Source organism: Paenibacillus sp. Y660 (assembly GCF_057221575.1).
Window position 1 is genome coordinate 1 of sequence record NZ_JBXBBJ010000009.1, and the last position, 200,410, is coordinate 200,410.

General features: G+C 47.4%; 178 protein-coding genes, 3 pseudogenes and 2 riboswitches. Of the genes and pseudogenes, 128 read left to right on the forward strand and 53 right to left on the reverse strand.

Features of this window, described 5'->3' with window-relative positions; translation table 11 throughout:
• Both AC2TDN_RS12470 and AC2TDN_RS12475 read left to right on the forward strand, forming a co-directional pair.
• The coding region (locus AC2TDN_RS12470) for a transposase (protein ID WP_484688201.1) at nucleotides 1–877 on the forward strand (877 nt) is incomplete at its 5' end.
• A 125-nt stretch (nucleotides 878–1,002) separates the two neighbouring features.
• A complete protein-coding gene (locus tag AC2TDN_RS12475; RefSeq protein WP_484688202.1) occupies nucleotides 1,003–2,601 on the forward strand; it encodes an ATP-binding protein in 1,599 nt (532 codons plus the stop codon).
• Between the two features lie 58 nt (nucleotides 2,602–2,659).
• Here AC2TDN_RS12475 and AC2TDN_RS12480 read toward each other — a convergent pair whose 3' ends face one another.
• Nucleotides 2,660–3,490, reverse strand: coding sequence for a hypothetical protein (locus AC2TDN_RS12480; RefSeq protein ID WP_484688203.1), 831 nt, complete (start codon nucleotides 3,488–3,490; stop codon nucleotides 2,660–2,662).
• A 164-nt stretch (nucleotides 3,491–3,654) separates the two neighbouring features.
• Nucleotides 3,655–4,461 (reverse strand): DUF6597 domain-containing transcriptional factor, encoded by an 807-nt coding sequence (locus AC2TDN_RS12485; RefSeq protein WP_484688204.1) that lies wholly within the window; start codon nucleotides 4,459–4,461, stop codon nucleotides 3,655–3,657.
• A 132-nt stretch (nucleotides 4,462–4,593) separates the two neighbouring features.
• Here AC2TDN_RS12485 and AC2TDN_RS12490 point away from each other — a divergent pair, with 132 nt between their 5' ends.
• From AC2TDN_RS12490 to AC2TDN_RS12550, 13 genes and pseudogenes are all read left to right on the forward strand, one after another.
• Entirely contained in the window at nucleotides 4,594–5,043 is a 450-nt protein-coding gene (locus AC2TDN_RS12490) for an SRPBCC family protein (protein ID WP_484688205.1), read from the forward strand.
• 168 nt (nucleotides 5,044–5,211) lie between these two features.
• On the forward strand, nucleotides 5,212–5,991 hold the full coding sequence (locus tag AC2TDN_RS12495) for a Cof-type HAD-IIB family hydrolase (protein ID WP_484688206.1): 780 nt from the start codon (nucleotides 5,212–5,214) through the stop codon (nucleotides 5,989–5,991).
• Nucleotides 5,992–6,156: 165 nt separating this feature from the next.
• Entirely contained in the window at nucleotides 6,157–6,417 is a 261-nt protein-coding gene (locus AC2TDN_RS12500) for an ATP-binding cassette domain-containing protein (protein WP_484688207.1), read from the forward strand.
• Nucleotides 6,418–6,815: 398 nt separating this feature from the next.
• Nucleotides 6,816–6,901, forward strand: a riboswitch (cyclic di-GMP riboswitch).
• A 116-nt stretch (nucleotides 6,902–7,017) separates the two neighbouring features.
• Nucleotides 7,018–8,706, forward strand: coding sequence for a pyridoxal phosphate-dependent decarboxylase family protein (locus tag AC2TDN_RS12505; RefSeq protein WP_484688208.1), 1,689 nt, complete (start codon nucleotides 7,018–7,020; stop codon nucleotides 8,704–8,706).
• Nucleotides 8,687–10,417, forward strand: coding sequence for a methyl-accepting chemotaxis protein (locus AC2TDN_RS12510; RefSeq protein WP_484688209.1), 1,731 nt, complete (start codon nucleotides 8,687–8,689; stop codon nucleotides 10,415–10,417). The genes AC2TDN_RS12505 and AC2TDN_RS12510 overlap by 20 nt, the downstream gene beginning before the upstream one ends.
• A 306-nt stretch (nucleotides 10,418–10,723) precedes the next feature.
• Complete coding sequence (locus AC2TDN_RS12515; RefSeq protein ID WP_482067885.1) at nucleotides 10,724–11,542, forward strand: protein-glutamine gamma-glutamyltransferase; 819 nt, start codon at nucleotides 10,724–10,726, stop codon at nucleotides 11,540–11,542.
• A gap of 47 nt (nucleotides 11,543–11,589) precedes the next feature.
• A pseudogene (locus AC2TDN_RS12520) lies at nucleotides 11,590–11,715 on the forward strand (MMPL family transporter); the annotation flags it as partial.
• A gap of 232 nt (nucleotides 11,716–11,947) precedes the next feature.
• Nucleotides 11,948–12,823, forward strand: a complete 876-nt coding sequence (locus AC2TDN_RS12525) for a helix-turn-helix domain-containing protein (protein WP_484688210.1) — start codon at nucleotides 11,948–11,950, stop codon at nucleotides 12,821–12,823.
• Between the two features lie 132 nt (nucleotides 12,824–12,955).
• Nucleotides 12,956–13,909: an ABC transporter permease gene (locus tag AC2TDN_RS12530; RefSeq protein WP_484688211.1), complete on the forward strand. Its 954-nt coding sequence runs from the start codon at nucleotides 12,956–12,958 to the stop codon at nucleotides 13,907–13,909.
• Between the two features lie 22 nt (nucleotides 13,910–13,931).
• On the forward strand, nucleotides 13,932–14,825 hold the full coding sequence (locus AC2TDN_RS12535) for a carbohydrate ABC transporter permease (protein WP_484688212.1): 894 nt from the start codon (nucleotides 13,932–13,934) through the stop codon (nucleotides 14,823–14,825).
• A gap of 59 nt (nucleotides 14,826–14,884) precedes the next feature.
• Complete coding sequence (locus AC2TDN_RS12540; protein ID WP_484688213.1) at nucleotides 14,885–16,534, forward strand: extracellular solute-binding protein; 1,650 nt, start codon at nucleotides 14,885–14,887, stop codon at nucleotides 16,532–16,534.
• Nucleotides 16,535–16,593: 59 nt separating this feature from the next.
• Nucleotides 16,594–16,860, forward strand: coding sequence for a hypothetical protein (locus AC2TDN_RS12545; protein ID WP_484688214.1), 267 nt, complete (start codon nucleotides 16,594–16,596; stop codon nucleotides 16,858–16,860).
• A 161-nt stretch (nucleotides 16,861–17,021) separates the two neighbouring features.
• Nucleotides 17,022–18,008 (forward strand): YhdH/YhfP family quinone oxidoreductase, encoded by a 987-nt coding sequence (locus AC2TDN_RS12550; protein WP_484688215.1) that lies wholly within the window; start codon nucleotides 17,022–17,024, stop codon nucleotides 18,006–18,008.
• 76 nt (nucleotides 18,009–18,084) lie between these two features.
• On the opposite strand, the gene AC2TDN_RS12555 is transcribed toward AC2TDN_RS12550, so the two are convergent.
• Nucleotides 18,085–18,495, reverse strand: coding sequence for a DUF4395 domain-containing protein (locus AC2TDN_RS12555; RefSeq protein WP_484688332.1), 411 nt, complete (start codon nucleotides 18,493–18,495; stop codon nucleotides 18,085–18,087).
• Between the two features lie 499 nt (nucleotides 18,496–18,994).
• On the opposite strand from AC2TDN_RS12555, the gene AC2TDN_RS12560 reads away from it, so the two are divergent.
• From AC2TDN_RS12560 to AC2TDN_RS12575, 4 genes are read left to right on the forward strand one after another with little or no spacing between them, the layout of a single operon-like run.
• A complete protein-coding gene (locus tag AC2TDN_RS12560) occupies nucleotides 18,995–20,758 on the forward strand; it encodes a CHASE2 domain-containing protein (RefSeq protein WP_484688216.1) in 1,764 nt (587 codons plus the stop codon).
• Nucleotides 20,755–23,871 (forward strand): FecR family protein, encoded by a 3,117-nt coding sequence (locus tag AC2TDN_RS12565; RefSeq protein WP_484688217.1) that lies wholly within the window; start codon nucleotides 20,755–20,757, stop codon nucleotides 23,869–23,871. The genes AC2TDN_RS12560 and AC2TDN_RS12565 overlap by 4 nt, the downstream gene beginning before the upstream one ends.
• Nucleotides 23,861–25,333 carry an SMP-30/gluconolactonase/LRE family protein gene (locus tag AC2TDN_RS12570; RefSeq protein ID WP_484688218.1) on the forward strand — a complete coding sequence of 491 codons (1,473 nt, stop codon included), beginning with the start codon at nucleotides 23,861–23,863 and terminating at the stop codon, nucleotides 25,331–25,333. Before AC2TDN_RS12565 ends, AC2TDN_RS12570 begins: the two co-directional genes overlap by 11 nt.
• Before the next feature lie 35 nt (nucleotides 25,334–25,368).
• The gene (locus tag AC2TDN_RS12575) at nucleotides 25,369–26,190 is read left to right on the forward strand and encodes a class I SAM-dependent methyltransferase (RefSeq protein WP_484688219.1); all 822 of its coding nucleotides are present in this window, start codon (nucleotides 25,369–25,371) and stop codon (nucleotides 26,188–26,190) included.
• 432 nt (nucleotides 26,191–26,622) lie between these two features.
• Here the strand turns inward: AC2TDN_RS12575 and AC2TDN_RS12580 are convergent, their stop codons facing one another.
• Together AC2TDN_RS12580 and AC2TDN_RS12585 are read right to left on the reverse strand one after the other, a co-directional pair.
• Nucleotides 26,623–26,817, reverse strand: a complete 195-nt coding sequence (locus AC2TDN_RS12580) for a sporulation protein Cse60 (protein ID WP_482067875.1) — start codon at nucleotides 26,815–26,817, stop codon at nucleotides 26,623–26,625.
• A gap of 151 nt (nucleotides 26,818–26,968) precedes the next feature.
• Entirely contained in the window at nucleotides 26,969–28,189 is a 1,221-nt protein-coding gene (locus AC2TDN_RS12585) for an acyltransferase family protein (protein WP_484688220.1), read from the reverse strand.
• Nucleotides 28,190–28,853: 664 nt separating this feature from the next.
• On the opposite strand from AC2TDN_RS12585, the gene AC2TDN_RS12590 reads away from it, so the two are divergent.
• Together AC2TDN_RS12590 and AC2TDN_RS12595 are read left to right on the forward strand one after the other, a co-directional pair.
• On the forward strand, nucleotides 28,854–30,257 hold the full coding sequence (locus AC2TDN_RS12590) for an asparaginase (RefSeq protein WP_482068380.1): 1,404 nt from the start codon (nucleotides 28,854–28,856) through the stop codon (nucleotides 30,255–30,257).
• Nucleotides 30,258–30,277: 20 nt separating this feature from the next.
• Nucleotides 30,278–32,491 carry an asparaginase domain-containing protein gene (locus AC2TDN_RS12595; protein ID WP_484688221.1) on the forward strand — a complete coding sequence of 738 codons (2,214 nt, stop codon included), beginning with the start codon at nucleotides 30,278–30,280 and terminating at the stop codon, nucleotides 32,489–32,491.
• 67 nt (nucleotides 32,492–32,558) lie between these two features.
• Here the strand turns inward: AC2TDN_RS12595 and AC2TDN_RS12600 are convergent, their stop codons facing one another.
• The 5 genes from AC2TDN_RS12600 to AC2TDN_RS12620 form a co-directional block, all read right to left on the reverse strand.
• The gene (locus AC2TDN_RS12600) at nucleotides 32,559–34,388 is read right to left on the reverse strand and encodes an alpha/beta fold hydrolase (protein ID WP_484688222.1); all 1,830 of its coding nucleotides are present in this window, start codon (nucleotides 34,386–34,388) and stop codon (nucleotides 32,559–32,561) included.
• Between the two features lie 61 nt (nucleotides 34,389–34,449).
• Complete coding sequence (locus tag AC2TDN_RS12605) at nucleotides 34,450–35,031, reverse strand: TetR/AcrR family transcriptional regulator (protein WP_482068383.1); 582 nt, start codon at nucleotides 35,029–35,031, stop codon at nucleotides 34,450–34,452.
• A gap of 168 nt (nucleotides 35,032–35,199) precedes the next feature.
• Nucleotides 35,200–35,772, reverse strand: a complete 573-nt coding sequence (locus tag AC2TDN_RS12610) for a DUF6143 family protein (protein WP_484688223.1) — start codon at nucleotides 35,770–35,772, stop codon at nucleotides 35,200–35,202.
• Between the two features lie 44 nt (nucleotides 35,773–35,816).
• A complete protein-coding gene (locus AC2TDN_RS12615; RefSeq protein WP_484688224.1) occupies nucleotides 35,817–36,527 on the reverse strand; it encodes a peptidylprolyl isomerase in 711 nt (236 codons plus the stop codon).
• 275 nt (nucleotides 36,528–36,802) lie between these two features.
• Nucleotides 36,803–37,249 carry an aminoacyl-tRNA deacylase gene (locus AC2TDN_RS12620; protein ID WP_482068386.1) on the reverse strand — a complete coding sequence of 149 codons (447 nt, stop codon included), beginning with the start codon at nucleotides 37,247–37,249 and terminating at the stop codon, nucleotides 36,803–36,805.
• Nucleotides 37,250–37,528: 279 nt separating this feature from the next.
• On the opposite strand from AC2TDN_RS12620, the gene AC2TDN_RS12625 reads away from it, so the two are divergent.
• The 10 genes and pseudogenes from AC2TDN_RS12625 to AC2TDN_RS12670 all read left to right on the forward strand — a co-directional run bounded on the left by AC2TDN_RS12625 (nucleotide 37,529) and on the right by AC2TDN_RS12670 (nucleotide 47,173).
• Nucleotides 37,529–38,311: a CPBP family intramembrane glutamic endopeptidase gene (locus AC2TDN_RS12625; protein WP_482068387.1), complete on the forward strand. Its 783-nt coding sequence runs from the start codon at nucleotides 37,529–37,531 to the stop codon at nucleotides 38,309–38,311.
• Nucleotides 38,312–38,334: 23 nt separating this feature from the next.
• Nucleotides 38,335–39,207: an ATP phosphoribosyltransferase regulatory subunit gene (locus tag AC2TDN_RS12630; RefSeq protein WP_484688225.1), complete on the forward strand. Its 873-nt coding sequence runs from the start codon at nucleotides 38,335–38,337 to the stop codon at nucleotides 39,205–39,207.
• Nucleotides 39,207–39,497, forward strand: a complete 291-nt coding sequence (locus AC2TDN_RS12635) for a His/Gly/Thr/Pro-type tRNA ligase C-terminal domain-containing protein (protein ID WP_484688226.1) — start codon at nucleotides 39,207–39,209, stop codon at nucleotides 39,495–39,497. The genes AC2TDN_RS12630 and AC2TDN_RS12635 overlap by 1 nt, the downstream gene beginning before the upstream one ends.
• A 300-nt stretch (nucleotides 39,498–39,797) precedes the next feature.
• Nucleotides 39,798–41,705: an alpha/beta hydrolase family protein gene (locus AC2TDN_RS12640; RefSeq protein WP_484688227.1), complete on the forward strand. Its 1,908-nt coding sequence runs from the start codon at nucleotides 39,798–39,800 to the stop codon at nucleotides 41,703–41,705.
• A 727-nt stretch (nucleotides 41,706–42,432) separates the two neighbouring features.
• Nucleotides 42,433–43,761, forward strand: coding sequence for a group II intron reverse transcriptase/maturase (ltrA, locus tag AC2TDN_RS12645; RefSeq protein WP_484688228.1), 1,329 nt, complete (start codon nucleotides 42,433–42,435; stop codon nucleotides 43,759–43,761).
• Nucleotides 43,762–44,353: 592 nt separating this feature from the next.
• Nucleotides 44,354–45,217 carry a DUF6973 domain-containing protein gene (locus tag AC2TDN_RS12650; protein WP_484688229.1) on the forward strand — a complete coding sequence of 288 codons (864 nt, stop codon included), beginning with the start codon at nucleotides 44,354–44,356 and terminating at the stop codon, nucleotides 45,215–45,217.
• A gap of 111 nt (nucleotides 45,218–45,328) precedes the next feature.
• Nucleotides 45,329–45,754, forward strand: a complete 426-nt coding sequence (locus AC2TDN_RS12655; protein WP_484688230.1) for a hypothetical protein — start codon at nucleotides 45,329–45,331, stop codon at nucleotides 45,752–45,754.
• 179 nt (nucleotides 45,755–45,933) lie between these two features.
• Nucleotides 45,934–46,500: a hypothetical protein gene (locus tag AC2TDN_RS12660; protein WP_484688231.1), complete on the forward strand. Its 567-nt coding sequence runs from the start codon at nucleotides 45,934–45,936 to the stop codon at nucleotides 46,498–46,500.
• 131 nt (nucleotides 46,501–46,631) lie between these two features.
• A pseudogene (locus AC2TDN_RS12665) lies at nucleotides 46,632–46,907 on the forward strand (hypothetical protein); the annotation flags it as partial.
• On the forward strand, nucleotides 46,904–47,173 hold the full coding sequence (locus AC2TDN_RS12670) for a hypothetical protein (protein WP_484688232.1): 270 nt from the start codon (nucleotides 46,904–46,906) through the stop codon (nucleotides 47,171–47,173). The pseudogene AC2TDN_RS12665 and the gene AC2TDN_RS12670, both read left to right, overlap by 4 nt.
• 43 nt (nucleotides 47,174–47,216) lie before the next feature.
• On the opposite strand, the gene AC2TDN_RS12675 is transcribed toward AC2TDN_RS12670, so the two are convergent.
• The 5 genes from AC2TDN_RS12675 to AC2TDN_RS12695 all read right to left on the reverse strand — a co-directional run bounded on the left by AC2TDN_RS12675 (nucleotide 47,217) and on the right by AC2TDN_RS12695 (nucleotide 50,859).
• Complete coding sequence (locus AC2TDN_RS12675; RefSeq protein WP_484688233.1) at nucleotides 47,217–48,023, reverse strand: copper amine oxidase N-terminal domain-containing protein; 807 nt, start codon at nucleotides 48,021–48,023, stop codon at nucleotides 47,217–47,219.
• Nucleotides 48,024–48,180: 157 nt separating this feature from the next.
• Nucleotides 48,181–48,675, reverse strand: coding sequence for a glutathione peroxidase (locus AC2TDN_RS12680; protein ID WP_482068390.1), 495 nt, complete (start codon nucleotides 48,673–48,675; stop codon nucleotides 48,181–48,183).
• A gap of 138 nt (nucleotides 48,676–48,813) precedes the next feature.
• On the reverse strand, nucleotides 48,814–49,305 hold the full coding sequence (locus AC2TDN_RS12685) for a hypothetical protein (protein WP_482068391.1): 492 nt from the start codon (nucleotides 49,303–49,305) through the stop codon (nucleotides 48,814–48,816).
• Nucleotides 49,306–49,384: 79 nt separating this feature from the next.
• A complete protein-coding gene (locus AC2TDN_RS12690; protein WP_484688333.1) occupies nucleotides 49,385–50,359 on the reverse strand; it encodes an aldo/keto reductase in 975 nt (324 codons plus the stop codon).
• A gap of 50 nt (nucleotides 50,360–50,409) precedes the next feature.
• The gene (locus tag AC2TDN_RS12695) at nucleotides 50,410–50,859 is read right to left on the reverse strand and encodes a MarR family winged helix-turn-helix transcriptional regulator (protein WP_482068392.1); all 450 of its coding nucleotides are present in this window, start codon (nucleotides 50,857–50,859) and stop codon (nucleotides 50,410–50,412) included.
• Between the two features lie 195 nt (nucleotides 50,860–51,054).
• Between AC2TDN_RS12695 and AC2TDN_RS12700 the strand changes: the two genes are divergently transcribed.
• On the forward strand, nucleotides 51,055–51,291 hold the full coding sequence (locus AC2TDN_RS12700) for a DUF6953 family protein (RefSeq protein ID WP_482068393.1): 237 nt from the start codon (nucleotides 51,055–51,057) through the stop codon (nucleotides 51,289–51,291).
• A 99-nt stretch (nucleotides 51,292–51,390) separates the two neighbouring features.
• Here the strand turns inward: AC2TDN_RS12700 and AC2TDN_RS12705 are convergent, their stop codons facing one another.
• Entirely contained in the window at nucleotides 51,391–51,798 is a 408-nt protein-coding gene (locus AC2TDN_RS12705) for a DUF1761 domain-containing protein (protein WP_484688234.1), read from the reverse strand.
• A 259-nt stretch (nucleotides 51,799–52,057) separates the two neighbouring features.
• Between AC2TDN_RS12705 and AC2TDN_RS12710 the strand changes: the two genes are divergently transcribed.
• Nucleotides 52,058–52,423, forward strand: a complete 366-nt coding sequence (locus AC2TDN_RS12710; protein ID WP_484688235.1) for a hypothetical protein — start codon at nucleotides 52,058–52,060, stop codon at nucleotides 52,421–52,423.
• Nucleotides 52,424–52,586: 163 nt separating this feature from the next.
• Here AC2TDN_RS12710 and AC2TDN_RS12715 read toward each other — a convergent pair whose 3' ends face one another.
• Genes AC2TDN_RS12715 through AC2TDN_RS12725 form a run of 3 tightly spaced genes read right to left on the reverse strand, consistent with a single transcriptional unit; the run spans nucleotide 52,587 to nucleotide 55,828 of the window.
• On the reverse strand, nucleotides 52,587–53,570 hold the full coding sequence (locus tag AC2TDN_RS12715) for a 2,3-diaminopropionate biosynthesis protein SbnB (protein ID WP_484688236.1): 984 nt from the start codon (nucleotides 53,568–53,570) through the stop codon (nucleotides 52,587–52,589).
• Between the two features lie 33 nt (nucleotides 53,571–53,603).
• Nucleotides 53,604–54,575, reverse strand: coding sequence for a 2,3-diaminopropionate biosynthesis protein SbnA (sbnA, locus tag AC2TDN_RS12720; RefSeq protein ID WP_484688237.1), 972 nt, complete (start codon nucleotides 54,573–54,575; stop codon nucleotides 53,604–53,606).
• Between the two features lie 14 nt (nucleotides 54,576–54,589).
• Nucleotides 54,590–55,828, reverse strand: coding sequence for a phenylacetate--CoA ligase family protein (locus AC2TDN_RS12725; RefSeq protein ID WP_484688238.1), 1,239 nt, complete (start codon nucleotides 55,826–55,828; stop codon nucleotides 54,590–54,592).
• 151 nt (nucleotides 55,829–55,979) lie between these two features.
• On the opposite strand from AC2TDN_RS12725, the gene AC2TDN_RS12730 reads away from it, so the two are divergent.
• The gene (locus AC2TDN_RS12730; protein WP_484688239.1) at nucleotides 55,980–56,819 is read left to right on the forward strand and encodes a YheC/YheD family protein; all 840 of its coding nucleotides are present in this window, start codon (nucleotides 55,980–55,982) and stop codon (nucleotides 56,817–56,819) included.
• A 662-nt stretch (nucleotides 56,820–57,481) separates the two neighbouring features.
• On the opposite strand, the gene AC2TDN_RS12735 is transcribed toward AC2TDN_RS12730, so the two are convergent.
• Nucleotides 57,482–59,152, reverse strand: a complete 1,671-nt coding sequence (locus tag AC2TDN_RS12735) for a PucR family transcriptional regulator (RefSeq protein WP_484688240.1) — start codon at nucleotides 59,150–59,152, stop codon at nucleotides 57,482–57,484.
• Nucleotides 59,153–59,433: 281 nt separating this feature from the next.
• On the opposite strand from AC2TDN_RS12735, the gene AC2TDN_RS12740 reads away from it, so the two are divergent.
• The 9 genes from AC2TDN_RS12740 to AC2TDN_RS12780 all read left to right on the forward strand — a co-directional run bounded on the left by AC2TDN_RS12740 (nucleotide 59,434) and on the right by AC2TDN_RS12780 (nucleotide 69,028).
• Nucleotides 59,434–59,559, forward strand: coding sequence for a hypothetical protein (locus AC2TDN_RS12740; RefSeq protein ID WP_484688241.1), 126 nt, complete (start codon nucleotides 59,434–59,436; stop codon nucleotides 59,557–59,559).
• A gap of 171 nt (nucleotides 59,560–59,730) precedes the next feature.
• Entirely contained in the window at nucleotides 59,731–61,101 is a 1,371-nt protein-coding gene (locus AC2TDN_RS12745; protein ID WP_484688242.1) for an allantoinase, read from the forward strand.
• A 29-nt stretch (nucleotides 61,102–61,130) separates the two neighbouring features.
• Nucleotides 61,131–62,417 carry an allantoate deiminase gene (gene allC, locus AC2TDN_RS12750; protein ID WP_484688243.1) on the forward strand — a complete coding sequence of 429 codons (1,287 nt, stop codon included), beginning with the start codon at nucleotides 61,131–61,133 and terminating at the stop codon, nucleotides 62,415–62,417.
• Entirely contained in the window at nucleotides 62,414–63,655 is a 1,242-nt protein-coding gene (locus AC2TDN_RS12755; protein ID WP_482068403.1) for a pyridoxal-phosphate-dependent aminotransferase family protein, read from the forward strand. The genes allC and AC2TDN_RS12755 overlap by 4 nt, the downstream gene beginning before the upstream one ends.
• Before the next feature lie 295 nt (nucleotides 63,656–63,950).
• Nucleotides 63,951–64,628 carry a FadR/GntR family transcriptional regulator gene (locus AC2TDN_RS12760; RefSeq protein ID WP_484688244.1) on the forward strand — a complete coding sequence of 226 codons (678 nt, stop codon included), beginning with the start codon at nucleotides 63,951–63,953 and terminating at the stop codon, nucleotides 64,626–64,628.
• Nucleotides 64,629–64,737: 109 nt separating this feature from the next.
• The gene (locus AC2TDN_RS12765) at nucleotides 64,738–66,069 is read left to right on the forward strand and encodes an ABC transporter substrate-binding protein (RefSeq protein WP_484688245.1); all 1,332 of its coding nucleotides are present in this window, start codon (nucleotides 64,738–64,740) and stop codon (nucleotides 66,067–66,069) included.
• Nucleotides 66,070–66,141: 72 nt separating this feature from the next.
• The gene (locus tag AC2TDN_RS12770; RefSeq protein WP_484688246.1) at nucleotides 66,142–67,023 is read left to right on the forward strand and encodes a carbohydrate ABC transporter permease; all 882 of its coding nucleotides are present in this window, start codon (nucleotides 66,142–66,144) and stop codon (nucleotides 67,021–67,023) included.
• A complete protein-coding gene (locus AC2TDN_RS12775) occupies nucleotides 67,023–67,850 on the forward strand; it encodes a carbohydrate ABC transporter permease (RefSeq protein WP_482068408.1) in 828 nt (275 codons plus the stop codon). The genes AC2TDN_RS12770 and AC2TDN_RS12775 overlap by 1 nt, the downstream gene beginning before the upstream one ends.
• Nucleotides 67,847–69,028, forward strand: coding sequence for a trans-sulfuration enzyme family protein (locus AC2TDN_RS12780; protein ID WP_484688247.1), 1,182 nt, complete (start codon nucleotides 67,847–67,849; stop codon nucleotides 69,026–69,028). The genes AC2TDN_RS12775 and AC2TDN_RS12780 overlap by 4 nt, the downstream gene beginning before the upstream one ends.
• A 134-nt stretch (nucleotides 69,029–69,162) precedes the next feature.
• On the opposite strand, the gene AC2TDN_RS12785 is transcribed toward AC2TDN_RS12780, so the two are convergent.
• Nucleotides 69,163–69,777 (reverse strand): PH domain-containing protein, encoded by a 615-nt coding sequence (locus AC2TDN_RS12785; RefSeq protein WP_482068410.1) that lies wholly within the window; start codon nucleotides 69,775–69,777, stop codon nucleotides 69,163–69,165.
• Between the two features lie 250 nt (nucleotides 69,778–70,027).
• Here AC2TDN_RS12785 and AC2TDN_RS12790 point away from each other — a divergent pair, with 250 nt between their 5' ends.
• Complete coding sequence (locus AC2TDN_RS12790) at nucleotides 70,028–71,410, forward strand: amino acid permease (protein WP_484688334.1); 1,383 nt, start codon at nucleotides 70,028–70,030, stop codon at nucleotides 71,408–71,410.
• An 88-nt stretch (nucleotides 71,411–71,498) separates the two neighbouring features.
• Here the strand turns inward: AC2TDN_RS12790 and AC2TDN_RS12795 are convergent, their stop codons facing one another.
• Nucleotides 71,499–72,602 carry a stalk domain-containing protein gene (locus tag AC2TDN_RS12795; protein WP_484688248.1) on the reverse strand — a complete coding sequence of 368 codons (1,104 nt, stop codon included), beginning with the start codon at nucleotides 72,600–72,602 and terminating at the stop codon, nucleotides 71,499–71,501.
• 123 nt (nucleotides 72,603–72,725) lie between these two features.
• A complete protein-coding gene (locus AC2TDN_RS12800; RefSeq protein WP_482068412.1) occupies nucleotides 72,726–73,973 on the reverse strand; it encodes an S-layer homology domain-containing protein in 1,248 nt (415 codons plus the stop codon).
• 457 nt (nucleotides 73,974–74,430) lie between these two features.
• Here AC2TDN_RS12800 and AC2TDN_RS12805 point away from each other — a divergent pair, with 457 nt between their 5' ends.
• A complete protein-coding gene (locus AC2TDN_RS12805; protein ID WP_484688249.1) occupies nucleotides 74,431–77,331 on the forward strand; it encodes an S-layer homology domain-containing protein in 2,901 nt (966 codons plus the stop codon).
• A 182-nt stretch (nucleotides 77,332–77,513) separates the two neighbouring features.
• Here the strand turns inward: AC2TDN_RS12805 and ytxJ are convergent, their stop codons facing one another.
• Nucleotides 77,514–77,852 carry a bacillithiol system redox-active protein YtxJ gene (ytxJ, locus tag AC2TDN_RS12810; protein ID WP_482068413.1) on the reverse strand — a complete coding sequence of 113 codons (339 nt, stop codon included), beginning with the start codon at nucleotides 77,850–77,852 and terminating at the stop codon, nucleotides 77,514–77,516.
• 197 nt (nucleotides 77,853–78,049) lie between these two features.
• Between ytxJ and AC2TDN_RS12815 the strand changes: the two genes are divergently transcribed.
• The 40 genes and pseudogenes from AC2TDN_RS12815 to AC2TDN_RS13010 all read left to right on the forward strand — a co-directional run bounded on the left by AC2TDN_RS12815 (nucleotide 78,050) and on the right by AC2TDN_RS13010 (nucleotide 122,702).
• Nucleotides 78,050–78,625: a TetR/AcrR family transcriptional regulator gene (locus AC2TDN_RS12815; protein ID WP_484688250.1), complete on the forward strand. Its 576-nt coding sequence runs from the start codon at nucleotides 78,050–78,052 to the stop codon at nucleotides 78,623–78,625.
• 70 nt (nucleotides 78,626–78,695) lie between these two features.
• Nucleotides 78,696–80,930, forward strand: coding sequence for a YhgE/Pip family protein (locus AC2TDN_RS12820; protein ID WP_482068415.1), 2,235 nt, complete (start codon nucleotides 78,696–78,698; stop codon nucleotides 80,928–80,930).
• A 227-nt stretch (nucleotides 80,931–81,157) separates the two neighbouring features.
• Nucleotides 81,158–82,267: an ABC transporter ATP-binding protein gene (locus AC2TDN_RS12825; RefSeq protein WP_482068416.1), complete on the forward strand. Its 1,110-nt coding sequence runs from the start codon at nucleotides 81,158–81,160 to the stop codon at nucleotides 82,265–82,267.
• Nucleotides 82,257–83,075: an ABC transporter permease gene (locus AC2TDN_RS12830; protein ID WP_482068417.1), complete on the forward strand. Its 819-nt coding sequence runs from the start codon at nucleotides 82,257–82,259 to the stop codon at nucleotides 83,073–83,075. Before AC2TDN_RS12825 ends, AC2TDN_RS12830 begins: the two co-directional genes overlap by 11 nt.
• Nucleotides 83,059–83,859 carry an ABC transporter permease gene (locus AC2TDN_RS12835; protein WP_484688251.1) on the forward strand — a complete coding sequence of 267 codons (801 nt, stop codon included), beginning with the start codon at nucleotides 83,059–83,061 and terminating at the stop codon, nucleotides 83,857–83,859. Before AC2TDN_RS12830 ends, AC2TDN_RS12835 begins: the two co-directional genes overlap by 17 nt.
• Complete coding sequence (locus tag AC2TDN_RS12840) at nucleotides 83,859–84,932, forward strand: ABC transporter substrate-binding protein (protein WP_482068419.1); 1,074 nt, start codon at nucleotides 83,859–83,861, stop codon at nucleotides 84,930–84,932. Before AC2TDN_RS12835 ends, AC2TDN_RS12840 begins: the two co-directional genes overlap by 1 nt.
• Before the next feature lie 93 nt (nucleotides 84,933–85,025).
• A complete protein-coding gene (locus AC2TDN_RS12845) occupies nucleotides 85,026–85,964 on the forward strand; it encodes a DMT family transporter (RefSeq protein ID WP_482068420.1) in 939 nt (312 codons plus the stop codon).
• Between the two features lie 445 nt (nucleotides 85,965–86,409).
• Complete coding sequence (locus AC2TDN_RS12850) at nucleotides 86,410–87,669, forward strand: Glu/Leu/Phe/Val family dehydrogenase (RefSeq protein WP_484688252.1); 1,260 nt, start codon at nucleotides 86,410–86,412, stop codon at nucleotides 87,667–87,669.
• A 32-nt stretch (nucleotides 87,670–87,701) separates the two neighbouring features.
• Entirely contained in the window at nucleotides 87,702–88,679 is a 978-nt protein-coding gene (locus AC2TDN_RS12855; protein WP_484688253.1) for a diaminopimelate dehydrogenase, read from the forward strand.
• A gap of 205 nt (nucleotides 88,680–88,884) precedes the next feature.
• Entirely contained in the window at nucleotides 88,885–89,670 is a 786-nt protein-coding gene (locus AC2TDN_RS12860; RefSeq protein ID WP_484688254.1) for a tyrosine-protein phosphatase, read from the forward strand.
• 119 nt (nucleotides 89,671–89,789) lie between these two features.
• Nucleotides 89,790–91,901, forward strand: a complete 2,112-nt coding sequence (locus tag AC2TDN_RS12865; protein ID WP_484688255.1) for an S-layer homology domain-containing protein — start codon at nucleotides 89,790–89,792, stop codon at nucleotides 91,899–91,901.
• Nucleotides 91,902–92,062: 161 nt separating this feature from the next.
• Nucleotides 92,063–92,830 (forward strand): YveK family protein, encoded by a 768-nt coding sequence (locus AC2TDN_RS12870; RefSeq protein ID WP_484688256.1) that lies wholly within the window; start codon nucleotides 92,063–92,065, stop codon nucleotides 92,828–92,830.
• Nucleotides 92,811–93,503, forward strand: a complete 693-nt coding sequence (locus tag AC2TDN_RS12875) for a CpsD/CapB family tyrosine-protein kinase (RefSeq protein ID WP_484688257.1) — start codon at nucleotides 92,811–92,813, stop codon at nucleotides 93,501–93,503. The genes AC2TDN_RS12870 and AC2TDN_RS12875 overlap by 20 nt, the downstream gene beginning before the upstream one ends.
• Nucleotides 93,504–93,547: 44 nt before the next feature.
• Nucleotides 93,548–95,371 (forward strand): polysaccharide biosynthesis protein, encoded by a 1,824-nt coding sequence (locus AC2TDN_RS12880; protein WP_484688258.1) that lies wholly within the window; start codon nucleotides 93,548–93,550, stop codon nucleotides 95,369–95,371.
• Nucleotides 95,372–95,403: 32 nt separating this feature from the next.
• Complete coding sequence (locus AC2TDN_RS12885; RefSeq protein ID WP_484688259.1) at nucleotides 95,404–96,036, forward strand: hypothetical protein; 633 nt, start codon at nucleotides 95,404–95,406, stop codon at nucleotides 96,034–96,036.
• Nucleotides 96,037–96,073: 37 nt separating this feature from the next.
• Nucleotides 96,074–96,184, forward strand: a pseudogene (locus AC2TDN_RS12890) (UTP--glucose-1-phosphate uridylyltransferase); the annotation flags it as partial.
• Nucleotides 96,185–96,396: 212 nt separating this feature from the next.
• The gene (locus tag AC2TDN_RS12895; RefSeq protein ID WP_484688260.1) at nucleotides 96,397–97,017 is read left to right on the forward strand and encodes a sugar transferase; all 621 of its coding nucleotides are present in this window, start codon (nucleotides 96,397–96,399) and stop codon (nucleotides 97,015–97,017) included.
• A 76-nt stretch (nucleotides 97,018–97,093) separates the two neighbouring features.
• Nucleotides 97,094–98,251: a DegT/DnrJ/EryC1/StrS family aminotransferase gene (locus AC2TDN_RS12900; RefSeq protein WP_484688261.1), complete on the forward strand. Its 1,158-nt coding sequence runs from the start codon at nucleotides 97,094–97,096 to the stop codon at nucleotides 98,249–98,251.
• The gene (locus AC2TDN_RS12905) at nucleotides 98,248–99,450 is read left to right on the forward strand and encodes a glycosyltransferase family 4 protein (RefSeq protein ID WP_484688262.1); all 1,203 of its coding nucleotides are present in this window, start codon (nucleotides 98,248–98,250) and stop codon (nucleotides 99,448–99,450) included. Before AC2TDN_RS12900 ends, AC2TDN_RS12905 begins: the two co-directional genes overlap by 4 nt.
• A 73-nt stretch (nucleotides 99,451–99,523) precedes the next feature.
• On the forward strand, nucleotides 99,524–100,543 hold the full coding sequence (locus AC2TDN_RS12910; RefSeq protein WP_484688263.1) for a polysaccharide biosynthesis protein: 1,020 nt from the start codon (nucleotides 99,524–99,526) through the stop codon (nucleotides 100,541–100,543).
• The gene (locus AC2TDN_RS12915) at nucleotides 100,543–101,652 is read left to right on the forward strand and encodes a polysaccharide biosynthesis C-terminal domain-containing protein (RefSeq protein ID WP_484688264.1); all 1,110 of its coding nucleotides are present in this window, start codon (nucleotides 100,543–100,545) and stop codon (nucleotides 101,650–101,652) included. The genes AC2TDN_RS12910 and AC2TDN_RS12915 overlap by 1 nt, the downstream gene beginning before the upstream one ends.
• 5 nt (nucleotides 101,653–101,657) lie before the next feature.
• Nucleotides 101,658–102,785 carry a non-hydrolyzing UDP-N-acetylglucosamine 2-epimerase gene (gene wecB, locus AC2TDN_RS12920; protein ID WP_484688265.1) on the forward strand — a complete coding sequence of 376 codons (1,128 nt, stop codon included), beginning with the start codon at nucleotides 101,658–101,660 and terminating at the stop codon, nucleotides 102,783–102,785.
• Nucleotides 102,786–102,817: 32 nt separating this feature from the next.
• Complete coding sequence (locus tag AC2TDN_RS12925; protein WP_484688266.1) at nucleotides 102,818–104,041, forward strand: glycosyltransferase; 1,224 nt, start codon at nucleotides 102,818–102,820, stop codon at nucleotides 104,039–104,041.
• 70 nt (nucleotides 104,042–104,111) lie between these two features.
• Nucleotides 104,112–105,362: a hypothetical protein gene (locus tag AC2TDN_RS12930; protein WP_484688267.1), complete on the forward strand. Its 1,251-nt coding sequence runs from the start codon at nucleotides 104,112–104,114 to the stop codon at nucleotides 105,360–105,362.
• Nucleotides 105,363–105,403: 41 nt separating this feature from the next.
• Nucleotides 105,404–106,522 carry a glycosyltransferase family 4 protein gene (locus AC2TDN_RS12935; protein WP_484688268.1) on the forward strand — a complete coding sequence of 373 codons (1,119 nt, stop codon included), beginning with the start codon at nucleotides 105,404–105,406 and terminating at the stop codon, nucleotides 106,520–106,522.
• A gap of 36 nt (nucleotides 106,523–106,558) precedes the next feature.
• The gene (locus AC2TDN_RS12940; protein ID WP_484688269.1) at nucleotides 106,559–107,926 is read left to right on the forward strand and encodes an oligosaccharide flippase family protein; all 1,368 of its coding nucleotides are present in this window, start codon (nucleotides 106,559–106,561) and stop codon (nucleotides 107,924–107,926) included.
• A 53-nt stretch (nucleotides 107,927–107,979) separates the two neighbouring features.
• Nucleotides 107,980–108,705 carry a CatB-related O-acetyltransferase gene (locus AC2TDN_RS12945; RefSeq protein ID WP_484688270.1) on the forward strand — a complete coding sequence of 242 codons (726 nt, stop codon included), beginning with the start codon at nucleotides 107,980–107,982 and terminating at the stop codon, nucleotides 108,703–108,705.
• Complete coding sequence (locus AC2TDN_RS12950; RefSeq protein WP_484688271.1) at nucleotides 108,698–109,861, forward strand: glycosyltransferase family protein; 1,164 nt, start codon at nucleotides 108,698–108,700, stop codon at nucleotides 109,859–109,861. Before AC2TDN_RS12945 ends, AC2TDN_RS12950 begins: the two co-directional genes overlap by 8 nt.
• Nucleotides 109,862–109,947: 86 nt before the next feature.
• Entirely contained in the window at nucleotides 109,948–111,249 is a 1,302-nt protein-coding gene (locus AC2TDN_RS12955) for a UDP-glucose dehydrogenase family protein (RefSeq protein WP_484688272.1), read from the forward strand.
• Between the two features lie 106 nt (nucleotides 111,250–111,355).
• A riboswitch (cyclic di-GMP riboswitch) is annotated at nucleotides 111,356–111,440 on the forward strand.
• Between the two features lie 51 nt (nucleotides 111,441–111,491).
• Entirely contained in the window at nucleotides 111,492–111,647 is a 156-nt protein-coding gene (locus tag AC2TDN_RS12960; RefSeq protein ID WP_482068439.1) for a hypothetical protein, read from the forward strand.
• Between the two features lie 116 nt (nucleotides 111,648–111,763).
• On the forward strand, nucleotides 111,764–112,546 hold the full coding sequence (locus tag AC2TDN_RS12965) for a hypothetical protein (RefSeq protein WP_484688273.1): 783 nt from the start codon (nucleotides 111,764–111,766) through the stop codon (nucleotides 112,544–112,546).
• Nucleotides 112,547–112,570: 24 nt separating this feature from the next.
• Entirely contained in the window at nucleotides 112,571–113,524 is a 954-nt protein-coding gene (locus tag AC2TDN_RS12970) for a copper amine oxidase N-terminal domain-containing protein (protein WP_484688274.1), read from the forward strand.
• 625 nt (nucleotides 113,525–114,149) lie between these two features.
• Nucleotides 114,150–114,347 carry an aspartyl-phosphate phosphatase Spo0E family protein gene (locus tag AC2TDN_RS12975; RefSeq protein WP_484688335.1) on the forward strand — a complete coding sequence of 66 codons (198 nt, stop codon included), beginning with the start codon at nucleotides 114,150–114,152 and terminating at the stop codon, nucleotides 114,345–114,347.
• A gap of 421 nt (nucleotides 114,348–114,768) precedes the next feature.
• Nucleotides 114,769–115,302, forward strand: a complete 534-nt coding sequence (locus AC2TDN_RS12980; protein WP_484688275.1) for a VanZ family protein — start codon at nucleotides 114,769–114,771, stop codon at nucleotides 115,300–115,302.
• A 219-nt stretch (nucleotides 115,303–115,521) separates the two neighbouring features.
• The gene (locus AC2TDN_RS12985) at nucleotides 115,522–116,703 is read left to right on the forward strand and encodes an acyltransferase family protein (protein ID WP_484688276.1); all 1,182 of its coding nucleotides are present in this window, start codon (nucleotides 115,522–115,524) and stop codon (nucleotides 116,701–116,703) included.
• Between the two features lie 240 nt (nucleotides 116,704–116,943).
• On the forward strand, nucleotides 116,944–117,432 hold the full coding sequence (gene infC / locus AC2TDN_RS12990) for a translation initiation factor IF-3 (RefSeq protein ID WP_484688336.1): 489 nt from the start codon (nucleotides 116,944–116,946) through the stop codon (nucleotides 117,430–117,432).
• Nucleotides 117,433–117,495: 63 nt separating this feature from the next.
• Nucleotides 117,496–117,639 carry a hypothetical protein gene (locus tag AC2TDN_RS12995; protein ID WP_484688277.1) on the forward strand — a complete coding sequence of 48 codons (144 nt, stop codon included), beginning with the start codon at nucleotides 117,496–117,498 and terminating at the stop codon, nucleotides 117,637–117,639.
• A 56-nt stretch (nucleotides 117,640–117,695) separates the two neighbouring features.
• On the forward strand, nucleotides 117,696–120,050 hold the full coding sequence (locus tag AC2TDN_RS13000) for an FdhF/YdeP family oxidoreductase (protein WP_484688278.1): 2,355 nt from the start codon (nucleotides 117,696–117,698) through the stop codon (nucleotides 120,048–120,050).
• 64 nt (nucleotides 120,051–120,114) lie between these two features.
• Nucleotides 120,115–120,927: a formate dehydrogenase accessory sulfurtransferase FdhD gene (gene fdhD, locus AC2TDN_RS13005; RefSeq protein WP_484688279.1), complete on the forward strand. Its 813-nt coding sequence runs from the start codon at nucleotides 120,115–120,117 to the stop codon at nucleotides 120,925–120,927.
• Nucleotides 120,928–120,983: 56 nt separating this feature from the next.
• Entirely contained in the window at nucleotides 120,984–122,702 is a 1,719-nt protein-coding gene (locus tag AC2TDN_RS13010) for an ABC transporter ATP-binding protein (RefSeq protein ID WP_484688280.1), read from the forward strand.
• A gap of 462 nt (nucleotides 122,703–123,164) precedes the next feature.
• On the opposite strand, the gene AC2TDN_RS13015 is transcribed toward AC2TDN_RS13010, so the two are convergent.
• Nucleotides 123,165–123,860 (reverse strand): hypothetical protein, encoded by a 696-nt coding sequence (locus AC2TDN_RS13015; protein ID WP_484688281.1) that lies wholly within the window; start codon nucleotides 123,858–123,860, stop codon nucleotides 123,165–123,167.
• 123 nt (nucleotides 123,861–123,983) lie between these two features.
• On the opposite strand from AC2TDN_RS13015, the gene AC2TDN_RS13020 reads away from it, so the two are divergent.
• The 3 genes from AC2TDN_RS13020 to ltrA (AC2TDN_RS13030) all read left to right on the forward strand — a co-directional run bounded on the left by AC2TDN_RS13020 (nucleotide 123,984) and on the right by ltrA (AC2TDN_RS13030) (nucleotide 128,389).
• Nucleotides 123,984–124,763: a gluconate 2-dehydrogenase subunit 3 family protein gene (locus AC2TDN_RS13020; protein WP_482068449.1), complete on the forward strand. Its 780-nt coding sequence runs from the start codon at nucleotides 123,984–123,986 to the stop codon at nucleotides 124,761–124,763.
• 16 nt (nucleotides 124,764–124,779) lie between these two features.
• Complete coding sequence (locus tag AC2TDN_RS13025) at nucleotides 124,780–126,495, forward strand: GMC family oxidoreductase (RefSeq protein WP_484688282.1); 1,716 nt, start codon at nucleotides 124,780–124,782, stop codon at nucleotides 126,493–126,495.
• A gap of 631 nt (nucleotides 126,496–127,126) precedes the next feature.
• Nucleotides 127,127–128,389, forward strand: coding sequence for a group II intron reverse transcriptase/maturase (ltrA, locus tag AC2TDN_RS13030; protein WP_482065396.1), 1,263 nt, complete (start codon nucleotides 127,127–127,129; stop codon nucleotides 128,387–128,389).
• 80 nt (nucleotides 128,390–128,469) lie between these two features.
• On the opposite strand, the gene tatA is transcribed toward ltrA (AC2TDN_RS13030), so the two are convergent.
• Entirely contained in the window at nucleotides 128,470–128,673 is a 204-nt protein-coding gene (gene tatA, locus AC2TDN_RS13035; RefSeq protein WP_169087736.1) for a twin-arginine translocase TatA/TatE family subunit, read from the reverse strand.
• Between the two features lie 19 nt (nucleotides 128,674–128,692).
• On the reverse strand, nucleotides 128,693–129,424 hold the full coding sequence (tatC, locus tag AC2TDN_RS13040; protein WP_482068451.1) for a twin-arginine translocase subunit TatC: 732 nt from the start codon (nucleotides 129,422–129,424) through the stop codon (nucleotides 128,693–128,695).
• 182 nt (nucleotides 129,425–129,606) lie between these two features.
• Between tatC and AC2TDN_RS13045 the strand changes: the two genes are divergently transcribed.
• The 5 genes from AC2TDN_RS13045 to AC2TDN_RS13065 all read left to right on the forward strand — a co-directional run bounded on the left by AC2TDN_RS13045 (nucleotide 129,607) and on the right by AC2TDN_RS13065 (nucleotide 133,727).
• Nucleotides 129,607–129,981, forward strand: a complete 375-nt coding sequence (locus AC2TDN_RS13045) for a c-type cytochrome (RefSeq protein WP_482068452.1) — start codon at nucleotides 129,607–129,609, stop codon at nucleotides 129,979–129,981.
• 305 nt (nucleotides 129,982–130,286) lie between these two features.
• Complete coding sequence (locus AC2TDN_RS13050; RefSeq protein ID WP_484688283.1) at nucleotides 130,287–131,066, forward strand: hypothetical protein; 780 nt, start codon at nucleotides 130,287–130,289, stop codon at nucleotides 131,064–131,066.
• Between the two features lie 170 nt (nucleotides 131,067–131,236).
• Nucleotides 131,237–131,857 carry a DUF4275 family protein gene (locus AC2TDN_RS13055; protein WP_484688284.1) on the forward strand — a complete coding sequence of 207 codons (621 nt, stop codon included), beginning with the start codon at nucleotides 131,237–131,239 and terminating at the stop codon, nucleotides 131,855–131,857.
• Between the two features lie 269 nt (nucleotides 131,858–132,126).
• Nucleotides 132,127–133,434, forward strand: a complete 1,308-nt coding sequence (locus AC2TDN_RS13060) for a beta-propeller fold lactonase family protein (RefSeq protein ID WP_484688285.1) — start codon at nucleotides 132,127–132,129, stop codon at nucleotides 133,432–133,434.
• A 74-nt stretch (nucleotides 133,435–133,508) separates the two neighbouring features.
• Entirely contained in the window at nucleotides 133,509–133,727 is a 219-nt protein-coding gene (locus tag AC2TDN_RS13065; protein WP_484688286.1) for a hypothetical protein, read from the forward strand.
• A 610-nt stretch (nucleotides 133,728–134,337) separates the two neighbouring features.
• On the opposite strand, the gene AC2TDN_RS13070 is transcribed toward AC2TDN_RS13065, so the two are convergent.
• The 3 genes from AC2TDN_RS13070 to AC2TDN_RS13080 are packed head-to-tail and all read right to left on the reverse strand — an operon-like array spanning nucleotide 134,338 to nucleotide 136,484.
• The gene (locus AC2TDN_RS13070) at nucleotides 134,338–135,579 is read right to left on the reverse strand and encodes a cation:proton antiporter (protein ID WP_484688287.1); all 1,242 of its coding nucleotides are present in this window, start codon (nucleotides 135,577–135,579) and stop codon (nucleotides 134,338–134,340) included.
• A gap of 2 nt (nucleotides 135,580–135,581) precedes the next feature.
• Nucleotides 135,582–136,073 (reverse strand): cation:proton antiporter regulatory subunit, encoded by a 492-nt coding sequence (locus tag AC2TDN_RS13075; RefSeq protein ID WP_482068458.1) that lies wholly within the window; start codon nucleotides 136,071–136,073, stop codon nucleotides 135,582–135,584.
• A gap of 48 nt (nucleotides 136,074–136,121) precedes the next feature.
• Nucleotides 136,122–136,484, reverse strand: coding sequence for a hypothetical protein (locus AC2TDN_RS13080; RefSeq protein ID WP_484688288.1), 363 nt, complete (start codon nucleotides 136,482–136,484; stop codon nucleotides 136,122–136,124).
• A gap of 206 nt (nucleotides 136,485–136,690) precedes the next feature.
• Between AC2TDN_RS13080 and AC2TDN_RS13085 the strand changes: the two genes are divergently transcribed.
• Nucleotides 136,691–137,152 carry a cupin domain-containing protein gene (locus AC2TDN_RS13085; protein WP_484688289.1) on the forward strand — a complete coding sequence of 154 codons (462 nt, stop codon included), beginning with the start codon at nucleotides 136,691–136,693 and terminating at the stop codon, nucleotides 137,150–137,152.
• A gap of 80 nt (nucleotides 137,153–137,232) precedes the next feature.
• On the opposite strand, the gene AC2TDN_RS13090 is transcribed toward AC2TDN_RS13085, so the two are convergent.
• On the reverse strand, nucleotides 137,233–138,777 hold the full coding sequence (locus AC2TDN_RS13090; protein WP_484688290.1) for an HD-GYP domain-containing protein: 1,545 nt from the start codon (nucleotides 138,775–138,777) through the stop codon (nucleotides 137,233–137,235).
• Between the two features lie 141 nt (nucleotides 138,778–138,918).
• On the opposite strand from AC2TDN_RS13090, the gene AC2TDN_RS13095 reads away from it, so the two are divergent.
• Nucleotides 138,919–140,115 carry an MFS transporter gene (locus AC2TDN_RS13095; RefSeq protein WP_482068462.1) on the forward strand — a complete coding sequence of 399 codons (1,197 nt, stop codon included), beginning with the start codon at nucleotides 138,919–138,921 and terminating at the stop codon, nucleotides 140,113–140,115.
• Nucleotides 140,116–140,146: 31 nt separating this feature from the next.
• Here AC2TDN_RS13095 and AC2TDN_RS13100 read toward each other — a convergent pair whose 3' ends face one another.
• Nucleotides 140,147–141,808 carry a PAS domain S-box protein gene (locus tag AC2TDN_RS13100; protein ID WP_482068463.1) on the reverse strand — a complete coding sequence of 554 codons (1,662 nt, stop codon included), beginning with the start codon at nucleotides 141,806–141,808 and terminating at the stop codon, nucleotides 140,147–140,149.
• A gap of 350 nt (nucleotides 141,809–142,158) precedes the next feature.
• Between AC2TDN_RS13100 and deoC the strand changes: the two genes are divergently transcribed.
• Complete coding sequence (gene deoC / locus AC2TDN_RS13105) at nucleotides 142,159–142,848, forward strand: deoxyribose-phosphate aldolase (protein WP_482068464.1); 690 nt, start codon at nucleotides 142,159–142,161, stop codon at nucleotides 142,846–142,848.
• 121 nt (nucleotides 142,849–142,969) lie between these two features.
• Here the strand turns inward: deoC and AC2TDN_RS13110 are convergent, their stop codons facing one another.
• Together AC2TDN_RS13110 and AC2TDN_RS13115 are read right to left on the reverse strand one after the other, a co-directional pair.
• A complete protein-coding gene (locus tag AC2TDN_RS13110; protein ID WP_484688291.1) occupies nucleotides 142,970–143,845 on the reverse strand; it encodes an aldose epimerase family protein in 876 nt (291 codons plus the stop codon).
• A 457-nt stretch (nucleotides 143,846–144,302) separates the two neighbouring features.
• The gene (locus AC2TDN_RS13115) at nucleotides 144,303–145,457 is read right to left on the reverse strand and encodes a peptidylprolyl isomerase (RefSeq protein ID WP_484688292.1); all 1,155 of its coding nucleotides are present in this window, start codon (nucleotides 145,455–145,457) and stop codon (nucleotides 144,303–144,305) included.
• Nucleotides 145,458–145,833: 376 nt separating this feature from the next.
• Between AC2TDN_RS13115 and AC2TDN_RS13120 the strand changes: the two genes are divergently transcribed.
• The 5 genes from AC2TDN_RS13120 to AC2TDN_RS13140 all read left to right on the forward strand — a co-directional run bounded on the left by AC2TDN_RS13120 (nucleotide 145,834) and on the right by AC2TDN_RS13140 (nucleotide 154,772).
• Nucleotides 145,834–147,279 (forward strand): HD-GYP domain-containing protein, encoded by a 1,446-nt coding sequence (locus tag AC2TDN_RS13120; RefSeq protein ID WP_484688293.1) that lies wholly within the window; start codon nucleotides 145,834–145,836, stop codon nucleotides 147,277–147,279.
• 110 nt (nucleotides 147,280–147,389) lie between these two features.
• A complete protein-coding gene (mgrA, locus tag AC2TDN_RS13125) occupies nucleotides 147,390–148,385 on the forward strand; it encodes an L-glyceraldehyde 3-phosphate reductase (RefSeq protein WP_482068468.1) in 996 nt (331 codons plus the stop codon).
• 196 nt (nucleotides 148,386–148,581) lie between these two features.
• Nucleotides 148,582–152,442 (forward strand): response regulator, encoded by a 3,861-nt coding sequence (locus AC2TDN_RS13130; RefSeq protein ID WP_484688337.1) that lies wholly within the window; start codon nucleotides 148,582–148,584, stop codon nucleotides 152,440–152,442.
• A gap of 102 nt (nucleotides 152,443–152,544) precedes the next feature.
• Nucleotides 152,545–153,276, forward strand: coding sequence for a response regulator transcription factor (locus AC2TDN_RS13135; RefSeq protein WP_482068469.1), 732 nt, complete (start codon nucleotides 152,545–152,547; stop codon nucleotides 153,274–153,276).
• 200 nt (nucleotides 153,277–153,476) lie between these two features.
• Nucleotides 153,477–154,772 carry a putative bifunctional diguanylate cyclase/phosphodiesterase gene (locus tag AC2TDN_RS13140; protein WP_484688294.1) on the forward strand — a complete coding sequence of 432 codons (1,296 nt, stop codon included), beginning with the start codon at nucleotides 153,477–153,479 and terminating at the stop codon, nucleotides 154,770–154,772.
• A gap of 101 nt (nucleotides 154,773–154,873) precedes the next feature.
• Here AC2TDN_RS13140 and AC2TDN_RS13145 read toward each other — a convergent pair whose 3' ends face one another.
• Both AC2TDN_RS13145 and AC2TDN_RS13150 read right to left on the reverse strand, forming a co-directional pair.
• Nucleotides 154,874–155,092 carry a hypothetical protein gene (locus AC2TDN_RS13145; RefSeq protein ID WP_482068471.1) on the reverse strand — a complete coding sequence of 73 codons (219 nt, stop codon included), beginning with the start codon at nucleotides 155,090–155,092 and terminating at the stop codon, nucleotides 154,874–154,876.
• 129 nt (nucleotides 155,093–155,221) lie between these two features.
• Nucleotides 155,222–155,389, reverse strand: coding sequence for a hypothetical protein (locus AC2TDN_RS13150; protein WP_484688295.1), 168 nt, complete (start codon nucleotides 155,387–155,389; stop codon nucleotides 155,222–155,224).
• Between the two features lie 184 nt (nucleotides 155,390–155,573).
• Here AC2TDN_RS13150 and AC2TDN_RS13155 point away from each other — a divergent pair, with 184 nt between their 5' ends.
• Nucleotides 155,574–156,446 (forward strand): serine/threonine protein kinase, encoded by an 873-nt coding sequence (locus tag AC2TDN_RS13155; RefSeq protein WP_484688296.1) that lies wholly within the window; start codon nucleotides 155,574–155,576, stop codon nucleotides 156,444–156,446.
• On the opposite strand, the gene AC2TDN_RS13160 is transcribed toward AC2TDN_RS13155, so the two are convergent.
• The 3 genes from AC2TDN_RS13160 to AC2TDN_RS13170 all read right to left on the reverse strand — a co-directional run bounded on the left by AC2TDN_RS13160 (nucleotide 156,447) and on the right by AC2TDN_RS13170 (nucleotide 158,537).
• Nucleotides 156,447–156,734, reverse strand: coding sequence for a hypothetical protein (locus tag AC2TDN_RS13160; RefSeq protein ID WP_484688297.1), 288 nt, complete (start codon nucleotides 156,732–156,734; stop codon nucleotides 156,447–156,449).
• A 61-nt stretch (nucleotides 156,735–156,795) separates the two neighbouring features.
• On the reverse strand, nucleotides 156,796–157,692 hold the full coding sequence (locus AC2TDN_RS13165) for a manganese catalase family protein (RefSeq protein ID WP_484688298.1): 897 nt from the start codon (nucleotides 157,690–157,692) through the stop codon (nucleotides 156,796–156,798).
• A gap of 125 nt (nucleotides 157,693–157,817) precedes the next feature.
• A complete protein-coding gene (locus tag AC2TDN_RS13170) occupies nucleotides 157,818–158,537 on the reverse strand; it encodes a hypothetical protein (RefSeq protein WP_484688299.1) in 720 nt (239 codons plus the stop codon).
• Between the two features lie 168 nt (nucleotides 158,538–158,705).
• On the opposite strand from AC2TDN_RS13170, the gene AC2TDN_RS13175 reads away from it, so the two are divergent.
• A complete protein-coding gene (locus AC2TDN_RS13175) occupies nucleotides 158,706–159,119 on the forward strand; it encodes a hypothetical protein (protein WP_482067715.1) in 414 nt (137 codons plus the stop codon).
• Nucleotides 159,120–159,293: 174 nt separating this feature from the next.
• Nucleotides 159,294–159,557 carry a hypothetical protein gene (locus AC2TDN_RS13180; protein WP_484688300.1) on the forward strand — a complete coding sequence of 88 codons (264 nt, stop codon included), beginning with the start codon at nucleotides 159,294–159,296 and terminating at the stop codon, nucleotides 159,555–159,557.
• A gap of 201 nt (nucleotides 159,558–159,758) precedes the next feature.
• On the opposite strand, the gene AC2TDN_RS13185 is transcribed toward AC2TDN_RS13180, so the two are convergent.
• Both AC2TDN_RS13185 and mscL read right to left on the reverse strand, forming a co-directional pair.
• Nucleotides 159,759–160,394, reverse strand: coding sequence for an NUDIX hydrolase (locus tag AC2TDN_RS13185; protein ID WP_484688301.1), 636 nt, complete (start codon nucleotides 160,392–160,394; stop codon nucleotides 159,759–159,761).
• Nucleotides 160,387–160,848, reverse strand: coding sequence for a large-conductance mechanosensitive channel protein MscL (mscL, locus tag AC2TDN_RS13190; RefSeq protein WP_484688302.1), 462 nt, complete (start codon nucleotides 160,846–160,848; stop codon nucleotides 160,387–160,389). The genes AC2TDN_RS13185 and mscL overlap by 8 nt, the downstream gene beginning before the upstream one ends.
• A gap of 245 nt (nucleotides 160,849–161,093) precedes the next feature.
• On the opposite strand from mscL, the gene AC2TDN_RS13195 reads away from it, so the two are divergent.
• The 4 genes from AC2TDN_RS13195 (at nucleotide 161,094) to AC2TDN_RS13210 (ending at nucleotide 166,011) form a co-directional block, all read left to right on the forward strand.
• A complete protein-coding gene (locus AC2TDN_RS13195; protein WP_484688303.1) occupies nucleotides 161,094–162,851 on the forward strand; it encodes an ATP-binding protein in 1,758 nt (585 codons plus the stop codon).
• A gap of 67 nt (nucleotides 162,852–162,918) precedes the next feature.
• A complete protein-coding gene (locus tag AC2TDN_RS13200) occupies nucleotides 162,919–163,686 on the forward strand; it encodes a sporulation protein (RefSeq protein ID WP_484688304.1) in 768 nt (255 codons plus the stop codon).
• Nucleotides 163,687–163,825: 139 nt separating this feature from the next.
• Complete coding sequence (locus tag AC2TDN_RS13205; protein ID WP_482067721.1) at nucleotides 163,826–164,950, forward strand: DNA alkylation repair protein; 1,125 nt, start codon at nucleotides 163,826–163,828, stop codon at nucleotides 164,948–164,950.
• Nucleotides 164,947–166,011, forward strand: coding sequence for an FUSC family protein (locus AC2TDN_RS13210; RefSeq protein ID WP_484688305.1), 1,065 nt, complete (start codon nucleotides 164,947–164,949; stop codon nucleotides 166,009–166,011). The genes AC2TDN_RS13205 and AC2TDN_RS13210 overlap by 4 nt, the downstream gene beginning before the upstream one ends.
• Before the next feature lie 114 nt (nucleotides 166,012–166,125).
• Here the strand turns inward: AC2TDN_RS13210 and AC2TDN_RS13215 are convergent, their stop codons facing one another.
• From AC2TDN_RS13215 to AC2TDN_RS13240, 6 genes are all read right to left on the reverse strand, one after another.
• Nucleotides 166,126–166,425 (reverse strand): transposase, encoded by a 300-nt coding sequence (locus AC2TDN_RS13215; protein ID WP_484688306.1) that lies wholly within the window; start codon nucleotides 166,423–166,425, stop codon nucleotides 166,126–166,128.
• Between the two features lie 25 nt (nucleotides 166,426–166,450).
• Nucleotides 166,451–166,594 (reverse strand): hypothetical protein, encoded by a 144-nt coding sequence (locus tag AC2TDN_RS13220; protein WP_482067724.1) that lies wholly within the window; start codon nucleotides 166,592–166,594, stop codon nucleotides 166,451–166,453.
• Nucleotides 166,595–166,700: 106 nt separating this feature from the next.
• Nucleotides 166,701–167,069, reverse strand: coding sequence for a zinc ribbon domain-containing protein (locus AC2TDN_RS13225; RefSeq protein ID WP_484688307.1), 369 nt, complete (start codon nucleotides 167,067–167,069; stop codon nucleotides 166,701–166,703).
• An 11-nt stretch (nucleotides 167,070–167,080) separates the two neighbouring features.
• Nucleotides 167,081–167,689, reverse strand: a complete 609-nt coding sequence (locus AC2TDN_RS13230; protein WP_484688308.1) for a TVP38/TMEM64 family protein — start codon at nucleotides 167,687–167,689, stop codon at nucleotides 167,081–167,083.
• A gap of 15 nt (nucleotides 167,690–167,704) precedes the next feature.
• On the reverse strand, nucleotides 167,705–168,898 hold the full coding sequence (locus AC2TDN_RS13235; RefSeq protein ID WP_484688309.1) for an MFS transporter: 1,194 nt from the start codon (nucleotides 168,896–168,898) through the stop codon (nucleotides 167,705–167,707).
• 19 nt (nucleotides 168,899–168,917) lie between these two features.
• Nucleotides 168,918–170,081: an MGDG synthase family glycosyltransferase gene (locus tag AC2TDN_RS13240; protein WP_484688310.1), complete on the reverse strand. Its 1,164-nt coding sequence runs from the start codon at nucleotides 170,079–170,081 to the stop codon at nucleotides 168,918–168,920.
• Between the two features lie 133 nt (nucleotides 170,082–170,214).
• Between AC2TDN_RS13240 and AC2TDN_RS13245 the strand changes: the two genes are divergently transcribed.
• Nucleotides 170,215–171,192 carry an aldo/keto reductase gene (locus tag AC2TDN_RS13245; protein ID WP_484688311.1) on the forward strand — a complete coding sequence of 326 codons (978 nt, stop codon included), beginning with the start codon at nucleotides 170,215–170,217 and terminating at the stop codon, nucleotides 171,190–171,192.
• A gap of 58 nt (nucleotides 171,193–171,250) precedes the next feature.
• Here the strand turns inward: AC2TDN_RS13245 and ilvA are convergent, their stop codons facing one another.
• Nucleotides 171,251–172,519 carry a threonine ammonia-lyase IlvA gene (gene ilvA / locus AC2TDN_RS13250; protein ID WP_484688312.1) on the reverse strand — a complete coding sequence of 423 codons (1,269 nt, stop codon included), beginning with the start codon at nucleotides 172,517–172,519 and terminating at the stop codon, nucleotides 171,251–171,253.
• Nucleotides 172,520–172,636: 117 nt separating this feature from the next.
• Between ilvA and AC2TDN_RS13255 the strand changes: the two genes are divergently transcribed.
• Entirely contained in the window at nucleotides 172,637–173,227 is a 591-nt protein-coding gene (locus AC2TDN_RS13255; protein ID WP_484688313.1) for a hypothetical protein, read from the forward strand.
• Between the two features lie 90 nt (nucleotides 173,228–173,317).
• On the opposite strand, the gene AC2TDN_RS13260 is transcribed toward AC2TDN_RS13255, so the two are convergent.
• Nucleotides 173,318–174,181, reverse strand: a complete 864-nt coding sequence (locus AC2TDN_RS13260; RefSeq protein WP_484688314.1) for an exosporium glycoprotein BclB-related protein — start codon at nucleotides 174,179–174,181, stop codon at nucleotides 173,318–173,320.
• A 489-nt stretch (nucleotides 174,182–174,670) separates the two neighbouring features.
• Between AC2TDN_RS13260 and AC2TDN_RS13265 the strand changes: the two genes are divergently transcribed.
• From AC2TDN_RS13265 to AC2TDN_RS13285, 5 genes are all read left to right on the forward strand, one after another.
• Complete coding sequence (locus tag AC2TDN_RS13265; protein WP_484688315.1) at nucleotides 174,671–175,471, forward strand: hypothetical protein; 801 nt, start codon at nucleotides 174,671–174,673, stop codon at nucleotides 175,469–175,471.
• A 31-nt stretch (nucleotides 175,472–175,502) separates the two neighbouring features.
• Nucleotides 175,503–175,955 (forward strand): flavodoxin, encoded by a 453-nt coding sequence (locus tag AC2TDN_RS13270; RefSeq protein WP_484688316.1) that lies wholly within the window; start codon nucleotides 175,503–175,505, stop codon nucleotides 175,953–175,955.
• A 46-nt stretch (nucleotides 175,956–176,001) separates the two neighbouring features.
• A complete protein-coding gene (locus AC2TDN_RS13275) occupies nucleotides 176,002–176,238 on the forward strand; it encodes a hypothetical protein (protein ID WP_484688317.1) in 237 nt (78 codons plus the stop codon).
• 96 nt (nucleotides 176,239–176,334) lie between these two features.
• Nucleotides 176,335–177,186, forward strand: coding sequence for an AraC family transcriptional regulator (locus tag AC2TDN_RS13280; protein WP_482067737.1), 852 nt, complete (start codon nucleotides 176,335–176,337; stop codon nucleotides 177,184–177,186).
• Between the two features lie 185 nt (nucleotides 177,187–177,371).
• A complete protein-coding gene (locus AC2TDN_RS13285; protein ID WP_484688318.1) occupies nucleotides 177,372–178,043 on the forward strand; it encodes an SOS response-associated peptidase in 672 nt (223 codons plus the stop codon).
• A 478-nt stretch (nucleotides 178,044–178,521) separates the two neighbouring features.
• On the opposite strand, the gene AC2TDN_RS13290 is transcribed toward AC2TDN_RS13285, so the two are convergent.
• Together AC2TDN_RS13290 and AC2TDN_RS13295 are read right to left on the reverse strand one after the other, a co-directional pair.
• Nucleotides 178,522–179,511: an electron transfer flavoprotein subunit alpha/FixB family protein gene (locus AC2TDN_RS13290; protein ID WP_484688319.1), complete on the reverse strand. Its 990-nt coding sequence runs from the start codon at nucleotides 179,509–179,511 to the stop codon at nucleotides 178,522–178,524.
• An 849-nt stretch (nucleotides 179,512–180,360) separates the two neighbouring features.
• Nucleotides 180,361–181,206: an electron transfer flavoprotein subunit beta/FixA family protein gene (locus AC2TDN_RS13295; RefSeq protein WP_484688338.1), complete on the reverse strand. Its 846-nt coding sequence runs from the start codon at nucleotides 181,204–181,206 to the stop codon at nucleotides 180,361–180,363.
• Between the two features lie 235 nt (nucleotides 181,207–181,441).
• On the opposite strand from AC2TDN_RS13295, the gene AC2TDN_RS13300 reads away from it, so the two are divergent.
• The 8 genes from AC2TDN_RS13300 (at nucleotide 181,442) to AC2TDN_RS13335 (ending at nucleotide 192,243) form a co-directional block, all read left to right on the forward strand.
• Nucleotides 181,442–183,685: a heterodisulfide reductase-related iron-sulfur binding cluster gene (locus tag AC2TDN_RS13300; RefSeq protein WP_484688320.1), complete on the forward strand. Its 2,244-nt coding sequence runs from the start codon at nucleotides 181,442–181,444 to the stop codon at nucleotides 183,683–183,685.
• Nucleotides 183,686–183,728: 43 nt separating this feature from the next.
• Nucleotides 183,729–186,170: a 3-hydroxyacyl-CoA dehydrogenase/enoyl-CoA hydratase family protein gene (locus AC2TDN_RS13305; protein WP_484688321.1), complete on the forward strand. Its 2,442-nt coding sequence runs from the start codon at nucleotides 183,729–183,731 to the stop codon at nucleotides 186,168–186,170.
• A gap of 22 nt (nucleotides 186,171–186,192) precedes the next feature.
• Nucleotides 186,193–187,407, forward strand: coding sequence for an acetyl-CoA C-acyltransferase (locus tag AC2TDN_RS13310; RefSeq protein WP_484688322.1), 1,215 nt, complete (start codon nucleotides 186,193–186,195; stop codon nucleotides 187,405–187,407).
• 89 nt (nucleotides 187,408–187,496) lie between these two features.
• Nucleotides 187,497–189,287 carry an acyl-CoA dehydrogenase family protein gene (locus tag AC2TDN_RS13315; protein ID WP_484688323.1) on the forward strand — a complete coding sequence of 597 codons (1,791 nt, stop codon included), beginning with the start codon at nucleotides 187,497–187,499 and terminating at the stop codon, nucleotides 189,285–189,287.
• 15 nt (nucleotides 189,288–189,302) lie between these two features.
• Nucleotides 189,303–191,078, forward strand: a complete 1,776-nt coding sequence (locus AC2TDN_RS13320; RefSeq protein ID WP_484688324.1) for a long-chain-fatty-acid--CoA ligase — start codon at nucleotides 189,303–189,305, stop codon at nucleotides 191,076–191,078.
• Between the two features lie 5 nt (nucleotides 191,079–191,083).
• Nucleotides 191,084–191,512, forward strand: a complete 429-nt coding sequence (locus AC2TDN_RS13325; RefSeq protein ID WP_484688325.1) for a PaaI family thioesterase — start codon at nucleotides 191,084–191,086, stop codon at nucleotides 191,510–191,512.
• A 138-nt stretch (nucleotides 191,513–191,650) separates the two neighbouring features.
• Nucleotides 191,651–191,872 carry a hypothetical protein gene (locus tag AC2TDN_RS13330; RefSeq protein WP_482067746.1) on the forward strand — a complete coding sequence of 74 codons (222 nt, stop codon included), beginning with the start codon at nucleotides 191,651–191,653 and terminating at the stop codon, nucleotides 191,870–191,872.
• 182 nt (nucleotides 191,873–192,054) lie between these two features.
• Nucleotides 192,055–192,243, forward strand: a complete 189-nt coding sequence (locus tag AC2TDN_RS13335; protein ID WP_053372930.1) for a hypothetical protein — start codon at nucleotides 192,055–192,057, stop codon at nucleotides 192,241–192,243.
• A gap of 85 nt (nucleotides 192,244–192,328) precedes the next feature.
• Here AC2TDN_RS13335 and AC2TDN_RS13340 read toward each other — a convergent pair whose 3' ends face one another.
• Nucleotides 192,329–192,697, reverse strand: a complete 369-nt coding sequence (locus AC2TDN_RS13340) for a DUF3221 domain-containing protein (RefSeq protein WP_484688326.1) — start codon at nucleotides 192,695–192,697, stop codon at nucleotides 192,329–192,331.
• Nucleotides 192,698–193,150: 453 nt separating this feature from the next.
• Here AC2TDN_RS13340 and map point away from each other — a divergent pair, with 453 nt between their 5' ends.
• Nucleotides 193,151–193,903, forward strand: coding sequence for a type I methionyl aminopeptidase (gene map / locus AC2TDN_RS13345; RefSeq protein ID WP_484688327.1), 753 nt, complete (start codon nucleotides 193,151–193,153; stop codon nucleotides 193,901–193,903).
• Between the two features lie 101 nt (nucleotides 193,904–194,004).
• Here the strand turns inward: map and AC2TDN_RS13350 are convergent, their stop codons facing one another.
• Nucleotides 194,005–194,388 (reverse strand): RidA family protein, encoded by a 384-nt coding sequence (locus AC2TDN_RS13350; protein WP_484688328.1) that lies wholly within the window; start codon nucleotides 194,386–194,388, stop codon nucleotides 194,005–194,007.
• 747 nt (nucleotides 194,389–195,135) lie between these two features.
• Here AC2TDN_RS13350 and AC2TDN_RS13355 point away from each other — a divergent pair.
• From AC2TDN_RS13355 to AC2TDN_RS13370, 4 genes are all read left to right on the forward strand, one after another.
• Nucleotides 195,136–196,374 (forward strand): molybdopterin-dependent oxidoreductase, encoded by a 1,239-nt coding sequence (locus AC2TDN_RS13355; RefSeq protein ID WP_484688329.1) that lies wholly within the window; start codon nucleotides 195,136–195,138, stop codon nucleotides 196,372–196,374.
• 317 nt (nucleotides 196,375–196,691) lie between these two features.
• Nucleotides 196,692–197,501 (forward strand): polysaccharide lyase family protein, encoded by an 810-nt coding sequence (locus AC2TDN_RS13360; RefSeq protein WP_482067752.1) that lies wholly within the window; start codon nucleotides 196,692–196,694, stop codon nucleotides 197,499–197,501.
• A gap of 254 nt (nucleotides 197,502–197,755) precedes the next feature.
• Nucleotides 197,756–198,622, forward strand: a complete 867-nt coding sequence (locus tag AC2TDN_RS13365; protein ID WP_484688330.1) for an alpha/beta hydrolase family protein — start codon at nucleotides 197,756–197,758, stop codon at nucleotides 198,620–198,622.
• A gap of 128 nt (nucleotides 198,623–198,750) precedes the next feature.
• Nucleotides 198,751–199,599: a sulfurtransferase gene (locus tag AC2TDN_RS13370; protein WP_484688331.1), complete on the forward strand. Its 849-nt coding sequence runs from the start codon at nucleotides 198,751–198,753 to the stop codon at nucleotides 199,597–199,599.
• Nucleotides 199,600–200,410 lie beyond the last annotated feature (811 nt).

Consider the following 200,410-nt stretch of genomic DNA (forward strand, 5'->3'; position numbering starts at 1 on the left):
GCTGCGTGAGTCGGTCACTTGCCGCCTCTGGGTAGCGATGGACCGATGGTATTTATGTAAAGACTTTTTCGTTTTCTTGCAAGAGCATTCCTTTGATTGGGTAACCAAAGCCAAGCGTAATACCGCACTGTACCGAAAGGTTACGGTCCCCGGACGTCGTGACCGGTATGTGCCTGTTACGGCGCGACAGCTTATTCAGGATGGATACAAGCGCTTATCTGCATCCGAAAATGGACTGTCTGCAATAGCTATGTCCGATATCTATATGAAAATACCTTTTCTTGCCGAAGGACGGAAAGGACAGCCTGTAACGAAACAACGATTCGTTCCAATTGCTGCCGTTGTCGCCATGCGCCTTAAAGAAGACGAGGAAATCGTTGAAAAAAGGGAAGACGCCCAAGATGAACCGGCAACCTACAGAGGGGCGTACTTGATCATTAGCAATCGACATGATGCACCAAAGAAGGCGCTTGAAGTGTACGGGAAGCGCTGGCGAATTGAAGTGTTTTTCCGCGCAGCCAAGCAAGAACTGGGCTTTGAAAAGTGCCACTCGACATCCGAAGCACACCAGCACGCGCATATGGAGCTGCTTTTTGCTGCGGAAACGTTACTTGCTTATGCTTTATGGCAAGTAAACAAAGAAAAAACGAGTGATGAGAGCCACACCCACGGCGAAATGGTTCGCGGTCTCTTCCACACTCGTTGCCAGGTTCGCACAAGAAACCACAGAGGTTTAAAGCGAATCTACATCGATTTTGACATAGAGGCACGCCGTTTTGCAAGCCTTATTTCCGCATACTGGCCCAAGAATCTCTCCATGACCATGTGGCCGGTTTATTCAAGCATAGATTCTCACAATTACCGATTAATCTCATGAACTGCATAAGTCATGATTTTGTTGAATCCCGTTAAATATAAACGATTTTTAATAAATCTGGGAAGGATTGTGAACGGTATAGCTCGAATATTGGTTAATGTCCAACTATATGGAAGCATGCCCCTATGGAAAGGTTAATTGAAATGTCAAATAACGATAGAATCATAGAATCGCATAAACATTGCGTGCTGCTAGGCCTTAACCCAGATGAACTCCCCATTTATACAGAATGCTATTCTGATGCGGAGCTGGAAGCGCAGAGAGGCCAATATAGAGAAGTTATCGAGGTTATCGGTTTTTTTGTGGAAAAATTTCTGTCCTCCGTATCAGGAGACCCTTTCTTTATCGCCATTTCAGATCATGAGGGCTATATTCTTGAATTTAAAGGGGATTCCTCCATTATCGCTACGGTGCGTCAGTTAGGTATTGTTGAAGGATTGCGCTTCTCGCAAGAGATCGGTACGAATTCGGTCGATTTATGCATACGCAGCAATGGGCCTATTCAGCTCATCGGCGAGGATCATTTCCATAAGGCGCTGCATCAGCTCGCCTGTTATACGACACCAATCTACAATAAGGATAACGGGCAGCTGCTCGGAACCCTCTCCTTGATGACTGGTATACAATTCACCCATCCTCATCTGCTTGCTCTTTTATGTACGATCGTCGACTCCATTGAGCGTGAGCTGCTGCTTAGAAGAAATAATACCCAGCTTCAAATTTTGAATCAGGTTCTTCTGAACACCAATTATTATGGCGTGGTCATCACAGATGCGCTCGGAACGATTATTGACATGAATGATAACGGTGCCGCCATACTCGGCAAAGGTACGGACTGGAAAGACAGCTGTTTAGGGACAAGCGTATTTGAAAGAAGTAGTATTGGCCCTTATTTCGAACAGGTTATTAGCAGCAGGGAGTCATCCATAGGAATAGAGGTTGCATTGCAGGTGGGAAATTTACAGCACCATTACATGCTCGATGTGGTGCCGATCTATGATAATGATCGAAGTCTTACAAGAGTGGTTGGCAGTTTGCGGGACATTACGGAGATGAAGACGACGGAGGAGCTGCTGCGCAATACGGAGAAGCTAGTGTTTGCAGGCCGGATTGCCGTCAGCATCGCGCATGAAATTCGCAATCCCATGACTACGGTTAAGGGGATGCTGCAATTGTCCAGTAAAACGACCAATCCTGACTATTACAATCTGATGATGTCTGAGCTTGAGCGGATGAACGCCATTGTCGGCGAGTTTTTAATATTAGGAAGACCGCAGGCGGTACAGTACAAAGATGAGCAATGCTCTATGATTTTGCAGGATGTGCTTTCCGTGTTTGAAATGCAGCTCGAAATGAACGGCATTCAAATCCATTGCGATATTCAGGAACGGAAGACGATTCAATGCGACCGTGATCAAGTAAAGCAGGTTATTTTAAATATTATGAAAAACGCGATGGAGGCTCTGCCCTTCGGTGGGGAGATTCGCATTCAGCTGGATGCGGTCGAAGGCTTTCAACGGATGCGGTTTGCCGATAACGGCGTTGGCATGACGGATGAAGTGCTGCAGCGTATTGGACAGCCCTTTCATACGACTAGGCGTGACGGGAACGGACTAGGCATGATGATCGTGGACAAAATTATTTCCTCTCATAATGGTCGCCTTGTCATATCAAGCGAGCTTGAGATAGGGACGACGGTTGAAGTATGGTTCCCGAGCGAATAAGATATAAGATTATGCAGAAAGCGCGTTTCGGTTGCCGAGACGCGCTTTCTGCTGCGCATCATTGCGATGGGGCGGCGATCTGCGCATCGACCTTTGCAAGGATGGCCATCGTCTGCTGCTCATATCCGTATGTGTTTTGCTTGAGATCGTTAATCTGCTGCAAATAGGCGAGTATTCTTGTAAAGGAGCTTTGTGTCGCTGTAACATCTCCTTTTTTGATCACTTGGTTTAAAATGGAGGTCTCTGTAGCAAACTGTTTTTTTGTACGGCTAACAGAGCTGTTGCCAGCTTTGATCTTTACTTTGATCGAATCGATGCCGCTCAACTGATCTCGAAGCTTTTTGATCATTTTAACCGTGTTTGCTTTCTCGCTCCTAAGCGCTGCTTCCTTGCTGCGTATATCAAGCTTGGCAAGCGAAACGGCAGCTTTGGTCGTTTCCACCTGAGGCCTCAGCACATTAACAATTGTTTTGTCCTTAAACGATTTAGCGATGCTCAGCTGTTGATTTAATGAATCATAAAGTCTAAATAAAGGCTCGTATTTCTTTTTGACCTGGGCAACTGCTTCTTCAAGCTTCAGCAGCTTGTCCGCGTTTACTTCTTTTATTCGCTTGCGTGTTGCGAGTATGGCCTCTTCATTCTGATAATGCAGCTTGCTTATCCTTGCATCCCAGTCGATTGTCAGCTGCTGTATAGCTTGCAATTCGGCATATTGCGACGTTAGCTTGGCTGCGGTCGGTTTATCCGCAGCCCCTTTCATTTTGTCAAAGGCGGTTCTGACGGTAACACCAAACTCGAATGAAGCGGCTGCAAGGCTTGCTGGATTTACAAGCGGAAGCAGGAGTATAAGGGCAATCGATAATGCGGCAAACCTTGAGACAAAGCGCATAATGTGAAGCCTCCTTTGATTTTGGCAAACAACGCAAAAAAAAGCACCTGCAAGATAGGCGCTATGCGCCATCTCTTACGGGTGCTTCCATCGTAAGCCGTACAATTTCATTGATTTCTATCAATATACAGGATGCTCCGGGCCGCCGTCAAGCGATTGGATAACTATAAGGCAGACGGTTTGGCATACATATCCGGCGTTTTGCCGATCATGGATTTAAAATCTTTAATGAAATGGGATTGATCGTAATAGCCGAGATCGGCAGACAGCTTAAGCGGGTCGGGATGGCTTCCAGAATCTATGGCTTCAGCCGCATTCTGCAAACGGTACAGCTTGATGACCCACTTTGGGCTTATCCCAACATACTGGTTAAATAAGCGCTGGAGCTTTCTTTTGTTCATATTGAATACTTCGCATATTTGCTCCACCTTGGTCAACTCGCGATCCTCCTGGATGCGCGAAATGATTAGGTTGATAAGGGTAATCGCATCATCCTGCCTTGGCAGCCGCTGTAGAAAGAGGGCTTCCGTGAGGGCGATTTTACTCGTTGTATCAGCCGTGGAATGAAGCTGCTGCTCGTAGCTGAGAGCTTCTATGCCAAATACTGCTTCAACCGATAAGGCCTGATCCGTAAGCTTGGAGAGCGGCGACTTGATAAAAGGATAGAAGCCGCCGGGCAAAAATTTAACGCCGAATACTTGTCCCTTGCCTTCGAGCCTCTTCGTATACATGCGGCTGGCGACGCCATAGATGCCGCTTCTATCCATCTCCATAACCATGTTGACGCAAGGATTTGGAACGACATCCTGCAAATAGGGAGGATCGCCCTCCAAATTCCAGCTCACGACCCAGTAGTGCTTAACGAAAGGGCGAAGCGGCTCAGAAGGGGCATATCGGGAAAGCTGGAATTTCTTCTCGCCCTCGTTCATCTGCAAAATACCCATGCTGCGCGTTTGGTTCGTTGTATTCATGAATGAATCACTCCTATTGGTCGTTATGTCGCGTTTTTACAATACTAGCTACTTGTATAGCGGTATACTGCGAATAGAAAGCGCAGCCGAGTACAAGCAACCCTATATCGATTCTGAGAAGGAGTGTATGACATGGAGTTTAAATATGAGTTTTATATCGGTGCAACGCCCGAGAAGGTATGGTCTGCGCTTGTGCTGCCGGAAGGAACGCGTCAAACTTTTTTTGGCTGCGTTATTGAATCTACCTTTGAAACAGGGTCGTCCTATAAATATGTCGGCCCAGGTACAGATGGCGATGAGACCGTTCATATCTATGGTACTATTTTAGCATATGAGCCGGGTAAAATATTTACCGTTTTAGAGCATCCAGGTCCTTCTTACAGACCGAATCATGCGGAACTGGAGTCCACGATCAGCTTCACATTAGAAGAAGTTGGGGCGACAACCAAGCTTACTGTAGTCAATAATAACTTTACCGAAAACCATCCCTCGCTGGAGACCGTCGATAGCCAGTGGTGGATGATACTGAGCAATTTAAAAACGTTTATCGAGACAGGCAAAGGATTGGACTTCGGCTGGTAAGCATAAAGCAAACATAGTGGGGCTGTTCCAAGAGGTGTTGACCTTGAGGCGCAGCCTCATTTTTTTTCATTCGGTGCAAGAAGATTCCTTTTAAGGTCTTGATTCTTTATACTGTATAAAAAGGACAGGCGGAATACGTCTGCGACTACGGATAGGAGAGAAGACGGAATGGGCTATAAAATCGTTTTTTTTGATATCGATGGAACGTTGATCAATGAACAGAAGGAAATACCGGCGGATACGATCAAGGCGATCGCGGAGCTGAAGGAAAGCGGCGTTGAGCCGGTTATCGCTACGGGCAGAGCGCCATATTTCATTAAACCGCTCGCTGAACAGCTAGGAATTGAATCATTTGTATGCCTTAATGGCGGTTATGTTGTTTACAAGGGAACCCCGCTCTATAGACGCGAGATCGAGAAGAGCCGGTTGGAAGCACTCGTTAAGACAGCTGCTGAACATAATCACGGACTCGTGTTTGAAGGCGAGCATAACTATTTCGCGGACAAAGAGGATCATCCCTTTATTATTGAATCGGTCAATTCGCTAAAGGTTGATCTGCCAGGCTACAACCCGGAATTTTGGAAGACGGACGGCATCTATCAAGTGTTTCTTCACTGCGAAAGCCATGAGGAGCATTTGTATGACGGGCTGCATACGGAATTAAAGCTCATTCGCTGGCACCCGCAGGCGATTGATGTCCTGCCCGCAGGCGGATCAAAGGCGCAGGGTATCGAGGCGCTGCTGGATAAGTTAGGCCTTACTTCGGCAGATGCAGTTGCATTTGGCGATGGGTTAAACGATAAAGAGATGCTGGAGACGGTTGGATTCGGCGTCGCTATGGGCAACTCCCACCCCGAGCTGCTGCCATTTGCCGATTATGTGACGACGCATGTTGATGAGCAAGGAATTCGCAATGGTTTAATAGAAGCGGGATTATTGCAAAAGTAGATTCATTCCTGCCTGCCATTTACCGTTGGTTCATATAAATACAAAAGCAGCCCTGTCTCTTCGTGAGACGGGGCTGTATGCGTTTCATGGACAGGAATGGAGCTTTCTGGGAAGACTATTCGTAGATGATCTTTAGAGTGCGACATGAAAGGCGGTTATTTACTGATGGATAGTACGAGCAAGCAGGAGTATGTGCTTCGCGTCGCGATTGCGGAGGCAGGCTATGAGGAAGAAAAGCCGGCTATTCGCAGCATTAAGCTGGAGGTAGCGCCTGGAGAGCTTGTTGGCCTGATTGGTCCTAACGGAGCGGGCAAAAGCACGACGATCAAGACAATTCTAGGGTTAATGGCATATGTAAGCGGAGAAATCGAGATTGGCGGCCAAAATAAACGGTATGCCTATGTGCCGGAACAACCGGTATTCTAAGAATATTTTACGCTGTGGGAGCATCTGCACTTGGCAACATTGCTTTGCTTTATCGTATGGGGCTGTATTAGCCTGCTAGCGCTTCGCAAAAAAGCTGTTTAATGTACGTTATAAAACAGAAATGATTACAGAAAAAGCGGCCTTGATCAATCTATGATCACGGTCGTTTTTTGATAGGAACCGAAACCGGTTTGGTTTATTGCTTGGCGGTTTTTTTGCTTAAACGACCACTCACGACGAGGTACATGAGAATACTAAAGATGAATCTGTCGAATTATGATGAAATACGATGAAGATTATTATATAAGTGTTGATCTTATAACTGGAAAATAGTAGAATGTTCCTAAATCAATCCAGTGATTGCCAATATTGTCTAGGGAAATTATGGGCATTTAAAATTGAATATCAGGCAAAACCACTGAAAAGTGGCGACGCAAAGCTATAGGGACTACTTCTGAAGAAGAAATGTCAGCCAGTTGCAAATCAAGCAAGCCGTATAGCTGTGACTATGAGCCTGTATCCTTTTTACTTATGCTATTTTTTCCTTTGAAGTATTCTACTGGGGATTATAGAAATAGCAAAGAGAAAGAGGGATAGTTAATGGAGAAAATCATTACATCTGATATTCGCAATCTTTTCCCTAGCGATGACGGTAACTTAAAACAACGTAATAATTTTTTAGAACTAATTAGTCAAATTGTAACGGGTGTAGATGAATTAAAAGATCCAGAATCGGTCTATCTTAAAGGTCAAAAAGATCGGGGGCCTGCTTTTTACAGTGAAATCGTGAAAGAAAGCCGCATTCCTAGTACGGGCCAACCGCTTCAAGACGTAAATAAAGAGCTGCTGAAACTTCTTTATGCTCACCCTTATCATACGAAGTATTTTCTTACGAACATTTTACCAATGGCGAGTATTCCTGGCGTACTTGGCATGTTGGCTGCTTTTATGGTAAACGGGAACAATCTTTGGGATGTATATGGTCCTGCGGGCGCTGAAGCTGAGGTCAAGGTTGTCACAATGATGTCTAAGCTTGTTGGATATAACGCTGCAGTAAGCGGAGGATATACGACTTGGGGAGGCCAAGGCGCTATATTTACTGCATTGCGGTTAGCCATCAACAAATACTCGTCTGCTGCTTCCAAGAGCGGAGCGCCTAGCCATTTATACTCCTTTTGCTCCGAAGCGGCACACTACAGCCTATATAAATCGATGGAAGCAACGGGTCTAGGCAGCGATAATCTTATTAAAGTGAAAACGAACGAAGATAGTTCGATGAATGTGTCGGATTTGAAGGAAAAAATGGAGAAAGTCATTCAATCCGGAGGAATTCCTATCTTTATTGTTGCGACTACGGGAACGACCGATGCAATGGGGATAGATGACCTTGAAGAAATTACGGGTATGACTGTTCAGCTTGCAAGAGAATTTGGCATTCCACGTCCGCATATTCATGCTGACTCGGCTCTTGGCGGTTTTTTTGCCTTTTTTAACGAATATGATTTTACACTTAATCCGCTATCTTTTCATGAAGAGGTTTTGACCAGCTTAAAGGGAATTCAGAGCCGAATGAGGCATCTGCATTTGGCGGATTCGCTCTGCTTCGACTTTCAAAAGCTTGGGCAGACGCCATATTCGACAAGTTTGTTTTTAGTTAAAAATGCTGCGGATTTGAAGCTCGTAGATTTGGACCCGGACGAGACTCCATACGTTGGACATCGCGGTTATGGGCAGTACCACACCAGCTATACGCTGGAATGCTCAAGAATGGGCAGCTCAATCAGCATATACAGCGCACTCCTAGCATTTGGAGTTGAGGGTTATCAACGGCTTCTTGCTCAGTTTGTCGAGGTCAACCTAGCGTTCCGACGTACACTCACTCGCGAAATCCCGGAAGCCATCATCGTTAATCCGGATAATGCTGGCATTATTACACTTTTTCGAATTTATAGCAACGGGCATAGCGGCTATAAGAGCGAGCTTAGCGGGCAGCAATCCTACGACCAAGTGGATCAAACGAACCAATTAAATGAAATTCTTTTTGAAATTCTCGGCAAAGAGAGAGGGAAGATGTTCTTTGGCGATACAAAGAAGCATCTCTACGTGCCAACCTCTGATGGGAAACGTCTCGCCTTGTATGCTACAAAACTGTTTGTCATATCTCCATACACACAGCTTGAGCACGTTGAAGAAATCGTTAACTATTTAAAGTTGAGAGTGCAAGAGACATACAAAGAATATCGGTGCAAACATCCTGGAGGTATCCAACATGAAGAGGTCTATCATTAATTTTGCATGGTTTAAGGAACATCTTTCTGTAAAAATCGCAGCTAGTATCTTTATTCTTCAGCTCATCACATGTATTGCCTTTGCTATATCGGGTTACATCGTTAATCAGAACTTGACAGAAAGTTTAATAGACCAGTTCGATGAACGTCTCAAGACCGACATTCAAATTGCTACAGAAGCCTTCTCATCCATACCAGGTACAGAAGTAGAACTGGCTAGTGCAGAGGATCCTAACTATGCAAAAGTAAAAGAGCAATTCGAAGCATTAAAAGTAGCTCATAGTTTTGAAAATATTTATATCTTGTCGAGGAGTCAAGAAAATGAACGTATTCTGATTCTATCGGGTATTCCCGATGATTTTGGCACTCCGTATCCATTTACTGCTGAGATGAAAGAAGCAATGAGCGCTGGCAAGCTTGTCCTTAGCCCAATCTATCAGGATGAGTACGGTACGCATAAATCGGTCTTTGTACCGCTAGTCAATCAAAAAGGGGAAGCTTACGGAATTCTAGGCATTGACTTAGATGCTTCTATCGTACCCAAAACGGCTTCGTCGGCTAAGCTGACTTCCTTCATTATTACGATTGTCATGTTTGTTGTAGGCAGTCTCCTAGCAGTCGTAATCAGTAGAATTATTACAAATCCACTTCGTAAATTGATGGTTGCAACGGAAAAAATCGCCAAGGGTGATTTGCAAACGACTATAGCTGTGACTAGCCGTGATGAGATAGGGAAGCTGGCCGGTTCCTTTGACTCGATGATTCAAAGTCTAAAAAACCTTATTCATCAGGTTATCGCTTCCTCTACTCTAATAGCGGATACGAGCCATCATCTGCACCAGTCAGCAAGTGAGTCCACAAATAGCGCGGCGATGGTCGCGGATTCAACTAACCGGATGAGCGATGGCATCAACGACATTGTTGTCAGTGTCTCTCACAGCAATACAACCATTATTGACATCAATTCCGAAATCAAGAGCGTATCGGGCGGCATGAAGGATATGCAAAGTATTGCGGGCCAGGTACAGGAGCAATCGGAGCAAGGGCAAAATTTGGTTGAGCATACGCTTCAACAGATGAATGTCATTAAGCAATCGATGACGCACTCCCAAGAAGCGGCAGCTATGCTTGATGAGCGCTCGAAGGAAATTAGCGAAATTATTACGATCATCTCAGACATTTCATCGCAAACCAACCTGTTAGCTCTAAATGCTTCAATTGAAGCTGCTCGTGCGGGAGAAGTTGGACGTGGATTTGCCGTTGTAGCGGGCGAAGTGAAAAAGTTGGCAGCGCAGTCCGCAGAAGCTGCATTGTCTGTAACGGAGCTCATCTCCAGCACCCAAGACAACAGCAGGCTAGTGATTGAACGAATTGCAGAAGGCAGCGAGGCGGCTGATCAAGGCTTAACGTGGATTACAGGAACGTACGATAACTTTAAAGACATTCATAGCGGCGTAACGCATTTCTATGCACACACGGATCATATGCTGAACGCTCTGGATAAGGTAGACGGCTCCTTTGGATCGATATCCGGGGCTATGCAGCAAATTTCAGGCGTTACGCAGGAACAAGCAGCAGGTACGGAAGAAGTTGCTGCTGCAGCAGAGCAGCAAAGTGCGGCTATGCAGGAAATATCCGCAGCAATCGCACAGCTCTCTTCGCTCGCTGTTGATCTCAAAGAGTCAGTCAAGCATTTTAAGATTGAGAAATAACTAGAAAGTGCGCATTTCTTAGTTGGTTGTAAAACTCTTTTCGGTTCCGGTACTTCCGGAGGAAAGCTGCCAAACTAAAGCATATGCTGAAGAAATGAAGAGAACCGCTGATCCTTAGATCGGCGGTTCTTTTTTTTTTTTTATTGCACACGAATGCTACTTTTCTCTTTCAATGCTTTCCTTACACGTTGTAGATTCGACTGCATACTGCAAGTGATTTCGGATTTGCGTAATCACTTCTCACAAAAAAGATTTTCACACGTACAATAACCTAATGGAAAATCGAAAAAATGGAGGAGAACGACGGTGATACTTGTTTCGGGTAGTCCTACGTTTTCGCTTAATCCGCTTACGCTGTCAGAGCTGGAGAGAAGAATGCTGCAAGCCAAGCAGAGAAGTCGGGTTGTTTATCGGTATCCGTCTGTCGATGCATTGGAATTTGAGCTGAAAATGCGAACGCATATCGTAGAGGCAGCTAAAGCGCTATACGCGGGCGGAGCGAACTTCGCGACCTTCGAGGGATCAAAGTGCAATGAGCGCTATTGGACGCGGACGGAAAACGGCGGCTTTCAGCTAAATGGAGGCGTATTGCCTTCTGTTGGTATAAACGATATTTTTGAAAATGGGCATCTATATGGATTTGAATGCGCGGGCGCAATTATTATTATATTTTACAAGGCGGTGCTTGATACGGTTGGAGAAGCGGTGTTTAATACGTATTTCCAAAACCTGTTTCTACGGGACTGGCAGTATGACCGCGATTTGCGATTAATTACGACTTATAATAAAAACGAAGCTTATCCCGGAGATGTGCTCTATTTTAAAAATCCAGAGCATGACCCGGAAACGCCGGAGTGGCAGGGCGAGAACGTCGTTATGCTGGACGATAATTTGTATTTTGGGCACGGCATCGGCATTGAATCGGGACAGGATATTATTGCCGCCCTAAATCGCATGCGGAGGGAAGGCAGTACGATATCAGCATACCTTCAGGACTTGGTCGTTACGCCGGATTTCGAGTACTTGCGCGGTCTTTCGGTGAGGGATGCTTGGTGGGAGGCTTTGAACGAGGAACGGGAATACCCGGTCGTTGGGACGATTGGCGGCGAGTACCTTTATTTATAAATCAGTATTATGATTAATAATTCAAGCAGTTGGACCAGATGAGGCAGGAGTTGTTTCTATTCGGCTTCATGATGGCGTTAGGCATCTTGATCGATACATTCCTCGTTAGAGGGATGCTGCTGCCAGCTTTGATGACGGTTTTGTTTAAACGGAAAAATAAGTTAGCGTCCTGACAGATTCGCTTAGCTTGATGAGGAAGCCCCTATGTTTTTGGGGCTTTCTTTTTTATTCATCGGCGTCACATATATGTTACTTTTATAAGATAATATTTTAGTATATGTAAGGTTATTTGACACAAAATAAGATAAAATGGATGAAAAACAGACATTGTAAAAAGTATTTTGCGTTATATGCATGTTAATTAACAGCGATCATTTGAACATTTGAAGCGAAGGAGTGGTTACGATGACCTTATTGCGAAGCGGGAAAATCCCGAGGGAAAAGCTGGAGTTAGCTAAGCATTATCCTATTCAGGTGGTGGATACGATAGGCGTTACCGCTTACTATCAGAAGCTTCATTGGCATGATGTGTTGGAGATTAATTACATTAAGTCGGGGACGGGCTATTACATTATCAACGGGCGAACCTTTGAGTTCCAGCAAGGAGACATTCTTCTTATTAATTCCAATGATTTGCACTGCGCATATGAGACGAAGGACTTGGTCATGCAAGTCATATCGTTCGAAGCCTCGTGGTTTCTTAGCAGTCTAAGGTACGATCCGGAAATTTTGTGCCCGTTCAAGGAAATGGGCGTGCATTTTACTAACCTGCTTGATCGGGAGGAGCCGCATATGGACCTGCTTAGAGGGCTGCTTCTTGAGCTTCAGGAGGAGCATGACAAGGGCGGAAGCTCATACGGCTCTGTTGTTTATTCCAATATGCTCCGCTTTCTCGCCTATGTGAACCGCTATTTTCGCAGGGAGGTTGTAAGGAGAGGCAAGGACAGCATCGGACCCGCGAAGCTGGACAAAATGCGCAAGGTTATTAACGACATGGAACAAAACTTCGCTTATCAATGGACGCTCGAGGAGCTTGCGGGACTCGTTTATTTAAGCCCTTCGCGCTTCAGCGAGCTATTCCGGCACGCGGTCGGGACGCCCCCTTTGCTGTATTTGATTCATATTCGCTTGGAGCATGCAGTCAGGCTGCTTGAGAGCAGTGATATGAAAATAACGGATATCGCACTGGAATGCGGTTTTCGCAGCCTGTCTAATTTTAATCGCTTATTTAAGAAGCATGTTGGTGCATCTCCCAAAATATCAAGAAGGCGCACAGAATGAAAACAGTAAGAAAGTGCTGGTTAACAATCGTTTTAGAGGAGAATGAGCTCATTTTGGAAGCTAGAATAAAGAAATAGTAAATATGTAACGCAAAACGTCATCTTATCTAACATACAAAAAGGAGGGGAAACCATGCTGCAAACCGATATTCGTACAGAGCAAAATGTGTACAAGCAGACGGGAAGCATAAGACGATTCATAAAACAGTGGGATGTTCAACTCATGGTGATACCGGCAATGCTCTTCATTTTTGTATTTAGCTACCTTCCCATGTACGGGGTTCTGATGGCTTTCCAGGACTACAGCATTTTCAGAGGCTTCCTTAATAGCCCTTGGGTTGGCTTCAAACACTTTGAAATGTTTTTTCATGCACCAGAGTTTTGGACGGTCATGCGCAACACATTGGTGATCAGCTTGCTGAAGCTTGGCGTAGGATTTCCGGCGCCGATCGTACTCGCGCTGATGCTGAACGAAATCAATAACCGCATGTTCAAGCGCATCGTTCAAACGATCAGCTATTTGCCGCATTTCCTCTCTTGGGTAATCGTGTCGGGCTTTGTTGTTTCCTTGCTCTCGACGGACAATGGGAGCTTGAATATATTGCTGGAAAAGCTTCATCTCATTAAAGAGCCGCTTAACTTCATGTCTATGCCAGAGTATTTCTGGGCCATTCTCGTTACGACTGGCGTGTGGAAGGAAATCGGCTTTGCTTCCATCGTTTATTTGGCCGCTATCGCGGGCATTAATCCTCATTTGTACGAGGCGGCTTCTATTGACGGAGCGAGCAAAGTGAGACAAATCGTGTCGATTACCGTTCCTTCCATCATGCCCGTAATCGTTGTGTTCTCCATATTGGCAATCGGCAACTTGCTTAATGCCGGGTTCGAGGATATTTTGCTGCTGGCGGGAAACCCTGTGCTGCGCGACGTAAGCGACGTTATCGATACTTATGTCTATAGGGTAGGCATTAATAATTCCCGATTCTCTTACGCTACAGCTGCCGGTCTGTTTAAAGCGATTATTAGTGTCGGTTTGCTAGCCGGGGCTAACTATTTGGCTCGCAGGTCAGGAAACAGCTTGTGGTAGAGAAAAAGAGGGAGGCAAAACGATGAAACTATCCTTAGGCGACAAAACACTTATGACAGTCATCTATCTCTTATTGTTTGTTCTGGGCTTTACTGCCTTCTATCCTTTTTGGAATGCTGCGGTTGTCTCTTTTAATGCGGGAACCGATACGATGCAAGGTGGAGTTACATTCTGGCCGCGCGTGTTCTCTTTAGAAAATTACGAGGTTGTGTTCAAGGATAAGCGGCTGATCGACGGCTTTATCATTTCCGTTCTTCGAACGGTTGCTGGAACCGTATCATCCATCGCCGCTACGGCAATCTTCGCATACGGCATGACTAAGCGCAATTTGGTCGGCAAAAAGTTTTATATGATCTTTTGTGTACTGACGATGTACTTTAGCGGCGGTTTGATTCCAAGCTACTTGCTCATTCGTGAGCTTCATTTGATGAATTCGTTCTGGGTTATGGTCATTCCGGGCATTATCAGCGTATGGAATATGATTATATTCCGGACGTTCTTTATGGGCATTCCGAGCGGGCTTGAGGAATCGGCGCAAATCGACGGCTCCAGCAACTGGGGCATATTATTCCGCATCGTTCTACCTCTCTCGGGACCGGTCATTGCGACGCTGTCGTTATTTACTGCCGTATATCACTGGAATGATTGGTTTTCACCAAGCCTTTATATATCCAATATTGACCTGCTGCCGATTCAAACGAAGCTGCAGCAAATATTGAACTCCAATATCATGCTCGAGCAGATGTCCCAAATGGATTCGGCGGCGCAGGGGCGCATGAATGCGATGAGGCAGGTAACGAGCAAGTCATTGTCCATGGCTACGATGATGGTGGCAACCGTCCCGATTTTATGCGTGTACCCCTTTGTGCAAAAGTATTTTGTGAAGGGTGTACTGATCGGTTCATTGAAGGAATAGCAAAGGGTTCAAGGCGTTAGCTTTAACCATAGATAAACATGCGGAAGGGAGTTTTAGAGATGACTACATTTAATAAAGCTTTTCAAACAGCATTGTCAGTTACACTTGTTGTCCTATTGGTATTGACGGGTTGTTCAAGCAACAACAAGGGGGAAAATGCCGGAGCGGGGGAAGCTGCAAATGGGCAGCAAGAGACAGCCCCGGCTTCTTATGTTTTGGGAGAGCAGCCGCTTGAATTCTCATTCTATGGACATTATGACTGGTATACGATGCCGCCTTGGGGCGAAGACCTTGCGACCAAGTGGATAAAGGACAATAAGAAAGTGAATGTGGTGCCGATCAGCTCGGGAGGCGCCGCTAAGCAAAAGCTGAATACGATGATTGTCTCGCAAGAGCTTCCGGATGTGATCTGGATGGAGCGTGATGCGGATGTTGAGAAGCTTCGCTCGGAAGGGATGCTCGTCCCGTTCGACGATTATTTGGATAAGTACCCGAATTTGAAAAAATGGGCTGGCGATGCCACGCTTGATATGCTGCGCTCGCCGGATGGCAAGTTATATCAGTTCCCGAACTGGTATACGACGCAGCCTAACGGCAATGCCGGTTACTTGGTTAATAAGAAGATTTATGAGGAGCTCGGCTCCCCAAGCCTCGAAACGACGGATGACCTGTATGCTTACCTGCAGCAGGTGAAGGCGAAGTATCCGGATGTTGTTCCTTTTGAGGTAGGACAGGCTGCAGCGGGTATCGATGTTCTAGTATCTGCTTTTGCGGAAAATCGTCCTAATTCGTACAGTTCGATGATGGCTGTACCGTCGGGTGATAAGCTTACTTCCCTCTTTACCGATCCTGTGTACCGTGAAGCGCTTCAATATACAAGCAAATTATACAGGGAAAAGCTGATTTCGCAGGATTCGTTCACACAGAAGCTGGAGCAAGTGGAGCAAAAGGTTATCACAGGAAAAATTGCGGTGTACGCAGCTTCCAGTCCTACTGAATTTGGAGCGAAGGGGAATGCGCTGCTCAAAGCGAAGGATCCGTCCGCAGGCTATATTATGGTGTGGCCGGTGCATAAAGCAGGACTCGACAAAACAAAAATATTCCCTGGCGATTACAAGCAGCTGGGTTGGAATGTAAGTGTAATTACGAAAGCAGCTAAAGATCCGGAAGCAATCTTCGCGTTCCTTGATTGGTTCACGGGTCCAGAAGGACAGCGCACGATTATGTGGGGTCCAGAGGGTCTGTACTGGGATGGGGCGGATACGGATGAAGCGCCGTTGTTCACCGATAAGTTTACAAGCGATGTAGAAGGCCGCGAGGCTTTGATGGCATCTACTGTGAACTTTCAATGGAACGGCAATACGGTGTACGTGGATAAATCGAAGACGAAATTCGAATCAACGCTTCCAGCGGAGAAGCGGAGCTGGGAGACTTATTGGCAATCCGAAATTACATGGAAAACGCAATATAATACGACGGAATTCGTTAACCTGGAACCTGCAGGCGATACGGAGGCGGGTATCGCTGCGCAAAGCGTGCTCGACATTTACGAGAAGGCGAGAGCCGCAGCCGTTATGAACGCAAAATCGGACGAGGAAGTAGCTGGTATTTTGGATAAGGCGGAGGCAGATGCACAGAAAGCCGGTTATGAGAAGCTGTTGGCGTACAAAACGGAAAAATGGCAAGAAAACGTCAGCAAGTTGAAATAAAGCAGATGGTAATTTGCGTCATGCGCTAATGTCATTCTGCAGCAGCGGGGTTGGAGGCCGTGTCCGTTTCGATCAAGAAGCGGGCTGCCCCAAAACAAGAGTGGGGACGTCTCGGGGCGGCAAGGCTGCCGGGACGTCCTTTTTTCTGTTCAATAGCGATATCGCAATCCGTTGCAATAACTGTTACTGTAAAGGTAGAAGAGGGAAAACGACTATTTAGAGTACTGGTTTCACAAGCGAAGGATTCACACTCTATGTCGCCGAAAGGTGGCTGGGCATGTCCCGGTATCATTAGCTTGCGCTGCACGGCAGGATGCGACAGATGACGGTATAAGCCTGATGGATTAGCTTCAATTGAGGGTTGCGTGAGCCAGATCAGCCGTATTATAGTTTGCATAAGTGAAGAATTATCTGGATAGAGTCTATTCGATAAGCAGCAATTGGATCATCAATTTATTATTTTGAACCTATAAATGGAGGTGCTTGTATGTCATCTTTTAGAGCGCTTGTCATCAATAAAATAGATAATGAAATGATTGCGGAAACAAAGCAAATGGTGGTTGACGATCTGCCGGCAGGAGAACTGCTCATTCAGGTTGCGTATTCCAGCGTGAATTACAAGGATGCGTTAGCCTGCTCGGGAAATGGCAGTATTGTGAAAAGTTATCCATTTATACCGGGGATTGATTTGGCTGGTACGGTTATTTCAAGTGCAGACAAAAATTTTCAAGCAGGGGATCAGATAGTGGCAACTGGATACGGTCTAGGAGTCAGCCATTTTGGCGGATACAGTGAATATGCCCGGATACCGGCTGCTTGGGCGCTGAAGCTGCCGAGCGGACTTTCGATGAAAGAAGCGATGATACTTGGAACAGCGGGCTTTACGGCAGCATTATCCGTTTATGAGCTGCAGCATATCGGGGTTCGACCGGAGGATGGACCTATTCTGGTCACTGGAGCTACGGGAGGCGTAGGCAGCGTGGCTGCCGCAATTGCTGCAAAGCTCGGCTACGAGGTGGCGGCGAGTACCGGGAAGCCGGATAAGCATGAATATTTGCTTGGTTTAGGCGTGAAGCGCATTCTCTCAAGGGACGAGCTTGAAGTTGATACGAAGCGGGCGCTGGATAGACAGCTTTGGGCAGGCGCAATTGATTGTGTCGGAGGCAAGACGCTGTCATCGCTTCTTCCTCAAATTCAATATGGCGGTGTCGTCGCGGCGAGCGGTTTAACAGGCGGATCAGAGCTTTCGTTGACGGTATTCCCTTTTATCATTAGAGGGGTTCGGCTGATCGGTATTGATTCGGTTATGGCAGGCATGAATATACGGAAAAAGATGTGGGAGCTGCTGGCCGGCGCTTATAAGCCGCATATGCTGGACGAGCTGTGCGAGGAAATTGAGCTGGAACAGGTGAGCGAGCAGGTGGATATTCTACTAGCAGGACGGTCAAAAGGCAGGAAGGTTGTTAAGCTTTAAAGAAAGGGTTACATGCTCGATGAGATGCTGCGAATAACAGAGCCGGATAGTTTAAATGATGATGCTAGCTTCTATTTTATCTCCGTGCGCGGAATTGCTTGAGCTGAAAATAGAGGGTGCAGCCAATGCAATATCCGAATATAGCGCTCAGTGCAGCCGCTCCCATCATTCCGGCAAAAATATAACCAGCTACGGACCAGCCGAGCGTAAAGCTAAGCAGCGAACAGGTGAGGAACCCTGCACCGAGTGAGTTGTTGAAGCGTTGCAGCTCGGCTGCTTCCGTTTGAGCATTCGTAATCCGTTTACCGAGAAATGGACGCGCGACAATAATAAACAAATTTGCTTTCGGTCCGAAGATCAGTCCAGCCACCTGAACAATCCAAAGCGCAGCGACGAGCCAAGGCGAATGCAGGATAATCGCAATGAGCAGGACGGCGACGATACCGGCTTGATTGCTGCGAACATACGGAATTGGAATCTCCTTCATTTTCAAAACCAACTTTCCTTATTGGATTTTATATATTTAATAGTAGTGAATGGAAGGCTATTTGGCAATAGAATATGGAAAATTTGATTTTTGAGTGGAATTTGGGTGCGTAAACAGCAAAAAAAATAAAGACAAGATAACTTTCGACAATATTCTATTATTTTCACTCTTCATATATAATAGATTTATATAACTTTAGAACTAATTTTACATAATAAGAGGTAGATTAATCAGTGAATGAGGAAACGGCGTTGACGCAGCGATTAATTACAATTTCACTAAAAAAAGAGTTGTCAGATAATACCTTCCTCCATGGATATTTTCAAGGAAATCCTCTTACCTCCGAATGGAATGCCCTCGCAAGCGACTTGAAGCCCGTACTTAACAATATGAGCAAGGAACGATATGTTGTATTCCAGTTTCCGATAAATTTTCGATCGGGTCCATGGCGAATGAAAGCACGATGCAAAGCAGGGCAGCAAATTCGAGGGGTGTTATTGTGAAAATAAAACTCGTACATATGATTGCGCTGCTGACGGCTTTGGCAGTGTTCCTCATGTATAGAGGGACGCTCGATACGATGGATTATTTTTTCCAGGATCGATTCATGCAGAAGGAGAGCGCAGTTGATACCCGCATTGCGATTATTGCGATTGACGAGGAAAGCATAAACGATTTTGGCAGTTGGCCGTGGAATCGCAGCGTGCACGCGCAGCTTATTGATACGCTTGCCGAAGGGGAGCCTGCGGTCATCGCGTTTGACGTTACCTTTCCGGCACCATCGGCGGATGATCCCGCCTCTGATGAGGCGCTCATTACAGCGGTGTCGAATGCGGGTAATGTTGTCATGCCGGTCTTTGGCACATTCGCTTCCTCCGCTAAGCGGGGAGGGATTGAAGCGCTTGGCATGTCAGAGCCGTTCCCTGCACTAAAAGAAGCGGCTGCTACGGTCGGACACATCAATACAATACCGGACCGTGACCGAGTTGTACGGGATTCCTTGTATAGTTTCGCTAATAAAGGCGAGCAGGTCGAGAGTTTATCTTGGGTTATTTATAAGATGTTCATGGAGCGCTCCGGCAAACAAGTGAATGCCGACATGCTTCCGCTGGACGCTTTTGGCCAATTCCATATTCCATATACGGGGCGGTCGGGACAATATGAAGCGATTCCTTATTCAGCCGTTCTTAGCGGCGACGTTCCGGCGGATTATTTTAAGGATCGTATATTGCTAATTGGACCTTACGCTACCGCATTTAAGGATGATTACCCGACACCGCTGCAGGTAAAGAGCCCCATGTACGGGGTGGAAATACACGCAAATATTATTCAAGCGCTGCTGGAGGGTGACCTCAAGCATGAGCTCGATTGGAAATGGAATGCGCTCGTTCTGCTCATTGCGGCCGCGCTCGCCTACTTCCTGTTTCGGAAGTGGAATATGGCCATTTCTTTTTTGGCTGTCGCGGCAATCATCGTTGTGTTTGTAATCGGGAGCAGCTACTTATATAGCCAGGGCTTTATTATTTCGATAGGTTATGTCGTCCCGCTGCTGATTATCAGCTGTATTGTCGTCGTCGGCTTTCATTACGTGGAGGAGCTGCTGGAGCGGCGGAGAGTGACGGATATATTCGGCAGATATGTCGCGCCGGAGGTTGTGAACCAGATTTTGAAAAACGGCGAAAAAGGCTTACAGCTGGGCGGTACACGCCGTGAGCTGACCGTGCTATTTGTTGATATTCGCGGCTTTACGCCTCTCTCGGAGAAGGCGGAGCCGGAGGAAATCGTTGAAATTTTAAATGAGTATCTCGATCTCGCGGCTAACTGCATTTTTAAGTTTGACGGCACGCTGGACAAATTTATTGGAGATGCGGCTATGGCTATTTTTAATGCGCCGCTGCTGTTGGAGGATCATCCAATGCGGGCAGTGGAAGCGGCATGGGCGATGAAGGAAGGGTCGGCAGCGCTTGAGCGCAAGCTGATCGAACGGTTTGGGTTTGGCGTTAAGTTTGGTCTAGGCATTCATACAGGGCCTGCCGTCTTCGGCAACATCGGCTCGAAGAGCCGGATGGATTATACCGCAATCGGCGATACCGTCAATACATCGGCAAGGCTGGAGAGCAATGCGAAGCCTGGGCAGATTATTTTAAGCGATGCCGTTTATCAGGTCGTAAAAGATCGGATTATAGCCAAGTCGCTTGGCGAAATCAAGGTAAAAGGAAAAGAGCAGGGCATATCAATCTATGAATTGGAGGGATTAAAATGAAGACATTCAGACTTTTTGTCATCATGCTGCTCATCATCGGGCTCATTATGCCTACCTCCGTCTTTGCGAAGGATACCGATAAAACGGGAAAAATTACGCTTGTTGACGGTAAAGTTGAAGTAAAAAAGGGCGGAGGTAACAAAAAGTTCAAAGCTTTCAAGGGGATGGCTATAACGAAGGGCGACACGATTGTGACCGGCAGTGACGGCAAAGCGACGATGGATCTGGATAGCGATAAAGTAGTGACCATCGGCTTAAATACGACACTCGTTGTAAGCGAGCTTGTTAAGAGCGCTAAGGCGCTGGGCGGCAAGACAAGCCTTAGCCTGCTGAAGGGCAAGGTGCTCGTTACGATTAATAAGAAGCTTGATGGGGATTCGAGGTTTGAGATCGAAACGCCAACGGCTATTATGGGCGTAATGGGTACCGAGTTTACCGTCGCACACGAGAACGACGAGACCTATGTCGGCGTATTTGAAGGTGCGGTGAAGACGAACCATGGCGAAGAGCTAAAAGATGAAACAATCGTCACTCCGAATGAGCAGCTGCAATTGGATGAAGAGGGAACGGGTGATAAAGAGGAACTGGATTATCACGACCTCCCGCTTGTCGGCTTGGAGCATTTTATTAAATTGCTTGAAGAGAATCCAAAGGCCGATAAAACGCTTCTTAATGAGGTAAAAGAGTTTAGTGATACGAAAAAGCAGGATGAGAAAACGGAGACTGCGAAGCCGACTGGAGGCGCGTTATCCGACAACATCGTTATATTTGAGGATAGCACGGGACAATCGGGTAGCGGCAGCGGTGGAGTGACGTCGTCAGCAACACAGGCTCCGACGCCAACCGTGGCACCGACGCCAACCGCGGCACCGACGCCAACCGCGGCACCGACGCCAACTGCGTCACCGACGCCAACTGCGTCACCGACGCCAACTGCGTCACCGACGCCAACTGCGTCACCGACGCCAACTGCATCACCGACGCCAACCGCGTCACCGACGGCAACGCCAACGCCGACGCCAACTGCGTCACCGACGCCAACCGCGTCACCGACGCCAACTGCGTCGCCAACGCCAACTGCGTCGCCAACGCCAACTGCGTCACCGACGCCAACTGCGTCACCGACGCCAACTGCGTCACCGACGCCAACTGCGTCACCGACGCCAACGCCGACGCCAACGCCGACGCCAACACCGACGGCAACGCCAACGCCGACGCCAACACCGACGGCAACGCCAACGCCGACGCCAACACCGACGGCAACACCGACGCCGACACCAACGCCAACACCGACGGCAACGCCAACGCCGACGCCAACACCGACGGCAACGCCAACACCGACGCCGACGGCAACGCCAACGGCAACGCCGACGCCGACGGCAACACCGACGGCAACGCCAACACCGACGCCGACGGCAACGCCAACGGCAACGCCGACGCCGACGCCAACACCGACGCCGACGCCAACACCGACGGCAACGCCGACACCAACGCCGACACCGACGGCAACGCCGACACCAACGCCGACGCCGACGCCAACGCCGACGCCGACGCCAACGCCGACGCCGACGCCAACACCAACGCCGACACCAACGCCAACACCGACGCCGACGCCAACACCAACGCCGACACCGACGCCGACACCGACGGCAACACCGACGGCAACGCCAACGTCGACGCCAACACCGACGGCAACACCGACGCCGACACCGACGGCAACACCGACGCCGACATCAGTACCCATACCGCCGGTGTTGGATGTGAATGCTTTTTATAGTGATATTTACTCGTACATGATTGATGACAAAACGTTTATTTTGCCGTTTACGACTTTGATTGCCTACAACGGCGTTAATGAAGCATTCCCTGCTGAAGGCTCAGAGGTCGTTAACCTTGAGGTGTATCAGACTGAAGCAGAAGCATATATAGACAGTCCTATTGTTCAGAAAGTGAAGGTAGATTCCAAGCACTCGAATCGATTGATTGTTGAATTATCTGAACCTGTGGCGTATGGTTCAAAGCTTCGCTTGACGGTTCGCGGAGGACAATTAAAAAATAAGTCAACAAATGACATTCAAGCAGCGGATCAAGTGACAGTCAGCGCGCAGAACGGCGAGGGCTTCCGGTTTAAGCTTCCTGAACAGAACTTTGTGTTTAACTATCAATACGGATTTGGCATGGATGAGGATCATGCGGTTGTCAACATAAAAACGCTTGGCTACGATATAGCAACAGCAGCGGGAAGCGAAGCTAATATATCAATTGAACAAGTTTGCCCTTCTGAGAACATACCGATTACCGGGCATAACGGTTACGAATATCAATGTAAGCAAGGTAAGATAGATTTCACATGGGATGATGTATATTTCTACCATTTGATGGATCGTTCGGCTGCCGTGATCATTAAAGCTAATTATTTTAAAAATGAATACCGCATGCCTGGGAAATATCGTATGTCTATTACATTAAAGGACGATAACGGCTATGCCATAAATGAGCCTATTGTTGTTGATGTTACTGTACTAGACTCGAATAATGCGTACCCTTCTTGGTATTCGCCTGTCGCACCAGAGCTTATTCCGGAAAATGTGTATATGAGGGATGCTGGCACAATCGTTATGCCATTTACGACAGAGCTCGCTTGGAATAATTTGATTCCATCTCCCGGGAACTTCTCGGATTTAGTTGAGATTAAGCTTTATCATAGAGAAATAACTGCACTCTGGTCCAATAACAGCACGGATACTTTTAGAGGCATCGGCAATGACGAGTGCAAAGGTGCGGTATGCAGCAATTGTGATGAGGAAGAAGAGGGCTGCAACAACGAAGAATCCTATGAAGCTCAGATCGAAAGTATGGAAATCGAGGGGAAAAATTTAATTATAACGTTAAAACAACCTCTTGCTTACGGCAATGAGATTAAAGTCACCATAAGTGCTGATGTCCTGCGTACAAAAAACAGCAATCGTGTACAAACGAAGAAACAGAAACTAAATAACCATTTAAGATTCGTTGCTACAGTTGATTCACAGGATAACCATTATTGGATCGGTACAGAGGATTTAAACAAAGCCGGTGATTTGCAGAGAGGAGGGGAACGCAATGAAAAATAATTATAAACGATTAGCAGCAGGAACAGCTCTTGCTGCCGTATTATTTGCAACAAGCCTGTCTGTCTCGGCGGCTCCAGCGGCAGATGATGCTCGAACGGGAAGTTTAGCTCCGTCAATAGTTTCATTTGTCATGGAGAAGATTGGTCAGCCCACCGGGCTCTCGGCGACACCGGATGGCGGCATCATCGTTGTCAGCTCAGGGAGCAATCAATTGAGCAAGTGGCAAAATGGAAAACTGTCGCCAGTAACGTCTCCGGCAACCGCCGCGGGATATTTGGATGGGACGACGGCCAGTTCCGCCTTTAATCAACCGTATGACTCCGCAGTGAACAGCAAGGGCGTCATCTATGTGAGCGATACGGAAAATCATGTTGTTCGCAAAATCGTAAACGACCGCGTGTATACGGCTGCTGGAAACGGCAAAGCGGGCAGTAAAAACGGCAAATATGGAGAAGCGCAGTTCAACACGCCAACGGGTCTTGCGATTGATGCCAAAGATAACGTTTACGTAGCAGATTCGCTTAACAACGTTATTCGCATGATTTCGCCAGAGGGTGTAACTACTACATTTGCTGGGAGTGTTAATGAAACGGGCGGATACAAGAACGGAGCTGCAGCCGAGGCGCTTTTTAACGAGCCTATGGGCCTTGTGTTTGATGAGAAGGGCGGCTTGTACGTAGCGGATGGCGGCAATCATCTTATTCGTTATATTTATGAGGGAAAAGTGACTACTTATGCCGGAAAGCCGACAGCCGTCGATTCGCTTACAGGCTACATGGCAGGCGGTTTTGCGAATGGTTCAGGCGGTGAAGCGCGATTTAATCGGCCAAGGGGGCTTGCTTATGCTGCCGGCGTACTGTTTGTTGCTGACAGTCTGAATAACCGTATTCGCGCTGTGCAAGCCGATCGGAAAGTGATTTCAATTGCAGGCGTGAGCAAGCCGGGCAATAAGGTTGGGGCGGCAGATGCGGCGCAATTTAATCAGCCTTCCTCGCTGCTTTATGCGGCGGGCAAGCTGTATATTGCCGATACTTTAAACAACAGCGTAAAGGTGGTTGCGGTTGATGCGAAGGCGCTTAAGCCGATCCATTCAAAAGACGAATTAATTGCCGGAACAGAGCTGCTTCCTGCTAGCAAGGAAATTCAGGTCTGGCTGGAGGGCAAGCGCGTGAAGTTTCCAGCCGCACAAAAGCCTTATAAAAGCGGAGACAAAACGTATTTGCCTGTCAAAGCCTTGTTTCAAGCATGGGGAGCAGAATTGAAGTGGAATGCTGCTGCGAAGGAATTGCGTCTTGCCAAAAAGGATTGGAAGCTTGCGCTTAAAGCCAATGCGAAGCGTACGGTCGTTATTGAGAAGGGCATCATGTACGTAGAGACAACCTATTTAGAGGATGCGGCATCGTTCTTGATTGCGCAAGACACTGAATTCAATGCTATTATTATTAGCAGCGAGCAGCAATGAGCTCAGCTCCTTATACCAGGAACGGAGGCTGTGAAATGACTTCAGGAAGCCACTTGCAAAATAACGTAGATCGTTTCTCCGGATTTGAAAATGATTATGACCAGCATCGACCAAAGGCACCTGCGGCAGTTGTTGAAATTTTGACAGGCTACCTGGGCCGGAAGCCAGCCCTTGTTGCTGATGTCGGCTGCGGCACGGGCTTATCCTCCTTTGTGTGGAACGAGCATGCCGAGCGGATCATTGGCTTTGAGCCAAATGATGATATGAGGGGCAAGGCGCTCGCTCGCTTGTCGGAGCTAACGGATGCAGAGCATATTTCCTTCGTCAAAGGCTACTCTGACAAGCTTGCTTTGGAAGCGGAGAGTGTCGATATCTTAACGTGCTCACAGTCGTTTCACTGGATGGAGCCCGTCAGCACGCTTCGTGAATTTGCACGCGTTCTTAAACCGGAGGGTGTATTTGCAGCCTATGACTGCGATTGGCCGCCGACGCTGCATTGGTCCGTTGAGGCGGAGTATAAGCGGCTTATCGACCGGAGCGAGGCGATCATAGCGAGCAATATTGCGGAGAAGGACCGAGCAAGCAAGCGGGACAAGGAACAGCATTTAACGCAAATTAGAGACAGCGGCTTGTTCCGTTTCTCGAAGGAAATTGTATTTCATAATAGGGAACGATGCGATGCGCAGCGTTATGTTGGCTTAGCGCTCAGCCAAGGCGGCGTGCAGGCCGTGTTTAAGCTTGGCTCAACGGAGCTTGTGAAGCCGATTGAGACGTTCCGAAGCAGCGTGGACCAGTATTTTGCAGGCAGAGAGCTAGAAGTTATGTTCAGTTATCGGATGAGGCTGGGCGTGAAATAATGCCCTTTTTACAAAAGTCGTTTTAGTAGACAACTCAAAGAAGCAAGTCGCTGGCGCCGTAAATGGGCAAATGCTGCTTGCTTCTTTTCTATTTCCTGTTGAAAAGGGATGAGAGGACTACGGTTTTGTGAATATTCCGCTCTTTAACCTATATAATCGATCGTTAGTAAAGTCGTTCATGGCTAACCTCCGTACGATATAAGTGATAACGGCTGCAACACAACTGCTTCTACTGTTTGATAAACAGATAAACGGCATATCCGATAGCCGTGGCTAATAAACCGATTGTTGCCGTGCAAGAGAGAGCGCGGAAGAAGGTCTCCCACTTGTCTCTTTTTATGCCTCGAATGTCCTTTGCCTCAATCCCCTTTTTCTCCGATGTTGCCAGATTAGTATGACGGGGCTTAGTGATGGGATCACCCGCTTTCTTCTTTACTTTTCTTTATTTTGCTTATAAACAACTAAGATGGTACTGCGTTGATAGGCGTTGCCGGATGTGGCGGTTTTAATCATGGATCCGTAACAAATGTTAATGACTTGGTCGTCGCTCAGCTCCGCCAAAAACTCATTTGCTCTCTTTTCGGCAAACACCGTATCTGTATCGATAAACTCCTTAACCTGTATCATGTTTGTCTCACCTCCCCTTGCTAAATAGACAGATAGGCACCTCGCGAAAGTCGCGAAATGCCTTCTGACGTCCACCATAGCATTGAGAGGTGCAAGTGTCAACTTGGACGGGCGAGGACTGGGAAAGTTAGCCTAAGGATATGTGTCCGATCTATGCGGTCATCTTTTTTTCAACTCTTCGAGCTAGTTTTAACGCATCCCTTTTTTCAACTTTTCGAGCTAGTTTTAATGCGCCTTGATCAATATATTTCATATAATAATGCGACAAAATAAATAAGGGCACCATGGAAACCATAAACGTAATTGCATAGGCAAGATTATAACTAAAATGATGAATCACTTTACTAAACGTGAATGCGGAGAACGTATTTAGGAAAGTGAAATGAATGAGGTAAAGGGAAAATGAAATCTGTCCTAAATAAACAAACGGTTTCCATCCAAACACCTGCTGCAGCACTTTTAAACGAAGCAGAGCAAACAAAATCATAGCAGAACCTAGGGTTCGTGCAAGAAGTCGTGGATCGATGTTAAATTGAATCCATTCATTGATATTTTTTGTCCACACTTCTATGGGTTCGTACATAGTCCCGATTAATGGAGTATAAGGCGCCGAACCTAAGTAAATCCCCATTAAAAGCACAAGTACTGCCGTTATTTTACGTTGGACCCATTTGTGCTTGAGCAAATCGGCAAGCAGCATTCCCCACAAAAAAGCGACAAAATAGGTTTGAATAAACGCAATGGATAAGACCATATACACAATCCATCTTTTTTTCACTCGTCCAAATAAAGCAAGAAAACCGAAAATTAAAAAAGAACCTAATAGCTCATAGCTCATTGTCCAAAGGACGGGATTGTAAGGATGTGCTTTAAAACGGAAAAACGGATCAAAAATAGCAGCCTTAATAACGGTATATACATTTGTATCTAAAGCGTAGTAGTTCTTTTTCATATCCGTCCATGTTGTTCCCCATATTTCTTGGAGATGAAAGGCATTCGTAATAATGGCTAAATAAACAAGCAATACGGATACCGCTGCCGGCACAGCAAGCCGAATGTACCTTCGTATGGCGCTGGAATGCAACAACTTTTGAAAGGTCTCGCTATCGAGCTCATTTTCAAACATTTTGACACTGAGCACATAACCACTTAGCACAAAAAACAAACAAACGGCAAATTGTCCATTAAAAAATAAATTAATCGGAGAATGTCCGTACCAGATGTCCCATTCAAAATGAGCTTGTTGCGGTCTTCCATTTAACGCAGCTGGATAAAATACTTGTATGTAGTGCGAGATAACCACGGCAAATGCCGCGAGTCCCCTAATGCCATCCAAATAGAATATCTTTTTTTCAGATGTCTCTTTATTCATTTATTTCCCTTCTTTCATGAATAAATTTACTATAACATGAAACGGTACGCAATCAAATGTGCATTGTATACCATTTTTTTATCTTAATACCAAACACTACCATATAATTGCAGTACTACACCTGTCATTCTAGGTTTATTAGTCGGCCTAACAGGACAGCTTATAGTATCTCTTATTAATAAAATTACCTATAGAACCGTAGATTTAAATGAATTAATATTTAATTTTAGTGGTGTTAGGATAGGATGCTTTTTATACAGAATATTTGGTATGATCTTTGTAAGAACAATTGATTAATATAACAGAAACAAAACAGGTGTTGTTGATTTTGTATATCAAATCTCAAACAAGTCTTAAAGTAAGTCTTATTAGTGTTCAGCAAATGTATTTTAAGTGCCGTCAGGACGAAGTTTCCTGGCGGTTTTTTTATTTGCAGACCTATCAGACTTTTCTTTCATTCACATTAAACCTGTAAAAAATGTTAATATAGCTAACATATACATACTTTAATATAGTAAGAAACTAAATAAAATAAGTAGATATAAGCAGTAAAAGTTTGATGAATGCGCTTTATTAGCCGTTTTTGTGTTTGTTAAGTTATCTAACATAAAATAGACTGTTGAAATAGAAAGAGAGAAATTTATAACATTGGAGGATAAATAACATGACGCAAATGGTAAGAAGTGAGTTGGCAAAAAAGGTTCTTATTCCTCTATTAGTCCTATCGCTGCTAGCAGCAATGGTTGGGGTGCTGACAAGAACGGACTTTGTTCGAGCTGAGGAAGCGCCGCAGCTTCCGAAATTTGATATTCCGGTTCTTTCATCCGAGCATAAGGCATCGAGCCTTCCTAATGTTATCGTTGTTGCAACTGGGGGTACGCTTGCTGGCAAAGCGAGAAATGATGATCCTACAAACTTTCAAAACTATGCGGCTGGCACTTATTTAATGGCAGATTTAGTAGCTCAGCTTCCTAAAAAAGATAAAATAGCCGATGTCTCCACCTTCCAATTTGGAAATAAGGGGTCAGGCGGCTACAGCATTAAAGAGCTTTACGATCTCTCGCTAGCTGTTGATGCTGCGCTTGAGATCTATGACAGTGCTGTCGTAACGACAGGTACCGATACGATGGAGGAAATTGCTTACTTCCTTGATCTGACGGTCCGCAGTGAGAAGCCGGTCGTCGTAACGGGCGCTATGAGACCTTGGGATGTAATCGGAACGGACGGTCCTGCCAATCTTTATCAAGCGATTAAAGTGGCTGGCAGCGGCAAAACAAAATGGTTTGGCACCGTTGTTATGCTGAACGATGTCATTTTTGCGGCACGTGAGGTTACAAAAACGAACGCACACCGCAACGACACATTTGATGCTCCAATGTTTGGCGCGCTTGGATATGTAGATGATCCTGCCGTTCGTATTTACCGGGCACCTGCGCGAGCGAGCAAAGCAGGCATGAAGAGCTGGGCATCGCCATTTGATCTTAAAACGATCTCCAAGGACAGCCTTCCAATCGTAGACATTATTTATGGCTACCAAGAGGCTGGCGGCGGAAGCATTCGCGGATTGGTGGAGGATGGCGCTAAAGGAATCGTAACGGCAGGCACAGGTGCAGGCGGTATTTCGTCTAAGCAAAGCGCGGCTCGGACGGCAGCCATTAAGGATAAAGGCGTAGTCTTCGTATCGACGACAAGAACGGGCTCAGGCTCTATTTATGACAGCGGCAGCGGCAATGTTATTGGCGGCGACAATCTGAATGCAGCCCATGCTCGCATGATGCTATTGCTTTCGCTCGCTTTTACAAATGATATTGGTACGATTAGAAGCTGGTTCACGACCTTCGGTACACAAGATGTTGAGATTTCGGTTGATGAGAACACCGTGCTGAAAACTTCTGTCGAGGAGCCGCTAGTTAATCCTGTCGTGACCGAGCCGGTTGTAACGGAGCCTGCTGCAACCCAGGCCCCCTCTCCTGAAGCTGAGCTTCCGACTGCTGCAGTAGAACCAACCATTGCACCGACAGTGCCTGCAGCAACAGCAACGCCTGAACCAGCAGCGGTCACGCAATAATTTAGGGGAGGAGTACGATTATGACCATAAGAAGCAATCCGAATACAGCGAAGAAAATATTTGTTCCTCTCCTCATAGCGGCGCTTCTCAGCATGATCCTGACCGGCTATGCCAGCTCGGTTCGTGCCGAGACGGCAGCACCGCAGCTGCCGACCTTTAACATTCCGGCTTTGTCTGAGGCGCATAAGGCGTCACCGCTGCCCAATGTCATCGTAGTGGCGACAGGCGGAACGCTTGCAGGCAAAGCAAGAGATAACGATCCAACCAACTTTCAGAATTACGCAGCAGGCACGTACCTAATGTCAGATCTAGTCGCGCAGCTGCCGGGAAAAGCTAAAATTGCGGACGTTTCGACGTTTCAATTCGGCAACAAAGGCTCAGGCGGCTACTCCATGAAGGAACTCTATGATCTCTCTCTTGCGGTAGATGCGGCGCTTGAAATTTATGATAGTGCTGTCGTGACGACAGGAACCGATACGATGGAGGAAATTGCTTATTTTCTTGATCTGACGGTTCAAAGCGAGAAGCCGGTAGTCGTTACCGGGGCGATGAGACCTTGGGATGTTATCGGTACCGATGGCCCGGCCAACCTTTATCAAGCGATTAAAGCAGCGGGCAGCGGCAAGACAAAATGGTACGGTACGGTCGTCATGCTAAATGATGTCATTCATGCGGCACGCGAGGTGACGAAATCCAATTCGCACCGGATGGATACGTTTGAAACGCCGATGTTTGGTGCGCTGGGCTTTGTCGATGATCCGGCTGTACGCATTTATCGTCTTAACGCAAGGGCGCTAAAGGCCGGTCAAGCCGACTGGGCAACGCCATTTAACTTGAAGCTTATCTCGAAGGATAATCTTCCGATCGTTGAGATCGCCTACAGCTATCAGGAAGCTGGCGGCGGAGCAATCCGTGCATTAGTAGAGGACGGCGCTAAGGGTATTGTTACGGCTGGTACGGGAGCGGCGGGCATTTCGTCGAAAATGAGCGCAGCGCGTACCGCGGCTATTCGCGATCACGGCGTCACATTTGTCTCGACAACTAGAACCGGCACGGGGACGATTACGGGCAGCGGCAACGGCATTATTGCTGGTGACAATTTGAATCCGCAGCATGCCCGTATTATGCTTATGCTGTCACTTGCTTTCTCCAGTGATTTCAATACGGTGAAAGGCTGGTTTGAGACGGCAGGCACGCAGGATATTACGGTAGATGTGCCAGAGACGACTCCTCCTCCCGTTGACGAGAACGGCGAATCGGGTGGATCAGGCGGCTCTGGCGGTCATGTGCCGAGCAAAGGCGAGGTAACGATTGGTGCCGGAAGCGCAGGCACGCTAGGTTTGGATGACAGCGTAACGGTATCCGTTCCGGCAGGAGCAACGAAGGAGCAAATGCTGCTTTCGATTGAAAAGCTGACAGGTACGGGCGGTATCGTTGAATCTACGAGCCAGCTGGCATCGCCGATTTTTGAAATACTCAAAAACATATCAGCTAACTTCTTAGTTCCGGTCACGCTAACCTTCAAATTTGATGCGACGCTTATCAAGGAGGGCAAGACGGCTTCTGTATTCTATTACGATGAAACGAAGGAGCAATGGATTGAGATGGGCGGATCTATAAGCGATAACCTCATTACTGTAAAATCCGATCATTTCACCAAGTTTGCCGTATTCGCCGTAGATAAGAAGGATGAACCGGCTTCCTTTACGGACATTTCCGGTCACTGGGCAGAAGCTGCCATTAAAGAAGCGGTTGCTGCCGGCATTGTGAAGGGCTATGTCGACGGCACGTTCAAACCGGGCAACACGGTAACGCGTGCAGAATTCTCTGTCATGCTGATGGGTGCATTGAAAGCGGAGGGTGAGGGTGCTGCGCTTGCCTTTACCGACAATGACAAAATCGCTGCATGGGCAAAGAATGCTGTTGCTCAAGCGGTGAAAGCAAAAGTCATTAGCGGCTATCCAGACGGTACGTTCCGTCCAAGCGCTAATATCCTCCGAATGGAAATGGTTTCGATGATCGCAAGCGGTGCCGGCTTGACGCTGGATCCTAATGCCTCAACGAGCTTTGCCGATAATGAGGATATTCCGGCATGGGCGAAGGGCGCTGTCAAAGTAGTCAGCGACAAAGGCATTATTCAAGGCCGGACGGGCAACATCTTCGCGCCAAAAGCTACCGCTACTAGAGCGGATGCGATCACCATCATAATGAACATGCTTAAAGCGAGTAAATAATAGAACGATAGGCGGTTCCGAGGGTCTTATTAGACCACTTGGAGCCGCCTTTTTTCTATTTTATCAGCTAGATTCCGGATTGGAGCAATAGCCGCGCCGTTTCAGTTGGATGTGAAATCGGGAAGTGATGTCCATAAGGAAGAAGCGCTGTAGGGATGGCAGCATAGGTTGTGGGAATTGAGTAAACACGTTCCTTTGTGCCCCAAAGCATACTTATTTGGCTGCTGTTCCAGTGCTCAGGCTGCAAACGGAAATGCTCGGCACATGTTAAGGCAGCTTGCGTATCCGCCAAGGTGGCTCTGACACGCGGAGAGCTAAGCTCATTCCGTGCAAAGCGGACATAGCTGTCTGGCATCTCGCTCGAATGGCCGAAGCAGCCGCGCGCTAAAAGCTCCTTTCGCAGCCTATCTTCCGTTACATGAGGCAGGAGCAGACGATTTGCTAATCTGCTCTTGTAACGCGCGTTAGCCGGATGGAGTACAGGCTGAAGCAGGCGTACGGCATGAATATGACCTATTGACAAACGCTCCGCTACTTTGGCTGCGAGCAGCGCGCCGTAGGAATGTCCGATCAAGGTGACAGGTTCTTTCTGCGAAGCAATAGCTTCCACGATCGCTTGGACATGCCCTTCTATTACGTTTGCGCCATGATGATAGGGCGATCGTCCGAAGCCGGGCAGGTCGGCAATCCAAACGGGACGGCCATGCAGCTCGGAGGCTAGCGGCAGCAAGCAGTCTGCGCCGCTAAAGGTGCCCGGCAGCATAAGAATAGGATGACCGCTGCCTGCTTTCTCTAGCGTTGCTAGTGAGCCGCGCCTGCTGCGCTCAAAGCCCGGATGAATCGATTGTCCGTGCGATAGGCGATAGTCTAGATCAGCTATGACATACGGCAAAGTCGATTGGTTCACGGATGCGTGAAGAGCATGCTTTTGCTGAATATGCCTAGTGGATTGGAGTGGGAATGCCTTACTCACGATAAAGCTGAGCGACTGCTCGGGAATGCCAAGCTTGCTGCCGAGGCGGGTGCCTAGCACTTTTCCTAGTAACGATAGCGAAATCGAGCCAATCGGCGCTGGAACGCGCAGCTCCTTATTAATCATCCGTATGAGCTGAGTCATATTTGGGCTTGCCGTTTGCGCATCAAGCAGGTAGTAGGTATCGCTTGCGGGATGCTGCTCGTTAACGAGCGCAGCGATGAATGCAGCGGTATGGTCGACGTGGACAAGCGGAAGCCAGTGCTTAGGTCCGCCGGGCGCTATGCCCATCAGCTTCCGTCTGGCTGAGCCGATGAGAATGCCAAGCCCGCCGGTTTGCTCGGTATTTCCTGTAACGGAATCGCCGATGATGACGCTCGGGTGAACGACGGACAGCGAATAGCCGCTTTGCCTAGCATGCTGCCGGATATAGAAATCGGCGGTAATTTTCATGCGCTCGTAAGGGGATTCATGCTCCAGCTGCTTCATAACGGCAGCTTGCTCGCTTACATTTTGATCCGTTACCGGGCTCTTGAAGCCAACGATATGAATGAAATGGCGGAGCTGTCCGTTTCTGTGCAAATGGTCCGCTAGGAGGGTTAGATGCTCGGCTGCATCTAGGAATACTCGCTTCGCTTCCTGTTCGCTCAGCAAAATATCCATAGGCCCGCCGGCATGAATAATAACGTCTGCGGTAAGCAGAAGCTCGCGGTCGCTTGGAGTGAGACCGAGTGCTGGCTGTGTCAAATCCCCGACAATCGCGGATAGGGAAGGGGAAATCTCCTCTCCGGCTTGCCCAAACAGCGCATTGAACCGAGCGGCTGAACGGACCAGCGCGGTAATACGGTGGCCTTCGGCTGTAAGCCGCCTCACCAATTGCGAACCGATAAATCCGGTCCCTCCAGTTATAAAGATATGTGCCATATAAACATCCTCCTTTTTATTTTCACACTAGTACTAATCGGTACTAATATACTCAAAAAAATTACTTTAGCATGGAAGCTAAAGCATGAAGCGAGTGCTGCAATAGAGTTGGATTCTGGTTCGTATGCTGTAAGAACAGCCCGCCCTCAATAGTTGATAGAATTAAGGCAGCCGTCTGCTGCGGCTCCAGCCTGCTGTTTATTTCTTTGCTAGCAATGCCTTGGACGATAAGCCTCTCCAAGACGAGCAGCTGCCTTCCAAAAAATTGGCTGATTTGCTCGCGAATCGCAGTGGCTTCCTTCGGTGTCTGTGTATACAGCGTCAGGAAGGGGCAGCCTCCGAGACAGTCGACGTCTTGCTCGATAAGCACATTCATCAGTCTCGTGAGCCGATCCATGACAGGCAGCTCCGTCTGGTCAGCAATGCGAGTAATAAGCTGCTCATACTGGCCGGTCATTCTCTCGATAATGGCAGACAGCAGCTCCTCCTTGCTTTTGAAATAATAATAAATGTTGGTTTTAGATACTTTGCTTTCGGCAACAATATCATCCATGCTGGTAACGAGGTAGCCTTTGCTCAAAAATAGGCTCGCAGCGGTTTGAAGGGCAATCTCGCGATTGGAAATTTTTGTTTTTGGCGTCATAATTAGCACTATACAGTACTAATAATAAGGATGTCAATGGGCGATAAAATAACAAATAAAAGGGTGCGATATTAATAGATGTGATTTCATAAATTGTTCTCAATAGTTGCCATAACCAAAAAATCGCCCCTCGACCATTGCTGGTTGAGGGGCGATTTTGCCTTGATGCTAGTACATGCCTTGAGCTTCTTCCCACCAGCCAATGGAGATGACGGCGGGGGTGGGGTGATTCATAGAGCTGGTCAGCGTGAAGAGAATCGCTTGGCCGGGACCGATGATCCAGTGGCCTGCTTTCTCGCTCGAGACGCTGGAGTAAGCCGGAATGACGCGCGTGGATACTGGAATTGCAGCGAGAGCGGTCGTGTCTAGGCTGCTGCCGAACTGGACTTGTCCGCGCGGCGCAGGCTTCGGATTGAGCGTCAAATTTGCAGTGGATACCTCATGCGACTGCTTGCCGTGCGTTGGCAGGCTGGAGCAGAAGCAAATTTGCGAGACGAGCTTATCGTCAGACAAATTGCTCAGCACATAAATATCCAGATAAAGATTAACGCCCGAATGGGGAGGGTTGATGAGCGCCCCCCAAGTTCGGTTCGAATCGGTTGGATTCAGTTGATCGGTCTCGCCCAAAAAATATTTCCCTTGCAGCGACTTATTAAGCGGATTCGTTAAATTGACCACACTGACTGGCCCATTGCCATACATCGCTTCACCATCCTTCGCAACATGCTTATACTCCACCATATGATTGGGATCGTGTAACATGCCTGCGAATCGAAGGGCTTCACTTATTTCGTTTTCACTGGTTCCTCAAACGTCATGCCGAGCGTGTCCACCGTTACTTTTTTCATCGAAATCGGAGTTACCGGTCTATCGTTCGCACCGACGGTCTGGTTCACGATTTCATCTACGGCTTCCATGCCTTCCGTTACTTTGCCGAAGGATGCGTAAAGATTGTCAAGCGAAGGCGCATCGGCCACCATGATGAAAAATTGCGAGCCGCCCGTATCCGGGTCGTTCGTGCGCGCCATCGAGAGTACGCCGCGCGTATGCATCAGCTTGTTCTCGAAGCCGTTGTCAGTGAACTCGCCAGGGATGCTGTAGTCAGGTCCGCCCATTCCCGTGCCATCAGGATCGCCGCCTTGAATCATAAAGCCTGGGATAACGCGGTGGAAAATAACGCCGTCATAAAAACCTTTTTTAATAAGAGATACAAAGTTGTTTACTGTATTTGGAGCAACCTCTGGATAAAGCTCAAGCTTAATGATTTTGTCATTGCTTAGTTGAATGGTTACAACAGGATGCTTGTCCGGGCCAAGCAGCGCTGGGCCGCCCTCTGCAGGAGCTTCGGTTGGGGGAGTTGTTGTGCTTGCATTGCCGCCGGAGCCGGTATTTTTGTCTCCGTCCGCAGCGCGGTTTGCTCCGCATCCGGAAGCTGCAACGAGCAGAATGAGCATAAGGAGCAGCGTGGTCCCAAGTCGTTTGTTCTTATAAAGCATTTCAATATCCTCCTTAGGTTGTGTGAATACAAAAAAATTCCGCAGACTCTTCTGCCTATTTTTCCGCATTCTCATACATGATTCAATCTGTATAATAACATATTGGTTGATTTAAATGCGAGGGAGTCGTCTATTGCGGGCAATGCAGCAGCCGAAATATTTACGGGGTTTACCGTTAGCTGCCTTAACTATCAGCCTAACAAAATAACTAAATGTCACATACGGGTATGAAAATTGCTCCGTAATATTGATTATTAGAGGGTTAAGACATGTCTCTATCTTATGTATCCAACTATATTATTTAATTTCTCAATATCCTTTGGTTGTATTTTCAATGTCGTTTGTGGCACCCCTGTACCTCCATAAACATAATCAAATCGATATAATTCTCTATCTATGAATGTTGAGATCCCCGGGTTTATTAACGATACACTTCCGACCGTACTTCCAGTCACTTGTTCTACCTCTTTGGGTTTCGCTAATTTGATCTCTTGAACTTGAAAAATCTCCTTCAAAGCAACAGGATCGATTCGTCCGTAATCACCAGAGATGACCAAAGCATAGTAGCCTTTATCTGTTTTCAATATTAGTGTTGGGGCAGTTTGACCAATATCAATACCAAAATAATTAGCACCTTCCTGTGCGGTGTTAATTGGTTTACTATGTTCGATGACTTCGTAATCAACATGCTGATTCTTTAGTAGTAATATTAATTTATCCATATTTGGTTCCGTCTCCTCTATTTAGAGATTTTCGCTGATCCACGTACAAATTCGTCAGAAACAATTTTTCACCTTTTTTTGTCATTTAAATAATCCAGCTAAACTGCCAATAGATTGAATTGGAGGGTTATTTGGCAAGCTTTTTTCTCTCAAAAAGAAAGACATCGAGGCTTAGGGATATACGGCAATCTCGCGAATATATATGAAACTATGAGCTCGATACTGCTTTATTTTGGACGAGCGGGCATCCAATATATTTTTGCAGGAAGGGTCTGAGCAATGGGAAGGCTATTCGCGGTCATCGGTTTTCTAATTATTGATTCATACTTTCATCTAATCCCGAAATTATTTTCGCTAGATACCATCACTTGGCTAGCGTATGCTTGCATACTCTTCATCCTTGTTCATCATGTAGCCAAGCTGACGGGATTAAGCGGAATGAGTGATTTAGGCGTAAAAGCTCATTATGGCTGGAAAAGAAACCTGCGGATCGGTTTTTTTATTGGCTTTGGCATTTGGGCAGTCATGTACTTGCTCTTGTGGGGCTATGGGGATTTTCAGGTCGTGGGCGTAAAGAAAGCACCGGAAGCTATTCTTTTATTCATCGAAATCCTTGGCGTTATGCTTCTTAGCTCGCTTATGAATAATCTTATTGTGAACGGCTATGTATTTGCTCATCTTAAAGGTAAAATACGGAATGCTAGTTTATTGCTCGTATCTGCAATTATTTTTGCGCTGGATGATGTGTGGTTAGTAGGCTTCAGTCCTTCAAATGCTCTATTCTCGTTAGTGCTTGGCCTATCTCTTGGTTATGTGCTTCTAAAAACGGGTTCGATTTGGATGAGTACAGGCATACATATGGGCCTCAGCGTAGTGTACAGCTTCGTTTACGGGGTTCCGGGGAGTGAAGCTGACAAGGGCTTGCTGATTACGACTGCTGGAGAGAACGCTTCGTTTGTGTTTGCGCATGCCCATACTTTTGCGGCTGGCGCAATGCTGCTAATTATTTTGATTATATATCCTTGGTTGAAGTTGAATTCGGCCCAAACATACATGTACTAAATACAGCAAAGGATTGACAGCAGATGAGAGATTTGACCTCTAAATATGCGGGCGGCGATGAAATTATAAAAGAAATGTACCAGCTGACGGATCAGCGAAAGCGACGATTAGGCTTGCGGTATGACCTGACGATTCCCTTCGCGAAGGTGATCGCTTTAAATCCAAGCATCGAGTTGCCCATTAAACGGTATGAGATCGGGAAGGTGTTCCGGGACGGCCCCGTTAAGCGCGGGAGGCTGAGGGAGTTTTTGCAATGCGATGTGGATGTTGTGGGGGTTAAAGGTCCAGAGGCTGAGGTGGAGCTGATGCAGATGGCCATCGACGTGTTCCGATCGCTTGCGATCAAGGTTCAGCTGAAGTGGAATAATAGACGGTTTCTTGGCGAAGTTATGGCTGCAATCGGCGTACCCGGTAGCGAATCGCTGTCGGTCATGCTGACACTCGATAAGCTCGCAAAGGTGGGTGAAGCCGGCGTGAAACTGGAGCTTTCCGAGAAAGGGCTCGCTAACGAGGTAACGGACGCCGTCATTGAGCTGATCGCCCTGCAAAACCCTTCGCTCGAGGAACTCATGGACAGATACGGCCTGCGTGGCAGCGCGGGGGCGCTGGAGGTGCTCGCGGTAACCGATATTTTGGGCAAGCTTGGCCTTGCGCAAGACTGCGTATTCGATCCATTTCTCTCGCGAGGGTTATCATTCTACACGGGAACGGTCTACGAAATATTTGAAACGTCAAATGGCTTCGCTTCGAGCTTGGGCGGTGGCGGCCGGTATGACGCTATTATCGGACAGCTTGTTGGAAGGGAGGATGCCGAATATAGCGCGGTTGGACTATCGTTTGGCATGGAGTCGTTTATGGCGCTGCTCGAAAATCGTATAGCGGAGACACTTCCGTAGTGCTCATACCCGTAGGCGTGACAGCTGCGGAGATGCTGCAAGCGGCAGCCGAGCTGCGTGCCAGCGGTATTCGAGTGAAGCTGGATACGAGCGGTCGCAAGCTGAAAAACATCCTCGCCTCAGTAGCAGGGAGCGGGATTCGATACGCGTTGCTGCTAGGTGAAACGGAATGGAAGGCGGGCTTGGTGCGCCTCAAGGATATGGATGAGCGGACCGAGCGGGAAGTAACTCTGGATGAAGCGATATATGTGTTAGAGAATATAAGCTGCCCCCTTGTATTCGCTAATTAATGATAAGACAGCGGCCATCTGGCACAGGACATCCTGCTCTAGATGGCCGCTGCTATTCGTAAGGATTGATCGTTTTTCCGTTAAAGGACAATAGGGTCAGAAAGGTTGCTTACCAAAAATTAGGACAATCAGACAGCTAAATCGTTATTGACAGCGCTTTCAAGCTAGAATATACTGGGAACAAGTTAATAATGTGATGGAGACATGGAGATTCACAACAATTGCTTATCCTAATTTGGGTTTGCTTTTGATGTGAATCTTTTTTTGGTCCTCACAAACAAATGGGAGGTCGTTATTAGGATGAAACATTTCTTCTCTAGGCCTGTCTCGATTATTGTCGCGCTTGTGGTAGTGCTTATCGGCAGTTTGATTGCAAGTAATGTGCAAACAAGCGGCGGCAAGGTGAATGTGTCGGACGTGAGGTTTGCGGGTGATGGGGGCAATATGCTTAGCGGCTTGCTCTACACACCGGTAGACATGGATCTGAAAACGACGCATCCCGCCGTGCTTACGATGCACGGATACATTAACTCTCGTGAAGTTCAAGACCCTTTCAACATTGAATTTGCGCGCAGAGGCTACGTGGTGCTTTCCATGGATATGGAGGGCCACGGCTATTCCGAGCAATCTCCGTTTGATCCTACCATGAGGGGATCGCTGGCTGGTCTGAGCTATCTTAGAAATTTGGCCTTCATCGATAAAGAGAAAATCGCCTTGGAAGGTCACTCAATGGGCGGTTGGTCGCTGCTGGCTGCAGCAACTGCGAAGCCGGAGTGGGTCCATACCCTCATCCAAGAAGGCTCTTCAACCGAGACATTCGGTTCCGGTGAAGTGACCGCGGAAACGCCATTCAATTACGCGATTGTGTTCAGCAAATACGACGAATTTGCTCCGCTCATGTGGGAAGTGCCGAAGGCATCCCAAATCGTGGGCACCGACAAGCTAAAGAAGGTGTTCGGCGTAACAGAAGCTGTAGTACCGGGCAAGCTGTATGGCTCCTTTGAAAATAAATCTGCACGCATGCTTTATATCCCAAATGTCATTCACCCCGCAGACCATTGGTCGACAGCGGCAGTGGGGAACGCTATCGACTTCCTTCAACAAGCGATGCCTGCTCCAAGTCCTGTTGATCACAACGATCAAACTTGGCGCATGAAGGAATATGGCACATTGCTCGCGTTAATCGGCGCATTTATGCTGATGTTCTCCGTAGCGGGAAATTTGCTGAGAACGAGCTATTTCCGCAAAATAACTCAGCCTTTGCCTGAGCCGCATGGCGTTCGTCCTGGAGCTGGCTGGGTGCTCGGCGCATTGGTCGCCACGGCAATACCAGCACTCACCTTCTTCAAATTCCAAGAATGGGGCAGTAAGTGGATGCCGGCAGGCAGCTTCTGGTCGCAATCGCTTACGAATGGCTTCATTATCTGGATTCTCTTCAACGCGGCGATCACCGTCGTCTTGTTTGGGCTATGGCATAGATTCATGAATCAAAAGCTGGGAGTTTCATTACGGCATTACGGCGTGTCGGGTCATGCTGGCTCCTTCGGAATAGATATCGGAGCCACGGGCAGAGCACTGGCGCTTGCGATTCTCTCTGTAGGAAGCGTGTATGTAACGACTGCTATGACAGGCGCGTTGTTCCACATTGATTTTAGGATATGGGTTATGGGGCTGAAGGTGATGAGCGTAGACCAGCTGTTCCTGATGCTGAAATATGCTCTGCCGTTTCTCGTATTCTTCCTTGTTAATGGGCTGCTTCTGCATGGCCAATTCAGGCTGCGTGAGAGCAGCACGGAAACGAAAACAGCGTGGAAATGGTTTCTTTCTAACGCGATGATCAATACCGTCGGCATCATTGTCCTCATTCTCATCCAATACGTCACGATGTTCACTACGGAAGAAATTTTCTGGAAATCACAAGCGCTGCTTGGCATTGTAGCCTTTCAGTTCGTTCCGGTAAACATCGTCATGGCGCTGGTATCAACATACTTCTTCCGCAAAACCGGTACGATCTATGCTGGCGCATTCGCCAATACACTCTTAATCACTTGGTATATTGTCGCAGGGCAAGCCATTCAATTCGCCGGTCAGCCAGCTTCGAACACGACAGCGATTGTCATATTCGCTCTATCAGCCCTTATCGTGGCAGCTGTGTTGTTTCGGAGAAGCAGCAAATCCGTAAGCAAAGAAAAGAATGCTTCTGCTTAACAAACGCCGTGTCCCTTTTGCTTCCCAATACGAACTATGCTAAATAAGAGGCAGTCTCTAAAGGTCCTAGACCTATAGGGGCTGCCTCTTGTGCGCTTGGCAGCGCAATCGACTAAGGAGTGAAAGTCTCCAGTACACCGCGAGGTGGCGGAAGTACATAGCTGACACATAGTGCGTAGTCCGTGAGGATAGGTGCGGAGGATGTGAAGGCAAATCCCGGAACAGGCGGCATAACCAAGATGGCTGACGGAGCCGGATAACCCTGCAAGAGAAGGGGAAGTCCAATACCACCACGGGTTCCGGAAGTTAAGAGGACTGGGTTCGGGAGAAAGTCGGTTGACGTGACCCAAGGAGATCTCATCGTTTCCGCTAAAAGCGGTAACTTAACCCAAGATCGTGAGGATCAAGGCGAGGCTATGAATGGTGAGAAGTCAGACGTAGGGATAGTAGTGAGTAAGTCTGCCAGAAAGGCCGCAAAGGCAGATGAATCGGCATGAGGTTGCCGATGCGAGTCCTAATCCAAAAGGAGGATACTCGTGCGAAGCCCGAAACCGTGGAAGAAGAGAGAACGAGTAAGGCCATGTGCCAGACAGGAGCCGGTGAGCCAAGAAGCGCGTAGACCCGGGGAATGAACATAAGGAGAAGCCGTCTGGGGCGAGTACCGACAGGGAAGTGGAGATTGCTGAAAGGCTACAAGCCATGGAACTGCAAGGGAAGGAGAACGAGCATGGAAGAACAAGGAACGAAGAATCTCTCTCGTAAAGAAGTGAAGAAGCAAGAAGAACGCAAATGGTATAGTCTCATCGACAAGATATGGGCTAAGTCAAACCTGGAGGAAGCCTTCAAGGAGGTTAAGCGGAACCGAGGCGCAGCAGGGATCGACCGAATGACCATCAAAGCATTTGAGTCGCAGTTGGAACGCCATCTAGAAGTGGTTCAACAGACACTGAGGAACAAAACCTATCGGCCCAAGCCAGTTAGGCGAGTGTACATCCCAAAAGCAGATGGAACGCAAAGACCGTTAGGCATTCCTACCGTAGGCGATCGAGTTGTACAAGCTGCTGCGCGGCGCATACTGGAACCTATCTTTGAAGCCAAATTCATGGACTGCAGTTTCGGATTCCGGCCGGAAAGAGGCGCGCAAATGGCGTTACAGAAAATCCGTCAGGATCTAGAAGACGGATATCGGTATGTCATTGACGCGGACTTGAAAGCATACTTCGACACCATCCCGCATGAAAGGCTCATCGGGATGGTGAAGGAAACGGTAGTGGATGGAAGTGTCTTATCGCTGCTGGAGAAATTCCTGAAAGCAGGAATCATGGAAGGCGGGAGCATTCACGCAAATGAACAGGGAACGCCGCAAGGAGGAGTCATCAGTCCTTTACTCGCCAACATCTATCTTCATCCACTGGACAAGCTCATGACCGAGCGAGGCCACCGTCTGACACGATATGCAGATGACTTCGTCATTTGTTGCAGGACGCAGAAAGGCGCGGAGCGTGTACTGAGGTCTGTCATCAAGCTGCTGGAGAAAGAAATGGGGCTGAAAGTACATCCTGAGAAAACGAAAATCGCCAACAGCAAGAGGGAGTCATTTGTGTTTTTGGGTCATGAGTTTAAACCAGGAAAACGAATGACGCCATCGGACAAAGCCATGGCGAAATTCAAAGAGCGGGTGAAGGAGATCACAAGACGGAATCAGACCGTCAATGTACAAGAACTGGTGAAGAAGGTACTCAACCCTTATCTTAGAGGATGGGCAAACTACTTCGGAACAGGAGACGTACAAGGTCGATTCCGAGAATTGGATGCTTGGATCAGGAGACGACTCCGAGCGGTTCAACTGCGTAGCTGGAAGAAGATAAGAAAGCTCCATCGAGAAATGCGGAGAAGAGGATGGGACAACAAGGAAATGCCGGGGCTACGCATGACAGCGTGGAGAAGTTCGCATTCTACCTATGCCCAATATGCGATGCCAAATAAGTGGTTTGGAGAAATCGGTCTATGTAGTCTTCTTGCAATTTACAAAGAACTTCATTCCCAGAGGGGATAATCACTGGAGGAGCCGGATGCGATGACCCGCACGTCCGGATCTGTGAGAGGCCTATGCGCATGCGCATGCGCATAGGCCTACTCGATTGTATGATCAGGTCAACATAGGCAAAAAAAACACAACGCCCCCTAAAGCTACACACTCACCCACGGGAAGGCTGTAGTGATACATTTGTTTGGAAGCGCTTACTAAATGGATTGTTTTTTTAAAAGCTCGAAAAAGGAAAGGGGAGAATTCCTATCATGAGCAAGAAGCATTCGCTATGGATAAAGGCGACTTGTATCTAAGATAGGTTAAATTGTGTTGTGTTAGGGGACGAAACCTATTGCGCTGTCAGCTGTACCCGATTAACAAAAAATTAACAAATACCGCATGTAGTTTTCATTTCCATAAATATACTATTGATCTGCAATAAGGGAACTGCGAAAACTAGAACAATGGACCTATTCAATGAAGTGGAGGTCCCTATTTTGTAAAATCATGGTGTTTAATATTTAGTTGTTTATACCTATATACCAATATTATTCAATAATACATAATTATACTTGCTACATATTCAAAATAATATATTTTCTAGGAGGAATTTTATTTTATGGTAATCAGTGTTAAAAAAACCGCAGTGAAAGTCGCACTATCAGCTGTTGCAATCTCTATGCTCATTAGTCCTTTGACTACCTTTGCTGAATCTAGCGAAAAAACTGCTACAGCCAACGTATTGGGACAGAATTCCAGTCATGAGCATTCCCCGAAAATTCCGCTAAACTTCAAATCTGTTAATTCACCAAGCAATGTTCAAAAGCAAAAATCTCTAACCGTGGATGAAGTTCTTAATAATCCGTTATATAAGGATTTGACTTTTGACGAAGAAGATGTGAAATTATTTAAAGAGATTGAAAAATTCAAGAAAGAGAATCCCGAATTGGCAACTTCTGAAATATCACAACAATTTGATCAAAAATTGAGTGACCAACAACAAAATTCCTTTAGTGCTCTTTCTTGGTATGACCCATATATTGCTCAATGGAAAGTGCTGACTAACGCTGAGAAGGTATTAGTCATTACAAGTCCTGGGCAGGCGTTGCTTGTAAATTATTGTAGAGACAAAGCTGTCAACTACGAAGAATCCAGTATTTATAATAACCAACATGGGAACGGCACTCAAAGGGATGCATTCCGCCACGCAATATGGAATGCATTGATGGTTAAGTATATTAACAAATTGTCAGCATATACGTGGGCTACCGCTCACGAGGCAAAAGATGACCCGAGTTACTATGACCAATATTTTGACGGTTTTACTGGAAGACAACATAAAGTTATGGATCTTCATAACAATGAAAAAGGGAGGGATAGCTGGAACTTCTGGACTGATAGTATCCTATGGACATCAGATAAAACCTTACAAGATCGGGTTACAGCGAAAATCCAAGCTGGAGAGATGATTGTTCTAAGATGATAATATAAATTTAATATTTTCTTATATAAGAGGTAAAGGGAATCTTTCCCTTTCCTCTTTTTACTTAATTAAGTTTCGTAGCATATCGTCCACATGGGAGGACATGAACCGATGAGAACAACGGTATTTAGTATATGTATTTGCTTGCTTTTCACGCTTTGCGCTTGTAGTGCATTTAGTAACAATCCTATGCCTACTTCTACGGCTTTTGTTGAAAATACTGATATTAAGATTCCAGTTAAAGTTTTTACATACCATTGGGGAGGGAAATACGAGTACGGCGATTCATCAGCAATAGAAATGAAAATCGAACCTACGATCATACCCCCTAATTCAAAAATTATATTTTCGTTTAACCGTAAGCCAAAAAAAATGGGCAATATCCATGAAGTTCTCAATGAAAAAGATGTAAATGTATTAGACAATACAAAAAATGAAATTCTAGTTCCGTATACCAACGGAATTCACACCTATAGCTACAATGCTCAATGGTCAGAAGGTGGGGTTGTTTTTGTTTTCAAAGTGGAAGTGAAATGATTGCCATGGAGACCCCTCTCCAGATAACGGAATGATCAAGATCGTGTTACAGCAAAACTCTTGAGTTAAATACTATTTCAACAGAAACAGACAAGAACGTTCAATAAATCATTTCTTTATTGATGATTACAATACGCGGAAGCAAACCACCTTGGGCATTAGAAGCAATCTTTCAGTCCTTGTCTAATGAGATAGAATTGCGACCGTTTCCTGAAGCTGTTGAATCTACAAGTGAATCACAAGTGCTAGACATAGAAGGATTAAAGAAGGCTTTACAAGCTGAATTTCAAATAATGGCACAACAGGCAGCACATGAAGCAGTTCAGCAGGTAGCAGCTGCTACCGTTCAAGCGTTGCCAGATCCAGCACAGCAACGGAATGAACGCATGAATGAGCATATGGCGGGAAAGCGAATTGAAAGGCAGCTGAAGCGTGAGGCGTTAGATCTCTGGGAGAAGAAGCCGGTAGCTGAAAGAATGAAGAAGGTTGGACTGTTCAAGAAAGAAGAAGATAGGACCCGGTCGCAGCTCTTACATTGCCAATACCTTGACCCCATTAGACCTCCCCAATGGTTGCGTTTCCGCCTGGTAATGTGCCGCTCCCTCCTCTCAGAGTTAGCAAGGTCGTCCACTCCTGACCGCACACCGTCACCGTTAGTCACACTCAAGCGTGGGCATGGTTCCGGCTTGTTAGGAGTCTGCGTTAGGATTGTATTGTTTGCGGCGGTCGAGGATGATTGGAGATAGATATGTCGGCATAATCAGACTAGACTACGCGCCACATATAGACCATATTTTCGCTACTTGGTGATTTAGACCAGGGGTATTATGACAATTTGATTCTTGGGACATATAAAATCTAAAAAGCTGCAGAGCCACGCGTCATTTTTTATGAGAATGTTCCGCAGTTTTATCAATCGACAACTTACAATGACCTGCAGCAGCTGCTTTCGCATGATTTTCCATATCAGGTCGGTCCGATCCGATTAGAGAGTCATTCGTTCGGTAGTATAGCACGGCGAGATCGGTCATATGCGGTATATTTTAGGGACAAGGAAGACACTACTATTATAAAGCAATTGTTATTAAAGAGGTTCGGGATGAAGCGAATAATCGGACTGATTATACAAACATTCAGTCAGCACAAGGCATGAATATGACGCTTTACCTTGATAATGCCAACTATCAAGCCATTTATGGAATTATGCGAAATCGGATGCAAACGTACACCGCTACCCTGCGTGCAAAAAGCGCATTTTTAATCGGGAATACAGCAACAGCGTATGATGTAAAGCAAATTAATGGCTCTACATGGTTATTCTTAGGGTATTCCAGCGCATCGCTTGCCTACACCAATCCAGAGTTTATCTGGTTACGTCCAAATGAAATTACATTGGGGCCAATAGTTACTCTGCAATAGAAAAAAAGAGCAGCTCGCCTAAGCGAGCTGCTCTCTTTTTGGATTATGCACCCGAAATAGGGACAGAAACTTTTGTAAAACTAACCGTATCCACCTTCCATACTTTATCGACATATACGAGATTAATTTGTCTTGTAACAGAATGGATTTCGTAAGCATCATGCCCAATTTCTAATGATTGCGAAAGTCTTGCTGTTGTCTGACTTGTATAATTAACGGACGTTAGAGGAGCATGAAATGAATAGTCATTTCCCAATCCTTTATTTTGAATAATTGCATTGATGAGACGATTCGTAAAATATGGCTTGTAATGAGTCCGAATTTGCTTGATGGCAGATACATTTGTTGCTTCATTTAATTTATCGGATAACTGTTTCAAACGGGCAGCCGTCGCTTTTTGAGAGGAAGAAGGCTGAGTTCGTTCGATATTTACGACAATTTGTTTCCCATTCAACGAAATCGTTGCTTGTTGACCGTAGGGGTTCCAGTCTACATCTGCTCCGAGCGTTTGGCTGACAAACCGCAGGGGAACAAAAGTAGTGTTTTGGATTAGCTCGGCCGGGACGTCCAGCTCAATTTGAGACTGATTCACAAGCACTTTTTTGGAGTTGACGGTGAGCAGCAGCTCGGTTTCGTCTTTCTTGATTTTGATTGTTTTGCTCTTCTGGTTCCACTCCACCGCAGCGTCCAAATTTTGAGAAAAGTCGCGTAAAGGAATAAGCACCCGACTGTTTTTCAGTTGGCCGTTGTTAATCTCTACAGGCCGACTATCTGCAAAGCTGGGAGCTGAAAGAGCAGGGACGGCAATTAAGGCAGACGCTAATACCGTCAAAGTTAATTTTTTAAACATGATATCCTCCTATAAAAAAAAGATAAATCAATCTCTTCTATTAAAGGATAGACGTATTTGTTATATAAAAGTTACAGTTAGTTAAAGTTACCACATCTCTAAATGGGGCTTAACTTCCACCTGTTGAGCGTTCTTCTATGAGAGGCTTCTCGTATCTTTAGGCGTGCGTAGCCACTCTAAGCAGCTTCTGGATATGCTTTTCGATTTGCTCAGGCGTATCCTTCGACCCGAAGCGCTTCAATACTTTTCCGTTCTGATCGACTAGAAATTTCGTGAAGTTCCACTTGATCGATTTGGAGCCGAGGAAGCCGCGAGCTTCGTTGGTGAGGTGTTGGAAAAGCGGGTGAGCGGTGCTGCCGTTCACATCGATTTTCGCGTACAGCGGAAAGGACACGCCGAAGTTGATTTCGCATGCCTCTGCTACTTGGCTGTCATCGCTTAGCTCTTGATTAGCGAACTGGGAGGAAGGAAAACCTAGAACGGCGAAGCCTTGCTTGCTATACGTATCATGAAGCTTTTGAAGACCTTTGAACTGTGTTGCGAAGCCGCACTTGGTCGCTGTATTCACGATTAGCATTACTTTCCCTTTGTAGGGAGCAAGAGTCTGTGGTTCGCCTTTGATCGTATTCACTTCAATATTGTATATGGACATAGGGGATAACCTCCAATAACCGATTTGTATTTTACATAATTTAATTGTAAGCAATTTATATACGGCTGTCAATTTAATTTAAAAGATGTCAAAACAAAAAGAAGCTGCCCTTAATGGTTACAGGGCAACCTCAAGTTTTTAATATACCACGTTTGTGGCTCCAGCCAGACGAAGCAGAGATTCGGCCTCTGCCTCGGAATCCGTTTCGAGAATGAACAAGTAACGTCCGAGTTCAACCGCGTCACCGCATTCCTTAGCATGCTTCTCAGGAATTCCGATATCCTGCAGCACATCATTTGTACCGGGGCGATCATCAAGATCGTTAATGACTGGAACAAAGCCGGCAGGACTGCCGCTGCTTGCTCCAACCGATCCGGCTGTGTAGCCGCCAGCAGCGAGCGGAATCGCTCCAAGCGGGGGTACAACCCTATCTGCAAGCGGCTCCCTTGCCTCAAGAATTTCATAGACTTCTTCAACAGGGACATCTGATTGAGCAGCCAGTATCGGAGCAGACTCCTTATTTTTTACGACAATTCGCAGGTTGTAATCATTCGTCTGAGCCGTTTGAAACATTTTGATCGCTTCCAAAATGCCTTTTTCTTTTTTGAAAATGCCGATGGTCACCGTCATGGTGAGTCCTCCTCTCGCATTTTAGCTAATATGAGGTTACAACTACTTATACCCTTCCCTCACAGCTTTGAAACGAGATTCAGCGGCAGACGAACCGTGACACTTCACTAATTTCATTGATTTCATCCGCTGTTAGCTTGAAGCGCATCGCCTTTACGTTCTGCTCGGCGTGATGGATTTTGGATGCGCCTGGAATAGCGAATACCGTCTCGCCGTGAGCATGGATCAGCCAATTGAGCGCTACTTGCGTTGCGGTAGCTTCGTAACGGCCAGCCATTTGCTCCAATGAGTCAATGAGCGGCTTCGCACGGCTTAGCCCTTCCTTGCGGAATGCAGGGCTCCATCTGCGAGGACCGCTTATTGATTTGACCAGCTCGGGATCTTGATGAAACTTTCCGCTTAATATGCCTTGCTCAAGCGGAGAGTAGGCGATGATAGCGGTGCCCAGCTCCCTCGCTGTTTCCAGAATGCCGTTCTGTTCGATCCGGCGGTCCAACAGGCTGTATTTCACTTGGTTGGATGCAAGCCGCAGGCCATGCTCCCGCAGGACACGGTCAGCCTCGCGCATTTGCTTGGCGGAGAAATTGCTTACGCCTACATGCTGAATTTTCCCCGCCGCCGCCAGCTTCGCCATCTCCTTCATCTCGCTGCTTACCGAAGAGAGGGAGAAGGGCTGATGCACCTGATACAAGTTGATTGTTCGGCCTTCCAGCTGTTTTATTCGCTCATCAATGGTGCTTCCTATACTGCTCGCAGTGCGCATCAACGGCCACCATTTGGTCGCGATAAATACAGGGTTTGAAGCAGGAATCGTTTCCCTCAAAGCGCGAGCAAGCAGCTGCTCGGATTGACCGTTGCCGTAAATCTCGGCTGTGTCGAACCAGTTCATGCCGCCCTCGCAGCTGGTTTTGACGATATCATTAATCATGGCACCCTGCAGAACAGGCCAAAATTTTCCGATGAGGCCTTTGCCGTTGCTGAACTGCCAGCAGCCAAGGCCAAGTGGAGATAATTGCAGGTTCGTAGGGCCAAAAGGCCGGAGCACGGATTTCATCATTGCGTATTGCCTCCTAAACAAGTAATGGAGTTGCAGCACATTTGATCTTACTCTTTGGCTCCGCTTTGCTGCATTCTGTGTAGGAATTGGTGCATAAGCTCCAGCATCGCGGCTCCTTCTTCCGGCGTTCCATCGAGCTTGCAGGCGAGCTGATAAGGGAAGTCGAGCGCTTGCTCTTTCAAAGCTCTTCCTTGCTCGGTGAGCTCAACCAATACGCTGCGTTCATCGTTGCGATCACGCGTCCGGGTAATATGTCCGGCTGCCTCCAGCTTCTTGAGGAGTGGGGTCAAGGTGCCTGAATCAAGATAGAGCTTGTTGCCAAGCGCAGTTACGGTCACGTGATCCTGCTCCCATAGAGCCAGCATCGTAACATATTGCGTATAAGTCAGGTCTATTTTTTCCAGCATCGGCCGATATAGCTTCGTTATTTCTCTGGAACAAGCATAAAAGGCGAAGCAGATTTGATTGTCGAGCTTTAACATTTCGTTGGAATCCATGTTGTTTTCCTCCATAGGAAGGCGAATTTTTAAAAACTTCGCTTCATTTCGTAAAATTAAATTGTGATAAATATAATATAGAGGAAATGGCAATAGACTGTCAATGACAGCCGCGGATCGAGTATGATTGAAGTGAGTCGTTTAAGTATGCTATAGTTACAGCGTTTATTTGAATTTGATGAAGGAGTGAGAATAATGTCCTATACCGCTAATGAGGTTGCAGAATGGATGCTAAACGAGTTGAAGGAGAAAGGAATTTTGCATCAAGGTGCTGCCGTTGAGCATATTAAGAGCCATTTTGGCGAATCTTTTATATATGTGAATGAGCATGGCAATCAATCGATTGATAAAGAAGTGAAGAAGGTATTCCGCAAGCTGCACAAAGGAAAAGCGGCTTGGGAAAGAGACGGCTTCTTCTGGGGCTGGAGTTAAATTTGCTTCGCGGCATAAGAAAAGGCGTTATCGCATAAGCTTGGCTTTGAAGCCAGCTCATACGATTAACGCCTCATATTCTCGTTTGAATATCGTTGATTATTGCATGCAGCCGATGATAAGACCAGCGATTACATATGAGATCAAGTGATAGCCTATTGTAATGAAGTAAAGGCCAAGCTTGTGTCCCTCGAATAAGTAGTTCATGCCGATTTTGAGCGAAATGCTAATTCCTATAAGCAGTCCTACGACTAATCCGCTCCAAATCGTTGTTTCATCCGCAAGCGTGAGCAGCAGCGCCAGTACAAATGAGCCGCCAAGCGCGGTCAAGGCTGTCAGCACATAGGTTAGTGCTCCGCCTCCCGACATTTCACTTTTTGATAAACCGCGATGCTTCATCCATGCATTGCCGAGCAAAATCGGGGAATACCATAAAAATCCAAGCACCATTGTCGCGATCGTTGCAAGCAATACAGCTACATAATTGACATCAGCTAGATGCACCATCCGCTATTTCCTCCTTTATTTAGTAAATCACATTTATTTTAGCAGAAAAAGAAGTCGGCTCGGTAGTGGAATACCCAAATTTCATAAGAACTTGACAAAGGTAACTGTAATCATTAAACTTACAGTATGGAAGTCATAAATAAGGCGGCGCTTGGACTAGGAAGTTTCAGAGTATCGTCTACTTTTTTACAGTAAATGTACTAAAAAAAGTTACAGTTAAGCAGGCGTTCTTACTATTAGGGATAGGTGGTGCTTAAAGATGAAATTCAGCACAAGCGACTGGGTACAAGGTAAAACGAAGGATGGCGAGCTTATTCACGGATTTGTCGAAACAGTCGATATTTTGCAAGGATTTGTAACCGTGAATGTTGTGAAATCAGATAACGAGGAAGTCATAGGGAAAATCGTTGCCGTTCGGTCATCCTGGCTCAAAAACGTATCCGACATTGCACTGGATGATGCCCAGATATTTCACAACGCAATCGACTTGGCATTAGATACATGGGATGAGGCTTGGTTTATGGAGCTTACGAATTCCCGGAAGGCTAGCGATGATGCGTCCAAATCCGGAGACCACTCAAAAGTATATTCATTCCCTGCCAATCGACTGGGGCAATCCGCATAAAGCGAGCGGGCTTGCTGCTTAATCATAGCAGTACCTAGAAGGATGATGCCATGCAGGCAGGCTGCTGGCGTCATCCTTTTTTTAATTGTGCGGGATGGGACATAGGTACAAGTGAAAGCGCAGCGAGATTATGATGGAGAAGCTGCTTCTGCAGGGTAGCGCGTTATTTGAGCTGTATGCCGATCCCAAGAGCTCGCGCGCGCCCTGCAAAATAATTCGCAACCGCCATATCGAACACCGCCATACCCATCGGGCAAAATAATACAGGCTCCGAAGCGGCGAATTTCGCAAGCGCTCCGCGGCATACGACATCGGTTAACGAGCTAGTCTGTGCTTTGGTTAAGCCCCGTTCGAGATGAAGCAGCTCGATGTCGGTATTCTCGCGGCATACCTCCTCCCAATCGTCGACAATTATCGCGGTAATACCGCGTATGGCTGACGATTCATAATCGCGCAAGGACACATCAAGCAGTAAGCTGCCTGCTGCCGGAGGGATATCGATATACCGCTCTTTGCTCACCGTGCACGTAATAATGAGGTCGCACTCGCTATATAATTGCTGCCAGCTGCCCGCTTGCCGAGTGCGGCTCCGCAGAGCGCTGTCAACACCGGCCAGATCAGGGCTATCCAGCTCGCAGCCCCGTATATCGTATACTTGGACTTCTTCTAATCGCTCCCCGAAAAGCGCACCGCACATGTCGTAATGAAGCCGGCCTACGGGTCCGAAGCCGATAATCCCAAGCTTAAATCGTCGCTCTGCGCCTTGCGCTTTAAGATAATGACGGATCAGCAAGCCGCTGACCGCTGCCGTTCGAGCGGCGCTTGGCAGAGGTGTGCCAAGCATAGCGTACGGAATGCCCGTACCGGCGTCATTTAGCAGCGTAACGCTGTGCGCGCGAGGCAAGCCGGCATCGATATTGCCGGGAAAGCTGGCAATCCATTTGATGCCGGCCGCCTGAACAGAACCGCCGATGTAAGCAGGCATGGCAATGATTCGATTGGCTGGATTGCGGTAACGCAAATAAGGCTTTATGGGCTGCGCATAGTCGCCGGAATCGATAATTCGAACCGCAGTCTCTATGCTGTCAACAAGCTCTCCCCAGTGCAAGCCGATGGTGCGAATATGCTGATCACCGAGATATAACACGGGCATTATCCTTTCGGTTATCGAATGTTATGCTTAGTTATCTGATTTAAAACGATTCTCTCCGAACTGCTGCTCCACCCATTCATCGCTAAATACGGTATCCATATAACGCTCCCCGCGATCATGCAAAATAACGACGCATACCGAGTCATTCGGCAGCTCATTCTCGATTGATTTCAAAGCGTGAATAACCGCGCCAGAAGAGGGTCCAGCCAAAATCGATTCCTTCGCTGCGAGCAGCCTGCAGCCGGCAACCATATCCAGATCGGCTACCTTTATCGCCTTATCCATAAACCTTGTGTGGCCAAAAGGAGGGATAATGCCAGTTCCAAGGCCGGGAAAACGTCTGGTGCCGTTCGCTCCGCCAAAAATAACGCTGCCTTCCGCATCGACCGCGACGATCTTAGTCGGAAGCTCATGATCGCGTGCATAATTAGCGCAGCCGAGCATCGTGCCGCAGGTGCTGACACCGCCAACTATATAGTCGACGTGGCCCAGCTCCTCGATGACTTCGCGCATCGTTCCCTCGTAATGGGACATATGGTTGTTCTTATTTGCGTATTGATTCGGCCAGAAGCTATTCGGCGTGCGCGATACAAGCTGCTGCACTCTGTGAAGCCTTGCAGGCAGAAATTGACCGGTTTCGGGATCCTCCTTGTCAACCATCTCAATATCGGCACCATAAGCACGCATAATCCGGATGTTCTGCTGTGTCGTCTTTGGATCGATGACGCTGATGAACCGCATGCCTAAATAGGAGCAGATGGCTGCAAGACTAATCGCCATATTGCCTGAGCTGGATTCAATAATGACGGAGCCTGGTCCGATAATGCCCTCATCCCATGCCTCATTGATGATGCGAGCAGCGGATCGATCCTTGGCGCTGCCTCCCGGGTTGAGCAATTCAAGCTTGGCATATACTTGAATGCCGCGATCATTCGCAAACAGCTTCGACAGCTGAATAAGCGGCGTATTCCCGATGATTGACAACAGATTTTTCCCCATTGGCTAAGCACCCCTCAAAAATACAATTTTTTTGATTTCACCGCCCCGCGCTCAAGCTGCTCCGTTTCCGCAGCGCGTGTCACTGTAATGCCGTCCAGCATGCGATTTTGAATCATTAGTCCGATCTCGCCAATTTTGTGCTCGATGGCATGCTGAATATGAACAAGCATGTCGTCTTTCAACAATTTACTTTGAATATGAATAGACAGCTTGTTATGACGAAGCCTTACGCGAAGCGCAGCATCGCTCACGAATTGGTGAACAACGCTTTCAATGTCGTATAAGCTGATTTTTTCCCCATGCTTCAGATCCGTGCCGATTCGTTTTGAAATACAGCTGAAGCATTGCCTCTCCCGCCCGTCAATGATAAGGGTCTGGAAATCGCGAACGACATCATAGGTGACGTATCGAATGGCCGGGAATAAGGTGCGCACGTAAGAGGTCAGCACAAGAACGGCCTCGTTTTGCTGCAAAGACTCGAATTGGTCGTCGATTTGCTCGGCGGGCAAGGCTTCGGCATAAATGCCGTCCTCGATGACATATAAGCCGTGCAGGTGAGAGTACGAGGCAATCGCGCCAATCTCAATCGAGCCATACGTATCGAGAATATGGCGAGGCTCGATTCCGAACCGGGCTGCCATATTGGACTGCCAGTGGAGAGGTGCAATTTCGCCGACAAGTATTATTTTTTTGATGCCATAATGCCGCGGATCGACTGAGTTGGAAGCAATCGCGTCCAAAATCGACGGCATCGTATAAAGAAGGTCTGGGCGAGTGGATTCCAGGCTTGCGATATGCTCTTCGATGGGCAGCGCAAAGGATAAGGAATCCGCCTGCAAGCCAAGTCGCGCAAAGATCGTCATGGCCGTATTGGCTGCATGCCCGGTACCCATGTCCGCTAATGCTTTGCGGATCGCCATTGGATGGTGCTCATGTAGGTCGGAAACTGCTAGCCAGTCCCTAAAGCAAGCTGTTTTCGCTTCGATGTAGCGCTCATCGTCCTCCTGTGAATAATAAATCGCCTTGCGAACACCCGACGAGGTGCCGGAGGTTCGGTAAACGGACAAATCGGCTTCGCTTCTAGCCTCTTGGGTGAAATAATGCTTTTCCAAAATGTCAGATGTGATAAGCGGCAGTTCGGTTAACCCGCATGCTTGTGGATCTATTCCGTGCTCATGAAGGAGAGACTTGTACCAAGGGTGCAGCTGGCTTATACGTTCGATTTGCTGCTGAATCGGGGTTAATAGCGACATTCGGTTTGAGCCTCCTGCAACTTGGATGAATGCGTTAATTAAGCATATGTCGCTAGCGTTTACAGGTTCGACTTATGCCGTCAGCGGCCTACATCCATTTTGCGAAAGGTTCGTATGCTATAAGGGGGTGAAGAAAGAACGGAGGGATAGGATGAAAAGCAAGCAAAAAAAGTCGCGGTCAGCTAATGCGTTCAGCAGACACATAGCGGATAAGTGGGCGAAGACAGAAGTATTGAAAAGTGATGCTGAGATAAGAAAACATTTGCCTATGACACAAATTTTGACGGAGAGCCGTTTGCGTGGAATGCTTGAGCAGTATGGAATGGTTTATGTGAAACCGGCAAAGGGATCTCAGGGACGCGGCGTGATGAAGGTGGAATTAAAGGAGGTTAAGCGGGCGGGCAGGTTCGTACAGAGCTATGCGTATCAGCTTGGCTTGAAGAAGCGAACCTTCACCACTCCTAAAGCGTTGTACCTTTCTATTTTGAAGGATGCGAAGGGGAAGGTCTATTTGATTCAGAAGGGTATCCACCTGCTTAGGCATAAAGGATGCCCTTTTGACCTTCGGCTCGTAGTTCAGCGGACGCCTCGCGGCAGTTGGGATGCGACTGCAACGGTGGGCAGGGTAGCCCATCCGCGCAAGATCGTGACGAACGGCAGTGCAGGGGGAACAATCTACCCAACGGCACATTTGCTGAGAAGCTACACGAGTTCGGCTAAGCTAACAAGCATGCTGAAGCAGATGGATCAGCTCGGTGTCCGCACGGCGACGCGGCTTCATCGCGCCTATCCCGGCATTGTCGAGATTGGTCTCGATCTTGCCCTCGACACGCAGTTGAAGCCATGGATCCTTGAGGTAAACACCTCGCCTGATCCTTGTCCGTTCGCGCTGCTTAAGGATCAATCGATGCTCCGTAGAATCGTGCGCTACGGCAAAGCAAACGGAAGAACCTACAGGCTTCGCTGCAAAAAAGCGAAGCGCGGGTTGTAAAGAGAGCTTCGCCGCCGCCGCATAGGGCATGTAAGGATGGAATCGGCGTGTGGGGAAGCTCGAAAAGCGGCTTTAAGCGCACATATGCGCTTAAAGCTGAAAAGTAACCCAAGTTAGTGGTCTATAAGCACGCATATGTGCTTATAGAGAGAATTCGGCGTGTGGGGAAGCTCGAAAAGCAGCTTTAAGCGCACATATGCGCTTAAAGCTGAAAAGTAACCCAAGTTAGTGGTCAATAAGCACGTATGCGTGCTTATTGAGAGAATTCGGCGTGTGGGGAAGCTCGAAAAAGGGCTATAAGAGCACATATGCGCTTAAAGCTGAAAAGTAACCCAAGTTAGTCGTCTATAAGCACGCATGCGTGCTTATTGAGAGAATTCGGCGTGTGAGCAAGCTCGAAAAGCGGCTTTAAGCGCACATATGCGCTTAAAGCTGAAAAGTAACCCAAGTTAGTCGTCAATAAGCACGCATGCGTGCTTATTGAGAGAATTCGGCGTATGCGTGCAGCTCGAAAAGCAGCTATAAGCACACATATGCGCTTATAGCTGAAAAGTAACCCAAATTAGTGGTCTATAAGCACGCATATGTGCTTATTGCGAGAATTCATCGTGAGAGCAAGCGCGGACATGTTGCCGGAGCAAGCGCTGCTGCGCCACTAAAGTCTAATCGGCAAGAAACAGCGATTCCATGGAAAATGCGGTGCGGAAGCGAAGGCTCTCGACGGGATCGCGTAGATCGCGGCCGGTGAGCCTTTCGCATTTTTCAAGGCGATAGGTGACGGTGTTGCGGTGGATGAACAGCTGCTTGGCAGTCTCCGCAAGCTGGCAATGCGTCTCGTAGAAGGTGCTGAGCGTCTTGAGCAAATCGCTTCGCTCCTTCCCTTCAATGCTGAGCATATCCTTGAACGTTTCCTCGTAATACTCCCGCAGCTCCTCCTTTGGAATCATCCGAAGCAAATTGTTGAAGTTTTTGGCGCGGTAGGGCAGAATGAACTGCTTCTTGTGCGCATCATAGCCGGTTTGCAGCGCTTCGACCGCTTCCTTGTAGGACAAGGGTACATCGGGAAGCTGCGAAACCGGATTGCCGATGCCGATCGAGATGGGGATGCCGTGCGTATCTCCTAGGCTGCTTGCTATCTGCTTCAGCTGCTCAAGAAACTTGCTCCCTTTGCCTTCTGTCACATCCTGGCTTGCATGCATAGCGATGAGGAAGCAGAAATATTCGTTCTTGGTAAATAGGACAAAGCGAAGATCCAGCTTCGAAAACTCGCCCTTCAGCAGGTTGTAATGGCGGTCGCGCTCGGAAATGAAGCGGCCGTCCGACTCAAGCGCGCTGGAGGGGCGAAGCAAGTCGAAGGACGTATCCCGCTTGGCGACAACGCTGATATAGACAGGATGGTTGAGCAGCTCGTAGTTTTTGCAGCGGTGCACAAGCTCCTGCTCGGAAGTGATCAATCCGTCGACGAAGTCGGAGAAAAACTCGTTTTTGTACCGCCGCGACCGCTCCTTGACGGCCTGCTTCTTCATAAGCTCCAGTCCGATAACGTTGGCGGCTTGCTCCATCGCATGCTTCGTGAGGTTGCTGAGCTGCCTGCTAATATCACTCATTAATGCAATTAAACAGCCTTCCAGCTGAAAAGTGACGATCGGATGAAGCACGGCCGACGAATATAGTGTGCCTGCGATCGATTGCAGAGGAAGCGGGATCGTAATGGAGCCTTGCAGCGGGGACGATGTTAGCTCTCCTTGGAGCTCGTTCATCAGCTTGGAATAGAGCTCCTCTGTCATGGAGCCGGAGCGCAAGAGCGGCCCGGAATGCTGGTTCATGAGCATGACTGGCGAATCGATGAGAATCGCGAGCGCTTCGATGACATCCTCTGTGCTTTTGCCCTGCATGATCATTTGAGAAAACTGCTTATGTGTCGTTAGGGCATAGTTCAGCTCATCGGTGCGCTTCTCCAAAATATGACTGAGCGAGTAGTTGGCAATATCCCCTAGCGATTGCTCCAGAGAAAGCTCGATAATCGGAAATTGCAGCTTCTCAGCGCGCTCGATGACATCCCTTGGCACCTCCTGCAGAAAACGTTTTGTCTTAAACGCAAGACCAGCACAGCCGACCTTCGCCATATTGGTTACGAGTGACAGCAGCTCTTCGGGGTTATCTTTCATCGCGTAGCCGGTCGTCAAGAGCAGCTCCTGCGGCTTTAAATAATGAATAATATCAGGTGCGTCCATGATATTCACCGATTGGACGCTATTTGTCATGCCGTCATGTCCGGCAATCACTTTTGCATTCGCGTAAATAGGGAGAGAAATGAGCTCTTTGAGCAGCATGACAGCACCACCAATGGTTTAATGTTATATTTTATGACATCAATATATCACTTAAGCAGCTTAGTGTAAATGTATGTTTGTCGAGGTTATTCAATGAATTCCGGCTATTTTTAGCTAATGTGCACAATGACAAGGAAACGAATTCGGATTATGATGTAGCTACACATCACCGACCAATGTAAGAAAAACTAACATATAAATGGATTAGGGTCGGCGAGTACCTGAAGTCGGTTGGCAATATCAAGTCGATTCCGGCTCCGGCATCCTACCAAGATCCAAGCTTGCTGAAAGAAGTGGATGCAAGCTTAATCGTGACGGAGCTGAAGCAGCAGTTGGATCAAAAATTCCGCAAATGGGCTGAGATTAGGCTCAATCTGCACGAAATAAGCAGCAAATCGGGCCGCTGACCTCATAGTCCGCGGTCTGATTTGTTTACAAAGCTGTATCCACTCGAAAATTTCATTAATGATGTTTACCTATTTGGCTATTTCGCCTCATAAAATGGAATCAGAGTGTTTAAGTGAAGCGAGAGCGAGATGTGCAGATTTAAACGATGTGCCGAGAAAGGCGGGAGTTAGATGGTTGGAAGAGATAAGCTGGATGTCATCATAAAAAATGGGACCGTCGTGTTGAAAAATGAAGTTCGCGTGCTGGATATTGGCATTAAAGCGGGGAAGATCGTTCAGCTTGGCGAGCGGCTGGATGGCGAGCAGGCGGGTGAGCTGGTGGATGCAGCTGGACTGACGGTCATGACCGGCATGATTGATGTTCACGTTCATTTGAACGAGCCGGGCCTTGGCGACTGGGAGGGCTTCGAGACGGGCTCCGCAGCACTTGCAGCTGGCGGCTGCACGACCTATGTCGATATGCCGCTGAACGGGATTCCGCCTACCGTTACCGTCAGCGCCATGCAGCAGAAGCTTGCCGCGGCGAAGGACCGATCCTATGTGGATTATGCCCTATGGGGCGGGTTGGTGCCAGGCAAGCTGCATGAGCTGATCCCGCTGCACGAGGCGGGCGTCGTGGGCTTTAAGGCGTTTATGTCATCGCCGGGCGATCCGAGCGAGGATGCATTCCGCGAGGCAGACGACTACACGCTGCTCGAAGGAATGAAAATCATCGCGAGCATGAACAAGGTGCTTGCGCTTCACGCCGAGAGCGAGCCGATTGTCGCAAAGCTTGGCCAAGCTATGCGGGAGGAAGGGCGGCTGTCGCCGGCTGATTATGTCGCTTCGCGGCCCATCATTGCCGAGCTGGAGGCGATTAACAGGGCGCTCTTTTATGCAGAGCAGACGGGCTGCGCGCTTCATTTTGTCCATATTAGCAGCGAGGCCGGCGTTCAATTGATCAAGCAGGCGCGTGAGAGCGGGATGAATGTAACGGTGGAAACCTGCCCGCACTATTTGACTTTAACGGCAGCCGATCTGTTCATATTTGGCGCAGTTGCCAAGTGCTCCCCGCCGCTGCGCGACACCGCGGAGCAAGAGAAGCTTTGGAGCTTATTGGCAAAGGGCCATATTGATATGATCTCGTCGGATCATTCGCCTTGTCCAGCTTCAATGAAGGAAGCGGACAACTTCTTCGAGGCATGGGGCGGTATTGCCGGCGCGCAAAGCTCGATGGAGCTTATGGTCGGGGAAGGCCATGTCAAGCGCGGTTTGCCGCTCACACATATCAGCGAGCTGCTTGCTGGCGGGCCGGCACGGCGATTTGGCCTGCAGGCTGCTAAAGGCGAAATACGAATTGGCGCTGACGCCGACCTTGTGCTGATTGATCTAAACAAAACGTACAGGCTGGAAGAGCGGCAATTGTATCAAAAGCATAAGCACAGCCCTTATATCGGCAGACAGCTTCATTGCAAAATAAAAGCTACCTATTTGCGCGGCAAATTGGTATATGAGGAAGCTGCGGGGCTCAGCGAGAGCAAGTATGGCCAATGGGTGAAATAGATTTGGCTATCGAGACAGGAGGAGCGGCTATGGAACAAAATGCACGTATCTCTCCGCAGGAGAAGGATCGGCTATTATCCCATTTTGAGACGCAGATTATGCAGGTGTTGAATTGGCTGGCCGCATTCAGCCCTGATGAAGAAGGCGGCATTACGCGGCTGCTTTATACCGATGGCTGGCTAGAGGCGCAGCAGGCGCTGGCACAGAAAATGGCAGGCTGCGGTTTGAAGACGGAATTTGATCATGTCGGCAACTTATTTGGAAAATTACTGGGCGAGGATTTGGCTGCGCCTTCTATTATAACGGGTTCCCATATCGATACGGTCGTTCAAGGCGGTATGTATGATGGAGCCTATGGCATTGCGGCAGGCCTGCTGGCGCTTGAATATTTGCAGCAACAGTTCGGCAAGCCGAAGCGTACGCTTGAAATCGTGTCTCTCTGCGAGGAGGAGGGCAGCCGGTTTCCGATGGCTTATTGGGGCTCGGGCAGCATTGTCGGGAAGCGAAGCTTTGAGCAAATCATGCATTTGCAGGATTCCGATGAGGTGTTCTTTACAGATGCGATGCAGCGCTGCGGCTTTGGCGAGGGAACGGGCAGGGATAGCCGCCGCAGCGACATTGGCGCCTTTATTGAAGTCCATATCGAGCAAGGTGCGGTACTGGAGAAGGAGGGCATTGCAATCGGGGTAGTCGAGACGATTGCGGGCCAGCGCAGAATGAAATTCGAGGTCATCGGCGAAGCGAATCATGCAGGAACGACGCCGATGCATATGCGAAGGGATGCGCTTGAGGGCGTGAGCATGATGATTCAGGCGCTTCGCCAGGAGACGGTTCGAATTGGGGAGCCGCTTGTAGCGACCGTCGGCAGGCTTTCGGTACAGCCCAATATGCCGAATGTCGTGCCGGGCAAGGTCATCTTTACGGTAGATGCGCGCCATGCCGATGGGCAGGTGCTTGATCGCTTTTGCCGATGGGTTATGGAGGAATTCAGCTCCATAGCAGGCGAGCGACAGCTAGCTGTCCATGGGACGGAATGGTTCCGAGAAGAGCCTGTGCCTATGCATAGCAAGCTCAAAGCGTACATGGACGATGTATGCAGCAAAATGTCGATTTCCTCGAAGCGGATGGTTAGCGGCGCGGGGCATGATGCCCAAATGTTCGAGCATATTTGTCCGACCGCCATGCTGTTCGTTCCGAGCAGGCGCGGCATTTCGCATTCGCCCGAGGAGTATACGGAGCCGAGCGAGCTCGCGGTTGGCGTACTCGTATTAACGGAGCTGCTTTACCGATTAGGCTATGAGGGGGAAGAGCTATGAAAGCTTATAAGGATCTATCGCCGTCGCCTCGTACGATTATGACGCCCGGTCCGGTCGAGGTCGATCCACGGGTGCTGCGAGCGATGTCTTTTCCCATATTGGGACAATTTGATCCCGAGTTTACGACGCTCATGAATGAGACAATGGGGATGCTGCGGCAGCTGTTCAAGACGGATAACGAGTGGGCGTTTCCCGTTGACGGGACGTCAAGATCCGGCATAGAAGCGGTGCTTGTCGGATTAATTGAGCCGGGAGATAAGGTGCTTGTGCCTATCTATGGGCGTTTCGGCCATTTGCTGACAGAGATTGCAAGGCGCTGCGGCGCAGAAGTCGTGACGCTCGAGAAGGAATGGGGCTATACGTTCGAAACGGAGGAGATCGCCCGCGCTATTCGTGAGCATCAGCCTAAGTTGGTGGCTCTTGTCCATGGCGAGACTTCAACGGGCCGGATGCAATCGCTCGAAGGAATCGGACAGGTGTGCAGGGAAGTGGATGCGTTATTTGTCGTGGATGCCGTTGCGACGATTGGCGGTATCGAGGTGGCGACGGATCGTTTGCTTATTGATGCGGTTATAGCCGGCACGCAGAAATGCTTGTCGGTGCCAGCCGGAATGGCGCCAATCACCTACAATAAACGGGCGGAAGCGAAGCTGCAAAGCCGCAAGAGAATCGAAAGGGGATTGCTTCTCGCCGATGGCGAGGATGATCCGCTGCTGCGCCCGATTCAGAGCAACTATTTGGATTTGAGCCAGCTTCAGGACTATTGGAGCCCGGCGCGGCTCAACCATCATACGGAAGCGACCTCGATGCTCTATGCGCTGCGCGAGGGTCTGCGCCTAGTGCTGGAGGAAGGGCTGGAAACGCGCTTTGCCCGGCACCGCGAACATGAAGGCGCGCTGATTGCCGGCTTGGAGGCGATGGGACTGCGGCTCTACGGGGACCCGTCCTGCAAAATGACCGTCGTCACCTGCATCGAAATACCCGCTGGGGTAGATGGAGAATCCGTCAGAACGATGCTGCTTGACTATTTTGGCATCGAGATCGCCAGCTCCTTCGGTCCGCTGAAGGGTAAAATATGGCGCATCGGCACGATGGGCTACAGCTGCAGCAAACGAAATGTGCTTCTTACGCTTGGCGCGCTCGAAGCGGTGCTGCTGCGCCATGGCCACCAGCTAGAAGCGGGCCGGTCGCTGCAGGCGGCGATGGATGCTTACGCGATGCAGCATAGCAACATGTAAGAGTCTATCTTTGATAGCTATTATTGAAGAGCCTATCTGCGAAAGCTATTCCCCACTTCCTAATGGAAGCGGGGAGCAATGCTTTCGTAGATAGGTTTTTTTATGCTGCAACATGGCAAAGGTTTACGGAACATATCAAGTTTTGTTTCATAAATGTAAATGATTGCAAAAAATCGATAAAGGAGGGAAAATAGTAGAGGAAATGATTACGGATAACCTTCATTGACAATACAAGAACAGTAACTTAAGATTTACCTATCCGATAGGTAGTAAGGTGAGGAGCGAGAAGCAGGCTATGGGGAAAATTCAAAAAATACTTGTACATGAATTGGTATCACAGGAAATTCAAAATTATATTCAAGAGAAAGATCTTCAAGAGGGGGACAAGCTGCCGTCCGTTGAGGAAATGACACAAATGTTCGGCGTTGGCCGTTCCTCGCTGCGAGAAGCATTGCGATATTTGGAAGCCATCGATATCGTTCGCGTGGAGAATGGCAAAGGCATTTTTGTCAGCGATGTCCACACCTTTAGATTTTCAGGGAAAGTTAAAATTGAGCTGGAACGCAATTACTTGCTGAATACGCTCGACATTCGCAGGGCGCTCGAAGGCAAGGCAGTGGAGCTGGCGTCGAGGAACATTACGGCTGCCCAAATCAAGGAATTGGAACAATGCCTTGAGCAATATCAGGCTTTGAAAGATAGTAATAGGGATACGTCTCAAATCGATCTTGCTTTCCATCGCTATGTGATCAGAGCTGCGCACAACCCCATCCTTGAAACCGTGATGGATTCGTTCTCCGGTCTATATGAGAAGTTCTTCAATGAACCATTAGGCGAAAAACGGCTTTTCGACGAGACTTATCCTTTCCATCGCACGATGTTCGACGCGATTGCCTTGCATGATACGGAAAAAGCTTTAGTGGAGTTTAATAAAATGATGGATTGCATTGAAGATAAAATTAAAAAATTTTAGCGGAATAGCGCTTTATTTTGTATTGACAAGGTAAAGCGCTTTCAATATAATCTACCTATCAGACAGGAAGACTGTATGATACATGTGATTTAAAGGGGGATTTAAATCGATGAAAACGCGTAAAAAAGGACTGGCTTCGCTGTTGGTTTCCATTTTGACGATCAGTATGTTAGCTGGCTGCGGCAGCAACAACGAAGAAGGCGGAAGCAAGAACGAAGGAAGCGGCAATGGTGAGAAGAAGGTTACGCTTCGCATGATTGAAAGCTTAACAAGCCCTAAGAGAACAGAGCTAATCCAGGCGATGGTCACTAAATTTGAGGAGGCCAATCCTAACATTAAAGTGGAATTTATCTCGCCTCCATTCGATCAGGCGGACAACAAAATCAGAACGATGCTTGCATCCAATGAACAGATTGACGTTCTGGAAGCACGTGATTTAAATGTAGCCGAGTTCGTGAATAACAGTTATCTCGAGCCGCTTAATGCTTATGCCGACAAGTGGAGTGATTACGGTACGCTAAGCGCCGTATCCAAGTCGGTCGGGTCGGTAGGCGATAAATTGTATTTCGTTCCTAACGGCCTTTACCAAAGACAAATGTTCTATCGTTCGGACTGGCTGAAAGAAGCGGGCCTAAATCCTCCGACAACATGGGATGAGTTGTATGAGGTTTCGAAGAAATTAACGGATCCTGCCAAAAATCGCTTCGGCTTCTCGTTCCGCGGCGGTTCGGGCTCCACAGGAACTACGGATGCAATGGTTCTCGCTTTCAATGGGGATAAGGTGAATCTGGAGGATTCCATGTTTACGACAGACGGAGCGTCGGTCTATTCCACGCCTGAAGCGAAAGCAGCTTTGGAGCTCTATCTGAAGCTCTACAAAGAGGGTTCTCCTCCTGACTCCATCAACTGGGGTTTCCAGGAGCAAGTACAGGCGTTCACATCAGGCGTAACGGGTATTCTGCTGCAGGATCCGGACGTTATTCAATCTTTGCAGGAGAAGATGACGGAAGGAACTTGGGCAACAGCACCGCTTGTAACCGGTCCGACTGGAAAAGCGTTGTTCGCCGCAGGCGGAGCAGGCTGGGCAATTGGAGCCAAATCCGAGTATAAGGAAGAGGCTTGGAAGCTGATTGAATTCCTCTCGAACCCTGAAGCGAACACTTCGTTCTCCAAGGACTACGGATTAATTCCGATTCATGCAAGCGCAACAGAAGACGAGTTTTTCAAAACCGGTCCGTACAAAACATTAATTGACATGACCAACAAACCAGATACATTCGTGAACTTCAAGCCGGCATTCCAATATCCGGGCAACGCGCAATGGGGTCAAGTCGCAATGGAGTCTGGGCAATCGCTTCTGCTCGGCAAAGCCAATGTGGATGAAACGCTTAAGAAGTGGGACCAATACTGGGCAGATGAGAAATCAAAATTAAACAAATAGCGGTTTGAAGTCATGATGGGTGGCACAATTGTTGCCGCCCATCATCCTTTATCAACCAAAGGCGGTGCGGAAATGAAAAAACAAAGAGCTTTTATTCTATCTGGGTTGATTCCCGCTTTGCTGCTCGTGCTGGCGTTCACCTACTATCCCTTCCTTAAAGGGATCGTTATGGCATTTCAGGAATATAAGCTGTTCGATTTGCGAAATGTCCATTTTATTGGGCTAGACAACTTTAAAGTGGCCTTTAGCGACCCTAAGTTTTTGTTAGCGCTCGGGAATAGCGGATATTGGGTGTTCTTCTCCCTGATTTTTCAGTTTCTGTTCGGGATGATACTTGCGCTGATGCTGAAGAAACCTTTCAGGGGACGCGGGATTTATCAAGGCTTCGTGTTCTATTCCTGGGCGTTGTCCGGCTTCTTGATCGGGATGATATGGAAGTGGATGTTCAATTCCCAGATCGGAGTCATTAACGACATCCTGCTTCAATTAGGCATAATCGATCAGAGAATCGGGTTTTTGTCGGATCCGAAATGGGCAATGATATCCGTGATTATCGCCAACGTCTGGTACGGTATAGCGTTCTTCGCCATCATGCTTTTGGCTGCCCTCCAATCCGTGCCTAACGAGCTCTATGAAGCGGCGGTTATGGACGGAGCGAGCAGTTTCCGCAAGCTGTGGAATGTCACGCTGCCTTACATTATGCCGACGATCATCGCGACTACGCTGCTAAGGGCGATTTGGATTTTCAACGATCCGACGATTATATACGGATTGACGAACGGGGGACCTGCAGGCAGCACGCATATTCTCTCTTCCCTGATGCTGGATAAAATCATTTATGCAGGAGATTATGGAGCCGCTTCTGCTATTGGCATCATTATGATCGTTATTCTGCTGCTCTACACGATCTTTTTCCTATCAGTCACCAAGGCGGAGAAAGCGGGGGATTTCTGATGAAGCAGCGACTATTGGGACTGTCCAAAATCATTTATTTGGCCATCTATTTGATGATTATGGTTTTTCCGTTGTATTGGATTATCATTACATCGCTTAAGCCGCAAAAGGATATTTTTTCGTTTCCGCTGAAATATTGGCCTGAACGATTTACGCTGGACAATTACATCCATATTTTCAAAATATCCAAGTTCCATATTTACATCGGAAACAGCTTGCTGGTGGCCATTACTTCGGCTGTGATCGTGCTCGTTATCGCGATCTTAAGCGCATATGTGCTTGCCCGCTTTAAGTTTCGGGGACATAGGCAAGTTATGCTCGCTTTCTTCGCTACGCAAATGCTGCCCGGATTTGTAGCGCTTGCTCCGCTTTATTTGATGATGAGCAACATGGGCTTGATCAATAACCGGATTTCACTCGTACTTATGTATACCGTTGGACTTATCCCGTTCTCGACCATCATGCTGCGCGGTTTCTTCGAGCGGATACCGTCAAGCCTAGAAGAAGCGGCGATGATCGATGGATGCTCGAGATGGTCTGCACTAGTGAGAATCATCATTCCGGTCATGCTGCCGGGGATCGCTTCGACATTTATTTTCGCCTTCGTTCAAAACTGGAATGAGCTGTTTCTGGCGGTCATGTTCATCGACAACGATGCGCTCAAGACGCTGCCGGTAGCGATGAACTCATTCATACTGAAATTTGACGTGGATTGGGGCGCAATGTCGGCTGGAGCCGTATTATCGATCATTCCGACCATTTTATTATTTGCTTTCGCCCAAAGATTCATTGTAGAAGGTTTGACGCAAGGAGCGGAAAAAGGATGAGTAATCTAGAGAAGCAGTTCACTAAGGTAGCTTACGACCCGCTTGATGACAGACATCATGGTGCTATTCATGTACCGATCTATCAGAACAGTCTGTTTGCCTTTACGAGCTATGATCAATTCGATGAAGCGATGAAAGCACAGCTAGACCATCATATTTACTCACGCGGAAACAACCCAACTGTTCAAAATTTGGAGATGAAGCTGGCGGATTTGGAAGAAGTCGAGTCCGCCAAATGCTTTGCTTCGGGAATGGCTGCCATTTCCTCAGCTATTATGTCCGTCGTCTCCCAAGGCGACCATATCGTCTGCGTCAATCAGGCTTACGGCCCGACACGGGAATTTCTCGGCTCGTATTTAACCCGGTTTGGCGTGGAAACTTCGTTTATCGACGGCAGTTCAATGGAACAATGGCGCAATGCCGTGCGCCCCAATACGAAGCTGTTGTATTTGGAAAGTCCGACAACGATGTACTTTGAACTGCAGGATCTAAAGCAAGTCGCGGAGCTGGCTCGAACCATAGGAGCCATAACAATCATCGACAATACATGGGCGACACCTTGCTTTCAAAACCCGACAACGCTGGGGATTGATCTGGTGATGCATTCCATAACCAAATATATCGGCGGGCATAGCGATTGTATCGGCGGTGTCGTGCTGGGCTCAAGGGAGCTTGTGGGCCGGATTGGGAACAATGAATATATGCTGCTTGGCGGCATTATGACTCCGCAAACGGCGGCGCTCGTATCCAAAGGTCTTCGGACGCTTCCGCTGCGCATGCAAAGGCATGAACAGAGCGGGCTATCTGTGGCGCAGCAGCTTGTTAAACAAAGCTTTGTCGCTCGCGTCAACCATCCGGGTTTGCCCTCCCATCCGCAGTATGAGCTTGGACGGCGCCAGATGTCAGGTTACGGCAGCTTGTTTTCATTCCTATCGAACGAGTCTCCTAAACGAATGAAGGAATGGGCAAGCCGTTTGAAGTATTTCAAAATCGGCGTCAGCTGGGGCGGATTCGAAAGTTTGGTAACGGTCAGCAGCGCTGTAAAAGATGGAAAAACAGGTGACGATCCTGCCGCTGTCGTCAGGCTGTATGTCGGCATGGAAAATCCGGATGAGCTTGTTAAAGATATCGAACAGGCTTGGGAGCAGGTAAGTCATGTGAGCAACATCATTAAGTAATTGTGGAGCAGGCATACGAAGCAGCGGCTTTTCCTCGGTAGTCTACCTTGGATGAGCCGCTCTTTTTATTATCCGACGCAAAAAAGCAGATCAGCTCTAATGAGCCGATCTGCCAGGTCATGCCGCCTTCAAGGCTAATTGTTGATATAACGCTCGAAAATAGCGCCAAAATCTTTAATGCGATACTGCTTATGTGTGTTAACAAGCCAGTTGAAGGCGGATTTGTTCAATCCGTCGAACTGCTCGACGACATTGAAGTCTCCTTTGTGGAATTGCTGCAGCGTAGTGGATGCGAGATCCAGGCTGCGCCTTGCGTATTCAAGCGAGATTTCATTCTCGCGAGTAATTTCGGAAATTTTGATCAGCGCTTTATAGAGGTCCTTCAGTTCCTCAATGTGCTTCTTGTTGACGTCGATTGAGAATGGAACGGAGCCAATCGTGAACTTGATCTCGACGTCGAGATCGACGGTGCCTGCCGTTTCAAGCGCAACCTGCGAGATTTGGTTGGCGCTGTAGGAATAACGCTTTAGCGTGCGCTTCTTGCTTAGTGCGCTTGTACCATCCAGATGAATGAGTGCAAGATTCGTAAAGCAGTATTCGTCGGTTTTGGATTTAATGAGAAAATAAATTTTCTCGTTATCCTCATGCATGACATAATCGTCAGAATCCGCTTTGCTGAAATCTGCCGGCTTAATAATTGCGCCAATGTCGCTTAGTCCAAGCGCGTCCGCAGCTAGTTTACCAAACATCGTACCATTCCCTTCATAATCGCTTTGACTTATTACTTACTCATTATATAATAGATTTCGGCATTTATAACCCATTCCTTGTAGATTTTTTCCTAACAGATGGATAAAATGAAAAAAATTTAACACACTGAGGACATGACATGCGTGGTCACGATGGAAGTCGATAAGTGGTGAAGAACGGAGTGTTTTACATTTGAGCAAGAAACAGAAAGACACGAATACGCTGCATAGAGGACTGAAGGCCCGGCATATGACGATGATATCGCTCGGAGGGTCCATCGGTACGGGGCTGTTCCTCGCAAGCGGCGGCGCTATACATTCCGCAGGCCCTGGAGGCGCGGTGCTAGCCTATGCGCTGATTGGCATTATGGTTTATTTTCTAATGACAAGCCTAGGTGAGATGGCTACCCACATGCCGGTATCGGGGACATTCAGCACCTATGCAACAAGATTTGTTGATCCTTCGCTAGGCTTTGCCCTAGGCTGGAACTATTGGTACAACTGGGCGATTACGATCGCAGCGGAGCTGTCGGCAGCAACGCTGATTATGAAATTTTGGTTTCCGGACAGCCCATCGATTCTGTGGAGCGCTGTGTTTCTGCTGCTGATGCTTGGTCTCAATTTCTTGTCCGTCAAGAGCTACGGAGAGTCGGAGTATTGGTTCGCGATGATCAAAATTGTTACGGTAATCGTGTTCATTGCGATTGGTCTCATGATGGTGGTAGGCATTTGGACAGAGCCTGCCGTTGGCTTTAGCAATTTGACGGAAAATCCCTTTCCAGCAGGCTTCCTGGCTACGCTAGGCGTGTTCATGGCGGCGGGCTTCTCGTTTCAAGGGACGGAGCTCATTGGTGTAACGGCAGGGGAGAGCGAGAATCCGCGCGAAAATATTCCGCGCGCGATCCGCTCGATTTTTTGGCGCATTCTCTTGTTCTACATTCTCGCGATTCTGCTGATCGGTTTACTTATCCCTTATTCAAACGAGCAGCTCGCGAGCGGCGATATTTCGACGAGTCCATTTACGATTATTTTCGAGAAAGCAGGGCTTGCGGTTGCGGCTTCCATTATGAATGCGGTCATCTTGACCTCGGTATTGTCGGCTGGCAATTCCGGGATGTACGCTTCCACGCGCATGCTTTGGGTGCTCGCGAAGGAGGGCAAGGCGCCTCGCTTCCTAGCTCGCCTTAATGCACGCGGCGTTCCGGTTGCATCGCTGCTCGTGACGGGGGCGCTCGGCATGCTCGCCTTTCTTGCGTCGTTCTTTGGCGATGGGGTTGTTTATATATGGCTGCTCAATGCGTCAGGCATGTCGGGGTTTATTGTATGGCTCGGCATTGCAATTAGCCATTATCGCTTCCGCAAAGCGTATGTAGCACAGGGAAGAGATTTGAAGGATCTCGCCTACCGTGCGAAATGGTTTCCCTTCGGCCCGATCCTGGCGATGCTGCTTTGCATAGTCGTTATTGGCGGACAGTTTATCGGCGCGCTCAAGGACGGGGAAATCGATTGGGCATATATGATTGCTTCCTACGTCGGTATCCCGCTGTTCCTCGCCATCTTTTTTGGCCACAAGTGGAAGCATCGCACGCGCATGCTGACGCTTGCGGAATGCAAGCTGGACCCGGAGGAATAAGCGATAGAAATATCAAAAGAAGGTCTCTTCAGGCTGCTGCCGAAGAAGACCTTCTTATTTTTTATCTGGCGCCTATTTGGCTGTCTACTCAAAATGCATGGAACGGGATAACGAATTCCGGCATGCCCTCCGCATAAGAGGTGTACTCATACTGACCAAATGCGATGACGACTCCGTCATGCTTAAGGTAGAAGGAGCGATCCGGCTTGATTCCATTAAATGGACTAATAAGAAGAAGCTTTCTAGCCTTAATTTGCTGGCGAATGGAGGCATTAATAACGGTGTCGTAATTCACATTATTGCTCGTTACATCCTCAAGCTTCAGCTCATTGCCTGACAAGAGATCGAAGGTATACGAATTGCGCTCGGTTATGCCATGCGCACCGCCGAGATAAGAATAATAGTCGACATAAAGGCTTAATGTATTTTGTTCGTTATACGTTATCGTATACGTGCCGGTAAACGATAAGGCCGGATGATTCGTCTTAACTCCTTTGTTGTCCAATGCGGCTTTGAAAATAGCATCTTCACCGGAAGCGGCGTAGGCTTCGGCTTCTTTTTTCAGAAAGTTATTTATTTTTCTCTGGGAGGCTTTGTTCGGAGAGCCAATGATTGCTGGATAATGAACGAGCAGCGATTGGTTCTTCGTTATGCTGCTGATCGTTTCCGTACCAATGGACAGCTCGTTTTCCTCGATCGTTTCGATGCCGACCGCACGTGTCTTGCTGTCATAGGAAATGCCGTAGCCCATTCGCTCCAATAGGAAGCGAAGCGGCAGATAGGTCGAGCCGTTATGTATAATCGCAGGGTTGCCGTAAATAGGCTGGTCGTTCAGCTTGTAGCTTCCGTCAACGGGAGAGGCGGTAAACGTTCTGCCGCGTCCTTCGATGACGGCGGTTCTTGTTGCTGCGTCCCAGCTTGTTGCAAGTCCGAGCTTATTATTAAGCGCACGGAGGCTGATATACGTATCTCCTTCTACGTTTGCTGTAGCAACGGAAGTGGGGATGCCGTCGATGACGAAGGGTTGGGAGACGATTTTTAGCTGCTGGGAGGCTGCCGCCGCCGTTGATTCTCCTCCGGGAAGCCATCCTGCGACGGGAGCAGAGGCGAATAGCAGGGCGGTGGCGATAATGGCTGCTGCTTTGCGGGTTATGCGTGATTGTTCAGTGCCGGTTTGTTTCATACGTCTCATAATCAGAAGCCTCCTCAGTGGTGTTGAAGATTAGTCGTGAATATAATACCTGATGTTGCATGCAAAAAGAAGCTGTTTCTGGTTTTTTAAAAGCCAGACAGCTTCTTTTAACAAAAGGCTTATTTATTTTTTTGCAGCGATTGAGAAAATGACCGTCTTCGCTGCTGTGTCCACTTGAATATTAACGTTGTCGGTGCCGATCAGCTTCTGCTGGGAGGCTGCTTTGGCGCCGGACTCAACGCGTTTGCTAATATCGTTGAACAGCTCCTTGAACGTGGAGGCGTTATAGCCGAACAGCTGGTTGGCGAATTGCTCGACTACCTCTTTGTTGCGGGCCAGCGTGCCCTCGCGAAGCCTCATCGTAATGCCATAGGTGTTGTATTGCGGATCAAGCCATATTGCCGCTTCCTCATTCAAGGCTGCCGAGCCTGAAGGACGGTTCATTACACTGTCTTTCTCGGATTGATCCTTAAATAGACGAAGCGTCGTTTCATACAAATCATGATTCGAGCCCCGCAATTGGCCGGCCAGAATTAGCTCCTCATAAGCATCCCACATCCGTTTGTCAGGGAAAATAATCATTTTTTTGCCGCCGCCAGAGGTGGGAACGACACGCTCCAGCTTTTCGGGAGAGACAGCCACGGCAAGCCGCTTCGCTTTGTCGGTGAGCCGGTTCAGAATAACGAGCGACTCTGCGCGAGTGACGGTATCGCCAACGCCGAAGAAGCCGTTCGGGTAGCCTTGCATGATGCCTTTCACCAGCGTCTCGGCAATGAACTTTTGCTCGCGCTCGGTGGCGCCCATGAGATCGCCGTATGACTGTGCCATTTTCTGACCGAACAGGCCATCCTCTAGAAATTCTGTTTCTTGCAGCGTGTAATAGATAACCTCTGCCACGTTCTCGCGAGTCATGTCTGCTTGGAAATCGTTGTATCTGCTCTTGTTCAGAAAATGAAGATCACTGGCCACATCAATGAACAGCTTGGCCCAATAACCGACCGGGCTTGGCTTGAAGTCGAAATATCGGTAATCCTGCTTCAAAATAGCCTGGTTTTCTTTGCTAAGCGATTGGAGAAACGGAATATTCCAGCTTCGCGAACCGTTTTGATGCAGGTCGGTGTACGAAAGAACGAGCATTTTGATAAATTGATCAACCTTCACGGGGTCTTGTGGTCGGAAGGTCCCGTCTGGATATCCGTCTAAAATCCCTTGTTTTACCATATTATTAATCGTTTTCTCCGCCCAATGGCCTTTAATATCTTTGAAAACAGGCGTCGAGGACGCTGCTGTTGCTTGATCAATTGCGATCGGGCTTGAAAAGGCTGCCCAAAAAATGGTGACTGCGACTGTGATTAAAGCGAAACGCTTCATAAAAAATCCCCCTAATTTATAAAAAACGATATATTCCGACATTATCTAGATAACCATATTAATACGTTATTGAGAATGGGCTGAATGTCACCCTTGTGTCGAAATATGTAGTTCTAAATGCCATGAGACTTTAAGCATAGCGCGGATTTTTAAAGGGCTGCGGTGTCTTAATGGGGAAATAAATAAATGGAATAATGGCAGCATAAAGAACAATAACGAACAACAAGCAGCATAAATCACATGAAAATACTGGATCGAAAAAGTAGCTTATGGATAAAAAAAGAAATACTCATTCGCTTTTGACAATTTTGAAATCCCAACTTTTCCAGTTTATTTTAGTGATAAAAATCCAGTTGGTATTAATGGGTTAAGGTTTTTGATATAATGAATGAGTTTTTAGATTCGTATTCCAAAAAAAGTAGATGAAAGAGCTATTTGTTTAGCGGGAGGTAGAGCGATGTCTTTTTTTACAAGAGTGAAGAAAGTTCTAAGTATTTCTATTATGACAGCAATGCTGGTATCAACAGTATCGGTAGCATCTGCTGCAAAATCTAATGATGCTGACGGGCACTGGGCCCAGGACAATTTGCGAAAATGGGTGGATAGCGGATTGTTGCAGGGCTATGCGGATGGCTCTATTCAGCCTGACCGTCCTGTCACGCGTGCTGAATTGATGACGCTAATCAATCGATCTTTTGAGCTTAAGGAGAAGCAAACGGTATCATTTACAGACTTGCCTGGTTCAAGTTGGGCTGCCGAGCAAGTTGCGATCGCTGCTAAGGCTGGCTATGTGAAAGGTTACGAGGATGGTACGATCCGCTGGAATGAACAAGTAACACGAGAAGAAGCGGCAAGCATGGTTGCTCAATTGCTTGAGATGGATGCTAGTGTCTCAACGAGCGCGCAATCTTTCGATGATGCTTCGTCCATTGGCGGCTGGAGCAAAGCATCGGTAGGAGCATTAGTAGACGCAAAAATTATAAGTGGATACCCGAGTGGTCTGTTTGTGCCTAAGGGGAAATTTACGCGAGCGCAAAGTGTAACGGTTTTGGAGAAAGCTCTGCAATATACCAAGCCCGCAGTTGAATACGATAAGGCTGGCACGTACGGACCAGAGACGGGAACGGAATCCATTAAAGGAAACCTTGTCGTATCAGCACCCGGCGTTATTCTGCGAAATATGGTTATAGAAGGCGACCTGACTCTGACAGCGGCAGTTGGCGAGGGTGACGTTCATCTGAACAAAGTAACAGTGAAAGGGAAGACAAAAATAGCAGGTGGAGGCTCTAACTCTATCCATCTCTTGGATTCAGTTCTTATACATATCATCGTAAATAAACAGAATGGTTTGGTGCGCATTGTGGCCGAGGGGACAACAGAAGTTCAATCGGTTTCCTTGCAGTCTGCGTCCATTGTAGAAGAAAAAGGGCTGACGGGAGCAGGGTTCACCGCTGTTGAGCTGGCAAAAGAGCTTTCAGCGAACGTGGAGGTTAAGTTTCTTGGATCGTTCACGGACGTAAATGTGTATGCGGCATCCGTTCGCCTTCAGACAGCGAACGGTTCAATTGACAAGCTTACCGTACTTGAATCAGCGGCAGATGCTGTAATACAAATGGATGTCACCTCCAAAATCCTAAACATGGTACTGGACGCAGCAGCTAAGCTTTCAGGACAAGGTGTGATCGAGAAGGCTGTTATTAACAAAGGCGGTTCCAAAACAGTCTTCGAGAAGCAGCCTGCAAAGGTTGAGGGTGAGGGTGCAGCTCCTGAAGCACCTGTCATTGTTGGCGGTGGCGGTGGCGGCGGTGTTATTCCAAATCCGGGACCAGCGGAAAACGTATACGAGATTATATCGGGGATGCCTCCACTGCACTCGGCGGAAGTTGAACTGCTGAAGGTAGATGCTAATTACCGATTACTCGATAAGAGCGGCAAGCTCGTCGTAGACCCGATGTACTTATTTTATACCCCAACCTTTGAGGTCGGGCTCAAGACGAAGCAGGATATTGGCAAGCCATATCCCGGCAAGGTGCGGTTAGTGATCAGTGGCCTTGCGGCGACAAATGGCGGACAAGCGGATGGCTTGCAGCTTTTTGCTTATGATTCAAAAAACCAAACGTACACAGACATCGTCAAAGCAGGCTTCGGGGCCGCGGAGGGCCAAAGCATCGATTCGTTGATGACTGATTTTGCGAAACATGCTTATTGGAGCATCATTGCAAAGCAAGGGAGCTTCTCATTCAAAATACAAATCGTAGATGCTGAGACTCGAGCTGTTGTGGCGGAGAGCAAGCTGCAGCAGTTGAACTCTAACCATGCATATCTAAAGTCACTCAGCGTGGATGGTTATACTTTGAAGCAGATAGCTGTATATCCTGACCAAGCAGTTCAGGAAGGCTTTGAACAAAGTCATAGCTACTATGAGATTATGGTTCCCAATAGCGTTACTCTTAATGAGTTAAAGCTTAGAGCGGCGGCTGCGGCTCCGGGCACGACCGTAACTGTAATGCTGGAAAAAATGAGAGGGTATGATGTTGCAGCCTTGCAGACAGATACGGGCGGGAATCTTTATTATCCTATTCCTCTTCAAGTGGCTAAGCATCAATATGTGACTATAGAGTTGAAGCTGCCGTCAGGAGGGGTTCAACTCTACAGCGTATTGGTTAAGCGACTTCCAAATGCTCCGGCAGCTGATCGAAATAAGCTGGACGAGACAGATATATGGGTCAAGCATAGCGGCATAGATATCTCTCTCAGCATTCTGCCTATTCCAGCTACAGTAACGGTATCGGTCTATGATTCAGCAGATAGAACAAACTTGCTGAGAAAAGAGACTATTGTGCCTAAGAAAGGCTTTGGCATTTATCATGCATACGTTTTTTTGAATACCCTCCCGCAAATAGGGACAATATGGATATCTGTTATAAATGATGATACGGGAGAGGATGTTTTTCTTAAAAAGGAATACATGATTCTCGATACTATACTCCCAATCTATAACGGAGATATGTCAGGAGACATATTGCGGCCTGCAACCGCTGAAGAGGTCGCCAAGCACAATGCGGAAACCATTTATCCCTCGTCTACTGGAGCTGCGTTAACCTTGTATAAGGAACAACTTCCTGAAAACATAAGGAATTTTGCTTACTTAAGGTTTGAGCAGAGGGATTCTATAGTCGTGCCTTTTTACAGTCAACAAGAACGGGCGTATCATGGCGCGACCTACGATCCGGCAAGCGATGCTTGGACTGCGTTAACTTTTTTTGAATTTTCAAGCGAGCAGCCTAAAGGCTACAGTGTTATATTTTATGACCGAAACGATGTTCCTCTAGGCGGACTTTTCTTTAAATCAATTTAATAAATCAATAGTTGTTTAGGTCTCTTCCGTTGCGCTCTTTGAGCGGGAGAGGCTTTTTCTTACTTTAAAGAGCTGGCTTGAATTAAAGCGATAGTACAATAACCAAACAACTCCCAGCCTTTCGCATGGAAGCGAAGGGCTGGGAGCTGTTTCAGAATATCTTATTAATAACGGCGTAATGCTTAGTCAAGCACAGCCGTAATATGAGCCTTCGTGATGGACCAGTGGGAAGTTGTCCATACTTTTTCTTTTTTCTCGATAAAAATAATTTGCGGCGACTCGTGCTTCACGGATGTGTCTTCAGCAATTTGGTTGGACACCGGACGAGACTCGATAACCTTCACAAGCACGTATTCCACGTCTTCTCTTGGCTTGCCGTCAAGATATTGATTGAACTCTTGGTAAGCGTTCGCGCTGACCGGGCAAGTTGTGCTGTGCTTGAAGACAACGAGCGGACGAGCAGCGGAAGCCTCATAAACATTATTCCATTCTTCAATAGATGTAATTTCTTTGTATGACATAAGGGATACACTCCTTTTATTAGGTTTGGATAGGCTTGGATGACCGTTTACCTATTATACCGTTATCTTAAGGATAATGTCATCTTGTCTAGATGAAACAGCAATTCAGCTATTGCAATATGAAGATCGCCGTGCTAGAATACCTTTAGAAAAGTGACCGGAATGGTTTTTTGGTCAATTATTCAGGGGGTGACAAAATGGCAGTTGACCGACGGCAGCAAATCATCGATGCGGCGGCAAAGTCTTTTGCATTATTCGGATATAAGGCCACGACAATGGATCAGGTTGCAAAGATTGCTAACGTAGGCAAGGGTACTATTTACACATTTTTTACGAATAAGGAAGAGTTGTTTCAGGAAATTATGAATCGCTTGATTAAAGACATGAAGCATGTTGCTGAGCAGGTTTTAGATCCGAATCGTAAATTCTTCGACAACTTGAATGCTGTGCTGGAACGAATGTTTGATTTCCGCGAGGAGCATGAACTGGCGATGAAGCTGGCGCATGAAGTGAGAGAGATTGGTACGCCAATGGCGCAAGAAGGTATTGAACAACTGGAGCGGGCGGTCGTGATCTATATTCAGCAAGAGGTGCAACGGGCGATTGAAAAGGGCGAATTAAAACGTTGTGAGCCGCAAATGACGGCATTTATTATGCTGAAGCTGTATATGGCGCTCACCGTGGATTGGAAGAAGAGATACGAGCCCCTGGATAAGGGTGGAGTTGCAGAGCAGATGAGCTTTTATTTGCAGGGAGGATTGTCTCCAGAATAAAGGCGCTTTTTTTGTAATAGAGTGACCAAATGAGAATAACAGTCAATTAGTTTATAGGAGGATGAATGGTTTGAAGTTAAAAGGATTACAACAATTTGGCAAGGAATTAGCAGCAATCGGTCGTAATAAGAAGGTGCTTATAGCGGTCATTGCGGTACTGGCCATTCCAGTATTATATACGGCAATGTTTCTTATGGCATTTTGGGATCCCTATGCAAAGCTGGCTGATTTGCCGGTTGCAATTGTAAATGAAGATAAAGGTACAGAGTTTAATGGCAAGCAGATGCATATTGGACAGGATTTCGAGGAACAATTGAAGAAAAATCCAAAGTTTAATTGGGTTTTTGTAAGCAAGGAGGAAGCGAACGAGGGTCTTCAGGATAACAGCTATTACATGGCAATTGAAATTCCTGCTGATTTTTCGGAGAAGACGACTTCCCTTACTTCAGACGCGCCGTCTCCGGCGCAGCTCATGTATCTGCCGAATGAAGGTTATAACTTCCTAGCTTCACAAATCGGGAATACGGCGATTGACCAGTTGAAAGTATTGCTGAACAAAGAGGTAACTTCGGCTTATACGCGTACGGTGTTCGAGCAAATGGAACAATTGGCTGATGGAATTGGTCAAGCGAGCGATGGAGCGGGAGAAATCGCTGACGGCACGACGAAAGCAAAGGATGGCGCATTGCTAATTGAGCAAAACCTCACCAAGCTTGTCAGCGGCTCGTTGTCGCTGCAGGAAGGGGTCGCCAAACTTGATGCAGGCGGACAAAAGCTTGCTTCAGGGAGTGGTGAGCTAAACACTGGGGCTGCTAATCTTGCCAACGGGCTAGGTCAGCTTGGCGCAGCGCAGCAGCAGCTTGGAGACGCAGGTGCATCGCTTGGTGAAGGCGCGAAGGGTGTTGGAGATGGTGCAGTGAAGCTGAGCGCAGGCTTGTCGCAGCTGTCGGGAGCAAGTGATCAGCTGGCGTCAAGCGCTTTAAATGCACAGCAAGCTGCAGTACAGCTTGCAGGTGGACTTGATGCAGCCTCGACTGGAACAGCAGATCTAGAGGCTGGAGCAGCTAAGCTGTCGAAGGGGCTTGAGCAGCTTGCTCAGTCGAATTCGAGTCTGGCGCAAGATGCGAGTTTCAGTGCGCTGCTTGCTGCAAGCAAAGAGCTGGAGGCAGGTTTAACGAGGTCAACTGCTTCTCAGCAACAATTAAATGGCGGAATAAGCAAGTTGAACGATGGTCTAGTAAAGCTTTCTGAAGGGCTAAATACGTTCGATGCGAAGCTTCAGGGTGCTGCGGAAGCAGGTAATCAACTTGGAGCGGGCGGCGAGAAGCTGGTTGCAGGCGCAAGCAAGTTTACGAGCGGTATGGTGCAATTCGGCGCGAAGTTTAGCGAAGCGAGTGCTGGCGGTTCGAAGCTGGCTGCAGGCGCGAAGCAGCTCGACAGCGGTGTATCTGAGCTGACAGCAGGCCTGGATAAATTGTCGACGAGCATCAATCCTTTCGTAGATGGTTCGACGCAGCTTAAGGATGGCGCGCAGCAGGTATCTTCCGGCTTGCTGAAGCTGGATGAAGGCACTCATGAGCTGTCTGGCAAGCTAAGTGATGCTTCCGACAAGACGGCTGGCCTGGAACTTAGCGACGACATGGTAAATATGTTCGCAGATCCGATTAAGCTTGATGTTGAAAAAGTAAACGAAGTACCGAACTATGGAACGGGCTTCGCGCCTTACTTCCTGTCACTCGGCCTATTTGTAGGTGCACTTCTTATTACGATTGTATATCCGGTGCGTGTGCCGGCGATTCGTCCGGCTAATGCTTGGAGCTGGTTTGCGAGCAAGGCGTTAACGCTCGTTCTAATTGGTGCGATACAAGCTCTCATAGCAGATGCGGCTCTCTTCTTCCTTCTTCACCTTGAAGTACAGAGCGTACCGCTATTCATCATGTTCTCGATATTGACCAGTATTACATTCATGATGCTAGTTCAATTTTTCGTAGCAACGCTGGGTGATCCGGGACGCTTCGTCGCAATCGTTATATTGATATTCCAATTGACGAGCTCGGCAGGAACATTCCCGCTTGAACTCATTCCAAACTGGCTGCAGAAGGTAACGCCTTGGCTGCCTATGACATACACAGTGGCAGGCTTTAAGGATGTTGTATCCACCGGTAATTTTGACTCGATGTGGAATTATGCAGCTTTGCTGGCGGGCTATACGATTCTTTTTGCAGGATTGACGCTTACCGTCTTTATCGTAACCCACCGGAAAGAGAAAGATACTGAAGGAGAAGTAACGCCTGTTATGTCATAATAGCAAATAATCTTGAATGAACCGGCCTTAATGGCCGGTTTTTTGTTTTAAGGACCGAAATAGATGAGAAGCCGACTTCGGATGCTATAATATCTGTTATTCAACTGAATTCGCTAGAAAACGTTATCATTCACGTTTTTCTCTTTTTACTATTGCTGATTTTCGGGGATGCTGTATAATCTCTATTGTTTCTTCTAAATTATGCAAAGTGGAATGGGGAATGCCAGATGATAGATCAAACAATCATTCGCTTTGAGCATGTCACAAAGCAATATGACCATAATGATGCCGCTGTTCTTCGGGACGTCAGCTTTACGATAGATCGAGGCAAATTTTACACGCTGCTGGGCCCGTCCGGCTGCGGCAAAACGACGATTCTCAGACTGATCGCGGGCTTTACCGAGCCTTCTGAGGGGAAGATTTATTTTAACGGGAAGGTCATTAATCGCGTGCCGGCGAACGAGCGTCAGGTGAACACCGTATTCCAGGATTACGCGCTGTTCCCCCATCTTAACGTGTTCGAAAATGTCGCCTTCGGCCTGCGCATCAAAAAGCTCAAGAACGCCGATGTAACCGCCAAAGTGAAGGAAGCGCTGCGCTTCGTCAACTTGAACGGCTACGAATCGCGGGAAATTACCGAGATGTCCGGCGGCCAGCGGCAGCGTGTTGCGATTGCCCGCGCGATCGTGAATGAGCCGGAAATTATTTTGCTGGACGAGCCGCTCTCCGCGCTGGATCTGAAGCTTCGTACAGAAATGCAGTACGAGCTGCGCGAGCTGCAGCGCCGCCTTGGCATTACGTTTATATTCGTTACGCATGACCAAGAGGAAGCACTGGCCATGTCCGACGAGATATTTGTTATTAATGAAGGAAAGATTCAGCAGAGCGGAACGCCTACGGACATTTACGATGAGCCGATCAACCGTTTTGTCGCTGATTTTATCGGAGAGTCCAACATTGTGCCGGGCAGGATGGCACGCGACTTCGAGGTGGAGTTCGCAGGCCGCTCGTTCGAATGCGTCGACCAAGGGCTGACGCCAAACGAGGCAGTTGATATCGTAATTAGGCCGGAGGACTTGGAGATTACTTCCTCTGATAATGGCAAGCTCCAAGTACGCGTAGATTCGCAGCTGTTCCGCGGCGTTCATTACGAGATATGCTGCTACGATGAATCGGGCAATGAATGGCTTGTCCATTCCACGCGCAATGCGACGGTCGGCGAGCAAATCGGACTGACGTTCGATTCAGAAGCGATTCACGTCATGCGGCTTGGCGAGACGGAAGAAGAATTCGATAAGCGTCTTGAAGCATACAGCGAGGCCGGCGATGTCAAATAAGTCGCGCAGCTTTTATCTCATCCCTTATATGGCTTGGATCGTGCTGTTCGTCGTTGCGCCGATCGTCTTAGTTGCGTATTACTCGCTCTTCGATGTGGAGGGCAACTTCACGCTGGGCAATTACGCAAAGTTTTTTACGCCGGTTTATTTGCGCATGACGCTTAGCTCGTTTTGGTATGCGTTTCTCATTACAGCCATCTCCTTGCTTACGGCCTATCCAACGGCATATTTGCTAACAAGAACGAAGCATAAACAGCTTTGGCTGCTGCTCATTATATTGCCAAGCTGGATTAATCTGCTGCTGAAGGCTTACGCGTTCATCGGCTTGTTCGGTACATACGGCTTCGTCAATTCGGCGCTTGAAGCGATCGGCATCGGAAATAAGCAAATATTGTTCACCGACTTCAGCTTTATATTCGTATCGGTCTATATCTTTATCCCGTTCATGATTTTGCCGATTTTCAATGCGCTGGAGGAAATGAATCCATCGCTCGTCTACGCGGCGCGTGATCTTGGCGCATCGGCTTGGACGACGTTCCGCCGCGTTATTTTTCCGCTGACGATCAGCGGCGTGAAATCAGGGTGCATGGCCGTATTCATCCCAGCGCTGTCGCTGTTTATGATTACGCGGCTCATCGCCGGCAACCGCGTCATTACGCTCGGAACGGCAATCGAGCAGCATTTTCTCGTGACGCAGGACTGGGGGATGGGCGCGACCATTGCGGTATTCTTGATTTTGGCAATGGCTGCGATGATGCTTATAACCGGCAATCGAAAGCGAGGTGCAGCCGATGCGCGGAAAAAATAAATGGTCCAATCTGTATCTCCTATTCATATTCGTAGTCCTTTATGCGCCGATTTTCTATTTAATGTTCTATTCGTTCAATAGCGGCGGTTCGATGCGCAATTTCGAGAGCTTCACGCTCGATTATTACAAAGAAGTGTTCGCTGACACACGCTTGCTCATCATTGTGCTGAATACATTCGTCATTGCGCTGCTGTCTGCGGCGATCTCGACGATTTTGGGCGTAGTTGGCGCAATCGCTATCCATCACATACGGAGCAACAGGCCTAAGCAAACGCTGCTGACGCTCAATAACGTACTGATAGTCAGTCCGGATGTCATTATCGGAGCTTCGTTCTTAATCCTGTTTACTATTATCGGCATTAAGCTTGGCTTCGTGTCCGTGCTGCTGTCGCATATCGCGTTCAGCGTGCCGATCGTCGTCATTATGGTGCTGCCGAAGCTGCAAGAGATGAGCTCGACGCTTGTCGATGCGGCGCGTGATCTTGGGGCTAACTCGTGGCAGGTGCTGACGCGGGTGATGCTGCCGTTCATTAAGCCAGGCATATTCGCAGGATTCTTTATGGCGTTAACCTATTCGCTTGATGATTTCGCTGTCACGTTCTTCGTAACGGGCAATGGCTTCTCGACGCTTTCGGTCGAGATCTATTCGCGGGCGCGCCAAGGCGTATCGCTATCGATCAACGCGTTATCGACGCTTATTTTCCTATTTACGATTGTACTGGTCGTAGGCTACTACTTTATTAATCAACGGAACATGAAGCCGTCTATGAAGGAGGGCCGCTAATGAAACAGCTTGTGCGCATGTTCGCTGTCGTGTTTGTTGTTTCCTTTGGGCTTATCTACTTGACTGCCTATCTGAATTCAAGCGAGGGCTACAGCGGCGACAATACATTGACGATTTATAACTGGGGCGATTATGTAGATCCCGAGCTGCTTGAACGCTTTGAGGAGGAGACTGGCATTAAGGTCATCTACCAAACGTTTGATTCGAATGAAGCGATGATGACCAAAATCGAGCAAGGCGGCACCACGTTCGACGTGAGCGTTCCTTCCGAGTATGCGATTAGCAAAATGAAAGAGGAAGGCCTTCTGCTCGAGCTCGACCATTCGAAGCTTCCGAACCTGAAATATATCGATCCGCGATTCATGCATCTGTCGTTTGATCCAGACAATGCGTATTCGATCCCTTATTTCTGGGGAACGGTCGGCATTATTTACAATCCTGAGCTTGTGGGCGATCTCGACTTCTCCAGCTGGGATGATCTGTGGGACAAGAGCCTCCGCAATCAAATCCTGCTGTTGGACGGCGCGCGCGAGGTTATGGGCATGGGGCTGAACAGCCTGCATTATTCGCTCAATGATACCGATGAAGCGCATTTGCAGGAGGCGAAGGCGAAGCTGCTGAAGATGACGCCAAACGTGAAGGCGATTGTAGGCGACGAGATCAAGATGCTGCTGGCAAGCGAAGAGGCGGCTGTCGGCCTCGTCTGGTCCGGAGATGCTTCGGAAATTATGGACGAGAACGATAAGCTCGATTATGTCGTGCCGGAGGAAGGCTCGAACCTGTGGTTCGATAATATGGTCATTCCAAAAACAGCCCGGAATATCGAGGGCGCGCATCAATTTATTAACTTTATGCTCGACCCCGAGGTTGCGGCGCAAAATGCGGAGTATGTCGGCTACTCGACGCCAAACCAAGCAGCGCTGGCGCTGCTGCCGGAGGATATAGCAGGCGATGACCGTTTTTATCCGAATGAGGAGCTGACCGGCAGGCTTGAGGTGTACGACAATCTCGGCAAAAAAATGCTGGCCCATTACAACGAGCTGTTCCTCGAGTTTAAAATGCATAAGAAATAAGCTAAATCTCTTAAATATTTTAACCTGTGCGCATGCTATGATAAATGAGGATTTTCTAGCTTGTAACATTTGCGAATAGATGGGGCGAACAGAATGAATAACAAATGGATGAATTACGGCGGTCTTGTGCTCATTGCAGTTGTATGGGGAGCGAACTTCGGCATCTCGCGTCTGGCGATGGAATCGTTTAACCCGATTGTATTTGCTTTTTTGAGATTTGGATTGGCACTTCCATTCTTCTTCCTTATCCTGAAGCTGACCGAGGGAAGCGTGGGCATTCCTTGGCGCATCGTGCCGAAGCTGGCGCTCATTGGACTGGTTGGCATTACACTGCTTGAAATCTTGGTCATGTACTCGATCAAATATACGACTTTGGCGAATGCGTCGCTCCTCAACGTAGCGCCGTGGCCGATCTTCGCTGCTTTGTTCGCACCGCTCTTCGTGAAGGAATCGATTACGCTTCGGCTTATCGTCGGCGGCGCAATCTCGATTGTCGGCGTAAGCTTAGTTATACTAGGCGGTGAAGAGGGCTTTAGTCTTTCTTCTGAAAATATGCTTGGCAACGCGATGGCGTTTGGCGTGAGCATCATTGGACCGTTATTTAATCTCAGCTCGATGTCGCTGATGAAGCAATACTCGGCTCTTCGGGTGAGCACTTGGACCATCGCGTTTGGATCATTGTTCATGCTGCCGTTAACCTTTGGTTCATGGGGACAGACGGACTGGTCCGCTCTAAATGCTGGCCATTATTTATCCGTTGGCTACAATGTTCTTATTTGCACAGTACTGGCTTTTGTTCTGTGGAACGCTTGCATGTTTAAGGTAGGAGCGACTCGCTCGAACTTCTTCCGTTATGCGGTTCCCGCAGCGGCAGTCCTTGCCGGCTACTTTATGTTCGATGAGAAGATTGCATTCATTCAAATGTGCGGTGCCGGCTGCATGGCCGCTGGCTTGATCTGGATCAGCATAGAGCGCAAGCGGAAGGTAGAACCGATCATTCCTGCTGCGAAAACAGGCGGACAGATGCTTTAATGAGAACGGCGAATCAAGCGGCGCAAGCTGCTGGCAATCGTAAGATGTGAGCTTTCATACATAAGGAGTTGTTCTGGGGGCCAATGTGCTCTAGGACAGCTCCTTTTTTTAGGTTGAGAAGGGGAATGGTGAATGCTGGCGGTCATTGCCTCAGAAACATGACATTCATCAGTGAATGAAGATAGCTGAGGGGCGCTAAAGGTGACATATGACGCTGGGAAATGATGATCCGTTTAGAAAAATAGGAATAATTATACAGCTTATGTCAGGTGTTATTGTTACTATCATCTAATGAAACCTAACATGACAATGGATTTATTGAAAGAATATTTGCACTATTTAACGAAAAATTTCTTTTAAAATAGAATTGAAAAAGGTAAAATCAAAAAAGCGGCTTTTAAATGGAATGGGAGTCGAACTTTAACGAAGAAGGACTGAGCCTAAAATGACAGTGAGTATAGTTGAAGAAACGTTAAATCCGTACCAAATCGCACAGCAGCAAATTGATGCGGCAGCAGCGCATCTGAATCTGCCTGAGCATGTCACGCAAATCTTAAAGCGCCCGAAGCGCGTGCTGTCGGTTAGTTTCTCCGTTCGTATGGATGATGGCTCGATCCGCGTGTTCGAAGGTTATCGTGCCCAGCATAATGATGCGATTGGCCCAACTAAGGGCGGCATTCGCTTTCACCCTGATGTGACGCTTGACGAGGTTAAAGCGCTGTCCATGTGGATGAGCTTTAAGTGCGGTGTTGTTGGATTGCCGTATGGCGGCGGCAAGGGCGGCGTTATTTGCGATCCGCGTCTGCTTAGCAAGGGCGAACTTGAGCGCGTGAGCCGTGCATTCATGGAATCTATCGCAGACTTCGTAGGTCCGGATAAAGATATTCCTGCACCTGATGTATATACAACGCCGCAAGTTATGGGCTGGATGATGGATACGTACAGCAGACTGAAGGGTGCCAACTCGCCAGGCGTTATTACAGGCAAACCGCTGATTTTGGGCGGCTCGAAGGGTCGTAATGAAGCGACAGCGCAAGGCTGTGTTTATACGATTTTGGCAGCGCTCCAAGATAAAGGCATTCCTGTGCAAAATGCGACTGCCGCCATTCAAGGCTATGGCAACGCAGGCCGTATTGCAGCGCGTTTGCTTAGCGAAGCAGGCTGTAAAATTGTTGCTGTCAGCGATTCCAAAGGCGGCGTTTATGATCCAAATGGATTGGATATCGAGAGAATTTCCATACTAAAGGATACGTCTTCCATCCGTGAATACGGCGATTCCTGCTCCATCTCCAATGAAGCCCTTCTTGAGCTCGATGTCGACATTTTGGTGCCGGCTGCACTAGAGAACGTCATTACAGCTGCGAATGCGGATCGTATCAAAGCGAATATCGTAGCAGAAGCTGCTAACGGCCCAACGACACCGGAGGCGGACCGCGTGCTTGCCAGCCATGGCATTACGGTCATTCCGGATGTGCTTGCAAATGCCGGCGGTGTGACGGTTTCGTACTTTGAGTGGGTGCAGAATTTGATGAACTACTACTGGAGCGAAGCGGAAGTGCTTGAGAAGCTGGAGACGAACATGATTCTATCTTACGTAGCTGTTCGCGACCTTGCTAAGGAGCATAATACCGATCTTCGTACGGCTGCTTATATGATTTCGATTAAACGGATCGCGGCGGCAATGGAAGCAAGAGGCTGGATCTAAGCACGATATAAAATAAGAAGAGGTGACAGCACATGACAGAACAGATTCGCATCGGTATCGTAGGCTATGGCAATTTGGGACGCGGCGTAGAGCTCGCGATCAGACAAAATCCGGATATGAAACTGGACGCGGTATTTACGCGGAGAGACCCGGCATCCATTCCATCTGCTGCAAAAGCATATGCGATCGAAGATGCTGAGCGCTTCGTTGATGATATAGACGTAATGATTCTATGCGGCGGTTCGGCGACGGATCTGCCGGAGCAGGGTCCTGCTTTTGCACGCTTGTTCCATACGGTAGACAGCTTTGACACGCATGCGCGCATACCGGAATATTTCGAACAAGTAGATGGGGCAGCGAAGGTGAGCAATAAAGTAAGCGTCATTTCAACGGGCTGGGATCCAGGCCTGTTCTCGCTTAACCGCTTGCTTGCGGAATCGATTTTGCCTGAAGGGAAGGAGTATACGTTCTGGGGCAAGGGTGTAAGCCAAGGCCACTCCGACGCGATCCGCCGGGTGAAGGGCGTTAAGCATGGCGTGCAATACACAATCCCGAGCGACGAAGCGGTAGATCGTGTGCGCAGCGGAGAAAATCCAGAGCTTGCTACGCGCGATAAGCATATCCGTGATTGCTATATCGTACCTGAGGAAGGCGCTGATCAGGAGGCGATTGCGGAAGAAATCCGCACGATGCCGAATTACTTTTCCGATTACAATACGACGGTTCATTTCATTGACGAAGCAACGATGAAGGCTGAGCATTCCTCGATGCCGCATGGCGGGATGGTGCTTCGCAGCGGCAAGACAGGCGAGAGCAGCACGCAGATCATTGAATTTGGATTGAAGCTTGACAGCAATCCAGAGTTTACGGCGAGCGTTCTAGTTGCCTATGCTAGAGCGGCGTATAAGCTTGCCCGCGAGGGACAGGCCGGAGCAAAGACTGTTTTCGACATACCGTTCGCCTACCTTTCGCCAAAATCTGCTGCTGAGCTGCGCAAAGAGCTGCTGTAATCTGAAATTTTTCTGAACAAATGATCTTTTTTACAGTATTTTACTATCGTTTTTGGCAAATCTAGGATATAATAACCAAAGTGTGAAAAAAGAACTGTCGAAATGTATGGAGAAGTGCTGAAAGTTCTATCTTCCTGTGATAGAATAAGATCATACCTGCCTATCAGGAGCTCTTGATCAAAATCTACTAGGAAGTGAGATCAGCATGATAGACATCCATACCCACATATTACCCGGATTGGATGATGGTGCAGTGAGTTTTGATGATACTTTGAATATGGCCCGGGCAGCCGTTTCAGAGGGAATTACAACAATCATTGCAACACCGCACCACGCCAATGGGACCTATACCAATACAGCAGACATCGTAGCAGAGCACACTTCCTCCATTAACGAACAGTTATTGGCAGCAGGTGTGCCTGTTACTATTAGGACCGGTCAAGAAATTCGAGTCCATGATGATCTGCTAGATGCTTGGAATAGGAATGAGCTGCTCTCTTTAGCTGGCTCCAGCTTTGTATTAATAGAAATGCCTTCCTCCCGTATACCGAAGAGTATGATTGAGCTCGTTCACGAGCTTAATATGTTAAACCTTAAGCCTATTATCGCCCATCCTGAAAGAAACGCAGAGGTTGTGAAGCATCCTGAACGATTAGCCGAGCTGATAGAAGCGGGAGCATTCGCACAGGTTACAACCCATTCCTTGCTAGGGGGGTTCGGTAAGCGTATTGAACAATCCGCTTGGTCGCTGCTTAAAACTGGACATATCCATATTGTTTCATCCGATGCTCATCATGTTGAGCGGCGCGGTTTTCGACTGCGCGAAGCCTATGATGCTATTGAGAGGCGGATGGGAGAACAATGGGTGAGCTACTTGCAGATGAATGCCCAATCCGTTATTGCGGACGAGCCATTCCATTCTCAACCGGCTGCAGCAACTACCAAGGACGGAGTCGTTCGGCGTTTCATTTCCTATTTTTACAAAAGATAGACAGCTCTAGCGTTAATGACAGTTGAAGCAATTACATACTGAACGTAATCAAATTGGTTTTATTAGACATTCATCTATCAGATGAATGCAACTATTCTACATACAGGAGTGAGTATAGAGTGACATTAAGAAAAAAACTAGCAATATCTACAATTGCAGCGAGCGTAGCCCTCACGGCTTTCGCTGGAATTCCGCTTAGCAGCAAAGGTTTGGCAGAGAAGCTTGGAGTAAGCGGTGTTGCTTATGCGGCGTCCTTGGCTGATTCTCCGCTGATTACTGAGATTAAGAAGCTTCGTGACGCACTAGTTGCGACAAATGGCGATGACGAAGTTAAAACGCTTCAAGCTAAGCTTGACAGTTTGACCTCTAATCAAAAGGCTAATATCGTACAACCAATCGTTGACAAGTTCAACCCATCTAACGATGAAAAAGCCCAATTGGAGAATCTTTTCATTGATGCAGTGAAATTGTCTTATTCACCTTCGGTAGATGGTCTTGAAGACCTGCGTACAAATTATGGAACAGTGCTTCAAAAGTTTGCTACTGAAGCAGGTGTGGATGATCTAACGGTTGAAGAAATCGCTACATATTTCTTAGATATTCAGGAAGAGCTCGTTAAGCAGGTCAATGGTAAAAAATTGGTGGATCTACTCGCTCTTATGACCGATAAGGACGGCTTAAAGCAATTGATGAAAGACGTCATTACCGAATTGTCGAAGACAGAATATGATGTTCAGAAAGTGTTCGTTCATTACAAGGTGAATACAGATGACGTGCTTGAAGTATTGACGCGTTCAAGAGAAGAAGTTAAAGACGATAGTGTGTTTAATGCAGCTGCTGTTGCTTTATTCACAGCGTATGAATCTCTTCTGACCAAACCGAATCCAACACCTGGTGGCGTTCCTGACGGTTCAGGCCCTGAAGTGACAACGGTTAAACTTCCAGAAACGACTGACAAATTGCTGAATGATTTGAAAGCAGCGCTTGATAAAGCGACTGAAGCTGAGAAAACGGCTCTAATTACTAAATTCGTTACAGATGCGCAAGCAGAGGTTGCGAAGCTGGCAACCGTTAATGCATCTGCGAATGTAAAAACTGTAAATGGACAAGCTGTTCTTCAATTGGATGAAAACAGCGTATTATCTACGATTTCTGGTATTAATGCGATTGCAGCGAAAGTTAAAGAGCTGGCGCCGACTTCTACGTTTGCTAAGACTGTTGTGAAAATTGACCTGGGTACTTTAGCGCAGAAGGATGTTGTAATTAACCTTTCTGATGCAGTTGTAAAAGCTGCTGCTGCTGGAAGTGTGTCAGGTGTAGCATTCACAATCGGCAAATTCGAAGTGACGGTTCCAGTTGGCGGTTCATTCTCGTCTGCTATCGGTCTTGCGATCAAGAAGACTGATGCGACGTCTGCGGTTGTAGGCACTTTGAAATCGGTGTCGGAAGTTTATGATTTCAAACTGACAGTTGGCGGCGTTGCGAAAACAACATTTGATCAACCGATCGTTATCAGCATCCCTCTAGGCGATACGACAGGTCTTGATAAAGAGCTTCTGTCTGTAGCGAAAATCGTCGATGGCAAGCTTGTATTTCACGGCGGACGCGTTAAGGGCAATTCCATTGTTGAGTCACGTGATTCATTCTCCTCTTATGTAGTCGTAGAAAACAAAGTTTCGTTCAGCGATATTGCTTCTGTTGACAAATGGGCTGGCCGTGAAATTCAAGTAGTAGCTGCCAAGGGTGCTATTGAAGGCAAATCTGCAGGTGTATTTGCACCTAAGGATAAAGTAACACGCGCTGAGTTTGCGAAAATGCTTATCCGTGCACTTGATTTGGAGAATGGTTCCGCGACTGAAAGCTTTGATGATGTGAAAGCTGGCGAATGGCATGCGCCTTACGTAGCTGCAGCCGTACAACTGAAGATCATCAACGGACGTTCCGCTTCAAAGTTTGATCCTAACGCAACGATTACTCGTGCTGAGATGGCGACAATGATTGCTCGTGCATTGAAAGTATCGCAAGGTGCAACTGATGTGACTGATCTTAACGCAGCTTTGAAAGACTTTGCGGATGCAGGTAAAATCAGCGCTACATTGAAAGATGGCGTTGCATTTGCAGCCACACATAAAATCGTAATCGGAGACGCTGGCAAATTCTTGCCTAACAATAACGCGACTCGCGCAGAAGCAGCAGTCACTATTTATAGAGCGCTAAAGTTTGAAAACTAGTCATTAGTATAGGTAAAATCTTCCTCTCATGTAGATGGGAGGAAGATTTTTTTCCGAAAACCATAGAATATTGTAAGATTATAGCTTATTATGTAATAGGGTATAGTTCATAAGGATTATATTGTCATTCTAAATGACTATATCATATGGAGGAATATGTTGTGTCTAACGAACTAGATTTACGACAATACATGGCGATAATAAAAAAGAGATTAGTTCTTATTATATTGTTTGTCTTTGTTTGTACAGCGGCTGCGGCCGTCGTCAGCCTGTTTTTTAAAGATCCTATTTATGAGGCTTCTACAAAAATAATCGTGAACCAAACTACAACACAATTAGCAACCGGGCAGCTTGATATCAATCAAATAAATTCCAATATTAAGATGATCGATACGTACAAAGAAATCATTAAGACACCTGCGATATTGGATAAAGTAGCACAGCAATATCCTCAGCTTGGCTTAACGGCAACTGAGCTCTCACGCAAGATTCAGGTCAGCTCCGTTAACAATACCCAAGTTATGACGTTGGTCGTGCAGGATGTTGACTATAAGCAAGCGGCTCAAGTCGTAAATGCTGTTTCTAATGTGTTCCGGGAAGAGATCCAGCATATCTTTAAGGTCGAGAATGTATCGATTTTGAATGAAGCTGTAGTAAGTGCAAATCCAAGTCCAGTAGCGCCTAATGTTCCGCTAAATATCGTAATTGCTTTTGTTGTGTCTTTAATGATTGCAGTTGGGATTACATTCTTGCTTGAATATATGGATGACACCATTAAGACCGAAGCAGATGTGCTGCAATATTTGGGCCAGCCTACGCTTGCGATGATCTCAAGAATGAATACGGAGGAAACTAATTCAAGCCAAACCAGCAAAACCAAACAAACCTACAAGGCAGGTGAATTAGAGCGTGTCTCGATTGAAAAATAAGCGTCAGATTATTACGCTAACGAATCCTCGATCCCCTATTTCGGAATCCTATCGAGCGTTGCGGACAAACATTGAGTTTTCTTCCATAGATGAGAAGCTTCAAGTGTTAATGGTTTCATCAGCGGGCCCTGGCGAAGGAAAGTCGACCACCATTACGAATCTGGCAGTGACTTTCGCACAATCGGAGAAGAGGGTTATTCTAATCGACGCCGATCTTCGCAAGCCAACCGCCCATCATACGTTTTCTTTATCTAATCGCTTGGGGCTATCCACCGTTATTTCACAGCAATGCTCTTTAGAGGAAGTTATACAAGTATCGGAAGTCCCTAATCTTGATGTCATTACATCGGGAGCTATTCCACCGAACCCGGCAGAGATGATGAATTCTAAACGGATGACGGCTATTATTGAGCAGCTAAGAATAATGTATGACATCATCTTAATCGATACGCCGCCTTTGCTTGCAGTAACCGATGCTCAGATTGTATCTACGAAGAGTGATGGCGTCATTTTGGTCGTTGACCAAGGCAAAGTGAAGCGAGAAATTGCAAGCAAGGCATTAAAGAACCTAGAAAGCGTGAATGCAAGAATTATTGGAGTTGTGCTCAATAATGTGAAGCGCAAAGCGAATGAAGAATCTTACTACTATTATTATGGTGTACAAGATAAATAAAAGAATTGTTCGTAGATGGTTATTGCTATGGAGGGATGAGCTAGGTGAGTAATAAGAACAGAATGCTAATCATACTGGTTGTTGATATTTGTGTTATATGGATAGCGATTGGGATATCCTATCTCTTTCGCTTTAATGGAAGCATCCCTCCCATCTACAAAACACAAATGCTTGAGTTTGCATTATTAACAACCATTATTTGCGGCAGCAGCCTAGCGTATTTCCGCATGTACAGAAGAATGTGGCAATATGCAAGTATTGGGGAAATTATTGAGCTTGCCAGAGCAATTTTAATCGGCCTTATTTTATCATACGGAGCAACCTATGTACTAAATGGAGAACGTGTTCCTTTATCTATTACTTCAAGAACGCTAGAGCTGATGCTGTTATTTATGGGAGGGTCGCGCTTCCTGTGGCGCTTAATCCGAGTAAATAGAACAAAAAAGACTGATTTAACGAACAACGTGATTATCGTAGGCGCTGGGGATTGCGGAGCGCTTATTGCAAAGGAGTTTATGACGAGCAATAGCTTTTTGGGAAATCAAATTATAGGTTTTATAGATGATGATCCTCATAAACGCAATATGCAAGTCGTAGGGTTGCCAGTGCTTGGAACTCGCTTGAACATTGAAGAGCTTGTAGCTAAGCATAAAATTCATGACATCATTATCGCATTGCCTTCCGCTAAGCGGGTTCAAATAACAGAAATAATAAATATTTGCAAGCTGACCGGAGCAAAAGTCAAAATTATTCCTTCTATTAATGATTTTATTAGAGGCCGGCTCGCTGTAAAATCGCTGCGTAATGTTGAAGTGGAGGATTTGCTTGGAAGAGAACCTGTTGTAACGGATTTAGAGGGTATAGCTAATTACGTATCGGATAAAGTCGTTCTTGTGACAGGTGCTGGCGGATCAATTGGTTCAGAGCTTTGCAGACAAATTTCAGCTTTCAAGCCTTCAAGTCTGCTGCTGCTTGGACATGGTGAGAACAGCATTTATACGATTGAGATGGAGCTCAGAACAAAGTTTCCGAATGTTCATTTGGAAACGGTTATTGCAGATATTCAAGATCGAGGTCGTATGGATGATGTATTCCGCAAGTTTAAACCGCAGGTTGTGTTCCATGCAGCCGCCCATAAGCATGTGCCACTCATGGAGCGAAATCCATCAGAGGCAGTAAAAAACAATGTGTTTGGGACAAGAAATGTAGCGGATTGTGCAGACAAATATAAAACGGAGCGATTCGTAATGATTTCCTCTGACAAGGCCGTTAATCCTTCCAGCATTATGGGAGCGACCAAGAGAATTGCAGAGATGTACATACAGAGTATTAACTCAATAAGTGAAACACAGTTTGTAGCGGTACGATTCGGGAATGTGCTAGGAAGTCGCGGCAGTGTAATACCTAGATTTAAAGAACAAATTGCTGCAGGCGGTCCTGTTACCGTAACCCATCCCGATATGGTGAGATATTTCATGACCATACCTGAAGCCGTGCAGTTAGTTATTCAAGCGGGTTCATTCGCGAAAGGCGGCGAAATCTTCGTCCTGGATATGGGCAATCCGGTCCGTATTCTGGATCTAGCGCAGGATCTCATCCGATTGTCAGGCTATGAGCCTAATGTGGATATTGAAATCAACTTTAGCGGCATGCGAGAAGGCGAGAAGCTATTCGAGGAGCTGTTAACCGATGAAGAAGCAGTATCTTCGACACAACATGAACGAATTTACATAGGTAAGCCAACACAGATTAATAGAGTAGAGCTTGAGCTGCAATTCAAGCGAATTGAAAAAGTTATTGGAGAAAACCAACATTCGATAAAAGACGTTATAGAGCATCTTGTTCCTTTTTATTCACATGTATCCTAACAGACAGTCTATGAGAGCGGAGGAGATTACATATGCGTAAGAAAAAATGGAAGAAGATCTTAATTTGGTTGGCATCGATTATTGTCATACTAGGAGTGGGGGGCTTATTTGCAGCTAATTATGCTGTGGATAAGCTTATTTCTACTCTCGCTGCCGACTTAGAGAATGATCTATTGAATGAAGAAGTTACAACTCCAGGAACACAGCCTGATCAACAGGGGACGGAATCAACTGATCAGGATGATTCGAATTCAACAGTCGTTACGGATGAAACGGAAACAGGTACTACAGACCAAGCAGTGAAGCCAGGCAAAGGTGGATCAAACACAACTAACAGCGGCTCTAATGATCCGAAAGAAGATAATCTGAAGGATGGTTATAGCGGTGAAGTAACCGTAGAAAAAGCAAAAAATCTTCAAGAAAAGATAACAGTATCTGAGAAAGCGCAGGTATCATCCGTGTTACTGAAAGAGCTTAATATGTCTGATATAAAAGAGCTTCAAGCAATTGCTAGCGGTGGTATGACTCTAGAAGAGAAGAAAAAAGCGCGCAGCATTATCTTAGATAAGCTAACTCCTGAGCAGTATGATGAGTTGATTCAGGTGGCTAAGAAGTATGGGATGAGCCAGGGTAGGGCGTATGATGAGGTTATTAAAGAGAAGTAAGAATATTATGAGTTTCAGATCCTCTGGAGGGATCTAATTGAGAGTTGAAAAAACTATTATTCCTACTTCGGGGCTAGGAACCAGGTTCTTACCTGCCACAAAAGCAATGCCTAAAGAGATGCTTCCAATTGTCGAAAAACCAACTATTTAATACATTGTAGAAAGGTATCCGTTATGACGCAGGAGAAAAGATTGGGTTTATCAAGACAACAATTAAATTTGCATTGCAGAACAAAGATTTAAGAGAGAATCTTGTTATCATATTTGACTGAAATTCTTAAGAAGGAACTAATTAAATAAAACTAAATAAGAGAAATAACTCAATATCTATCTAGTGGGTGACTTGTGGGAATCTATGTAGTGTTAAAAAGAATTATTGATTTAATGTTTGCTATTTTACTTATATTCCTATTTATGCCTATTCTGATCATTGCTGCGATCGTAATTAGATTTGAATCAAAAGGGCCAGTTTTATTTCGTCAAATGCGGCCAGGTAAAGACGGGAAAATATTTATAGTATATAAATTTCGAACAATGCATTTAGAAACAGTTAGGAATGGTCTTGCACTATCAGACATGGAAAGAATGTTGAGAGTAGGGTCATTTCTTCGAAAGACGAGTATTGACGAACTTCCACAGTTATTTAATATTTTACGAGGCGATATGAGTTTCATCGGACCTCGTCCGTTACTTGTACAATATCTTGAACACTACAGTCCAGAGCAATTTAGACGACATGAAGTAACTCCTGGAATATCTGGATGGGCACAGGTGAATGGGAGAAATTCAATTGACTGGGATGAAAAATTCAAGTTAGATGTTTGGTATGTAGATCATCTGAGTTTTAGATTGGATCTTAAGATTTTAATTATGACAGTATATAAAGTTATAAATAGAAATGGAATTAATAACTCGCAGGGTAATACAATGCATGTTTTTACTAGCAATCGATCGGGATCTATAGAAGATACAATTTATTAGTTATACCAAGGAGTATATAATGTAATTTCTGTTCATGTCATTAAAGAAACTAAATATCAAAAAAAGTGCTATGGAGATGAACAAAGTGGAACAACGAATATATCTATCACCACCGCATATGACTGGAAATGAAATGAGTTTTATTCAGGAAGCATTTGATGCCAATTGGATAGCGCCTATTGGAACAAATATTAATAAATTTGAGCATGAACTTTGTGATTTTATAGATATAGAACATGGAGTAGCTCTTTCCTCAGGAACAGCAGGAATTCATCTTGCTTTAAAATATTTTGGAGTGGGGCCTGGGGATTATGTTTTTTGCTCTAGCTTTACATTTGCAGGAAGTTGCAATCCAATAATGTATCAATATGCTACTCCAGTATTTATTGATTCTGAACCAGAGTCATGGAATATGTCTCCAGATGCATTGCGGAAAGCATTCGAATGGGCAAAAAAAGAGAATAAGATGCCTAAAGCAGTAATAATTGTGGATCTTTATGGACAAAGTGCTGATTACGATAGTTTACTTCCTATATGTGAGTACTATGATGTTCCTGTTATAGAGGATGCTGCAGAAGCTCTTGGAGCAACCTATAAAGATAGGATGTGTGGACTGTATGGAAACGTTGGAATATTTTCATTTAATGGAAACAAAATCATCACCACCTCCGGTGGTGGAATGGCGGTTTCAGACGATGAATCCTTAATAAATAAATTTCACTTTTGGTCGACTCAAGCAAGAGAGTCTGCGAAACACTATGAGCATCAGGAAATTGGATACAATTACCGCATGTCTAATATATGTGCAGGAATTGGTAGAGGCCAACTGATGGGACTCGTAGATCATATAGAATTGCGAAAATCAATACGTAATCAATATGAGAAAGAATTTCATGACATTATGGTGGATCTAATGCCTATTTCGGATAAAGGAGAGCCGAATTACTGGTTAACACCGATGACAATAAAGGAAAATTCTAATGTAACTGTTGAGAATATTATTAATGCATTAGATCAGGAAAATATAGAGTCACGACCTGTATGGAAACCCATGCACCTTCAACCTGTCTTTAAGAATAGTCCATTTTTCTCTCATTTGGTGGATGGTAGTATTAGTGAACAGATATTTAATAAAGGCATTTGTTTGCCTTCTGGGTCATCAATGAAAACTGATCAACTGAAAAGAGTAATTAATGTTATTAAAAAGGTTTTTCTTACGGTGAACACATTATGAATATACTATTCTTAACACTAGCATATCCGGAGGGTGAGGATCGTAATTTATACACTGATTTAATGCGGGAATTTTATGATCGCGGGGATCAGGTATTTGTTATGTGTCAACGTGAACGGAGAACTGGAAAACCCTCAGAATTTAAAGAAGAAAATGGCATCAATGTTCTGCGTGTAAAAACAGGAAATATTACTAAAACAAATATTATTGATAAAGGTATATCAATACTCCTTATTGAGACACAGTTTATTAGTGCATTTAAGAAATATTTTGGGGATATTAAATTTGATTTAATTTTATATTCTACACCTCCAATAACTTTTGAACGAATAGTGAAGTATGTAAAATCGCGTGACAATTGTACAACTTATTTACTTTTGAAAGATATCTTCCCTCAAAATGCAGTGGATATGAACATGTTAAAAAAAGATAGCCTGATTTGGCGTTATTTTAGATCAAAAGAAAAGAAATTGTATGAAATATCAAATTATATTGGTTGTATGTCACCCGCAAATGTAAATTATGTATTAAAGCATAATCCTGAAATTGATGATAACAAGGTTGAGGTTTGCCCTAACTCAATTAGGCCTACTTTGTTAAATGAAGTTCAAACTAATAGAGAAGAATTTCGCAGTAAGTATGGCATACCTAAAGATGCTATTGTATTTACTTATGGCGGAAATTTAGGGAAGCCTCAAGGAATTGGCTTTTTTCTTGAAGTCCTTGAATATTTTAAAGATAGAAATGATTTATTTTTCTTAATAGTAGGATCTGGAACGGAATATAACCGCATAAATGATTACATTGTCAAAGGTCAAAATCCTAATGTTAAGCTTCTAAAATCATTATCCAAGGTAGAGTACGATAGAATATTAAAAAATTGTGATGTTGGATTAATATTTTTAGATCGAAGATTTACTATTCCGAATTTTCCATCAAGACTCACTTCATATATGGAATATGCCTTACCTATTGTAGCTGCAACAGATGTCAATTCAGATATAAAAGATGTACTTAAAGAAGCAAACTGCGGCTATTGGGCTGAGAGTGGCGATATATTAAACTATGCGAAAGTAATAAACCAATTAGCAGCAGAACGTAAATTGCGCATTAATTTGGGGAGAAGCGGAAGACAATATCTTGAAGAATTCTATACTGCATCAAGAGCTTATGAAATTATTACTTCACACGTTAGGTAAAGGCTATAGAGTAATTTATTAGGTCAGGCTTACAAAGAGATCTTGAATTCACAAACGATGGAGATGAAGTTTAATGTTTAAAGATAAGACTTTATTAATTACGGGGGGAACTGGCTCGTTTGGCCATGCAGCACTCAAACGATTTCTTCATACAGATATTAAAGAAATTCGGGTTTTTTCACGTGATGAAAAAAAACAAGACGATATGCGTAAGTTGTATAAAAATGATAAATTGAAATTTTATATTGGAGATGTACGTGATTTAGCTAGTGTTAAGAATGCTATGCATGATGTGGATTTTGTGTTCCATGCAGCTGCATTGAAGCAAGTGCCTTCATGCGAATTCTTTCCGCTAGAAGCTGTTAAGACGAACGTATTAGGTACAGAGAATGTTTTATCAGCATCAATTGATGCAGGAGTAAGTAAAGTCATATGCCTATCTACAGATAAGGCTGCGTATCCAATTAATGCGATGGGTATCTCTAAAGCGATGATGGAGAAAGTATATATAGCAAAATCGAAAACGATATCGCCAGAGAAAACACTAATTAGTGGTTCAAGATATGGAAACGTAATGGCTTCACGTGGGTCTGTTATTCCACTATTTATTGAACAAATAAAGAACGGTCAACCAATAACAATTACAGATCCTAATATGACTAGGTTTCTTATGAGTCTTGAAGAAGCGGTAGAATTAGTCGTATTTGCGTTTAACAATGCCCAGGCAGGAGATATTATGGTACAGAAAGCTCCAGCCTCAACAATTGGTGATCTTGCTCAAGCAATTAAAGAGTTATTTCAAGCAAATAATGAAATTGTCATTATCGGTACTCGACATGGAGAGAAGTTATATGAAACATTACTTACAAAAGAAGAGCATATAGTCGCAGAAGACTTTGGTGATTTCTATAGAGTGCCTGCAGACCAAAGAGATCTTAATTATGATAAGTATTTTATTGAGGGTGATGAGCAGTTAGCTTCAGAAGATGAATATAACTCGCATAACACACAAAGACTTGATGTAGAACAAATAAAAGAAAAGCTATTAGCACTTGAATATGTTCAAGAAGAGCTGAAAGGCTGGAATAAATAGTGAAAATACTTATAACTGGCGCAAGTGGTTTTGTGGGTAAAAATTTAATAGCAGAACTAAAGAATAAAGGTTATAAAGACATATTTGAGTACAATAGAACCACAGATAGAGGATTGTTGGAGAAATACACAAACGAATGTGAATTTGTATTCCATCTTGCAGGTGTGAATAGACCACAAAATGATGGAGAGTTTATGGTAGGTAATTTTGAATTTACTTCAGTGTTACTAGAGTTACTTAAAAAAAATAATAACAAGTCACCTGTACTTATAACATCATCCATACAAGCTGAGAAAAATAATCCTTATGGTGTGAGTAAGAAGGCTGGAGAGGATTTGTTATTTAAATACAGTGAGGAAACGGGAGTTAAAACAATAGTCTATCGACTGCCTAACTTATTTGGAAAATGGAGCAAACCAAACTACAATTCAGTTGTTGCGACATTCTGTTATAACATAGCTAGAAACATTGATGTCAAAATAAATGATGCTAGTTCTGCTCTTGTTTTGAGTTATATCGATGATGTAGTAACAGAGTTTATTAGTGCTCTTGAAGGTAACGAACACAAGGAAGGAGCTTTTACTTATGTTCCTGTTACTTATAATATTACAGTCGGGGAACTAGCAGAAAAAATTCGTGCATTTAGCAACAATAGAAAAACATTGATTATGCCTTCATTGGAGAACCAATTTGATAAGGCATTGTATGGTACATATTTATCATACTTAGAAGAAGACAATTTCTCCTATAAATTAAAGAAGAATATAGATAACAGAGGTTGGTTGGCTGAATTTATTAAATCAGACAGTATGGGACAAATTTTTATATCTAAGACAAAACCAGGTATTACAAGAGGGAACCATTGGCACCATACTAAGGTGGAGAAATTTCTTGTTATTCAAGGTGAAGCTATAATCAAATTTAGGAGAATCGATACAGAAGAAGTGCTGCAATATAGAGTGAATGGAGATACTCCGGAAGTAGTAGATATTCCTGTCGGTTATACTCATTCCATTACAAATACCGGCGATGAAGAAGTGATTACGTTATTCTGGGCTTGCGAAATTTTTAATCCTGAAAAAGCTGATACATATTTTGTGGAGGTATAGAGCATATGAGCAAATTAAAGGTTATGACTGTTGTGGGAACTAGGCCTGAAATTATACGATTATCAGAAGTAATCAAAGCGAATGACCGATACTTTAACCATGTATTAGTACATACAGGCCAGAACTGGGACTACACTCTAAATGAAGTGTTTTTCAATGAATTAGAACTTCGTGAACCAGATCATTATTTGAATGCAGTAGGCGAGCATCTAGGTGAAACAATGGGTAACATTATTTCCAAGTCATTTGAAGTGTTGTCTAAAGAAAAACCGGACGCGCTATTAATACTAGGAGATACCAACTCAGCACTATGCGCAATTTCTGCTAAGAGATTGAAGATCCCGATCTTTCATATGGAAGCTGGTAATAGATGTTTTGATCAAAATGTTCCAGAAGAGATAAATCGGAAAATTGTAGATCATATCTCAGATATTAATCTTCCTTATACTGAGCATAGTAGAAGATATCTATTGTCTGAGGGCATTCGCAAAGAGCATATCTTCGTAACAGGTTCACCTATGACCGAAGTGTTGCAAGCGCATATGGATAAAATACATGAGAGTACAGTACTCGAACAACTTAATTTGCAATCAGAACAATATATTTTAGTATCTGCTCATAGAGAGGAAAATATAGATTCTGAAGAGAATTTCACTTCACTGATGAATGCTATTAATCATATAGCCGAATTGTATCAATTACCTTTAATTTACTCGACCCATCCAAGAAGTTGGAAAAAGATTGAGGAAAGAGGATTTAAGTTTCATCCATTGGTCAGACAATTAAAACCGTTTGGCTTTTTCGATTATAACAAGCTGCAACTAAAATCATTTTGTACGCTCTCGGATAGTGGAACCTTATCCGAAGAATCGGCGATACTAAATTTCCCAGGTGTTTTAATCAGGACTTCAACTGAGAGACCAGAAGTATTAGATAAGGGTAGTGTTGTTATTGGGGGGATAACCGAGGATGATATTGTTCAAGCTGTTAAATTGAGCAGATCGATGTGGGATAATCAAGAAAAAATTATATTAGCACCTGATTATAGAGATGAAAATGTATCAGTAAAAATCATTAAAATAATACAAAGCTACACGAGGATTATAAACAACATTGTATGGAGAAAAAATTAATGATTAAAATAATAATTAATTAAGAGGTATTCATGAATATATTATTTATTGGTGGTGTATTTACGGAGGAGCAAAAAAGTGAAATCTTAAATAAAAGTAGAGGGGTTATACAATATGCTGCAAATGCATTGCAATGGAATATAATTACCGGTCTTGATGCATGCAATATACAACCGGTTAGTATTATCAATGCCATGTTTGTAGGTTCATTTCCTCGATTGTATTCTGATTATTATATACCATCTAGGAAATGGAGCCATATTACTGCTGCAAATGACATAAACATAGCTTTTTTAAATCTACCAGGTATTAAACATATATTTAGAGGAAGGAATACTTCAATACAGGCAACAAAATGGGCTCGTCAGAAAGAAGAAAAAAAAGTTATTATAATATACTCTATGCATACACCATTTATTTATGCAGCGGCAATTGCTAAACGAATTGATCCAGATATTCATATTTGTCTTATAGTTCCTGATTTGCCTGAATTCATGAATTTAACTCTGAAGAAGAGTAAAATTCATGATTTATTTAAAAGGATAGACAGATTAATTATGGATAGATATTTAAAATATACGGATTCTTTCGTGTTTCTTACTAGCCATATGGCCGAATCGCTTAATGTTGGGGATAGACCTTGGATAGTAATGGAAGGTATGGTTAACTCGAATGAACTTGAGAATAAAAAAAATGAAGGATCTGATGACTCAACAAATGAAAAAATAATTCTCTATTCTGGCACATTAAACAAAATGTATGGAATTATGAATTTGATTAATGCATTTTCAATGATTAATAATGACGATTATCGTTTATGGATATGTGGAGCTGGAGAGGCAGAGCTTGATATTATTAAAATGACTGATAAAGATTCAAGAATAACCTATTTTGGACAGGTAGATAGAAGTAAAGTTTTATTACTTCAACGAAGAGCTACTGTATTGATTAATCCAAGAGGGAATGAGGGAGAATATACAAAATATTCATTTCCTTCAAAAACAATGGAATATTTATTATCAGGCACACCTACTATTGTGAAGAAGTTGCCAGGTATACCAGATGAATATTATAAGTATCTATTCTCTGTAGATAGTAACTCAGATGAAGAGCTTTCAGCAAAAATGATTGAAGTTTGTAGTATGCCTAAATCATTTTTAAATAACTTTGGCAGAATTGCTCAAGAGTTTGTGATGAGTGAAAAAAACAATGTAAAACAAGCAAATAGAATATTGGATATGATATCTAATAAATAAAGATGCGGATTTTTGATGGTTTACTTTATGCCACTATAAGTTTTAGTAACTAGTTAAGGGCTGATATTTATTGGATATTAAACAAAAGTCAAATAATACAATATATACATTACATTTTTTTGTATTTTTAATAACTCTACTCTCTTACTTGTTATACGCTTATTTAATAAAGTATTCTTCCTTTTCTTTTGCAGAGTATGAACATTCACTAAGAGAACTTATTAGGGCTAAATATAGTCCTCCTCTTTCAGCGATATTATCATACCGAGTAGCAATAATTGGAACAATAATATTGTTTTTGTTTAACATTAAAAAGATCATACGACATAAAAACTTTCTGATTTACATTTTAATATGGATGTATGTACCCATTCTTTTGTTGAAGTCCGGAAATCCAATTGAATACTTAACGAGTTTCTCTAGTGGCGCGGGTATATTGGCTCCCATAACACTAATTGGAGTAGGTTTATTTTTTGCTTCATACGATAATGAAAATTGGATTAAATATAAGAAAGCATTAGTTATCGCTTTAATAGTATCTATTGTTATGTTTATCATTGGATTTATTAAAATAGGAAGTTCATTGGCTTTAGGAGATAGGTTAATATCGATCCGATGGTTGTGGGCTCCTTCATTATTATTTGAAACTTTATGTTTTCTTTTCTTTTCAATTAATAAATTTAAAGGTATTATGGGAAAACTAATAAAATACTCACCGATTGTTCTAGCCTTACTTAGTGCCATAATGCTGCAAACCAGGTTAACGTTTATTATTATATTTATTAATATAATAGTTTTTTACTTTATAACAGTGAGACAAAAAAGTAAGTACATTATGGCTATGTTAATAGGTTTTGTTATGATATTGGTATTTTTTGTGTTAATACAGAATCTACCAACAAGTAACATTATATCAGTTAATTTTGACAATTTGAATAATCGTTTGTTTGAGGATACTCGAACCACTCAAGCAGAGGTCTTTTTTCAAAAGGTAAAAGAAGATTTTTGGGAATTCATTCCGTTTGGTGCTGGATATCAAATGGAGAATTATATGAAGTTAGACGCTGGGTATATTACAGCAGCATTATTTGTGGGGCTTCCAACTACATTTTTAATTATTATCCTCCTTTTTATTCCTGTTCTTAAAGCTGTTAGGCTTAAACTTCCTGCCAGTGAAGCATGGGTCGTATCTGGAGCTTTTGCGTGGGCTGTTAGGTGTTTGAGTTCTAGTGCGATGTCGTTAACAGTTGAATTCTTTATTTTTATTATCTTGGCTGGAAGATGTGCATGGTTATTAAAGAACGATTCAAAAAAGAAATAGGTCTAAACGTGTTTATTTTGGTGTGAGAGGGAGGTATCTAAGTGAGAAATGTATTTTTATTATTCTCAAATTACTTGGATTATGAAGGTAAAGATATTAAAGTTGGTGGGATTGAGACATATCTAAACCTTTTGAGTCAGGTTATATTAAACCGAGGATATAATCCTATCATAATACAAAAAGGAGTTAGGCCATTTCAAAGAGTTATTGGAAATATTACAGTGTATGGAGTGGTCTCTAATTCAAGAGAGAACTTAGGTACTAGCCTGTATAACTATTCATTAGCTTTAGCTGACCCTGAGAATGATATTATAATATTTGCGACTCATACACTATGTGTACCTAATAATTTCAAAAGAACAATAGGAATACAGCATGGGATATTTTGGGACATACCCTATAAAAGTAAATATGAGAATATATGCAAAGAAATCAATACTATTGGACGCGTAAAAACCGGATTGCGTAATATTAAACAACTCCAGCATACCAAATGTGCTGTAAGTGTGGATTACAACTATATCAATTATGCCCGTTCAATTTATCCTTATGGAGACCAAAAAATATTTACAATTATAAACTGCGTTGATATTCCAAAAAATACGGATTTTACAAGAAAGAATGAAATAGTTAAAGTGATCTTTGCTAGAAGATTTGAGTGGTATCGCGGGACAAGAATATTTGTAGAAGCAATAAAAAAGGTTTTACAATTCAACTACAATATTGAAGTAACTCTTGCTGGAGAAGGTTCTGATGAGAATTTCTTAAGGGAAGAGTTTAAATATGATTTAAATGTAAAATTTATTAAATACCATCCTGAAGATGGATTTACTACACATCTTCAATACGATATAGCAGTTGTTCCTTCTTTGGGATCAGAAGGAACTTCATTATCACTAACTGAAGCTATGGCTGCTGGTTGTGCAGTTATTGCCTCAAATGTAGGCGGAATGACCAATATTGTTATTGATGGTTATAATGGGATAATAATTAATCCTGAGTCCGATGAACTAGCTAATGCTATTGTAGAACTAACTACAAATAATGAACTGCGAAGAACATTAGCTGAAAATGCGATAAATACTGCTAAGAGCGCTTTTTCGTATGATAGATGGGCTGAAAAATGGGGTAGCGTATTAGATTATATAGAAACCATGTAAGTGTTTAATCAAATATACAATGATCGGACGACTAATATGTCTTTTGCGAATTCATTATTGAATAGACTGAATTTATCAAAGCACTCTAAAAACTTTTTCATATTATTGTCAGGCTCTTCATTGAGTCAGTTTTTATCATTATTACTATTACCGTTTATTAGTCGTATTTATGGACCAGGGTATTTTGGGGATTATGCATTATATTTATCAATATCTGTATTAATTGTTAGTATTTCGAATTTCGGATATTTATCAGGAGTTATTCAAAGTAAGGATGATGAAGAAGCATCTGGTTTATGTAAAATAAGTAGCTATTTATCAATAACAGTATCTCTGTTTGTTTTGGCAATATTATATGTAATATCACCAAGTTATAGAGTAGTTGAAAGTAACCATTATATTTTATTTTGCACTTATATAGCTATTTCTTCGATAATTATGGCTCAAAATAACATAATGAATGCCTGGGCAAATAGAAAAATAAACTATAAGGCTATTACGTATTCCACAATAATAATATCATTAGTTTTCTATATCAGTAGTATACCTATTGGCTTATACATATCTAAAGAGAGTGGTTTAATCATAAGTAGCTTGATAAGTCAAATTGCAGGCTGTCTTTTTATGTTTACGTACAATAGTTATTTTAAAATAAAACACAATACCAAGTCACTGAAAGGAATTATTGTAAGAAATAAAAAATATCCAAAGTTTCAATTCCCTGCAAATATTATTAATAGTCTTGTTCAACAAATACCGATTCTTTCATTATTAACGATCTTTGGTAGTACTGTTACAGGTAATTATTCCATGACTCAACGTATATTAATGACGCCTATTACTTTAATAGGTGGATCCGCATCAAGGATTTTTTTTAAAACTGCTGCAGATTATCATAATCAGGGGATAGATGTTGGTGAAATGACATTTAAATCTATCAGTAGATGGATGAAATTAGCTTTTATACCAGCTGTCGTTTTGTTGGTGTACGGTGATTACATAATATCAATAGTTTTTGGTACTGAATGGCTAAAGGCTGGTATTTATGCCCGTATTCTATGCTTATATTTTGTATTTTGGTTTAAATCGATTAGCACAATGGGTTTGCTTATTATAAAGGAAAAATTAAAACATAACTTTTGGTTAGGGGTAATAACCTTATTCCTAAATTTATTGGCATTCTTTACAGGTGCCATACTTAAGAATGATATATTAACAATATCATTATTTACTATATTTAATGTTATAGCAATTGTTTTAGTTTATATATACACTTTCTCACTTACCAATTTTCCTAATAGAAAATATATTTCTTTTGTATTAATTTATATAGTTCTTCTTCTTACTTCTGCATTAGTTATAAGGAGTTCATTGTTATATCTTGGGATAGTAGAAACAATATAAACATATTATTTAACGTCAGAGCGGAATTATATAATAAGGTTGTGATAAATATAATGAAAAAAATTATATATAATGTTATAAAAAAAACGAGGGCTTACTGGATTGGGAATTCAAAGAAAGTTAGATTTGGACCTGGATGTAATATTGGGATTAAAAGTGTTTTTGGAGGCAATAACGTAATACATGAGAAAGTAATATTTCAAAATAGCTCCATTGGGTATGCATCTTTTATTGGGGAACAATCATCTATCATTAATACGAATATAGGTAAATATTGTTCAATTGGGTCTAGGTTAAAAATTGTAACAGGTAGACACCCAACTCATACTTTTATCTCAACACATCCTGCTTTTTATTCATTGCTAAAGCAATCAGGTTTTACATATGTTAAAGAGCAGTTATTCAATGAATTTAGATATTCAGATGAAACTGGTAAGTATTTTGTTGATATTGGTAATGACGTTTGGATAGGTTCAGATGTGAAAATTCTTGATGGTATTACTATTGGGGATGGTGCTATTATAGGTGCAGATTCACTTGTAACAGCTAATGTTGATCCATATACGATTGTTGCTGGTAACCCTGCTAAAAAAATTCGAAATCGATTCAGTAATGATGAAATAGAATCATTAAAAAAACTAAGATGGTGGGATAAACCTGAATCTTGGATTATAGAAAATGCTAAATATTTTAAAGATATTAAATTGTTAATAAACATACTAGAAAAACCATTAGAAAATAGTGAATTAATAAGTAAGGATGAATCTGATCATGAGTAATATTGCAATTGTTGTGGTAGGTTATAATAGACCTTTATCACTTAATAGATTACTAAAGTCAATAGGGCAGTCTTATTTTGATGAAGATGATGTAACATTGATAATTAGTATTGATAAAAGTGGTAATAAAGATGTTGAAAAAATCTCACACGAGTTTTCTTGGGAACATGGAGAGAAAATTATAGTTATTCAGGAAGAAAGATTAGGTTTGAAAAGACACATTATTAAGTGTGGAGATCTTTCATCGAAATACTCCGCAATAATCGTATTAGAAGATGATCTGTATGTATCTCCCTATTTTTATAGATATGCCAAACAAACAATTAATAAATATATTAATGATGAAAGGATTGCGGGAATATCACTTTACACACACCTATGGAATATTAGTTGTTCGCGTCCCTTTACACCTTCTGACGATGGAAAAGATGCTTATTTTTTGCAATTTGCTCAATCCTGGGGACAAATTTGGACAACAAAAATGTGGTTTGATTTTAAGACATGGTATAAAGAAAATGATGGAAAGATGTCCTATGAAGAAGGGATACCTAAGCACGTAGTTGATTGGCCGGACACTTCCTGGCTAAAATATTATATAAAATATTTAATTACCTGTGATAAGTTATTTGTGTATCCCAGAATATCATTATCAACGAATTTTGGGGATTTGGGTGAAAATGCGAGCGTAGCATCTACTCATTATCAGGTACCAATGTTATTTGGGAGCAAAGAAAATTTTAATTTACCTGCATTAGATGAAGGTATTATGTATGATGCATATTTTGAACGAATGAGTATGGGAGATGTGCTGAATATTAGTAACGATGATTTACTTGTCGATTTATATGGAAGTAAAGAAGTGAACGATAGGCGGTTTTTACTTACCTCGAATAAATATAGTTTAAAGGAAATTGCATCATTTGGGTTGAAGCTTAGACCACATGAAATGAATGTAATATTCAATATACCTGGAAATGATTTGTACTTATATGATACAACTGTTCGAAAAATTCCTTTGAGTGTAGATAAAAATGTTACATCACTAACAAGAATTATATACGATTTAAAGGATACGAAACGTAATGATGTATTTCGATTAGCTATTTATCATATATGTTCGACTATTAAGAGAAAACTCATTAAGTTTTTCCGTTAATTATTTTTTTGGTATGAGGCTTGGAACAGAGGGAGAATCTTTATTGGGTTACGAAAATTTAAATAAACAATAAGGATGTCATAACAATGAATATTTCGGTAGCTGGTACGGGCTATGTGGGCTTAGTTACTGCTGTAAGCTTGGCTGAAAAAGGGCATGAAGTAAAGTGTGTGGACATTGATAATGAAAAAATTAAGTTAATGAGTCAAGGTATATCTCCGATATTTGAGCCGGGACTACAAGAATTAATGGTTAGAAACAAGGATAAGATTTCATATACCATTGACTATAATGAAGCGTATAAACAATCTGATGTTATTATTGTTGGGGTAGGAACTCCTGAGAAAAAGGATGGATCTGCAAATTTGAAATATGTCTATGAAGTTGTTAGACAAATAGCGCAAACCGTTGAACAGGACTGCGTTGTTGTAGTTAAATCAACTGTACCGGTTGGGACTAATGACAAACTTGCGCAAATCATTAATGAAAATTTGAAGAATGATGTAGTTATAGACGTCGTTTCTAACCCTGAGTTTTTATCCCAAGGATCAGCAGTTAAGGATACACTTTATGCAAAGAGAATAGTATTAGGTGTGGAGTCAGAGCATGCAGAAAATGTAATGAAACAAATGTATGATGGATTTGATATCCCTTATGTGATTACTGATCGTAAAAGTGCGGAAATGATAAAATATGCAGCTAATGATTTTCTGGCATTAAAGATTTCTTATATTAATGAAATAGCTAATTTGTGCGAAATCGTCGGTGCTGATATTGAAGACGTAGCAATAGGAATGGGTATGGACCCGAGAATTGGCGATCGGTTCTTAAGCGCTGGAATTGGTTATGGCGGTTCATGCTTTCCAAAGGATACCAAAGCCTTACACTGGCTTGCTAGCTTTAATGATTATGAATTAAAAACAATTAAAGCGGCAATTGAGGTAAATGAAAATCAAAAAATAAAATTAGTGAAAAAAGCTAGGAAATACTTTGATAATCTTAATGGTTTAAATGTTGCTGTTTTAGGACTAACATTTAAGCCGGAAACTGATGATTTAAGGGATGCACCTTCAATTGAAAATATTCCGTTATTATTGGATGATGGAGCGAATGTTAGAGTATGGGATCCTGTAGGGATGGATAATTTCAAGAAGAGATTCCCTGAGGATATATTGTATTGTGAATCAATAGAAGAAACTATTGCAAATGCTGACGTATGCTTTATTTTTACGGAATGGTCTGAAATTAAAAATTTTGATATACATAAGTATACAAAATTAATGAGAAATCCGTTAGTGATTGATGGAAGAAACTGCTATTCGCTAAGCTCAGCGCAAGATGCAGGTTTTGTTTACGATTCAATTGGAAGGAAGAGGGTGAATGTTTAATTAGTTTGTATAATAGTGTTATTAACTTATTTGTTCGTATACTAAGATGTATACAAATATAAACATTTTTGTTAACATACCATTAAACAACACAACCACATAAACCGTACGATAAAGGCAAAACCATTGAAAAGTGGCGACGCAAAGCTAAAGGGGCTTATCTGAAATCAGACTGCCAGCCAGCTACCGAATATCGTGCCTCCCGTCGAGGTTTATGTGCAAAATTGGAGGTTATTCATAGGATGATACACACAAATATTGTACGTGAATGGCATCAGCTTTGGATGGAGTTCCATGAAATGCTGTGGAAAGATTGCTTGGATGAAGAGAAACGTATGGAGCTCTATCTAAAAATGGTTTATCATAAGAATAAACTAGCGGCTGTCACTCTCTCATAAACAAGCTCATGGAGTACGATTTCTTGTTGGTCTGTAAAAAGCGATATCCGAAGCTGGCGCCCTGTCTTATAAGAAGCGTCAGCTTGTTTTTTTGAAAATAAGACAAGGAGGATCATATGGGGTCATTGCTCATGCAGCGCCCGTATGAAACCAAAACGATGAAAATATCGAGTAAAATGCTATTTATAATTGCAGGCGCAATCGTTGTTATCGGTATTGTGATTTATGGAAGTATGAGTCTCTTTTCAAAGCTGAATCAGGTAGAAGAGCTAAATGGACGTATAGAAGAAACGGCTCGGATTGATGGGGGGCAAAATACTGCTGCGGGCACAGAGAAGCCTAACGATCAGCCGGAGCAGACGCCTGAAGCTGTTCCAGCTCAGACGCCGACAGCTGATTCAGCTCAGACAGAGGTGCCAGTTCCATCGTCTCAGACAGCGGAAGACCTTCAGCCTAGCCCAACTTCATCTTTGACACCTGAATCAACGTCTGATAATTTAGATGTAGGCCGGAAGTCAGGGGATGAATCTGCCAATTCGGAAGAAAAGTCCCGAAAGAAGAAAGAGATTGATGCCTCGGTTACAGCGGAGCTGGAGAAGCTGAAGTCTTCGTGCAAGGCAAGCAGCAATAGCCTGGTCCGTCAGATCGCACAAGAGCTTAGCGTTGATGAAGATGCAACGCTTGCGGCTATTCAGAGCAAATATCTGAATAAGGTTTTTTCTGCTGAGGCTGACTGTGATGCGAAGTTCAATCTATTAATTAGCAATGCCAAGAGCGAGTATAAGGCAGCAGATTTAGGCGATCAACCCTTTCCTGATTGGAGCTCGCAATATGAAAGTGCTAAAGCTGGAGCCAGAGCCGATGCGCTTGCCGTTATTGCCAACTCGCTCGACAAGTAAGCTCTATTATTCTGAGGAGGCTCTATGAAAAAGTCACGAGCATTATCTATTTTTCTAGTTGTTACGATGCTTTCATCTTTACTTGCTGCCGTCGCATCAGCGGCAACGACAACAATAAAGGCGACAACGCAGCCGATTAAACTGCAATTTGATGGTCAATCGCTACAGCTGCCGGAAGGTCAATACTCGTTTATTTATCAAGGTCGTACATATGTGCCGATTCGCTACATTTCCTATGCGCTGCAAAAAACGGTGAAATGGGATGGAACGAAGGCTGCAATTTCTAAACCAACGGAGAAGGAGCTTGCTGCGCTGAAGAAGCAATTGCAAACTGGAGCATCAGGCAGCCAAAAGCCGCAAGCAAGCATTTCAATTGCGATTCAACCTGTTAAGGCATCCTTGGTATTCGATGGGAAGACAGCAGCCTTGCCGGCTGGCCAATCTCTTTACGTTTTTAGCGGCTCAATCTATGCGCCTCTTCGTTTCTTGTCAGAGGCGGCAGGGACGCAGATCAACTTTGACCCGGTGACGCAGATGGTTAGCGGTGAATCCGCTGCATATCGGTCAGAGCTAGAAGCCGGCGGCGGTATACAGCCAGAAACAAGCACAGTTACGGGTAAAACCGGTAATGCTGGCGCAGGTGCTGGCGGCGCAGGTGGAGGATCTGTTAAACCGACAGAAGAACAAATTACGGATGATGCCAAAGCGAAGCTCGTTGCGCTTCAGAATAGCTGTGACGCGGCTCTTCGGAAAATTCTTTTGGAATACAATTCGGCAAAGGCTGAGGATAAAGCTAATATAGAGGAAAAAGGGCGTCTGACGCTTAACAATTGCACCACGAGGTTTGAGGACATTATATCAGACACGACGTCAAAGCTGACTGCGAACGGGTATAGTACGGACGTTATTGCTGCCTATCGAGAAGAATTCAATAATCTGCTTAAGGCTGGAAGAATAGTTGCGGAGAATTTGAAATAATCGTTATTTTATTGAGCATTTAGGAGCAGTTGTGAAGTCTCATTGACTTCACTACTGCTCCTTTGTCTGTTGACCAGCAACTACTGTTGCTTTCGCTATTCTCCTGAGTTCAATTGCAAGCGAGATGGATAGCGTAAAATCCGATTCAATGGTAAGTCGAATATGTCAAAATGAGCCTCGAGTATGCCTTTTTTTTTCATACTTTTTTCTTTCCTTCCTTCCAATTGTGGAGTAATGCGAAAAATTAACACATTTCATTAGCAAACCCACTACCATAGTACTAAAATTTGAATTACACTATGATTAGAAACTAACCTAAATCTATACAAAAGTGTCAATATAGGGGGACTAAGGTCATAATTGAAGTGTTCCATCTATTCGATCGATGTACTTTCAGTCTATTTAGCCTAGATACAGATGCGATTATGCTTTCTCGCGGATTAGGTCTAAGTGCTCAAGAGATGGGCTGCTTGCTGGATTGGATGATAATTGGCCGTTATGTTGGAATGATATAGGTTTGGCGAGGGAAAGCCCGTTGATGTCGATTCTAATCGTTTTAATCAGGGAGAGGTGAGGGTCCATTAATAGAGATACTGTTCTACAAAAAAGGAAGCTAGAGCATACGATCGAGCAGCTGCGGCAGGAAATGGTCGATAAGCTATTTGTGTGCCAGTCATACCAATCTGATGAAGTGTTAGGAGCAAGCCAAGCGTTGGATCGTGTGCTTAATTGCTATGATTGCGTAAGATATGAGAAAGAGTGTATAAATAAGACGAATTGTGCTTCGTTTGTGTTCACATGGAAAGAAAATAACTCTATTTAAACAGACGCTTCCGTTTATTTTTTCTGAATTTGTACCAATATTTCCCGTTTTCATCCTTAAAAATCCTAATTCCGATTAGTTTGAATGGTGTTGCTATTTCAGTAAACATTAAATAACTAGACATCATGATCACCCTCGTTTCTCTTCCTTTAAGTCATAATACCAAACTTTAGATATATTGACTATATGAAAATAGGACTTTCATACCTCTCCCTTATGAAAAATGGTTGGGTTATACTTCTTTTTTTTCCAATTATGTACTATTAAAAATGTCAGCGGCTGCTTCTTTTGAGGAAGTAGGCCGTTCTTTGGCATGTCTCTCCAGCTCTCTGCATGCTCAAATTTTGTTTGTGCCTTTCTTTTCAAGTATGATAGATGAAGAGAATAGGGATAAGGTTTCTTTGCAGGAGGTGCTGGAGAATTGACCAAATCTATGAAATGGATGCCAACCCTCATATGGGGGATCCTGTTTGCGGGTTGGCTCGCGCTTTTATTTATGTTTTCGTCCCAGTCGTATGAGCAGCAAAGCATTCAGCCTTTCTTGCGCAGCCATTTTGATTACCATCAGCTTGTAAGATGGCTGCCTGATGTGACGATTACATATCGAACCAGCGTTATTAATTCACATGAACGTCCATATAGCTTCATTGAATTCCTATTTCGCAAAGGCGCGCATTTATTTGTGTACGCTGCGTTCGCTGCCATGCTGTACATGTTCCTGCGTGCGCTGAGCGGTGGACGTTGGTTTATTTCGATTGTGATTACGCTGCTGGTTGCAATTGCTGTCCCGGCGTTAGATGAATGGAATCAGCTTGGCTCTGACGAGCGGACGGGCAACGCCACGGATGTTGTGCTTGATTTTGTCGGGGGCAGTGCGGGCCTATTTGTCTGCTTGTGCATCTTAGGGTTAGTTAAGCTATGGCGCTCCCTATCACGGTCGAGAACAAGAAATTAAATAGGCATACAGCGATAAGAGCTGTCGTTCAAGCGGTGAAAGCGGCTGAGCGGCGGCTTTTTGCATAGGCCAGAGGTATATCAACTAATAAATTCGCATTAACAGCTGTTATGGATTGGAAAATAGCGAAAAAAACAAAAAAACGGACAAACAGGCCGGCTATCCTATATAATCGTCTTTGTTACTATAAAGACTTATTACATATGGAGGTATCGCAGCTTGCAGCGCTATGAGGAGTTGGATTCGCTTAGAGGTTTGGCGGCGTTAGCCGTTATGGTTGGCCATTTCTTAATGGTGTTTACGCCAATCGTGCAAAATACATCAGGCTTAAGCTTTCTGGATTATCCGCTTAACCTGCTGAAATATACACCGCTGCATGCGATTTGGGGAGGCCATGAAGCAGTTATTATGTTTTTTCTGCTTAGCGGGTTCGTGCTCTCCTTGCCGTTCTTCAGCAATCGCCAGCAGAATTATACGAAATATGTGATTAAGCGGATCTGCCGCATTTACATCCCTTTTCTGGTCGCTTTAGTGATCGCCATTCTAATGAGGGAAGCGGTCTACGTGTCGAAGCTTACGGACTTAACGACCTATTATAACAATCTATGGGTAGCACCTCCGGATATGGGCTCCATTATTCATCACCTTCTGTTTGTGGGGAATTACAATACGACGAGATATGATCCGATATTGTGGACGCTGGTCCATGAGATGCGAATCTCGTTATTATTCCCTTTCATTATGTTTGCTATTGTGAGAGGCGGATGGAAATTCGGACTTCCGCTTGCGATTGTCTTATCCTATGGAGCAGCAATTATGCTCGAAAATATAGAAACCCGTTACATGACTAATTTTGTTGTATCCCTGCATTATGCCTCTTTCTTTATTGTAGGAGCGCTGCTTGCCAAATATCAAAAGCAGCTGAGGGCGGTTTTCTCGAAGTTAAATGGCTGGTGGACAACCTTGCTTCTTATTGGAGCATTATGCTGCTATTCGTTCAAATGGATCGGTTATGGCGAGGATTTCCATGACAGGTTCATGCCGCATGGCGGCGATTGGATGACGGCGATCGGTGCTTCCATCTTCATTATAGCAGTTCTATCGTCCGTTCGATTATCGCAGCAGCTGCAGCGGAAGCCGTTATTATTTTTGGGCAAAATCTCGTACAGTCTTTATTTATATCATATGATCGTGCTTCTATCGCTCGTTCATCTGCTTGATGGAGAGCTTGATAAAATGTTTATCGTCATGCTCGCTTTTGTTGTTTCATTCGGCGCGGGGGCGCTAAGCTATTATTTCATAGAGCTGCCTTCCATTCGTTTAGGCAGGTGGCTTACAGGTTGGGGAAAGAAGCCGAGCGTGGTTGTAGGAAGCAGTGGAGAAAGAAGCATCTCGTCTTGAGTAGGATGATCGACTGAACAGAGGAAAGGAATGGCTCTCCTAGCGGGGGCATTCCTTTTTTTTGCTTATCCATGTGCTAGAGTAATGCAGCAGAAGCTGCTGATCGTTCGATTCAAAAACAAACCGCGCTAGACGTCTAATAAAAGCGTATAATAGAAGTAGGAAATAGCAGCGGCTTTGCTAGTAAAGGCTGCTGTTTTCCTTATTCACGGTATGGGAGTGATACGTTGTATGGCATCAATGGTTATTATGAATGAAAAAATACGCGCATCCGAGGTGAGGCTAACAGGTTTGCGGGGCGAGGATCTGGGCATTGTCTCGCGTGATGAAGCGCTGGCGAAGGCGCGCGAGCTGAAGGCAGACCTCGTCTGCACCTCGCTTATGAGCAGCCCGCCGCCTTGCAAGCTTGTTGGCAAGGGACAGGCTAAGCAGCAGGCGGATCAAGAGAATCGCAGCGCTAAGGTGAAGGAACAGCCTGGCAAGGTAAAGGAGCTCCGCTTGACCCCTCATATCGAGGAGCATGATTATGATACGAAGCTGCGGCAGGCGGCGAAGCTTCTCGGCTCGGGCAACGGCGTCCAGCTCGTTGTTAAGATTCAAGGCAAGGAAGGTCCGAAAGCGAAGGAGCTTCTGGAGCGTATGCTGAAGGATCTGGCGGAGAGCGGCAAGAAGCAATCAGGCATTCAAGTGAGCGGGAAGCAAGCGGCTGTGCAAGTATTGCCATTGTGAGCAGCTCGCGTCTAATGAAAGCTTTTTGAAGGGGAAGGATCGCTGAGCGGCGTTTCGAATGACTTGGTGTACCATCATGCCATTCTTGGGCTGCTCAGCATTCTCGGCGTCAACGTTAACGCTCTGCATTTGTATACGCTTACTTTAAAGCAGGGGGCTGTTAATGAGGCTTATCGTATAGGAGCAGAACCAGTTGGTGCAGCATGAACAGATTTATGGGCTTAATAGTATTTATACCATTCTATTAACGAGGTGAATGATTAATGAAGAAAACCGTTCATACTGGACCCATCAAGCTGCCTGCGCGGCCTGATCCGAAGCTGTGGGTAAGCAAAGCGCCGTTTGGGCTAGGAAAAATCAAGCCGCATCATATTCGGGATACGCTCAAGGTAGCGTGGGACAACCGCGATAATTTGCCTTATGCTTACCGGATTTTGACACAGGGGGTATGCGATGGCTGCGCGCTGGGCGTATCCGGGTTATATGATCAGACGCTGGATGGCCCGCATATTTGCACGACTCGTCTGAATGTTCTGCGACTTAATACGATGCCGGCCATTAAGGGGGCAACGCTGCATTCGGATATCGATGAGCTGCGTAAGCTCGACAGCACGCAGCTGCGCAAGCTGGGGCGCTTGCCGTACCCGCTTATTAGGGCGAAAGGGGAGCGCAGCTTCCGCAGGCTGTCATGGGAGGATGCGCTTGACCGGATTGCGGCGAAAGCAATGTCGATCGATCCGAAGCAGCTGGCCTTTTATTTAACGGCGCGCGGAATAACAAATGAGTCCTATTATGTGGCGGCGAAGGCGGCCCGGCTTATCGGAACCAACAATATTGATAATGCCTCGCGAATTTGCCATTCCCCCTCCAAGACGGCGATGAAGCGCTCGGTTGGTGTAGGGGCTTCAACCTGCAATTACAAGGATTGGATCGGTACGGATGTGCTTGTATTCTGGGGCAGCGTAGCCGCAAACAATCAGCCTGTATCCACCAAGTATATGTATGCCGCGAAGCGGAAGGGGACCAAGATCATCGTCATCAATCCTTACCGCGAGCCGGCGATGGAGGGCTACTGGATTCCGTCGATCCCGGAATCGGCTCTGTTTGGCACAAAGCTGGCTGATGACTTCTATCAGGTAAATATCGGCGGCGACATTGCGTTCATGCACGGCGTGATGAAGTGGTGGTTTGAGATGGAGGAGGAGCAGCCGGGATCGGCGATTGATCATGCATTTGTTCAGGAGCATGCGAATGGCTATGAGGAGCTGAGGGCGCATGTCGTGCAGCAGGAATGGGAGCTGCTCGAGCAGTCATCCGGCCTCACAAGGGAGCGGATGAGGGATTTCGCTGTAGAGCTGGCAGGGGCGAAGTCCGGCGTATTCGTCTGGAGCATGGGGCTTACGCAGCATCGGTTCGGAACGGACAACATATCGCAGGTGGCGAACCTTGCGCTGCTGCGAGGCTTCCTTGGACGCGAGCACTGCGGCTTGATGCCGATTCGCGGCCATAGCGGCGTTCAGGGCTCGGGCGAAATGGGTGCCGATCCGTTCAGCCTGCCCGGCGGCGAGTTTAAAGGCGGGGATATCGGCCGAATCGAACGCCTCTGGGGCTTCAAGCTGCCGGATTGGCAGGGCGATATCGTCGGCGTATCGCTGGAGAACGCTTTGCTGCCGGAGCAGCATGAGCGCAGGCTGAAGCTGTTCTATACGTCTGGCGGCAATTTTGTCGAGACGATGCCAGACCCGGATTTTATGAAGCAATGCTTGGAAGCGGTTGATCTGAGGGTGCATCAGGATATTGTGCTGAACAGCTCTACGCTGCTGGACGCGCAGGAGGAGGTTATCGTGCTGCCGGCGATGACGCGTTATGAGCAGCCAGGCGGCGGCACGTCTACCTCGACGGAGCGGATGGTTTATTTTTCCCCGATGATTGAAGGCCCTAGGTTGGAGGAGGCTCGTGCGGAATGGCAAATCTATGCGGACCTCGCTGCACGCATTCGGCCTGAAATGAGAGAGTCGATTGCTTTTAAGGATGCCGACGCAGTCAGGCGAGAGATTGCTTTGGCAGCGCCTAATTATGATGGCATTCAGAAGCTGCGCAATAAAGGCGATGTGTTCCAGTGGGGAGGGGCTTGGCTGTGCGAGGATGGCATCTGTCCAACGGAAGATGGCAAAGGCCATTTAATCCCGGTTGAGCTGCCTGAGCTGCGTATACCAGAAGGCCATTTCTATGCGACAACGCGGCGAGGCAAGCAGTTCAATTCCATGATTTACGGAGAAAAGGATGTCTTCAACGATGCCGGCCGCTACGATGTGCTGATGAGCGGAGCGGATTTAGCCAAGCTTGCGATTGCTGAAGGAGAAGCGATTGTGGTCTATAACCGGAACGGCGCCTACCATGGCCGGGCCAAAAGCGAGGATATCGCGCCTGGGAATATCGAGCTGTACTGGCCGGAGGGCAACAGTCTTTTTCCAAGAGGGGTATATGAGCCGGTTGCCGGCATTCCTGAATACAATACATCGGTTATTGTGGAGCGGGCGGAAACATATCATGCATTTAAGGACACGAAATATATCGAGAAGCGGATTGTCGAGCTTGAGATTGAGCCGCCGGCTTAAGCATGTATGATTGGCAGGAAGCGAAGCATGCCTAAGCGGGAAGCGAAAGGGGAGGGGCACTCGGATGGATCTATCCAACACGACCAAATGGCGGATACTCAAATACGACGGAAGCGCGAGCTTCGAGAAGGATGACGATATCGCCGCGGAATTTCCGCTTACCTTGAAGCTGGATGGCGAGGAGTTCGCAACCTTGGTGTGCTCGCCATCTGACCTGCAGGAGCTTGTCATTGGCTTTCTCGCTTCCGAAGGCGTTATACGCACGGCTGGTCAGGTGAAGTCTCTGAACATCCATGAGGATACGGGCTTTGCCTACATCGAGCTTGAACATAAGCATACGGTGAGCCTCGACCATTACTCCAAACGTTTTATCGGCTCCTGCTGCGGGAAGGGGCGCCAGTTTTATTTGCACAACGATATGCTTACGGCTAAAACGATCATGACCCGCACGAAAATATCGGCTGAGCAGTGTATACGCTTTATGCGGGAGCTGCAGGACAGCTCTGCGGATTTCCGCAGCACGGGCGGCGTTCACAACGCAGCTATCGGAACGCCTGCCGAGCTGCTCGCCGTACGAACAGACATCGGCCGTCACAATGCGCTCGACAAGCTCTTCGGCTATTGTCTGCTGCATCGCCTCCGCACCTCGGACAAAGTGATCGCATTCAGCGGAAGGCTTTCCTCAGAAGCGGTCTTGAAGGCGGCGAAGATCGGCTGCGGTATTTTGCTCAGCAAGTCGGCGCCTACCGATCTCGCCCTTCGGCTCGCGGATGATCTGGGCATCACCTGCGTAGGCTTTATACGGGGCGGGGAAATGAACGTCTATACGCATCATGACCGGATTGAATTTGGGAATGGATTGACAGGCTGGAAGTGATTGTATATCATTTTAAATGAAAATGATTATCACTACAGAAAGAGAAGGAGTTCGAGATGCTTTTACGATTTTTTGCTTATTATAAGCCTTACAAAAAGCTGTTCCTGCTTGATTTCTGCTGTGCAGTTCTGCTGTCGGTGCTGGAGCTATGCTTCCCTCTAGCGGTCAGCTATGTGATTGATACGCTGCTGCCGGACGAGAACTGGGGTTTGATTATAACAGCCTGCGCTATCCTTCTCGTCGTTTATGTCATTAATACCATATTGCAATATATCGTCACCTACTGGGGGCATATGCTTGGCATTAATATTGAGACGGACATGCGGAAGAAGCTGTTCGATCATATCCAGAAGCTGTCGTTCCGATTTTTCGATAATACGAAAACAGGCCACCTGATCTCGCGCCTTACGAATGATTTGTTCGAGATTGGCGAGGTTGCCCATCACGGACCGGAGGATATGTTCATAGCCGCGATGACGCTGGTCGGAGCATTCGGCATTATGGCCTATATTAATTTGGAGTTAGCCATTCTAACGTTCATTATCGTTCCAATCATTATATGGCTCGTTCTGCTGTTCAACGGCAAAATGACGAAAGCAGCGAATCGGCTGTTCTCGGATATGGCTGATTTCAACGCACGCGTTGAGGATACAGTTGGCGGCATTCGTGTCGTTCAAGCGTTCTCGAACGAGAAGCATGAGAAAAAGCTGTTCAAGGTCAACAATCTGCGCTTTCGTGAAGCCAAGCTTATTTCCTACAAAATTATTGGCTTGAACTCGTCGATTACGTACATGCTGATGAGGCTTGTATCGGTATTTGTGCTCGTGGCGGGGACATGGTTCGTTATTAAGGGAGACCTGAAATACGGCGAATTCATTAGCTTTGTTTTGCTGACGAACATCTTCTTTAAGCCGATTGAGAAAATTAATGCCGTTATCGAAAGCTATCCGAAAGGCATCGCTGGCTTTAAGCGCTACGTGCAGCTGCTAGAGACAGCGCCAGACGTTGCAGATAAGCCGGATGCTGTTGAGGTGGATCGTTTAAGCGGAAATATTGTTTATCAAAATGTTACGTTCGGTTATGAAGGCGAAGCTAAGGTTCTGCAAAATATCGATCTGAAAATCCGCGCAGGCGAGACGATTGCTTTCGTTGGACCATCCGGTGCCGGCAAAACGACGCTTTGCAGCTTGCTGCCGCGTTTCTATGAGATAGAGGGCGGCAGCATTTCAGTCGACGGCTACGATATTCGCGATCTGAAGATGGAATCGCTGCGGAAGCAGATCGGAATCGTACAGCAGGATGTATTCCTGTTCGCGGGCACGATTCGTGAAAATATTATTTACGGCAAGCTGGGCGCATCCGATGAGGATATTTGGCAGGCAGCTCGCAGAGCGAAGCTCGAGGAGTTCATCCAAGCGCAGCCGCAGGGGCTGGATACGGTTGTCGGCGAACGCGGCGTGAAGCTGTCCGGCGGGCAGAAGCAGCGCCTGGCAATTGCGCGGATGTTCCTCAAAAATCCGCCAATCCTTATTCTCGACGAAGCGACGTCGGCGCTCGATACAGAAACAGAAGCGGCGATTCAGCAATCGCTGGCTGAGCTGTCCGTCGGCCGCACGACGCTCGTGATCGCGCACCGTCTTGCGACGATCAAGAATGCGGATCGCATCGTCGTTGTAACGGAGCAGGGCATTACCGAGCAAGGCCGCCACGAGGAGCTAGTGTCGGCGGGCGGCATTTACAGCCGCTTGCACCACGCGCAGTTCGGCGCCAATTAATCGCAGGCGATGCCTTTGCGAGCGTTGAGGCTGGGAGAATGGATGGGGCTGGCTCGAAAGTTATACCGGATGTCCCCTTCCCCGAATACTGACAGGAAGCATCCATACCGAAAAACGCCCCCAACCCTGCTTGAGCAGCGGTTTTGGAGGCGTTTTTCTTTTTATTTGGGACTCATGACTCTGATTAATACTCGAACCATTCCCATTCATTCGCTGATGCCCTTGAACACTCTTCTTCATTATTACCGCAGGCTACTCTTCGGTTACTGTGCCAGCTCCAATCGCTACAGTGCAGAAAATACAGCAGAAACCTGACATGACTCTCCAAATGAGGGCTACACTGCAGAAAATACAACAGAAATAGCCTCCAATGCGGAAAATGAGCACATTGATTCAGCTACGGTTTGAACTGAAAAGCGGCTGCCAGCCTTTTGCCGGCAGCCGCTGCTTTATTTAATGAGATTAACGGTTGCGGCGATGCTCTGCCTTTACCAGCCTCAGTAGATCCCGGATACCGTTTGCCACCTTATCTGGGGATATGTTTTTAGCCATCGTATCCGCACGAATCTGCTCGATGACCTTTACTGCTCTAGCGCCCGTTACGGTCAGTACCTTGACGTCTCCGCCCATGAACGTCTTGATCTGGCTTGCTGCCATCGCCAGATTGTCGTGGCTGTCCTTGTCCGTGCCGCTCATGCCGCCGAGGCCATCTTCCGGCGAATAGCCTTTGCCAGAAAGCCCTTCGGTCTGATCGAGCAGCTTTCTCTGAAGGCTGTCATATTGCGAGGCGGAAGCCGCATGCTTCTCCGCGGCGAGCACGACCGTATCGTCAAAGACGAATACGCGCACGTCAGGGATGCCGATGCCGCTGAGGCGCGATTCCAGATGCGCGGAGAAGCCGCTTGCGTTCAGCCCTGAGCTGCCGATCATACTGTAGACGGATGTGCCCATGCCGTAAGTGGTTTTGCCATGCTCATTGGTCGTATGCAGCTTCGGTCCGCCTTCGCTTGGAATGATGGAGGGATCATGAAGCATATGAGCCTGCTGCTGCTGATCAGATTTTGTTTGGGTATTTGGCGCTGTCCCATTGGCGCAGCCGGTAAAAGCCAAAGCTAAAGCGGCAGATGTCAGTACGAGCAGTTTGCGGGTGGTAGTCATTGAAAAATCATCCTCCATAGGTTGCATTTTGCTTTTAGGATGACCCTTTCCATGAAATGAATATTCATGACTTCTTGGAAAATAATAAAGGAGAAAGAGTGAAGCTTCCAGGAGGTGCAAGCATTGGATCGGATAGACAAACAGAAAGACCCAGGCAAACGAGCGGTAGACAACAGCTCCCGACGTAAGTTTCTTGTCAATACAGGCTATGCGCTGGGCGGTATTATGGTGGGTGGGGCACTCGGCTCCCTGATCAAGAGAAAGCCAGCCACAGATAATGCGCCGGCAGCGCCAGATGAAGGAAAGACGCCCGAGGCCAAAAACTACAATCACGCGCTCATGTTTTTTACGCAGGAGCAGTTCCGAATCACCGAGAGCGCCACAGAGCGTATCTTTCCTGAGGATGAGAATGGTCCCGGTGCGAAGTCGCTTGGGGTTGCCTTCTTTATCGACCACCAGCTGGCTGGGGAATGGGGCTTCAACGGGCGGGATTATATGACGCCGCCGTTCTTCACAGGAGAGAAGGAGCAGGGCTACCAAGGCCGGTTGAAGCGGCGGGAAATTTTCGAGATCGGACTGCGTGAGATGGAGAACTATAGCATGACCAAATATCAGAAAAGCTTCGTGGAATTAGCCGGCGAGGAGCAGGATGAGGTGCTTAAGAGCTTCGAGTCAGACGCTGTGAAGCTGACGACGATCTCTGCGAGCAGCTTCTTCAAGATGCTGCGAACCAACACCCTTGAAGGCGCGTATAGCGACCCGCTATATGGGGGCAATACGAACATGAATGGGTGGAAGATGCGCAGCTATCCGGGCAATCAGATGAGCTATGTCAGCATTATTGATAAGGATTTTACCAAAATCGAACCGAGCAGCCTGCAAGATCATTTGGTTTCTCATTAGTGAATCGGAGGATAATATGGCCAAAACATTACCGAAAACCGATGTCGTCATCGTAGGCGTCGGATGGTCAGGCGGCATCATCGCTGCCGAGCTGACAAAGAAAGGCTTAAATGTAGTTGGATTAGAGCGAGGCAAGGAGCGGAAGACTGAGGACTATTTTATGATCCACGACGAGCTCCGTTACGCGCTTCGCTACGAAATGATGCAGGATTTGTCCAAGGAAACGATCACGTTCCGCAGCAATGAGAAAATTCGTGCGCTGCCTATGCGGCAATACGGCTCCTTTCTAATTGGAGACGGGCTTGGCGGAGCCGGCGTTCATTGGAACGGCCAAACGTATCGTTTCTTGCCTTACGATTTTGAAATCCGCAGCAAAACGATTGAGAAATACGGAAAAAATAAAATTCCGGCTAACATGACGATTCAGGATTGGGGCATCACCTATGACGAGCTTGAGCCGTATTACGATAAATTCGAGATCATGGCCGGTATTTCAGGCGAGGAGAACTCGCTTGGCGGCAAACGAAGCAAGCCTTATCCAACCCCCCCGATGAAAAAATCGCCCGCGATGCAGCTCTTTGTCGATGCGACTACCCGCATGAAACTGAATCCGTATATGATGCCCTCTGCGAATTTATCGGAAAATTACACGAATTCCGACGGCATTGCCCGCGCGGCATGCCAGTACTGCGGATATTGCGAGCGCTTCGGCTGTGAATACGGGGCCAAAGCTGATCCTGTGGTGACCGTCATTCCGGTTGCCAATAAGACGGGGAAGTTTGAAATCCGCACCCATTCAAATGTTCGTCGCATTTTACATAAGGGCGGAAAGGCGACAGGCGTCATGTATACGGATGTGACCACGGGAGAGGAAATCATTCAGCCTGCGGATATCGTCGTCGTGACGAGCTATGTGTTCAACAATGTTCGCCTGCTGCTCATGTCCGGGCTTGGGAAGCCTTACGATCCGTCGACAGGTACAGGAGTTATCGGCCGGAACTATGCGTATCAGGTCATCAAAGGGAGCGCTGTAGGCTTTTTCGAAAAACAGCAGTTCAATAGCTTTGCGGGCGCAGGCGCGCTGGGCGTCTCAATTGACGATTTCAATGGCGATAACTTCGACCACTCCGAGCTGAATTTTATCCATGGAGGCGTCATCTCGATCGGTCAAGCCGGCGCTCGTCCGATACAGAATAATCCCACTCCGTCGGGTACAGCCTCATGGGGCTATGAATTCAAGGAGAAATCAGTCCATTATGCGAATCGTACGCTTAGTATTGGAGTGCAGGGGTCCTCGATGGCGTTCAAGCATCATTTTCTCGATCTGGATACGACTTATAAAGACGTCTATGGCGACCCGCTGCTTCGCATAACGTTTGATTTCGAGGAGCAGGATCGAGAGCTGGCGAAATTTTTGTCCCAGCGCTGCTCACAGATTATGAAGGAGATGGGTGCGGATAAAGTCGATTATTTAAAGGAGCTTGGTCCGTACGAAATTATGACCTATCAGTCGACGCATAATACGGGAGGCGTCATGATGGGAACTCAGCCAGACACATCAGCGGTCAATAGGTATAGTCAAATGTGGGATGCGGACAATGTTTTTGTCGTTGGTGCAAGCTCATTTCCACAGAACGCCGGCTATAATCCGACGGATACCGTTGGGGCGCTGGCTTACCTTGCTGCAGAGGGCATCTTGAAGTACAAAGAAAAGGGCGGATTGCTCGTCTAATGGAAAGAAGCGTCCGTTAAACGCAAAGAAAGACCGCTCCCGAAGCGATACGGGAGCGGTCTTTTTAGTGCGCCCAGCATGGGCGCTATCTATAGGGTTCAAGTCCCGAATGGTGAAGGCAGTAGTAGCCATAGCTTAAGGCAAGGGTGTCCATCGCGAGGTGGAATCTGAAGGAAGCCGGCGGCAAATCTCCGGTCTGAGGAACACGAACTTCATATCAGGCTAGCGTACGTTGGATGAGGTTGCTAAACAAACCAAAGTCCTTACTGCCGAAGGCGTGCGAGAGTAAATGAAGCAGATAGATGGAGAGGAAGATAGCGCTCTTACCTGGGGAGATCTGTACGGAACGCGAGAAACCTCGTAAACCTGCTTGTGAAAGCAGGCTGAACGTATAGAAGTCAGCAGAAGCCATAGTACGTGGGCTGTTGCAACAGCTTGCGGAAGGGCCGAACATGGAATAGGAACGTAAGCGACTTGGCGTTCGAGGATGGACATGGAAAGCAGACAATCCCTTTCTTTAAGGGACTTATCTGAGGAAAGTAGCGGTGAATACGCTGAGGGTACTCAGAAGGGCAGAGTTCATCAACGGCACAAAGAGAAGAGACGTTCACGCAAGGGAGTGTATCGAAGGATGATCGAGGAAGTGCTGTCACGAGGCAATATGCTGTCGGCGCTAGCAAGGGTCGAAGCGAATAAGGGAAGCCATGGCGTAGATGGCATGTCGGTAAAAGATTTACGCAGACACATCGTACAAAACTGGCAAACGATTCGCAAAAGCATAAGAAACGGAACCTATGAGCCTAGTCCAGTCCGTCGGGTCGAAATCCCGAAGCCGAACGGTGGAACTCGGTTCTTAGGCATACCAACCGTGACAGACCGCCTCATCCAGCAGGCGATCACGCAAGTATTAACCCCGGTATTTGACCCCGCATTTTCTGAACAAAGCTATGGATTTCGCCCTCAAAGGCGAGCACATGATGCGGTGAGGAAAGCGCGCAGCTACATGCAAGAGGGACATCGAATTGTGGTAGACATCGACATGGAGAAATTCTTCGATCATATCCATCATGACCGCTTAATGGCAAAGCTAGCGGAACGAGTAACAGACAAAACAGTGTTGAAACTCATACGCACTTATTTGCAGGCGGGAGTCATGGAAAGAGGACTCGTCCAAGCATCAACGGAAGGAGCGCCGCAAGGAGGTCCGCTGAGTCCATTGTTATCTAATATCGTCCTTGACGAATTGGATAAGGAACTAGAACAGAGGAACCTCCGCTTCGTAAGATATGCCGATGACTGTAACATCTACGTGAAAACGTGGAAGGCAGGACAACGGGTGATGAAATCCATTACCACATTTATTGAGGGAAAACTGAAGTTGAAGGTAAACCGAGAGAAAAGCGCGGTAGATCGCCCATGGAAACGCAAGTTTCTAGGATTTACGTTCAGTTGGGATAAAAAGAATCCGAGAGTAAAGATAGCAAAACCATCGCTAGAGCGAGTGAAAGCAAGGATCAAAGCGATAACCTCTCGTAGTAAGCCGATCCCGATCGAGAAGCGGATAAAGGAGCTAAATCAATATCTTACGGGCTGGTGCGGATATTACGCGCTGTCGGACACGAAAAGCCTATTCCAAGAACTGGACGAATGGACAAGGAGAAGGCTCCGGATGTGTGTCTGGAAACAATGGAAGCAACCAAAGACAAAGGTTAGAAAATTGGTGTCGCTTGGAGTCCCGAAACAGAAGGCATATGAATGGGGAAATTCGAGGAAGAAATACTGGCGTATCGCATGCAGTCCAATTCTCCATCGATCACTAGATAACCAATATTGGTTATCTCTTGGTCTGAAAAGCTTAACGGACAGATACAAACAACTGCGGAATATGACATGAACCGCCGTATACCGAACGGTACGTACGGTGGTGTGAGAGGACGGGGGTTTATCGCCCCCTCCTACTCGATTATCCGCGGACTAAAGCAGCTTCTTGATGTCATCCTTTTTGTCCGTGGACGGATCGTCTTGCTCCTCGTCGACAATGCCGCGCGTTGAGCTGCGGAATTCACGCAGCGTATCGCCGAATGCCCTGCCGAGCAGCGGCAGCTTGGCAGGCCCAAACACGATGAGCGCGATAAGCAAAATAATAACTAACCCCGAAACGCCGATATTGTTAAACATGTGCAAATCTCCTTTTGGTTCAAGTAGGGGAAGGAACAGCAGCTAGCCGCTTGGCGTATCTCCGGGTAACGAGCACGCTGATCTCGAAGAGCAACAGCAGCGGAACGGTTACGGAGAGATGTGAGACAAAGTCCGGCGGGGAGATGCAAGACCCGACAACGGCTAGACTAACATAGGCATATTTGCGCGAGCTGCTCAGCCGCTCAGGGGTCAGCAGTCCGAGCCTCGTCAGAAACAAAATAATAAGCGGCATCTCGAACGCGACGCCAAGCGGGAACACGACGCTGAATAGAAAGCTGAAATACCGATCAATGCCGTATGTCTCGACTGCGCCTACATTATGATTCATTTCAATCATGAATCCGAGCATCATCGGAAATACGAGAAAGTAGCTGAAGGATACGCCTGTGAGAAACAGCAGGAAGGATACGGGCACATAGGCCAGCGTTCCCTTTGCTTCGGTTTCCGTTAGGCCAGGCCGCACGAATGCCCATGTCTGATACAGCAATACCGGCAGCGTGAACAGAATGGCGAACAGGAAGGCGCAGCGCAAATAAATGAACAAACCGTCCGTGAACGAGAAGACGTTCCACTCCACTGATTTGGCGGTTAGTCCTGACTTGATGTATCGCAAAATGGCCGGGGACACATACAGCCCTCCGCTCATCGCCACGAAAAAGCAGGTGATCACGATGATCAGCCTCTTCCGCAGCTCGGTCAAGTGGTTGACCAGATCCCCCTCAATATCCACATTTTCACCCCGCATTACATGCTTTTTACAGTTAATCTCCCATGATATTTCCTTAGGATAACCAGTAACCTTACGGTTATGCGCTGCGCTGCCTTTTCTGAAAATCTTTGGGAGCGTCTGTATATGACCTGTGTATTTCGGGAAACGTAACAACGATTTTCCCTGAATTAGGAGGCAAAAAAATGATGAGAAAAAACAAATGGTTTCTATGGGTTGCCGGCACTTTACTGGTAATCGGGCTGTCCGCTTGCGGCGGCAATAATACGAATAACGGAGCAAACGAGCAACCGCCTGCCGAGAACAACGGGGGGAACGGGGGAACAACCGTTAATACGGAAGAAGCGGAATCCCTTTACGGGAAAAACTGCGTAAGCTGCCATGCTGTTGACCTCTCTGGCGGCGTTGGTCCCAACTTGCAGAAAATAGGCTCCAGAATGACCGTCGATCAGATCAATGCGCAAATCAGCAATGGTGGAAACGGGATGCCTGCTTACAAAGGGCAACTGAAGGATACTGAGATTGCAGCGCTCTCAGCGTGGCTGGCCGAGCACAAGTAGTGAGGGCAGAATGAATAGTATAGGTTTTGAGAAGGGGCAGCTGCGGCTGCTTCTTTTTTTGTTGTAAAGGGAGAAGCTGGGCAACAGTACAGCAACTGAAGCGGTTAAAATCTATGCTCTAACGATTATTGATGACGACACAATCCAAGAGGTAACCATCAAGTCGGTCGCTTTGATCGATAGTCTTTTTATATATTGTGGATTTATACGAGTAGGTTCTACAAAAGTTAGAACTGTTTGCAGCGCATGCGCTTCGTTATGATTAATGAAAATAGCGTAATAGCTGCAAAGGGTGGGGAACCAGCATGCTGGATCAAGCGGTAAGTCTCATGATTCGAAAGTTTTTTACGACCTATATCGTAACTGCTGTAGCTTCTTTTTTGATGGCCGTTTCAAGTGTCTTCGGGAAAGGCGAGTGGGAGCTTGCCCACAATAGCGGGAATGAGCTGATCGGATGGACGTTTATTTATATCATGTACATTGGAACTATTGTCCTTTTCTTCGGGAACGGAGTGTCGCTGGCTTTAGAGTGGGTTCGGGTAAAGGGAATAATCCCATACTCATTGATTATCGTTGTTTTGCACGGCATTTTTGGAATGGCGCTTGGTCTCCTCTTTCCTTATTGGTTGTTGGTCTTGTACGGCATGGCGACTGCATTAGGGTATGGGATTATCGACTGGTGGCTGAGAGTAAGGCCTCTAGGGTCAAAAGGAATGATCATTGTTGTTCTTTCTCCCGTGCTTCTGTATGGGGTGTCATGGGGAACGCTGCAGTCCCTTTCGCCGCCGTTGCCGCCTTTTACAATAGAGGAAGCCGTTGCATTTGCTACTGCTGGGGAAGGAACGTCAACAAGTATATTCCCTGATGAAATCGGGCGTTGGCAAGGAACGGTCGACGGTTATCAGGTCGTTAGAGAAACAAGCGCGAGAGAGATGGCCAATAACAAATATATTGTTACCTTTAGCGAAAGCTGGACCAAAGATGCGCAAACGAACTCGCGGTACCTGTCTTATCGAGTAGAACGCTCAGGAATGACCATTTACAAAAGAGAAGGGGAAGACCCTCCATATCTAAAGCGGACATAGATTTTTGAAGGAAAGTGTTTGAAGCCTCCTCTAATTATAGATTAGAGGTGATTTTATGTTTTCAAAAAAGAGGCATATCCGGATTGAAAATGAGGAATGGGTGACGGACGATGAGAATGCTCAGGTTTGTGTATTCGTAACTTTCCCTGATTCGTCGCAATGGCTTACGAATGTCTATACTTGAATATTTTGGTGCGGTTGAGACAATTCAGATTAAACAGTACCCCGAAGGTTTTTTTGAAAAGGCTTCAACAATCGATCAAGATCTTGTCTTACGTCAAGCGAGCACGCTGCTGCAAATGCTGGGGCATTCGAGCGATGAATTTAAGGAAATGGTCAAAGCGGACTTATTTGGCGAAACGGTAGAAGGGTTCGAGTATTTGAAGCTCTTGCCGATTCTGGAAGCTAAAAATATAAGAGCGGTAAAAGCGGATTTTGACGGACAAGAGATCAAGCGCATGTGGGAGCAAGCTTTTGCCGATGGATTAGTTGCTCTTGAGAAAGAAGCCATTTATATGGATCAGTTTTTATGGCATCTATTTAGCTATAAGAGAAAGCCGTGCTTAAGCGATGATGCGGCAGTTGAAGCATTTTGTAACGTTGAAAAGCAAGGCTGTTACGTCTTTTACCAGTATGGACATTCGTCAATCTATATCGAAAATGCGGCTGATTTGACCTCGGCAGATTTGGAAGGCGAGTCTGACATCTATATCGTGGACAAGTCGTTTCAATGGACCTATGTGCAGACGCATGAGTCACAGTGCGGGCCTTATTTTAGCTGCAAAAGTTAACCAATGGATGAGTCCACATTACTTTATGGAACCCTATACTCTCTAATTCTCATACCCCTTAATCCTCGGAATAGGCGGATAATTAGGCTCGCCGTAATGAATAGTGACGGTACCGTGAAAGCTTTGCGGAATTTGGTGGATAACCCACGGACGCTGTTGGAGATCAGATGTAATAAGGCTTGGGTTTCAAGCTCCAATAGACGCAAGTCCATGCCCCCGATAGATATTAAGCATAGGATTTAGTAAATGTATCTATAAGGTGGTGATTGATGGTGGATTTTTGCGAAAATCCAAAGAAAAGAAAGTTAAAACGAAAACCTTTGCACATTCGACGAGATTTAAATAAGCTGCGTAAAAAGGTATGCAGGCTTGAAGGGGAAGTTGAGGAGCTTGAAGAAACAGGAAGGCTTCGCGGACCACGTGGATATAGAGGGGCGCGCGGATATAGAGGACCCGAAGGCTCTCAAGGTATTCAAGGTCCACAAGGTCCACAAGGTCCACAAGGTCCACAAGGTCCACAAGGTCCACAAGGTCCACAAGGTCCACAAGGGCCAGTCGGGCCAGTCGGGCCGTCAGGTGAAGTCGGAGCAACGGGGGCAGTTGGACCTCAGGGTGCTGCCGGAGCAACGGGGGCAGCCGGACCGGAGGGTCCGATCGGGCCACAAGGACCTGCCGCAAATCAAGCGGTTAATCGTATATATGTAGCCAATTTCATTAGCAACAATGTTTCCGTGATTGATGGTGCAACAAATGTGGTGATTGCTACCATCCCTGTTGGGGTAAGTCCTGCGGGAGTAGATGTTAATCCATTAATTAATCGGATCTATGTAGCGAATCTGAGCAGCGATGAAGTATCCGTAATTGATGGAATAACGAATACGGTAATCGCTGCTGTTCCAGTCGGGAGTGGACCGAGCGCAGTGGCGGTGAATCCGGCTACCAATGCCATTTACACAGCAAATTTCAATAGTAATGCTGTTTCTGAGATTGAAGGCTTGACCGATACCGAGGTTGCGACCATTGTGCCTGTCGGGGGCCTCTCTCTTCCAACTGGTGTAGGAGTCAATCCAACCACCAATCGTATTTATGTTGCGAATTTTAATTTTGATATCGTTTCTGTCATAGATGGAGCAACGAATACGGTGATTACTAACATTCCAGTGGGGGTAAACCCATTTAGAGTAGGGGTCAATCCGGATACTAATCGTATTTATATTTCAAATTTTACAGGCAATTCGATATCAGTAATCGATGGTGCCAGCAATACGGTCATCGCTACCGTTCCTGTAGGAACTACACCAGGGGAAGTGGGAATTGATCGTGCTACGAATGCGATTTATGTACCAAATCGAGATACTAATAACGTATCGGTTATTAGTGGGCTTACAAATATCGTCATTGCTACAATCCCAGTAGGGAATAATCCGAATGGAGCAGGGGTCAATCCAATAACGAATCGTGTTTATGTAACCAATCAGGATGATAACAACATTTCTGTCATTGATGGAGCTACCAATACGGTAATTGCAAGCATTCCAGTTGGCGCTAGTCCATTTGCAATCGGAGTTAACCCATAGGCTGTTTTGAAGCGAAGGTAACAAGTTAGGAGCCTTTGTTAGGATTCATGATTTTACAACGGGCGGTGATGTAGATGAAAGAAGTTAGAACGAAAGAGAATCTAATGGAGCTGTTCTCAACTATGAGTAAAGAGAATGCTGTCTCCCAAGTCTTTATTCCGGGCATTGGGAAATTCACTATAGTACTGCAAGAGGTGGACGATCAGTCCTCTGAACCAGCTATTTTAGAGGAAGCAGTCAATGTAGGGCATGCCAAATCGATATCCGAATTAAAGAGGAATCCATTTATTTAAGAAGCGACAGTCTGAAACATGATTCTCATGTTCTAGACTGTCAATTTTATAAGACAAGCTTATATTTCCTTACGTTTAAAATAAAGCAGACCGGCTGCCAGAAATAAAACAAAGCTGCCCGTAATGGTGACCAGTATGTTGGTCAGCGGCAGGCTGACCCCATATGATCATGCCTGGGGTTGGCTGAGGCTGTAGCAACAAAGTTTGGTACGTTGTAGAAAGTGCAATAGAAACCTGACATGGCAGAGTATTTAAGGAGCTACGCTGCACTTTTGCAACCAAAATCGCCCCTAAAGCAGAAAATGGGCTAGTTAGCGTCCATTCTGTTGTAGTAACTGCAACGTAGCTGATGGGGTTCAGCTGGGAAGGGGTTTACGGTGCATTAACTGCAACGTAGCAAGGAGAGTAGAGTGTGGTGAGTGGTTAGTTTTTTGGAGCTGTAACGTAGCAAGGGGAGTTCAGAGTGGTGAGTGGTTAGTTTTTTGGAGCTGCAACGTAGCAAGGAGAGCAGGGTATGGTGAGAGGTTGTACCACCCAACCGACCGACCGTCGCAGCTATGTCCACTAAATAAAGAAGAGGCCTGGATAAAGCATCCAGGCCTCCTTTGTGTCAACTATTGTCTGCCGGTTCCTTCGCTGGCACTGGCTCACGAGGCTTTTTCGGTTTTTCCCATCGGAAAATCGAATTTAATCCTTTGAACACAAGCTTCGACTCCTTCGTCAGAAGCGGTCCTAGTATCGCAAGGATGAGCACATACAAGGCAGCGAACGGCTGAAGAAGCTCGAGCAAGCCGCCGGTCTTGCCTAGGTTCGCCATAATGATGGAGAACTCGCCGCGTGATACGATAGTCAGACCGATGTTTGCGGATGCCTTGGGCGACAAGCCGGCGCTTTTTCCCGCTAGCATGCCGGCGACGAAGTTGCCAAATAGCGTAATGCCAACAGCTCCAAGCGACAGCCATACCGCACCGCCAAGCGCGAACGGGTCGATCGTCAGACCGAAGCTGAAGAAGAATAGCGCTCCGAAGAAATCGCGGAAGGGTAGGATAAGATGCTCGATCCGCTTCATATGGATCGTCTCCGCCAGCACCAAGCCAACGAGCAGCGCTCCGATTGCCTCTGCCACGTGAATCGTTTCAGAGAAGCCTGCCACGAGGAACAGGAAGCCGAATACGAGCAGCAGAAACAGCTCATTCGAGCGAATATTGAAAATTTTGTTCAAGAGAGGGGCTGCTTTCCTGCCAATGATAAGGAAGAGCAGCATAAAGCCTAATGCGTACGATGCGGACAGCAGCACGCCGCCTAAGGATGACGAGTCGCTGAGCACAAGTCCGGAGAGGACGGATATATAAACAGCTAGGAAAATATCCTCAAACATAATGATTCCAAGAATCATCTCCGTCTCCGGGTTTGCTGTCCGCTTCAAATCGACGAGCACCTTCGCGACGATAGCGCTCGATGATATTGTTGTAATACCGGCAATGACCATCGTTTCCTCAACAGGGAAGTCGTTGATCCAGCCGAATAACAAGCCAAGTGAAAAGTTGATAAGGATATAGATGGTTCCGCCTATCGCAATAGAGCGACCCGATTTTATTAATCGACCCACAGAAAACTCCAGACCTAAATAGAACAGCAGGAACAGCACGCCGAGCCGTCCCATGAATTCGATTAGTTCTGCACTATGAATAAACCTAAAGTCCAATATGCCTACGTGAGGCGCATGAGGACCTACGGCCATGCCGATTAAAATATAAAACGGGATGACGGAAAACCGAATTTTTGCAGCTAACAGCCCGACTAAGGCGATGAGTATAACAGCAAGACCGATCTCCAGCACCATATGATCCATAATTAACGGCTCCCGTTTTGCAGCATAAGCTTAAGAAGCTTCAAATGCTGGCGTTCACCTGCGACGATGAGGGTCGTATCTGTCTTGAAAATATAGTCGGGGCCGGGATTAATATGCTTTGCTTCCTTCTCGACAGCAGCGATGATCGTCGCTCCGGTCGTTTGGCGGATATCGGCTTGGCCGATCGTCATGCCGATGCATGCGGCGTTTGGTTCGATTTTGTACCATTCAATCGTCAGGTCGTCAAGCGCCACCTCGATGGTCTCGAGCGCCTTCGGCTTGTAGGTCATGCCGCCAATGATGGCAGCGACTTGCCTTGCTTCTTCATCCTCAAGGGTAACCATGGAAATGCTATCATCTGGATCCTCGTAGTCAAAGTGGTACATCTCGCGGCGCCCGTCATCATGAATGATGATCACAAACTTATCGCCGCTTCTCGTCATAACTTGGTATTTACGCCCGATACCGGGCAGATCGGATTCTCTGATATTCATTGTATGTGCCTCCTCATTTGTGGTTAGTATACGAACCAAATGAGAGGATTAACCAACGAAATGGGATGTGAATTTAATTGGAGTCATAAGCAAATCACGCAATCGCTGCGGAACAGTCGTGCGAAGTGCGGACAGGCTCGCGGCTAGCCAGTGCATATGCATGAATGCATGCATATAGGCAGCCAGGAGTACGTTCTCGGGAAAAAAAACCTTCGTTGTGGTGTTCTGTTTCCCAACAATTGCCGTCGAGTATTTCGCTGACGCCGTCATTCGACTTGCGCCAGCAGTCAGCTCGAACGTATTGCCTGCTTGGTAGGCGAACAGCGCTGCAAGCAGCAGCGGAACAATAATAAGCAAATTCATCAAATGCTTGCGGCTGATTCTACCAAAATCATATACGCTATTGTTCATCTGTCCACCTCCAACAAGTTAGTTAATATAAGTATAACTTATAAATCGAAAATAACAAAGCCGATTCCATATATTAGTTAGGCAAAAAAATGAACATTATCCTTCAATCCCACCTGAATTGACGATATAAGCTGATGCGTTATAGAATGAGGGAACGAATGGATGAACGATATGTATGCAAAAAGAGAGAAAGAAGGTTGAGATGGATGGGAGTATCAGTAAAACAACTGTCGTCGCTGGTGCAGTCGCTTGGACTCAAGCAGCATGTGGAAGGCGGATGGTACAAGGAAATTTGGAAGGCTGGATTTGAAATACCGCAGGAGGTGCTCGGTGCTCCCTATTCAGGGCCTCGCTTTGCGGCATCGTCTATATACTTCCTGCTGCATCCCGACGAGTTTTCCGATTGGCACACTGTTTATTCGGACGAGCTGTGGATGTGGCATGCCGGCAGCCCTTTGATGCTGACGCTTGGCGGAACGCAAGAGTCGCCGGAGACAAGGAAAGAAATCATTGTTGGGCCAGATGTGCTGGCGGGTCATCACCCGCAGGCGCTCGTGCCGGCGAATGAATGGCAAATGTCTCGTCCGCTTGGCGATGAGCCGGTGCTCGTTTCCTGCGTCGTGGCGCCAGGCTTTCACTATGATGATTTTAAGCTTATCCAACGGTAATCAGCACTCTTATTCATAAGAACATAGAAAGAGCCATTCGAGAAGGGGGAACATCCCTTGCCGGATGGCTCTTATTGTATTTAAGAGGCTTCTTCGTCAGCTCTTTCCTTCCCGCGAATCGATTCAATGAAGAGCTGCGCGAGCTTAGGATCCCATTGGGTGCCTTTGCCTTCTTCTATAATCGAGATAGCTCGCTCAAAGGTCATGCCCTTGCGGTATGGTCTATCCGAGGTCATCGCATCGAAGGCATCTGCAATGGCGATCGCGCGGCCAAACAGCGGGATATCGTTGCCAGCCAGCCCGTCGGGATAACCTTTGCCGTCGTAACGCTCATGATGCGAGCGAACGCCTGGCAGCAGGTCAGCCATCGCATCAGCCGGCTCGATCTGCTTCAAAATATTTTCGCCGAGGACGGGGTGCAGCTTGATTTGATCAAATTCCTCGTCAGTTAGACGGCCCTCTTTAAGCAGCACAGCATCGCGTACGCCGATTTTTCCGATATCATGGAGCAGCGCTGTTTTGTGAAGAAGATCGATATCGTTCTCGGACCACCCGCCCAATCTGCCGATTTGAACGGAAAATTGGGCTACCCGAGTCGAGTGGCCGGCCGTATAGGTATCACGAGCGTCGAGCGCCGCTGCCAGCGTCATGAAATAGCTTTGAAGGAGCTGGTTATTGCGCTGCTCGCGCTCCTTCAGCCCATTTACCATATGATTGAAGCCCGCAACAAGCTTGGAAAACTCGTCGGAGTAAATGTCTGCCGCGCTCGAATCGAAATTGCCGGCTTGCACGCTGCTCATGCCTTCTTGAATGGTATGGATAGGATCTTCAATGTTGCGTGATAGGAGTGATGCCCCAAGCAGGGAGTAGAGGACTCCGATGATGAGAATAATGACAGCCCACTGCCAATACGCAGAAGTGGCATCACCTTGGATATGATCGAGCCTGATTTGCGAGGCAAGCCCGAACAGCAATAAAGGCAGTGTTCCGATAAGAAAGGCGCTTAGGCGGAACTTCGTGCGGATGGATACGAGAACTCGGCCGCCTAACGTAATATCCTGTTTGTATAATTGCTTATGCTTATCTCGAATAAATGCAACGACAGGCCGAATCGCTTTGGATGTCAAAAAAAATTCAATCATCGCATGCATACTGGCGATCATGAAAGCTACTGCGGAAGCGATTCCGATGTAAGAGTAGGGGAGATTTAAATAACCTGACTTTATGAGCATGTATGCCATAATAACGGCTGGCACCAGCAAGCCGAGAAAATGCGGGCCGAAGGTACGCCTAACCGATAGGGTCGGAAATTGATGCGTTTGAAGATAGGCGGTTTTGAGCTGCTCTGACGTGGGCTGCCCGTTTTTGAAGATGGCCTGAATCGGCCGGAGATGACGATAGAAGACAAATAGCTCACAAGCGAACATAATGAGAAGGGAAATCATCATAATGGCGCCTAACAGAATACGTTCCTTGGATGGGATCGTAAGGGTAGAAAATACAACGATACCGCCTACTCCAAGAACAGCGACTGTCGAGCCGAAGATATAATTACGAAGGAGCTGAGAGAGGAAGGCGGTATACACGCGGCCTCCGCTTTGTTCGCGCTCGCTTAGTAAATGCATAAGATGTGACCTCTTTTCTCGAAATGTCTATTAGACTAGTACACAGTACCTACAGTATAAATCGGCATTTTAAAAATGTATATTAAATATAATGAATAAAAACTGCGCGTAAATATGGTGAACATGAGAGGAAAACAAAAGGTGAAGGAAACGCTTTGGACCAAACCATTTATTTTGCTGATTTTGTCTAATTTATTTTTATTTTTAGCGCTCGAGATGCTGCTGCCGACGCTTCCGATGTTTGCGGCGAATAAGGGCGGAACGGATGCGCAGATCGGACTTATTATCGGCCTATTCACGTTCTCAGCGGTATTATTGCGACCCTTTGTCGGCATGGCTTCTGATAAATTCGGCAAAAAGCTGCTGCTGCTTGTCGGCGTAGCGATCTGCTTAATCGGAACAGCCAGCTACTACGCCGCAGTGACCATAACGATGATGCTCATGCTTCGTATCGTGCATGGGGTTGGCTTCGGCATTTCGACGACCTTGTACGGTACGGTCGCCTCCGACATTATTCCAGCCACTCGCAGAGGCGAGGGGATGGGCTTCTTCGGCACGGGCAACGCGGTAGCGATATCGCTAGGGCCCTTTCTTGGGATTTGGCTAATGGAGGAGTTTGGCTTCTCCGTCTTGTTCATTGTCGGAGCGTGCATTCTGCTTATCGCAATCATCTGTACCGCCTTCGTAAAGGGGGATTCGCGAGAGGAACGGGCACAAGCGCAAGTAGCATCAGCAGCAAACACAAGCTTCATGCTTCGGTTCGTGGAGCCGAAGGCGTTGATGCCGTCTTTGCTCGGGATGCTTGTTGGCTTATCCCTTGGAGGGATTATCAGCTTTATTACGTTGTTCGGCAAAGAAGCGGGCGTGGAAAATATCGGCTTCTTCTTTCTTGTGCTTGCGATTAGCGAATTTCTGATCCGATTTGTGAGCGGAAAAATATTTGATACGAAAGGACGGATCTGGGTGCTGTTCCCAGCGGCTATTTTTTGCATAGTGGGATGCGTCATTCTCTTTTTTACAAAATCAACGGGGCTTCTGCTGCTTGCAGCGGTTTTTTACGGAGCGGGCTTTGGGGCGATTTTTCCTGGCTTGCAGGCTTGGGTAATCGACAGAGTGGAGCCGCAGCGCAGAGGGGTGGCGACGGCTACGTTCTACAATGCCTTCGATATTGGCATCGGCAGCGGTGCGATGCTGCTCGGTTTGGTCGCAACATGGTCGAACTATGCAACGATGTATTTGGTGTCCAGCGTGTTCTTCCTTATTTACTTGGCCGTGTACTTCTTGTACGAGAGGCGGCTGAAGCGGGAGCATCAGATAACGAAAGGAATGCGATCGTAGCGCTGCGAGGCAGCGTCTACGATCGCATCCATTATTGGGAGATGTATCGATTTTTTCCTTCGCGCTTCGCCTGATAAAGCGCACTGTCCGCATGGGTGAACAGCTCGTTCTGCGTAAAGGAGCAATCGGGCTTCCAGGTTGCAGAGCCGATGCTGATCGTGACATAAGGATTGCAGGCCTCCTCGGAATGAGGGATTTGCAGCTTCCGAACCGCTTCGAGCAGCCGCTGCGCGATTGTAGCGGCACGCTCCTTGCTCGTTTGCGGCAAAATAACGCCAAATTCCTCGCCTCCGTAACGGGCGACAATATCGAGCGGGCGCTTCAGTGCGCTGCGCATGGCAGAGGCGATCTGTCTGAGGCATTCGTCGCCTTTCTGATGCCCGAACGTATCATTATAGGCTTTGAAATTGTCGATATCGCCCAGCATCAGCGTAATCGGCATATGGTGGCGCTGCGCATCCTCCCACTCGTTATTCCACGATTCATCGAATGTTCGCCTGTTGGCGATATTCGTCAGCTCATCGATGTGAGAAAGAGCATGCAAAATTTGATACTGCTCCAGCATCTTCAGTTCGATCTCTTTGCGAGGCGTAATATCTCTGGATACCGAAACCAGCGTTTGCGTGCGGTCGCCATCGTGAAAGACGACGCGAGATGTAGATTCAAACCACCGATAGGTGCCATCCTTGCGTTTCATTCGGTAAGTAATGGCGCTGTCGTCAAAGTTTTTGTAAATTAGCTCTTGGTTGTCGAGCATCCGCTGCTTGTCGTCAGGATGGTACATGTGAAAGGGCGATTGCCCGATCAACTCATCGTCTCGGTAGCCGAGCAGACTGTAGCAAGCAGGAGAGACGTAAGTAAATAAGCCGTTCCGGTTATGCTTGGAAATCATATCGCTTGAGTTTTCGGCAAGCAGACGGAAGCTCTTCTCGCTTTCCTGCAGCTGGTCGGCTGTCCGCTTGCGCTCTGTAATTTGGCGAAAATGAACGGAGAGGCCGAATTCGTATGGATATACATTCGCTTCAAACCATTGGTTCAGCTTCGGAACAAACTGCTCGTACAGCCTCTGCTGTTTGTTTTCCATAGCAAGCTTAAACTCGTGCTGACTGTTTGAACCAACTAACCACGGGAACACTTCCCAGATGTTATGGCCGATCAGCTCCTGCTCGCTTCGTCTAAACAGCTTCTGAGCGGCTTCGTTCGTATAAATAAACCGGTACTGCTCATCAAGCGAGAAGAAGGCATCCAAGATGCTCTCCAAAATGTTGGAGATGCGCTGCGTCAGCTGCTCTACTTCTGATATCGCTTTCTCTTTTTCGGATATGTCCATCATCTGAGATATAAAGTGGCGAGGATTGCCCTCCTGGTCGTATACAAGCGATACGGATAATATCACAGGTACAATTTCGCCGGTTTTTTTGAAATATCTCTTTTGCATTTGATATGTATCTATTTCGCCGTCCAAAAGCTGCTTCACATAGCTGTTATCCTGCTCCAGATCATCTGGATGGGTAATATGGGCATAGTTTACGGTGCTAAGCTCATTTTCCTCGTAACCAAGCATCGTTTGAGCGGAAGGGTTAATCACCATAATGCTGCCGTCTAAATCAACTAAAGCCATACCGATTGGGGCGTAATGGAATGCGCTGCGGAATAAATCGGCTTCGCGATTCGGTTTTGAGATCAAGGTCAAGCTTCGCACCTCTTCTGCTGTCCATACTGGATAAGAATGTTAGTATATATTAAAGAATAGAACACAATAATTCGTTTGTCCACAGCTCTTAAGCATTAATATTTAAGCAGCGCTGCAAAAAACAGCTGCCCATAAGCCAGCTGTTTCCAGCCAGTCCAACAATTGATGCCATTACTCGTGCCATGCGCCTTTGCCAGCATATTATTGTTGTTTTTTTGGAAGCTACGTATAATGAAACATAACATGCGTATCTCGTTCTTCTATTTGGATAGGATAAGCTAGTGACGATGCGCTTTGGCGGCGCGTTGCCAGAAGTTGGAATAGTATGAGATGAATCGGAGGAATAAATAATGAGTAGCGCCACTAATTACACGCCTGCTGAAGTAGCGGCGATGATCGATCATACAATTCTAAAGGCGGATGCGACGAAGGAAGAAATTTTGCAAATATGCCGCGAGGCTAAGCAATATCAATTTGCAACGGTGTGCGTGAACGCGGGCTGGGTAGCAGCTGCTGCTGAAGAGCTGAAGGGCTCGGGCGTTGGCATTACTACGGTCGTTGGTTTTCCGCTTGGGGCAACTACGACGGCCTCCAAGGCTGCGGAAGCGAAGTTTGCGATCGAAGATGGGGCGACTGAGGTAGACATGGTGCTGAACATCGGGCTGCTGAAATCAGGCGATCTTGCAGGCGTGCAGCGTGACGTGGAAGGTGTAGCTGCTGCCGTTAAAGGAAAAGCATTGCTTAAAGTCATTCTTGAGACTGGACTTCTGACAGACGAAGAGAAGGTTGCGGCAAGTCAACTATGCAAAAAAGCAGGTGCTGACTTCGTGAAGACGTCGACGGGCTTCGGCAAGGGCGGGGCTACGGTAGAGGATATCGCACTTATGCGCCGCACCGTTGGTCCTGACCTCGGCGTGAAGGCATCGGGCGGCATACGCGACCGTGAAACCGCGCTGCAAATGTTCGCGGCTGGCGCAACGCGCATTGGCGCAAGCTCCGGCATCGCCATCGTCACAGGCGGTAAGGGCGAAGGCTATTAATATTCAGCAGCAATTTAATCGTTAAGAAGCTGTCAGAGTAAAGAAATAAAGGAAGCCTTGTTTACCGTGAGACGATTCTCATGGTGAGCAAGGCTTCCTGTTTTTTTGGAGAGGACCGTGTTTAACGCTCGCAGCTTATCGTAAGGTTAGCATGCAGCTCTTCGCCTGCATTCAGCTGCACAAGCTCCTCTTGGCGATTAAGCTCCCCGTTCATAGCCATCCACGGCTCAACGCACACGAATGGACGATCCTTCACTGACCATAGCACCATGTATTTGAAGATGTCATCGTAAGTCAGGCGAACACGTGCGCCCTGAAGGGCAAGGAAGGAAATTTCACTTTTCTTGGGATCAAGCAAGGTTACGGACTCTACAAGTCCTTCCAAATCCAGAACGCCTTCGAATGGCTTCTCGATATTATCGTTGTAATCGAGGTAACGAGTCGCATCGATGTTGTCATAGGCGATCTTCTTATCCGAATCAATGGCAAAGTAAGGGTGGAAGCCTGCATAGAAAGGCATTGCAGCCGCTTTGCTCAAATTGCGGTAGTGCTGACGCGTATGCAGTTCGCCGTCCTTCAGCTCATAAGTGAACAGCAGCTCGAAGTCAAAAGGGTAGGAGCGAAGCGTCTCCTCATTGCTTTGCAAGCGAATCGTAATCGAAGCCTCGTCCTCGGCTTTGGTGCCGACAACCTCCCACACAGCCGTGCGGGCTACCCCATGGTTAGCCATTTTGTACGATTGCCCGTTCCATTCATAAGCTTGTCTTTCAAGCTGGCCGCAGATCGGGAACAAGATGGGATTGCCGCCCCGGATGTTCGCGGTTGGATTCTCGAAGGTCGACTTGTCCAGATAAAAGAGTTCGAGTCCGTGCAGCTGGCAGCCAATCACGATACCGCCTCGCTCCGGACATACAAGCACACGTGAATCGGTGCTTTTCTCCGTTAATTCATATAACGTAAACGTATCCTTATAGCTGCGTACTTCGTAGTTGCTCACTTAAATTCCCTCCAATTAATAGATGAATGACATATTGTTCCCATCATATCATATTCGCTATGCACGATCTCGTATAACTTGCACATGATGATCACAGCGCAGCCTATAGTGTCATATCTCCATCCCCGTCATCAGCCGGCTCATCTTCCGCAAATACGACGCTGGATTCAAAATGGTCGTATCTAGTAAAACAATCATCTATTCCTCATTTAAGAGATTCGCATACAATAGATTAACTTCAGAAAGCAGCGGGCTATATCGATCGAGCAGAGCAGGCAGTTCATAGGACGACAGCAACAAATGACATCCTCCTGCTTTTTTACTGAAGCCAAAGCCATCCCTAGCTCCTCCCTCCGGGCGAAGGGTGGCTTTTTTTTATATTGCGGCAAAAAAAAGGGACAGCGTCCCGCAGGCCATAAAGCTCCTGCGAGGCACTGCCCCTATATTCCATGTCACCTTATTTAGCTTTTGGTGCTTCAGTCGCAGCAGGGTCCGTAGTTGCTTCCGGAGTCAGCGTGTTTGTGATTTTCGCTTTTGTACGAATTTCACTCATCCAAGCCTCGGAAAGCTCATTTACTTCTGTTGCAACAAGCTGCTTCTTGATTTCTTTCTTCTTCTCTTCGAAGGTTGGTACAACAGCGGCTTTCTCAGCTGTTTTCTTAATGATGTGGAAGCCGTGCTCGGATTGAACAACTCCGCTAATTTCATTAACCTTTAGTGCGAAAGCAGCCTCTTCAAACTCAGGCACCATAGCGCCTCTGCCAAAGAAGCCAAGGTCGCCGCCATTATCCTTTGAGCCTGGGTCGGTTGATTTCTCCTTCGCAATAGCTGCGAAGTCTCCGCCTTGCTTAAGCTCGGCAAGAATCGCGTCTGCTTCTTCTTTGGTGGCTACCAAAATATGCGATGCTTGAATCTGCTCAGGCGTGCCGAGTTGACCCTTGTTCGCATCATAGAATTGCTGCATCTCTTCAGCTGTAACGTCCGTTTGTGGCTCCAAAATTTTGCGGATCGTCAGATTGATCTTTGTATCCTTCTTCAAGCTGTCAAGCGTCATGTTATACTGAGCAAGCGCGGAGTTGAACTGCTCATCCGTTCCAAAGGTCTTCTTAATGAGCGCGATTTCGGCATCAATGTCTGCATCTGTAACCGTAATGCTTTTCGCTTTGGCCTCTTGCTGAATGAGCTCTTGCGTAATGATGTTCTCAAGCGTAGCAGGACCGCCTGCTTTAACTAGCTCATCGTAAAGCTGGTCTTTGCTTATATCTGTGCCGTTGACGGTAGCCACGGCTTCATTGCTAGGTCCGAATGGCGGCTTAATTAATACGACGATGAGCAAAATGACCAGAACAGCCGAGATGATCATCCATGCTTTTCCGCCTCCGCCTTTTGGCGCTTGATGAGCGCTCTCTGCTCCTAAAGCTGCAGTGTGAATATCGTCGTTTGATGCTTCTGGCAGATCTCCGTCGGATTCTTTAAGAAGCTCCTCTTCGATGGCTGCATCTTGATTTGAAAGCTTGTCCTGCTTTTCGGTTTCTTCGAACGTATAACGTTCTTCTTTCGCGTCCAATTCTTTTTCTGGCTCTTTGTTGGACTGCGAGTCCTTGTTAGTCATTAAATAAACTCCCTTCGTATTTGCCTGTCTTTCAATACTATAACAAAACATGCATGAAAAAACCTTAATCTAACATAAAAATATAGTTTGCTGAAATTGTCGATACCTAATTGCTTGTATAAAAAATGATCGATGCGTTTTTTTAAGCTAACGAATGGCTGGAAATGGAAATCCTCACATTTCAGCATAAACTTCACTGTTTAAAGGAAGCTTGCGGGATGATATGATAGTGACAGAGCAGATTCCAACATTATCCTACAAATTTCGCGTTAGGATAAGGCTGATAATTGCTTTTCACATGACTTGGAAATCGTTAAAAGCCTTAGCGGCTTATTCATAAGTATAGCAATTATGAGAGATGGTAGGAGGAATAAGCTTGAGCAAAAATGCTGTAGTTTTCATACGTTTGTCAATATCCATGCTTATCCCTTTGGCAGGCTATTTGGTACTTCGTGGTTCTGAGCTGGATAAAAGCATTAATGCGCCTCAGGAACATTTTTATATTGTCAGTTTCGTATCTGCTCTCTCGCTGGCATTAGCGATTGCGGTCGGTTTCGTCGCTATCCAGCTTCGCAATATTAAGATTAGTTTTTTATCATTATCTTATGTATCTCTTACGACGATGTTTGTTCTGCATGGCTTATCCACGCCAGGGTTTCTTCTGCATCATACGAATATCGCAGGCAATGCTGCCCAGCTTAGCGTTATGCTGGCTGTTGTATGGCTATGGATGTCTTCGGTTTCCGTGGACCGGCCTCTGATCAAATGGTTCGCATACTGGCAGAGATTGCTGCTCCCGGTGTGGACGCTGCTGCTGCTCGTTTTCTGTGCAGCGCTTTGGCTGAATCCCGAAATCACTTTATATTTTCATCTGGGAGAGCTTCCGATGAAATGGTCTGTCAGTATTTTCATTATCGCCTTGAACAGCTGGACGATATACCGTTATTTGAATACCTATTTATCCTCCCGTTTTCCTCTGCAGCTGGCAATCGTCTATAGCTCAGGCTGGATGATTATCGCCCAGATCATCGTTGTTAGCAGTAATATCTGGGATATGAGCTGGTGGCTGTACCATTTCCTGCTGCTTGCCTCCGTGATCGTTATGGTCATGGGCATTATCAATCAATATGTCAGCTCCAAATCGATCACCTCTTCCGTCAAGCTGATGTTTCGCGCCAATCCGCGCGATTGGATCAATACCTATATGTCAACCAGTGTGCGTGAGCTAGTCATGACTACGGAGGCGCGGGACTCGTATACAGCGGGGCATAATTATCGGGTTGCCTTATATGCGCTGAAGCTTGGCGAGGAGCTGGCGCTTACTTCTGCTGATCTGAGAGCGATTGCTCAAGGCGGACTTGTTCACGACGTCGGCAAGCTGCGCATTCCGGATACGATTCTGAATAAGCCAGGCAAGCTTACCCCCGAAGAGCGTCTAGTCATTGAGGTGCACCCCGTTTCGGGTTATGATCTGTGCAAACGGCTAGGCTTTATGCCGGAGGAGCTATCGGTCATACGCTCGCATCATGAGAAATGGGATGGCAGCGGCTACCCGGACCAGCTCACGGGAGAACAGATTCCGCTTCTTGCGAGAGTAGCCGCCGTGGCGGATGTTTATGACGCGTTGACCTCTTCGCGCTCCTATCGGAAAGCAATGTCGCATGAGGATGCCATGGCAATTATCGTGAAGGAAAGCGGGCATCACTTTGACCCGCTTTGCGTCCATGCATGGGTGCGGCTAGTGAGCGAGCAGCCGGGATTTTTCGAGGAAACGGTGCGAAACAGTCCGCACCTCAAGCTGGACAAAAAAAATACGAGATAGAGAGTGAGAGAGTTCCCTTTGTCCATATACAGTTGTACAATAGACGGGGAGCCTTGGATTTATTCCATATGAGAAGAGGTTTACCAATAACTGGTTAGGGGATATCGAACATGACGTATTTAGCGGCAAATAATCGGTATGAGGGAATGAAATATAATCGCGTCGGACGCAGCGGCTTGAAGCTGCCGGCTATTTCCCTAGGGCTATGGCATAATTTCGGCGGCGTTGACCGTCTTGAGAATGGGCGAGCTATGGTGCACCGTGCATTCGACCTAGGCATTACTCATTTCGACCTTGCTAACAACTATGGGCCGCCTCCAGGCTCGGCTGAAGAAACATTTGGCCAAATTCTAAAGCAAGATCTCACTGCTTATCGTGATGAGCTTATCATCTCGACCAAAGCAGGCTACCATATGTGGGAAGGGCCATACGGTGACTGGGGCTCTCGCAAATATTTGATTTCAAGCCTGGATCAGAGCTTGAAGCGGATGAATCTGGATTACGTCGATATTTTTTATCATCACCGTCCAGATCCGAATACGCCGCTTGAAGAGACGATGGGCGCGCTCGATCATATCGTACGACAAGGCAAGGCGCTGTATGTCGGCGTTTCAAACTATAACGCGGAGCAAACGGCTCGTGCGGCAGCTATTTTGAAAGACCTTGGCACACCTTTCCTTATCCACCAGCCATCCTATTCGATGTTTAATCGCTGGATCGAAGATGGTCTGCAGGACGTGCTGGAGCAGGAAGGCATTGGCTCTATCGTATTCTCTCCGCTTGCAGGCGGCTTGCTTACTAACCGTTATTTGAACGGTGTCCCTGCCGATTCGCGCGCGGGAGGACCAAGCGTATTCCTGAAGGCTGATCAAATTACAGATACCAAGCTGAATAAGGTTAAGCTGCTCAATGAGCTTGCTCAGGGGCGTGGACAATCGCTCGCCCAGATGTCGCTTGCATGGGTACTTAGAGGCGGAAAAGTAACCTCTGCTTTGATCGGCGCAAGCCGTGTAGAGCAAGTAGATGACAATGTTGCAGCGCTCAGCCGACTGGATTTCAGCGACGACGAGCTTAGCCGCATTGAATCGATACTAGCAGCCGAGTAATAGTATAATCACTTCTAGCAAAATGATTGAAGATCAAATAAGTTAAACGCTAGAGCAGCAGACCGCAGTCATGCGGAATGCTGGCTCTAGCGTTTTTTTATTCTCCTAGCGGTCGTTAAAGAGGTATAATAGTGTCAAAGTTCGACAGTTTCGGCTAAGTTAAGGAGCAGCGGGAGGAGAAAGCGGCTTGAAAAAAGTGTCGTTACGAACTAAAGGGTTGTTTTTGATTGTTCTCATTTCTTTTATCCCGCTGTTGATTGCCGGGGTGGGCAACTATTCCGCCGTGAAGGAAGCGATGCTTCAATCGGAGATTGAGAAGACTAGCAGCCGGCTAAGCAACCGCGCAAATGTATTGGCGTCATGGATGGCCATTCGCAAGGCAGAGGTTGTCGTGATGAGCCGCACGGAAGTCGTGCAATTCGGTACGGATGAAGAGCGGCTTAATTATTTTGGGCGTGAGCTCATTCGCGGCGGCTTCATTTATCAAGCGATCGGGTTTATTGATGAGAATGGACTCGGCTTGCATAGCGATGGAGGAAGGCAGGATATGAGCGGCGAGTCCTTCTTCCAAGAGGCTATCAAAGGTCAGGTGGTCATTACAGATCCTATAACGCCATCGTTTTCCGAAATGAGGCAATCGCTTATCGTTGTACCCGTATATGGGGTCATGAATGAAATCAAAGGGGTTGTGTATGCTTCTTTCGTATTCTCGACCTTGCGGCCATTCCTTGCGTTTGCAGACGAGAACTCGATTATACGTTTGTTTAATGATCGAGGAGGCATTCTATACCACTCGGATCAAGGCGCTCAGCTGCGTCCAAGCTTGTTCAATAAGCAATCCCCGCTTTATCCGATTGTAAACAAGGTTCTGGAAACGCAAGAGGGGATGACAGAGTTAAGTATTGAAGGCAAGGAATATGCCGTCTTCCACACGAAGGTAAGCGATACACCGTGGCGCTTTGCGCTGCAAGAGCCGATGTCGAAGCTGCAAGAGAAGATGAAGCCGATCTTTTGGCGTATTTTTACGACAATCGCCGTTTCGGAGATCATTATTGTTATCTTTTTCTATCTCTATTTCGAGCGTATTGTGAAGCGATTGGAGCGCATTCTAGGCGTTACGGAGCAGGCTGCTGCCGGGAGATTCGAGGCCGAGCATCTTGAGATTGAGCCGCATGATGAGATTGGCCAGCTCGGCCATTCCGTCAACGGCATGATGGAGCATCTGCAAGAGATGTTCGACCGGCTTGAGGCCATTATCAACCAGAACCAGTATGCCTTCATCGTTCTTGACGATCAATATAAGGTTTCCTATTTGAACAAAACGGCTGAGGAGATGCTTGGCTATAAAAGCGAGGAGCTGGCCGGGATTGCTACGCCGCTATTGTTCATAGATTTGGACGAGGTTCGCTTGGAAGCCGAGAAGCTCTCATTAGAGCTTGGCAGAGAGGTTAAGCCTGGCATTGATCTATTTAAGGAGCTTCGCAAACAGAGCTTCTCCTATGAGCGGGAATGGACCTTTATACATAAAGACGGTACGCGAATTCCAACGCTGCTTAGCTCGAATGGCCTGCGTGACCGCAATGGGCGTTTCTCGGGAGTCGTCGGCATGGTTCTGGATATTTCAGATCGCAAACAGATGGAGAAAACACGCAATCGCTTGCTCGACATTGTGGAATCAGCGAAGGATTTGATCGCCTCAGTCAACTCCGACGGCAAGGTCGTTTACATGAACCGCGCCGGCAGGGAGATGTTAGGCTTGCAAAGCGTTGTAGATGGCGAATATACCGTCAAACAGCATTCCCAGCCGGATATGTATGCGGAGCTTGTGAATGGAGCTATTTTAGCCAAAGAATTCGGGTACTGGGAAAGCGGAGCACAGCTGCTGAAGAGCAGCGGCGAGCCGCTTCATGTGTCGATGGTCGTCGTCGCTCATCAGAATGAAGATACGGGAGAGTTGTTTTTCTCATGCATCGCCCGTGATATTTCCGAGCAGAAGATCGTGCAGGAGGAGCTTGTGCGCGCAACGCTGGAGGCGGAGGAGGCGAATCAGGCAAAAAGCAGGTTCCTTGCACTGATGAGCCATGAGATTCGGACCCCGCTCAACGGGATTATTGGTTTGGCGCAGTTAATGCGCAAGACAGGGCTTTCCGCGTCGCAGAAGGATTATATGGATAAGATGAATACATCCTCTGAGACGCTTCTGCGCATTATCAATGATATTTTGGACTTCTCCAAAATTGAGGCAGGCAAGGTTGATATTGAACGATTGCCGTTCCAGCCGGATGAGCTCATGCACCGCATAACCGACCAGTTAAGCATTTTTATGGGGGGCAAGGAGCAATTCGAATTTATTGTCGATATGCCTGAGCATATGCCCCAGACGGTTATTGGGGATGCGCTGCGGCTTGAGCAGGTTCTTCTCAACCTGTGCATGAATGCCATCAAATTTACGAACCGAGGACGCGTGAAGCTGCAGCTGGAGCTTGTGGAGGAGTCGGATAACGTCGTGAGCATACGCTTCATCATCTCGGATACGGGCATTGGGATGAGCGCAGGACAGGTGGATAGGCTATTTAAACCCTTTACGCAGGCGGACGGGTCAACGACCCGGAAGTTTGGCGGCACGGGTCTTGGGCTGGTCATTTCAAAATCGTTGGTTGAATTGATGGGAGGCAGGCTGGAGGTTTCAAGCGAGGCTTATGTAGGCAGTCGGTTTTTCTTCACCCTTCCCTTCACCGTCCTTCACAAGTACAAGGAGCAGATCAGCCTGGTTCGGCAGGATTTGAAGGAGCAGCTTGTATGGATCGTTGAGGATGACGACGAGATGCGAGAGCATTGGAGTGAGATAATCGAGTCTATAGGCTTAACGCCTCTGCCGTTCCATTCGTGGAAGATGGCACGGGATCGCCTTCGCCGCATCGGAGAGGGTGCATTGCCGAAGCTCATTGTGCTGGATATGGAAATGCCCGATATGTACGGCGCGGAAACCTGGCTTGAGTTCCACTGCGACGCGGAGGCGGCAGGCGTCAAGACGATTGCGATGACGACCTCTTACGGTCGTGATGAGATGATGCAGCTGCCAGCAGAGCAAAGGCCGGTCATGCTGCTTATCAAGCCGATCATGCGAAGGGGCATGCTGCGTGCGATCGAAAGCGTCCTTGAGCAGAAGGGCATAAGCGCAAGCGAACAGGAAAGTGCGCCTCCCGTTGTGGAGATGCGGGAGAACGGTGTGAATACGCGCATTCTGCTAGCGGAGGACAATAAGATCAATCAGCTGGTCGCGATTGAAATATTGAAGGAGCAGGGTTACGAGTTGGGCTTAGCGGAGACCGGCGAGGAGGTTCTTCAAAAGCTAGCAGAAGAAAGCTGGGATCTCATATTGATGGATATTCATATGCCGATCATGGATGGCTCAGAGGCGGTTCGACTAATTCGCACCCAACCGATATATGATGATATTCCCATTATCGCAGTAACGGCAAATGTGCTTCGCAATGATCACGATCGGTATTTAAAGCTTGGCATGAATGATGTGGTGACAAAGCCGATCTCATCCGAGCGGCTGCATACGGTTATCACTTATTGGCTGAAGCAGGGCAGTGAGCAAATAGCGAAGTCAAAGGCCAAGCAAGAGCCGCTTGCAAAGGCAAATCGTTCCCCTGAATTAGACGCTGCAGCGGGCAGCGCTTTGCCGGACATAGCCGGAATGGATATGGCTGGCGCTCTGGCGAGAGTAAATGGGAAGCTGCCGATACTGCTGCATATGATGGAGCAGTTTATGCTCGATTACGATTCATTTGCCGATAAGCTGCGTATCGCGGTCAAGCAATCTGAGCTAACCGCAGTCAAACGAATGGCGCACACCCTGAAGGGAGCAGCCGGATATTTGTCTGCTTTTGAATTGTTGGAAGCGGTATGCGAGGCGGAGCGCATCGTTAAGCAGCCGCAGCTTGAGACAGAAAGCCTTCATGCCGCTATTGACCAGGTGGAAGAGAAGCTGAAGCAGCTAATGGACGGGCTTCGATATGCCAAAGAAGTATTCGACAATAAACACTAACAATTTTCTAACAAGTTGTTGTTCCTTTAATATCGGTATTGTATAGTAGAGATACGTTAAATATTTGACAGAAATCTTCTATCCTCAAAAAGGGTGACGACAATGTATAAAGTTTTAGTTATTGAAGATGACGTCATGATGAGTGATATGCTGTCTATGTATTTATCAGAAGAAGGCTATTCCGTCATGCAAGCCTACAGAGCGGACGAAGGGTTGAAGCTCACGTCAGAGTTTGTTCCTGACTTGGTGCTTCTTGATTTAATTCTGCCCGATTTGGACGGTATGGAGGTTTGTACACGCATAAGAAAGCACTCTAACGTGCCGATTATGATTCTATCCTTGAAGAGTGAAGTGTCTGAGAGGGTCCAGGCGTTGAAGGCTGGAGCGGATGACTACATGTGCAAGCCATTTAGCATGCACGAGATGACGGCTCGGGTAGAAGCATTGATTCGACGTTCGAATACGATGCAGGCTGAAACGAAGCAGCAGGCTGCTGCAGCGCTAGAAGCGATAGATGATCGTGAGCCGATCCAGCTTGATTTTGAAAGACGCCTATTGCTTGTTCGTGGTCAACTCGTTGAAACGACCTTCTCGGAATACGAGCTGATGAAGCTATTTCTAGCTTACCCAGGCAAGGTGTTCAGCAGGGAAGAACTTATAAATATGATTCGCGGCTTTGACTCCTTTGTGACGGACCGTGCCATCGACGTTCATATCGTCAATCTCCGCAAGAAGATCGAACAAAACCCGAAGGAGCCAAGGCTGATCCGGACGGTTTGGGGATTTGGCTATAAGTATACGGCCGAGCTTACAAGCAGCATTAGCCAAAGCTAAACGCAGCTGAGCTTCAGCTTATATTTCACCTAAGTGCCATTTCGCTGCTGCGGAGTGGTATTTTTTCTCTAGCCACACAATGAGGGATGTTAAGGCAGGTATTAAATTATCTAACATTCTCCTAAATAAATCCCCTAAATTTTCCTAATGTTTATATGACAGAATATTTAATTATAGTATTGGGACGGTGGTTGAACAAAATGGATGCGTTGACCGGTTTGCCTGGTCGCAACGAAGCTTTTGCACAGCTTGAAGTTGCCGTCAATGTCGTACGTGCGGCGGGTAAGCGTATGGTAGTGGCGTTGGTCGATTTGGATCGGTTTTATCGTGTGAATGAAACAATGGGAACAGAGTTTGGCAATGAAGTCCTTTGCATAATGGGGAAGCGGCTGGCAGAAGCAAGAATGGTATCTAAGACTGTGAGCAGGGTTGGAGGAAATCGATTTTTGGTAACGATGCCAATCGAGCATGATGATGGGCAAAGCCAGCAAGCGGTGGAAGAGATCAAAAATGCAATCGAGCGTCCTATAGATGTCGATGGGACTGAGCTGTATTTGACCACGAGCATCGGGGCAGCGTTGTTTCCACAGGATGGCCGTACAAGCGAGCAGCTGATAAGCCGGGCGGAGTTGGCCTTATACCAATCCAAGGAGCAGGGCGGCAACCAAGCTCGGTTTTATAATACGGAGGGTACTATCCATCTTAATCGTCGCATCGATATCGAAGCGGCACTGAGACCGGCTTTATCTTTGCAGCAATTCCATCTCAGCTACCAGCCTATCTATCGCATGAACGATGGCAGGCTAAGAGGATTCGAAGCGCTGATTAGGTGGCGGCACCCGGAGCTGGGCGTTATTACGCCAACGGAATTTATACCAATAGCCGAGCATAGCGGCCTGATCGTTCCTATCGGAGAATGGGTGCTGCGAGAAGCGTGCAGAATGCTCGCGAGTATGAGTGAATACGGTATGAATAGCTTGATTATGTCCATTAATATCTCGCCACTGCAGCTGCAGAATTCAGCATTTTCGCAGACGGTGCTTCATGCATGCCAAGATTATGGGCTTGAACCGACCTATTTTGAGCTCGAAATTACCGAAAATACGATGATTAACTCCACCGATACAGCCTTGTCCAACCTTAGCTGGCTTCGTGCCGCAGGCGTGCGCATTGTGCTTGATGATTTTGGCGTCGGCTCCTCTTCTCTCGCGAATTTAGAGCAGTTGCCAGTGCAAACTTTGAAGATCGACAAGTCATTTATCAAACAGATTGATCGCAATAGTGCGGAACAAATTATCGTCGAAGGCATCATTAAGCTTGCTCATAGGCTGGGGCTCGAGGTTATCGCCGAGGGCGTCGAATACAAGGAGCAATACGAACTGCTGAGTGAATGGGGCTGCAACTACGTACAGGGATTTCTTCTCGGCAAGCCGCAGGAGCCTGATGTGCTTGACCTTTCCATGATTCGCCGTGCCGACTACACCTTTGAAAATTAGGCATGCCCGGCGATTATTGCAGTGCCCGTTCTTAAAAAATATAAAAGACCTGTTTGGGCACAATAGGGGATGCGCCATCAGGTCTTTTTATCTATCCATAATCAGCATACTTCAAGATAAAGCTTTGTGCCGTCGTTATATTGGAAAATAGCCACATCACGTACCATTTCTACGGATTTAATTCTTCTCCATTTTTTGCGGAAATCAAAATCCAATTCCAGTTCATACAATTTATGATTAAGAAGATCTATGAATGCGGATTGTTCGTTAGGATAGTAGACAGGGACGGAACGACTTTTGAAGGTCACGATTTTCATCATTTCCTATAACACCTCCGATCAATTTCCCCCTATTCTAACGTAAACCTTTTAGCCTCTTATGAAACTGTCGTCAGAATTTTGTTTATTTTGTTGACACTTTTCTAACATTTTCGACATTTCCTGCATGTATTAGCTGGAATAGCTGCTGTACTTCTTCTTATAGTAACCGTGCCCGCGGTGAGGACGATCGTAAGGACGGTACCCGTTATGGTAATCACTGCTGCTGTAATGCCTTTGGCCGTGGCGCTTGCGTCCCATAAGCGAGTATAACAATCGTTTGAGAAGATGTTTTAGCATATGGTTAACCTCCTTAAGCTTAGTGTAATAAAAATGCTTCGAAAGCAAATGCTCACGATTCGTGAAACATTTCCAGCATCAAAAGCGTACGCTGTCTTATGGCAATAGTACGAATATTTATAGTTAAAGTTTCTGCAAGGCCGATAAATGGGCAACAGCAAGTGCTGCTGGGGGTAAATTTGAGATGTGGACTTGGATAGCAAGCAAATGCAAGGCTATGATCAACCATTGGCGGGACTATCCGCTTCCAAGAGGGAAGATTTGGATGGGACGGTACCGCATAGAGCATTTTATCGGCAGGGGCAGCTATGGTCAAGCTTATGCATGCACCGACATGGTCATGGGACATCAGGTCTTACTCAAGCTAAGCATGCCCAGCAAGAAGGAAATAGGCAGATTGCTGCTGGAGCGGGAAAGTATGATTTTGCAGCAACTAGATCATCCTCAAATTCCAAAGTGGTTCTCTTACGAGAAGCAAGGCCGTTATGAAGCGCTTGTCATGGAGTTTGTAGATGGCGATAATTTGGAGCATAAGCTGATGGAGCAGGGCCAAATCTATTCACTGAAGCAGTCGTTAGCCGTTATGAAGGAGCTATTGCTGCCGCTTGGTTATTTGCACTTAGCTGGATACGTGCATCGTGACGTACGCATACCGAATGTGCTGGACAAAGGCGGTCGTTTGTATTTAATTGATTATGGGCTCTCCTGCCGGATCGGTGAGCAGCTGCCGGCAGATCTGCGTACAGCTCTGAAGGAGACGGAGCGATTCAAGAATAATAGGTCTGACAGCAGCTGGTCTGGGGCAAAGCGCCGAATGAGACGGCCTGAACCTGCGAGCGACTTGTACGGATTAGGGCATTTGTTCCTGTTCATGATGTATGCCGGCTACGAATACGACGAAGGGCAGACGGAGCTTAGCTGGGAAGAGGAGCTGGAGCTCCCGCCGATTGTGAAGCAATTCGTTCGTAGACTTCTCCAGCAAAGCGAGCCAGGCTGGCAGTCCGCCGAGCATTGCAAGCAAGAGCTGGAGCTGCTCATCGCTGCTCTGCCGGAATAATCAGCTGAGCGATAGCGTGCGCATGATGTCTTGAAAGCTCTGATTGCTTCCGACATAGTAGATGAGCGCAATAAGGGTCAAATGAACCGGATAGAAGCTTCGCCATACCAAACGAGGTATTTTCACTTTGTCTGCGCTGCGCATGAAATCGGGCAAGAAGACGATCATAACGGTGGCAAAGATACTGAAGGCTTGAATGAACCAATCCTTTATCAGAAAGCTTACCACGTTAAGCAAGAAGTGAAACAATACAACCATAGCACAAAGAATGCGAGAGAATATGAACAAGGAAGACCTCCAAGCCGCTTTGCGCGAATAAGGAGGTCTTCATTGGTTCGTATTGAGCTGACTAAAGGCCTGCGTTCTTCTGAAGCCGCCGTGCAATTTCAATAAAATCCTCTTGTGAGATGCCAGGCGCAAATTCCTCAGGCACCTCGCTCAAATCGGGCATGGGGACACCTTGCGGAGCGCCTTGAATAACCTCAAGCTGAGCGCCGGTGAGCGGATTTTGGCCGTTCCAAATAAGAACGATATCCTTGTAGTCATTTGGACTGAAGGTATACAGCTTATTGCCAAGCCCCATAGCTTCATATTTCCGCGCCGTCTCAAAGCAATTGTTGCTTAGATCCGGTATAGGAATGAGCTTCTTCACATCAACGCCTGTCGCGATTTCCAGAGCTTTGGCGTAAGCCAGCACATGTACGCCGCCTCTAACAAGCAAGTATCCGATCATCGCACGTGCTGTCGGATGGTCGGTCATCTCATAGACGCGCATCTTATGCGTTCGCGCCCCGCACTCCAAGAAGAAATTATGAAGCAGGTCAAGCACGAGATTCCCGCTGCTGAACACATTATCACCTGTCCAAGCACGGCCCATAGAATCGCCAGGCAAGGAGGTTTGCGCGGTTTGAATGAAGAAGTAGCTGTTGCGCTTGTTGACTCCCTCCCTCAGAGGAGTCGAATTGGGATCGCCAGTACTTGTGGTCCCTGTAAGTACCATGTTAATTGCTGTGGAAACAAGCTCCACATGGCCGAATTCCTCAGCCGTTATGCTTGATACAAGATCATAGAAGGGCTTGAGCTTCTTTTTCTCGCGAAAATTAAAGGATTGATACATGTAGTTGTTCAAGGTTGACATCTCGCCAAACTTTCCGCCAAGCAGCTCCTGCACGGCAGCTGCGGCATTCGCATCCGCATAAGGAGAAGGCGGTAGCTCTACCTGAAGCCTGTTTATTCGTTCAATCATGAGCATGCTCACCTCTTTTCATCGACAATTCCAGTTATTCATATCTATGACAGCTTTCGCGGCCATAGACCGTCGTTGTCAAAAGGGACAGCCTATTGTCGAATGGACAGACTTAATGGATTAGGCTAGAGCAGCGTTATGACGAGCAGCTCGTAGAGAATGAGCGGCAGCACGGCGCTATAGGGATTCATGAATGCGCGTGAATCACGCATCGTACATTGCAAATACAAGACACAGTGATCGATGTGCATAATCGTTCCTTCGTAGACATGGCCATCTACCATTTGGACACAAACGTATTTGTTCATGTGGCCGCCGCACTTGCCCATAACGCGATCGCGTACCTCCATTACCATGGCCGTATGCTTCGGATCAGCTTCATAGAGTACCGGTGCAGTATTCTCCATAGCCATTTGCCCCATCGGCATATTGCTGGCGTTCGGCATGCCGCCCATTTGCCCCATGTTCGGCATATTGCTCATGCTGCCGGGAGCTGCCATGCCGCCCATCAGCCCCATGTTCGGCAAATTGCCCATGCTGCCGGGAGCTGCCATGCCGCCCATCAGCCCCATATTCGGCATATTGCCCATGCTGCCGGGAGCTGCCATGCCGCCCATCTGCCCCATATTCGGCATATTGCCCATGCTGCCGGGAGCTGCCATGCTGCCCATTTGCCCCATGTTCTGCATATTGCTCATGCTGCCGGGGGCAGCCATACCGCCCATCTGCCCCATGTTCGGCATATTGCCCATGCTGCCGGGGGCTGCCATGCCGCCCATCTGCCCCATGTTCGGCATATTGCCCATGTTGCCGATACTGCCCATTTTCATCTTTTTTTCTGCCAAGCCAAAGACCTCCATTCGAATGGTATGACATATAGGTATGCAGGAAGGAGTCGGGTCATACAACATAATGAATAGTCAGATTTCAACGATTGACGGGTACCACTCGTCCATACCAATCTCTTGAATTTGCATAGAATAGAGTAAGTTCGAGAGGGAGGGGGGATAGAAATGTCCGCCAATTTGAAACTGAAAGTTCGCAATGTGAAAACTTCACGCAAAACAACTAGCCGCGCTCGTATCTCTAATTGCAAATGCAATGACAATCACAAAAGCTGTGGCCGCAAAGAAGACCCAGCAGTCGAAGGTGTGCAGGAAGCAGGAAAAGAATTAAGCGAAATCTTCAAGCAATTGAAAGACGAACGTACTGCGGCAATGCTTGTCAGAGCTATTCGCTGCCGCGACGCAAAAGCTATTCAAAAATTGCTTGATTGCAATTGTCGTGTTGTCAATTTCTTCTGTACGCGCGATAAAGATTGCGTGAGAATTTGCTGCCAATTCGGAAGATACAATGATGTAACCGTTACTTTCGATATTTGCATTAGAAGAGTGCAGGATGAGTGCCGTCGCAACAATTTCTGGTAATTTTGTTTAATGAGAAGGGCTGCCCAAGCATGTGGGCAGTCCTTTTGTTGATTTGTAGAAATCACGGGGGCTCTGTTAGCCGCATACGCTATAGGAGTGAGAGCTTAGAAGGCTGAACAAGAATGGAGGGGAAAAGGATGCCGCAAATACCTAATTTCCCGCAAGAGCTGCTTGATGAACACAAAGTATGGCATCATACGAATCATCTGGTTCCAGGGACAGTGCCGCCGCCAGGCTATGGAGAGCGCTTCCTGCGATTTCATCGTGACTTCATTAATCGGGTTTACAGATGGCATGACTCAATGGGCTACGACCGAAGCTGGATCGCGGGGTGGAGCCAAATTCCGGAAGGTATTCGGCGTTCTGACTGCTTTGATGCGAGAGCGGAGCAGAGAGTGCAATACAATCTGGAATCGTTCGCGTCAGTCGATCAGTTAGGCAGCTTTATAGAAAGCAATCTGCATGGCTGTTTTCATGAAATGACGGCGCAGCTGTACAATCAGCCGGAGCTGAATGACTTTGATCTTGCGCCGCGCAATACGGAGTTTTATAACATCCATGGATTGATTGATCAGTGGTATACCAATTGGGAGCGAATTTCGGGAGTACGCGGTCAAGCAAGCGAAAGCGCTGCAGGCATTACGTACAGCCATGCAGCGCCCGAAGTACGTTCGCATAAAAAGAATGTTCGCGAGGCACGAATTGATTCGCTTGAACAAAGCGCGAAACGCTCGTTAGCTGCCCGCTCTGCTCGCCAAGCTCGACGCCCAGCGCAGACACCTCGGATAAAGAGCCTTCAAACATCGCAATTAGCTCATCAAGGTCAGCCTCGTACACGCCGGCCACTTCTTCTGGCTGCAGCCGCAGCTCAGTTAAAGGCACTTCGCAAACGAGGGCAAAAACGTCGCTGACCTCGCGGTCGATGAAGGGCTTGCCATTAACTTCGCCGTGGGCATCCTCGCGTATTTGTCCGAGCGGGATAAGCTCCTCGAACTGGGCGCTTACGCCAAGCTCTTCCTCCAGCTCGCGCATCGCTTCGCGGATGGTCTCCCCCGCGGCCAAATGGCCGGCTGCCGTAATGTCGTAGCAGCCCGGATTCGTATCCTTGCTGGCCTGGCGCAGCTGGAACCGCACGAATCGGCGGTTTCCCTCGCGCCGTGTCAGCCAGCAATGAAAGGTCCGATGCCAGTAGCCCTTCGCGTGCGTCTCTGCGCGCGTCGCCGTACCAAGCGGCCGAAGCTGTTCGTCATAGATGTCGAACAGTTCCTCAGCCATGCGCGGCAGCCTCCAGCTGGGACGTGCAGTGCTTGCAGCGCGTAGCCTTGATCGGCACATTGGACAAGCAGTACGGGCATTCCTTCTCGGTTGCTTCTACAGGAGCCTCTACTTTCTTCTCGTTGCGGCGAAGAACATTGATGACTTTGACAAGCAGGAAGATACAGAAAGCAACGATTAAAAAGTCCAGCATGACGTTGATGAATTGACCGTAATTTATGTACGGAGCCGTGGCCGGGTTCTTTAGCGCATCTATTTCTGTTTTAGAATAAAGTGGTATCGCTAAATCTTTAAAATCAACTCCACCCAAAATCCTGCCAATAGGCGGCATAATAATATCGTTGACGAGCGAAGTGACGATTTTGCCGAACGCTCCTCCAATAATGACGCCGACAGCTAAGTCGATAACATTGCCTTTCATCGCAAATTCTTTAAATTCCTTAACGATTTTCATACTTTTCCTCCTAAAAATGTTGTGAAGCAAAAACGAGTTGCACAAGCAAGACTATTATTTTCATCTGGTATTGCCCTGTTTCTACTACTGTCATTCTAACATAAATGCCGAAGTAGGGAAGATGTGAAACACCCTCTGGAATTATGACAGAAACCTGCGATATTTTGTATAAAAAGAGAGGGTTTTAATGAAAATTGTCGAACTTCATTACTAGTAAGTGAATTTATGGATATTCAAGGAGTCCTATGACCCAGTCTATAATCATTGGAAATCCCTACTATTTAGTTTTGTCTATCATCATTATTTGCTTTGCCGCCTATACGATGCTCAATATGATTGAGCAGCCGCAGCCTCGCGAGCGGGCAAATGGATTCAATTGGATGATAGGCGGAGCCTTCGTATTTGGATTAGGTCTGTGGACGATGCACGTCGTATCTTTGCTTGCTTCAGAATATCGAATGCTAATGGATTGGAGCATGCTGCTTGTCATAATCGTATGCGCCATAATCGTCTATGCTGCACTGTCAGTGTTTAGAAAGCAGGAGCTGAGGCGAGGACGTTATTTTTTTAGTGCTCTATTAATGGCGCTTGGTTCTACGAAGCTCCAATACATGTCCATGCTGTCTGATTCGGTTATTATTTTAAAAATGAATTGGCTGCTCTATTTGCTTTCCTATATTGTTAGTTTTATAGGCGCTTATATAGCCTTTCGCAGTCTGGAATCCAAGAAGAGAATGTATAAGCTCAAAAGCAGCTTGTCGCTTGGATTGTCCAATATGGTCATGCATCAGATTAGCCTGTATGCGCTGCAAATCGAATATAATGATATTTTATCAACGGATTTATTAAACGAGTATTTGCGACTGCTTGCCTTCTTGCTCGGGCTGTCCACTTTAATTATTCTGAGCTTTAGTCTGACGACTTGGCTGAATGCGAGCAAATACAGCCAGATCGATGAACGGTATAAGCTGCTAGTCGAGAACTCTATGGATACGATCGCTTTAATTCGTGAATGCAAATGGGAGTTTATGAACCGTGCTGGCCTGCGTTTGTTTGAAATACAGTCGGAGAAGGAAATCATCGGGTCTAGTTTATACCAGCTTCTTGATGAGAAGCATCATAGTGAGATGGCAGCATGGCTAGCTGCGGGACAAGAGGGCGAGGAATCGCCTTATAAGCCGATTGAGCTGCAATGGATGTCGATACAAGGCAAGCCTCTCCATACGGAAATGGTCAGGGCAAGCTCCGCTTTTTCGGAAAAGGAGATTGTGCAGGTCATTATTCGCGATATTTCCGAGCGCAAGAAGAACGAGGAATTGCTTATTAATTCGGAAAAGCTCAATGTTGCAGGTCAATTAGCTGCTGGCATTGCCCATGAGATTCGAAATCCGCTCACCTCGTTAAAGGGCTTTCTGCAGCTCATCTCAACCGGCAGGGGCAATATCAGCAGCTTCTACGAAATCATGAAATCTGAGCTTGTACGCATCGAATCCATCGTGAGTGAATTGCTTATGCTCTCCAAGCCGCAAATTTATGATTTTGTGCATAAGGATTCGCGCCAAATTATGTCGGAGACAGTAAACCTGCTGGAAACGCAGGCCATTTTGCACAACGTCACCATTGAATTCCACACTGATTATCGCCCGCTATGGGTATTAGGCGTCGAGAATCAATTGAAGCAAGTGTTAATTAACGTTCTCAAAAATGCAATAGAAGCGATGCCCGGCGGGGGCGTAGTTACGATTAATATGTCCCTTGATGAAGCTCGCGGGGTAATGATACGAATCAAGGATGAAGGACCGGGTATCCCGACTGAGCAGCTGTCCAAGATCGGACAGCCCTTCTATACGACAAAGGATAAAGGGACGGGCCTCGGTTTAATGGTTACATACAAAATCGTAGACAACCATCAGGGCCAAATTACGGCGGAGACTGAGATTGGGGTAGGGACGACCTTTATTATTCAGCTGCCTTACAAGGTACCGCCGGTAATTGAAACCTAATTTTGAAGGTGCCGTAATATGCTTAAGCAGTGACGAATTGACGATATTTTAAGTGGGGGTTGATTAGATGTTTAATCGTTTTTTGGCGAGTATCGGTATTGGCTCAGCGAAGATTGATACAGTATTAGAGAAGGCTCGCTATGCACCCGGTGATGAGGTTCGCGGCATTGTGAAGATTCAAGGCGGCAACGTGGAGCAGCGTATCGAAACGATACAATTGTCTGTCATGACCGAATATATACGCGAGAGCAATGATACAAAAATAACTCAGCACGGTTCGGTAGGCCGCTACCATGTCAGTGCGCCTTTCACGCTGCAAGCAGGCGAAAGCCGCGAGGTTCCTTTTTCCTTCCAGCTTCCGCATCAAACCCCGCTTACGATTGGACGCGCACCCGTATGGGTGAAGACGGAGCTGGACGTTCGCGGCGGTGTTGATCCTGGCGACAATGACCGCATCGAGGTCGTTCCTTCCGCTCCAATGAATACGGTGCTGGAGGCGCTGAATCTGCTGGGCTTCCGATTGCGCAAGGCGGAATGCGAGTATTCCTCGCGTCTTGGCGGCAAAATGCCATTTGTCCAAGAGCTTGAGTTCGTACCGACCACGCAGTTCCGCGGGCAGCTGGATGAGCTTGAGGTTATGTTCTATCCGTCAGATCGCGAGCTGGAGCTGGTGCTGCAGATCGATCGGCGTGCGCGCGGCTTATCCAGCTTTTTTGCAGAGGCGATGGATATGGATGAGTCTTTCGTTCGCACTCGCTTTACGAATGAACAGCTGGCAGCAGGATCCAATGCGATCGCCCATCAGCTGTCCGACATTATTTCGCGTTATGCTTAAGAAGGCCAGCGAATAGAAGGCAGCTCGGGAGTGCTCTGCAGGAGCATTTCTGGGCTGTTTTTGTTTGTACATGCAGGTTAAGCAAGCGGTAGTGAACAAATGGTTTTTTTCGGTATAATAGCTGAAGGAGGGATTTACGTTGGCAGAACCGCTTAAAGCAATGTATGACGGCTTATTTCTAGAACAATTTGCAAGCTTGGTGAAAACAGCATGGCGTCCGTTTGACGAGGCTCTATTCGTCGAGCGCGTAAGGGACGGCAACTGGGAGCAGCTTGAGCTCAAGGCGCGATCGCGGAAAATAACAGAAGCGCTGGGTGCCTCATTGCCGCAATCCTATGAAGAGGCGCTCGCTGTTTTATATCAAATAGATGAAAAATGTACGGGGCTGCCGTATTTGTTTTTTCCGGATTTCGTGGAAGTATTCGGAATGAAACCGCAGCACTGGGAGCTATCGCTAGCTGCGCTGAAACGTTTTACAGCGCGTTCAACCTCAGAATTCGCCATACGAGCTTTTATTCTGAGCGATCCAAAGCGTTTGGCTCGGGAAATGCTCGAATGGGCAGACCATCCGAATGAGCATGTTAGACGGCTTGCGAGTGAAGGCATTAGACCGCGACTGCCATGGGCGCAGGCGCTGCCGCTCTTTAAGCGCGATCCATCGCCGATTATTCCTATTTTGGACAAGCTAAAGCGCGATCCTTCTCTCTACGTACGCAAGAGCGTGGCGAACAATTTGAATGATATCGCGAAGGATCATCCGGAGCTTGTTACCCAGCTTGCTGCAGCTTGGAGCGGCGAGGATGTGAGGACGGATTGGATTATCCGGCATGGCTGCCGCACGCTCATTAAGCAATCCAATCCGCAGATTATGGCCTTGTTCGGTTATGCCAAAAATGAGACGGAGGAAGATGCGCTCCCGCTCGTAACCGCAGCCGCATTAGAGGTAGAACCCGGTTCGGTTGCGATCGGAGGCGAGGTTTCTTTACGTTATCGTGTGCAGCTGCGGGAAGGCGAGCCTGCAAAGCTTCGAATCGAATATGGCATTGACTTCGTGAAGTCTGGCGGAAAAACTTCGTTGAAGCGGTTTTTGCTCTCGGATCGCGAGTACGCTGGAGGCGCTTCCGCATCGGGTACAAGAGTACATCGCTTTGCGGACCTATCGACGCGCAAGCATTATAGCGGGCTTCACCGCTTCACGTTATGGGTAAATGGGAAAGAGGCGGCCGATTCCGAGCTGCTTGTGATGGAGGCTGAAGCAACATGACGATTGGTGCCAGAGTATTGAAAACGGGGATGGCTGTCGCGTTAGCGATCTACTTAAGCAGCTTGTTTGGCTTCGCATCCCCGCTCATTGCTGCCGTTGCAGCTATTTTTACGATTCAGCCATCGATTTATAGGTCATGGCAGCGCGTTGCGGATCAGGTGCAAACGAATCTCCTTGGTGCCTTCATTGCTATCATAGCCGTTCGGTTGTTCGGACATACGCCAATTGCGGCGGGCCTTGTCTGTATTCTAGTCATTCTGATCAGCATTCGCTTGAAGATGGAAAGCACAATTAGCCTGACGCTTGTGACGGTCGTCGCGATCATGGAAGCGAATGGACAGGGCTGGGATGTAGCGATTGGGCGGATATTGATGGTTCTTACCGGTATCGGAGCGTCATTCTTTGTCAACGTGCTCGTATTCCCGCCGCGCCCTAGGAAGCAGTTCACCGAGCAGGTGCACCAGGCCTACTCACAGCTCTCTTTGCTCCTGCGAACGGCTATTTCCAATGAGATGAAGGAGCAGGTATTCCGTCAGGAGAAGGATAAGCTTCACGTGACGCTGAGGAAGCTGGAGGAGCGCCATGCCGTATTCGAAGAGGAGCGCAAAGTGCTTGCAAGGGCGAGGACAAGTCATGCCAGGCAGCTGCTTGTGTCCAAGCAAATGATCAAGACGCTGCAAAAAGGGGCCGATCTTCTTGATGTCGTGGAGGAGCATTATTTTGCTTCGCCAAGCGCGGGAGAGTGGGCGCTGCGCTTCGATCGGCAAATTGAGGAATTATCAAAGTATCACGAGCAAATTTTGCTCAAGGCAGAGGATAAAATGAAGCCGAATGCGCAAATCGAGCCGGAGGAAGAGCGTGAAGCGCGGTTCGTAAATGATTTAACGGCATACATCATGGATGATCTGGATGAGCATAAGCGCCTCGTCTTTGTCGCTTCTGGGCTATTCGAATATGCGTACCATCTGCGTCGATTAGAGAAGCTTCTCGATCAGGTGCAGCAGCGCGAGGAGAAACCGAAGCGCGGCGCTGATGAATCGGAGGCTGCTGAGAAGCAATGAGGCTTCGCATGACCGTCACAGCTATAGAACGATAACATAACAGCAGGCCGGAGCGTCGCTATTGGGAGCTCCAGCCTGCTGTTTTGTTTGCTATTAAGGAATCAAGCAAAATATTTATTGATCGTCGTCCGTTTTGTTGCTGCCCTCGTGACGGCGAGGATGCTGCATATGCGCTTCTGGATTATCGTCATCATCATGCGGCACCAATCGTGGGTCGGTGTGCCCTTGATGATGGTTATTGAAGAAGAGCTCGACCAACTGCCATTCTGTCGTTCCAAGCATAGGGTCTGCCGGGAATATGTCCCCGCGTTCGAGCTGTTCCTCGCGGCCCCATTCGTTTCGGTAGGTGCCCTTGACTTCAACCGGTTCGCCTGACATGGGATTCATCTCATGATGGTTATCTGGATTGCTCATATGGTGTCAACCAACCTTCCTATGCTTATAATCCGTGCTTCGGCACCGCTGCGCGATCGGCATTTGACTGCTGCTCGCTGGCTGATTCTTTGCTGGCTTGATTGCGGTCGGCTTTTGATTGCGCTTTGCTTGCCGCTTTCTGCTGATCGGATGGCTGTTCTCCTGACATGTGGTTACCCTCCTGAGGAATCATCGTTGTCTTCACAAGAAGATCCTCAACAGTGTGCCACAAATGGAGGGAAAGTATGAGTCCAGTTAACGAAAATGAGGGAGGGCTATAATAGTTGAAGTCCGCAGGAGGGACAAATGGAATCACGCTCCGTGACTGTTTCGCTGCAAGCTGGACAAGGCTCGGAGAAAGCGGCTGCTGCTGCATTTCTTTCGGATGTGGGGCTATCCTTGGCGGAATGGTCGTCTAGGTGTGGACGCAGATGGGCAGGAGTGCCGAAGATGGTCTCGACCATTTCCTTGAGCTCCTTGTACCGGTCAGAATCGTCAGAGGCGATTCTAATGAACATGAACATGCCGGCCAGCAGTGCGCCAGCAACAATAAGCACAATGGCGGTTGCCAAAGCGTCAAACCAAGTAAAGAAGAGCGGCGCTGCAAGCGCCGCCCGGCCGATCAATATGCTCCAAGCGATCACGCGCGCTCACCTCACCCATTCACCTGATAACGCGACTCGAGGCGCTTGCCTCCGAACCACATGACCAGCACAGCTGTAATCGAGACAAAAATACGCCAAGGCTCATCGACCAGATTGCCGATATCGAAGCTGATCAGCGAGATGCAAAATATCATAACGGCCTTCCCAAGCAAAGTGGCAAGCAGAAAGGTGTGAAAAGGAACTTTGCTTAGGCCGGAGACAACTGTAATGACGACGGAGGGGGTGAAGGGAAAGCAAGCGAGCAGAAACAGCGGCGTGAAGCCTTTGCGCTCGACCCAATTAAAAAAACGTTCCGACTTCGGAAAACGTTTCTCAAGCCTGCCCTTGACGTTGCGGCCAAGCGTACGGCTAATCCAAAATACGGTTACAGCGCCAGCGGTTACGCCTATCCATGAGAATAGAAACCCAAAGCCAAGGCCGTATATGTTGGCATTAGCAGCGATGATAAGAATTAACGGAAGGAAAGGGAGGAATGATTCAATCAAGGGAAGCAAAATGCCGGGCAAAGGGCCCCACTGTGAATAGCTTTGCAGCGTCCATTGAATAGAATCGAGATCCAAATGCTTTATGTATTCCAGCCAATTGCGCCAATCATCCATAGATTTAACCCCGATCTACTTATTTGTAGCTTTTTCATTTGTAGCAAACGACTCAAAAGGGAACCATAAATAAAATAATCCGATCGCACCAAAAAGAACAGCGCTTATCCAAAAGACGGCAATTTCTCCGTTCCAAGCGGCGATCATGCCGCCTACAATTGGACCAATCATGACGCCGACGCCCTCGACGGTAGACAAAATGCCCCAGCCAAGGCCTTCCTGCTTAGGAGGAACATAGGTGGCCAGAAGTGCATTCCAAGCGGGCAAAATAGCGGAATAAGACAAACCTAAAGCAATTGCTATAAGTAAACAATACCAGAACGTCAAGCCGGAGGCCAGCATGTATAGGCTGATAGCAAATATGCAGAAGCCGATAACGAGAAACCATTTTTTGCCGCCAATTACATCGGAAAGCTTGCCCATTGGGATAAGTCCGGCTGCAGCGCAAATCCCGCCTACCGTAAGGAGTATCGAGTACTGCGTTCCAGTGAGTCCAAGCTCCTGATCAGCAAAGCTCGGCAATATGGGAACGAGCATGCTGGCACCCGTCGTTTGCAAAATCATGCCTGGAAGCAGCAGCCTCATTTTGCTTAGCCTGCCTTTCAGAATGTTGAGCTGCTTGCGGAACGGCATTCGGATTGGCGTATCAGCCCTCTCTTTGCTCATGAAGATCGTTAGGAGGCATGCAGCGACGGACATGCTGACAAGCAGCTTGTACGTAAACGATACGCTGAAGTCGAGCAGAATATTACATACAATCGGCCCGCTCCCAAGTCCTATCATCCATATCGTATAAAGGACTCCCATTTGGGTAGCGCGCTGCTGCTTGGTTACCTTCGTTAGGCAAACGATCCAAATCGGCGACATGCCGATGCCATATAAGGCTGCTGTTCCGATGAACATCCATGGAATCTCAGCAAATTGGAGCAAATAAACGCCGATAAGGGATATAACGAGCCCCGCTTGCACGACGATGCGAATCGAGAAGCGATCGAGCAAATAGCCGATGGCCATCTTAAGCAGCGTATCGGTAACATAGTGTGCAGATATGGCAGCTCCGATTATATCGGGTGAAAGCCCTAATGTTTTGGCGCCATAAATAGGCAATAAGCTAACGAGCACAGCGCCTCTTACAAACTCTACAATGAACAAAATAACGGAGATGAGTCGCATCTCCGCTCCAAACCAACTGCTCTGATTTGTACGCAAGGACAAGCTCCTTATCCATTTATAAAGTCGCTGTTCTCTCCATTATACGCAAATTGGATAGCATATCCAAAACAATGCTGTCGGCTGCGGCCTGCGAGGCTTGAAGCTGCTTGGTGGACAGCTTGCTATTTGTAAGACGTAACGGATCATGCACAAGTTTCAAAATTTGTTCCGTCAGCTCATTCGCTTCACTCGCTAAAATAGCCGCGCCTTTGGATTTGAGATACAGCGCGTTTTGTTTTTCTTGACCCGGGACCGGTCGGTAGATGAAAATCGGGAGTCCTGCTGCGATAGCTTCTGAGAGCGTAACGCCGCCTGGCTTCGTTATGAGGCAATCCGAAAGTGCCATCAGCTCATGGATAGGATCAATGTAGCCGTAAACATGAAGGCGCGAGGCTCCGCTATGAGCCTGGAATTGCTTTTCAATCGTTTCTTTCAAGAGGTGATTGCGTCCGCACACAAGAGCGACCTGTACGTGATCGTCTTCCAGTAATCCGCTGCAAATTTGGGATACGTCAGGCATTACGCCTTGCGCGCCAGCCATGATGAGAATGACAGGTTTATTGGGATTCAAATTATAGCGCTCGTAGAGCTCGATCGATGCTGTTGTTGCGCGGAAGCCGCGCTTAAGGGGGATGCCGCTCACTTGAATGGAGCTGCTTGGAATGCCGAGATGCGTAAGCTCATGCTTCAAATCCTCCGTTGCAACGTAGTAGCGCTCAATGCTCGGATGTACCCAGCGTCCATGCAGATCGAAGTCGGTAATAACGGCATAGGAGGGCGGGTGATAATCCTTGCGCCGCTTCATTTCCGGCAGGGCGAAGCTTGGAAAGGTGTGCATGACGATATCCGGCTGCTCCACCCTGAGGATGCGACGGATCTTGTCTCTTCCGAAGGAGTGAAGCAAGCCGCCGAATAACGAGTCATGCTTCATCAGTCTTGTAAAGTCATACATCCAGCCGTAGAGTGAGGGCATATGCGTATAGCTCTTTAGGTAAAATTTACGTGTTACCTCGTTCAGCCATGGATGCGACTCTGCCATTAAATCAACCATTACGGTACGATAATTTCCTTGTTCCTCAAGCGCGCTCTTAATCGCGTGAGCAACCTGCAAATGACCTTCCCCATAAGATGCGTACAAAATTAGCAATTTTGGCTGTGGATTATTATTGAACACTATCATGTGTACACCTCCTTCCGTTAGTTTAGCGGACGATTGTAAAGCGAATATGAACGCAGTTTGGTTACTTTGTGTTATTTTTGTATAATGAATACGTAATCCATCCTATTTCAAAATTGAAGGAGCGATGATTAGCGTGCAATACACAAAACTAGGCAGATCTGGGCTTCGAGTCAGTCGATTATGTCTGGGTACGATGAATTTTGGCGTGGATACCGATGAGAAGGAATCATTTCGTATTTTAGATGCTGCTTTGGATGCAGGCATTAATTTTATAGATACCGCGAACATTTACGGCTGGGGCGAAAATGCAGGCCGGACCGAAGAAATCATCGGCAAATGGTTTCAACAAGGCGACGGCCGCCGCGAGCGTACCGTACTAGCTACTAAAGTGTATGGAGACATGAATGATGCCCATGACGGGCCTAACCGTGAGGCAGGCTTATCCGCCTATAAAATCCGCAGACATTTGGAAGGCTCGCTCAAACGGCTTCAAACGGATCATATTGAGCTGTACCAAATGCATCACGTGGATCGAAGCGTGAACTGGAGCGAGCTGTGGGGAGCATTCGAGACAGCCGTATCGCAAGGCAAAGTCGGCTACATAGGCTCAAGCAACTTTGCGGGCTGGGATATCGCGGTTGCGCAGGGCGAAGCGAAGGCAAGAGGCTCGATTGGGCTAGTGTCCGAGCAGCATAAATACAATCTGCTATGCCGTCTGCCGGAGCTTGAAGTGCTGCCAGCCTCGAAGGAATTAGGTCTCGGCGTTATTCCGTGGAGTCCGCTTGATGGCGGATTGCTTGCGGGCAACCACCGCCGGAAGGACGGAGGCCGCCGAAGCGGAGATGCCAAGCGGCTCGAGCAGCACCGTGAACAGCTGGATGCTTATGCTGCGTTCTGCGACGAGCTTGGCGAGCCGGAGGATCTTGTATCGCTTGCTTGGCTGCTCGCAAATCCGGCCGTTACGGCTCCGATCATCGGAGTCCGCACCTTGGATCAGTTCGAGCGCTCGCTTCGCGCAGTCGAGATCTCCTTGGACGAATCGGCGCTGAAGCGCATCGATGAAATATTCCCTGGCCCTGGCGGGGATGCACCTCGCGCATACGCCTGGTAAAAGAAAAATCGCCCCGTTTCCTGAACTGGAAACGGGGCGAATGCTATTTTGGATATAATCAAATCAATAAGTTGAATAAGACAGGGTCCTTGTTAAGCTCTAGAAATTGAAAGCCCTTCTTCGTCATGCGCTCGACGAGCGGATCATAGTCTTCCCGGTGCGTGAGCTCAATGCCGACGAGTGCGGGGCCATTATCCTTGTTCGATTTTTTCGTATATTCGAAGCGCGTTATATCATCATTTGGCCCAAGCACCTGGTCGAGAAATTCCCGAAGCGCGCCGGCGCGTTGAGGGAAGCTGACCATAAAGTAATGCTTATAGCCCTCGTAAATGAGGGACCGCTCCTTGATTTCCTGCATGCGGTCAACATCGTTGTTGCCGCCGCTCACAATGCAGACGACCGTCTTGCCTTGGATCTGCTCGCGGTAGGCTTCAAGCGCCGCAATGGGCAGCGCACCTGCCGGCTCGGCGACAATCGCATTCTCGTTGTACAAATCTAGCATAGTTGTACATACTTTTCCTTCAGGTACGGCGATCACATCGTCCAGCAGGTCTTTGCAAAGCTCAAACGTCATATCGCCGATACGCTTGACGGCTGCGCCGTCCACGAACTTGTCGATTTGATCAAGAGGCGTGACTTGGCCTGCATCAAGGGATGCTCGTAATGATTGTGCTCCTTCCGGTTCAACACCGATGACCTTGGTTGCAGGAGAGACGATTTTGACATAGGAGGAGACTCCGGCTGCAAGTCCGCCGCCGCCGACGGTTACGAACACGAAGTCGGGTACGGATTCAGCCGCTTCCATTACTTCTTGGCCGACCGTTCCATTTCCAGCGATGATTTTTGGATCGTCGAAGGGGTGAATGAAGGCCATACCGCTGCGGTTGCTCTCGGCAACGGCCTCGTCATAGGCATCATCGAAGGTGTCGCCTGTTAGGATGACCTCCACGTATGATCCGCCAAAGAAGTTTACCTGCGTTACCTTTTGACGTGGAGTCGTGCTTGGCATATATATTTTGCCGGGGATTCCGAGCGTTTGGCAGGAGTAGGCTACCCCTTGCGCATGGTTGCCGGCGCTCGCGCAGACAACGCCCCTCGACAAAGTCTCTGGCGGAAGAGAGCGCATGAGATGGAAGGCGCCGCGTATTTTGAAGGAGCGAACGATTTGCAGATCCTCTCGTTTCAGCAGTACATTGCAATCGTATCGCTCGGACAGCACACGGTTATGTTGGAGCGGTGTACGCGTAATGACATCCTTTAAATGCATTTGCGCTTGAACGATTTCTTCAAGCCCAATGCGGTGTAATGGAACGTTGTTCGTGTTCACAGGTGACCATCCTCTCAGTTTTCGGAAGCAGCATAGATTATTTGATCTATTATAGCACTATCAATGCATGTTGACGTATGGGAATATCGTTTATTTCGAAATGGAGGAGGGACCGAATTGGGGAAAATACTGAAACGATTTGTGACGGCTATCATAATTATTATATTGCTGCTAGGCGGCGCGCTGTGGTGGCTGCTTTCCTATATAGCGCCGGACGAGAAGCTGGACATGAGCTACGCGCCTATCGATGTGAAAGAGAAGGCGCTGGCTATGGTCCGCAAATTAAAGCCTGAGCTCGTCCTCACGGAAGAGGATATCAACCATTTGATAAAAATGAATATGAAAAGCAAGTATGCGGCCGAGGGAGCAGGCGGGTCTTACTTGGAGCTTGCAAAGGATATTCGTCTGGATGGCGCCGTATTCGAGCTGGAGGAGGATAAGCTTATCGCTCGCATGAATGTAACCTATAAGGACCGTATTCCAGCTGAGCTTCATGCGGTATATTCGCTAGAGTGGCAGTCGCCGAGCATTACGCTTAGACCTCAGTCGCTATCTATAAAGGAAATGGCTTTGCCGATCTCTATGCTGGAGACGATCATCATACCGCTGGATTTGCCGGCTCAGGACATCGTAACGGTAAAAGACGTTCAGTTTGAGAACGATCGGATTAATATACAGTTCAAGGTGAGTTTGCAATTACGGTTATGACAGAGACTTATCATTTGAAAGAGCCAAAAAACCGTCCTTGTGAAGGGACGGTTTTTTGGTTATTAAATCTTACTATCTATGACTCGTTTATTAGATGATAGATAAGCCTGCGCTAGCATAACCTACTACGGCAGCAGCAAGGGCAAGATCGGCTGTATCAGCGGAATATACCAAGAGGAGACGGGTTCCCGTGGTTACTGGGATAGCTAAAGGAGTAGTACCGGTTCTTGTCTCACCTAGAGCAAGGAGGCCTGTAATCGGTGCAAATGTTACAGCGGCGCCAGCTACTGGGCTGAAGGTATTGCTGCCCAATGGAGCGCTGTACAATTGTGCCGTAAGGGTAACCGTTGAAGTAAGCAAGTTAACCGTTGCTGTGTTGCTGAAGAAGGCGGAAAGCGAATCTATCAGTCCATCGCGAGGAACGGAGAAGGCAAAGTCAAGCACCGGTCCAAGCGCAGTGCCTGAAAGGTCGATGGAAGTACCTGTCAGTGCAACGCCAGGAAGAGAGGAACCGAAGCCGACTAGACTTACTGTACCGACTAAACCGCCTACTAGAGTAGTTGCGGTAATAGGTGCTCCTGATGCAAAAGGAATGATTGCTCCACCGGAAGCAGGACCAGTTGCGCCAGTTGCGCCAGTAGCCCCGGCAGGGCCTACTGCTCCAACAGCACCAGCGGCACCAACAGCTCCGGCAGCTCCAGCAGGGCCGACAGGACCAGCAGGACCAGCAGGACCAGTTCCTCCTACTGTGTATGGACCCGCAGGGCCGACCGGACCTTGAGGTCCTCTGCGTCCTGAGCTTCCTCTACGACCATTTTCACCTCTCGGAGCTTTTACGATAAGCTCCTTTTTGACGATGATAACTTTATCCCCATCTTTCTTACCTTTTGGACTGCAGCATGAAACAGGTTTTTTGACGCAACGTTTCTTGTTTGAATAATTCAGCGAAAGCACCTCCTTGGTATTTGCCTTATTCTACGTTTGTACTCTATCTATTGATTGGGTATGTATCCGTTATAGTCATAGACCTTCATCTATATTTGCTTAAATGTACGTTTGTAGGGAAGCTATTTGTCTTTAGGATAAGGATCACGCCAATCAGAGAATGACATAACGAGAGGCTGTTATAAATGATTTGACATCACAGTTGAGAATGGTTATCATAATTACGAAAGTGATAATCATTATCACTTAAATGAATGCATATTCACATATAGCGGGAGGCAGAGCATGTGGGCTTGCTTTATGAGATGGTTCTAAAAAAAAGCAAATCAGCGTTCCTGTTGCAAAAGGAAGACAATTGGAAGCAGCGGATCAAGGGATCTGCGCATCAAAAACGGTCCCAAACGGTTCAATTGCCGGAGCACAGGAGCAAAAATATAAAACAATAATGCTGCATTACGCTATACGATTAAGTGATATTTTTCGGAAGGAGCTAGAGAAATGCAGACTGAAACAAGCAAGCCATGGAATTGGATGCTCTTTCCCTTCTCATCGGTAAAGGCGGGATCCGACTGCTTGTTCGCGGCTTCAGTCGGCCACGGTATTTATCAAATCGATGCGGAGAGCAATTGGAGGAAGCTCAATCATGGGCTGGAAGAGCAGGCTAACGTAAACCGGCTGCAGCTTCAGCATGAGCTGCTGCACGCCTGCACGAGCAGCGGCTTATATGAATGGAATGGAGATGCGTGGGAGAATGACGGCTTGACGATTCCATGCTATCAATATCGCAAAATTGGCAGAAGCAGCTACGCTGCCACGGAATACGGGCTCTGGTCCAAGGCAAGCTCCGAATGGGAGCAAATTGCCTGCAACGACAAGCGAGTTTATGATTTTATTAATCTGCCTCAATATCTAATCATTGCGCATGATAGCGGAGTCTCGCTTTATGATCGCTTTATGGATGATTGGGCGCATTTTGAGCTGGAAACAAGCGTCACGAGCTTAGCGGTGTTCAAAGGCCATTTGATCGGTGCGAGCGAGCAAGGAGAGCTCCTTGTCGGAGACAAGAAAGGCAGGTTTGACCGGGTGCGCTTCGGCAAGCCGTTTATTTTTTCCGTGCTGGCCAAGGGGAATGACATCTATGTATGCACAGATCGCGGACTATTCCAGCTTGCTTATCTATGCAATCAAGTCACGCTGCTGTCCGTTAAACTGGGCTGCCCGGTAACCGATATCGACATGCAGGGCGGCAATCTGTACATGGCTACGCTTTTTCAAGGCATTCAGACGGTAAGTGTATAAGACTAAGAAAAAGGAAGCGGAGGAATTGCAGATGCCAAAAGTACTTGTCGTATATGCGAGCATGACAGGGAATACGGAAGAAATGGCTGAGGCTATTGCAGAGGGAGCAAAGGAAGCGGGCGCGGAGGTTGTGTCTAAGGAAGCATTCGATGCGAGCGCTGAGGAGCTTAGCGATTATGACGGCATCATCATTGGTGCGTATACATGGGGTGACGGCGAGCTGCCGGACGAGTTTCTTGATTTCTATGAGGCGATGGATTCCCTGGATTTAAGCGGCAAGAAAGCGGCTGTATTTGGATCTGGCGACACATCTTACCCCATCTATTGCGCTGCTGTGGATATTATTGAAGCGAAGCTGAAGGAGCTTGGCGCGGAGATCGCTGGCGAGTGCATTAAATTTGAATACAATCCATCGGAAGAAGAGAAAGAACAGGGCAGAAGCTTAGGTCGTCAAATAGCCGGCCTTGCAGCGGTTGCCGGATAATTCAGCGAGAAGGGCGGCTCATGTCCGAGCATGCCGATTATATTTTTTGAGCAGCAAGACAGCCTATGTAGATGATCTGGATATGGAGCTATCGCAAATCTTTCATTTGGTTTCCGTCGACAAAGAAGGCGCCGCTGACGATTACATTGTGCAGAAGCTTGTCACTGATACCGATCAGGATTCCCTCGATTTGTTATTTCATATGACGTCGGTATTTTGCATGAGCGCCTTTGAGAAGCTTCCGTGCGAAAATGAGGGGCTTTGTTTTGTTGTAGACAAATGAAACGGTTTTCAAGTAAGATGGGCTGAAGTCGATTTTTGCATATTTACACATGGGAGCTGTTTTGCAGCGCAAAACATTATAAGGAGAGAGATTAGGTTGTCAGAGGAGTTATTGCTTACATTTCGATCACCGCCTTTGCCGTTTTTCATAGAATCAAACCGAATAACCTATCGCGCTGGCGAGGAGCATCCTAATCGGACTAATCTAGGCGTGTTTGATTTATTGTTTGTCAATGAGGGAGCGCTGCATGTAGCAGAGGATAATCACCGCTGGACGCTTGAGCCTGGCGATGTGCTCATTCTAAGGCCGGACCGCTGGCACTATTCCACTCGTCCGTGCGATGAGGAAACCGTGTTTGATTGGATTCATTTTCAGACGGTGGGCGCTTGGGAGGAAACGGAAGGCAACCAAAGCGGCTCGCTGAGAGGCGACTACTATACATACGCGATTCGGCTGCCGAAAAAAATGAAACTTACCTATCCAGATGAAGCGAGAATTATTTTCTCGCAGCTGCATGAAGCAGCAAAGAGCTCGTCGCATGGCGCGTTCTGGGATCGTCAGCAGCGGTTTTTGCATTTGCTGCAAATGCTGGATGAGGGCTGGCGCTCGGATGCGGCTAAGGCAGCGGTCTCGGTTGCGGAGCGGGCGGCTGCGTATTTGAAGCTGAATTACCGCAGCCCAATCAGCAACACGATGCTTAGCGATGTGCTGCAGCTGCATACCAACTATATTACGCGTTGCATGACAGAGGTATTTGATTGCACGCCGCAGCAATATTTGCTATATTACAGACTCGATCAGGCCAAACTGCTGCTTATTAAGACGGATTGGACGATTGCGCGGGTAGCAGAGGAAACCGGCTTCCGGCAAACGCCGCATTTCTCTAGGCTGTTCGCATCGCACACAGGCATGCCGCCGCTAAAATTCCGAAAACGGTTTACAATGTAAGTCCGTTTAGGTGAAGGTGAAGACGATATCACTGCTGGTGAGAATGCTCGCGGGCAGTGGGTTCGGGGAAAGAAAACGAGACTTAGCTGTACTGTTGTTGACTCGATCATTTTGACCAAAAGCGTTGCATAATTTTCGCCCCATTAACAAAAACTGGATTCAACAACGTGAAAAGGGTGGTCGCGATGATTGAACGGTTTGCGTTAACGGCAGAATTAGGCGATATGGTGGAGATGTTTCAGGTGGGCAAGGTAATTCGGGGGCATACGAACCGGTTTAATGTGGCGCCGACTCAGACGGTGTCGATCGTCATGAATGATCGGTTTGATCAAAGAACGATACAGGAGTCGAGATGGGGGCTGTTCCCTTTTTGGGCGAAGGATGCGATTAATGCGGATCATATGACGCTTTCAGAGAAGCCCTTTCTGGAGCGCATGCTGCGGAGACAAAGATGCGTGCTGCCTTGCAGCGGTTTTTTTGGGCAAAAGCAGTTCGGGAATGAGCGCGACCCGCGGGCGATGCATATCATCGTTCCGAGTCAGCAGCTGTTTGGCATCGCAGGCATCTATGACTGCTGGAAAAATGTGAGCGGCAAGGAAGTGCGTGCCTTCACGATGATTACCGCCGCTTCAACAGGTGCGTTGTCCGTGTGGCAGCCTCGGGTTCCGGTTATTTTGGACGAGGAGGGTATCGAGGACTGGCTCAATCCGCGCATTACGGAATTCAGCGGCCTGCGCAAGCATTTGGAAGCGATGGATTCCTACCTCATGCGCGCCTACCCTGTAACCAATGCGGTGCATGATGATTTGTACGAGTCGCCGGATTGCATCCGCGAGATCCGTCCGGATTTCGCATAGGCAAGAAGGGATAAGCCGAGAGAGCTAATGGGGTTGTCCCAAAAGGAGTAAGGAAATAACAAATTAATGACTTGCCTCTGCAGTTGCAGCTCGAAAATAATAAAAATGGCTGAACAGGCTTAACACCTGTACAGCCATTTTTGTTTTTTTGGTCTATTGCTGCAAGCTTTTAGAGCAAATATGCGCTTACAGCTCGCCAAGACATATGATTTGTTGGCTATAAGAGCATATGCGTGCTTATTGCAGCTTTAGACATTTCTGGTACGGCTAATCGATGCAGTAAGCGCAAGTATGTGCTTACTGCTCACCAAAACGCACGATTTGTTGCCTATAAGAGTAAATGTGAGTTTACAGGTACCTTTAGTATTAGCCTTTTGAGTCCCCTGCCGGGCGTTGATGCAGCGGCAGCAGGGGCGTGTACGGTACATGAAATAGGTTCGGCATAGTTCGGATGATGACTGATTGTAAGAAAATAAAGCTAGACGCGGGCGCGTTGGAGCTCTGTCGTGAGCAGAGGCACGACCTCGAATAAATCACCCACGATGCCGTAATCCGCAACGCCGAAGATCGGAGCGTCGGGGTCTTTGTTGATTGCGACTATGACGCGCGATTGGCTCATGCCGGCAAGATGCTGAATGGCACCGCTGATGCCGCAGGCGATATAAAGCTGCGGAGTAACGACCTTGCCGGTTTGCCCGATTTGCAGCGCATAATCGCAGTAGCCGGCATCGCAGGCGCCGCGCGAGGCGCCCACAGCGCCGCCGAGCGCGGCGGCCATCGCTTGCAGCGGCTCGAAGCCTGCTGCGCTGCGCACGCCTCGACCGCCGGATACGACGATGTCGGCTTCGGCGAGATCAAGCTGGCCGCCGGTGCGGCGCACAAGGCTGCGCACGGCGGTGTAAAGCGGCGGCACCGTGAACGGCAGAGCCTGAACGGTGCCCGTAATGTCGGCGGCGTCCAAGGGCTCCGCCGCCGGCAAATTATTCGGGCGCACCGTGATGACCCACGGATGGCCCGGCAAGAAGCTGCGCCGCTCGAACGCCTTGCCGGCGTAGAGCGGGCGAATGAATAAGGCGTCATCGCCATCCGTTGTCTCGATGGCGATGACGTCAGCGATGTGGCCGGCGCCATGGGCCGCGGCCACGCGGGGCGCGAGCTCGCGCCCCATAGCGGTGTGGCCGAGCAACAGCGCGTCCGGCTGCACCGCAGCCATGGCTGCGCCAAGGGCGGCGATGTACGCCTCGGGCGCGAAGGCGCGGAGGGAAGGATCGTCGGCGATATGCACGACGTCCGCCCCCCGCGCGGTAAGCGCGGCGGCTTCTTCCGCCGCGCCGCCGGAGCAGGCAAGGACGGCATGGACAGCGCCGTCCTTGCCTGCAAGCCGCCTTGCTGCGCCGAGTGCCTCCAGCGCTACGCGGCGGAGTGCGCCGTCCCGGCTTTCTGCAAATACGAGAATCGTTTTGGACATAGGATACTGCTCCTTTCCCATAACTTTATTACTGAGAACGTGATGTGACTGCTATAAACTAACTAGTTACTTAAATGCTGCTATGAGCGAACGGGGTTACCTCGTTCTACAGCGAACGAACTGATTACTTCAAATACTGCTACCAACTATTGGATGACCTCAATTGTTTCTAGAACTAACTAGTTCCTTCAATTACTCCTGCGTCTCGCGTAGAGACATAAGGAGCGAATGGGATGAGTATTTTCGAGTAGCTTGCTACGGTTAGAACTGATGCTAAACGGTAGAGACTCAACTATTCAATGATATCGATAGCAAGCCGCAGCCATGCATGTCTTAACTAACTAGTTCCTTCAATTACTCCTGCATAGCGACTTACGCAGCAACGCATTCCCCAGCCTTTGAGCTCCGAACCAGCACTACACTGCAGTTTATACAATAGAAACCTCACATCAGGGCCATATTCACGGGCTACGCTGCACTTTTGCAATAGAATGGTTCACTCATCTCATCTAGAGCTCATCTATGGATGATTCTGCTGCACAAACTGCAGTGTAGATGAGTAAACTCAGCTCCGAATGCGATTCTATTGCACAAACTGCAACGTAGCTTTGCTAACTTACGCTCTTTCATCCAATTAACTCAGCATCGTGACCGTATTTCATACGAATCTGCTGCGAGCACTTTTTCTGGCATCCACCAACACTATCAAACCCCCACCATCCCCGTTGCAAATACAACGCGGTGAGCTCAGTGTTTAAGAAGCTGCGCTTCTCCCACCAACACCCTCAAAGAAGCTGCGCTTCCTCCACCAACACCCCCAAAGAAGCTGCGCTTCTCCAACCAACACCCTCAAAGAAGCTTAGCTTCTTCCCGCAAAAGCGACACAAGCGCGCTCGCTTGCTCCGCCGGAGCACCGGGGATGCGTTTGCCCGCTGCCCTCGGCGGTGGCGGGAGCAGCTTCGAGCGGGTGGTGCGCGGTGCAACGCTTTCAGCTGTGAGCGCGCCGCTGCCGGTCAGCTCGTCGAGCGGCACGGTGCGCAGCGGCTTGCGCTTTGCCTTCATAATGCCCGGCAGCGACGGATAACGCGGCTCGTTGAGGCCCTGCTGCGCCGTAATGAGCGCCGGCAGCGGGATTGATACGGTTTCCGTATCGCCTTCGATATCGCGCTCGACTAATGCGTAGCGCTCAGCGGTTACCGTTACAGGAGCGCTAAGCACGCCAGCCGCTGGCAGTGCGCCTAGCTCGCCTGCAGTAACAATGGTGACCTTAACAGCGGAGGTGGCATGCGGCAAGGAAAGCCGCTCAGCCACTTGAAGCGCCACGCTTCCAGCGCCGCTATCGACTGCGAATAAGCCAGCTAGCAGCAGATCGGGAGCGAGCGGCTCAATGACGGCAGCCAGCGCGGCAGCGATGGAGGTACCGTCATCTGACAAGGCAGAGCTATCCAGCCGTATCGCTTCATCCGCTCCAATTGCCAGCGCAGTGCGGAGCGCCTCTTGCGAGCGCTCGGGTCCGCAGGTAACGACGATCACCTCGCCGCCGTGCTGCTCGCGCTGGCGAAGCGCCTCTTCCAGCGCATACTCGTCGTAAGGATTAATGACAAATTTGGCTTCTGATTCATCGACACCCGTCTCCGTTACGACGATTTTCTCCTCGGTATCGAACGTTTGCTTGAGAAGCACCACTATTTTCAGCATAGAAGCTCCCTCACTTATTTCGATATTTGGTTAACACGTCCATCATTGCTACGATATGACGATTGGCAAATGAATAGACCGTACGCATTCGCCTTCCGAGCGGCATGTTCAACGCAAAAAGCTCATATACATGGAGCACCGCGGCTATTTTGAAAGCGTTCTAAAGCTTGTCCGACTACTTCGCGCAGAGCTGCTTGTTCCATGAGCCGGCATATATGAGGGGGCGAGGCATATGCCAACGTATTTGGCGTTAAAGCAGGTCGATCAATGGCTGATCTGGGGAAGATGGACATTGTTTGCGGCGGTTGTGCTTATTGCTGTTTCTATGTTCGTGCTTGTTGTGCAGAGGCGCCTCTTGTACATGCGGCTTGGGGTTCCGACGGTGTTTAAGCGGTATCAACGCGAGCCGAAAAACAGCAAATCCAGCTTCAGCGGCCAAGTGCTCGGCCATCGCAAGCTGCTGAACGATGTACGCAGCGGAATCATGCATTTGGTTTATTTTTACGGCTTTATTGTGCTTCAGTTTGGCGCGGTGGACTTGATTTGGAAGGGGCTGAACGAAGGTGTGCCGCTCCCGCTGCCCTACTATAACGGGTTCTCGCTGACGCAGGAGATGACGGTAACGCTTGTGTTTGCTGCTGTTCTTTATGGCGCATTTCGTCGTTATGGGGAAAGGCTTCCTCGGTTAAAAAGGGGCTGGAAGCCGTCGCTTGTCATGTGGTTTATCGGCTCCTTAATGCTCACTATTCTTTTGTCTTTAGCCTTCGAGCGGCTGGCTGCGACCAGTGGGCATGGAGCCTCTATCGTAGAAGCAAGCTATGCCCCGGTAAGCAATCAGCTGGCTATGCTGCTCGAGAGCATGGGCGTACAGCCGCAAAGCGCGGCAGCCCATGCGGGATTTGAATTGTTTTGGTGGCTGCATCTGCTTGTGCTGCTGGGCTTCCTCGTTTATGTGCCGCAGTCGAAGCATTTTCATTTGCTGACTGCTCCGGTCAATCTGTGGTTCCGGCGCAGCACGCCGCCTGGCCGTCTTACGCCGCTGAATTTGGAGGACGAGGAGGCGGAAACTTTCGGCGCGGGGAAGGTGGAGCATTTTACGCAAAAGCAGATGCTTGATTTGTATGCCTGCGTAGAGTGCGGACGCTGTACCCATGTTTGCCCGGCTGCGAGTACCGGGAAGCTGCTGTCTCCGATGCATCTGATCGTGAAGCTAAGGGATCATTTGACCGAAAAAGGCGCCGCTATTACGTCGAAGTCGCCATGGCTGCCTGCGAGCATATGGCAATCCAAAACAAATGTCCCTTACGCCCATGTCATGGGAGCGGTGCTTCCTGCATGGGAGACAGAATCCGAGGGGGGGACCAATATCGAGCCGACGATGGCGGCGCAGGCAGGTGCATGGAGCGTGAGAGAAGGCGCAAAGCCGGAGGAGGTGGAGCTGATCGGCGAGGTGCTGACCGAGGAGGAGCTTTGGGCATGCACGACCTGCCGCAATTGCGAGGAGCAGTGTCCAGTCGGCAATGAGCATGTCGACAAAATCATCGATATGCGCCGTTATCTGGTATTGATGGAAGGCAGGCTGCCATCCGACGGGCAGAGAGCGCTTCAGAACATCGAGCGCCAGAGCAATCCTTGGGGCTTGCCGCGCGCTGAGCGGGCAGCTTGGATTGCCGATTGCGAGAGCCGCACCGGCATACGGGTCGCAACGATGCAGGAGCTGAAGCAGCAGGGCAAACAGGCGGACATCCTGCTTTGGGCCGGCTCAATGGGTGCTTATGATATGCGGAGCCGCCGCGTTTTGTACGACGTGGTGCGGCTGCTTGACCAAGCGGGAGTCAGCTTCGCGACACTAGGCCATGAGGAGAAAAGCTCGGGCGATACGGCAAGGCGGATCGGCAACGAGCTGCTTTTTCAAGAGCTGTGCCGCGAGAACATAGAGACGCTCAGCAAGTATGACGTCAAGCAAATCGTGACTGCTTGCCCGCATACCTACAACACGTTCAAAAATGAATATCCCGATTTTGGCTTCTGCCCGGACATCGTCGTGGAGCATCATACCGAGCTGCTTGCGCGTTTGCTTGCGGAGGGCTCGCTGCAGCCGGTGCATACGATTGACGAGCGCGTGACGGTACATGATTCCTGTTATCTCGGTCGCTACAACGACACCTACGAGGCGCCGCGCAGTCTGCTTAGAGCCATTCCGGGAGTGACGATTGAGGAAATGGAGCGCTCACGCTCAAACGGGATGTGCTGCGGCGCGGGCGGCGGATTGATGTGGATGGAGGAGCATTCGGGCACGCGGGTCAACCATGCAAGAACGGCGCAAGCGCTTGAGGTGAAGCCGTCTGTCATCAGCTCGGCCTGTCCGTACTGCCTCACGATGATGGAGGATGGGCTAAAGGCATTGTCTGCGGATGAGAAAGTGATCGCACGCGATGTGGCGGAGCTGCTGGCTGAAAGCGTATTTGGCGAGTAAGCGAGCTGTCATTTGGTTTGATTGAAAAAGAAGGAGGCTGCCTATGACGTTACAAGCGTCGCAAAAAAACGCCGGCTCCATTCGCAGAGCCGCCGTTATCGGCTCCGGCGTAATGGGTGCCGGCATCGCCGCGCATCTTGCGAATGCGGGCATGGAAGTAGCGCTGCTGGATGTGATCCCGCAGAAGCTTGCGGAAGAGGAGGAGCGGAAGGGACTGACGCTCTCTGATGCCAAGGTGCGCAATCGGCTGGCAAGCGCTGCCGTTGCCAGAATGGGCAAGGCGCAGCCTGCGCAGCTCTATGACCCGTCTTGGTCTTCACGCATCACGCCGGGAAATTTAACCGATCATTTGGAAGCGATTGGCGAGGCGGATTGGATCGTTGAAGCGGTTGTCGAGCGGCTGGATATTAAGCGGGAGGTGCTAGCTGCAATTGAAGCGGCTCGCAAGCCGGGAGCCATCGTCTCTACCAACACGTCGGGCTTGTCGGCAGCGTCGATGGTAGAGGGCCGAAGCGAGGAGTTTCGCCGACATTTTGGCGTGACGCATTTTTTTAACCCGCCGCGGTATATGAAGCTCGTCGAGATCGTTCCGACCGCAGACACCGCTCCCGAGGTCGTGGGGCTGCTGAAGGAGGTTTGCGAGAAGCGGCTCGGCAAGGGCGTCGTCATTGCGAAGGATACGCCAAACTTCATTGCGAACCGGATCGGAACGTTCGGTATGCTCATCACGCTTGAGGATACGCTGCGCTTTGGACTGACGGTAGAAGAGACAGACGCCTTGACCGGTCCTGCAATGGGCAGGCCGAAGACGGCGACGCTGCGCATGCTCGATCTGGTTGGGCTCGATACGCTGCTGCATGTTGTGGACAATGTGCGGGAGAGAAGCAGCGACCCTGCGGAACAGGCCGTATTTGCAAGGCCGCCGCTGCTGGAGCAGCTTGTAGCGTCCGGCAGGCTTGGCGAGAAGTCGGGTGCCGGCTTTTATAAGAAGGTGAAGGGCAAAGGCGGCAGCGAGATTGAATCGCTTAAGCTGGATACGCTCGAGTACGGGCCGAAACGCGCTGTCAGCTCACCCGTCATTGATGCCTCCAAAGCGGCGAAGGGAGCGGCGGCAAAGGTGAGAACGCTGCTTCGCACCGATCCTCGTGACCGCTACGCGAAGTTCGCATGGTCGACGATCAAAAAAACGCTTCTCTATTCAGCCGCTCAAGTTGGTGTTATTGCGGATTCCATCTCGGATATCGACCGCGCGATGCGCTGGGGCTTCAACTGGGAGCTGGGCCCGTTCGAGCTGTGGGATGCGATTGGGCTCCGGGAATCGGTGAAGCTGATGGAGAAGGAGGGCGAGGAAGTTCCGGCATGGGTAAGCGCTTGGCTGGAAGCGGGCCATGAAAGCTTTTATAGGGCGGAGGGCAGCGAACGGGTCTATTCGGCGAGCGGCGCATACAAGCAGGAAGAAGCGGAAGCGGACTCGATTTCCTTAGCGGCGTTAAAGGCTTCCGGTAAAACGGTGCTCTCCACGTCCGGCGCAAGCCTGATCGACATTGGGGATGACGTTGTGCTGCTCGAATTTCATTCGCAGAACAATGCGATTGGGGGAGACATCTTATCCGCCATTCGGCAAAGCGTGAAGGAGGTATCGCAAAATTGGCGCGGGCTGGTCCTTGCGAACGAAGGACGGAATTTTTGCGTCGGCGCGAATCTGATGCTTCTGTTGATGGAAGCGCAGAACGGCGAATGGGATGAGGTCGAGGATATTATTCGCTTCTTCCAGGGCAGCATGCTTGATCTGAAGCGGCTTGACCGTCCAGTCGTTGCCGCTCCGCACCGGATGACGCTAGGCGGCGGGGTAGAAGCCTGCTTGCCTGCCGATCGCATTGTGTATTCGCCAGAGACATACTTTGGACTCGTGGAGACGGGAGTGGGCCTTATTCCTGCGGGCGGGGGCTGCAAGGAAGCGGCTGCGATGGCGGCTGAACGGGCTCTTATTGCAAATGGCGGCAAGCCGGGCGGAGACCTGCAGCCGCATTTGAATGTGCTGTTCGAGACGATTGCGATGGCCAAAACCTCCTCTAGCGGCTATGAGGTTAGAGGGCTTGGATTGATGCGGCCGCAGGATACGGTCATTATGCGGCAGGAGGCGCGCATCGCCGAAGCGAAGCGGGCGGTGCTGGAGCTTGACCGGGCGGGCTACTCGCCGCCGGCCGAGGGGCGTATTCGCGTTGCCGGGCGTGAAGGCAAGGCGGTGCTGAAGGTAGCGGTGCAGGCGATGCAGCTAAGCGGCTACATTAGCGAGCATGACGCGCTTATTGCCGGCAAGCTTGGCGCTGTGCTCGCAGGCGGCGACATTCAGCCGGGCGCTGAAGTGAGCGAGCAGTATTTGCTCGATTTGGAATGCGAAGCGTTCCTCAGCCTTTGCGGCGAGCGCAAAACGCAGGATCGCATGAGCCATATGCTGGCGACGGGCAAACCGCTGCGCAACTAACTTTCAAAGGAGGAGAGCGAAAATGTCAGCTTCATCACCGTTTGAGGATCACGACCGCGATGCCGTTATCGTTGCTGCGGTGAGGACGGCGGTCGGCAAAGCATCAAAGGGGAGCTTGGCGGAGACGAGGGCGGAGGATCTAGGCCGAGCGGTGCTGCAAGGCGCGCTTGAGAGGCTGCCCGGCTTATCGCCTGAGCTTATTGAGGATGTGATTATCGGCTGCGCGATGCCCGAAGGCGAGCAGGGGCTGAACATGGCTCGCACTATCTCGCTCTATTCGGGCTTGCCGGTTACGACGCCAGCCGTCACCATTAACCGATTTTGCGCATCGGGGCTGCAGGCCATCGCTTATGCAGCGGAGCGCATACGGCTTGGCGATGCCGATATCATCGCGGCTGGCGGCGTCGAGAGCATGAGCCATGTGCCGATGACGGGCTTTAAGCTCTCGCCCCATCCGGCCATCGTGGATACAAGACCTGAAGTGTATATGGGCATGGGGCATACAGCGGAAGAGGTTGCCCGCCGCTATGGCGTGACGCGCGAGGCGCAGGATGCCTTCGCATCCTCGAGCCATCGCAAGGCGGCGGCAGCTATTGAAGTGGGACGCTTCCAAGCGGAAATCGTACCGATAACGACAAGCCGCTCGGGCGTAAACGACGCGGGACGGCCTTGGTCGAAGGTTATTCAATTCGATACCGATGAAGGAGTGCGGCCGGAGACGACCGTCCAGTCGCTAGCGCCGCTTAAACCGTCGTTCGCCCGCGAGGGAACGGTTACGGCAGGCAATACCTCGCAAATGAGCGATGGAGCAGCAGCCGTTATCGTGATGAGCAGGGCTCGCGCGAAGGAGCTGGGCCTGCGCCCGCTCGCCGTATTCCGCAGCTACAGCGTAGCTGGCGTAGCGCCTGAGGTGATGGGCATCGGTCCAATCGAAGCGGTGCCTAAAGCGCTCCGCAAAGCAGGCATTACGCTTGATCAGGTCGATCTCTTCGAGCTTAACGAAGCTTTTGCCGCACAGTGTGTTCCGATCATAAGGGAGCTTGGCATCAATCCTGAGATCGTAAACGTAAACGGCGGGGCGATCGCGCTTGGGCATCCGCTTGGCTGTACGGGAACAAAGCTGACGGTGTCGCTCATACATGAGCTTGGCCGCAGAGGCGGCGGGATCGGCGTCGTGACGATGTGCGTAGGCGGCGGGATGGGAGCAGCCGGAGTGATCGAAGTATACGGCAGCTAAATCGGATGAACAGCTCATTCTATTAAAGATTAATGCCCATTATTATTTACGATCTTAATAAACGATATGACTGAAGGGAGACCTGCTGCATGACGGAGACGATACGATTTGGCGGTCGGTTTGTCGTGGAGGACAGTTTGCCGGAATCGGTTGTGACGCCCGAGGATTTTACGGATGAGCAGCGGATGATGGGGGAAGCGGCGCAGCAGTTTTTGGAGGCTGAAATTACGCCGCGCGATGCGGATCTGGAGGCGCTGAACTACGACTTGACCGTAGAGCTGATGCGCAAAGCCGGCGATCTGGGTTTGCTGGGCGCCGATGTGCCGGAGGCTTACGGCGGTTTAGGTCTAGATAAGGTGAGCACGACGCTGCTGGCGGAAACGTTAGCGCGAGCTTCATCGTTTGCGCTCTCGGTAGGTGCTCACACGGGCATCGGCACGCTGCCTATCGTGTTTTTCGGCACGAAGGTGCAAAAGGAGGCTTACCTTCCCGCGCTTGCAGCGGGAGAACGCATTGCGGCTTATTGCTTAACCGAGCCGGCTTCTGGCTCAGATGCTTTAGGGGCCAAGACTACTGCGAGGCTGTCTCATGATGGCAAGCATTATGTACTGAACGGCTCCAAGCTGTATATAACGAACGCCGGCTTTGCCGATTTGTTTATCGTATATGCGAAGGTAGACGGGGAGCATTTTACCGCTTTTATCGTCGAGAAGGGAATGCAGGGGTTCAGTATCGGGCCAGAGGAGCATAAGATGGGCATCAAGGGCTCGTCAACACGTCCATTATTTTTTGAAGACGTGCCGGTTCCCGTAGAAAACGTGCTAGGGGAGATTGGCAAAGGGCATCATATCGCCTTTAACATTTTGAACATCGGACGGTTCAAGCTTGGGGCAGCCTGCCTTGGCTCATCCAAAGAGACGATCGAGCTGGCATCGGCTTATGCCAATACGCGCAAGCAATTCGGGAGGGCGATCTCCGCGTATCCGCTCATTGGCGCCAAGCTGGCCGACATGAACATTCGCACGTACGTGATGGAGAGCATGGTTTACCGGACTGCCGGCTGGATCGATGCGATGCTGAAGACAACGGAGCTCAGCGGCGAAGGGGCAGACGATGGCATGAAGGTTGCAAAGGCAATCGGGGAGTATGCGATAGAATGCTCGATCGTCAAAGTGTTTGCATCCGAAGCACTCGATTTTGTTGCGGATGAAGGGGTGCAAATTCACGGCGGCTACGGCTACATTCGCGAGTATAAGGTAGAGCGGATTTATCGGGATTCGCGGATCAATCGGATTTTTGAAGGGACGAACGAAATTAACCGGATGCTCATTCCCGGCACGCTGATGAAGAAGGCTTTGAAGGGCGAGCTGCCGCTGCTGCGCAAGGCGCGTGCACAGCAAGCCGAGCTGGTGCAGCCGATGCCGCTTCCGTCGTTTGAGAAGCCGCTTAGCAAGGAAGCGTACCGCGTCGCGCAGGCGAAAAAGACGTTTCTCGCCATAGGTGGGCTTGCTGTTCAGAAGCTGGGCCTGCGGCTTGAGCAGGAGCAGGAGGTGCTTTGCTCGCTTGCCGATTTAATGATCAACATATTTGCTATGGAAAGCGCGCTGCTGCGTTCCCAAAAGATTTGGAAGCAAAGCGGGGGCGTCGTTTCTGAGAAAACGGAAAATGTTATTGCGATGACGACGGTCTTCGTGCAGGAGTCCATGGAGAAGGTGGAGTCGCTGGCGAAGCTTGCGCTTGCCGCTCTGGAGCAGGGAGACGGGCTGCAAATGCAGCTTTCGATTCTGAAGAAGCTTATGCGCGCGCCGCTATCGGATACGGTAGCTTTGAAGCGATCGATTGCCGCTCGCGTCATTCGCAGTGAGCATTATGTCGTGTGAAGGGGGAGAGCATGAATGGATTCGCTCAGACCGGAAGACCCGTCTTTGCCCGAACAACCGCCTGCCGAAGTTGAAAAGCACACGCGTCCATGGCTGCACCATTACCCGAAGGAGGTTTCTCCTTCGCAGAGCTATCCCGATCAGAGCATCGTCCAATTTTTATTGAATGCGGTCAAAAGCCATCCGAACCATACGGCGGTTTATTTCCTCGGCAAAGCCGTGACCTACAAGCAGCTGCATGATGATGCTGTCAGCCTGGCCTACGGTCTCCTTTCGTTTGGCATAGCCAAAGGAGACCGCGTTGCGATTATGCTTCCGAATTGTCCGCAGGCCGTTATAGCCTATTATGGCGTGCTTCTCGCAGGCGGCATCGTCGTACAGACGAATCCGCTCTACGTTGAGCGCGAGCTGGAGCATCAGCTGGCTGATAGCGGAGCCGTCGCCATCATTACGGTTGATCTGCTCTATCAACGCTTGTCGCGGGTACGCGGCAAGCTTCCTGAGGAGGGTCCGCTGCCTAAGCTTAGGCATGCCATCATTACGTCAATCAAGGATGGACTTCCGTTTCCGAAAAATCTGCTCTATCCCCTGAAGCAGCGCAAAGAGGGCTTTCGTGCGGACATTCCATATGGCAGCTATGGCGTAGTCGCGTATAAGAAGCTGCTGTCCGCAAAGCAGCCGTCTTCGCTGCTGCCAGCGCCTGCCAAGAGCGCCGAGCTAGCTGTGCTGCAATATACGGGCGGCACAACTGGCACGCCAAAGGGCGTGATGCTGTCGCATGGCAACCTCATTGCCAATACGATGCAAATCTCGGCTTGGTGCTATAAGGCGGTGGATGGGAAGGAACGTTTTCTTGCGGCGCTGCCTTTGTTTCACGTATTTGGATTAACCGTATTAATGAATATGTCGGTGCTGCGCGCAGGCACGCTTATTCTGCTTCCTCGTTTTGAAGTAGAGACGGTGCTGCAAACGATCAATCAGCAGAAGCCGACGATTTTTCCGGGGGCGCCTACGATGTATGTTGCGCTTATCAATCATAAGGCAGCTGCAAAAACGGATCTTTCCTCTATTAATGTATGTATAAGCGGATCGGCGGCTTTGCCGCTTGAGGTGCAGGAGCAGTTCGAGGCGATGACCGGCGGCAGGCTTATTGAAGGCTACGGCCTCTCGGAGGCCTCTCCGGTAACGCATGCCAATCCGATATGGGGGCATCGCAAAATCGGCACGATTGGCATACCTCTCCCCGATACCGATGCAGCAGTTATCGACCCGGAAACCGGTGAAAGACTAGGGATAGGCGAGCTTGGCGAGCTTGTTGTACGCGGCCCGCAGGTTATGCAGGGCTACTGGAGAAAACCTGTGGAAACCGATCAGGTGCTGCGGGATGGCTGGCTGCATACAGGCGATCTCGGAACGATGGATGAAGATGGTTTCTTTACCGTAATGGATCGGATTAAGGATGTGATCATTGCAGGCGGGTTCAACATTTATCCGCGCGAGGTAGAGGAGGTGCTGTTCGAGCATCCGGCTGTTCGTGAAGCAGCGGTTATCGGCGTGAAGGATAAATACCGGGGCGAGACGGTGAAAGCATTTATTGTGTTTAAGGAAGGCTGGCAGGTTTCGAGCTATCAGCTGGATCGCTGGTGCAGAGAGCGGTTGGCGTCTTACAAAGTGCCGCATCACTATTCCTTTCGGGAAACGCTTCCAAAAACGATGATCGGAAAGGTGCTTCGCCGGAAGCTGCAGGAGGAGGAAGCGGAGAAGCAGTCTGCCGAGGACAAGGGAGAGTGAATGGCATGGATGAGGATTGGTTTATTCAGCAAGCGGATCAAGCAGGTCACCTGACAAGGCTTGCGGAGCGCGCGCAAGCGACGTTCTGGGGAGTGCTCGGGTGCGAGGTTGTGCAGGCAAATGGCAATAAGGCAACCATCTGCTTGGATGCTTCGGAGCGGCATTTGAATTTGCTTGGCATCGTTCACGGCGGCGTACTAATGTCGCTGCTGGATAATGCAATGGGGCTCGTGGTTATGCTGGCTGTGCCGGAAGAGCGAACGGTTACAGCGAATTTAAACACACAGTTTCTTGCAAGCAGCAAAGGCGGCGTAGTTGTGTGCGAGGCAGAGATGGTGCATCGTACCAAACGAACGCTGACGCTGCAAGCGCATGTTAAAGACGACGGAGGCAAGCTGCTTGGCCTTGGAATGGGAACATATCGAATTATTTAAGGTGGCGGAAGCGGGCAATTTGCTTGCCCGCTTCCGATTCGCTATAATACCAAATATATGGAAAGTATTAAGGCTTTAAAAATGATTAATAGTTGACCGTTTTCTTACCGATAAAGGAATTAGAAGGGAGGCGAGGATATGGTGCAGGGCTGGGTTACAACATTGGTGCTTGCCTTCGGAATTATTGTTGCCATTATTGGCGTCATCGCATATTTAAGAATGTTTCGTAAAGACAGGCTCTCTTCAACGTCCCAGGAGTCCGTCGATATCTCGCCTCCCAACAGCAACAATCCAGTAAAACTAATGGATAGCGGGAATAATAAGGATACCAAAACTGAACATGCCTCGCGACCAGATTAATAATTGTTAACTTTCATATTCGAAATCAAAATGTTATAATAGTAAGAAAAATGCGAACATTGTGACTCATTGGCCATGGAGTTACCTGCACCGAATGGGGGGTTCTTGCGGTGTATTTACCGCATGCGGTCTCGTATAATGCTGTTTAGGACGACCATCCAACGTAAAGGGGAGGAGATTTCATGGCGAAGCATAGCCAGAATGAAGTCAAGGAAAGCCTGAAGGAACTCACGAGAATTTTTCAACCCAAGGACCCGCGTAAATTTGTTAAGGAGTACATTCGCAAGTACCGGATTACCGGTGGCTACGAGGATGAATTAACGACATTGGTGGAAAATGAATTAGGCAGAATGAACTCCTCGGTCAGCTAACTCATCATGTAAAATACGGCTTTGTAAGCTGCCTTCCAGCAGCATGCAAAGCCTTTTTTGTTTATCAGGGCTGCTTACGGCAGTGCTATTGGTTACCTTCTTGGTCATGTCTAATGATTTCATCGGCTACAGCTTGCGGCGGATAGGATAGCATGATATATCCCATTGTCGTGACCGTTACCCTTTCGCCGACATTCAAGTCATTATACAGATTGATATCGTTAACGTGATAAACCATTATGTCATCTTTATCTTCATTATTCAGAAAATAGGAGAGGGATTTTGTTTTAGCTTCTTCTTCAGAAAGGTGATGGACGACCGTTATGGTAGCAATGTTATTGCCGTTGATTCTTTTTTCAATGATAAAATCTCCCATTTCCGATTTTGTGCTATAAGCGATGATTACTGCTATTAAAGAAATTAGTAAAAACACAAGAGCAAACCTTCGTTTCATTATCGTTCCTCCCTTCATTATCCGATCAATCGAATTAGCTTGAAAATGTTGATCAAATTATTTACGTTGTTAAATCATGTAATGTTGCGGTATAGCTGGTCATTTGACATATGTAAACGTTTTACAAAAAACCATGCTTTAGGAATTATCGGTGCAGCTGCCTCCTTTTTTATTCGCTTTTAACCCCCTCAAACTTAATTTCGCCATATATGATCGGCATGTGTATCCTTTTTCCCGAATAAGTTATACATAGACAAATCTACTTGTTATCGTACTGCGGTTACACCTGTGAAGCGGATTTTGCTCGGCAAAACCTAGGTCTACGCTTACGAAGTGGATTTTGCTGCCTCAAAACTAGGTCTATGCTTACGAAGTGGATTTTGCTACGCAAAACCAGGTCTATGCTTACGAAGTGTTTTTGCTTCGCAAAAACTTAAGGAGGTTAGTACACACATGGCAGTGGATTTGAAAACGAAGGAACATATTCGAGGCATTCGCAAGGCTGGGCGTATTGTTGCTGCCTGTCACAAGGCACTCTCGAAGAGGATAGCGCCGGGAGTCACGACGCAGGAAATTGATCGCTTTGTTGAACGGTTCATGCTTGATCGCGGAGCAACGCCAGCTCAGAAGGGCTACAAGGGATACCCGTTTGCCACGAGTGCTTCCGTTAATGAGGTTGTCTGCCATGGCTTTCCCGATTCGGAGCCGCTTGAAACAGGCGATATCGTCACCATTGACATGGTGGCTGACTTGAATGGCTGGAAAGCGGATTCCGCATGGACTTATGCGATTGGCAAGACGAATGCGGCAACGGAAAAACTGCTTCTTGCAGCCGAGCAAGCGCTGCTTGACGGCATTAAGCAGGCTAAGCTCGGTAATCGGCTAGGCGATATAGGCTATGCGGTGCAGACAAGAGCGGAGAGGGCTGGCTTTGAGGTCGTCACATCGTTCGTCGGTCATGGCATCGGCAGAAGCATGCATGAATATCCTGAGGTCATGCATCAAGGCATACCTGGTCAGGGAATTGAGCTCGAGGAAGGCATGGTTATTACGATAGAGCCGATCGTTACTGCTGGCAGGGCGGACGTATACATTACGCAGGACGGCTGGACGGCCCGGACGAGGGACGGGGCGTGGGCGGCACAATTTGAACATACGGTAGCGATTACAAAGGAAGGCCCGATTGTATTGACACGCTGGGATTGATGAGGAGAAGTTAATTTGCGATGCAAGCTCAAAAAGCCGAGCGAGCGCAGGGTATCGAGCCTGCACCTGCACGGCCTTTTTAATGAATGAGGCAAACGTTATTAATCAATGATGGCTTCAACTTCTATTTCAACAAGCAAGAGCGGGTCTATTAGCGCTTTTACCTCCACCATCGTCGCAACAGGCTGAATATGTTTGAAAAACTCGCCATGAGCCTTGCCGATTTCTTCCCACTGGGAGATGTCAGTCACGAACATTCTTGTCCGTACGACATGGGACATCTCAGCCTCCAGCTCATTCAGCGCTTTCTCAATCGTTTGCAAAATGTATTTCGTCTGCTCGTAGGGATTCCCGATCCCGACAACCTCACCATCCTTCATAGCAGTAGTTCCTGCCACTTCAATTCGATTGCCAATGCGGATGGCACGGCAATAGCCGACGAGAGGCTCCCAAGGCGAGCCTGTAAAGACTTGCTTTCTGCTCAAAATATCTACTCCTGTCTGTTGGTATTAAATATTCCTTTGATTTTAAGCGCATACTATGCGGAGCGTCAATTAAGCAGCCATTCCCCTAACGGTGTAGTGACGGATCCTTCACCAGCCTGTAGTTGGAAAGAGGCTGTGCATGGAATCCTTCCAGCTCATTGGTATCATCTTAACGATTAAGAAGCATAATAACACAGCAGCATCTATATCGATCGTTTCAGCAGAATATGCTTCTGGCCGATTTCCCCGCCTAATAGTGTATTTGTAGACATGCAGAATATTACCGCTCGCTGCTGGCTATATAGAATGGACTTGTACACATAAATAAGCGTTGCCATATAGGATGGAAAAAAGCTAAAAAAACGCTCAGTGGCGGTTTTTTAGCTTTTTTTGTTACCCATTTATTGAAATGATCATTGCTGTAAATCCTCGACTATCTACTGAAGCTTCTATAAATCCGGCAGAAGCGAACCCAACAATGGTAAACGAATAATTATAGGTTCCTGGTGCAGGATGATCTACCCAGTTTAGGGGAGTGGTTACCGTTGCTTGATCAAAACCCGGTTGATTCGGATTTTGAAAGATAGCGGCATTATTGACGGCAATAATGTCATTCGGATAACTATTGTACTTTTTTACAAATAGAAAGCTTTCATGGCGTCGTATCTGCGTCCTAACGGCGTTATAATGGAGGAAGAAAATATATGGCGGAGCTTCACTGTTTCCGATGAGGGGGAAGGCATAGCAATGAGCGGACAATTGGATCGGCTTCGCAAGGGCTATGGAAAAAAACTCGTTTCGCTTCATGCTTGGAACGGCTGGATTGTCGTTATTTTAGCGTTGACCGGACTTATATTGATAGGCGGCTTCTGGCGGGGCATTCTCGGAGAGGGCCGGGTATGGATCAAGTGGGCGCATATTGTCGTCGGGATTGCATCGATTATGCCGGTTATCTATTACCTGCTGCTTGCGGGCAAGCATTGGAAGCAGCTGAAGCAAAAGCCGTGGCAGCGATTTAATGTGCTTGTGGTGCTTGGTTTATTGCTCGGCTGGTTCGGGTCTGGCGTTCTGTTATGGCAGTTCAAAGCGGTGGGTCCGAGTGTATCAAACGTTGCGCTAGTCGTGCATGAGTTGCTGACATGGATCGGCCTTCCGTATATCATTTATCACTCCATCACCCGGGTTAAGTGGTTGAAGGAACCGAATCGCCGCACCATCAAAGATGAACGGGAAGCGGATAGGATTCAACCTGCCGGCTCGCCTCAGCCTGTTTATACGCGCAAGGCGTTTATTCGCGGAGCTATTGGCGTTGGCCTTGCTGTTACGGTTGGACCTTCCTTTCTAAAATGGCTGGGTACCTCGCTATTAGATGTTCGCGGGGGCCAGACGATTGAAAATCTGATCGAAAAGGATGCTAATATGCTGCTTCCGGCACCCGAGCCGCTGCCTGCATCAGCGCCGCCGCTTGGCGGAGGAGCCATTGGACAATTCCGCGTTTACACGGTGACGCCGGTCCCTTCTTTTACGAATGCGGATTGGTCGTTCACGATAGATGGGCTGGTCGAAAAATCGTTCAAATGGGATTGGAAGCAGTTTGTGGCGCTGAAGCGAACGGTACAGGTTAGCGATTTTCACTGCGTGACCGGCTGGTCCGTGTACAAAAACACGTGGGAGGGCATTCCGCTCAAGCAGCTGCTGAAGATGGCGGGCGTGAAGTCCAGCGCGCAAACGGTAAAGCTGTATTCGGGCGATGGCGTGTATACCGATACTTTAACGCTCGAGCAAGCCGACATGGACGATGTGATGGTTGCGGTTATGCATGACGGCAAGCCGATCCCGAGCGATCTGGGCGGACCTGTCCGTCTTATCGTTCCGAAAATGTACGCGTACAAGTCGGTGAAATGGCTAAATCGCATCGAATTGATAGAAGGCGAGCATGTCGGGTATTGGGAGGCTCGCGGTTACGCGAATGACGCTTGGGTGTAGATGTCTTGTGAAAGTCGATATAAGAGTGAAGGAGGAGGGAGGGCAGAGGACTGTCCTCCTTTTTGTGCAAGTTTTTAGGGCTTCATGGATTGGGCATTCTTCCCGTATGCTTCCGAGCGATTCGCGAGGCAGGATTTTGCGGTCGTTACTAATGCTAAAAAAATACAGGTTATTCGTAAAATATCACATCCAAATTAGATTTATTTTCCAATATGATAGGCACAAGGAGGTGAAAGCGCTTTAATTTTAAATTTCATATCTTGTAAAAGCATTAAGCATGCATGATCAAGAACACTAAAACATTGGAGGTTATATTTATGAACAGGAAGATGAAATCATTCATCGCAGGAATTACAATCGCATCTATCGTCGCAGTAGCAACCACCGCGTACGCAGCGACAGTTACCATCAATTCCGATGGCGCTAACACCGGCTTGACGCCGCTGCAAATCTTTCAGCAATATTTGGGCAGCGATCCCGTTGACGGTCCGACGGATTCCTACCATATCAGCGAAACGACCTCATCGTACATCGCGGGTAACAATGTATTTCAATTCAGGGTGGGAGACGCTTCGGACACAGCTGCACTCGACGGATCGAATACGGACAGACAGCGCGTCGAGGTTAAAGCGTACAAAGGGTCGCCTAGCAATGCAACGGCTTCAAAGGACCAAACGACTACGTATAAGTGGAAGTTCCGTCCGATGAGCCCTTATCCGCAGTCTCCTTCAGGCAACTTCCATCATATTTTCCAAGTAAAGGCAGTAGATGGGGACGATGGTTATCCGATTCTGACGTTCTCGGTCGATGGCGGCAACTTGAAATTCAAGCATAGCCCGATCGGATCCGATGCTTCTCAGGTACAAACGTTGGCGCAAACGGCGTTCTCCAATATCGACGGTCAATGGGTTGAAGCCACAGTTACATTGAAGCATAGCGAAAGCGGCTCGATCAATATGACACTCAAAAAGCTGGACGGAACGACCTTGATGTCATACAGTGGAACGAAGGACAACTGGAGATCCGGGGCCACTATTAATCGTCCGAAATGGGGCATTTACCGCAAATTGTTTACCGGCATTCAGGAAGCAAAAATCCAGTTTGCAGACTTTCAAATTACAGAATAACAAGAAGAAACCGTCAAGGGGTTCATTGCCCTTTGACGGTTTTCATTTTATGTCCGCTGATCGTTATCCAAGAACGATGTGATCGTCGGACATTTTGTGGCTGCTGATGCGCTCGAACTCGCCGAGTCTTGTGAAAGTTGAATGTTAATCCTACCTCCACACTATGCTTTAATGATATGATGATTGTAGCAACGATACAGTCAGAGCCAGATGGCCATATTTTATCAAAAAATAGTGATGGGAAGGTGCTGCTAATGAGCAAGGCGAGCATTTTGCATCAGACGTTTACGTTGGAGCTGAACCCGGGCGTGTATGTTCGAGGCGATATAAGAGTGAAAGAGGAGGGAGGGCAGAGGCCTGTCCTCCTATTTGCGCACGGTTTTAAGGGCTTCAAGGATTGGGCATTCTTCCCGTATGCTTCCGAGCGCTTCGCGAGGCAGGATTTTGCGGTCGTTACGTTTAATTTCTCGCATAACGGCGTGAATGAGCATGATTTTGACGAGCTGGATAAGTTCGGGCAGAACACCTACTCACAGGAGCAAGAGGATCTGTCAGCCGTACTGTCGGCTGTGCTGGAAGGCGGGCTTCCGCTGGCGGAGCGGCTGGACAACGAGCAGATTTTTGTCGTTGGCCATAGCCGAGGCGGCGGGAACAGCGTGCTGTTCGCGGCAGAGCATCCCGAAATACGCGGCGTCGTGACCTGGAACGGGATCGCCGATGTCAACCTGTTCGGAGCCGCGTTCCGCGAGCAGGTGCTGCAGGACGGTGTAGGTTATGTTGAAAATGCGAGAACAAAGCAGCAGATGCCGATTGGCGCTGCATTCTTTGAGGATCTGGACCGCAACAAGGAGCGGCTCGATATTACGGCTAAAGCGGCTGCGCTTCGCACGCCTGTGCTGTTCATTCAAGGCAAACAGGATTCGGAGCGGCTGCTTGAAGGTTATCGCAAGCTGCAAAATGCGGCTCCCCACCATCGCTTTGCGGCGCTGGAGGATGCTAATCATACATTCGGTACGGTGCATCCTTTTGCTGGGACAACCGATGATTTGGAGCGGGCGATTGCGCTGACGGGGGCTTTTTTTGCTCCACTGTTGAAGCGGGGAGCGGTAATTGAAGATTAGGAAATGCAGGTAAGTGATTGATAGTGGGAAACGAAGTGCTGGTAAGTGATTGATAATGAAAAGCAGGTAAGTGATTTATAATGCGGGTAAATGATGATGATAAATAAATGGTAGAGGAGCTGGTCGGAGTGACTTTTTACAAAAAAGCGGATTGGGTGCTTGAACAGTTGGGCGTGGAAGGTACGGTTATCGTGGATGCGAGGTACGCGTTAAACGATACGGAAGCGGGTGCGAGGGCGTATGCGGAAGCGCATATTCCAGGAGCTTATTATGTAAGTTTAAGTCATGATCTCTCTGGACCAAAGCGTCCGAATGGAGAGGGCGGCCGCCATCCGTTGCCAGAACCGCAGGCATTAGCTGCTGTACTTGGAAGAATTGGGATCGGCAATGATACAACGGTAATCGCCTATGATGATCAAGGCGGTGCCATGGCATCCCGTTTGCGCTGGCTGCTGCAATGGCTAGGGCATGATGGACAAGTTTATCTGCTTGAGGGCGGATTCGCAGGCTGGCAAGCGGCAGGACATCCGGTCAGCATGGAAGTTCCTGAGCAAGTCGAGGTAGTGACATTTACGCCTAATGTACGGGACGAGCTATTGGTGAGTCAGGAGGATGTGAAGGCGCGAATCGGCAGAGCCGGCACGGTGCTGATCGATTCAAGGGAAGCGCCTCGCTATCGCGGCGAGGTGGAGCCGCTCGATCCGGCGGCGGGACATATTCCAGGAGCGATCAACCGCTTCTGGAACGAAGGCAAACGCGCCGACGGCACGTGGAAGTCGCCCGAGGAGCAAGGCGAGCGCTTCGCAGGATTGTCCAAGGACGACGAGATCATCGTCTACTGTGGCTCTGGCGTGACGGCTACGCCGAATGTTTTTGCTTTGCAGGAAGCGGGCTTCCGCAATGTGAAGCTTTATGCGGGGAGTTGGAGTGATTGGAGTTCCCGACCTGAGAACCCGGTTGCTACTGGGGAAGAATAAGAGCCGAGAGACGTAGCATTATGTACATTTTGAATACATCACCATGTGGGTCGCAAGCCATTGGTGGTGTATTTTTTATGCTCGAAGTCAACAAGGAGTCAACAATCGCTCTCTGAAGATACTTACAAAAATCTCCGAGTCGAGCGTGCTCTCGTATGCTCTACACCCCCCGCTTACGGACATCCTTGCTGCTGCATATACACAAAGAAGGCCGGTTGCCCTCCTCTTGCGAGTGACTCCAGCCCTTTTTGCGAGTACTGGTGCTGCTGTAAACTCTAGAGAGTAAAAGCTGAATCAACATGTTTTGGAAACGACAGCTGGAATCAACGCTGAATCAACGTTGTTGTCTAATTCAGAGTATATTTCAGACTTCAATTCTGTTTTGTTACTGTCTTGTGTTGCATTTAATCAGTAAGCTTGGGGCTCATTCTTAACTTTGGTAATCTACATTTACCTGTAGCTTCAAGCGGTATTTTGGTATGTTGGTTTACTTTTTATGTTGAGAAATCAACAAGTTCAATTAAGTATCCATAAAGAATAATACTACTATTTTTCATGCAGGCCGGTCGTAATACATTCACCCTGTTCATGGGCCTAATGACATGATAATGTTAATTTATTGGTTGAAATAATATCCACATGACTTATGCAGTTCATGAGATTAACCGGTAATTGTGAGAATCTATGCTTGAATAAACCGGCCACATGGTCATGGAGAGATTCTTAGGCCAGTATGCTGAAATAAGGCTTGCAAAACGGCGTACCTCTATGTCAAAATCGATGTAGATTCGCTTTAAACCTTTGTGGTTTC

Coding starts and splice junctions, on each gene's coding strand:
- AC2TDN_RS12475 (WP_484688202.1), top strand. CDS start 1,003: ATGGAAAGGTTAATTGAAATGTCAAATAACGATAGAATCATAGAATCG.
- AC2TDN_RS12480 (WP_484688203.1), bottom strand. CDS start 3,490: ATGCGCTTTGTCTCAAGGTTTGCCGCATTATCGATTGCCCTTATACTC.
- AC2TDN_RS12485 (WP_484688204.1), bottom strand. CDS start 4,461: ATGAATACAACGAACCAAACGCGCAGCATGGGTATTTTGCAGATGAAC.
- AC2TDN_RS12490 (WP_484688205.1), top strand. CDS start 4,594: ATGGAGTTTAAATATGAGTTTTATATCGGTGCAACGCCCGAGAAGGTA.
- AC2TDN_RS12495 (WP_484688206.1), top strand. CDS start 5,212: ATGGGCTATAAAATCGTTTTTTTTGATATCGATGGAACGTTGATCAAT.
- AC2TDN_RS12500 (WP_484688207.1), top strand. CDS start 6,157: ATGGATAGTACGAGCAAGCAGGAGTATGTGCTTCGCGTCGCGATTGCG.
- AC2TDN_RS12505 (WP_484688208.1), top strand. CDS start 7,018: ATGGAGAAAATCATTACATCTGATATTCGCAATCTTTTCCCTAGCGAT.
- AC2TDN_RS12510 (WP_484688209.1), top strand. CDS start 8,687: ATGAAGAGGTCTATCATTAATTTTGCATGGTTTAAGGAACATCTTTCT.
- AC2TDN_RS12525 (WP_484688210.1), top strand. CDS start 11,948: ATGACCTTATTGCGAAGCGGGAAAATCCCGAGGGAAAAGCTGGAGTTA.
- AC2TDN_RS12530 (WP_484688211.1), top strand. CDS start 12,956: ATGCTGCAAACCGATATTCGTACAGAGCAAAATGTGTACAAGCAGACG.
- AC2TDN_RS12535 (WP_484688212.1), top strand. CDS start 13,932: ATGAAACTATCCTTAGGCGACAAAACACTTATGACAGTCATCTATCTC.
- AC2TDN_RS12540 (WP_484688213.1), top strand. CDS start 14,885: ATGACTACATTTAATAAAGCTTTTCAAACAGCATTGTCAGTTACACTT.
- AC2TDN_RS12550 (WP_484688215.1), top strand. CDS start 17,022: ATGTCATCTTTTAGAGCGCTTGTCATCAATAAAATAGATAATGAAATG.
- AC2TDN_RS12555 (WP_484688332.1), bottom strand. CDS start 18,495: ATGAAGGAGATTCCAATTCCGTATGTTCGCAGCAATCAAGCCGGTATC.
- AC2TDN_RS12565 (WP_484688217.1), top strand. CDS start 20,755: ATGAAGACATTCAGACTTTTTGTCATCATGCTGCTCATCATCGGGCTC.
- AC2TDN_RS12570 (WP_484688218.1), top strand. CDS start 23,861: ATGAAAAATAATTATAAACGATTAGCAGCAGGAACAGCTCTTGCTGCC.
- AC2TDN_RS12575 (WP_484688219.1), top strand. CDS start 25,369: ATGACTTCAGGAAGCCACTTGCAAAATAACGTAGATCGTTTCTCCGGA.
- AC2TDN_RS12580 (WP_482067875.1), bottom strand. CDS start 26,817: ATGATACAGGTTAAGGAGTTTATCGATACAGATACGGTGTTTGCCGAA.
- AC2TDN_RS12585 (WP_484688220.1), bottom strand. CDS start 28,189: ATGAATAAAGAGACATCTGAAAAAAAGATATTCTATTTGGATGGCATT.
- AC2TDN_RS12590 (WP_482068380.1), top strand. CDS start 28,854: ATGACGCAAATGGTAAGAAGTGAGTTGGCAAAAAAGGTTCTTATTCCT.
- AC2TDN_RS12595 (WP_484688221.1), top strand. CDS start 30,278: ATGACCATAAGAAGCAATCCGAATACAGCGAAGAAAATATTTGTTCCT.
- AC2TDN_RS12600 (WP_484688222.1), bottom strand. CDS start 34,388: ATGGCACATATCTTTATAACTGGAGGGACCGGATTTATCGGTTCGCAA.
- AC2TDN_RS12605 (WP_482068383.1), bottom strand. CDS start 35,031: ATGACGCCAAAAACAAAAATTTCCAATCGCGAGATTGCCCTTCAAACC.
- AC2TDN_RS12610 (WP_484688223.1), bottom strand. CDS start 35,772: ATGGTGGAGTATAAGCATGTTGCGAAGGATGGTGAAGCGATGTATGGC.
- AC2TDN_RS12615 (WP_484688224.1), bottom strand. CDS start 36,527: ATGCTTTATAAGAACAAACGACTTGGGACCACGCTGCTCCTTATGCTC.
- AC2TDN_RS12620 (WP_482068386.1), bottom strand. CDS start 37,249: ATGGATAAATTAATATTACTACTAAAGAATCAGCATGTTGATTACGAA.
- AC2TDN_RS12625 (WP_482068387.1), top strand. CDS start 37,529: ATGGGAAGGCTATTCGCGGTCATCGGTTTTCTAATTATTGATTCATAC.
- AC2TDN_RS12630 (WP_484688225.1), top strand. CDS start 38,335: ATGAGAGATTTGACCTCTAAATATGCGGGCGGCGATGAAATTATAAAA.
- AC2TDN_RS12640 (WP_484688227.1), top strand. CDS start 39,798: ATGAAACATTTCTTCTCTAGGCCTGTCTCGATTATTGTCGCGCTTGTG.
- ltrA (WP_484688228.1), top strand. CDS start 42,433: ATGGAAGAACAAGGAACGAAGAATCTCTCTCGTAAAGAAGTGAAGAAG.
- AC2TDN_RS12650 (WP_484688229.1), top strand. CDS start 44,354: ATGGTAATCAGTGTTAAAAAAACCGCAGTGAAAGTCGCACTATCAGCT.
- AC2TDN_RS12655 (WP_484688230.1), top strand. CDS start 45,329: ATGAGAACAACGGTATTTAGTATATGTATTTGCTTGCTTTTCACGCTT.
- AC2TDN_RS12670 (WP_484688232.1), top strand. CDS start 46,904: ATGAATATGACGCTTTACCTTGATAATGCCAACTATCAAGCCATTTAT.
- AC2TDN_RS12675 (WP_484688233.1), bottom strand. CDS start 48,023: ATGTTTAAAAAATTAACTTTGACGGTATTAGCGTCTGCCTTAATTGCC.
- AC2TDN_RS12680 (WP_482068390.1), bottom strand. CDS start 48,675: ATGTCCATATACAATATTGAAGTGAATACGATCAAAGGCGAACCACAG.
- AC2TDN_RS12685 (WP_482068391.1), bottom strand. CDS start 49,305: ATGACGGTGACCATCGGCATTTTCAAAAAAGAAAAAGGCATTTTGGAA.
- AC2TDN_RS12690 (WP_484688333.1), bottom strand. CDS start 50,359: ATGAAATCCGTGCTCCGGCCTTTTGGCCCTACGAACCTGCAATTATCT.
- AC2TDN_RS12695 (WP_482068392.1), bottom strand. CDS start 50,859: ATGGATTCCAACGAAATGTTAAAGCTCGACAATCAAATCTGCTTCGCC.
- AC2TDN_RS12700 (WP_482068393.1), top strand. CDS start 51,055: ATGTCCTATACCGCTAATGAGGTTGCAGAATGGATGCTAAACGAGTTG.
- AC2TDN_RS12705 (WP_484688234.1), bottom strand. CDS start 51,798: ATGGTGCATCTAGCTGATGTCAATTATGTAGCTGTATTGCTTGCAACG.
- AC2TDN_RS12710 (WP_484688235.1), top strand. CDS start 52,058: ATGAAATTCAGCACAAGCGACTGGGTACAAGGTAAAACGAAGGATGGC.
- sbnA (WP_484688237.1), bottom strand. CDS start 54,575: ATGGGGAAAAATCTGTTGTCAATCATCGGGAATACGCCGCTTATTCAG.
- AC2TDN_RS12725 (WP_484688238.1), bottom strand. CDS start 55,828: ATGTCGCTATTAACCCCGATTCAGCAGCAAATCGAACGTATAAGCCAG.
- AC2TDN_RS12730 (WP_484688239.1), top strand. CDS start 55,980: ATGAAAAGCAAGCAAAAAAAGTCGCGGTCAGCTAATGCGTTCAGCAGA.
- AC2TDN_RS12735 (WP_484688240.1), bottom strand. CDS start 59,152: ATGCTGCTCAAAGAGCTCATTTCTCTCCCTATTTACGCGAATGCAAAA.
- AC2TDN_RS12745 (WP_484688242.1), top strand. CDS start 59,731: ATGGTTGGAAGAGATAAGCTGGATGTCATCATAAAAAATGGGACCGTC.
- allC (WP_484688243.1), top strand. CDS start 61,131: ATGGAACAAAATGCACGTATCTCTCCGCAGGAGAAGGATCGGCTATTA.
- AC2TDN_RS12755 (WP_482068403.1), top strand. CDS start 62,414: ATGAAAGCTTATAAGGATCTATCGCCGTCGCCTCGTACGATTATGACG.
- AC2TDN_RS12760 (WP_484688244.1), top strand. CDS start 63,951: ATGGGGAAAATTCAAAAAATACTTGTACATGAATTGGTATCACAGGAA.
- AC2TDN_RS12765 (WP_484688245.1), top strand. CDS start 64,738: ATGAAAACGCGTAAAAAAGGACTGGCTTCGCTGTTGGTTTCCATTTTG.
- AC2TDN_RS12770 (WP_484688246.1), top strand. CDS start 66,142: ATGAAAAAACAAAGAGCTTTTATTCTATCTGGGTTGATTCCCGCTTTG.
- AC2TDN_RS12775 (WP_482068408.1), top strand. CDS start 67,023: ATGAAGCAGCGACTATTGGGACTGTCCAAAATCATTTATTTGGCCATC.
- AC2TDN_RS12780 (WP_484688247.1), top strand. CDS start 67,847: ATGAGTAATCTAGAGAAGCAGTTCACTAAGGTAGCTTACGACCCGCTT.
- AC2TDN_RS12785 (WP_482068410.1), bottom strand. CDS start 69,777: ATGTTTGGTAAACTAGCTGCGGACGCGCTTGGACTAAGCGACATTGGC.
- AC2TDN_RS12790 (WP_484688334.1), top strand. CDS start 70,028: ATGACGATGATATCGCTCGGAGGGTCCATCGGTACGGGGCTGTTCCTC.
- AC2TDN_RS12795 (WP_484688248.1), bottom strand. CDS start 72,602: ATGAGACGTATGAAACAAACCGGCACTGAACAATCACGCATAACCCGC.
- AC2TDN_RS12800 (WP_482068412.1), bottom strand. CDS start 73,973: ATGAAGCGTTTCGCTTTAATCACAGTCGCAGTCACCATTTTTTGGGCA.
- AC2TDN_RS12805 (WP_484688249.1), top strand. CDS start 74,431: ATGTCTTTTTTTACAAGAGTGAAGAAAGTTCTAAGTATTTCTATTATG.
- ytxJ (WP_482068413.1), bottom strand. CDS start 77,852: ATGTCATACAAAGAAATTACATCTATTGAAGAATGGAATAATGTTTAT.
- AC2TDN_RS12815 (WP_484688250.1), top strand. CDS start 78,050: ATGGCAGTTGACCGACGGCAGCAAATCATCGATGCGGCGGCAAAGTCT.
- AC2TDN_RS12825 (WP_482068416.1), top strand. CDS start 81,158: ATGATAGATCAAACAATCATTCGCTTTGAGCATGTCACAAAGCAATAT.
- AC2TDN_RS12830 (WP_482068417.1), top strand. CDS start 82,257: ATGTCAAATAAGTCGCGCAGCTTTTATCTCATCCCTTATATGGCTTGG.
- AC2TDN_RS12835 (WP_484688251.1), top strand. CDS start 83,059: ATGCGCGGAAAAAATAAATGGTCCAATCTGTATCTCCTATTCATATTC.
- AC2TDN_RS12840 (WP_482068419.1), top strand. CDS start 83,859: ATGAAACAGCTTGTGCGCATGTTCGCTGTCGTGTTTGTTGTTTCCTTT.
- AC2TDN_RS12845 (WP_482068420.1), top strand. CDS start 85,026: ATGAATAACAAATGGATGAATTACGGCGGTCTTGTGCTCATTGCAGTT.
- AC2TDN_RS12850 (WP_484688252.1), top strand. CDS start 86,410: ATGACAGTGAGTATAGTTGAAGAAACGTTAAATCCGTACCAAATCGCA.
- AC2TDN_RS12855 (WP_484688253.1), top strand. CDS start 87,702: ATGACAGAACAGATTCGCATCGGTATCGTAGGCTATGGCAATTTGGGA.
- AC2TDN_RS12860 (WP_484688254.1), top strand. CDS start 88,885: ATGATAGACATCCATACCCACATATTACCCGGATTGGATGATGGTGCA.
- AC2TDN_RS12885 (WP_484688259.1), top strand. CDS start 95,404: ATGCGTAAGAAAAAATGGAAGAAGATCTTAATTTGGTTGGCATCGATT.
- AC2TDN_RS12900 (WP_484688261.1), top strand. CDS start 97,094: ATGAACAAAGTGGAACAACGAATATATCTATCACCACCGCATATGACT.
- AC2TDN_RS12905 (WP_484688262.1), top strand. CDS start 98,248: ATGAATATACTATTCTTAACACTAGCATATCCGGAGGGTGAGGATCGT.
- AC2TDN_RS12910 (WP_484688263.1), top strand. CDS start 99,524: ATGTTTAAAGATAAGACTTTATTAATTACGGGGGGAACTGGCTCGTTT.
- wecB (WP_484688265.1), top strand. CDS start 101,658: ATGAGCAAATTAAAGGTTATGACTGTTGTGGGAACTAGGCCTGAAATT.
- AC2TDN_RS12925 (WP_484688266.1), top strand. CDS start 102,818: ATGAATATATTATTTATTGGTGGTGTATTTACGGAGGAGCAAAAAAGT.
- AC2TDN_RS12940 (WP_484688269.1), top strand. CDS start 106,559: ATGTCTTTTGCGAATTCATTATTGAATAGACTGAATTTATCAAAGCAC.
- AC2TDN_RS12945 (WP_484688270.1), top strand. CDS start 107,980: ATGAAAAAAATTATATATAATGTTATAAAAAAAACGAGGGCTTACTGG.
- AC2TDN_RS12950 (WP_484688271.1), top strand. CDS start 108,698: ATGAGTAATATTGCAATTGTTGTGGTAGGTTATAATAGACCTTTATCA.
- AC2TDN_RS12955 (WP_484688272.1), top strand. CDS start 109,948: ATGAATATTTCGGTAGCTGGTACGGGCTATGTGGGCTTAGTTACTGCT.
- AC2TDN_RS12960 (WP_482068439.1), top strand. CDS start 111,492: ATGATACACACAAATATTGTACGTGAATGGCATCAGCTTTGGATGGAG.
- AC2TDN_RS12965 (WP_484688273.1), top strand. CDS start 111,764: ATGGGGTCATTGCTCATGCAGCGCCCGTATGAAACCAAAACGATGAAA.
- AC2TDN_RS12970 (WP_484688274.1), top strand. CDS start 112,571: ATGAAAAAGTCACGAGCATTATCTATTTTTCTAGTTGTTACGATGCTT.
- infC (WP_484688336.1), top strand. CDS start 116,944: ATGGTTATTATGAATGAAAAAATACGCGCATCCGAGGTGAGGCTAACA.
- AC2TDN_RS13000 (WP_484688278.1), top strand. CDS start 117,696: ATGAAGAAAACCGTTCATACTGGACCCATCAAGCTGCCTGCGCGGCCT.
- fdhD (WP_484688279.1), top strand. CDS start 120,115: ATGGATCTATCCAACACGACCAAATGGCGGATACTCAAATACGACGGA.
- AC2TDN_RS13010 (WP_484688280.1), top strand. CDS start 120,984: ATGCTTTTACGATTTTTTGCTTATTATAAGCCTTACAAAAAGCTGTTC.
- AC2TDN_RS13015 (WP_484688281.1), bottom strand. CDS start 123,860: ATGACTACCACCCGCAAACTGCTCGTACTGACATCTGCCGCTTTAGCT.
- AC2TDN_RS13025 (WP_484688282.1), top strand. CDS start 124,780: ATGGCCAAAACATTACCGAAAACCGATGTCGTCATCGTAGGCGTCGGA.
- ltrA (WP_482065396.1), top strand. CDS start 127,127: ATGATCGAGGAAGTGCTGTCACGAGGCAATATGCTGTCGGCGCTAGCA.
- tatA (WP_169087736.1), bottom strand. CDS start 128,673: ATGTTTAACAATATCGGCGTTTCGGGGTTAGTTATTATTTTGCTTATC.
- AC2TDN_RS13045 (WP_482068452.1), top strand. CDS start 129,607: ATGATGAGAAAAAACAAATGGTTTCTATGGGTTGCCGGCACTTTACTG.
- AC2TDN_RS13050 (WP_484688283.1), top strand. CDS start 130,287: ATGCTGGATCAAGCGGTAAGTCTCATGATTCGAAAGTTTTTTACGACC.
- AC2TDN_RS13055 (WP_484688284.1), top strand. CDS start 131,237: ATGTCTATACTTGAATATTTTGGTGCGGTTGAGACAATTCAGATTAAA.
- AC2TDN_RS13060 (WP_484688285.1), top strand. CDS start 132,127: ATGGTGGATTTTTGCGAAAATCCAAAGAAAAGAAAGTTAAAACGAAAA.
- AC2TDN_RS13065 (WP_484688286.1), top strand. CDS start 133,509: ATGAAAGAAGTTAGAACGAAAGAGAATCTAATGGAGCTGTTCTCAACT.
- AC2TDN_RS13070 (WP_484688287.1), bottom strand. CDS start 135,579: ATGGATCATATGGTGCTGGAGATCGGTCTTGCTGTTATACTCATCGCC.
- AC2TDN_RS13075 (WP_482068458.1), bottom strand. CDS start 136,073: ATGAATATCAGAGAATCCGATCTGCCCGGTATCGGGCGTAAATACCAA.
- AC2TDN_RS13080 (WP_484688288.1), bottom strand. CDS start 136,484: ATGAACAATAGCGTATATGATTTTGGTAGAATCAGCCGCAAGCATTTG.
- AC2TDN_RS13085 (WP_484688289.1), top strand. CDS start 136,691: ATGGGAGTATCAGTAAAACAACTGTCGTCGCTGGTGCAGTCGCTTGGA.
- AC2TDN_RS13090 (WP_484688290.1), bottom strand. CDS start 138,777: ATGCATTTACTAAGCGAGCGCGAACAAAGCGGAGGCCGCGTGTATACC.
- deoC (WP_482068464.1), top strand. CDS start 142,159: ATGAGTAGCGCCACTAATTACACGCCTGCTGAAGTAGCGGCGATGATC.
- AC2TDN_RS13115 (WP_484688292.1), bottom strand. CDS start 145,457: ATGACTAACAAGGACTCGCAGTCCAACAAAGAGCCAGAAAAAGAATTG.
- mgrA (WP_482068468.1), top strand. CDS start 147,390: ATGACGTATTTAGCGGCAAATAATCGGTATGAGGGAATGAAATATAAT.
- AC2TDN_RS13135 (WP_482068469.1), top strand. CDS start 152,545: ATGTATAAAGTTTTAGTTATTGAAGATGACGTCATGATGAGTGATATG.
- AC2TDN_RS13140 (WP_484688294.1), top strand. CDS start 153,477: ATGGATGCGTTGACCGGTTTGCCTGGTCGCAACGAAGCTTTTGCACAG.
- AC2TDN_RS13145 (WP_482068471.1), bottom strand. CDS start 155,092: ATGATGAAAATCGTGACCTTCAAAAGTCGTTCCGTCCCTGTCTACTAT.
- AC2TDN_RS13150 (WP_484688295.1), bottom strand. CDS start 155,389: ATGCTAAAACATCTTCTCAAACGATTGTTATACTCGCTTATGGGACGC.
- AC2TDN_RS13155 (WP_484688296.1), top strand. CDS start 155,574: ATGTGGACTTGGATAGCAAGCAAATGCAAGGCTATGATCAACCATTGG.
- AC2TDN_RS13165 (WP_484688298.1), bottom strand. CDS start 157,692: ATGATTGAACGAATAAACAGGCTTCAGGTAGAGCTACCGCCTTCTCCT.
- AC2TDN_RS13175 (WP_482067715.1), top strand. CDS start 158,706: ATGTCCGCCAATTTGAAACTGAAAGTTCGCAATGTGAAAACTTCACGC.
- AC2TDN_RS13180 (WP_484688300.1), top strand. CDS start 159,294: ATGAACACAAAGTATGGCATCATACGAATCATCTGGTTCCAGGGACAG.
- AC2TDN_RS13185 (WP_484688301.1), bottom strand. CDS start 160,394: ATGGCTGAGGAACTGTTCGACATCTATGACGAACAGCTTCGGCCGCTT.
- mscL (WP_484688302.1), bottom strand. CDS start 160,848: ATGAAAATCGTTAAGGAATTTAAAGAATTTGCGATGAAAGGCAATGTT.
- AC2TDN_RS13195 (WP_484688303.1), top strand. CDS start 161,094: ATGACCCAGTCTATAATCATTGGAAATCCCTACTATTTAGTTTTGTCT.
- AC2TDN_RS13200 (WP_484688304.1), top strand. CDS start 162,919: ATGTTTAATCGTTTTTTGGCGAGTATCGGTATTGGCTCAGCGAAGATT.
- AC2TDN_RS13210 (WP_484688305.1), top strand. CDS start 164,947: ATGACGATTGGTGCCAGAGTATTGAAAACGGGGATGGCTGTCGCGTTA.
- AC2TDN_RS13215 (WP_484688306.1), bottom strand. CDS start 166,425: ATGAGCAATCCAGATAACCATCATGAGATGAATCCCATGTCAGGCGAA.
- AC2TDN_RS13220 (WP_482067724.1), bottom strand. CDS start 166,594: ATGTCAGGAGAACAGCCATCCGATCAGCAGAAAGCGGCAAGCAAAGCG.
- AC2TDN_RS13230 (WP_484688308.1), bottom strand. CDS start 167,689: ATGGATGATTGGCGCAATTGGCTGGAATACATAAAGCATTTGGATCTC.
- AC2TDN_RS13240 (WP_484688310.1), bottom strand. CDS start 170,081: ATGATAGTGTTCAATAATAATCCACAGCCAAAATTGCTAATTTTGTAC.
- AC2TDN_RS13265 (WP_484688315.1), top strand. CDS start 174,671: ATGCAGACTGAAACAAGCAAGCCATGGAATTGGATGCTCTTTCCCTTC.
- AC2TDN_RS13270 (WP_484688316.1), top strand. CDS start 175,503: ATGCCAAAAGTACTTGTCGTATATGCGAGCATGACAGGGAATACGGAA.
- AC2TDN_RS13285 (WP_484688318.1), top strand. CDS start 177,372: ATGATTGAACGGTTTGCGTTAACGGCAGAATTAGGCGATATGGTGGAG.
- AC2TDN_RS13290 (WP_484688319.1), bottom strand. CDS start 179,511: ATGTCCAAAACGATTCTCGTATTTGCAGAAAGCCGGGACGGCGCACTC.
- AC2TDN_RS13300 (WP_484688320.1), top strand. CDS start 181,442: ATGCCAACGTATTTGGCGTTAAAGCAGGTCGATCAATGGCTGATCTGG.
- AC2TDN_RS13305 (WP_484688321.1), top strand. CDS start 183,729: ATGACGTTACAAGCGTCGCAAAAAAACGCCGGCTCCATTCGCAGAGCC.
- AC2TDN_RS13310 (WP_484688322.1), top strand. CDS start 186,193: ATGTCAGCTTCATCACCGTTTGAGGATCACGACCGCGATGCCGTTATC.
- AC2TDN_RS13315 (WP_484688323.1), top strand. CDS start 187,497: ATGACGGAGACGATACGATTTGGCGGTCGGTTTGTCGTGGAGGACAGT.
- AC2TDN_RS13320 (WP_484688324.1), top strand. CDS start 189,303: ATGGATTCGCTCAGACCGGAAGACCCGTCTTTGCCCGAACAACCGCCT.
- AC2TDN_RS13325 (WP_484688325.1), top strand. CDS start 191,084: ATGGATGAGGATTGGTTTATTCAGCAAGCGGATCAAGCAGGTCACCTG.
- AC2TDN_RS13330 (WP_482067746.1), top strand. CDS start 191,651: ATGGTGCAGGGCTGGGTTACAACATTGGTGCTTGCCTTCGGAATTATT.
- AC2TDN_RS13335 (WP_053372930.1), top strand. CDS start 192,055: ATGGCGAAGCATAGCCAGAATGAAGTCAAGGAAAGCCTGAAGGAACTC.
- AC2TDN_RS13340 (WP_484688326.1), bottom strand. CDS start 192,697: ATGAAACGAAGGTTTGCTCTTGTGTTTTTACTAATTTCTTTAATAGCA.
- map (WP_484688327.1), top strand. CDS start 193,151: ATGGCAGTGGATTTGAAAACGAAGGAACATATTCGAGGCATTCGCAAG.
- AC2TDN_RS13355 (WP_484688329.1), top strand. CDS start 195,136: ATGAGCGGACAATTGGATCGGCTTCGCAAGGGCTATGGAAAAAAACTC.
- AC2TDN_RS13360 (WP_482067752.1), top strand. CDS start 196,692: ATGAACAGGAAGATGAAATCATTCATCGCAGGAATTACAATCGCATCT.
- AC2TDN_RS13365 (WP_484688330.1), top strand. CDS start 197,756: ATGAGCAAGGCGAGCATTTTGCATCAGACGTTTACGTTGGAGCTGAAC.